A 230686-nucleotide genomic window follows, 5' to 3' on the forward strand; every position below is an offset into this window, starting at 1 on the left:
CGTGACGACCACTCCAGCGACGTATTCCCAGGCCCTGCGCTCGGTCAAGCGGCCGGACCCGGTGGCCGTGGGCACCATCGTGTGGCTCGGCAGCGAGGTCATGTTCTTCGCAGGCCTCTTCGCGATCTACTTCACGCTCCGCAACACCTCCCCCGAGCTGTGGGCGGACCGCACGGAACTGCTGAACATCCCGTTCGCGTTCGTGAACACGCTCATCCTCGTGCTGTCCTCGGTGACCGCGCAGATCGGTGTCCACAACGCCGAGCACTTCCGCCCGTACCGCTCCGGCGCGATCTGGAACGTGCGCAAGTGGGGCATGGTCGAGTGGTTCTTCCTCACGTTCGTCATGGGCGCGATCTTCGTCTCCGGCCAGGTGTGGGAGTACGCCACCCTCATCGCCGAGGGCATGCCCATCCAGGCCGACTCGTATGCTTCGGCCTTCTACATCACCACCGGCTTCCACGCCCTCCACGTCACCGGTGGTCTCGTGGCGTTCCTCCTCGTCATCGGGCGCGCCTTCGCCGTCAAGAACTTCGGCCGGAAAGAGATGACGTCCGCCATCGTCGTGTCGTACTACTGGCACTTCGTCGACGTGGTGTGGCTCGTCCTGTTCGCCGTCATCTACTTCCTGAAGTAACCGGAGCTGATTCACCCATGGCATCCAAGAACCCGCGCCGCAACGGCGGACGTCGCAGCAAGTGGGCTGCCGCCGCGCTGATCGGAATCGGACTGCTCGTCACCGGCGGAGGCTACGCCGGCGCCACCGCCGCGATGGCGGCCGGCGACACGACGCAGACGGCGTCGACCCTGACGGTCGAGGACGGCAAGAAGCTGTTCCAGGCCAACTGCGCCACCTGTCACGGCCTCAACCTCGAGGGCACGAACGACGGCCCCTCGCTCTACGGCGTGGGCGAGCTGTCGGTCGAGTTCCAGGTGGCCACCGGCCGTATGCCGCTGCAGATGCAGGGGCCGCAGGCGCCGCAGAAGCCCGTCCAGTTCACGGAGGAGCAGATCGAGGCCATCGCCGCGTGGGTGCAGTCCGAGGCCCCCGGCCCGACCTACCCCGCGTCCGAGGTCCTCGACGGCGAAGGCGACGTCTCGCATGGCGCCGAGCTCTTCCGGATCAACTGCGCGATGTGCCACAACGTCGCCGGAGCCGGCGGCGCCCTCACCGAGGGCAAGTACGCCCCGCCGCTCACCACCACGTCGCCGCTGCACATGTACGCGGCCATGGTCACCGGCCCGCAGAACATGCCCGTCTTCAACGACATGACCCTCACCACGGAGGAGAAGCGCGACATCATCAGCTACCTGATGATCCGCCCGACCGAGAACTCGCCCGGCGGTCTGTCGCTCGGCTCTCTCGGCCCCGTCTCGGAGGGTCTGTTCATCTGGATCTTCGGCATCGGCTCCCTCGTCGCCATCACGGTGTGGATCACCGCGAAGTCGAACTGAGAACCGTGACGATCGAAGCAACGCACAAGGAGCAAAATGGCTGACGAGAAGGCGCCCGAGCAGGTTGCTGCTTCCCCGGTGCCCTCATCGGGGCTCGCCGTCGCGGTGTCCGACCCGGTGCAGAACCCCGGGCTCGCACCCCACCGCAAGCGCGTCACCGACAAGGACCCCGTCGCCATGGCGCGCGCGGTCCGCACGGTGTACACGCTGTTCTACCTGTCGGCGGCAGCGAGCATCTGGGCCATCGCGGCCTACCTGATCTTCCCGATCGAGAGCGGGCTGGTCAGCGACATCCGTCGGAACAACCTGTTCATCGGACTGGGCATCGCCACAGCTCTCCTCGCCATCGGCATCGGTGCCATCCACTGGTCGAAGGCCGTCATGGCGGACACCGAGTACATCGAGGAGCGCCACTCGACGCGCGGCAGCGAGAACACGCGATCCGCAGCCGTCCAGGTGTTCGCCGACGCGAACGAGGAGTCCGGCTTCGGCCGCCGCACGATGGTGCGCAACTCGCTCTTCGTCGCCCTCGCGGCGTCCGTGCTGCCGGGTATCACCCTGTTCCGCGGCCTGGCACCACACAGCTCGCCGGAGAACCCGAACGCGGGCGACCCGGTCTACCTGCTGAAGCACACGATGTGGGAAGAGGGCATGCGTCTCGCCCACGACCCGACCGGCAAGCCCATCCGTGCCGCCGACCTCACCCTCGGCTCCGCCGTCCACGTCATCCCGGAGTCGCTCGCGACGCTGGCGCATCACGACGGCTACCTCGAGGAGAAGGCCAAGGCCATCGTGCTGCTGATGCGCCTGCTCCCCGAGCAGCTCAACGAGGCCGAGGAGCGCAAGGACTGGTCGTACGACGGCATCGTCGCCTACTCCAAGGTGTGCACGCACGTCGGCTGCCCTGTCGCGCTCTACGAGCAGCAGACCCACCACCTGCTGTGCCCCTGCCACCAGTCGCAGTTCGACGTCACCAACGCGGCCGCGGTCATCTTCGGCCCCGCTGCCCGTCCCCTGCCCCAGCTCCCGATCACCGTCGACGACGAGGGCTACCTGATCGCACGCAGCGACTTCAACGAACCGGTCGGCCCGAGCTTCTGGGAGCGTCATTGAGCACCTCCACCCACCCCACGGAGAACGTCACGACCGCGCCTGCGGTCCACGCTGACGGCCCGACCCGTCCCGCGGACAAGCCCCTCGGCGGCAAGTTCGTCGGCGGCGTCGCGAACTACCTCGACGAGCGCACGAGCATCTCGGGCCTGGTCAAGGAGCTCGGCCGGAAGATCTTCCCCGACCACTGGTCGTTCATGCTCGGCGAGATCGCGCTGTGGTCGTTCGTCGTCGTCCTGCTCTCGGGAACGTTCCTGACGTTCTTCTTCGAGGCGTCGATGGCGGAGACCCACTACTACGGCGCCTACGCGCCGATGCGTGGCCTCGAGATGTCCGCGGCGATGGCCTCGACGCTCGAGATCTCGTTCGACATCCGCGGCGGCCTGCTGGTGCGCCAGCTCCACCACTGGGCCGCGCTGGTCTTCGTGGCCGGCATCGGCGTGCACATGCTCCGCGTGTTCTTCACCGGCGCGTTCCGCAAGCCCCGCGAGCTCAACTGGGTCATCGGCTTCATCCTGTTCATCCTCGCCATGGCCGAGGGCTTCACGGGATACTCGCTGCCCGACGACGTGCTCTCGGGCAACGGTCTGCGCATCATCGACGGCATGATCAAGGGCATCCCGCTGATCGGCACGTGGACCTCGTTCCTACTCTTCGGCGGCGAGTTCCCCGGCACCGAGATCGTCGGGCGTCTGTACGCGCTGCACATCCTGCTGCTGCCCGCGATCCTGGTCGCCCTCATCGCGGCTCACCTCATGCTGATGATCGTCAACAAGCACACGCAGTTCGCCGGGCCCGCCCGCACGAACAACAACGTCGTGGGCTACCCGATGATGCCGGTCTACATGTCCAAGATGGGCGGGTTCTTCTTCATCGTCTTCGGCGTGCTGGTGCTCATCGCGGCGCTGTTCACGATCAACCCGATCTGGAACTACGGACCCTACGACCCCTCCCCGGTGTCGGCCGGTACGCAGCCCGACTGGTACATCGGCTTCGCCGACGGCGCGCTGCGCCTCGTCCCGCCGCACTGGGAGTTCGTGCTGTTCGACCACACCTGGTCGTTCAACATCCTGGTTCCGCTCGTCGGTCTCGGCGTGTTCATCATGCTGGTGATGTTCTACCCCTTCATCGAGGCGTGGGTCACCGGTGACAAGCGCGAGCACCACATCGCCGAGCGTCCCCGCAACGCGGCGACCCGCACCGCGATCGGCGCGGCCGGCGTGACCTTCTACGCGGTCCTGTGGGCGGCGGCTTCGTCGGACATCATCGCCACGCACTTCCACCTCACGATGGAGGGTGTCATCCACACCCTGCAGGCGATGCTCATCCTCGGCCCGATCGTGGCGTACTTCGTCACGAAGCGCATCTGCATCGCCCTGCAGAAGAAGGACCGCGAGATCGCCCTGCACGGCTACGAGTCCGGTCGCATCGTCCGCCTTCCCGGTGGTGAGTACATCGAGGTGCACCAGCCCGTCGACGAGTACGAGCTGGTCAAGCTGGTGGACTACACCACCAACGCTCCGCTGGTGGTCCGCCCGAACGACAAGGGTCAGATCCCCTGGCACGAGAACATCCGTGCCGGTCTGTCGCGGTGGTTCTTCGAGGATCGTCTCGCCCCCCTCACCCAGGGCGAGCTCGAGGCGGCGCGTGCCCACGCGCAGCACGACCTCGAGCACATCGCCGAGGAAGAGGATGCCGAGCTGCAGGGTGCGCACGAGCGCGCCGGCGTGCCCGACGCTCCGCACCGGCCGATCGACGAGGGGGTGGGCGTCGAGACCGCCAACCGTCCCTCGAACATCATCGTCACCGACGATGACGGCGACCGCACGGACGACAAGAAGGACTGATCCCGGACCTGTCCGGATTACGGCGGGGTGTGACCGATTGGTCGCACCCCGCCGTCGTCGTCGGTGGCTACCGTGGCACCCATGACCGATGCACTCGCCTACTTCACCGCCAAGCTCGACCACGAGACCGACGCATCCGACGTCTTCGCTGCCCAGCGCGCCGGCCAGCCGTTCGTTCTCGTCGACGTCCGCAGCGCCGAGGCATGGGCGCAGGGCCATGCGGTCGGCGCCGTGCACCTACCGCACCGGGAGATCGCGCAGCGAGCGGCCGTCGAGATCGACCGGGACCTCGATGTCGTCGTCTACTGCTGGAGCCCGGGTTGCAACGGCGGCACGCGCGCCGCGATCGAGTTCGCACGACTGGGGTACCGCGTCCGCGAGATGATCGGCGGATTCGAGTACTGGGCACGAGAGGGCTACCCCGTCGCTGACGCGACCGGCCCCCTCCCCCGCATCTCCGACCCTCTCGTCGCCGTCGTGCGCTCCTGAGCCGCCGGGGCGGGCTTACACGAGGCCCGGGGTAGGGCAGCGAGGCCCAGGGTGGGGCAGTGTGAGGCCGCGACCGCGATACAAGGGATGCGATGCGACACGCCCACGTCGCGCCCGAAGAGCGCGGCGAGTCGGGCCTATCCCTTGCATCGTGGGGCGCGACGACACGGTGCTGGATGTGCGGCGACGCCCAGCCCCGGCGATGCGTCACCCGTCGAGCGGGACCCCCTCGCTCACCCTCCGCAGCCGCGCCAGGTGAAACCGCCAACCCTCGACGTGTTCGTCCGGCAGCCCGGCGGGGGTGGCTGCGCCGACGAATCCAGACTCGGTGAGGAAGACCGCGGTCATGCCGCCGGAGGCGGCGATTCGGACGTCCACTTCGAGGTCTCCTTGCCACGAGTCCTGATGCCAGACGAAGACGAGCCTCGTGGGCGGATCGCACGTCGTCACGGTCCCGGTGGCGCGCGCCCTGCGCCCGTTCTCCCACCAGGTCTCTTCGAGCGCTGCACCGACCATCGGCTCGAATACGAGTTCGGGCCACCAGGAGCTCCGTTCCCGCGTCAGCGCCTCCCACACCCGATCGACCGAGGCGGCGATCGTGACGGAGGCGGTGACGGCATCCTGAGGCACGTCTGAACGCTATCGCGCGACCCGTCGCCGACGCACCTCCATCCGAGCGCTGTGTCGGAGCGCAAGGCATCGTGTACGACACCCCGGCTCGGCCCACCGACGCGCGGCGCGCTCTCGGCGATCACTTGCACCGCGGACCGAAGACGGATGCGGGCGGGGGTACGCGCCGCTCGTCGGGCGTGACCGGGATGCAAGTGATGCAGCGCGCCACGCCGTGGCAGGGACTCAGGCCGCGGCGTGCCGGCTCCGATCACTTGCATCCGCGAACACCGCGCGTGCTACGGCGCGCGCTCCTGGCAGCAGGCGAAACGGCGACGGCCACCGCACCGGAGTGCGATGGCCGTCGGGAGACGCGCTCGGATCAGCGGGCGAAGTAGCCGCGGTAGTACTCGTAGACCCAACCGACGATCGCGACGACGAAGATCGCGAAGCCGATCGGCAGGAGGAACTGGCCGACCGCGAGGCCGATGATGAAGATCGCCGCCGAGAAGGCGAGCACGAGGGGCCACCAGGACCACGGGCTGAACTCGCCGATCTCCGGGTCTCCGTCATCGATGTCGGCGGTGAGCGAGTCCTCGGGGAGGACGCCGCCCTGAGCCCGGTGGACGCGGCCAACGTAGAACGCGATCATCGCGCCCATGAAGAACGTGAACAGCAGGGCGGTCGAGCCCACCCATTCGATGCGGTGCCACCACATCTCCTGGTCGGTGTGCGCGACCACGTTCCACACGGTGTACGTGACGAAAACCGCGAAGAAGAACCAGGTGAGGACCCACCAGAGGTTGATGTTGGTCTTCACGGCTTACTTCACCTCTCCATCGGCGACGTCGACAACCGGGGCATCGGGCGCATCCTTGGCCGGCCCCACGCCCACCGGGATGGCGGCCTCCGGGTGGTTCAGGTCGAACGCCGGACGCTCGCTGCGGATGCGCGGGATCGAGGTGAAGTTGTGGCGCGGCGGCGGGCAGCTGGTCGCCCACTCGAGCGATGCGCCGTAGCCCCACGGGTCGTTGACCGTCACCTTGGGCGCGGTGCGCGAGGTGATCCAGACGTTCAGGAAGAACGGGATCATCGACGCACCCAGCACGATCGCGCCGATCGTCGAGACCTGGTTCTGCCAGGTCCAGCCATCAGCCGCCGAGTAGTCGGCGTAACGGCGGACCATGCCGTCGACGCCCAGCCAGTGCTGGATGAGGAAGGTCATGTGGAAGCCGATGAACAGCATCCAGAAGTGGACCATGCCGAGGCGCTCGTTGAGCATGCGCCCCGTCCACTTCGGCCACCAGAAGTAGAAGCCGGCGAACATCGCGAACACGACGGTCCCGAAGACGACGTAGTGGAAGTGGGCCACGACGAAGTACGAGTCCGACAGGTGGAAGTCGAGCGGGGGCGACGCGAGGATGACACCGGTCAGACCACCGAAGACGAACGACACGAGGAAGCCGAGAGTGAAGACCATGGGCGTCTCGAATGTGACGGATCCCCGCCACATCGTTCCGATCCAGTTGAAGATCTTCACGCCCGTCGGCACCGCGATCAGCATCGTCATGAGCGCGAAGAACGGCAGCAGGACGGCGCCGGTCACGTACATGTGGTGCGCCCACACCGCGACCGACAGTGCGGCGATCGCGATGGTCGCGTAGATGAGGGTCTTGTATCCGAAGATCGGCTTCCGGCTGAAGACCGGGAGGATCTCGGAGATGATGCCGAAGAACGGCAGCGCGATGATGTAGACCTCGGGGTGACCGAAGAACCAGAAGAGGTGCTGCCACAGCAGGACACCGCCGTTGGCCGGGTCGTAGACGTGCGAACCGAGGACGCGGTCGGATGCGGCCGCGAAGATCGCAGCCGCGAGCACCGGGAACGCCATCAGGATCAGGATGCTGGTGACGAGCGTGTTCCACGAGAAGATCGACATCCGCCACATGGTGAGGCCGGGGGCGCGCATCGTGATGATCGTGGTGATGAAGTTCACCGCACCGAGGATCGTGCCGAAACCGCTGAGGCCGAGGCCCAGCATCCAGAGGTTTCCGCCGGCTCCCGGCGAGAACGTCGCATTCGCGAGCGGCTGATACGCGAACCAGCCGAACGACGCTGCGCCCTGCGGGGTCAGGAAGCCCGAGATCGCGATGATCGAACCGAAGAGGAAGAGCCAGAAGGCGAAGGCGTTCAGACGCGGGAAGGCGACGTCGGGGGCGCCGAGCTGCAGCGGCAGGATCGCGTTGGCGAAGCCCGCGAACAGCGGCGTCGCGAACATCAGCAGCATGATCGTGCCGTGCATCGTGAACAGCTGGTTGTACTGCTCCTTCGTCGGCACGATCTGCATGCCGGGCTCGAAGAGCTCCGCACGGATGATCAGGGCCATGACGCCGCCGAGGAGGAAGAACAGCACCGAGGCGATCAGGTACATGTACCCGATCGTCTTGTGGTCGGTGGAGGTGATCCACTTGACGATGATGTTGCCCTTCTGCTCGACGCGCGATGCGCTGAGCAGAGCCGCTTGACGCGGCGGCAGGGTCGTGGGGCGGCCCGCGGGCTGTTCGCCCTGGAGCGGAAGTGTCGTAGCCATCAGTGGCTTCCCTCGCCGGAGTCGTCGGTGACCGCGCCCGTTCCCGGAGCGTTCTGGAGTCGGTCGTAAGCGTTGTTGATGTCGCCGGTCTGGCCGCTCTGGCGGAGCGACTCGAGGTAGTCCTCGTACTCCTGCTCGGAGACGACCTCGACGTTGAACAGCATCATCGAGTGGTACTCGCCGCAGAGCTCGGCACACTTGCCGGCGTAGGTGCCCTCACGGGTCGGCACGAACGACCACGAGTTCGTGTCGCGGTGCGGGTACATGTCCTTCTTGTAGAGGAAGTCGATGACCCAGAACGAGTGGATGACGTCGCGCGACTGGAGGTTGATCTTGACCTCCTTGTTGACCGGCAGCACGAGCGTGGGCAGCGCCGCCTGGTCCACGTCGCCGTTGGCCTCGGGCTGAGCCTGCACACCCATCGTCCACACGGCGTCGGAGTTGTCGGACTCGTCGCCGTTGTACTGGAAGTCCCAGGCCCACTGCTTGCCGATCGCGGTGATCGAGACGTCGGGGTCGTCGTACTGCGTCTCGAGGATCGTCTGGTCCCGCGCCGTGAAGGCGAAGAACCCGATCACGAGGATGAGCGGCACGATCGTGTAGAAGATCTCGATCGGCATGTTGTAGCGCAGCTGGACGGGCAGACCGGTCTGACCGCGACGGCGCCGGTAGGCGATGGCGGCGAATGCCATCAGGCCCCACGTCAGCACACCCACCGCGAGGAGGACGATCCACGAGTTGACCCAGAGACCCGACACCATCTCGGTGCGGTTGGTCGCCTGGGTTCCGTCGTCGGTGAATCCCGGGAGGTAGCCGTTCAGCTCCGTCGGTGTACAAGCTGCGAGGGAGACTGCCGTGACGATCCCGAGCGGGATCACGGCCCAGCGGAGGCGGCGTTTGAAGCGCACAGTGCACCTTTCCGGGACGAATGGTTCGACCTTCAGTCTAGGGCAAGCTTTCACCCGATTCAGGCCAACCGTTCAGGATGTCGGCGACGAGGGACGTCGCGGGGCTGGGCTCAGTGGAAGCTGTCGCCGCACGCGCACGAGCCCGCGGCGTTGGGGTTGTCGATCGTGAAGCCCTGCTCCGAGATCGTGTCCTTGAAGTCGATGGTCGCGCCGTCGAGGTAGGGCACCGACATGTCGTCGACGATGACCTCGACGCCGTCGAAGTCGACGGCCTTGTCGCCGTCGAGGAACCGCTCGTCGAAGTAGAGCTGGTAGATCAGTCCGCTGCATCCGCCGGGCTGGACGGCGACGCGCAGGCGCAGGTCGTCTCGGTTCTCCTGCGAGAGCAGGCTCTTCACCTTGAGCGCCGCTTCATCGGTCAGCGAGACGCCGTGGTCACGGACGGTTTCGGACGTGGCGATGTCGGTCATGATTCTCCCGAGGTCTCGGGCCGCAGACATGCGGCCGCTGCCACGATTCTACGCGTGGGCACCGGCCGCGGCTCGGTTCTCGTCGTACGGACCTGTGTCAGGCCTGCGAGGCGTCGAGACGCTCGAGCAGCAGGGCCTCCGAGACGAGCGCGTGCCGGAAGGTGTCGAGGTGCAGCGACTCGTTCGGGCTGTGCGCGCGCGCATGCGGGTCCTCGACGCCCGTCACGAGGATCTGAGCTGCGGGGAACTCGCGAACGAGGTCGGCGATGAAGGGGATGGAGCCTCCGACGCCGATGTCGACGGGCTCGACCCCGTACCCCTCGGCCAGCGCGGCGCGGGCGTGCGCGACAGCGTCGCCGCGCGTGTCGACCAGGAACGGGTTGCCCGTCTCGATGTCGCGGAAGCTGAGCTGTGCGCCGAAGGGTGCGTGAGCGCGAAGGTGGGTCTCGATCGCGCGATATGCCTCGTCGGCGGACTGGCCGGGCGCGACCCGCGCCGACATGACCACCGATACCTCCGGGCTGAGGGTGTTCGAGGCGTTGCGCACGCTCGGCGCGTCGATGCCGGTCACGGTGATCGACGGCTTGTTCCAGATTCGCGAGAGGATCGACCCCGCCCCGATCGGCGAGACGCCCTGCGGCAGCCCGGCCTCGGATCGGAGTGTCTCCTCGGAGTACTCCGGGGTCTCGGCATCGCGCTCGGTGAGGCCCTCGACCGCGACGCTGCCGTCCTCGTCCCACAGCGTCGCCAGCAGGCGGACGGTGGCCATCATCGCGTCCGGGACCGCTCCCCCGAACATGCCGGAATGCGAGGCGTGGTCGAGGGTGCGCACCGTCATGGTGAAACGGGCGTTGCCGCGCAGAGAGACGGTGAGCGCGGGGGTGACGGCATCCCAGTTGCCCGAGTCGGCGACGACGATGACATCCGCCCGCAAGGCGTCGGCGTTGTCGTCGAGGAAGGCCGCGAACGAGGCGGACCCCGCCTCCTCCTCGCCCTCGATGAAGAGGTTGACCCCGAGATCGAAGTCGGGGCCGGCCGCCTCGACGAGCGCGCGCAGCGCGCCGATGTGGGCCATGACGCCGGCCTTGTCGTCGGCAGCACCTCGACCGTAGAGACGACCGTCGCGGACCGTCGGCTCGAAGGGCGCGGAGTCCCAGAGCGCCTCGTCGCCGACGGGCTGAACGTCGTGGTGCGCGTACAGGAGGATCGTCGGACGGCCGTTGCGTGCGGCTCGGGTCGCCAGCACCGCCGGCATCCCCTCGGCGCCGGTCTCGGGCACGACGGCGGTCGTCACCTCGACGCGGTCGAAGATCCCGAGGCCGCGTGCGAGCTCGGCCACGGCCGCGGCGCTGCGCTCGACCTCGGCGCGGTCGAAGCCCGGGAATGCGACCGACGGGATCCGCACGAGCGAGCCCAGATCGGCGAGGGCGGCGGGGACGGCGGACAGGGCGGCATCGCGCACGACGGCGGACCGAGGAGATTCGGAGGTCATGCGGGTAATCTTAAGAGGCACGTTCGTCGCAGAACCCGAGGATCCCCGTGGCCAAAACTCCCGCTGCCCCTGCTCCCGACGACGCCGCCCAGGCGTCGACAGGATCCGGCAAGAACCGTCCCACACCGAGCCGCGCCGCCCAGGAGGCGGCCCGCAAGCGCCCGCTGGTGCCCGACACCAAGGAGGCGAAGGCGCGCGCCCGGGCGGAGCTCGCCGAGCGACGCGACAAGGCGCGCATCGGGATGGCGAACGGCGACGAGCGCTACCTGCCGATCCGCGACAAGGGGCCCCAGCGTCGTTTCGTCCGTGACTACGTGGACGCCGGATGGCACCTGGGCGAGCTCGTGATGGGTGCGATGGTGCTGGTCATCATCGTCACCTTCCTCGGCTCGAACGCCGTCACCTTCTACGCGTTCATCGCCCTGTGGGCGTTCATCCTGCTGGTCATCGGCGACATGGTCATCACCAGCGTCCGCGTCAAGAAGGCGGTTCGCGAGAAGTTCGGTTCCGAGCGCATGGAGAAGGGCCTGGGCTGGTACGGCGCGATGCGCTCGATCCAGATGCGCTTCATGCGCCTGCCGAAGCCGCAGGTCAAGCGCGGCCAGCGCCCCGCCTGAGCTCCACGAGTCCGCGGTTGATCTGTCGCGCCCACAGCGGGCCGCGATAGACGAACGCGGTGTAGCCCTGCACCAGATCGGCTCCGGCCTCGAGGCGCTCCTGCACGTCCGCTGCGGTCTCCACTCCCCCGGCGGCGATGACGCAGAAGTCGTCGGGAACGGCCGAGCGCACCAGGCGCAGCACCTCGAGGGACCGACGACGCAGCGGAGCGCCCGACAGGCCGCCCGCGCCGATGCGCTCGATCTCGTCGTCATCGGCGAGCAGACCCGCGCGCGAGATCGTCGTGTTGGTCGCGATGAGGCCGGCGAGACCGGCATCAACGGCCATCGCGGCGATCGCGGTCACCTCGGCGTCGTCGAGGTCCGGGGCGATCTTCACCAGCAGGGGTGTCGCCCCCGCAGCATCGCGCACGGCCTCGAGCAGTGGGCGCAGAGTCTCGACGGCTTGCAGGCCACGGAGACCCGGAGTGTTCGGCGACGACACGTTCACGACCAGGTAGTCGGCTTCAGGCGCGACGAGACGCGTGCTCGTGACGTAGTCGGCGGTCGCCGCATCGACGTCGACGACGCGGCTCTTGCCGATGTTCGCCCCCACGACGGCGTGGCGCGTCCCACGCCGCAGCCGCCGGAGCCGGGATGCAGCCGCGGCGGCACCCTTGTTGTTGAAGCCCATCCTGTTGATGAGCGCTCGATCCGGGATGAGGCGGAACAGCCGGGGCCGCGGGTTGCCGTCTTGCGGCACCGCGGTGACGGTGCCGACCTCGACGTGCCCGAATCCGAGGGCGCCGAGACCGCGGACCATGATCGCGTCCTTGTCGAAGCCCGCCGCGACACCGAACGGCGAGTCGAAGACACGCCCCAGCGCCTCGGTGCGCAGCGACGGATCCGGGCGCGTCACGGCTCGCGCGACGAACGAGAGCGGCGCGACACCGAGGAGTCGGATGACGGGGATCACGAGGTGATGCGCCGTCTCCGGCTCCATGCGTGAGAAGACGGTGCGGAAGATGAGCGGATACATCGCCGTCCAGCCTAGAGCGAGCCCGAGCCCTCTGCCGTCCGCGCGGTGACGTGATCGGCGCGGAGCTGCTCGATCGCGGCCTCGAAATCCTCGAGGGTGTCGAAGGCCTGGTAGACGCTCGCGAACCGGAGATAGGCGATCTCGTCGAGGTTGCGGAGCGGGCCCAGGATCGCGAGGCCGATCTCGTTGGTGTCGATCTGCGACGATCCCGTCTGCCGCACGGCCTCTTCGACGGCCTGCGCGAGTACAGCGAGGTCGGCCTCGGTCACCGGCCTGCCCTGGCACGCCTTGCGGACGCCGGACATCACCTTCTCGCGGCTGAACGGCTCGATCACGCCGGAGCGCTTGATGACGTTCAGGCTCGCCGTCTCGATGGTCGAGAAGCGCCCCCCGCACTTGGGACACTGACGACGGCGGCGGATGCTCAAGCCGTCGTCGCTCGTGCGCGAGTCGATGACGCGGGAATCGGGGTTGCGGCAGAAAGGGCAATGCATGACGTGCCCAGATTACGCGCCGAAGCGGGCGGAGACGGCCTCGCCGTGCGCGGGCAGCTGCTCGGACTCGGACAGAGCCAGGATGCCCTGGTGCACGGCCCGGAGCGCCTCGCGATCGTACGAGATGACCTGCTGCGATCGCAGGAAGGTCGCCGCGCCGAGTCCGGCCGCGTAGCGCGCCTGGCCCCCGGTCGGCAGGACGTGGTTGCTGCCGGCGAGGTAATCGCCGAGGCTCACCGGAGTGTGCGACCCGACGAAGACCGCTCCCGCGTTGACGAAGTCGTCGGTGCGGGGTTCTCGCAGGTGCAGTTCGAGGTGCTCGGGCGCGTAAGCGTTCGAGAAGGCGGTCGCCGCGCTGACATCGTCGACGAGCACGATCGCCGACTGCGGGCCATCGAGCGCCGCACCGACCCGGTCGGCGTGGCGTGTGGCTGCGGCACGCGCTGCGACACGGTCGGCGACGGATGCCGCCAGGTCGGCCGAAGCGGTGACGAGGACTGCGGCGGCCTGCTCATCGTGCTCGGCCTGGCTCACGAGATCGGCCGCGACCAGATCCGGGTCGGCGCTCTCGTCCGCGACGATGAGGATCTCGGTGGCACCGGCCTCCGAGTCGGTGCCGACCACTCCGGCGACGACCCGCTTGGCGAGTGCGACGAAGTTGTTCCCCGGCCCCGAGATCACGTCGACGGGATCCAGCCCGAGCGTGTCGACGCCGTAGGCGAAGGCGCCGATCGCGCCGGCCCCTCCCATCGCATAGACCTCGTCGACGCCCAGGAGTCGTGCGGCCGCGAGGATGACCGGGTGCACCCGGCCGCCGTGCTCGCGTTGCGGCGGCGAGGCCAGCGCGACGGCGGAGACCCCCGCGATCTGAGCGGGCACGACGTTCATCACGACGCTCGACGGGTAGACCGCTTTGCCGCCCGGCACGTAGACGCCGACACGGCGCACCGGCCGCCACCGCTGTTCGACCCGCGCGCCGGGGCCGAGCTCGGTCACGCGGTCGGGCGGCACCTGGGCCGCGGACGCGAGCCGCACGCGACGGATGGACTCCTCGATCGCTGCCCGCACTGCGGGGTCGATCCCCGCGAGGGCCTCGTCAAGGTGCGCCGCGGGAACGCGGACATCGTGCCCCTCGGCACCGTCGAAGCGCGCGGCCTGCTCGCGCAGCGACGTCTCGCCCCGCGCCGCCACGTCGTGCACGATCTCCGCCGCGGTGGCCAAGGCGAGCCCGCGGGCCGCCTCGGCCCGGGGGACGGCGGCGAGCAACTCGGCGGACGTCAGACGACGACCGCGCAGATCGATGGTGCGCATCGTTCCAGGCTAGCGGGCGGAGAAGACGGCCTCAGCCGCGCGTGACATCGGCCGTCTCGTGGAGGTAGCCCACGCGCCCGTCCTCGTGGCGCACGACGAACACCTCGCCGCGGTCCTCGATGACGAGAGCCCACGCGGTCGGCCCGATGCGGAACAGCGGAGCGCCGGAGGCGTCGAGGACGTCGCGCTCCTCTGGCGCGAGCGCCCAGAAGGCCTGCGGCGCGGCCACGGGCTCGATGACCGTCGTCGCTCCGGTGTCGAACGGCTCCGCGGCGTCTGCCGGCGCGGCGTCGGCGGGTGCGGACGCGGCGGGGGCGGCATAGCCGGTGTAAGCCTCCGCGGGAGCACCGTGGCCGGCGGGTGCGGTGTGCGCCGAGTGGACCGGCCGTGCCGGCTGCGGCCGGGCGGCCACCGGACGCGTCGGGCGCGCCAGACGATGGGCGGTCGACTCCGGGCGGTGACGGAAGTCCTCCCCCAGCACCGGGAGGTGCGGGGCGACCACGGTCAGCACGACACCGCCCAGCGCGAGGATGAGCTCGACCCAGGCGACCCAGCTCGCGAGGAAGACACCCGTCTGAGCCAGCCCTGCGAAGGAACTCCAGATGATGCCGAGCCAGACGGTCGCCGACACGGAGAACGCGACCGAGGCGAACTGGTCTATGCCGAGCGACCCGACGCGCCGGATACCCTGCGGCGAGAACCGACGCAGAAGGACGAGGAACACGGCGACCGTGGGCACGCCGATGGTCAGCACCCAGTCGATCCCGGCACCCCAGACCGACACGCCCGCGCCGAACCGGCCATAGATCGGGAAGAACGAGCAGATGAAGGCGAGCGCCCAGACGCCCGCGAGCGCGACCTCGCGAATCGACAGCGGACCGACGCCGTACTGGGGCGGGATGGCGGACGCCGCATCGCCATCGGTGCTCGACGAAGACCCATCGGACGTCGTGGGGGCGTCGACAGCGACGTTCGTCCCGATGGGGACCTCGGATCCCGCGGCCTCGTGCGGCTGCGGCTCGAACGCGTCGGCCGCGGCCGGTCCACGCAGGCCGGACTCGCTCTCGACGGACTCGCTCTCCGTCGAGACGGGCTCGACGGTCGAGCCTTCGACGACCACGACGTCGTCGACCTCGTAGGGGTCGTAGGGTTCATCGCGCGCCGGTTCCGGCGTGCCGGCATCCAGGCCATCGATGACGGGTTCGGCGGATCCGCCGGGCTCCGACGCCGCGGGGTCGGGCGTCTGCTCGTCGAGAGCGGGCGCCACGACCTCGGGGCGGTCGTCGTCGGAGTGAGTGTTCTTCTCGTCGGTCACGATGTTCCCTTCGTCACGGCGGTGGCACCGCGGTGCGATCCTACCCGGCTCAACCCAGGCACTGGGGTCCGAGGAGCCCCTTGAGCTCCCCGTACAGATCGGGTGTCACGCGCACCGGATGGGGCACTTCGAAGACCTTCGCCGTGCCGGCTCTGTGAAGCTTGAGAGACACCTCGGTATCCCCGCTATGGCGACGCAGAACCGCCGCCAGTTCACCGATGGTCGACTCCGTCGCCCGCTGCTCGGGGAGCAGCAGCACGAGCGGGCCGGCGGCGTCGAACGAGCCGAGGTCGGGCGAGAAGGCGGTCTGCCCGTGCAGGTTGAGCCCGTCGTCGCGGCGTGACACCCGTCCTCGCACCACGAGGATCGAGTCGGCCACCAGCATGCTCTGGAACTCGGTGTATGTCTTTCCCATGAACATGACGGTGACCTCGCCATCGAAGTCCTCGATGGTGATCATTCCGTAGGGGTTACCGCTCTGCTTCGCCACGCGATGCTGCACGCTCGTGACGAGACCGGCGACGATGACCTGATCGCCGTCCTGCACGTCGTCGGAGGCGAGGAGGTCGTGAATCGATGTCGACGCATGCTTCGCGAGGGGGATCTCGAGCCCGGCGAGCGGGTGATCCGACACGTACAGCCCGAGCATCTCGCGCTCGAAGGCCAGCTTGTCCTTCTTCGTCCACTCCGGACGCTCCGGCACCTTGGCCGGCATGACCTCCTCGGCCTCGTCGTACAGGCTGTCGAAGTCGAACCCGATGGCGCCGGTCGCCGCTTTGCGCTTGGCGTCGACCGCCGCCTCGACGGCATCCTCGTGGATCTCCATGAGCGCACGGCGGGTCGAGCCGAGCGAATCGAAGGCCCCGGCCTTGATGAGGGACTCGACCGTGCGCTTGTTGGCGACGTGCAGCGGGACCTTCGTCAAGAAATCGTGGAAGCTGACGTAGTTGTCGTCGGCCCGCGCCGCGATGATGCCGTCGACGACGTTCGCGCCGACGTTGCGGACCGCGCCGAGACCGAAGCGGATGTCTTCACCGACGGCGGCGAAGTATCGGATCGACTCGCCCACATCGGGCGGCAGCACCTTGATACCCATGCGGCGGCACTCGTTGAGGTACACCGCCATCTTGTCCTTCGAGTCGCCGACGCTGGTGAGGAGCGCGGCCATGTACTCGGCGGGATAGTGCGCCTTGAGGTACGCCGTCCAGTACGAGACGAGACCGTACGCCGCAGAGTGCGCCTTGTTGAAGGCGTAGTCGGAGAACGGAAGCAGGATGTCCCAGAGCGCCTGGACCGCCCCCTCGCCGAAGCCGCGCTCCTTCATGCCGCCGGAGAAGCCCGCGTACTGCTTGTCGAGCTCGGACTTCTTCTTCTTGCCCATCGCGCGTCGCAGGATGTCGGCCTGGCCGAGCGAGAAGCCGGCGACCTTCTGCGCGATCGCCATGACCTGCTCCTGATAGATGATCAGGCCGTAGGTCGTGTCGAGGATGTCGCGCAGGGGCTCCTCGAGTTCGGGATGGATCGGCGTGATGGGCTGGAGCCCGTTCTTCCGCAGCGCGTAGTTCGTGTGCGAGTTCGCGCCCATCGGCCCCGGGCGGTACAGCGCGATGACGGCCGAGATGTCCTCGAAGTTATCGGGCTTCATGAGCCGCAGCAGGGAGCGCATGGGCCCGCCGTCGAGCTGGAAGACGCCGAGCGTGTCGCCGCGGGTCAGGAGGTCGTACGCGGGACGGTCGTCGAGCTCGAGGTGCTCGAGGTCGAGCTCCTCACCCCGGTTCATCCGGATGTTGTCGAGCGCGTCGGAGATGATCGTGAGGTTGCGAAGCCCCAGGAAGTCCATCTTGATGAGCCCGAGGGTCTCGCAGGACGGGTAGTCGAACTGCGTGACGATCTGGCCGTCCTGCTCACGACGCATGATGGGGATGATGTCGAGCAACGGCTCGGACGACATGATGACGCCGGCCGCGTGCACGCCCCATTGCCGCTTCAGCCCTTCGAGCCCGAGGGCGCGCTCGAACACCGTCTTCGCGTCGGGGTCGGTGTCGATGAGGGCGCGGAACTCGCTCGCCTCCTTGAAACGCGGGTGCTCCTTGTTGAACATGCCGTCGAGCGGCATGTCCTTGCCCATCACCGCGGGGGGCATCGCCTTCGTCAGCTTCTCGCCCATGCTGAACGGGAAGCCGAGCACGCGGCCGGCATCCTTCAGCGCCTGCTTGGACTTGATGGTTCCGTAGGTGACGATCTGCGCGACGCGCTCGGACCCGTACTTCTCGGTGACGTAGTCGATGACCTCGCCGCGGCGACGATCGTCGAAGTCGACGTCGAAGTCGGGCATGCTGACGCGGTCGGGGTTGAGGAAGCGCTCGAAGATCAGGCCGTGCTCGAGCGGGTCGAGGTCGGTGATGCGCATGGCGTAGGCCACCATCGACCCCGCTCCGGAGCCACGACCGGGACCGACGCGGATGCCGTTGTCCTTCGCCCAGTTGATGAAGTCGGCGACCACGAGGAAGTAACCCGGGAACCCCATCTGCAGGATGATGCCGGTCTCGTACTCGGCCTGCTTGCGCACCTTGTCGGGGATGCCGGCCGGGTAGCGGTAGTGCAGGCCGGCCTCGACCTCCTTCACGAGCCAGCTGTCCTCGGTCTCGCCGTCGGGCACCGGGAACCGGGGCATGTAGTTGGCGGACGTGTTGAACTCGACCTCGCACCGCTCGGCGATGAGGAGGGTGTTGTCGCACGCCTCGGGGTGGTCGCGGAAGAGCTGACGCATCTCCTGCGCCGTCTTGATGTAGTAGCCGTCGCCGTCGAACTTGAACCGGTTCGGGTCGTCGAGCGTCGACCCCGACTGCACGCACAGCAGCGCCGCGTGCGCGTCGGCCTCGTGCTGGTGCGTGTAATGCGAGTCGTTCGTGGCCACCAGCGGGATGTCGAGGTCTTTGGCGAGGCGGAGCAGATCGGTCATCACGCGTCGTTCGATCGACAGCCCGTGGTCCATGATCTCGGCGAAGTAGTTCTCTTTGCCGAAGATGTCCTGGAACTCGGCCGCCGCGGCGCGTGCCGCGTCGTACTGGCCGAGGCGCAGACGCGTCTGCACCTCGCCGGACGGGCAGCCGGTGGTCGCGATGAGGCCCTTGCCGTAGGTCTGCAGGAGCTCGCGGTCCATGCGCGGCTTGAAGTAGTAGCCCTCCATGCTCGAGAGCGAGCTGAGGCGGAAGAGGTTGTGCATGCCCTCGGTGCTCTGGCTCCACATCGTCGTGTGCGTGTAGGCGCCCGAACCGGAGACGTCGTCGCTCTTCTGCTCGGGCGAGCCCCACGCCACGCGGGACTTGTCGCTGCGGTGCGTGCCCGGAGTCACGTAGGCCTCGAGGCCGATGATCGGTTTGATCCCGGCGGCCTGCGCGGCTCGGTAGAACTCGAAGGCGGCGAACGTGTTGCCGTGATCGGTCACGGCGATCGCAGGCATGCCGTAGTCGGCCGCTGCCTGGGTCATCGCCGCGATCTTCGCCGCACCGTCGAGCATCGAGTACTCGCTGTGCACGTGCAGATGAACGAAGGAGTCGGATGCCACGGGACGAGTCTACGTTCGGGCTCCGACAGCGGTCCTAGGCTGGGCGCATGGCCACTCCCGAATTCGTCCTCGAACTGCGCGAGAAGATCGGCACGGCTCCCCTACCTCTCGTCGGGGTCACCGCCGTCGTGTTCCGCGACGAGAAGGTCCTCCTCGGCAAGCGCGCCGACAACGGCAGCTGGCAGCCCGTCTCGGGCATCGTCGACCCCGGCGAGGAGCCCGCCGACGCGGCGGTACGCGAGTGCCTCGAGGAGGCGGGGGTCGTCGTGCGCGCCGAGCGTCTGGCTCTCGTCCATCAGATCCCCCGCATCGTCTACGCGAACGGCGACCAGGTCGACTATCTCGATCTGGTGTTCCGCTGCTCCTGGGTCTCCGGCGATCCGCACCCCGCCGACGGCGAGCTCACCGAGGTCGGGTTCTACGACCTCGGGCAGATGATCGACGTCGCCCCCGAGCACGTGCGCAAGATCGCCCTCGCCGTCGCGGAGGACGACCCGGCGACCTTCCGGGGCGGCCGGTGAGCGGCGAGGTCGCGCTCGAAGACCTCCTCGACGCACTCGCCCGGGATCACGGAGATCCCGGCGGTGGTGCGGCCAGCGGCGTCATCACGGCCGTGGCCGCGGCTCTCGCTCAGATGGTCTGCCGCTACAGCTCGTCCGAGCCGGCGGCCGCCGACATCGACGCCCGCCTCGCCCGCCTGCGCGGCACGGCACTCGACGCGGCAGAAGCCGACGGTCATGCGTCTGCGGCCCTCGGGGCTGCTCTGCGGCCCCGAGCGGACGAGGACCCGGCCGAGCGGGATGCTCGCGTCGTCGCCGCGGCGGAGACCGCGATCGCGACGTCTGCGGCCCTGGGTGAGGTCGCTCTCCGTGTGTGGCGGGAGGTGCTGCTGGTCGCTCAGGTCGGCAATCGGCACCTCATGTCGGATGTCGCGGTGTCGGCGGACGCGGTCGCCGCGGGTCTCGGTGGGGCGGTGACGACCCTGCGTGGCGGCCTCGAGCTCGTGCGCGCACACGGCGATGCCGACGCCGCCGATCAGGCGTACGCGCGGCTCGTCGACCAGTTGCTCGCGGGCCGGCGGGACGCGCGGTCGCTGGCCGACCGTCTCGGCGAGCCCTGAGAACCGAGCGGGCCGGGCACCGCGGGGGTCAGTCGCCGCGCAGAGTCCCGAGAGCGCGCGCGAGATCGGGCGCATAGTCGGACGAGAAGGTCGACCATTCACCGGTCACCGGGTGCTCGAACGCGAGCCGGTGGGCGTGCAGCCACTGCCGGATCAGACCGAGCCGCGCCGAGAGCGTGGGGTCTGCGCCGTACAGCGGGTCGCCGACGCAGGGATGCCGATGGGCCGCCATGTGCACCCGGATCTGATGGGTGCGCCCGGTCTCGAGATGGACCTCGAGCAGCGACGCTCCCGGGAACGCCTCGAGCGTCTCGTAGTGGGTGACGGAGTCCTTGCCCTCGGGGGTGACGGCGAACTTCCAGGAGTGGGAGGGATGGCGCCCGATGGGGGCGTCGATCGTGCCCGCGAGGGGATCCGGATGCCCCTGCACCACCGCGTGGTAGATCTTCTCCACGTCGCGTTCCTTGAACGCGCGCTTCAGGGCGACGTACGCGCGCTCGCTCTTCGCGACGACCATGAGGCCGCTCGTGCCGACATCGAGCCGATGCACCACGCCCTGCCTTTCGGCAGCGCCCGTCGTGGCGATCCGGAAGCCGGCGGCGGCCAGCGCCCCGAGGACCGTCGGCCCGTCCCACCCGAGCGAGGGGTGCGCGGCGACACCGGCGGGCTTGTCGACCACCACGATGTCGTCGTCATCGTGGACGATGCCGAGATCGGGGACGGCGACGGGCACGACCTGCGCCTCCGCCCGCTCCTCCCAGAACACGTCGAGCCAGGAACCGGCCACGAGCTTGTCGGACTTCCCGAGGGTCCGCCCGTCGAGGGTCACTCCCCCGGCTGCCGCGACCTCGGCGGCGAAGGTGCGCGAGAACCCGAGCAGCTTCGCGAGTGCGGCGTCGACACGGACGCCGTCGAGCCCGTCCGGAACCGGGAGTGCCCGCTGCGGCATGTCAGTGATCCGCGTCCGCTGCCGCCGGCTCGTCGGCCGTGCGGCGCTCCCGAGTGCCGTCGAAGCGGATGCCGATGACGACGAGCACCGCGACCGAGATCATCATCGTGACGATGAACATATCGGCGACGTTGTAGATGGCGGACGGGAACCAGAGCCACATCCACGGGGTATGGATGAAGTCGACGACGTGTCCGACGAGGAAGCCCGGCTCGCGGAGGAGTCGGTCGGTCAGGTTGCCGAGCACACCACCGAGCAGCAGGCCCAGGACGATCGCCCACGAGCGCGTACGGACGCTCCGCACCGCGAGGACGATGACGACGACCGCGACGGCCGCGAGCGCCAGCGTGAAGATCCACGTGACACCGGTGCCGAGCGAGAACGCCGCCCCCGGGTTCTTCGTCAGATAGAGCTGGAAGAACTCCCCGAGGACCGGGACCTCTCGTTGGTACGGGAGATTCTCGAGGGCGAGGTACTTCGTGAACTGGTCGGCGGCCAGCACCACTGCCGCGAGAATCGCGACGAGGGCACCGGCCGCCGGACCGTTCAGACGCTTGCGCGACGCCAAGGATTACGCGCCGGCCGAGACGCCGGTCGTGTCGAGGTCGCGCAGCTTGTTCTCGATGAAGCCGCGGAGCTGACCGCGGTAGTCCTTCTCGAACTGCTGCAGGTCGGAGATCCGGCCCTCGAGCGAGACGCGCTCGGCCTCGAGGCGTGCGACCTCGTCGCGGCCCCGCGCCTCGGCCTCGGAGATGATCGAGGCCGCCTGGGCCTGAGCGTCGGAGATGAGCTTGTCGCGCTGGGCCTTGCCCTCGGCGACGTGCTCGTCGTGCAGACGCTGTGCCAGCTCGATGATGCCTGCGGAGGCCGCGGCCGGAGCCAGGTCGGTCGACGACGCGGCGGGCTGCTCGACGGCGGGGACCGGAGCGGGCACGTCTTCGACGACGGGCTGCTCGGCGGGCGCGTCGGCCGGGGCCTCGGCGGGGGTCTCACCCGACTCGTACGCGGCGAGCTTCGCCTTGAGCTCTTCGTTCTCGGCGATCGCCTTGCGCCATTCCACGACGATCTCGTCGAGGAAGTCGTCGACCTCGTCGGGGTCGAATCCTTCCTTGAAACGCACGTGCTGGAACTGCTTGGTGACGACGTCTTCAGGGGTCAAAGCCATGGTGTTGTCCTCTTTCAGGGCTCACGACGCGGGCCGGTCAGCCGGCACCCGCCGCAGCGGGCCGTACCCAACCAGCATAGTCCGACGCCTCCGGGGTCGCGACGATGACGCCGCGCCCCCGTCAGCCGAAGGCGATCGCGCGGGTGATCGAGAGCAGGATGAAGCATCCCAGCATGGTGAGCGGGAATGCCAGATCGATTGCGATGACGCCGAGTCGGATCGGAGGGATGACCCGGCGCAGGGTCTTGATCGGGGGGTCGGTGATCGTATAGACCGCCTCGGCGATCACGAGGGTCAGCCCCCGCGGACGCCACTCCCGATTGAACAGCGGGATGTACTCCAGGATCAGTCGGACGAACAGAACGAGGATGTACAGCAGCAGAGCGAAGTAGACGAGCGCGGCGATGAGCCGTACGACATCCACGTCAGATCACTGCGCGAACGGCGCCGCCTCAGGCTCAGCCTGAGCCACAGCGCCGTCGCCGGACACGGCGATGTTCTCGGGCGAGAGCAGGAAGACCTTGCTCGTCACGCGCTCGATGCGGCCGTAGAGACCCAGGGACAGTCCGCTCGCGAAGTCGATGAGGCGGCGCGCGTCGGCGTCGCTCATCTGCGAGAGGTTGATGATCACCGGGACTCCCTCGCGGAAGTTCTCCGCGATCACCTGGGCGTCGCGGTACTGCTTGGGGTGCACGGTCAGGATCTCGCTGACGGTGCCGGTCGTGGGCTGACGCACGACGGCCGGACGGTGCAGCGGCGTGACCGGCGCAGCCGGCTTGTCGGCGACCTGATCGCGACGGCTCGACTGCTGATCGGCCTGCGGCTCTTCGTACATTTCTTCCTCATCTGCGAGGCCCAGGTAAACCATGGTCTTCTTCAGCGGGTTCGACATCGCATCCTCCGTTTGCTCGTCTGTTCCGAGGCTATCCGCGGTCCGGGCGCGGTCCCGTTATTGCCGATCCGATCCGCAGGTGTGTCGCACCCGCGGAGATCGCTTCGACGAAATCGCCGGTCATCCCGGCGGAGATCCAGGTCGCTGCGGGAGCGACGGAGCGGAGCGCGACGGACGCCTCCGCGAGGCGGGCGAAGGCCGCGGCGGGTTCCTCGTCGAGGGGCGCGACCGCCATGACGCCGCGCATCCGCAGGCCGGCACACCGATCTGCGATGTGCACCGCGAGCGGCTCGAGGTCGGCCGGCCGCACCCCGCCCCGACCGGGGTCGTCCGTGAGGTTGACCTGCACGAGGACGTCCAGCGGGTCGCCGTCGGGGTCGGCGGCGCTCAGCGCGTCGGCGATGCGGGGACGATCGACGGAGTGCACGACGTCGGCGGAAGCGCGCACGGCCCGCGCCTTGTTCGTCTGCGCCTGACCGATGAAGTGCCAGCGCAGGCCGTCGAGGTGACCGAGGTCACCGCGCTTGGCCGTCAGCTCCTGCTGCCGGTTCTCGCCGACGTCGCGCACACCCAGGGCGTGCAGATCGGCGACGAGTCGCGCCGGGTGGAACTTCGTCACGACGATCCGCGTCACCTCCCCGGGGGCGCGACCCGACGCCCGCATCGCGGTCGCGATGCGGGCGTCGACGTCGGCGAGCCGTTCGGCCAGATCCGGCATGGGGCGAGCGGCCTACTTCAGGAAGTCGGGGATGTCGAGGTCGTCGTCACCGAACACGGAGTCGTACGACTCGGAGCGCGACGCGACCGGCACGGTCTCCTTCGTCTCGCGACGTTCCGCGGGCTCGGCGGCGGCTTCCTCGGCCGGAACCTCGGGCAGTGCCGGCGGCGCGGCGGGGCGGGCTGCTGCGATCGGCTCGATGCGCGTCTGCGGCTCGCCCCCGTCGAAGCCCGCGGCGATGACGGTGACGCGGACCTCGTCGCCCAGCGTGTCGTCGATGACCGTTCCGAAGATGATGTTGGCCTCGGGGTGCGCGGCCTCCTTCACCAGCTGCGCCGCGTCGTTGATCTCGAAGATGCCGAGGTTCGATCCGCCCTGGATGGACAGCAGGACACCGTGCGCGCCCTCGATCGATGCCTCGAGCAGCGGGGACTCGACCGCGAGCTCGGCGGCCTTGATCGCACGGTCCGCGCCACGAGCCGAGCCGATTCCCATGAGGGCGGAGCCGGCACCCTGCATGACCGACTTGACGTCGGCGAAGTCGAGGTTGATGAGGCCCGGGGTCGTGATGAGATCGGTGATGCCCTGGACACCGGCGAGGAGGACCTGATCGGCGGTCGCGAAGGCCTCGACCATCGAGATGCCGCGGTCGCTGATCTCGAGCAGGCGGTCGTTAGGGACGACAATGAGCGTGTCGACCTCTTCCTTCAGCTTCGACACACCCGCCTCGGCCTGGCTCTGGCGGCGACGGCCCTCGAACGAGAACGGCTTGGTGACGACACCGATGGTGAGCGCGCCGATGGACTTGGCAATGCGCGCGACGACGGGTGCGCCGCCGGTGCCGGTGCCGCCGCCCTCGCCCGCGGTCACGAAGACCATGTCGGCGCCCGCGAGCGCCTCCTCGATCTCCTCGGCGTGATCCTCTGCCGCACGGCGTCCGACCTCGGGGTCGGCGCCGGCGCCGAGCCCACGCGTCAGCTCACGTCCGACGTCCAGCTTGACGTCCGCGTCGCTCATCAGGAGGGCCTGGGCATCGGTGTTCACCGCGATGAACTCGACACCCCGCAGCCCCAGCTCGATCATCCGGTTGACGGCATTGACGCCGCCACCACCCACACCGACGACCTTGATCACCGCGAGGTAGTTCTGGTTCTGGCTCATGCCGGCCTCCATCTCGTCCCGTACCCTGCTCGTAAACCTTCAACCTCACGTAGAGGTTTAAAGTGTTGCCGGGTATGTAATTCCTGAGTTGAAGTTACGCACTGCGGCGCGCACTGCGCGGATGCGTGCGGCGTGTCGCGACATCCCGGTTTCCGAGCGGTCGCCGGTGAGGGTCGGCGGTCGGCCGGAACCGGGGTCCGGCACCGTTCAGCGGACGACGGCGGCCTGCGGAGACGAGACGTCGTAACCCGACGCATCGGCGCGAGCCGCCATGAGCGCTTCGAGCGCCTGGACCTTCTTGCCCGAGTCCGCCGATCCGCCCCAGACCACCGATCGACCGTCCGCGAGCGTGAGAGTGACGTCGTTGGGCGTCGTCGCGGCGATCACCGCCACCTGGGCGCGCAGAGATTCGGGGAGCGAACGGAACACCTGGCCCGCGGCGGCGAACGTCGTCGACGAGAAACCGCCCTCCACCTCGAGGAGCGGCTGCCCCTCGGGTGGATCCGGAGTCGTCGACAGAGCGACCCCGGCGGCGTCGACGAGGGTGTAGCCGGCCTCGCCCTGAACCGCGCCGACGGGGGTCCGCTCGACGATCCGGACCACGAGTTCGTGCGGCGGCCGCGCCTCGAGGCTGTACGACTCGACGAGAGGGAAGGAGACGAGGGCGGCCTTCACGGCGCTCTCGTCGACGAGTGGCATCGGCGTGCCGAGCTGTCCGGCGAGAGCCGTCTGCACGGCACCCGCATCGAGTTGGGCCGCACCGACCACCGTGATGCGCTCCACCGAGAACAGCGGGCTGTACGCGGCCCCGATCGACCCCAGGACGAGCGCGACGAGCACCCCGCCCGAGATCAGCCAGATACGACGGCGACGCCGCTGACGGGCGGTGAAGCGCTTGACCTCGCGGCGGAGGGCGCGCCGTCTCTCGCGTGCGGCGCCCCACAGATCGCGAGCCGTGAGCGGGCGCCCCGCGGACGGGTCCTCGGTCTCGGAAGCGTCGTCGGCTGCGCCTGGGGCCGGTGCGTCGGACCGGATGGCCGGCTCGAACGGGATGATTGGTGCGATCCCGAAGTCACGACCGCGCTGGTGCCACAGCTCCTCGACCGGCTGGGTCTCGGTGGCATCGGGCCCGACGGCGCCGTCCCCCGCCTCACCGGCTCGCGGTTGCCGGTCGCGCCGGGGCGGCTCGACACGGCGAGGGTCGAGCGTCGGACGCTCGTCTGCCCCTCGGGACTTCTCCTGGCCGCCGGTCGGCCGCGACGAGGGCGGGAGCGGACTCGGCCGGCGCACCGACTAGCCCTCCGCCCGAGCGAGCGCGTCGAGGACCTGCGGGATGATGAGGTTCACGTTGCCGCACCCGAGCGTCACGATGAAGTCGCCCTCGCGGGCCACGCCGGCCGTGTAGTCCGCCGCCTGCTGCCAGTCCGCCACGAAGTGGACGTGCTCGGGATCCGCGAACGCACCGCTGACGAGCTCGCCCGTCACACCGGGCACCGGATCCTCGCGGGCGCCGTAGACGTCGAGGACGATCGTGTGATCCGCGTGCGTCTCGAGGACGTCTGCGAACTCGCGGAACATCTCCTGGGTCCGGGAGTAGGTGTGGGGTTGGTGCAGCGCGATGATCCGCCCGGAGCCGACCACCGTCCGCGCGGCCGCGAGCGCTGCCGCGACCTCGGTGGGATGGTGCGCGTAGTCGTCGTAGACGCTGACGCCCCGCGTCACGCCGTGCAGCTCGAAGCGCCGAGCCGTGCCGCCGAAGCCCTCGACGGCTCGGAGCGCGCGCTCGAGCTCGTGGCCCAGAGCGACGAGCACGGCGACGGCGCCCGCGGCGTTGATGGCGTTGTGCGCGCCCGGGACGGCGAGTCGCCCATGGACCGTCCTGCCGCCGTGCGTGAGCGCGAACGAGACCGGTCCGTCGGTCACGATGTCAGAGACGCGCACGTCCGCGTCGGCCGCCTGACCGAACGTCACGACGTGCCGATGCGTGAGCGCCGCAGCGACCCGAGCGGCGCCCGCGTCGTCGGACGAGATGACGACGGCCTCACGGGCGGAATCCGCGAACCGTGCGAACCCGTCGTAGAAGGCGTCGCGGGTCTGCCAGTGGTCGAGGTGGTCGGGATCGACGTTCGTGATGAGCGCGATCGACGTGTCGTACAGCAGGAACGTGCCGTCGGACTCGTCCGCCTCGATGACGAAGACGTCGTCGTCCCCCGTCGCGCTCGAGACGCCCAGGTCGGCGATGACGCCCCCGTTGACGAACGTCGGGCGGGTGCCGAGTCCACGCAGCGCGGTCACGATCATGCCGGTCGAGGTCGTCTTGCCGTGCGCGCCGGCCACCGACACGAGCCGGCGCCCGCCGATGAGCCAGTGCAGCGCCTGCGACCGGTGGATGACGTGCAGTCCGCGCTCCTTCGCGAGCAGGAACTCGGGGTTCTCGGGCCAGATGGCGCCCGTGTGCACGACGGTGTCGGCGTCGGTCGGGAGGTTCGACGCGTCGTGCCCGACGTGCACGATGGCGCCGCGAGCCGCGAGAGCCCGCATCGCGGGGCTGTCTGCCCGGTCGGATCCGGAGACGCGGATGCCGCGATCGAGGAACATGCCGGCGAGGCCGGACATGCCCGATCCACCGATGCCGATGAAGTGCGCGGCGGTGATATCGGCGGGGATCGGGAGGCTCAAATCGGGTCTGATCATGACCCGACAAGTCTAGGTCGCCCGGCTGAGACGCCCGCCCGCCACGCCACTCAGGGGCGCTGCGCGGCGTCGAGCAGTGCGACCACGTTGGCCGCGCCTTCGCGCGTGCCCACCGAGTCGGCGGCCCGTCGCATCCGTTCGAGTTCGGCGGCGTCGCCGAGCAACGGCACGATCTCCGCGCGCACACGATCGGGCGTGAAATCGGCGTCGGCGATGATGCGGGCGGCGCCGGCCTGCACGGTCCCCGACGCGTTGAGCGCCTGCTCCCCGTTCCCGACGGCATACGGCACGTACACCGCGGGGATGCCGAGCGCGCTGACCTCGGCGACCGTCGCCGCTCCCGAGCGCGAGACGACGAGGTCGGCGAGGGCGAAGGCGAGGTCCATCCGGTCGAGATACGGCACGACCCGGTAGTCGGGAACGTCGCTGCCGGAGACGGTGTTGCGCTCACCGGCGGCGTGCAGCAGCTGCCAGCCCGCGCCCACCACGTCGCGCCACGACCCGGCGAGGGCGTCGTTCAGGCGTCGCGCGCCGAGCGACCCTCCGAAGACGAGCAGCACCGGTCGCGTCGGGTCGAGACCGAACGCGGCGGCGGCCTCGGCGCGGCGCGCCGAGCGGTCGAGCCCGACGATCTCGCGGCGGAGCGGCATGCCGACCAGCTGGGCCCCGCGCAGCGGGGTGCCCGCGAAGACGATTCCCGTCGCGGCCGCCCCACGCGCGCCGAGCACGTTCGCAAGGCCGGGGCGCGCATTCGCCTCGTGGACCACGTACGGCACCTTCTCTCTCCGCGCCGCGACGTAGGCCGGAGCCGCCGCGTAGCCGCCGAAGCCCGCGACGACGTCGACACCGCGCTCACGGATGTATCGGCGCACCTGCGCGACGGCACGCAGCCATCGGACCGGGAACCGGGCCGCGGCCGCGTCGGGACGCCGCGGGAACGGGACCTTGTCGACGACCAGGAGCTCGTATCCGCGCTCCGGCACCAGCCGGGATTCGAGGCCCTCGCGGGTGCCGAGAACCAGCACGGTGTCTTCGGGGCGTCGGTCTCGCAGCGCATCGGCGACGGCCAGCAGCGGATTGACGTGTCCGGCCGTTCCGCCGCCCGCCAGAAGGTAGGTGGTCACCGGATCGAGCCTACCGGCGGCCGGATGCCGACCGTGCGGCGGACGGGCGGACCGGGCGGGCACCCGCGGCCACGTCGAGAGCCGGAGTGCGAACCGGCAGGGTGCGCGCGAACGACAGCAGGACACCGGAGGCGAGCAACCCGGACACGAGCGATGTGCCGCCCTGCGACATGAAGGGCAGCGGGACACCGAGCACGGGGAAGACACGCAGGACGACGCCGATGTTGACGAGGGCCTGCCCCACGATCCAGATCGTGATGCCGCCGGCGACGATGCGCACGAACGGGTCGTTCGTCTTGCGGACGATGTGGAAGGCCCCGACGGCGTAGAGGGCGAACAGCGCGAGCACGACGGCGCAGCCGATCAGCCCGAGCTCCTCCCCCACGATGGCGAAGATGTAGTCGTTCGCCGCGGCCGGAAGCCACTGGTACTTCTCGCGCGAGTTGCCGAGGCCGAGCCCGAATACGCCACCGCTCGCGAGCGCCCACACGCCGTGCAGAGGCTGGTAGCACGAGCCCGCGTCGGCGAAGTAGCAGTCGGTCGAGTCGACGTTGAGGAAGCTCATGATGCGCGCCATGCGGTTCGGGCTCGTCACCGCGAACACCGCCGCGGCTCCGACGACCAGGATGAGCGGGATCACGAACAGGCGCAGCTTCACGCCGGAGAAGAACAGGCAGCCCAGCAGGATCGCCATGAGGATCATCGCCGTGCCGAGGTCGTGGCCACCCATCACGGTGCCGATCACCAGCGCACCGACGGGCACGACCGGGATGAAGACGTGCTGCCATTTCGAGAGCAGGGTCTGCTTCCGGTACAGCACGAAGCCCAGCCAGATCGCGAGCGCCAGCTTCAGGAACTCGGACGGCTGCGCCTGGAAGCCGAAGATCGAGATCCAGTTCGTGTTTCCGTCGTTGTGCACGCCGAGGCCGGGCACGAACACGAGCATCTGCAGCATGACGCCGCCGATCAGGGCCGGCCAGGCGATGCGCTTCCAGAACCGCAGCGGCATCCGGCTGGCGATGAACATCAGCGGGATGCCGAGCAGGGCGAACACCGCCTGCTTGATGACCGTCTCGAACGGGCTCGCGTTCGCTGTGGCCATCGTGGCCGACAGCACCATGACGAGTCCGAAGCCGGTGAGGATCAGGGCGGTGGATGCGAGGAGCAGGAACTCGCTCGGGACCGGAGCGAACACGCGGCCGAGCGAGACCCGGGCGGCGAACCCACCGCGGGCGGCCTGGCCTTCATCAGCGATGTTCGTCGGCGGGGGCGTCGGGCGGCTCGGTGTCGTGGTCACCGTCTCCCCTTCCGATCCGTTCGCGCACGGCGTCTGCGAAGCGACGACCGCGGTCGGCGTAGGAGGCGAACTGATCGAACGAGGCAGCGGCGGGAGCGAGGAGCACGACGTCCCCGTCACCGGCGACCTCGGCCGCCAGTTCGACGACCCGTGCCATGACCTCCTCAGTCTGAGTCGCCTCGACCTCGATCACGGGGACCGCGGGGGCGTGTCGCGCGAACGCGGCGACGACGGCGGTCCGGTCGTGGCCGATCACGATGGCGGCCTTCGAGGCGGCACCCCGGGCGGCCACGAGATCGGAGATGTCGACGCCCTTCAGCAGGCCGCCGACGACCCAGATCGCGCCGGGGAACGCGGCGAGCGACGACGCCGCCGCGTGCGGGTTCGTCGCCTTCGAATCGTCGACCCAGGTGACACCGGCCGCCCGCGCGACAATCTCGATGCGGTGCGGGTCGAGACGGAACGAGAGCAGTGCCGAGCGGATCGCGGCCGGGTCGACATCGAGTGAACGGGCCAGCCCCGCGGCGGCGAGGATGTTCGCAACAACGTGCGGCGCGGCGAGGTCGCGGGCGGCGAGCTCGGTGACGGTCGTCAGCTCGAGCGCCGAGGTGCGGCGCTCTTCATGGAATGCGCGGTCGACCAGGATGCCGTCGACGAGGCCGAGATCACTCGGCCCGGGCACGCCCAGGTCGAAGCCGATGGCGCGGCATCCCTCGACGACCTCCGCCTGCTCGACCATCTCGCGCGTCGCGACATCGGCCTTGTTGTACACGCACGCGACACGGGTGTTCTGATACACGACGGCCTTCGCGTCGCGATACGCGTCGAATGAACCGTGCCACTCGAGGTGGTCGTCCGCGAGGTTGAGGCAGACGCTCGCGTGCGGAGACAGCCGGTCGGGCCCGTCCGCCAGGCCGAGGTACCAGAGCTGGTGGCTCGACATCTCGACCACGAGGACGTCGAAGCCTCCCGGATCACGAACGGCGTCGAGCACCGGCACGCCGATGTTCCCGCACGGTGCGGCGCGCAGGCCGCCGGCTGCGAGCATGGCCGCCGTCAGCTGCGTCGTCGTCGTCTTGCCGTTGGTGCCGGTGATGAGGACCCAGTCCGCGGGACGGCCGTCGGGGCGCACGACCTTGTCGCGAACACGCCATGCCAGCTCGATGTCGCCCCATACGGCCGTGCCGCTCTCGATCGCCCACCGGATGACCGGATGGTGCGGCGGGAAGCCGGGCGACGCGATCACGACATCGGGTGCGTGGGCGACGACGGCCTCGGGCACGCTCTGCAGCGAGCCGTCGTAGAGCGTCGCCCCGATGACCGGCAGCAGCCGGGCGTATTCGGCGTCGGCACCCTCGGTCGCCACGAGCACGTCCGCGCCGAGCTCGGCGAGTGTGTCGGCCACGGAGAACCCGGTCACCGACAGACCCAGGACGACGACGCGGAGACCGCGCCAGTCGGCGTTCCAGCTCGTCAGTCCGTCGAGGCGGGCGCTCATACGGCGGCCAGCCATGCGACGTAGAAGAGCCCGACGCCGCCGACGGCGAGCATGCCCGCGATGATCCACATCCGGACGACGATCGTGACCTCGGGCCATCCGCGCATTTCGAGGTGGTGATGGAACGGGCTCATGAGGAACAGGCGTTTGCCGCCCGTGGCCTTGAAGTAGTACCGCTGCAGGATGACCGATCCCGGGGCGATGATGAAGACGCCGGCGATGATGACGGCCAGAAGCTCCGTACGCGAGAGCACGGCCATCGCGACGATCACGCCGCCGATCGCCATCGATCCGACGTCGCCCATGAAGATCTTCGCCTTCGGGGCGTTCCACCACAGGAATCCGACCAGCGCGCCCACGAAGGATGCGGAGATGATCGTCAGGTCCATCGGGTCGTTCGTCGTGTAGCAGGCGGTCTCGTAGGCCGGCACCAGCGCGCCGCTCGCGCAGCGCTGCTGGAACTGCCAGAAGGTCACGAGGCTGTACGCCGAGACCGTGAAGATCCCGGCGCCGGTGGCGAGACCGTCCAAGCCGTCGGTCAGGTTGGTCGCGTTCGACCACGCGACCGCCTGGAACGACACCCACGCGAGGTACAGCAGCCACCCGGCGATGCCGCCGAGCGCCATGAACGAGAGCCAGTCGATGTCACGGAACAGCGAGATGAACGGGCGTCCCGCGGGCTGGCCGGCGGCGTTGGGGACGAGCAGGGCGAGCACTCCGAACGAGACGGCGACGAGCACCTGGCCGGCCACCTTGCGCCATCCCGACAGCCCGAGGCTGCGCTGCGAGCGCACCTTCATGTAGTCGTCGATGAATCCCACGACGCCCAGACCCACCATCATCCAGATCACCAGGAGGCCCGATACGGACGGCGGCGCGCCACCGGTCAACGTGCCGACGAAGTAGCCGACGATCGTGCCCAGGATGAAGATGATCCCGCCCATGGTGGGCGTGCCGCGCTTGGCGTGGTGGCTCGGGTTCGTCGCGTCGTCGGGGGTGCGGATGACCTGCCCCCAGCCCAGCTTCTCGAAGAGGCGGATGAAGAGGGGGGTCAGGAAGAGAGTGAACGCGAGCGAGATCGTCGCGGCCGTCAGCAGGGATCTCACGAGAAGAATTCTCCCAGACGATCACCGAGGTGCCGCAGTCCCGCCGAATTGGAGGACTTGACGAGCACGCGGTCGCCCGGACGCAGCTCGTCGACGAGGTAGTCGTAGGCGGCGTCGGCATCGGCGAAGAACACCGCTTCGCCGTCCCACGAGCCCTCGCCGATCGCCGCGAGGTAGAGCCGGCGGGCGTCGGCGCCGACGACGACGATGCGCTCGACGCGCAGGCGCACGGCTTGCAGACCGACTCGATCGTGCTCTTCTCCCGCGAATTCGCCCAGCTCGCTCATCGCGCCCAGCACCGCGACCTTGCGCTCGCCCGGCTGCGTGATCTGCGCGAGCGTCCGCAGCGCTGCGGACATGGAGTCGGGGCTGGCGTTGTAGGCGTCGTTGATGATGCGCACGGCATCCGACCCCAGCGGCTGCATCCGCCAGCGCTCCGCGATCTCGACAGTCTCGAGCCGCGCGACCGCGTCCTTCAGCGCGACACCGAGCTCGAGTGCGGCGGTGATCGCGGCGAGGGCGTTCATGACGTGGTGCTCTCCGAGCACCCGCAGCCGGAGCGGCAGGCGCTCGTCGCCGACGACGACGACGCACGACGTGCCGGACGCGTCGACCTCGACGTCCTCGGCGCGGACCTCGGCACCGGCACCGCGTCCGAACCAGCGGACGCGGACATCGCGGGCCTCCGCCACAGCGGCCATCGTCGCGACGCGGGCGTCGTCGGCGTTCAGCACGGCGACGCCACCGGGGCGGACCGCCTGGACCAGCTCGGTCTTGGCCTTCAGGGTCGCTTCGACGCCGCCGAATCCGCCCGCATGCGCCATCCCGACCATCAGCACGACACCCACGTCGGGGGTCACGAGCCCCGCGAGGCGCGCGATCTGACCCGAGCCGTCGGCGCCGAACTCGCTGACGAGGAAGCGCGTCTCTGCGGCTACGCGGAGCATCGTGAGAGGCGCGCCCACGGAGTTGTTGAACGAGGCGCGCGGCGCGACCGTCGGGCCCTCGCCCTCGAGGATGCGGGCCAGAAGGTTCTTCGTGGTGGTCTTGCCGTTCGAGCCCGTGATGCCGACCACGCGCAGATCGCCGGCCGCGCGGACGCGGCCCACCACCTCGCGGGCGAGATCCGCGAGAGCAGTGACGGCGTCGGCGACGACGATCTGCGTCACCGGAGCCTCGACGGGACGCTCCACGATCGCGAGCGCCGCACCCGCGTCCGCGGCCATGGGGACGAACAGGTGCCCGTCGGTGGCCTCGCCGGGCTTCGCGACGAAGACATCACCCGGGCCGATGTTGCGCGAGTCTGTGTCGACCGCGCCGTTCACGCGAGTGTCGGCGGTGTCGCCGCCGGCGAGGCGGAGGGTGCCCGAGAGCACGCGGGCGATGTCGGACAGAGGGAGGGAGATCATGTTCAGTCCTCGGACGCGGCCATGCGCGTCACTGGGTCACGGGGAGCAGCGGCGTCTGCGAGTCCGAGGGCATGATCCGGTAGTGCTTCAGCACCTGGGTCATCGCCTTCTGGAAGGCCGGCCGGTTCGCCGCCGACAGACGCAGCGTCTTCGGCTCGTCGAATGCAGTCAGGACAACATACTTCGGATCGTCGGCGGGTGCGTACCCGACGAGCGACGTGTAGTACAGGTTGTCCTTGTAGGCGCCGGTCGCGGGATCCACCTTCTGCGCGGTTCCGGTCTTGCCCGCCATACGGTAGCCCGGGATGGCGATGTCGTCGGCGAGGGTGCCCTGCGCGAAGACGTTCTCGAGCATCTGGCTCACCTGGCTCGCGGTGCTCTGCTTGATGACGCGCTCGGGCGCGGGAAGGTCGGGCTCGGTGACGGTGCCGTCGGCCGCCGTGCACGACTCCACGAGGCTGAGCGGCTCGCGCACTCCGCCGTTGGCGATGGTCTGGTACACGCTCGCGACCTGCGGAGCGGTGACCGTGAAGGCCTGGCCGAAGGTGGTCGTGTAATACGTCTGGTTGTCCCACTGATCGGTCGGGATGTAGGTGCCCTTCGGCTCCCCCGACCAGTTCAGCGCGGTTCCCTCGCCGACCCCGAACTTCTTCAGATACTCGAGCCGCGTCGCGGGGTCGACCTGCGATCCGAACTGCGACAGGGCCACGTTCGATGAGGTGACGAGCCCGCCCGTCAGCGTCAGGTTCTGTGCCTCGTGGTGCTCGGAGTCGTTGACCACGGCGCCGTTGGGGAACTCCATGCGGTCGGGCGTCCACGCTGTCGAGAGCGGGGTCAGCCCCGCTGCTTCGATGGCCGTGGCCGCCGTGACGGGCTTGAACGTCGAGCCCGGCTCGTACGAGTCGCGGAAGAGTCGGCTGCCGCGATCGGCCGGGTCGGACGAGGCGATGTCGTTGAGGTCGACGCTGGGGTACTCGGCAGCCGCGCGGATCTTGCCGGTCGCGACCTCGACCACGAGGATCGACCCGCTCTCGGCTCCGAGGTTCTGGGTCTGTTCGGCGATCAGCTGCTGCATGTACCACTGCAGGTCGCGATCGATCGTGAGCTGCAGCGTCCCGCCGTTGACCGGCGCCGGGTCTTCGACCTCGGTGCCGGGGATGACGACGCCGTCGAGTCCGCGCATGTAGCGGATCTTGCCGTCGCTGCTCTGCAGGCACGAGTTCTGCAGAGATTCCATGCCCTCGAGGGGGGCCTCGTCGGAGCCGACGAATCCGATGACGTTGCCGGCCACGGCGCCGTCGGGGTAGGTGCGGTGCGGGTGCTGATCGAAGCCGACGAACGGCAGCTTGAGGTCGGCGATGGCTCGATACTGCTCGGTCGAGATCCCCCGGTCGAGGTAGGCGAACCGCGATTCGGGATCGGCGGCGACGGCGGTCGTGACGATGCTCTCGACCTCGGCGGCGTCCTGCCCGGTGACGGCGGCGATCTCGGCGGCGAGCTCCGGCCAGGTGACGGCGACCGTCTTGCCGTCGTCGTCCTTGCGCTTGATGCCCTCGATCGCGAGTTTGGGGTCGATCTTGGCGTCGTAGACCGACGTCGTCGTCGCCAGCGTCGCGCCGTTCGCATCGGTGATGTCGCCGCGCGTTCCGAACAGGTCGGTACCCGCCTCCATCGCGAGATTGCGTGCGTCGGTCTCGTGCTCATCGGCATTGACGACCTGGATGTCGACCAACCGCACGATGAAGGCCACGAGGACGATGAGGACGATGAGCAGGGCGACGACCGTACGGCGGCGCGGACTGCGGGTAGCTCGTGTCGTCATGAAGATCAGTGTGTGGTCGGAGCCGGGAGTCCGTCGGCGATGGGCGGGGGTGTCGCGCTATCCGAGCCGACGAGCTCGTCGACGCCCGCCCCCGTCTCGAGGCTCGCGTCGGGGTCGGTCACGAGAGGCACGCCCGCCACGAGCGAGTTCGCCACGGCGGCCCGCCCGAGCGCGTCGACGTTGGACGTCGCGCCCGCCGCACTGGACGAACCGAGCACCGCGCCGTCGCTGAGGCGCAGGTAGTTCGGGGACTCGGCGATGACCATGCCGAGCGCCGCGGCATTGGCGGCCAGGTACTGCGGAGAGCCGAGCCCGGCGATGTCGTCCTCCAGGATCTGCTTCTGCCACGTCAGCTGGCGTTGCTGCTGGCTGAGCGAGGAGATCTCGTAGGACGTCTGCGTGGTCAGGATCGACAGTCCCATCTGGACGACGCCGATGAGCACGGCGCCCGAGACGGCGATCACGCCGTACAGCATGCGCGGACGTCGACGCCGGGCGGGCGCGGCAACCAGGCGCAGATCGCGCTGACGCTCCCTCTCCCCCTCGCGCGGCAGGCGTCCGGGCACGCTCGAGAAGAAGTCGTCTCCGAGGGGCGCGGGGATGCGGGCGGTGTTGTCGGCAGTCACGAGGCCTCCCTCATCCGTTCCGCCGCGCGCAGCCGGACCGGCGTCGCACGGGGATTGCGTTCACGTTCTTCCTCGGATGCCAGCTCCGCACCGCGCACCAGCAGTCGGAAGCGCGGTGCATGCTCGTCGAGCTCGACCGGCAGGCCACGGGGCGCCGTCGAGGACGACGCCTCGGCGAGCACGCGCTTGACGGCGCGGTCCTCGAGCGACTGGTACGACATGACGACGATGCGGCCGCCGACGGCCAACGCGTCGAGCGCGGCGGGCAGCGCCCGCTCGAGCACCGCGAGCTCCGCGTTCACCTCGATGCGTAGCGCCTGGAACACGCGCTTCGCCGGGTGGCCCGAGCGCTCGCGCTGCACGGCGACCGGCGTCGCGGCGATGAGGACGTCGACGAGCTCGCCCGAGCGCGTGAGCGGCGCACGGCCTCGGGCCTCGATGATCGCCCGGGCGTAGCGGCCTGCCAGCTTCTCCTCGCCGTAGCGCTCGAAGATGCGGCGCAGGTTTCCCTCGCTGTAGGTCGCCAGGATCTCCGCCGCCGTCGTGCCGGCGGTCTGGTCCATCCGCATGTCGAGGGGCGCGTCCTGCGCGTAGGCGAAGCCACGGTCGGCCTCGTCGAGCTGCAGCGACGACACGCCCAGATCGAACAGGATGCCGTCGACTCGACGGATGCCCAGCGACGCCAGGGCGTCGCCGATGCCGTCGTAGACGGTGTGGACGAGGTCGACGCGGTCGCCGAAGCGCGCGAGGCGCTCGCCGGCGATGCGCAGTGCGTCGGTGTCGCGGTCGAGGCCGACCAGACGGGCGCCCGGGAAGCGTTCGAGCAGCGCCTCGGAGTGCCCGCCCATGCCTTCGGTCGCATCGACGACGATCGCGCCGTCGCGCTGGAGCGCGGGGGCGAGCAGCTCGACGCAGCGCTCGAGGAGGACGGGGGTGTGGATGTCGTTGTTCGTCATGACCTGTGCGGGTCCCGTCCCGGGGTCCTGATCCCCCTCCGCTGCGACCTGACACCGGGGAAGTGCGTCAGGGCCAGCGGCTGAGGATCAAGGCCACGGGTCAGAAGAGTCCCGGGATCACCTCCTGCTCCATGTCGGAGTAGGCGTCTTCGTTGCCCGCCGCGTAGGCGTTCCACGCATCCGCGTCCCAGATCTCGGCGTGCGCTCCGACGCCGGTCATCACGAGTTCGCGGCCCAGCCCCGCGTAGGTGCGCAGGTGAGGCGGGACGGTGATGCGGTGCTGACCGTCGGGCTTCTCCGCACTGGCACCGGAGAGGAACATGCGCTGGAAGTCGCGCGCCTGCTTGTTGGTGAGCGGAGCCTCGCGGATGCGCTCGTACACGCGCTCGAACTCGACCGTGCTGAAGACGTAGAGGCAGCGCTCCTGGCCACGCGTGACGACGACACCGGGGCCGAGGTCGTCGCGGAATTTGGCGGGGAGGATGACGCGGCCCTTCTCGTCGAGCTTGGGGGTGTGCGTGCCGAGAAGCATGGTGCTCCACCACCCCCTCCCGGCCCGTCGGTACGCACCACTTTACTCCACTTTCCTCCACTTCACTATGGTTTCCGTACCGCGCCCTCCCCCGCGGGCACAAAAAAGAGCACCGACCCGGAGGTCGGTGCTCTCAGAGGAGAAGGCTGTCAGCGTTCGCCGTTGCGACGGTCCCATCGATCATTCATGCGGTCCATGAAAGACGAGGTCCGGGGCGCCGTCGTCTTTCGGGTGCCGGTCGTCGAAGCCGGACGCCCGGCCGTGCCGGTTCGCGAGGGGGTGAGTGCGAGCACCACACCGCCGACCATCACCAGGAAGGCGACGACGCCGATGGCGATGATGCTGCTCGAGACGCCCGCGATCAGGCCGCCGAGGCCGAGGAGGACGAGTACCGCGCCGTAGACGATGTTGCGGTAGCTGAGGGACTGACCGTTGCGCGGAGCACTGACGACGTCTGCTTCATTGCGCATGAGATGGCGTTCCATCTCGTCGAGCAGCCGCTGCTCCTGTTCTGACAGTGGCATGCATCCCCCTCTGTTCGGGTACTTGTGCGCCCGATTCTACGCGCGCTGTTGAGAACTAGGCTAGGCCTGTGACGAGCTCCGCCGACCCGATCTCGACCGTTTCCCAGCGACTGGAAAGCTTCGCGGCCGCTCGACGGGCCGAGGTGATCGGCCTCGGCACCGAAGCCGTCGATTTCGTCGAGCGTGCGCTCGCCGCGGTCGCCGGCGGCAAGCGGCTCCGCGCGCGCTTTCTGACGGCCGGCCACGCGGCGGCGGGCGGGCCCGAGACGACCGCGGACATCGCCGGAGTCGCCGCCTCGCTCGAGCTCTTCCACGCGGCGGCGCTGGTGCACGACGACCTGGTCGACAACTCCGACACCCGGCGCGGACGGCCCGCCTCGCACCGTGCGATCGAGGCCCACCACCGCTCGTCGGGATGGCTGGGCGACGCCGACGCCTTCGGACGCGCCGGCGGCATCCTCCTCGGAGACCTGCTGATCGCCTGGAGCGACGACATGCTCGAGGATGCGATCGAAGCGAGCCCGCATGCGTCGGACGTGCGTCGGCAGTATGCCGGGATGCGTCGAGATGTCACCGTGGGCCAGTATCTCGATGTCGCCGAGGAGGCGGCGTGGTCGACCGCCCCCGACAGCGAGCATGCGCAGCGCGCACTGCGGGTCGCGTCGTACAAGTCTGCGCGCTACAGCGTGCAGCAGCCCCTCCTCATCGGCGCGGCGCTGGGTGGGGCGACGGTCGCTCAGCGTGATGCGCTCGGGCGCTTCGGGCACGCGGTCGGAATGGCCTTCCAGCTGCGCGACGACATCCTCGGCGTCTTCGGTGACGCCTCCGTGACCGGCAAGCCGTCGGGAGACGACCTCCGCGAGGGCAAGCGCACGGTGCTGATCGCCTATGCCCGCGAGTCCTCGGACTCGGCGGCTCGTGCCGAGCTCGACGCGGCGCTCGGCGACCGTGGGCTGGACGACGTCTCGATCACCCGCCTGCAGCACGCCATCACTGCGAGCGGGGCCGTCGAGCGCCTCGAGCGCGAGATCGACCGGCTCGCCGGCGAAGCCGAGGCGGCTCTCGTCGGAGCGCCGATCGACGACGGCGTCAGCGACCAGCTGCGCGCCCTCGGCCGCGCGGCGATCCACCGCGCCGCCTGAGCGGGGCGGCGGGTCAGGCGAGGGTCTGCGCGACCCGCCGGACCTCGGTCTTCCGTCCGGCGCGGAGGGCGGCGATGGGAGCGGCGCCGATCGAGTCCTCGACGGCGAACAGCCAGTCGATGGCCTCATCGTCCGAGAAGCCCACGTCGTGCAGGACGGTGATCGTGCCGTGCAGCGACGACAGCGGAGCGCCGTCGACGAAGAACGCCTCGGGGATGCGGAGAGTTCCGTCCCGACGCGAACCGATGAGGTGATTCTCATCCAGCAGTCGACGGACCCGGCTCAGCGTCTCGCCGGTCAGCTCCACCACCTCGGGCAATGCCAGCCAGGACAGGGGAACGACGGGGTAATCGGGGGTGCTCACCCCTTCACTATGTCACCTCCCGCGCGGGCGTCGGCGGGCGGCCGCGCTCGTTGTCACACCAGTCACACGCGTCACTCCGATTGACACGCCTCACAGCGACGTGTCACCGTTTCCCCGACTTCCGAGAAGGGAACCCCGTGCGCCGCGAGCCGAACTCTCCCCCGCACCGCCACCTCCACCGCCTGCGGGGAGCGGTCGCGCCTGCCGTCGTCGGCTCGATCGCCCTCAGCATCGCCGCGCACCCCGGCAGCGCCGCCGCCGCCGAGCCCGCACGCAGCGACGTCGCATCCGGAGCCTCGTTCGCGGATGCCGTGCGCACCGTCGGCGGCACGGTCCGCCCCGCCGCGGATCGACCGGCGGAACACACGGTGGTCCTCGGAGACACCGTCAGCCGCATCGCGGCGGCGTACGGCGTGCGCACCGTCGACCTTCTGGCGTGGAACGGCCTCGACTGGTCGTCGGTCATCCGCCCCGGCGATCGCATCCGCTTGGCATCCGGTCCGGTCGCCGCGCCGGTGTCGTCCGCTGCCGCGCCGACGGCAGCGCCCACGGAGACGCACACCGTCGCGGGCGGCGACACCCCCTGGTCGATCGCGCGGTCCCACGGGATCGCCGTGGCGACGCTCCTGGAGGCGAACGGGCTCGCGGGCGACGCGGTCATCTTCCCCGGTCAGACCCTGACGATTCCGGGATCGTCGTCCGGCTCCCCCGCGGCCGCTCCCGTCGCGGCGAGCCCTGCCGCGACGCCGTTGGCGGCATCGACCCATACCGTGGCCGCCGGCGACACCCTGTCGGCGATCGCGTCGGCGAACGGGATCGGGCTCGACGCCATGCTGTCGGCCAATGGACTCGACCGGTCCTCGATCATCTACCCCGGGCAGGATCTGGTCATCCCCGGCGGCGCGGCCACCGCGGCCGCCCAGGTCTCTGCGGCGCCGGAACTCGGGCTCGACGCCGAACAGGTGGCGAACGCCCGCCTCATCATCCAGGTCGGACGTGAACGCGGCGTGCCGGACCGTGGGATCGCGGTCGCACTCGCGACGGCCATGGTCGAGTCGTGGATCCGCAACCTCGACTGGGGCGACCGTGACTCGCTCGGGCTGTTCCAGCAGCGACCCAGTACGGGCTGGGGCACGCCCGAGCAGGTGCGCGACCCGGCCCGGTCGATCGCGACGTTCTTCGGCGGCACGGCCGATCCCAACGGCACCGCCACGCGCGGGCTGCTCGACGTTCCCGGCTGGGAGGCCCTGCCCTTCACCGACGCGGCGCAGGCCGTGCAGATCTCGGCCTACCCCGAGCGCTACGGCGCGTGGGAGGGCGAGGCGTACCGCTGGCTGGCCGCGCTCGGGTGACCCCCCGGCCCGATCGGCGTCCGAACAGCGGACGTCCCGGGGTGAGCCGTTGCCCGGGCTCGCAGCATCCGCTCCGTAGAATCACTGCGTGAGCATGAGCCAGCAGACCGACCCGCTGATCGGCCGACTGGTCGACCAGCGGTACCGCGTCCGCGCTCGTATCGCCCGCGGCGGAATGGCGACGGTCTACGTCGCCACCGACCTGCGCCTCGAGCGCCGGGTCGCCCTGAAGGTCATGCACGGACACCTCTCCGACGACTCGGTGTTCCAGAGCCGCTTCATCCAGGAGGCCCGCTCGGCGGCGCGTTTGGCCGACCCCCACGTCGTGAACGTCTTCGACCAGGGCCAGGACGGCGAGATGGCCTATCTGGTCATGGAGTACCTCCCCGGGATCACCCTGCGCGAGCTCCTCCGGGAGCAGAAGCGCCTCACCATCCCGCAGACCATCACGATCATGGACGCGATCCTCTCGGGTCTCGCCGCCGCCCACCGGGCCGGGATCGTGCACCGCGACGTCAAGCCGGAGAATGTGCTGCTGGCCGAGGACGGGCGCATCAAGATCGGCGACTTCGGCCTCGCGCGCGCGACCACGGCGAACACGGCCACGGGGCAGATGCTGCTCGGCACGATCGCCTACCTCGCACCCGAGCTCGTCACGCGAGGCACCGCCGATGCTCGGAGCGACATCTACGCCCTCGGGATCATGCTCTACGAGATGCTCGCGGGCGAGCAGCCGTACAAGGGCGAGCAGCCCATGCAGATCGCCTACCAGCACGCGACCGACTCGGTCCCGCGTCCGAGCGCCAAGAACCCCGGCGTTCCCGAACAGCTCGACGAACTCGTGCTGTGGGCGACCGAGCGCGAGCCAGACGAGCGCCCGCTCGACGCGAAGGTGATGCTCGAGCGGCTGCGCGAGATCCAGCGCGAGCTCGGCGTCTTCCCCCAGGTCGTGCGCACTGCGCCCTCGGGCGCCCCCGCCGTCGTGATCGACGACGACGGCCCGGGGTCGTCCGGCGAACTCACGAAGGTCATGCCCGGGACGTTCACGGCGCCGCCGGTGACGACGGATGTCGACAACGCGACACGGCTGCGACGACACACGCGACGCAATCGCGCGAAGGGAGCATGGCTCCTGACGATCGTCGTGCTCTTGGCCGCCCTCGCGGGAGGCGCCGGATGGTGGTTCGGCTCCGGGCCGGGCTCACTGGTGTCCGTGCCGGACGTGCGTGGGACGAGCTTCGAGCAGGCGCAGACCGCGATCGTCGCTCAGGGGCTGCGCGCCGAGGAGGCGGGCGAGAACAGTCTCGACGTCGAGGAGGGGCTCGCGATACGGACCTCCCCAGACCCCGGCGCTCGCCTCGACCGCGAGGACGTCGTGACCGTCTACATCTCGCGCGGGCCCGCCGAGGTGTCGATCCCCGCTCTGACCGGCCAGAGTGCCGATGCCGCGCGGGAGCTGCTTCGACAGAACATCGTCGCGGTGGCCGACGACGCCGACGCGGAGTTCGATCCCGACGTCGCCGACGGCACCGTCATCCGTGCGTTCGTCACTCCGGCCGGGGGCGGGGATCCGATCGCCTGCTCCGACGGGTGCGTCGTCCGGCAGGGCGACTCGGCGAGCCTCACGGTCTCGCGCGGAGCCATCCCCGATGTCTCGGGGCTCAGCGTCGATCGCGCCACCAGCACGCTGAACGACGTCGAACTCGAGGTCTCGGGCGAGACCCGCAGCGAGTCGAGTGAGAACATCGCCCGCGGAGACGTCATCGGGATCGTCGCGCGCGGCGAAGAGGGAAACTGGCGACCGGGCGAGACCGTGACGCTGATCGTGTCGAGCGGTCCCCCGCTGTTCGAGGTGCCCGACGTCGTCGGTCAGACGCGCGATGCCGCCTCGGAGACCCTCCGTGGCGCGGGCTTCGACGTCAGCTACTCGGCCCTCTGGAACATCTGGCCCGACGGGCTGACCCGCGTGACGGCGCAGGATCCGCGAGGCGGCAGCATGCAGGTGCGCGGCACCACCATCACGCTGCAGATCACCGCCACCGGCTGATCACGCCCCTGTCGGCCCCGGCGGCTCGGTCGCCGAACGGCGAGAGCGCGCATCCGCACGGCGAGGTGGATCCTCACCGGGTCGGATGCGCGCTCTCGGTGCGCAGGACGAACCTGCCGGGTCAGCGCTTCTCGAGCTCCTCGGCCACCAGGAACGCGAGCTCGAGGCTCTGCATGTGGTTCAGCCGCGGGTCACACAGGCTCTCGTAGCGGGTCGCCAACGTCGCCTCGTCGATCATCTCCGAGCCACCGAGGCACTCGGTGACATCGTCGCCGGTGAGCTCGACGTGGATGCCGCCCGGGAATGTGCCGACGGCGCGGTGCGCCTCGAAGAAGCCGCGCACCTCGTCGACCACGTCGTCGAAGCGACGTGTCTTGTAGCCCGTGGGCGTCGTGATGCCGTTGCCGTGCATCGGGTCGGTCACCCAGAGCGGTGTCGCTCCGGAGTCCTTCACCGCCTCGAGAAGCGGGGGCAGGGCGTCGCGGATCTTGCCCGCGCCCATCCGCGTGATGAACGTGAGGCGACCGGGCTCGCGCTCGGGGTCGAGCTTGTCGATGAGCGCCAGAGCGGTGTCGGTCGAGGTCGTGGGGCCGAGCTTGACCCCGATGGGGTTGCGGATCTTCGAGAAGTAGTCGACGTGAGCGCCGTCGAGCTCGCGCGTCCGCTCGCCGATCCACAGGAAGTGCGACGACGTGTTGTACGGCGTGTTCGTGCGCGAGTCGATGCGCGTCATGGGGCGCTCGTAGTCCATCAGCAGGCCCTCGTGGCCCGTGTAGAACTCCACGCCGCGCAGCTCGTCGAAGTTGGCGCCGGCCGCCTCCATGAACTTGATGGCGCGGTCGATCTCGCCAGCGAGGCCCTCGTAACGGGCGTTGGCCGGATTGGTCGCGAAGCCCTTGTTCCACGAGTGCACCTCGCGCAGGTCGGCGAAACCGCCCTGCGTGAACGCGCGGATGAGATTGAGCGTCGAGGCCGCCGTGTGGTAGCCCTTCAGCAGGCGTGCCGGGTCGGGCTGACGCGATGCGGCCGTGAAGTCGTAGCCGTTGACGATGTCGCCGCGGTAGGCGGGCAAGGTGACGTCGCCGCGCGTCTCGGTGTCGCTCGAGCGCGGCTTGGCGAACTGGCCGGCCATGCGCCCCATCTTGACGACCGGCATCGATGCGCCGTACGTGAGCACGACCGCCATCTGCAGCACGGTCTTGATTCGGTTGCGGATCTGCTCCGCGGTGGCGCCGGCGAACGTCTCGGCGCAGTCACCGCCCTGCAGCAGGAAGGCTTGTCCGGATGCGGCGCGCGCGAGGCGCTCGCGGAGGATGTCGACCTCCCCGGCGAAGACGAGGGGCGGGAGCGTCGCGATCTCAGCCGACACCGCAGCGACGGCGTCGGGGTCGTTCCACGCCGGCTGCTGCTTGATGGGAAGATCGCGCCACGTGTCGAGTGAATCCAGCGTAGCCACGGGCCAAGTCTAGTGCGCGGCGGAGGTGGCGCCGGTCGTGTGACGGCTAGGCCTCCTGGGCCGCCGCACGCTCCTTCACCGACGAGGCGTACACGTCCTCGTACTGCTGCTCGCCCAGCCGCTGGAGCGCGACCATGATCTCGTCGGTCACCGAGCGCAGCACGAAGCGGTCGCCCTCCATGCCCTGGAAGCGCGAGAAGTCGAGGGGCTCGCCGATGACCATCCCGACCCGCCCGACGCGCGGGATGCTGCGGCCGATCGGCATGACCGCGTCGGTGTCGACCATCACGACGGGGATGACGGGGACGCGCGCCTCGAGGGCCATGCGGGCCAGGCCCGTGCGCCCGCGATACAGCTTGCCGTCGGGGCTCCGCGTGCCCTCGGGGTAGATGCCGAGGAGGTCACCGCGGCCGAGTACCTGCAGCCCGGTGTTGAGCGAGGCCTCCGAGGCCTTGCCGCCCGTCCGATCGATCGCGATCTGCCCCGTCGCCTTCATGAAGACGCGCGTGGCCCACCCTCGGAGGCCTCTGCCCGTGAAGTAGTCGCTCTTCGCGAGGAACGACATGGGCCGATCGATCATCAGCGGAAGGAAGATCGAGTCGCTCACCGAGAGGTGGTTGCTCGCGAAGATGGCGGCCCCGGTGGCCGGGACGTTGCGGCGTCCCACAATCCACGGGCGGAAGATCGCCTTCACGACGGGTCCGATGAAGATGTACTTCATCAGCCAGTAGAACACCGGTCACCGCCCCCCGGCGAGATCGGCGACGCCGATCAGGCCGGCGTCGTTGCCGAGCGTCGCGATGGCGAACTCCGCGGGCGCCGCGTTCTCGCCGCCGGGCAGCGCCGCGCGATACGAGGCGCGGACCGGGGCGAGGAGGGTCTCGCCGAGCTGCGCGACGCCGCCTCCGATGACGAAGATCTCGGGATCGAGGGTGGCCTGGAAGCCCCCGGCAGACTCTCCGAGCGCAGTCGCGACGCGGGTCAGCGCCTCGACGGCGCCGGGGTCGTCGGCGAGGATCAGACGCGAGATCGCGTCGCCCGGAATCTTGCCCCGCTCGTCGCGGACCTGGGCGAGACCGGCACCGAGGTCGGGGTCGTCGGCCAGGGCGATCGCCTCGCGCTGCAGGGCGCGGCCCGAGGCGTACTGCTCCAGGCAGCCGTGCAGACCGCAGCCGCAGAGACGGCCACCGCGCTCGAAGCGCACGTGTCCGAGCTCGCCCGCCGCACCGCGGCCGCCGATCAGGAGCTGTCCGTCGATGATGACCGCTCCCCCGACACCCGTGCCGAGGGTGAGCATGACCATGTTCGAGCTGCCACGCCCCGCCCCGAACCGGTACTCGGCCCACCCCGCCGCGTTCGCGTCGTTCTCGAGCACGACGGCGACGCCGACGCGGGACTCGAGCTCGGCCCGCAACGGATGATCGACCCAGTCGATGTTGGGCGCGTGACGCATGATCGAGCGGGTGCGGTCGAGGAACCCCGCGGCCGCGACCCCCACGGCCGTCACATCATGCGAGGCGCGGAAGTGACGCACCATGTCGGAGACCGCGTCGGCCAGAGCATCGGTGTCGGCGGGCGTGTCGACGCGGATGCGGTCGAGGATCGTGCCGTCGGCCGAGACCACGCCTCCGGCGATCTTGGTTCCGCCGATGTCGATGCCGATGTTGAGCACGCGCGGGTCCTTTCCGTCGACCGTCCGGCGGCGACCCGGAAAGTCTAGTGCGGCGGCGCGGGGCGGCGCGGGGCCGGGGGTCGGGGCGCCCGATAGAGTGGCCGTACCCTGCCAGACGCTTCCGGTACCGAAGGAGTTGCCGCCCATGAGCGCCGTCCAGTTCGAAGTCCCCGCCGTCGTCCCCGCCGACCCCGACGCGAACATCTCCGATCTCCTCGTCGACCGGGTGGCCGCCACCCCGTCGCGCGCCCTCTTCTCCGTGCCGCACGACGGCGGATGGCGCGACATCTCGGCGGCCGAGTTCCAACGCGAGGTCACCGCCCTCGCGAAGGGCTTCGTCGCGGCGGGCGTCGAGCCCGGCGACAAGGTCGCCTTCATCGCGCGAACGACGTACGACTGGACACTCGTCGACTTCGCCCTGTTCTTCGCGGGGGCCGTCATGGTCCCCGTGTACGAGACGAGCTCGGCGTCACAGATCGCCTGGATCCTCAGCGACTCGGGTGCGACGTTCGCGGTCGCCGAGACGGCCGAGCACGCGGAGCGCATCGCCGAGATCCGTTCCACCGTCCCGCTCGTCCGCGAGGTCTGGACCATGGGCGCGGGCGACCTCGACCGACTCCGCTCCGGAGGCGGCGACGTCGCCGACGACGAGATCGAGCGACGCCGCAACCTCGCGGTGGGGTCGGATATCGCGACCCTGATCTACACCTCGGGCTCCACCGGACGACCCAAGGGATGCGTGCTGACGCACAGCAACTTCGTCGAGCTGGCGCGCAATTCCGGCGAGGCGCTCAAGGAGGTCGTCAACCACCCGGGCGGTGCTTCCACCCTGCTGTTCATCACCACCGCGCACGTCTTCGCCCGTTTCATCTCGATCCTCAACGTGCACGCCGGCGTCAAGACCGGTCACCAGCCCGACACCAAGCAGCTGCTGCCCGCGCTCGGCACGTTCCAGCCGACGTTCCTGCTCGCCGTACCGCGGGTCTTCGAGAAGGTCTACAACTCCGCCGAGCAGAAGGCCGAGGCGGGAGGCAAGGGCAAGATCTTCCGCGCCGCCGCTCAGGTCGCGATCGACCACTCGCGCCTGCAGCAGGAGGGCAAGCGCATCCCCCTGTCGACGAAGCTGAAGTTCCGGGTCTTCGACAAGCTCGTGTACGGCAAGCTGCGGGCCGCGATGGGCGGTCGGGTCGTCTATGCCGTCTCCGGGTCGGCACCGCTCGGACCGCGCCTCGGGCACTTCTTCCACAGCCTCGGAGTCACGATCCTCGAGGGCTACGGCCTCACCGAGACGACCGCCCCCGCGACGGTCAACCTCGCGACCAAGGCGAAGATCGGCACGGTGGGGCCGGTCCTGCCCGGCGTCGGTGTCCGGCTCGGTGAGGACGGCGAGGTCGAGGTCCGCGGCATCAACGTCTTCTCCGAGTACTGGCGCAATCCGGAGGCGACCGATGCCGCCTTCCACGACGGCTGGTTCAAGACGGGCGACATCGGCTCGTTCGACGACGACGGCTTCCTGACCATCACCGGCCGTAAGAAGGAGATCATCGTCACCGCGGGTGGCAAGAACGTGGCGCCCGCAGTGCTCGAGGATCCCATCCGCGCGAATCCGATCGTCGGTCAGGTCGTCGTCGTGGGCGACCAGAAGCCGTTCATCTCGGCGCTCGTGACGCTCGACCCCGAGATGCTGCCGACGTGGCTGTCGAACAACGGGCTCGCCGGTGACATGCCGCTCGCCGACGCAGCGAAGAGCGACGCGGTCCGCGCCGAGGTGCAGCGCGCGATCGACGAGGCCAACCGCAACGTCTCGCGGGCCGAGTCGATCCGCAAGTTCACGATCCTCGACACCGAGTGGACCGAGGCGAGCGGGCACCTGACACCGAAGATGAGCATCAAGCGCAACGTCATCCTGACCGACTTCGCCGACGCGATCTCCGACATCTACGACGAGCCGGTCAAGACGAGCAACGTCTCGCTCGGCTGACGGCAGCGACGGGGAGGGGCCTGTCCGACACCTCCGGACAGGCCCCTCTTCGTCGTTCGACGCTCAGAACCAGGAAGACTCGCGGACCTCGCGCATCGCGACCCGTCGCTCGGCGGGCGACAGCCGATCGAGGTAGAGGATGCCGTCGAGGTGGTCGCACTCGTGCTGCAGCGCCTGCGCCATCAGCCCGTCACCTTCGAGCTCGATCTGCTCACCGGCGAGATTCATGCCGACCGCGCGGGCATAGGGGTGGCGAAGGGTGTCGTGCCACAGGTCGGGCACCGACAGGCATCCTTCGCCGATGAGCGACGGCTCGCCCGAGACCTCGACGAGTCGCGGATTGAGGATGTACCCGATCACACCGTCGACGTTGTAGCTGAAAGCGCGCAGCCCGACGCCGATCTGAGGTGCGGCGACGCCGGCACGACCGGGAAGCTCGACCGTGTCGACGAGATCGCGCACGAGCGACCGCACGCCGTCGTCGATCGTCTCGATCGGCGCAGCGGCGGATTTCAGGACGGGGTCGCCGAAGAACCGGATCGGTCGGACCGCCATGTCAGGCCGCCGCGCCCGTCCGCAGCCCCTCGATGACGCTCGCGGCGAGCTTGCGCGCCGCCTCTCGCGTCGCCGGGTCGAGGTCACGGAACGTCACTGCACTGCCCGCTGCCAGGTGCGGGTCGTACGGGATGCGGAGCACCGAGCGCACGCGGGTGGAGAAGTGGGTCTCGAGCTCCTCGGCGCGCACCATGGGCGTGCCCGGACGCGACGTGTTGAGCACCACGATCGCGTTCTTGACCGCGTCGGAGAACCCGTTCGACTCGAGCCACGTGAGCGTCTCGGACGCGAGCCGGGCCTCGTCCACCGACAGCCCCGCGACCACGACGATCTGATCGGACAGCCCGAGGGTGGCCCCCATGACGGAGTGCACGATCCCGGTTCCGGTGTCGGTGAGGACGATCGAGTAGTAGTGGGCCGCGACGGCGGCCACGTCCTCGTAGTCGTGATCGCTGAACGCCTCGGACACGTGCGGATCGGTGTCGGAGGCGAGCACGTCGAGTCGGGTCTCGTCGCGCGCGACGATCGCAGACAGATCGTTGAATCCGACCACCTGGCCGCGCGTCCGAGCCAGGTCGCGCACCGTCTTGCCGCTCGTGCGCCCGATGCGATCAGCGAGCGTGCCGCGATCCGGGTTCGCATCGATGGCGATCACCCGGTCGTCCCGGGCATCGGCGAGAGCCATACCCAGCAGCGTCGTCACGGTCGTCTTGCCCACGCCGCCCTTTCGCGAGAGCACGGGGACGAACTTGGCCCCGCCCACGAGGGGCGCCGAGATCCGGCGGTCGAGCTCTTTACGCGCTCGCGCACGCTTGCCGTCGCCGAGGTTGATGCGGTGGCCGGAGACGGTGTACACGAGGCGCTGCCAGCGCCCCTCCGGTTCGGCCCGGACGACCTGCGACGGGTCGAGGAGGCGGTCCGCAGTGAGCAGGTCGGCCGACTCGCGGCCGGGCTCGAGATCGCCGATACGCCGTGACTGCAGGACGGGCTCGGCCGAACGGGGCACCTGCACCCGCTCGGCGGCATGTCGCACCTGCTCCGCGACCTGGTGGGCCTGGCGGCGTGTGGTGGGGATCGTGCCGGTGATGGGTGTCGAGGTGGGGACGACGGTCGCGACGACCACCTCACCCCCGACCTCGTTCGCGGGTTCGCCGGCTGCGTCGGCCGGCGCGGGAGCCGACGGGTCCGTGCCCGGCTCGACACCGGCACCATCGTCGACGTGGGCGTCGTCCTCGAGCGTTGCGACGACGATCACCTCGGACGCGTCGTCGTCCGACCCGACCGCCGTTGGCTCGTCCGCCGTGGCCCCGTCGGGATCGTCGCTCTCGACGGCACCCGCCGGTTCCGCGTCATTGGCGGAGGACCCGGCGTCCACGTCCACATCGTCGGCGTCCTGCTCCGGGTCGGCCTCGTCGGCCGCGACATCCGTCCGATCGTCGACGTCGACGTCGACATCGCCCGCATCCTCAGCCGCGTCGCCACGTCCGTCCTCGCCCTCGACGTCGTTCACCGGCTCGGGCGCGATGCCGAGCGGGATGTCACCGGTCGCGAGCTGATCGTCCACGACCTCGCCGTCGATGACGTCGTCGTCATCGAGGTCGTCGTCTGCGACGGGGATGGTGACGTCGACCTGGGCCGTACCGCCGATGATCCCGATGGCCGTCGTGTGAATGCTCTCACTGTCGGCGAGGACCGCGGGATCGGTCTCGTCGGGCTGATTCTCGTTGCGCTCAGGCATGTTGTGCTGCGTCCACTCCAGGGTCTCGAGCTCGCGCCCGACCCCTTAGGCTACTCGCCGGGCCGCACGACGACCAAAAGATCTCCGGCTTCGACGGGCCCGGTGGCGCTGACGACGAGCCGATCCACGGTGCCCGAGACAGGCGCGGTGATGGCGGCCTCCATCTTCATCGCCTCGATCGACGCGACCGGAGCGCCCGCGGCGACGGTGTCGCCGACACTGACCTTGAGGGTCACGACACCGGAGAACGGCGCCGCCACCTGACCTGGCACGGAGGTGTCGGCCTTCTCCGCCTGACGTGCCTCGACATCGATCGAGCGGTCACGCACGAACACCGGACGCAGCTGCCCGTTCAGCGTGGCCATGACCGTCCGCATGCCCTTCTCGTCCGCCTCGCCGATAGCCTCGAGACCGACGTACAGCTGCACGCCCCGCTCGATCTCGACGACATGCTCGGCGCCCGGAACGAGGCCGTAGAGGTAATCGGCCGTATCGAGCACGCTCAGGTCGCCGTACGTCTCGCGGACGCGGTCGTACTCCTGCGTCGGCGCGGGGAACAGCAGCGCGTTGAGGGTGCGTCGCCGTGTCTCCGAGTCGGATTCGAGCGCATCGGCCTGAGCCGCGGAGAGGTCAGCGACCCCGGGCCGCACGGTGCGCCCCGCGAGCACCTTCGACCGGAACGGCTCGGGCCAACCGCCCGGCAGGTCGCCGAGCTCGCCGGCCATGAAACCGACCACCGAGTCCGGGATGTCGAAGGCGCCCGGGTCTGCCGCGAACGCGGCGGGATCCGCTTTGACGGCCGCGAGGTGCAGGGCGAGGTCGCCTACGACCTTCGACGACGGCGTGACCTTCGGCACCCGGCCGAGGATGTCGTTTGCGGCGGCGTACATGTCCTCGATGAGCTCGAAATCGTGTGCGAGTCCCAGTGCGATGGCCTGCTGCCGCAGGTTCGAGAGCTGACCGCCCGGGATCTCGTGCCGGTACACGCGACCGGTGGGACCGGGCAGGCCCGACTCGAACGGCCGGTACAGGTGACGCACCGACTCCCAGTAGGGCTCGAGATCCGACACCGCGTCGAGGTCGAGCCCGGTGTCGCGCTCGGTGTGCGCGAGGGCTGCCACGAGCGCCGAGAGCGAGGGCTGGCTCGTCGTCCCCGCCATCGGTGCCGAGGCCGCGTCGACCGCGTCCGCCCCCGCCGCGCTCGCTGCGAGGAGCGTCGCGAGCTGGCCGCCCGCGGTGTCGTGGGTGTGCACGTGCACGGGGACGTCGAAGCGATCGCGCAGCGCCGACACCAGCCGTGAGGCGGCGGCGGGCCGCAGGAGACCCGCCATGTCCTTGATGGCGAGAACGTGAGCCCCGGCGCCGACGATCTCGTCCGCGAGACGGAGGTAGTAGTCGAGGGTGTACAGGTCTTCGCGCGGGTCCAGCAGATCGCCCGTGTAGCAGACCGCGACCTCGGCGACCGCCGACCCCGTTTCGAGCACCGCGTCGATCGCGGGGCGCATCTGCGCCACGTCGTTGAGGGCATCGAAGATGCGGAATATGTCGACGCCCGAGGCGGCGGCCTCGCGCACGAACGCCGTCGTCACCGCTGTGGGGTAGGGCGTGTAGCCCACGGTGTTTCGCCCTCGCAGCAGCATCTGCAGCGCGATGTTCGGCAGCGCGGTACGCAGCTTGTCGAGCCGTTCCCAGGGGTCCTCCCCGAGGAAGCGCAGCGCGACGTCGTAGGTCGCCCCTCCCCAGGCCTCGACCGACAGCAGCTGCGGGGTCAGCCGGGCGACGGCCGGCGCGACGGCGACGAGATCCTTCGTCCGCACGCGCGTCGCGAGCAGCGACTGATGCGCGTCACGGAAGGTCGTCTCGGTCACCGCCAGCGCTGTCTGCGCCCGGAGCTCTGCGGCGAAACCTGACGGCCCGAGCTCGCGCAGACGCTGGCGCGATCCGGCGACCGGGACCGCCGCCGGGTCGAGGCGGGGCAGCTTGGCACGCGGTTCGACGGAGGTCGGGGCGGAGCCGTGCGGCCGATTGACCGTCGTCTCGGCGAGCCAGCCCAGGATCTTCGATCCGCGGTCCTTCGAGGTGCGCCCCTCGAGCAGCTGCGGCCGCTCGTCGATGAACGCCGTGCTGAGGTCGCCGCGCGCGAACGAGGGATCGTCGAGCACCTGCTGAAGGAACGGGATGTTCGTCGAGACGCCGCGGATCCGGAACTCGGCGAGGGCGCGACGCGAGCGCACGACGGCTGCTCCGAAGTCGCGGCCGCGGCAGGTGAGCTTGGCGAGCATCGAGTCGAAGTGCGGGCTCACCTGCGAGCCGGCCGCCGTCGTGCCGCCGTCGAGACGGATACCGGCGCCACCCGGCGAACGGTAGGTCGTGATCTTGCCGGTGTCGGGACGGAATCCCTGTGCCGGGTCCTCGGTCGTGATGCGGCACTGGAGGGCCGCTCCGCGCAGCTGGATGCGGTCCTGCGTGAGTCCGAGATCGGCGAGCGTCTCCCCCGCGGCGATGCGCATCTGAGACTGCACGAGATCGACGTCCGTCACCTCCTCGGTGACGGTGTGCTCGACCTGGATGCGCGGGTTCATCTCGATGAAGACGACCTCGCCCGTTCGCGGCCCGGCGGTCTCGAGCAGGAACTCCACGGTTCCGGCGTTCACGTATCCGATCGAGGTCGCGAACGCGATCGCGTGGCGGTGCAGCGCCGTGCGGGTCTCCTCGTCCAGGTTCGGGGCGGGGGCGATCTCGATGACCTTCTGATGACGTCGCTGCACGGAGCAGTCGCGCTCGAAGAGGTGCACCGTCTCGCCCGTCGCATCGGCGAGGACCTGCACTTCGACGTGGCGCGGTCGCTGCACGGCCTGCTCGAGGAAGACGCGGGCATCACCGAAGGCGCTGCCCGCTTCGCGCATCGCCTCCGACAGCGCCGGTGCGAGCTCGTCGAGGGTCGCCACGCGTCTCATACCGCGCCCACCGCCGCCGGCGACCGCCTTCACGAAGATCGGGAACCCGATGTCGCCCGCCTGGGCGATGAGCGCATCGATGTCGTCCGAGGCCTCCGTCGACCGCAGGACGGGCACGCCCGCCGCGACCGCGTGGCCCTTCGCCGTCACCTTGTTGCCCGCCATCTCGAGCACATCCGACGAGGGCCCGATGAATGCGATGCCCTCGGCCGCGGCTCGCGCCGCGAGCTCGGGGTTCTCCGAGAGGAAGCCGTAGCCGGGGTAGATCGCGTCGGCGCCGCTCTCGCGCGCAACGCGGATGATCTCCTCGACGTCGAGATAGGCACGCACCGGGTGGCCCGGGACACCGATCTCGTACGCCTCATCGGCCTTCAGCCGGTGCAACGAGTACCGATCCTCGTGCGGGTAGACGGCGACCGTCCTCGCCCCCAGCTCGAACGCGGCTCGAAAGGCGCGGATGGCGATCTCTCCGCGATTCGCGACAAGGATCTTCCGGAACATGCTCACCTCGATGGAGTGAGTCGGGCGGCCAGAGCACCGCTCGAGGGCTCGAATACCCTCACAGCCTAGGGGACGGTAACGTAGAGCCTCGTGCACGTACTTTCCGTCAGCTCGCTCAAGGGCGGGGTCGGCAAGACGACGGTCACCCTGGGGCTCGCATCCGCCGCGTTCGCCCGCGGAGTCCGGACGTTGGTCGTCGATCTCGATCCGCAGTCCGACGTGTCGACGGGGATGGACATCCAAGTCGCCGGCCGTCTCAACGTCGCGGACGTCCTCGCCAATCCGAAGGAGAAGGTGGTCCGACAGGCCATCACCTCGAGCGGCTGGGCCAAGGTGCATCCCGGCACCATCGATGTGCTCATCGGCAGCCCGTCGGCCATCAACTTCGACGGACCGCATCCCAGCGTGCGCGATGTCTGGAAGCTCGAGGAGGCGCTCGCCACGATCGAGGCCGACTACGACCTCGTCCTGATCGACTGTGCACCGTCGCTCAACGCGCTCACCCGTACCGCGTGGGCCGCGAGCGACCGGGTCATCGTGGTCACCGAGCCCGGACTGTTCTCCGTCGCCGCCGCGGACCGCGCGCTGCGCGCCATCGAGGAGATCCGTCGCGGCCTCTCTCCCCGGCTGCAGCCGCTCGGCATCGTCGTCAACCGGGTGCGGCCGCAGTCGATCGAGCACCAGTTCCGCATCAAGGAGCTCCGCGACATGTTCGGCCCCCTCGTGCTCGCCCCCCAGCTGCCGGAGCGCACGTCGCTGCAGCAGGCGCAAGGCGCAGCGAAGCCCCTGCACATCTGGCCCGGAGACTCGGCCCAGGAGCTCGCGTCCGATTTCGACGCGCTCCTTGACCGGGTGCTGCGCACGGGGCGCATTCCCGTCGCCGGCGAGGCGCCCGCGGCCGCCCAGGGCTGATCCCGCAACTCACGACGAAACCCCGGCCGCCTCAGGGCGCGCCGGGGTTCGTGCGTTCGAGGGCGTGTCAGGCGCTGCGGACCGAGCGCCGGGCGGCGAGCTCGTCCACGGGGTCGGGCGACTGGGGGTCGAACTCCACGAGCGTCGACTCCACCTCGCGAAGGACCTTCCCCACGGCGATGCCGAACACGCCCTGCCCACGGCTGACCAGGTCGATGACCTCGTCGTTCGAGGTGCAGAGATAGACCGAGGCGCCGTCGCTCATCAGCGTGGTGCCGGCGAGGTCGCGGATACCCGCGGCCCGGAGCTGGTCGACGGCCACCCGGATCTGCTGCAGTGAGATCCCGGTGTCGAGCAGCCGCTTGACGAGCTTCAGCACCAGGATGTCGCGGAAGCCGTACAGCCGCTGCGAACCCGACCCGCTGGCGCCACGGACGGTCGGGACGACCAGTTCGGTGCGCGCCCAGTAGTCGAGCTGGCGGTAGGTGATGCCGGCGGCACGGGCCGCCTGAGCGCCGCGATAGCCGACCTCGTCGTCCATCTGCGGAAGGCCGTCGGTGAACAGCAGGTCGGTCGTGAACCGCATCTCGCCGAGCGAATCATGCGCGGTCATCTGGTCCTCCTGCCGGACGGTCGGGTTGCTTCAACGCTAGATGAGGGATGCCGTCGCGGCAACGACATCCGCTCCGATCCCGCGGCGTGTCGCGTGACGCTCACCGTGACAGTCGGTCGATGGCGGACTGGACGAACGCGGACCGCACGTCGTCGAGCCTGCGGACGAGCTCGGGAGCGAGTTCGTGGGCCCGGCCGCGCGACGACGAGTCGGTACGCCGGAGAAGCGGAGCGAGCGCGGTCTCGACGAGCGCGACATCGCGTTCGGCGGCCTGACGGACGGTGCGCAGGTGGCGCGGCCCGATGCCATGGCGGTCGAGTGCGACGAGGGTGCGGAGCAGCGCGAGCGCACGGTCGTCGTAGGTGTCCGCCGCCGGCAGGAGACCGGCCGACACTGCATCGCTCAGGAGGGTCGGGGTGGCCTCGGCCTGATCGATCAGCTCGTCGCGCCGATACCGGCGGTGCTGGACGATCGACGCCGGCAGAGCGGGCGGGAGACCCTCGGCGCCGGGGTTGTCGAGGTACTCGCGGATGCGCGCGAGGGGCATGTAGTGGTCGCGCTGGAGTGTGAGCGCGGTGCGGAGCCGCTCCACATCGGCGGGCGAGAACTTGCGGTACCCCGAGCCGGTGCGTGTCGGAGTGACGATGCCCTGATCCTCGAGATAGCGCAGCTTGCTCGAGCTCAGTGCGGGGAACTCGGGGCTCAGCCGCGCCAGGACCTGACCGATGCTCAGATGACCCGCCGTCGCGGACCGACTGCGGGCTGCGGCGGCGGGGCTCACGCGCCGGTCGCCGAGGCGCGGTCGAGGGGCGAGACGAAGAAGTTAAGACGGAACTTCCCGACGCGCAGCTCGGCGCCGTCCGCGAGCACGGCGCGATCGACGCGCTCGCCATTGACGTACGTGCCGTTCAGCGACCGCTGGTCGACGATCTCGAAGGCCGAACCCGTGCGCGTGATCTCCGCGTGCCGACGCGAGACCGTGACGTCGTCGAAGAAGATGTCGGCCTCGGGGTGGCGCCCGACGGTCGTCACATCGGTGTCGAGCAGGTAACGGGCGCCCGCCGTGGGTCCGGAACGCACCAGCAGCAGCGCGGCCCGCTCGGGCAGCGCCTGGATGGCGTCGCGCTCGACAGCGGTGAGGTCTGCCCCGAACGGCACGAACGAGAGGTCCAGGTCGTGACCGAACGTCTGCGTCGTGTCCGAGGAACCGCTGTGCGGCGTGCGGTCGGGTTCGCGTCGGATGTCGTCGACGTCTCGATCCTTTTCGTCCACAGTGTCCTCCTCTTCCGGGCCAGCCTAACGGATCGGAGACCGCTCGCGAACGCGATTCCCCGGCCTCCTCCCACCGCGCTCACACACCCCGCGGATAGGCTCTCGGCGATGTCTGCACGCACCCGCCTCCGTACTCGACTGCTCGTCGGCCTCGGCCTCGCCCTCGGCCTCGCAGCGGCTTCCTCAGCCTCGCCCGCCTTCGCGCACGACGAGCTGCTCGCCTCCGACCCGGCCGCGGACGCCACCGTCAGCGCTCTCCCGGACGAGATCACCCTCACCTACAGCGGTGTGCTCATCGACGAGGAGGGTGTCAACGCGATCTCGGTGACCGACGCCGCCGGTACCGAGCTCGCCGACGGCGCCCCCGTGCTCGACGGCACCACGGTGACCCAGCCGCTCTCGGGCGACAGTCAGGGACCCATCACCGTGACGTGGCGCGTGGTCTCTAGCGATGGCCACCCGGTCTCCGGCGAGTTCGCGTTCACCGCGGGCGACCCGGCTGCGGCGCCCACCGCTCGCGCCGACGCGCCCGCCGAGAGCACCGCGGACGAGGGCCTGCCGGCGGTGTTCTGGATCGTCGTCGGCATCGTGGTCGTGGCCGGCGCCATCGCCCTCGTCGTCGCACTCGTGGCGGCGTCTCGGCGACGCACCGAGGACTAGGCTGGGAGACATGCCTCACTACAACGTCGTCATCCTCGGCGCGGGCCCCGGCGGGTATGTCGCAGCTGTCCGCGCTGCGCAGCTCGGACAGTCCGTCGCGATCATCGAAGAGAAGTACTGGGGAGGCGTCTGCCTCAACGTCGGCTGCATCCCTTCCAAGGCTCTGCTGAAGAACGCCGACCTCGCCCACACCTTCAAGCACAAGGCCGACCTCTTCGGCATCAGCGGAGATGTGAGCTTCGACTTCGGCACCGCGTTCGACCGCAGCCGCAAGGTGGCCGAGACGCACGTCAAGGGCATCCACTTCCTGATGAAGAAGAACAAGGTCACCGAATACGAGGGCCGCGGTTCGTTCGTCGACGCGAAGTCCATCCAGGTGACCAAGGCCGACGGCTCGCAGGAGACCGTGACCTTCGACAACGTCATCATCGCGACGGGATCGACCGTGCGACTGCTGCCCGGTGTCGAGCTGAGCGAGAACGTCGTGACCTACGAGGAGCAGATCCTCACGCGCGCGCTCCCCTCGTCGATCGCCATCGTCGGCGCCGGCGCCATCGGCATGGAGTTCGCCTTCGTGATGTCGAACTACGGAGTCAAGGTCACGATCATCGAGTTCCTCGATCGCGCCCTCCCCAACGAGGACGTCGAGGTCTCGAAGGAGATCCAGAAGCAGTACAAGAAGTACGGCATCGACATCCTCACCTCGACCAAGGTCGAGCAGATCGTCGACTCGGGCGACAAGGTCACCGTCTCGTTCTCGGCGAACGCCGACGGCGCGAAGGGGCAGATCGAGGCCGACAAGGTCCTCATGTCGATCGGCTTCGCTCCCCGCGTCGAGGGCTTCGGTCTCGAGAACACCGGCGTCACGCTCACCGAGCGCGGCGCGATCGACATCGACGACCACATGCGTACCAACGTCCCGGGCATCTACGCCATCGGTGACGTCACCGCCAAGCTGCAGCTCGCGCACGTCGCCGAGGCCCAAGGCGTCGTCGCGGCCGAGACCATCGGCGGCGCGGAGACGCAGACGCTGGGCGACTACCGCAACATGCCGCGCGCGACGTTCTGCTCGCCTCAGGTCGCATCCTTCGGCCTCACGGAGCAGCAGGCGCGCGACGCCGGCTACGACGTCAAGGTCGCGAAGTTCCCGTTCTCGGCCAACGGCAAGGCGAACGGTCTGGGCGAGCCCGTGGGCTTCGTCAAGCTGATCGCCGATGCCGAGCACCTCGAGCTTCTCGGCGGCCACCTCATCGGCCCCGACGTGTCGGAGCTGCTGCCCGAGCTGACGCTGGCGCAGAAGTGGGACCTCACCGCGCTCGAGGCCGCGCGCAACGTCCACACCCACCCGACGCTGTCGGAAGGCCTGCAGGAGGCGTTCCACGGTCTCGCGGGACACATGATCAACCTCTGACCTCGGTCGGGAACACGAAAGCACCGCTCGGCTGGGCCGGCGGTGCTTTCGTGTTCCCGGATGTCTTCGACCGGGCGTCAGAGCCCGAGGGCACGACCGAGCTTGGAACCCGATCCGGACGGCGCCCCGCCCGCAGCTCGGACGAGGTCGTCCGCGGCATCGAAGAGCTCGTCGATCCCTCGCCCGTCGGCCGGGGCCGCGGGTCCGAGCTCGAGCTCCCATTCGCGCCAGGAGCTGGTGCGTCCCGAACGCTCGTCGGTCGCCGTGACCCGGTCGTCGACGAATTCGGCGACCACTCCCCCGGCGGCGTCGCGCAGCGCATAGGCGGTGCGCGAGTTGCGGATGCGGGCGATGACCTCGAACGGCGGGGCGGCGACCTCGGCGAGAGCGGCGACGATCTCTGCGGGCACGTCGAGGCGTGCCCCCTCGTCTCCGGCCTGCTCGTCCAGCGGCCACTGCGTCTCGAGCTTGCCCTCGGGGGTCGAGCGCTTGACGTGCCACCCCTCGTCCGGCCCGCCCGTCCGGCGCCGCAGCGCCGTGAGCGCCGTCGCCAGACGGCCGTCCGGGGTGTCGAGGTAGCGTGCGTCGAGCTCGCGCGGCTCAGGATCGCCGACCGCCGCGACGCCGGGGAGCGCGGCCCAGTCGGGCAGCACCGCCTCGGCATCGACGTCGTACTTGCGCTCGATCTCGATCGCGCTGCGGGGTTCAGTCGTCATTCGTGACGCGGTCGTCCCGCTCGTCCGCGGAGGGGTCGATGTCGCCCTCGGACTCGACGTAGTGGAAGTCCGAGGACGTCGGACCGTCTGCCTCGCCCGTGTCCTCGGCCTCGCCCGCGCGCTCGTAGACGATCTGCGTCTCGCTGTAGGGAAGGATGAGCCGGTCCGACGCGTCGTCGTCCACCGGAAGGGCCTGCCCGTCGAGCGGGCCTCCGTGCAGTCGTGCAATAGCCATGTTCTGACCTCCTGGATCCCGACGATACCCTCGCTGCCCGGACCGGCCGATACGCTTGCGCCATGCGTGCTCGGCGACTACGGAAGCACCCCTCGGCGTGAGACCGTTCGTGCTGCTCGCCACCCGCGCCGAGGATGTGCCCGCCGACGAGGAGTATGAGCTCTTCCTCCGCCACACCGGTCTCGAGCCCGCGTCGCTTCGGCGCGTGCGACTCGAGGCGGAGCCGATGCCCGACATCGACCTCGACGACATCTCGGGCATCTTCGTCGGCGGCGGCCCGTTCAACGCGTCCGATCCGTGGGAGCGCAAACCGGCTGTTCAACGTCGCGTCGAGGCGGAGTTCTCCGTGCTCCTCGACCGGGTCGTCGCGCGCGACTCTCCATTCCTCGGAGCCTGCTACGGCATCGGGACGGTGGGCGCGTACCTCGGCGCCACGATCGACCGTCGGTTCGGCGAGCCGATCAGCGTCGTCGACGTCGAGCTGAGCGACGCCGGTCGCGCGGACCCGTTGCTCGCATCGCTGCCCGACGCGTTCTCGGCGTTCGTCGGCCATAAGGAGGCGATCTCCGCTCTGCCGACGACCGCGACGCTCCTCGCCTCCTCGGCCGGATGCCCCGTGCAGATGTTCCGGGTGGGGCGCAACGTCTACGCGACCCAGTTCCATCCCGAGCTCGATCTCGACGGCATCACGACCCGCATCCACGCGTACGCCGACTACGGCTATTTCGCCGCCGACGAGCTGGAGTCGACGCTGGCCGCCGTGCGCCGGACTCCCGTCACCCACACCGGCGACATCCTCCGAGCGTTCGTCGAACGCTACGCGCGCTGATCCGCGTCAGGCACCCGACCCGGCGCGCTCCGCCGCCTCGAGGCGGCGCGCCGTCTCGAGCTCGCGCGTCGCGACCGAGACCCCGTCCTCTGCGCGCTGAACCCGACGCTGCAGCAGCGTCTTCGCACCGAATCGCGCGCGCACGCGATCCTGCTGCTCACGCACACCGGTGACGATGTAGGCGCTCGCGATGAGGATGACCTGGGACGAGAGGTTGAGCCAGAGCAGGATCGCGATGAGCGACGCGAACGTCGCGAGCAGCGGGTTCGAGGTCGCGCCGCCCACGAACAGACCTGACAGCTGCTGCAGCACCGTGAGCCCGGCCGCGCCGAGCAGCGCGCCGCTCCACAGCACCCGGCCGCGCGCCTTCACTCCCGAAAGGACGCGGAAGAGCACCGCCACGGCGAGCGCATCGAGGGCGAACACCACGATGACGGCGACGAACCAGCCCCCGAACTGGACGAGCGGGCTCGAGTCGGGGAAGCCGAGCAGATCGGCGAGGATGCCGATCCCCGCGGTGCCGAGGAACGTCACGCCCGCCGCAGCGAGCAGAGCGCCGCCGATGCCGATCGCGAGGCCGAGGTTGCGCAGCAGCACCCAGATGAACAGGACGTCGTCGACGCCCTCGTCGGCGATGGTCCGCATCGCCGTCCGAAGCGACCCGATCGCCCCGATCGCCGCGCCGACGAGACCGACCGTCGCCACGATTCCCGCGATCGTCAGCCCGGCGGGAGCGGTGATGTCATCGAGCTTGATCAGGCCGTTCCGCCCCACGAGTCCGGGGATCACCCGGTTGACGGCGTCGATGAGCGCCTGCCAGGCGGCCGGGTCGCCGGCCAGCCACAGGGCCGCGATCGAGAAGCCGAGCAGGACACCGGCGAAGACGCTGAAGAGCGTGCGGTAGGTCACGCTGTCGGCCAGCACCGAGCCGCGGTGCTCGCTGTAGAGCAGGAAGGCCCGAACGGGCTTGCGCTGCAGCGCCCACGCGATCGAGCGGGAGATGAACGTCGAGTCGGCCATGCGGCCCACGATAGCGCGGGCGCCGTCGCCGCCCGGGTGGCCTTGACAGGCTCACCCCGCGAAGACCGACCAGCCCAGCGCGACCCATGCCCCGCCGAGCATGAAGGGCCCGAAGGGGATCCTCGTCGTACGATCCGCGCGCCGCAGGGCGATCAACGCGGTGGCGACGACGCCCGCGGCGACGAACCCCAGCGCGATCGCCAGGAACGGATGCGGCCAGCCGGAGGGTCCCGTCAGCACGCCCACGGCACCCGCGAGCTTGACGTCTCCCCCGCCGATCCCGCCACCCGCGCAATAGAGCAGGTAGGACAGACCGAACAGAGCGGCGCCGGTGACGACGGCTCCGTAGAGAGGCGCCGGCGAACCAGCATCGAGGGAGGCCGTCGCGGCGAGACCCCCCGCAGCCACGGCCAGCGCCAGAACCAGACGGTTCGGGAGTCGCCGTGTCCGGGCGTCGACGATCGACAGCGCCAGGCTCAGTCCTACGCAGATCACGACGAGCACACTCGCCGTGAACACGAGCCAGGTCACGCGTCGAAGACCTGCAGCTGCACGTGCACGACGCCGTCCGCACCGATCGACTCGGCCCGCCGGACCGCCTGCTTCAACGGCAGGACGTACACCCCGCGACCCGCATCGGGGAAGATGGAGGTCTCCCATGTCGAGCCGCCGATGGTCGCGCGCACGCGCACGGCACCGAAGCCCCGCGGCATCCGCGGGATCTCACGGAGGTCGGCACTCGGCTCGTCGGGGAGCGCCGCGAAATACCAGTCCTGCGTGCGGGTCTCCCACCGGAAGACCTCGGCATCGAATTCGAGCTCCACGCGATCAGCGTAGGGGCCGTCGGGAACGACGGGAACGGTTCTCCACACCGGTCCGCCCCGTCATCGGGTCACCAGTGCGGGTGGATATCGGCGCGGAGCAGATCGTCGTACACCTCGTGGACGGCGCGCGAGAAGCCCGACAGATCGGTCTCCTCGTCGAGCAGTCGGCCCGCGTCGGCGTTCGCACGCGCCTGCTCCGGCGTTCGCGCCCCGGGGATCACGCTCGTGACTCCGGGCCGGCTCGCGATCCACGCGAGCGTCGCGACGGGCAGGCTCACCTCGTCGGGAAGGGCGGCCGCGAGGCGGCGGGCTGCTGCGAGGCCGGTCTCGAAATCGACGCCCGAGAAGGTCTCGCCGCGGTCGAACGCCTCACCGTTGCGGTTGTACGACCGATGGTCGTCGGCCGCGAAGGTCGTCCGCTCGGTGTATCGACCACTGAGCAGGCCCGACGCCAGCGGCACACGGGCGAAGATCGCGACGCCGGCGGCCTGAGCCGCGGGCAGCACCTCGTCGAGCGGCTTGAGGCGGAAGGGATTCACGATGATCTGGATGTTGGTGACGTTCGGACGCGCGATCGCGGCGAGGGCCTGCGCTGCCGTCTCGACCGAGACGCCGTACGCGGCGACGGCGCCGTCGGCCACCAGGCCGTCGAGCGCGTCGTACGTGGCGTCCGCTTCGATGACAGCCGTCGGCGGGCAGTGCAGCTGAACGAGGTCGAGCGAGTCGACGCCGAGGTTGGTGCGCGAACGGTCGGTCCAGACGCGGAAGTTCTCGGGCGTGTAGTTCTCGGGTTCCTGCGCGGCGCGCCGGCCCATCTTGGTGGCCACGGTGACGCCATGCCCGGGGCGGGCGGCGAGGAAGCGCCCGATGATGCTCTCGCTGCGCCCATCCCCATACACGTCGGCGGTGTCGAACAGCGTCACCCCCGCCTCGGCGGAGGCGTCGAGGACGGCGAGCGCCTGATCCTCGTCGACGTCGCCCCAGTCGGCACCGAGCTGCCAGGTGCCCAGCCCGATGGCCGAGACGGAGCGGGACGTGGATCCGAGGCTGCGCTGCTTCATGCGTCCAGCGTAGGTGCCGGGCCGGCGTCAGGCGCTGTGACTCGTCTTCGCCTTCGTCGCGCTGCGCTTCGCGGGGGCCGACGGCACGGCGGCGTCGGCGGCCGCGACCGCCGCGGCGCGCGTCGCGCGCACCTCGGCGAAGGACGTGCCGTAATAGGCCGCTTCCATGAGGGTCTTCATGTCGTCGATCATCGGCATGCGGGGATTAGCCGGCGCGCACTGATCCTCGTAGGCCGCCATCGCGAGGCTGTGCAGGTTGTCGAGGAATCGAGCTTCGTCGACCCCCTGCGCCTGGAACGAGCGCTCGATGCCGACGCGGTCGCGCAGCTCCTCCACCGCGCGCGCATAGCTCTCGACACCTTCCTCCGGCGTCGCGGCCGGAAGCCCGAGGTGCTGCGCGATCTGCTGGAAGCGTTCGGGCGCGATGTAGCGCTCGTACTTGGGCCAGCTCGTGAGTTTCGTCGGGACCGTGCCGTTGTAGCGGATGACGTGAGGCAGGTAGACGGCGTTGGTCCGCCCGTGCACCAGCTTGTAGGTCGCTCCCGTCACGTGGGCCATCGCGTGCACGATCCCGAGGAAGGCATTGCCGAACGCCATGCCCGCGATGGACGCCGCGTTGTGCATCTTCTCGCGAGCTTTGCGGTCAGCGCCGTCCGTCGAGCCCGGCTCGGCCCTCGTGCTGCGCTCGATGTTCTCGAAGATGAGCTTGATCGCGTGCAGACAGAGCCCGTCGGTGTAGTCGTTCGCGTACACCGACACGTAGGCCTCGGTCGCATGGGTGAGCGCGTCGAAGCCCGCATCCGCCACGAGGAAGCCGGGGAGTACGCGCGTGAGCTCGGGATCGATGATGGCGACGGACGGGGTCAGGGCATAGTCGGCCAGGGGGTACTTCATCCCTGTCGCATCGTCCGTGATGACCGCGAAGGGCGTCATCTCCGACCCGGTTCCCGAGGTGGTGGGAACGCAGACGAGCTTGGCCTTCTGACCCATCTCGGGGAACGTGAACGCCCGCTTGCGGACGTCGAAGAACTTCTCGCGCATGTCGGAGAACTCGATCTCGGGGTGCTCGTAGAGCAGCCACATCACCTTGGCCGCATCCATCGGCGACCCCCCGCCGAGCGCGATGATCGTGTCCGGCTGGAACTGACGCAGCTGTTCGGCTCCCGCCACCACCTCCGACACCTTCGGCTCGGGGCGGACCCGGTTCAGCAGCTGCACCTGGACGCGGTTCTCGCGACGGTTCAGGACATCGGTGATGCGGTCGACATAGCCGAGCGAGGTCATCGTCTCGTCGGTGATGATCGTCACCCGCTCCACACCGCGCATGTCTGCGAGGTACCGGATCGCGTGCGGCTCGAAGTAGGTCTTCGCCGGGATCTTGAACCACTGCAGGTTGTTGTTGCGTCGACCGACGCGTTTGACGTTCACGAGGTTCACCGCCGAGACGTTGTTGGATACCGAGTTGTGCCCGTACGAGCCGCATCCGAGGGTGAGCGAGGGCAGGAAGGCGTTGTAGATGTCTCCGATGCCGCCGAGGGCGGACGGCGAGTTCTCGATGATGCGCACCGCCTTGACCACCTCCGCGAAGCGTGCGATCACCTCGGCGTCGTTCGAGTGGATGGCTCCGGAGTGACCGAGTCCGTCGAACGCCACCATCTGTCGTGAGAGCTCTATCCCCTCGTCGGGGGTCGCGGCGTGCAGCACGGCGAGGACCGGCGCGAGCTTCTCGCGGGTCAGCGGCTCGTGCGGGCCGACCCCGGAGACGTCGGCGAGGAGGATCGAGGTGTCGGCGGGGACGGTGAACCCCGCCTGCTCCGCGATCCACACGGGCGACTGGCCGACGACGCGAGCGTTGAGCTTGGCGTCCGCGCAGTTGCCGCTGTCGGCGGTCACCCCGAAGATGAACTCCTCGAGCATCGCCTTCTCTGTGCTGTCCACCCGGTAGGCGTGCAAGCGGGCGAACTCCTGGAGCGCCTCGTCGGCGACGGGTCGGTCGAGGATGACGGCCTGCTCGCTCGCGCACACCATGCCCATATCGAAGGACTTCGAGAGGACGATGTCGTTGACGGCGCGACCGACGTCGGCCGTGCGCTCGATGAACGCCGGCACGTTCCCGGCGCCCACGCCGAGAGCGGGTTTTCCGCACGAGTAGGCGGCACGGACCATGGCGTTGCCGCCGGTGGCGAGGATCAACGCGACCCCGGGATGGTTCATCAGCTCGCCCGACGCCTCCATCGACGGCTCCGCGATCCACTGGATGCAGTCGACGGGCGCTCCGGCCGCCACCGCCGCGTCCCGGACGATCCGAGCCGCCTCCGACGAGCACCGCTGAGCGGACGGATGGAACCCGAAGACGATGGGATTACGCGTCTTCAGCGCGATGAGCGACTTGAAGATGGCGGTCGAGGTCGGGTTGGTGACCGGCGTGAGCGCGCAGATCACCCCGACGGGATCCGCGATCTCGGTGATCCCGGTGAGCTCGTCATGGGCGATCACGCCGACGGTCTTCTGGTCGATGATCGAGTGCGTCACGTGCTCGCACGCGAACATGTTCTTCACGGCTTTGTCCTCGAAGAGTCCCCGACCGGTCTCTTCGACCGCCATGACGGCGAGCTCGCCGTGGTGGTGGAGGGCGGCCACCGACGCCTTGCGGACGATGTGGTCGATCTGCTCCTGGGTGAAGAGCGCGTAGTCGTCGAGGGCTCGTTGAGCCCGAGCGACGAGGGCGTCGATGGCGATGGACATCGTCTGCCTTCCCGGCGGGGACGAAGATCCGCGCCTGTGTCCGAGAACCGGGATGGAGGGACCTCGACCCCGTGTCCCCAGTATGCTCTGTGGTCAGACCACACTCGCTCCCCTCGGCCGGAAGAAATCACCCGCAGGATTTCTCCCCGGTCCGCGCGGGCGGACGCGACGGCGAGACGCGTCAGAATGACGCCGTGACGCAGCTGCCTGTCTATTACTATTCGTCGACATCGAACCTCATCCGCCGATTCGCCGGGCGTCTGCATGCGCACGACGGGCGCCCCGTCCTCGATCTGTCCGACCGTGCCGTGCGGACCGGCGAAGCGTCGGAGGCGTGGGTGCTGCTGACCCCCTCGTACAAGGCGGGCAACGACGCGCACGCGACCCTTCCGGCTGCCGTGCGAGCCTTCCTCCGAGCACCTGCGACTCGCCGGCGTCTCGTGGGCATCATCGGGTCGGGTAATCGGAACTTCGGTGATCACTACCAAGCCGCGGCCCGTGAGCTCGCCCGCGTCTCCGGCAGGCCGGTGATCTTCGAGTTCGAGTTGGCGGGAACCCCGGAGGACGTGGTCGAGTGCGCCCGAGTCCTCGCAGCCTTCGACGAACGCTTCATCGGCCGAGCGGGCAGGAAATGAATTCGAGACTCGCGGCGTCATTCAGCGGATTCGCCGGACGCATCGCCCCACCGGCGCCGGAAATCGCGTAGCATTCGAGAGTCGGTGCGTCACGGCGCGCCTCTCCGTCGGTTCAGTCCGACGTGCACTTCGTTTCATTCCGCCGTCGATCTCATGCACCCGGGCCGTGCTCTCGGCCCCGCGACCGTACCTATCTGGACCGGTCGCCACAACCGGCGAGTGTCCGCTCGCCCCCACACACTCCGCAGCGGCCCGGCCGCAGCGGTATCCGGATCATCACAGCGGTGGTCCCAGAACACAGAAGGAAAATGACGACATGGCCACTGGCACCGTCAAATGGTTCAACTCGGAGAAGGGGTTCGGCTTCATCGCTCCGGACGACGGCACCGCGGACGTGTTCGCGCACTTCAGCGCCATCTCCGGCACTGGACACCGCAACCTGTTCGAGAACCAGAAGGTCGAGTTCGACGTGGAGCAGGGCCAGAAGGGCCTGCAGGCGACGAACATCCGCGCTCTCTGAGCGTTCGACGCAGTGAAGGGGTCGGCCCGTTCGGGCCGGCCCCTTCCGCATGCCCGGCGCTATGCGACCGGGTGTCCCCTCAGGCCAGGACGAGTTCGACCTCGGAGTGACCGGCGAACACCTCGAGCACGAGGTCGAAGTAGGTCCTCCCGGCGCCGCGGTCGAGGTCGGCCAGTGCGGCCCGCGCCGGGGCCGACGCGTAGACGTCGGGACGCGCGAGCTTGCCCGCGTACCATGCACGGGTCGCCGTGCGACCGAGCGCCCGGCGCGACTGCTCGGCATCCACCCATACGATGCGCGCGGACGGTGATGTCGCGAGCACTCCGAAGCCCCCGTACAGCAGATCGTCCAGGGCGTCGAGACTCTCCCCCAGTGTCCAGTCCTCGTCGGGCATGAGCACGCGATTCAGCTCGACGTAGAGCGACGGGATGTCGCCGACACGCGATCCCTCGATTCGGAGCTCACGCGGTGGCTCGGTCACCTCACGACGTTATCCCGGCCGACCGTTGACGCGCGACCGTCAGCGCAGTGCGCCGGCGACGAACAGGTCGGGGCGCTCGGACTGGAGGTAGATCATCAGCTCGCTGTGCCCTGTCATGGCCGTCGTGGTCGAGAAGAGCGTCCGCCGCTCGCGCTTCCCGACGATGCCGCCGTACCGGCCGGCGACGTTGGGAAGGAGCCGTGTGATCTCGGAGGTCGCGACGCGCATCGGCGGGAGGAACCCGCGCGAGACATAGATCTCATGCGCGGCGACCTCGAGCCGCATCCGCGTCATCCCGTGAGCGAGCCAGATAAGGGCTGCGCCGATGAGCAGCGCGCCGAGACCCACATAGCGCATCGCGGGCGAGTCCTCGGGTCGCGCCAGCGGCGCCGTCAGAGTGATGATGCCGACGCCGGCCATCAGGACGCCGCAAGCGCGCACCATCACCCGCCGCCATCGCTGTACCGACACCGTGAGCAGGATGGTGGGCCGCTCGGTGCGCCACGCCGCGGCGACGTCGGACGATCGCGCGAGAACCGCGCTCGCGACCGCGATGAGCGCCATGATGACCACGGCGACGACGCCCAGCAACGGGTAGACGGTTTCCATCGGCAGCCGACCTCTCGTCCGGAACAGGCGACCTCGACCGTAGCGCACCCACGTCTCCGGTGCCGTCGCCTACCCGATGCGCTGCACGCGGACGTCGTCGACGTTGATCCAGTTGCCCGCCTGCGCGTCGGTGTAGAACCCGATCTCGAGCGCACCGCTCGTCACCGTCACATCGAGAGCGACCCGCTTCCAGTCGTGCGTACTCACCGGGATCCCCGCCTGCTGCTCCGCTCCCCCGGCATTCTTCGCATAGAGATAGGCGGAGTTCTGCCCACCACCGTTGAGCGTCCACGCCGAGACGCGATACGTCCCGGACGGGAGCCCCGAGAAGGTCTGATACACCGAGGCGGTGTAGGCCGTCGACTTCCAGAACGAGAGCTTGAGGGATCCGACGATGGCGGGGTCTTGCGTGAAGACGGCGTTCGCATGCGCATCGCCGGGCGACCACACACCCCAGCCGCTCGGCGTGTTCGTGTAGCCGTCCTGCTCGAAACCGCCGTTCACGACGAGGTCGATCGGTGGGGTCTCCCCGAAGACGTCGAGGGTCGGGAGAGCCGCGCCCGTCCAGTCGAACAACGTCTGGTTGTCCCAGGGGTTCGACAGCACCCCGCCGTCATCGTTGTCGAGTTTGCCGGCTTCGGTGCCCCAGTTCGCGCCGGGCACCGGTAGCCAGCCCGGCTCCCACCAGATCAGTCCCCGGCCGTGACCGTTCGGGACGGCGCGGACGATGTCGCGCAGGTCGCGGAGGTACGCCGTCTGGCCGGCGACGCTCGCGGGGTAACCGCCCGTCGCCTCTTCCGCCGTGTAGAAGGAGTTGCCGAGACCGTCGCCGTCTCCGAGGGTCCACCCGTAGGCGGTCTCGACAATCAGCACGTCCTTGCCGTAGCGCGCACTGATGTCATTGAGGTTGACCGCGAGCTCACCCATTGTCCCGTGCCAGAACGGATAGTACGAGAGGCCGATGACGTCGAACGGCACCCCGTGGTCGGTGATCTCGTCGAACCACCAGCGGTAGAGGGCGTTGTCGCCGCCGTGATCGAGGTGCAGCACGATCTCGATGTCCTCGCCCGGCGCCAAGGCGGCGTCGACACCGTCGATGCCCGCGCTGAGCAGCTCGGCCAGCTGCGAGAAGTCCGACACGCCGTTGCCGACGCGACCGTGATCCCACAGGATGCCGCTCGGGATCTCGTTCCCCATCTGCACCATGTCGGGCAGGACGCCCGCGGCCCGCATCTGGGTGATGACGCCGTTCGTGTAATCGCCCACTGTCGCGACGAGCTGCGGGTACGACAGCGTCCGCCAGGCTTTCGGCAGTGTCTGCGTGCCGGGGTCGGCCCACCAGTCGCTGAGGTGGAAGTCGAGCAGGATGTCCATGCCCGCCGCTCTCGCGCGCTGCGCCGTCGCGATCGTCGTGGCGAGATCATTGGTGCCTCCGCCGTAGGGCTCGCCCGAGACGGTGTAGGGATCGACCCACAGCCGCAGTCGGGCGAGATTCATCCCCGCGTCGGCCATGATGTCGATCGGGTCTCCGGTCACTCCCGCGCGCGAGAACTGCCCGCCGAGAGTCTCGACCTCGTCGATCATGCCCAGGTCCCCGCCCATCACGAAGTCGTCGGGGTCGAAAGCCGCAATCGCCGTCGTCGCCGGCAGCCCGCCGACGATCAGAGCGGTCACCGCCGTCGCGGCGAGCGCCGTCGCTCGCCACCGTGCTCGGTGAGTCATGATTCTTCTCCTCTCGTGAGCCCGCATCGACCGGATGCCGCTCCGAGTGCGGTGAGCGACGCGAGCGCGCGACCGCGCTCGTCGAAAAGCGTCTGGTTGGCCCACCCGTTGCCGGGCTCGGCGATGTCGTCGCCGTAGGCCATTCCGGCGTCGGAGGCCCAGGAGGTTCCGGCCACCGGCAGCCAGGCAGGCTCCCAATAGACGATCCCGACGCCGCGCCCACCCGGAACGCCCCGCACGACGGCGGCGAGGTCGTCGAGGTAGCGCGCCTGTCCCACCACCGACGGCGGGTACACCGCAGCCGGGGAGGCTGCGTCGAACATCGACATGCCGGCAGGGTTGTCGGGCCGATGGGCGTACGCCGTCTCGACGACGATGACGTCCCTGTCGAAACGCTTGACGATGGCATGGAGGTTGGCGCGCAGGTCGTCGAGCGAGCCGTGCCAGAGGGGGTAGTACGACAGCCCCACCGCGTCGAAGTCGACCCCGCGAGCGGTGATCTCGTCGAACCAGCGGCGGTAGAGGTCGGCGGCACCCCCCGCATCGAGATGAAGCACGATCCGTGAGCCCGGGGCGGCCGCGCGCACCGCTGCCGATCCCGCTTGCAGCAGTGTCGCGAGCCGGTCGTACTGCGCTCGGGCCTCCTCGACGGGGACGGCGGCGAAGGTGCGACTTTCGAGGTCGTACTTCGGCGTGCGGCCGAACGGCCACAGCATCCCGTTCGTCGTCTCATTGCCGACCTGGACCCACTCCGGGCTTCCGGCCGCGCCCCGCACCGCGTCGACCACGTCGCTCGTGTGCGCCGCGACGGCGTCGCACACCCCGCGCATATCGAGATGCCGCCATGATCGAGGGAGCGACTGCTTCTTGGGGTCGGCCCAGAAGTCGCTGTAGTGCAGGTCGACCATGAGGCCGAGACCGGCGGCGCGAGCCCGTTCGGCGAGACGGAGAGTGGTGTCGAGATCGTTGGTCCCGCCCTGATAGGGACGGCCTTCGGCGTCGGTGGGATCGACCCACACCCGCAATCGGGCGAGGTTCACGCCGTGGTCGGCGAGGATCGCGAACAGGTCTCTCGTGCCCACCGCATCGGAGAACCGCGCCCCCAGGGCCTCGATCTCCGCGGTCATCGACACGTCGGCGCCCCGGACGGGCAGTGGCGTAGTCGTCATTCTTTCTCTCCTCCTTGAGCGAGCCCCGCGACCAGGTAGCGCTGGAGCATCATGTAGAGCACCGTGATGGGCACCGCGACGAGAATGGCCCCCGCCGCGAAGGTCGTGAAGTCGTTCCGGGTCTGATCCGAGATCAGTTGGAACAGTCCTATCGCGACGGTGTAGTTCTGCGGGCTGCTTATCAACAGGCGCGGCAGGATGAAGTCCATCCAGGGCACGGCGAACTGGGTCACCGCGACGAACGTGAGCATCGGGGTCATCAGCGGCAGCAGGATGCGCGTGAAGATCTGCAGATGCGAGGCACCGTCGAGCACCGCCGCCTCGTCGAGGCTGGTCGAGATGCCGTCGAGGTAACCCTTGAGGAGCCAGATGTTGTAGGGCACCGCTGCAGCGACGCTCGCGATGATCAGGCCCGCGAGACTGTCGAGCAGACCGAAGTTCAGGTACAGGATGTAGATCGCGATGGCGGTCATGAACGTGGGGAAGATCTGGATGACGAGCATGACCAGCAGGCCGATGCGGCGGCCCGAGAAGCGCAGCCGCGCGAAGACGTAGGCGGCGATCGCCGACAGCAGCACGCTCAGGACCATGTTCGACACGGCCACGATGAGCGAGTTGCCGTACCAGGTCGCGAACGGCGTGTCGGTGAACAGCCGGACGTAGTTGGCGAGCGTCGGGTCGGCGGGGATCGCCGACGCCTGCGCGAGCGATCGCCCTGATCCGAGCGAGGAGCCGACGATCCACGCCAGCGGATACAGCACGATGACGGCCACGACGACGAGCTCGACGTGGATGAGCGCGGTGATGACGCGACTTCGGGTTCTATGCATCGGTGAAGGCCTTCGAACGACGCAGGCTCCAGACGGAGAAGCTCCCGACGATGACGAAGATCAGGATCGACATCACGGATGCGATGTCGTAGAGCCCGTTGTCGAGGGTGAGTTTGTAGAGCCAGGTGATGAGGATGTCGGTGCTTCCCGCGTACCGGTAGTCGGGGTTGGCGGGGCCGCCCTGGGTGAGGAAGTAGATGACGCCGAAGTTGTTGAAGTTCGCGACGAATGACAGCACGATGAGCGGGGCCGTGGCCCGCAGCACGATCGGCAGGGTGATGTAGCGCACCTGCTGAGCCGCGGACGCGCCGTCGATTCGAGCGGCTTCGTAGTAGCTCGGCGAGATGTTGGTCAGCGCGCCGCTCACGAGCGCCATGAAGTACGGGAAGCCGAGCCACAGGTTCACGAGCAGCGCGATGATCCGGGCGAGCCACGGGTTCGCCGGGTCGGTCAGCCACATCACCCGCTCGGACGTCACACCCCCATCGATCAAGGCCTGACTGATGGGTCCGAACTGGCCGTTGAACATCGAGCGGAAGACGAGGGCGGAGATCATCGCCGGCACGGCCCACGGCAGGAAGAAGATGCTCCGCCAGAGACGCGGGAAGCGGACCCGCCGACTCGAGACGAGCACCGCCTGGAGGAAGCCGAACACGTAGGTCGTCGCCGTCGCGAGCACCGCCCAGGCGATGGTCCACCCGAGCACGCCGAAGAACGTCGCGCCCCAGGCGCCGGCGCCGAGGAGCTGGCGGAAGTTCGCCAGACCGACCCACTCGACGAGCTGCAGGGGCGGCAGGTTGTCTCTGCTGTAGTCCGTGAACGCGATGAGGATGCCGAAGACGACGGGCAGGGCGGTGACGAACAGCAGCAGCACCAGGGTCGGCGCAAGCACCAGGTACGGGAACGACCGCTGCAGGGAGTCCCGGGCCCAGGCTCGCAGACGCACGCGCTCGCGGGTCTCGAGGTAGCGACGTCGTGTACGCGCGGCATCGCGGACCGACCACACCGTGAGGGCGAGGAGCAGCGACAGGACGAGGACGGCGATGATCCCGTTGATCATGAGGATGATCGAGTGATCGCCCGTCGTCAGGCCCGCCACCGTCATCGTCCGCGGCTGCGTGCCGAGCGTCAGGAGTCCCCAGAGCCCGCGCACGAAGAATCCGCCGTGAGTGCGGGGCGTGTACCCGTCGAGGTTCGCGTAGTGCCCCGTGAGCAGCTCGACGACGAGAGCGACCACGGAGGTGAGCGCGAGCGCGACACCCTTCGTCCATTCGCGGTTGAGCAGCTGCCCCAGTCCCGGCACGAGCGCGGAGGCGAGCCCGAGCGACCACGGTGCCGCCGGGCCCCCTCCGCGATGGTGCGGGGTCACTCCCCCAGCCCGGTCAGATCGGCGTAGCCCGAGACGGCCTGCCGTTGAGCGGTGGGGGCGTCGAGGACCCGGTCCCACACGCTGGCGACCAGGGTGTTCCCGACCGTCCAGAGCTTGTCGCCGACGTCTGCGATGAGGTCGGATCGCTCGGCTTGCGCGAGGATGCCCGCTGCGTGCTCATCGTCGGCGAGGCCGGGGACCGCCTCGGCGTTCTCACTCGTCAATGCGGGGATGCCCCCGGTCGTGTCGTATAGAGCAGCGGCCGCGGCGTCCGAAGCGAGGAAGGCGGCGAACACGCGAGCCGCTCCGGGGTACGCCGAGTAACCCGACACCACGCCGACGCCGAGGCCTGCGAGCGTCGCGGGCTCGTCCCCGCCATCGACGGCCGGCAGGGTGGTCACGCCGAACTCGAAGCCCGCCGCCTCGCCCGCGGCGGTGAAATCGCCGATCGACCAGGGGCCCGTGATCACGTAGGGCGTCTCCCCCTTGGCGAATTCCATCTCGATTGAATCCCAGGTGGCATCGGCGGAGTTCACCTGCCAGAGGTCCCGAAGCGCACCGTAGTACTCGAGCGCCGTCGTCAGCGCGGCATCGTTGAGGCCCGGGTCCGCGGCGTCGCCCGTGAGGTGCCATCCGAGCGACGTGAGGACGGGATAGGCGTAGTACAGCTCGCCGCTCAGCCACCGGACGGCCCACCGGTTCGCGCGTGGGTCGTTGTACCCCGCCGCGAGCTCGCGGATCTGCTCCCATGTCTGTGCCGGCTCGCTCGAGCCGGTGAGCTGCTGCAGCAGGGTCTTGTTGTAGAACAGTGCGATCGACTCGGTCGATACCGGCACGCCGTAGAGCTCACCCTCCCGGCTGACGACTCCGGCGAACGTCTCTCCGACGCGCTCCGTGATCTCGGTGTCGTACTGCCCCAGCGGCGCGGCGACACCCGAGTCGATCGCTGCCGGGAGGTCGGTGAAGTTCGTGAAGTAGACGTCGGCACCCGTGCCCGCCTCACCGTCGAGCTTCATCTTCGCCACGGCGTCCACCTTCGACACCGTGGTGAGCTCGACACGGATGCCGGGGTGCTGCGCGGTGAAGGCATCGACCAGGGCTTCGCCGTACGCGGGATACTCGACCCAGACCTTCAGCGGCGCCTCTCCGCCGGCGATCTCCGGCTCGATCTCGTAGGCGCCCGCCTCGGCGTCCCAGGCGAGAGAGGACTGCGCGACGTCGGGCGCCGTCGAGCAGCCGGCGACGAGCCCGACGCCCAGGAGCGCGACCGTTCCCGCCGCTGTGCGGGCGATGGATGCTGTGTTCCGGATGGTCATGCGAACTCCCTCGTTGCTGTGACTGTGACCGGTCCCAGTCAACTGACACGGTCCCCGTGAGTCCATGACGGTAGTGGCAGGATGCGGGCATCGCCCGCGCTCTCCCCTGTGCAGGAGGCGATGCGCTCGTTCCCCGACGGGACGTGCGCGGTCAGTCCGCGCTTGGGCCGTCCTCAGCCGGCCTCGCGGCAGCGATGTGGGAGATGGGGCGCCACACGAGAACGAGCGTGAGGGCGGCGCCGACGAACGCGAACCACCAGGGTCCGGTCGGCCCCCACACCTGGGCGATGACACCGCCGAGGGCCTGACCGATGACGAGTCCGCCGAAGACGCCGACCATGTTCACCGATGCGATGCGGCCCTGCAGTTCGTGGGGCACGAGCCGCTGGCGAACCGTGGTGGAGATCGTCGCCCAGACGAAGGCGTACGCGCCGAACGCGATCATGATGACGAACGCCACGACGCCGGAGGTCGTGAGGGCGAACGCGAGATGCATGAGCACCTCTGCCGTCAGGCAGACGCGCATGAGGGCTGCGAACGAGAAGCGCCGCTCGAGTCGCCCGAAGAGGAGCGTGGCGGCCAGTCCCCCGATCGCCGACGCGGTGGTCAGCGCGCCGTACCCGATCGGCCCCATCCCCAGGTAGTCCGTCGCGTAGAGGACGAGCACGCCCCACGGCGCCGCCCAGGTGACGTTGAACGTGAGGATGATGACGACGAGCATCCGTACCGGCGGGTTCTGCCACAGCCACCGGATCCCGCTGACGATGTCGGTGTGCACCGGAGTGGGCTCGCGCGGCGCCTCGGTCGGTTCGACACGGCGGGTGGCGGTTATCCGCGAGATGAGGACGATGGCGAGCGCGACGCACACGCCCTGCACGGCGAACGGCAGGAAATGGCCCACCGCGAAGAGGAACGCGCCCAACGGCGGACCGCCGAGCTGGTTCGCGATGAGGAACCCCGCCTGCAGACGGGCGTTGCCGATGCCGAGGTCGGGCTTGCGCACCATCATCGGCAGCAGGGTGCTGCTCGTCGTGTCGACGAAGACCTCGGCGGTGCCGTAGAGGAACGCGGCCGCGAGCACCATCCAGATGCTCGCGCCTCCGGTGACGAGGAAGGCGCACAGTCCGAGCAGCACGAGCGCGCGGATGCCGTTGGCCGCCATGATCAGCACGCGACGGTCGACGCGGTCGGCGATCGCCCCGGCGTGCAGGCCGAACAGCAACCAAGGAAGGAACTGCATGATCGCGCCGGAGGCGACGAGGATCGGCGACTCGGTCATCGATGCGATGAGGAGCGGGGCGGCGGCGAGCGCGATCCCGTCGCCGATGTTGCTCGTCACCGACGACGCGAACAGCCAGCGGAAGTCGCGCCCCAGTCGTCGCGGCACTATCCACTCTGCGATGCCCACCGCACGAGCCTAGGGCGAGCCGCAGACATCGATTCGCCGCGGTATCCGTCGCACCCGCTCTCGGTTGGACTAATATGGTCCGCATGCGACCGATTCAGTCCAGAAGTGCATCCCTGTGGCTTCTCGCGGCAGCGGTGTACCTCGCGGCCGAAGGGGTCACCGCCCTGGCCTTCCCCGGCTACTCGTATGCCACGAACTACATCAGCGACCTCGGCGTGCCCGACGTCGGCCTGTTCCAGGGGCGGACGATGGACTCGCCGCTGCACGTCGTCATGAACGTCGCGTTCGTCGCGCACGGCATCCTGTTCGCCGCGGCGGCGGTGCTCACCGCGCGGAGCGATGTGTGGCGGGCCGGCGTCCGCCGCTGGTTCGTCGGGCTCGCGCTCGTGCACGCCGTCGGCATCATCCTGGTCGGGCTGTTCCCGGGCAGCCAGACGAATGCAAGCAACGGCCTGATCGTCTTCCATGTCCTCGGCGCCGCGATGGCCATCATCGCGGGCAACGCCGCCGTCATCGTCGCGGGGGTGACCCTGCTGCGGCGGGGGCCGCGCTGGCTGGGCACGACGTCGATCGCGCTCGGCGTGGTCGGCCTCGTCAATCTGGTGATGCTGCTCGTCGACTCGAACTCGACCGCCGTCGATCTGCTGCCCGACGGCGTCTGGGAGCGTTTGGCCGTCTACGCGATCCTGGCCTGGGAACTGCTCGTCGGCACCGTGACGCTCGCGACCCGGCGCGGTCGTTCGGCGGTGCGCGCATGACGGGCAGCGGTCGTGCTCGATCCGTGCGCCCCTCGTCGGCAGAGATCGACGAGGCCGTACTGGATGCGGCGGCCGCCCTCGTCGCCCGGCGCGGCGCCCGCGACACCTCGGTGCAGGCCGTCGCTGACGCCACGGGGTTCTCGAAGACGGGTCTTCTCCGGCGGTTCCCCTCGAAGGACGCGCTCATCGACGCGTCACTGGCGCAGTGCGTGAGCCTGACCGAAGGCGTTCACCGTGTCGTCGCGGCATTCACGGCCGACGACGCAGACCGCGACGCTGCCGCGATCGACGGCTTGGTCGATCTCGCGCTCAGCCACCCGGGCTGGGCTCAGGTCGTGCTCGCGTCCATCCCCCCGATCGCCGACGAGCGTCTGCGTCCCGGGCTCGCGCGGATCGGCGACCTCGTGTCGGACATGTTCCGCATCGGCGAGCACAGCGCCCTGCCGCGCCGCGCCCGCGTGACCGGCGCCCTCGGGGTGCTCGTGACCCTCGCCCTGACCTACGAGGCCGAGACCACCGCCGACACCGCGCGACCCCTCATCGTGGATGTGTGCCGGTCGACGCTCGGCTACCGGAGCGGCACGTAGGCTTGCCCGATGCCCGCAGACCGCCGCACGGCCCCCGACACCTTCGTCCGCGTGCGCGGAGCCCGGGAGAACAATCTGCGGAACGTCGACGTCGACGTGCCCCGCGACGCGATCGTCGCCTTCACCGGGGTGTCGGGCTCGGGCAAGTCGTCGCTCGCCTTCGGCACGATCTTCACCGAGGCGCAGCGGCGGTACCTCGAGTCGGTCGCTCCGTACGCGCGGCGGCTGATCCAGCAGGGCCACAATCCGCACGTCGATTCGATCACGGGCCTGCCGCCGGCCGTCGCTCTGCAGCAGCGCCGAGGGGCCCCCAGCTCACGGTCGAGCGTGGGCACCGTGACAACGCTGTCGAACTCGTTGCGCATGCTGTTCTCGCGAGCCGGGACGTATCCCGAGGGCGTCCCCGGGCGCCTCGACTCCGACGCCTTCTCGCCCAACACCGCCGCCGGTGCCTGCCCGGAGTGTCATGGGATCGGCGTCGCGCACACCGTCACCGAGGAGACGCTCGTGCCCGACCCCTCGCTCAGCATCCGCGACGGTGCTATCGCTGCGTGGCCGGGTGCGTGGCAGGCGAAGAACCTGCGTGACATCACGATCGCCCTCGGATACGACGTCGACCGGCCGTGGCGCGAGCTCGAGCCCGCCGACCGGGAGTGGATCCTCTTCACCGACGAGCAGCCGGTCGTCGAAATCACCCCGCAGCGCGACCGCGTCGCCAAGCCCTACAAGGGCATGTTCTGGAGCGCCAAGAAGTACGTCTTCCACACCCTCGCCGACTCGAACAGCGCGAAGATGCGCGAGCGCGTGCTGCAGTTCGTCCGCACGGGCACCTGTCCGCCGTGCGGCGGCTCGGGGCTGCGCCGCGAGGCCCTGGCCGTCACCTTCGCCGGCCGGACGATCGCCGAGCTGAACGCCCTGCCGATGAGCGACCTCGCCGACATCCTGAGGCCCACCGCCGCGCTGACGGACGCCGGGCCTGCGCTGCCCACGTCATCGTCCGGCGAGCACACCGACGTCGCCGTCGCGATCGCCACGGACCTGCTGGCGCGCATCGAGGTGCTCACGGACCTCGGCCTGGGCTACCTGGGGCTCGGGCGCGTGACCACGACCCTCTCCCCCGGCGAGATGCAGCGCCTGCGCCTGGCGACGCAGCTGCGCTCGGGCCTGTTCGGTGTCGTGTACGTGCTCGATGAGCCGTCGGCGGGGCTGCATCCGGCCGACGCGGAGCCGCTGCTGGCCGTGCTGGAACAGCTGACCGCGTCGGGCAACTCGGTGTTCGTCGTCGAGCACAACATGGACGTCGTACGGGGCGCCGACTGGATCGTCGACGTCGGCCCGGGAGCGGGCGAGGGCGGCGGCGAGGTGCTCTACAGCGGGGCGGTCGAGGGCCTCGCCGGCGTGGAGGAGTCGGTGACACGACCGTTCCTGTTCGCAGGAGAGGAGGGAACCGCCGCGCTACGGCGCGCCCAACGCCCTCAGAAAGAGTGGCTGACGCTCGCCGGCGCCTCGCTGCACAACCTCACCGACGTCGACGCTTCGTTCCCGCTCGGAACGTTCATCGCCGTCACCGGGGTGTCGGGGTCGGGCAAGTCGTCCCTCGTGGGCGGGGTGCTGCGTGACGTGGTCAGCGGCTACCTGCACGGTGAGGACACCGCGGAGAAAGAGGACGACGAGGCGTCGGATGCTGCGGGGGCCACCGAAGGGGCCGTCCCGGCATCGCGTGCGGCCGCCGTCGTGCGGACGGTGACGGGTCTCGAGCAGGTCGACCGTCTCGTTCGCGTCGATCAGAAGCCGATCGGACGCACGCCCCGCTCGAACCTCGCCACCTACACCGGGCTGTTCGACGCCGTGCGCGCGGTCTTCGCGAGCACCGATCTCGCTCGAGAGCGCGGCTACACGGCCGGGCGGTTCTCGTTCAACGTGGCCGGAGGCCGCTGCGAGACGTGCCTCGGCGAGGGTTACGTCTCGGTGGAGCTCCTGTTCCTTCCCGGAAGCTACGGCACGTGCCCGACCTGTCATGGCGCGCGCTACAACCACGAGACGCTCGGGGTCACCTACCGCGGCAAGACCATCGCCGACGTGCTCGCCCTGACCGTGGCGGATGCGTCCACGTTCTTGAAAGACGTGCCGGCGGCATCGCGCAGCCTCGGCACGCTGCGTGACGTCGGCCTCGGCTACCTGCGCCTCGGGCAGCCGGCGACGGAGCTCTCGGGCGGTGAGGCGCAGCGCATCAAGCTCGCGACCGAGCTCCAGCGGGCGCGTCGCGGCCACACCCTGTACCTGCTCGACGAGCCGACGACCGGCCTGCATCCCGCCGATGTGCGCCTGCTGCTCACGCAGCTGCACGCGCTGGTCGACGCCGGGAACACGGTGGTCGTCGTCGAGCACGACATGGATGTCGTCGCATCCGCCGACTGGGTCATCGACCTCGGACCGTCGGGTGGCAACGCGGGTGGGCGTGTGATCGCAGCGGGGACGCCGGACGACGTGGTGCAGGTCGCGGAGAGCCGCACGGCGCCGTACCTGGCGAAGCGCCTGACCGGCTGGGCGACCTGAGGAATGAAGTCGGGCCCGTTCCGTTGACCCCAGGATGACTCCTTCGACGCACGCCCCCGACTCCCCCGTCCGCCGAGCCCTCGTCGTCGGCGCCTCGGGCATCACCGGTTCGGCGCTCGTCGACCACCTGATCAAGGACGGCTGGGAGGTCTTGGCGCTCTCGCGGCGCGCGTCGTCCGAGGGGGTGGTACGAGGCATCGCGGCCGATCTGCGAGACCCGGACAGCCTGCGGGCGGCCCTCGCCGACGAGCATCCCACCCACGTGTTCTTCACCGCGTGGCAGCGACAGGCCACCGAGGCCGAGAACATCGCGGTCAACGGCGCCATGGTGCGTGATCTCCTCGCCGCGCTCACGCACGCACCCCTCGAGCATGTCGCGCTCGTGACCGGGCTGAAGCACTATCTCGGCCCGTTCGAGGCCTACGCTGCCGGCGAGATGCCCGACACGCCGTTCCACGAGGAAGAGGAGCGCCTCGACACCCCGAACTTCTACTACGCGCAGGAGGACGAGCTCTTCGCCGCGGCGGCGGAGCAGGGCTTCACCTGGTCGGTGCACCGTTCGCACACCGTGATCGGCTACGCCGTCGGCAACGCGATGAACATGGGGCTGACGATCGCCGCGCAGGCGACGATCGCCAAGGAGCTCGATCTCGACTTCGTGTTCCCCGGCAGTGAGACTCAGTGGAACGGCCTGACCGACATGACCGACGCCGGTGTCCTCGCCGAACAGATGGTCTGGGCCGCGACGGATCCCGCGGGCGCCGACGAGGCCTTCAACATCGTCAACGGCGACGTCTTCCGGTGGCGCTGGATGTGGCCCCGTCTGGCGGAACACCTCGGCGTCGACCCGGACCGGGTGAAGGGCTACGAGAACGCACCGCGGCCTCTCGAGCAGCAGATGGCCGACCACGAGCATGCGTGGCCCGACATCGCCCGCAAGCACGGGCTCATCGAATCCGACCTGAGCCGCGTCGCCTCGTGGTGGCACACCGATGCCGACCTCGGACGCGACATGGAGGTCGTCACCGACATGGGCAAGAGCCGGGATGCCGGATTCCTCGCCTACCGGCGGACGGAACAGGCCTTCGCAGACCTGTTCGACCGCTACCGCGCCGAACGCCTGATCCCCTGACGGCGCCGACCCTCGGGTTCGCGCGAGGTGACGGGCGGGCGAGCAAGATCGGTTCGGCGCGCTACACCGGGATCGAGACGGGGTCACCGATCAAGGAACGGACGATCGCCCGCACCGACGGGAAGGTGTCGAGTGCCTGCACCTCACCGAGGGAGAACCACCCGGCCGCGTGGACCTCGACCTCGGCGAAGTGCACGGTCTCGTCGCCCACGACGTCGAGCGCGAAGGCCATGTCCATGTGGATGTGCGCCGGTTCGCCCGGCCGCTCCGGGATCAGTTGGTAGCTCATGCTGAGAGGCAGGTCGAGTTGAGCTTCCTTCGTGCCGTCCACCTCGAGATCGACGCCCGGGTGCGGCCTGAGCGCTGCGCGGATCCCCGTCTCCTCGTGCACCTCTCGCACGACCGCCACCTGCGGCGTCTCGTCGGGATCGACATGGCCACCGGGAGGAAGCCACTTCAGGAGCTTCCGATGGTGCACGAGCAGCACCCTGTCGCCGGCGCCGCTCACGACGTAGCCGCTGACGGTGAACTGCTTCTCGAACTGCGTCGTGCTCTCGATGATCGTCATGTCGTCGTCCCTCTTCTGCGGCAGATTCGACGGTAGCCGACGCCGCCTGAGGCGGAACAGAAGAAGCCCCCCGCGTCTCCGCGAAGGGCTTCGGAGCGGTCAGCGATCGTTCGACCGTGGTCGCCGGTGCGGCTCGAGATGGGAGCGAATCAGCCTGAGTCCAGCGATGGCGAGCTCTATCCACGCGCTCGGCAGGACGACGCCGTGGTTGACGGCTCCTAGCCCGTGACGACTCGCAACGGCGTCTCCTAGGCGGCGGGAGCGTGACCACCCTCATTCGCCCATGCTTCCGCTGGTGCATCGTCGCTCGTGGCCCTGGCGACGCTCACAGAGGTCCGCTGGGCGCTGACGCTGAACGTGATGGACGCGGCGAGGTCTGCAACCTTCCCAGCGCGGATTCGCTCGTCTTCTGCCGCGTCGAGGGAACGCAACGCGGCGGCATCCTCGTACGCTCGAGTCTCGTCGCCGATCGCAGCGAGACGGTCGGCAATTCGCGTGGAGAGTCCGTCGCGAAGCTCCTCGAGACTGGTGTTGTGGATCTCGAGGCGCCTGTCCGAAACGGCCAGCCTCACCATGTCGTAGCCGTAGCTGCCGAGCAGCGCTCGGGTTTCATCGCCGATGATGCTCAGGATCTCCCGACGTTGAGGGCGGCGGGTGAAGACGGCCTCGACGGTGTAACGGGAGGGCGCCTCCGGCGTCGCGAGTCCGCGGGGTAGCGAGCCGGCAAGAACGCTACCGAGCCCGAGAGTTCCGTCCGACGTGGCGCGTGCCGCCGTGGACGCTTTCGTCTGCGTGTTCATGACTGGACGTTACGCCCCCAGGATGTGCGGTTCACAGGTTCACCGCGGCGCCCGTGAAGCCTCGCATGAGCACTGACAGCGCCCGACCAACGGCGTAGCGACACGCTGAGTGCGGCGCGGCGACTCCGCCGAGCGTTGGGGTCGCTCGAAGCGAAGCCGCCGCTGAATGCCTGCTACCCCACGAGCGCGAAGGTACGCTCGCCGCGTCGGCGCGGCACCCCCTATCGGTGTCAGGCAAACCCTGCGAGTCTCAGGTGTCGGTTCCGGTGCGGCATCCCGCGGCTTGCGGTCCCGTTCAGGAGACCCGCGTCGGGCTGAAAGGGGCGGCGAACCTGCCGAGCGTTTGGGGCCACTCCGAGCAGGATCGCCGTCAGGCTGGTTGACCAGCGGATCGAAGGTACGCGACGGGGCGCCGGCGCGCTGCCCCCCTTACGGGGACAAGCAGCCCGCGCCACTGTTGTACGTTGCTCCCGGCTCCGCGGGCACGCATTTTGGGGGACGCGCCCCCGGCGCCGGGGGCGACCCTCGGCCTCTGGGCCTCGATGGGCCGTTACGGCAACCCCCGCCGCAGCGACGGAATATGACTTCGACGACTCGATCGACGTGCCCTCCTCCCTCGGCGACATGTCAACCCCGTCCGGGTTCGGCGCAAGCGGGGCGAATGTCATGCATGCCTCAGCCACCGCCGCCCGCACGAGATGACTACGGCTACCCCTTGCGCAACCCGAGAACCGACGCCGCGTCGTCGTTGCAGACTTCGACGGGTCGGCCAATCCGGGTGAGGATCGGGGATGGTCTCGGCGGCGGTGAAGGCTACGCGATCATCCCAATTGTGCAGAGGTCTGCTTGGCATGTCCGGGTCTCCTGGATGTCAGTGTGGCGCGCGTCGGGCGCGAGTCTGCGAGCGTGTTGGTCTCGGCGCCCGGGAGCGCCTGAGCTTTTTCGAGGTGAGGTGAACATCATGCCGAACACGGACGGTCGCGCCTGGAGGGTGACTCCATGTGGGCTTGCCGTCGACGACCGCTGACCCCGGAAACGACGAAGGGCCCGGATCCCTGCAATCCAGCAGGTTTCCGGGCCCTTACCCGTCGGGATGACAGGATTTGAACCTGCGACCCCTTGACCCCCAGTCAAGTGCGCTACCAAGCTGCGCCACATCCCGGTCCGCTGTCCGCACGCGGACAACTCCCCTATGCTAACCGGTCCGGAGCCCGCTCGCGAACCGGTGCGCCCGGGCGCGTTGCCCCGTGTCGGCGGCGGACGCTACGGTCGCCCCATGACCGAGACGACGATCGTGCCGGTGACGCCCGGCAGCTTCAGCGATGCCCAGGATGCAATGAGCGGCGGCGGCGATGGACACGAGTGTCAGTGCCAGTGGTGGACCATGACCAACGCCGACTTCCAGAGGACCGACATCGACGGACGGGCCGCGGCCTTCCGCATTGAGGTGGATGCCGCGCCCTCCCCCGGCCTCATCGCCTACGTCGACGGCGACGCCGCCGGCTGGGTCCGCGTCGGTCCGCGCACCCGCCAGATACGCCTGAGCAAGACCCGCGCCTACGCCGGCGCGACTGAAGAACCCTGGGACGACGCGGACGTCTGGGCCGTCAGCTGCTTCGCGGTTCGCAGGGAGCACCGCGGCTCGGGTCTCAACGCCGCGCTCCTCGACGCAGCGGTCGCTTTCGCTCGCGAGAACGGCGCCCGCGTGGTCGAGGCGTATCCGGTCGACGCGGATGCCGGGCGCAAGGTCAGCTCGAACGAGCTCTACCACGGCGCGCTTTCGACCTTCCTCAGCGCAGGCTTCCGCGAGGTCGCTCGGCCGAAGCCCCACGTCGCCGTCGTCGCGCTCGACCTCACGGACGCGAACACGGACAGCAGCGGAGATGAGCGCTGACGCGTCGACGAGAATGGAACGCATGACCGCATCCGACGCCCCCGTCCGCGTCGACTCGTGGCTATGGGCCGTGCGCATCTACAAGACCCGCTCGGCGGCGACAACGGCCTGTCGCGCCGGGCACGTGCGGATCAACGGCGAGAAGGTCAAGGCGTCGCAGTCGGTCAAGCCCGGCGATGAGCTGCGGGTGCGGATCGCCGGCTTCGACCGCATCCTCGTCGTCCGGCAGACGCTCACCAAGCGTGTCGGTGCGCCCGTCGCCGCAACGGCGCTCGAAGACCGCACTCCGCCGCGTGAGCCGATGGCGATGCTGGCCGTCCGCGATCGCGGTGCCGGCCGGCCGACGAAGCGTGAACGGCGCGAGATCGACCGACTCCGCGGCGTCGAGTGACAGCCACTCGACCTGGTACCGCCTGAGTCGCCGCGGTCTCAGCGGACAGAGCGCCGGCGCGCGACCTGAACGACCACGCACTGCACCAGTGTCGCCAGTCCCCACAGGGTGCAGGCAGGCGGGAGCACGCGATACGCGAGGTGCTGCGCCGTCCACTCCGCCGTCAGCGGACCGTAAGCGGCCAGACCGACGAGCCAGGCGACCACGAGGGTGAACGGCAACGACGCCCACCACACCACGCGTACGACCCCGGGCAGCACCCGTCGTACCGGACCGCCCTCGCGCCGCCGTAGCCAGAACGCGCCCGCCACCGCCAGCCCGAACAGCCCCAGCAAGCTGGACGCGTACTGGAACCACCGGAAACCGTGGAGCGGACCCCAGCGTTCGGCCAGTGCAAGGATCAGCTCGACACCCCAGCGTCCCTCGTGGGTGAAGGCGTCCCACGCGATGTGGCTGAGCACTCCGAGCGCCAGCGACACCACGACGAGCGCGGCCGTCAGCGCGGCCGACCGCCGCCCCGTCGCCGGCCGCACCGTTCGCAATGCGTCGGCGCCCATGGCGTCCCACCCCGACGGCAGCCTCCCCGCGAGCCACGCGGGGGCGAGCTCGCGCACCGCGGGCCGCAGCAGCAGCCACCAGGCGAGCAGCAGCACGCTCGCGATCGCGACCGTCAGCCACGGGTAGGCGTGCGTCTGCGCGTAGCTGATGCCGATCCCGCGAACGAACAGCGGGAGGTCCGGAGCCATCGCCCCGACGGCCACCGCCGCCGGCACGAGCGGTGTGCGGACGACCGCCAGCGCGACGACGGCGTGGCTCGGGGTGAACGGCATCCGGTCGGATCAGTCCTGGACGAAGACGCCGGCGAGCGTCTTCTTGCCGCGTCGGAGCACAGCGACGCCGCCCGGAAGGTCGCCGACCACGACGGCCGACTCGTCGTCGACCTTTGCACCGTTGACCGACACACCGCCCTGCGCGATCGCCCGTCGGGCCTCCGACAGGCTGCCGACGAGGCCGGTGTCGACGAGCAGCTGCACGACCGACGCGCCGGCCGACGCGGTCGCGTGCGGCAGCTCCTGCAGCGCAGAGCGCAGCGTCGCGGCGTCGAGAGCCGTCAGGTCGCCCTGTCCGAACAGCGCGTCGGATGCCGCGATGACCTTCGCCGTCGCATCGACGCCGTGGACCGTCGCGGTGACCTCGAACGCGAGACGCTTCTGAGCGGCGCGACGGAACGGCTCGTCGGCGACAAGACGCTCGTACTCGGCGATCTCGTCGCTCGTGAGGAACGTGAACACCTTGAGCCGCTCGGCCACATCGGCATCCGCGGTCGACAGCCAGAACTGGTAGAACGCGTACGCGCTCGTCAGCTCGGCGTCGATCCAGATGGCGTTGCCCTCGCTCTTGCCGAACTTCGTGCCGTCGCTGTTGGTGATGAGCGGGGTGCCGAACGCGTGCACCGAGGTGCCCTCGACACGGTGGATGAGGTCGGTGCCGCTCGTGAGGTTGCCCCACTGATCGGACCCGCCGGTCTGCAGCGTGCAGCCGTACTGGCGGTAGAGCTCGAGGAAGTCGAGCCCCTGCAGGATCTGGTAGCTGAACTCGGTGTAGCTGATGCCGGCATCGGAGTTCAGGCGCGCAGCGACGGCATCCTTCTTGAGCATGGTTCCGACGCGGTAGTGCTTGCCGATCTCACGCAGGAAGTCGATCGCCGACAGCGGGGCCGTCCAGTCGAGGTTGTTCACCATGCGAGCGGCGTTCTCGCCCTCGAAGCTCAGGTACCGCTCGATCTGACCACGCAGGCGATCCACCCACTCGGCGACGGTCTCGCGGGAGTTGAGCGTGCGCTCCGCGGTCGGACGCGGGTCGCCGATGAGGCCCGTCGAGCCACCGACGAGACCGAGGGGCTTATGGCCCGCGAGCTGCAGGCGACGAAGCGTCAACAGCTGGACCAGATGACCGAGGTGCAGGGATGCCGCCGTCGGGTCGAAGCCGCAGTAGTACGTGATGGGGTCTCCGCCGAGCGCCTCTCGCAGCGCTTCCTGGTCGGTGGACACATGCACGAGACCGCGCCACACCAGCTCGTCCCACACGTTCTCGAACGCGGGATCGAGCGCCACGGGGGCGGTCGTCAGGGCTTCATCAGACACGCGCTCCAGGCTATCAGCGGCCTACCCGGCGGCACGGCGCCAGGCCTGCAGCCCGGACCACGCCCGACCCGTCGTCAGGTCGCGGTACCCCACCACACGAGGAACGCCGCCGCGAGAGCGACGACCCAGCTGACGAGACTGCCGACGAGGAAGTACTCGGCCCGGTCTCCCCCGTCGTGGTCTCGGGAGATCTCGGGGAAGCGCACGATGCCCTTCGCCGCGAGCACGGCCGCGAGCAGGGTGAACGCCCCGGTGAGCGTCAGGGCGAAGACGAGCACACGCTCGAGCGGCCCGATGATGCGGCCACCCTTGAGGGCGTCCGACGCCTCGGCCGCGACCACCCCGCCGCGCAGCGAGGCGCGGACGATGACGTTGCCCGATTCGACGAGGAACACCAGCGCGCCGGCCAGCGCGACCGCCAGGTCGAGGCTCACAGCCCCCAGCGGCGAGTCGATCGGCCAGATGCGCTCGAGCGGCCCTTGCCCATCGCGCACGCCGATGAGCGCCACCGCGACCGCGACGACGACAGCGAGCAGGGCCGCCGGCCACAGACCCCACCGCGTCGGCTCGCGCGTCGACGTCACCGCGGCCCATCCGGCGGCGACGGCGATGGCGACGAACCACCAGGCAGCCGCTCCCGCCCACGCGGCGAGGGGCAGCAGGGCGGCCCCGAGGAGCACGAGGACGATGCCGAGCCGCGCGCCCGAGAGGCGCTTGCGCGCCAGATCGAGCCCGCCCACGGCGAGCAGCATCAGACCCGCGCCGATCATCTCGCACGCTCCCGGAGGGCCGTGTACCCCGCGATGACGGCCGGGGCGCCAGACGATGCCAGCAGCTGCGACACCGCCGACTGGGTGACGCCCTCGTCCTTCGCCAGGGCTCCCTGCGTGCGACCGAGGCAGCGGCCGTAGACGAGGCGCCGAGCACGCTCCGACATCGCCCCGACGAGCTCGTCGCGGACGAGGGCGTAGGCGTTGGCGAAACGGATGCGGTCTGCCATGGCGACATCCTCCTCGTCACCCCCGACAATGCGCGTGCGGGCACGCGGCACGGCGCGGTCCTGCATCCCGTGCACCTGCTCGATCGCCTCTCGGGCTCGCCACCACCCGGGGCCGTCGGAGATACCCGTGCTCGCGGAGTCGACCGGACCGACCGCGCCGATGCCGAGCCCGAAACGCAACGACGCCTCGTCGGGCAGCGCGAGCTGCAGGAGCAGCAGCCAGGCGAGCGCGTCGTCGAGGTCGTCGAAGACGGCTTGGAACTCGTCGGCGAAGGTGGCGCGCATCGGCGAGACGGCGACGGGCAGCTCGCGGTCGACCTCCGACATGGCCGCCTCGATGCGCGCTTGCGTGCGGCTGCGGTCGTCGAGGAGGCGCGAGCCGACGATGTCGGCGATCACTGCGATCGACATGATGATCAGGTTAGCACTTATACCTGCGAGATATAAGTCATGTGCTGATGATATCCGAATATCAGTCCCAGACTGATATCAGAGCTCCCAGATGCGCACTGCCTGCTGAGACCGGGCGATGAGCGCGGCGCGCTGTTCGTCGACGCGCACGGGTGCCGTGCCGCCGATACCGTCACGGCTCGCGACCGACCCCTCGGGCGACAGCACCTCGCGCACCTCAGGAGCGAGGTGCTGCGACACCGACGCCAGCTCGTCATCGGAGGCCTCATGCAGCTCGATGCCGCGCTCTTCGCAGAGCCGGACGAGCGAGCCCGAGATCTCGTGCGCCTCACGGAACGGCACACCGCGCTTGACGAGCCACTCGGCGACGTCGGTCGCGAGCGAGAAGCCCTGCGGAGCGAGCTCAGCCATACGGTCGAGGTCGAAGCGCAGGGTCGCGACCATACCGGCGAAGGCGGGGAGGACGACCTCGAGCGTCTCGATCGAGTCGAAGACCGGCTCCTTGTCCTCCTGCAGGTCGCGGTTGTACGCGAGAGGCAGCGCCTTCAGCGTCGCGAGCAGACCCGAGAGGTTGCCGATCACGCGGCCGGCCTTGCCTCGGGCGAGCTCGGCGATGTCGGGGTTCTTCTTCTGCGGCATGATGCTCGACCCCGTCGAGTAGCCGTCGTCGAGCGTGACGAAGCCGAACTCGCGGGTGTTCCAGATGATGATGTCCTCGGCGAACCGCGAGAGGTCGACACCGATCATGGCGGCGACGAAGGCGAACTCGGCAACGACGTCGCGCGACGAGGTGCCGTCGATCGAGTTCTCCGCCGGACGGTCGAGACCGAGCTCGGTCGCGACCAGCTGCGGGTCGAGCCCGAGAGTGGCGCCGGCGAGCGCTCCCCCGCCGTACGGCGACACCCGGGCGCGGGCCGACCAGTCGCGCAGCCGCTCGAGGTCGCGCAGCAGTGGCCAGGCATGGGCCTGCAGGTGGTGGGCCAGCAGCACGGGCTGGGCGTGCTGCAGGTGCGTGCGACCCGGCATGATGGCGCGCGAGTGCGCCTCGGCCTGACCGACGATGGCGTCGATGACCCGCAGGATGTCGCGCGCGATGACCTCGGCGTGATCGAGCAGGAAGAGCCGCACGAGGGTCGCGATCTGGTCGTTCCGGCTGCGACCGGCGCGCAGCTTGCCACCCAGCTCGGCGCCGACCGTCGCGATGAGAGCGGCCTCGAGGGCGCCGTGCACGTCTTCATCGCTCTCCGCGGGCTGCAGCGAGCCGTCGCGGACGGCCGCGAGCACCATGTCGAGGCCCGCGTGCATGCGGCCCTCTTCGTCGTCGGTGAGGTACCCGGCGGCGGCGAGCGCCTTCGCGTGGGCGTGCGAACCGGCGATGTCGTACCCGGCGAGGGCCCAGTCGAAGTGCGTCGATCGGCTCAGACGGGCCAGCTCGGGCGCGGGCCCCGAGGCGAAGCGGGCCCCCCAGAGAGCCCCGGAGTTCGTGCCGCCTGACGTGTCTGCGCTCATCGCTCCAGCTTATCGGGGCGCATCCCCGCGACCTGTTCGTCGGTACGCCCGCGGACGGCGGCGCGGGCGAGGGCGTCGATGCCGGTCTCGAGCGGTCCGCGACCGACCGCGAGCGCCCAGACGGTGCACGCCGCGATGATGCCCAGGGTCATCGGCCAGAAGGGGTCGAGATCGCGATAGGCGTCGAGCTCGAACACCCCGGGCTCGTCGGGCGGCCGCGTGAACGCCCACACGACGATGTGGGCGGAGTACGCGGTCAAGGGCATCGACCCGACGGCGCGCAGCGGCAGGGCGACCCAGGTGAGGGGGGTGCGGCACAGCAGCACGCACAGCCCGATCATCGACAGCGCGAATCCGCCCGAGCCGACGACCTCGAACAGGCCCGACGAATGCGCCTCGCCGGTCCACGGCGTCTCGCCGGACGACTCCGACGCGCCCCACGCGATGTCGAGCACGGTGCCGGCGATCGCGAGCGTCGCTCCCGCGAGGGCGAGCAGCCACGGCGTCGCCCGTGCGCGCAGGTCGAGTCGGGCGGCGCCCATGCCGGCCAGGACGAACGCGATCCAGGTGAGGAACGGATAGTGCCAGCCGATCGCGTTCGACAGGTCGTCTCCCGCGGGCGTCGACCAGAACGACAGCGCATCGATCGCCGCCTGTGGGAACGGGGCGAGGACCCCGATGACGGCGGCGGCGATCAGCAACGTACGCGCCCGGAACGACAGGGCTGCGGCGGCGAGGACGAACAGGATCGCGTAGGCCGGCAGGATGACGTAGACCGGCACCCCGAGGAAGATCAGCAGGACGCCCACCACCCACACCGCGCCGGCTCGCACGAGCAGCCTCGCGCGCACCGTCTCGAGCCGCGCGCCGCGCAGCGGAGCCGGCCCCCCGCTGATGAGTCCGATCGAGACCCCCGCCAGCGTCGCGAACAGGATCGACGAGCGTCCGTGGACGAGGCCGTCGTAGGTCGACGGGTCCGACCAGTCGAGATCGGGGATGACGACGAGGTGCGCCGCGAGCATCCCCACGACGGCGAGCCCCCGAGCGAGGTCGACTCCGTCGATCCGCGAGGGCGCGAAGAGGGCGCGCATCCGCAGCGTCTCGCGCCAGCCCGACGTCACGGTGGCCCGCCCTCTCCGTCACGCCCGCGTCACTGCTGACGCAGCAGCCAGACGAGCAGTGCCTTCTGCGCGTGCAGACGGTTCTCGGCCTCGTCCCAGACGACGCTCTGCGGACCGTCGATGACCTCGGCATCCACCTCGTAGCCGCGGTCTGCGGGCAGGCAGTGGATGAAGATCGCCTCGTCGGCCGCGGCATCCATCGTCTGCTGCGTCACCTTGTACGCGCCGAGATCGCGGATGCGCGCGATCTTCTCCTCCTCCTTGCCCATCGACACCCAGGTGTCGGTCACGACGACGTCGGCACCGGATGCGGCCTCGAGCGGGTCGACGAGGATCGTCACCGAGCCGCCGGTCTGCGCCGCGATGCGCTGGGCATCGGCGACGACATCCTCGCGCGGGCCGTAGCCCTCGGGCGAGGCGACGCGCACGTGCATGCCCGCGGTGACACCGGCGAGCACGTACGAGTGGCCCATGTTCGAGCGTCCGTCGCCGAAGAACGACAGGGTGAGGCCGGCGAGATCGCCCTTGTGCTCACGGATCGTGAGCAGGTCGGCGAGCAGCTGGCAGGGGTGGAAGTCGTCGCTCAGTGCGTTGACGACGGGCACGCGGGTTCCCCGCGCCATCTCTTCGAGACCGGCCTGCGCGTACGTGCGCCACACGATCGCGGCGACCTGCCGCTCGAGCACCCGTGCGGTGTCGGACGGGGTCTCCTTGCCGCCGAGCTGGCTGTTGGCCGTCGAGATGATCAGCGGAGAGCCGCCCAGATCGGCGATGCCGACCGCGAAGGAGACGCGGGTGCGGGTCGACGACTTGTCGAAGATCACCGCGACGGTTTGGGGACCCTCGAGGGGCTTCAGCTGCCAGCGGTCCTTCTTCAGCTCGAGGGCGAGATCGAGCACCTCGGCCTGTTCGGCCGGGGTCAGGTCGTCGTCGCGGAGCAGGTGGCGGGTCATTCGGATTCCTCCGTGGTCGTGTCTTCGAGAAGCAGGGCCGACGCGACGGTGCGCAGTGCGGCGGTGAACAGCTCGGCGAACTCGTCGATCTCGACGTCGCCGATGGTGAGGGGCGGGGCGATGCGCACCGTGCGGTCGTTGGCCGCGTTGACGATCAGGCCGTGCTCCTGAGCCGCCGCCACGACGGCGCCGGCGACGGGATGCCGCAGCGCCACGCCCAGCAGCAGGCCCTGGCCGCGAACGCCCTCGATCAGCGGCGAATCGATCGCCTCGATCACCTGCCGCAGGCGCGCGCCGTGGGTCGCAGCGGCCTCGACGAGTCCGCCGTTCTCGATCTCACCGAGAACGGCCGACGCGACGGCGGTGCCCAGCGGGTTGCCGCCGAAGGTCGAGCCGTGCGTGCCCGGATAGAACAGGTCGCTCGCGCTCTCGAATGTAATGAGCGCGCCGATCGGGAAGCCGCCGCCGATGCCCTTGGCGACCGTGATCGCATCGGGCTCGATGCCGGCGTGCTGGAAGGCGAACCAGGCGCCGGTGCGCCCGGCGCCGGTCTGGATCTCATCGATGATGAGCAGCGCACCGTGTCGCTTCGTGATCTCGCGGGCAGCGGCGAGGTAGCCGTCGGGCAGCGGGATGACCCCAGCCTCGCCCTTGATCGGCTCGACGAAGAGAGCGGCGACGCGGTCGTCCATCGCCGCCTCGAGCGCCTCGATCGTCGAGTCGATGCTCTCGACGCCGGGCACCATCGGCTCGAACGGCTGCTGCATGTGCGGCTTGCCCGTCAGCGCGAGCGTTCCCATTGTGCGTCCGTGGAACGCGTCCTTCAGCGCCAGGATGCGCGGGCGCTCGGCGCCGCCGTGCAGCCGCGCGAGCTTGAACGCCGCCTCGTTGGCCTCGGCGCCGGAGTTCCCGAAGTACACCCGACCGGCGTCACCGGTTCCGGCGAGACGCTTCAGCTGCGCGGCGAGCGCGAGCTGCGGCGGCGTCGCGAAGTAGTTCGACACGTGCGAGAGCGTCGCGGCCTGCCGCGAGATCGCCTCGACGAACACCGGATGCGCGTGGCCGAGCGAGTTGACGGCGATGCCCGCGAGGAAGTCGAGGTACCGCTTGCCGTCGGCATCCCAGACGTACGCCCCCTCGCCGCGCTCGAGCAGGGCGAGGCGCGCGCCCGCGCTGCGGACCAGGTCGCGATCGACGTCGTCCGCCCACGTGGGCGCTGTCTGCTGGATCGTCGGGTTCGTCATCCCGCCACCACCTCCGTGCCGATTCCCTGTGCTGTGAAGACTTCGACCAGCACCGAGTGAGGCTGGCGTCCGTCGATGATGGCCGCGGTGTCGACTCCCCCGTCGACGGCGTCGAGGCACGCCTGCATCTTCGGGATCATGCCCGATTCGAGCTTCGGCAGCATCGCGCGCAGGTCGGTCGCCGTCAGGTGCGAGACGAGCGAGTCGCGGTTCGGCCAGTCGGCGTAGAGGCCGGGCACGTCGGTGAGCACGACGAGCTTCGTCGCGCCGAGCGCCGTCGCGAGCGCGGCGGCCGCGGCATCCGCGTTCACGTTGAGCGAGTGGCCGGGGTTGTCGAGGTCGGGCGCGATCGACGAGATGACGGGGATGCGACCGGCCGCGAGCTGATCGTGCACCTGCTGCGGGTCGACCTCGACGACATCGCCGACGTGCCCGAGGTCGTGCTCGGTCCCGTCGATCACGACACCGCGTCGACGACCGCCGAACAGGCCGGCGTCCTCGCCGGACAGGCCCGTGGCGAACGGGCCGTAGGCGTTGATGCGCGCGACGAGCTGCGGATTGATCTGCCCGGTCAGCACCATGCGCACGACATCGATCGCCTCGGTGCTGGTGACGCGGTAGCCGCCCTTGAACTCGCTCTCGATCGAGAGCCGGTTGAGCATCTTCGAGATCTGCGGGCCGCCGCCGTGCACGACGACGGGCTTCACCCCGACGAAGCGCAGGTAGGCGATGTCTTGCGCGAACGATTCCTGCAACTCCTCAGAAACCATCGCGTTGCCGCCGTACTTGATGACGATGATCTGGTCGCGGAAGCGTTGCAGCCACGGCAGCGACTCGACGAGAACGCCGGCCTTGACCGCCGCCTCTTCGGGCGTGGTGTGCTGGAGGTCGATGTCGTTCATGAGGAGTAAGCGCTGTTCTCGTGGACGTAGTCGTGGGTGAGATCGTTCGTGAGGATCGTCGCCGCCGCGTCGCCCGACCGCAGGTCGATGAGGATGCGCGTCGCACGGGGCGTCAGGTCGACGTCGTCGCGGGGGCGGTCGGGGCCGCCCGCCGTGCAGACCCGCACGCCGTTGAACGAGACGTCGACGTCGTACGGGTCGAACGCCGCGTCGGTCGTGCCGATCGCGGCGAGCACGCGGCCCCAGTTCGGATCGTTGCCGAAGATCGCCGCCTTGAACAGGTTGTTGCGGGCGACCGAGCGTCCGACGACGACGGCGTCGTCCTCGGATGCGGCACCGACGACCTCGATCGTGATGTCGTGGCTCGCCCCCTCGGCGTCGCCCTGCAGCTGCTCGGCGAGGTCGTGGCAGACCTCGGCGAGCGCGGCGGCGAAGTCGGCGGCATCCGGCGTCACGCCCGACGCGCCGCTGACCATCAGGGTCACCTGGTCGTTGGTCGACATGCAGCCGTCGGAGTCGAGGCGGTCGAAGCTCGTCCGGGTGGCGGCGCGCAGCGCGGCGTCGGCCTGCTGGGCGTCGAGCACGGCGTCGGTCGTGACGACCACGAGCATCGTCGCGAGACCCGGCGCGAGCATGCCCGCGCCCTTCGCCATGGCGCCGATCGTCCAGCCGTCGCGCGAGACCGTCGCCCGCTTCGGGCGGGAGTCGGTCGTCATGATCGCGAGCGACGCGTCATCTCCGCCGTCGGCGCGCAGCGCTCCGATCGCGGCCGCGGTCCCGTCGAGCACCTTGGCCCGGAAAACCTCGTCGCCCGTGCCGATGAGTCCCGTCGAGCAGACGAGGACGTCTCCGGAGCTGATGCCGAGCAGCTCGCCCGCCTTCTCGGCCGTCTGGTGCGTCGTCTGGAAGCCGAAGCTGCCGGTGAAGCAGTTCGCGCCGCCCGAGTTGAGCACGATCGCCTCGACGACGCCGTCGGCGATCGCCTGCTGCGACCAGAGGATGGGGTTCGCCTTGGCGCGGTTCGAGGTGAACACCGCGGCTCCGACCTTGAGCGGGCCGCGGTTGACGACCACGGCGACGTCGGGCTTTCCGGTGGACTTGAGTCCCGCGACGACGCCGGCCGCCTCGAATCCCTGGGGGGCGGTGACGCTCACGGGGCGACTCCGTTCACGGTCAGGCCCGTAGTCTCGGCGAGACCGAGGGCGATGTTCATCGACTGGATGGCGGCACCCGCGGTGCCCTTGGCGAGGTTGTCGACGGCGGTGACGACGACGACGCGTCCGGCGGCACGGTCGATCGCGAGCCCCATCAGGGCCGTGCTCGCGCCGGTGACGTCTGCCGTCCGCGGGAAGGAGCCCTCGGGAAGCAGCTGCACGAAGGTCTCGTCGGCGTACGCGCTCTCCCACGCCTCGCGGATCTGCGCGTCGGTGACCCCGTCTGCGATGGGGGCCGTCGATGTGGCGAGGATGCCGCGCGACATCGGCACGAGCACGGGGGTGAACGAGATGCGGATGTCGCCGGCCGCGCCCGCGCCCCGCAAGGCCTGCCGGATCTCGGGGATGTGCCGGTGGGTACCGCCGATGGCGTAGGGGTTCGCCGACCCCAGGATCTCGGCGGCGAGGAGATTCGTCTTGAGGCTCTTGCCCGCGCCCGAAGGCCCGACAGCGAGGACACTCACGATGTCGCTCGCATCGATGACGCCCGCCGCCACACCGGGCGCCAGGCTCAGGGCGACGGTCGAGGCGTTGCAGCCGGGCGCCGCGATCCGCGAGGCTCCGACGAGCTTCCCGCGCTGCTTGGCGCCGTCGCCGATGAGCAGCTCGGGCACGCCGTAGGTCCACGGCTCGTGGAACTCTCCGCCGTAGAAGGCGTCCCAGTCGGCGGACGAGGTCAGTCGGTGGTCGGCGCCGGCGTCGATCACGAGCGACGTCTCGGCGAGCGCGTCGGTGTACTGCCCCGACTGACCGTGCGGGAGCGCGAGGAAGACGATGTCGTGGCCGGCGAGCACCTCGGGCGTCGAGGGCTGCAGCGTCAGGTGGCGCAGCGATCGCAGGTGCGGCTGATGGTCGACGAGCGGCTGACCGGCGTTCGAGTGCGCGGTGACCGTGCGGATCTCGACGTCGGGATGAGCGGCGAGCAGGCGCAGGATCTCGCCTCCTGCATATCCGGATGCGCCGGAGACGGCGACGGAGAGTGGCATGACTTCCACCTTATTGTCTGGGATGGCGTCGCCTCTGCGGCGACGGGGACCGGCGGCGGCGACACCACTCGCTCGACCGCGGATGCGGGAGCGTGCAGGGTCGCCTAACGTCGGCGGTCGCCCAGACGTCGGCGCGCGCGAAGCACCGTGACGGTGCGCTGCGGGGCCGAAGACATGCGCCGACAGTAGCGGGCGGATGCCGCATCCGCCAAATCCCGCGCGCCGGGCTCGACCGCGAGCGCACCCGCTTCGGGCGCGGCTCTGCGCTCGATCAGGTCGGGAACGCCTTGATCCGAACGAGCAGGTCGGGACCGGTGCGCTGCAGCGTCCGTCCGCCGACGATCACACCGACCGCGGTGACGATGCCGCCGAAGACGATGCCAACGGCGAGGGATGCCCAGCCCCACGTCTGCACACCCGTCACCGCGTTGACGATCGCGAGGATCAGCGACGGCAGCGACAGCACGACCACGGCCGCCCACACGACGAAGACGAACAGGCCCGCGATGGAGTTGCGGCCGGGCGTGCTCTTGAACGGGCTGTCGCCCGGTGCGGGCACCGGGGTGACGATGAGCGCCGACGACACCGCGCACACGCCGTAGCCCGCGAGAAGCACGCCGAGCGCGGCGCCCGTCACGGCCGGCAGGTGGCCGGCATCGCCCGACACGACGGCCGTGGCGATCGCGAGCAGCAGGATGAGGGGCACACCGACGCACGCCGCGCCCAGCACCCGTCCCAGCCGGTCCGCGCGCCCGGAGATGCCCGTGGCGAGCGTCGTGCCGAAGGCCGTGCCGTCGAACGATACGTCGGAGTAGCTGACGGCGGCCATCACGAGGGCGGCGAGCACCGGCGAGACGAGGAACATGAATCCGTCGATGCCGCCGGTGAAGGCGAACAGCACGGGGAACAGCGGGATGACGAGCAGCTGGCGCAGATAGCGCGGGTCGCGCAGCCACCCCGAGAGCGACCTGGCCCAGGTCGCGCCCACGCCCCCGGTCGGCATGACGCCGAACAGCCCGAGCTTGCCGGCGGCGACGGTGCGGGTCGCCCGCTGGCGGGGCGACGAGACCGCGGTCTCGATGACGCGATCCCACACGATCCACAGCACGACGAGGGTCGCGACGGCGATGGCCGCGCTGGCGAGGGCCGGCAGCCACTCCCCTGCGGCGACGCTCGGCGCGACCGACCACGCCGCTCCCAGGGGTGTCCAGGCGAGGACGGCGGCGGCCTGCTGCAACCGCGACCAGAGGTCGCCGCCCGCCTGACCGAGGAGGGCGGCGATACCGCTCAGGATCGGTCCGGTCATGATGAGCACGACGAGCACGATCGTGCCGATGATCTCGCGCGACCGTCGTCCGCCCATCCCTCCCGACAGCTCGCCCATGAGGCGCGATGCGAGGACGCAGGTCAGCACCCCGATGAGCACGGTGGGCACCGCCACGACCGCGGCCAGCGGCCAGCGGATCCAGACGATGAGGGTCGCCAGCGCTGCGAACGTCGTGATGATGCCGGGGATGCCGGTGATCCCGGCGCCGGCGAGGGCGAGCATCACCTGGCGGCGCGTCAGCGGGAACGGTGCGAGGCGCACGGCGTCGACGGTGGTGTCGAGGCCCGCGACGACGATCGGGCCGACGAGCCAGCCGAGGAGCAGCAGCGAGCCGCCGAGGATCGCCACGACGGTCGCGGCCTCGAGGTTCTCGAACACCGAGAGGGCCACGAGCCCCACGATGAGGGAGGTCAGGATGCCGAGCCCCCAGAGCGAGCCGAGGATGAAGCCGACCAGCTGCCATGGGCGCCGCGCGAGGGTGTTGCCGAGGACGCGGTAACGCAGCTTCAGGACTGTCGCAACCACTGCGGCCCCTCCGACTGGTGGCGGCCGCCGACGAGCGACACGAATCGGTCCTGCAGGCTCTCGCCCGCGCGCACCTCGTCGATGGTTCCGGCTGCGAGCACGCGGCCGTTCGCGATCACCGCGACGTGGTCGCACATGCGCTGCACGAGGTCCATCGAGTGGCTCGACACGATGACCGAGCCGCCCGAGGTCGTGTAGCTGCGCAGGACGTCCTCGATGTTCGCGGCCGACACCGGGTCGACCGACTCGAACGGCTCGTCGAGCACGAGCAGCCGAGGCGCGTGGACGAGGGCGCACGCGAGGGCGATCTTCTTCGTCATGCCCGCCGAGTAGTCGGCCACGATGGTGCCGGCTGCGGCGCGCAGGTCCATGAGGTCGAGGAGGTCCGAGACGCGCGGCGCGATCTCCGGGCGCGGCAGCCCGAACATCATCGCGGTGTAGGTGATGAGCTGCTCGCCGGTGAGGCGGTCGAACAGGCGCACGCCGTCGGCCAGGTTGCCGATCGTGCGCTTGGCGGTGACCGGGTCGCGCCACACGTCGATGCCGTGGACGCGGGCGGAGCCGGCATCCGGTCGCAGGAGTCCTGTGGCCATCGACAGGCTCGTCGTCTTGCCCGCCCCGTTCGGGCCGACGAGGCCGTAGAACGACCCCGCGGGAACCGTCAGGTCGATGCCGTCGACGGCGGTCTTCTGGCCGAATCGCTTGACCAGTCCCGCCAGCTCGAGGGCGGGCGCGGAGTCTGCCGTGACGGACGATGGGGTGACGCTGTCTGGGATCTCGCTCACGGCCCCGACCCTATCGGCTCGCACGGGGCGGTGTCGGACCGCCCTGCCAAGGTGGAGGGATGCTGCGCACCCTCGCCGTCTCGGGATACCGCTCGCTGCGCGACGTCGTCCTGCCGCTCGGAGACCTCACCGTCGTGACCGGACCCAACGGGTCGGGCAAGTCGAACCTGTACCGCGCGCTGCGTCTGCTCGCGTCCGCTGCGCGCGGCGACATCGTGGGGGCGCTCGCGCGCGAAGGCGGGCTGCCGTCGGTGCTGTGGGCCGGTCCCGAGGGCGGCGGCAGCCAGGGGACGGTCCGGCGCAAGCCGATCGCCGTGCAGCTCGGTTACGCCTCCGACGAGCTCGGCTACCTCATCGACCTCGGCATCCCCCAGGCGGAGCAGACGAACCCGTTCGCCCGTGACCCCGAGATCAAGCGCGAACAGGTGTTCGCCGGGCCGATCGCCAAGCCGGCGACGCTGCTCATCGACCGCACGCGTCAGCTCACGCGGGTGCGCGACGACGCCTGGACGATGCTCGATCAGCAACTCGCCCCCTACGAGAGCATCGTGACCGACCTGGCCGACGGCGACGCTGCGCCCGAGCTGCTCGCGTTGCGCCGGGCGATGTCGGGCTGGCGCTTCTACGACCACTTCCGGGTCGATCTCGACGCCCCCGCACGGATGCCGCAGGTCGGCACGCGCAGTCACACGCTGGCCCATGACGGTGCGAACCTCGCCGCGACCTGGGCGACGATCGTCGACGCGGGGCAGGGCGCCGCTCTCGACCGGGCCGTCGACGACGCGTTCCCGGGGAGCCGTGTGCGCATCGCCGCGACCGAGGGGCTGTTCCGCCTCACCCTCGAACAGCCGGGGCTGCTCCGGCCACTCGATGCCGCCGAGCTCTCGGACGGCACCCTGCGCTACCTGCTGCTGTGCGCGGCGCTGCTGCCCGCCCGCCCGGCGCCGCTCCTCGTGCTGAACGAGCCCGAGGCGAGCCTGCATCCTTCGCTCCTGCAGCCGCTGGCATCTCTCGTCCGTGCCGCGTCCGAGCGCACCCAGGTCATGACCGTGTCGCACGCCGACGTGCTGGTCGACGCGCTGCCCGCTCCCGCCCGCGTCGAGCTCGAACGCTCCGATGCTCAGACGCTCGTCCGCGGCCAGGGCCTTCTCGACGTGCCCGCGTGGAACTGGGGCTCACGCTGAATGGACCGAGACCCGTCGCTCAGCGCGCGGAACACGTCGGGCGCAGTTCCCGACGTGAGGCGCGGATGTTCTCACCCGCCACATCCGGAACTGCGCCCGAACGACGCAATCCGCTCGTCAGTCGCGGATGACGGCGCCGTGGCGCTCGGCGGCGACCGCGACACCCGCGAGCTTGGCCTCGCTGGCCTCAGCCGCCGTGAGCGTGCGGTCGTCGGCCCGGAAGCGCAGCGCGAACGTCAGGCTCTTGGATCCCTCGGGGACACCGGCACCGCGGTAGTCGTCGACGAGGCGGAGCGACTCGAGCAGCGAGCCCGCGCCGTCAGACAGCGCGGCCGCGAGCGCACCCGCCGTGACCTCGGCGGGCACGACGAGCGAGACGTCCTGCGTGGCCGCGGGGTAGCCCGACAGCGATGCGACGACCACCCGCTCCCCCGCGCTCGCGAGGATCGCGTCGAGGTCGAGCTCGGCGACGAGCACGCGGCCCGCCAGGTCGGCCGCGGCAGACACCTCGGGGTGCAGCTCACCGGCGTAGCCGACCTCGACACCGTCGACGGTCAGCCTGGCGGCACGCCCCGGGTGCAGGGCCGCGCGGCGGGACTGCGCGATCTCGACCTCGACGCCCGCAGCCGACGCGATCGCCGCGACGGCGGTGAAGACATCGCTGAGGTCCGCCGCGACGGCTGCATGGCTGGGCGACTTCGGCGCGACGTTGCCCGCGACGAGAACCGCGACGTGGCGCGGCTGCGGCGGGATCGAGGCGTGGAGCGCGGCGAGCGTCGCGTCGTCCGGGCGCACGGCGAGCGGCGGCACCGTCTCGGTGCCGTACGTCACGCCCGGCTCCGGCAGGAAGACGGCGCCCACCTCGAACAGCGCGAGGTCGGTCAGCCCGCGTGAGACGTTGCGGTGCGCGACCTGGAGCAGTCCCGGGACGAGCGAGCGTCGCAGGTAGGGCGCCTGTCCGTCGAGGGGGTTCGCGATCTTGACCGAGGGCAGCTGCTCGCCCGAGGCCGAGCCGTGCAGGTCGTTCCGGTCGCGCGTCGTGAACGGGAACGACGGGGTCTCGACGAAGCCCGCGGCCGCGAGGGCGTTCGCGACACGACGGCGACCCTTCTGCGCGTCGGTGAGGCCCCGTCCCGACGGCGCCGTGGGCAGCACCGACGGCACACGGTCGAGCCCGTGGATGCGGGCGACCTCCTCGGCGAGCGTCCACTTGTCGGTCAGGTCGGGTCGCCACGAGGGCGGGATGACCTCGTAGCCGGCATCCGTCTCCGAGACCTCGGCGCCGATCGTCTCGAGCGCCGAGACGACCTCATCCGTCGTGTAGTCGATGCCGATCAATCCCGCGACGAAGCCGCGCGGCAGATCGATGGACTCGAGGAAGACCTCGCCGAAGAGCGCACCGCCGACCGGCTCGAGCGCCCCACCGGCGAGCTCGGCCATGAGGTCGGCCACGCGGCGCGCGGCGACGAACGGCAGCAGCGGGTCGACTCCGCGCTCGAAGCGACGCGAGGCCTCGCTGGGCAGCTTGTGCCGGCGAGCGGTGCGCGCGATCGTCACGGTGTCGAAGACCGCCGCCTCGATCAGCACGTTCCGGGTCGCGTCGGTCATCTCGGTGGTTCCGCCGCCCATGACGCCCGCGAGCCCGATCGGACCGGAGGCGTCGGTGATGAGGAGGTCCTCGCCGTCGAGCGTGCGCTCCTTGCCGTCGAGCGTTGTCAGCTTCTCGCCCGGCGTCGCGCGACGCACCGTGATGCTGCCGCTCAGTTTGTCGAGGTCATAGCCGTGGATCGGGTTGCCGAGCTCGAGCATCACGTAATTCGTGATGTCGATGAGGATGCCGAGCGAGCGGATGCCGGCGAGCGTCAGCCGCGCCACCATCCAGGGCGGCGTCGGACGCGACGGGTCGACGCCCGAGACGACGCGGACCGCGAACTCCGTCGCGCCGACGCGGCCGCGGATCGGAGCCTGATCGTCGACGGCGACCTCGAAACCGGTGGCGGGGTGCTCGAGCTCGTCGAACTCGCGCAGGCCGGGGTCGCGGAACGCGGCGCCCGTGGCGTGCGAGTATTCGCGGGCGATGCCGCGCACCGACAGCGCGTAGCCGCGGTCGGGCGTGACGTTCACGTCGATCGCCGCGTCGTCGAGGCCGAGCAGCGCGATCGCGTCGGCGCCGACCGGCGCGTCCTCATCGCTGTCGAGACCGAGCTCGGCCAGGCGCAGGATGCCCGAGTGCTCGTCGCCGAGTCCGAGCTCCTTCGCCGACGCGATCATGCCGTCGGAGACGTGACCGTAGGTCTTGCGTGCGGCGATCGGGAACGGGCCGGGCAGCACGGCGCCCGGAAGCGTCACGACGACCTTGTCGCCCTCGAAGAAGTTCGAAGCACCGCAGACGATGCCGCGGACGCCGCCGTTGGCATCGCCGACGTCGACCTGGCACCAGCGGATCGTCTTGCCGTTGGATTGCGGTTCGGGCTCGAACGAGACGACGCGTCCGACGACGATCGGACCGGTCAGGTCGAAGCCGTGGACGTCCTCCTCCTCGAAGCCGACCGACACGAGCGCCGCGAGGATGTCGTCGGGCGCGGCATCCGCCGGCACATCGACGTACTCACGCAGCCACGAGAGCGGAACGCGCATCAGACCACCATCCCGAACTGCTCGCTGAAACGGACATCACCCTCGGCCATGTCGCGCATGTCCTTCACGTCTGAGCGGAACATCAGCGTCCGCTCGATCCCCATTCCGAAGGCGAACCCGGAGTACACCTCGGGGTCGATGCCCGCGGCGCGGAGCACATTGGGGTTCACCATTCCGCAGCCGCCCCACTCGATCCAGCGCGCCCCGCCTGCGAAGGTGGGATGCCACAGGTCGAGCTCGGCGCTCGGCTCGGTGAAGGGGAAGTAGTTGGTCCGGAAACGCGTCTTCGCCTCGGGGCCGAACAACTCGCGCGCCGCATGGTCGAGGGTGCCCTTGAGATGCGCCATCGTGATGCCCTTGTCGACGACGAGTCCCTCGAACTGCGTGAACACCGGCAGGTGGGTCGCGTCGTACTCGTCGGTGCGGAACACGCGCCCCGGCGAGAGCACGTAGATGGGGATGTCGCGCTCGAGCATCGACCGCATCTGCACGGGGCTCGTCTGCGTTCGCATCACGAGGTGTCGCGCGACGGGATCGACGAAGAACGTGTCCTGCATCTGACGGGCGGGGTGGTCGACGTCGAAGTTCAGCGCGTCGAAGTTGAACCACTCGTGCTCGAGCTCGGGTCCTTCGGCGATCTCCCAGCCCATCCCGACGAACAGGTCGGCGACCTCCTCCTGCAGGAGCGAGATCGGATGCCGCGCACCCACGCGCGCCCGCGGCGCGATCGCGGTGACATCGAGCGCCTCGGCCTCGAGCTTGGCGGCCGTCTCGGCGGCGGCCAGTTCCTCTTCGCGCGCCGCGAGGGCCTGGTTGACGCGACCGCGCGCCTGGCCAACGAGCTTGCCGAACTCGGCCTTCTTCTCGTTGGGCACCGACCGCAGCTGCGCGTTGAGGCGCGCGAGCGGCGACCCCTCCGCGGTGTGGGCGTTGCGGGCGGACTTCAGCTCGGCGGTCGTGGAGGCGTCGGCGATGGCGGCGAGTGCCGCATCCACCGCCGCGGCGACCGCGTCAGGGGTGATCTCGGGTGCGTCGGACACGGGAGTCGAGTCTACCGGCGACGGGCCCCTCCGCTTTCGCGTGAGGGGCCCGTCGGGAGGGATGTCGGAGCGTCGTCGGTCAGCCGCGACGTCCGAAGCCGGCGAAACCGCCGCCTTCGTTCCCCGTAGCGCCGTCCGTCGCCGCCTGCGCGGCGATCAGCTGCGTGTCGGTCGTCGGAGCCACCGGGTGGTGGAGCGGATCCACCGCCGCCGCGCCGCCGCCCGCGGTTCCGGTCGAACGCGGCGACCGCGAAAGCCGCTTCTCGAGGAAGCTCGCGAACCACGACAGCAGAAGGCACATGACGATGTAGATCGCGCCGATCACGATGCCGGCCTGCAGGATCGGACGACCCGGCTGCGACGTGAGCTGCTTGGCGTAGTACAGCAGCTCGGGGTAGGTGATGATGAAGCCGAGAGCCGTGTCCTTGAGCGTCACGACGAGCTGCGCCACGATCACCGGAAGCATGGCGCGAACCGCCTGCGGCAGCAGGATCAGGCGCATGACGCCGCTCTTGCGCAGGCCGATCGCGTACCCGGCTTCCTTCTGCCCGCGCGGGAGCGACTCGATGCCGGCACGCAGCGCCTCGGCGAGCACCGATCCGTTGTAGGCGACGAGCGCGATCACGACAGCCCAGTAGGGCTCGAGCCGGACGCCGATCGTCGGCAGGCCGTAGTACATCAGCATCATGAAGATCAGCACCGGCACCGCGCGGAACGCCTCGATGACGACGCCGAACGGCACGCGTACCCAGGCGTGGTCCGACAGGCGGCCGATGGCGAGAACGAAGCCGAGGACCAGCGAACCGACCGCCGCGAGGCCGAAGGCCGCGAGGGTGTTGCCGAGCGACCGCAGAATGCCCAGCCAGACATTGCTGAAGCTGAAGATGTACCACTTCTCCGCGGAGAACTGACCGCTCACGGCGAAGCGGAAGATGATGAAGCCGAGGGCCACGGCGACCAGCAGCACGGTGACGACACCGAGGACGCGGTTGCGCAAGATCGCCCGCGGGCCCGGCACGTCGTACAGGACGGAAGTCATCGTGCGATCCTCCACTTGTTCTCGAGTCGTCGCTGCACGGCGCTCAGGAGCAGCACGAGCACGACGAAGACGACCGCGACCCAGAGCAGCACGGTGAGCGCGTTCTCGCCCCGCTCGCTGAGGTTGGCGCGGATGACACCGAGCTCGGCGACGGAGAAGCCGGCGGCGACCGTGGTGTTCTTGAGCAGAGCGATGAAGACGCTCATCATCGGGGGGACGACCGAGCGGAAGGCCTGCGGCATGATGACGAGGGTCATGACCTGGCCGAACGTGAGTCCGATCGCGCGGGCGGCTTCGGCCTGCCCGACGGGGACCGTGTTGATCCCGGCGCGGATGACCTCAGCGACGTAGGTCGCGGTGTAGATGCCGAGTGCCCAGATGCCCAGAACCGTGAAGCCGGGGCTCGGCAGCCCGAGCTGGGGGTAGCCGAACGCGAAGAAGAAGAACACCAGCGTCAGCGGGGTGTTGCGGATGATGTTGACGTAGAGCGTGCCGAATGCGCGCGCCACCGGAACCGGCGATACGCGCATCGCGCCGATCAGGGTGCCGAGGACGAGGGCGATCGCTCCTCCGGCGAAGAACAGCAACAGAGTGTTGCCGAGCGCCTCGCCCCACAGGTCGAGGTTGTCGGTGATGACGCCCACATCGTCTCCTTGGCTGGTGCGGGGCGGGGACGCTCGCGTCCCCGCCCCGTGGTCATGGTGTCAGTGCGACTCAGTACGCGTCGACCGCGGGCTGCTCGACCGTGATCCCGGACTGGCCGAGGTTCTTGTCGAAGATGCCCTGCCACACGTCGCCGCCGTCGGTGAGCAGCTCGTTGATGTGGGCACGGAACGCGTCGTCGCCCTTGCGCAGGCCGATGCCGTACTTCTCCTCGCTGAAGGGCTCGCCGACGACCTTGATCTCGTCGGGGTACTGCGCCGCGTAGCCGATCAGGATGGCCTGGTCGGTGGTGACAGCGTCGACGGTGCCGTTGATGAGAGCGTCGACACAGGCGGAGTACAGGTCGAACTCCTCGGTCGGGACCTCGGGATAGTTCTCCTTGATGTTCTGGATCGGGGTCGATCCAGTCGCGGAGCACACGCGGGTGTTCTCGTTCAGGTCGTCCTCGCTGGCGATGTCGCTGTCAGCGGCGACGAGCAGTCCCTGGCCGGTGATGAAGTACGGACCGGCGAAGTCGATCTGCTGCTTGCGCGAGTCGGTGATCGAGTAGGTGCCGACGTAGTAGTCGACGTCGCCGTTGACGATGGCCTGCTCACGGTTGGCCGACGCGATCGCCTTGAACTCGATCTTGTCCTCGTCGTAGCCGAGCGACGCGGCGATCCAGCGAGCGATGTCGACGTCGAAGCCGGTGCGCTCGTTGGTAGTCGCGTCGAGGAAGCCGAGACCGGGCTGGTCCTCCTTGACGCCGACGATGACCTGGTCGCGCGACTGGATGGCGTCGAAGGTCGGGCTGCCCTCGAGGGAGACGTCGGAAGCGACCTCCCACAGCGCAGCGTCGCTGGCGTCGTCGCCGCCGGCGCTGGCGCCGGGCGAGGTGGGCGAGCCGCTGTTGCAGCCGGTCAGGGCGATCGCAGCGATGGCGACACCGGCGAACGCGCCGGTGATTCGTGTCTTGCGCATGTGGTCCTCCTGTGTTGGGGTCATCCGCGCCCGGTGCAGGGCCCGGAGATCGGGGGGTCTTAGTGGGTGATGAGCTTCGAGAGGAAGTCCTTGGCGCGGTCGCTGCGCGGCGCCGTGAAGAACTGCTCCGGAACGGCCTCTTCGACGATCTGACCGTCGGCCATGAACACGACGCGGTCGGCTGCCTTGCGGGCGAAGCCCATCTCGTGGGTGACGACGATCATCGTCATGCCGTCCTGCGCGAGGCCGATCATCACGTCGAGAACTTCGTTGATCATCTCGGGGTCGAGCGCGCTGGTGGGCTCGTCGAAGAGCATGACCTTGGGCTTCATGGCCAGCGCGCGCGCGATGGCGACGCGCTGCTGCTGGCCGCCGGACAGCTGCGCGGGCAGCTTGTCGGCCTGGTGCCCGACGCCGACGCGGTCGAGCAGCTCACGGGCGAGCTTCTCGGCCTCCGCCTTCTTGACGCCCTTGACCTTGATGGGGCCGAGCGTGACGTTCTCGAGGATCGTCAGGTGGGCGAAGAGGTTGAACGACTGGAACACCATGCCGACGTCCGCGCGCAGGGCCGCGAGCGCCTTGCCCTCGGAAGGCAGCTTGTCGCCGTCGATCGAGATCGAGCCTTCGCTGATCGTCTCGAGGCGGTTGATGGTGCGGCAGAGCGTGGACTTGCCCGAGCCCGACGGACCGATCACGACGACGACCTCGCCGCGGTTGACGGTCAGGTCGATGTCCTTGAGGGCCTGGAACGAGCCGTAGTGCTTCTGCACGCCCTCGATCACCACGAGCGGGTCGCCGCGGCGCACCGAGATGTTCGACGTCGGAGGCGCCGGGTTTTCGGGAGTCGTCATAAGAAGTCACACTAAGAGCACTCCCCCGCCCTCGACAGCCACCGACCCACCGAGTCACTGATCTGTAACAGAATCGGAATACACGGCGCGCCCCTCGGCTGGTCGTCGACTCGCCAGGAACGGCGGATGCTGACGGCCGTCGACCCGCCGTTCCTGGCGAGTCGACGAGGGCCTGTGCAGACGCGTCAGCCGGCGCGCTGCGCGAAGGCGGTCTCGTACAGGCAGACGCTCGCGGCGGTGGCCAGGTTGAGCGACTCTGCGGCGCCGTAGATGGGAAGGCGGAGAGCCAGGTCGGCTTGCGCGAGCGCCTCGTCGTCGAGCCCGCGCGCCTCGTTGCCGAAGAGCCACGCGGTGGGCTCGGCCAGCGTCGCCCGGTGAGCCAGGAACTCCTCGCCCTTCACGTCGGCTGCGACGACGCGGAGCCCCGCCTCGTGCGCCCGCTCGACGGCCGCGTCGAGCTCGACCCCGACGGCGATCGGCAGGTGGAAGAGCGATCCGGTGGTCGATCGCACCACCTTGGGGTTGTACGGGTCGACGGTGCGGCCCGTCAGCACGATCGCATCGGCTCCGGCGGCATCCGCGGCCCGGATGATGGTGCCGAGGTTGCCGGGGTCGCGCACCTCCTCGCAGATCGCGACGAGCCGGGGGCCCGCGGCGAAGATGTCGCGGACGGACGTCGGCGACTGCCGCGCGACGGCGACGATGCCCTGCGGCGTCACGGTGTCGGCCATGGCTTCGAGCACGCTCTCGCTCGCCGTCACGATCTCGATGCCGGCCGCATCGGCGCTCGCGCGCAGCTCGGGATGCCGTTCGATCGCAGCGGGGGTCGCGAACACCTCGACGAGGGTCTCGGGCCGATATGCGAGCGCCTCGCGCGCGGCCTGCGGGCCCTCGAGCAGGAACAGCCCGGTCTCCTGGCGTGCGCTGCGCTTGGTCAGCTTGGCGACGGCGCGAACGCGGGGCGATCGGGGGTTCTCCAGCACGATGTCAGCATACGGCGAAGGGGCGCCCTCCCTCAGGAGGACGCCCCTTCGTGGTGCGTGGAACGCAGAGACCCGATCAGGCCTTGGGAGCGTTGACGTCGGCGGGAAGCGCGCCCTTCGCCGTCGCCACGAGCGACGCGAAGACGGCGGGCTCGTTCACGGCGAGCTCGGCGAGCATGCGACGGTCGACCTGCACACCCGCGAGGCCGAGGCCCTGGATGAAGCGGTTGTACGTGATGCCGTTCTGACGGGCAGCGGCGTTGATGCGCTGGATCCACAGACGACGGAAGTCGCCCTTGCGCTTGCGACGGTCGCGGTACGCGTAGACGAGCGAGTGGGTGACCTGCTCCTTCGCCTTGCGGTACAGGCGCGAACGCTGTCCGCGGTAACCGGAGGCGCGCTCGAGGATGACGCGACGCTTCTTGTGGGCGTTTACTGCCCGCTTGACTCTAGCCATTTCGTTTGTTTCCTATTCGTGCGCAGCAGCGCTCAGATGCCGAGGAGCTTCTTGGCGACCTTTGCGTCGCCGGGAGCCAGGATCTTGTCGGCCGACAGGCGGCGCGTGCGCTTGGTGGGCTTGCCTTCGAAGTTGTGGCGGAGGTTCGCCTGCTGCTTCTTGATCTTCCCGCTGCCGGTGACCTTGAAGCGCTTCTTGGCACCCGAGTGGGTCTTCTGCTTCGGCATGTCTCTTCCTTCGTTGTGTATCCCGCGAGGCGGGAGTCTGGGGGCTACTCCGCCGTGGCGGGAGCGGCGTCTTCGGTTGCGACGTCCGTGTCGGCGTCGCCCTCGGCACCGGAGCGGGCCTGACGCGCTGCCTCCTTGTTGGCGGCGCGCTGAGCGTTCTGCTCGGTCTTCACCTCGGACTTGTTCTTGTGCGGCGCGATGACCATAACCATGTTGCGACCGTCGATCGTCGGGTTCGACTCGACGGTGCCGAGCTCGGCGACGTCCTCGGCGAACTTGCGGAGCAGGCGCACACCCTGCTCGGGACGCGACTGCTCACGACCGCGGAACAGGATCATCGCCTTGACCTTGTCGCCCGCCTGCAGGAAGCCCTCGGCGCGCTTGAGCTTGGTGATGTAATCGTGCGCCTCGATCTTCAGACGGAAACGGACCTCCTTGAGGACCGTATTGGCCTGATTGCGACGCGCTTCCTTGGCCTTCTGAGCCGCTTCGTACTTGAACTTGCCGTAGTCCATGATCTTGACCACGGGCGGCTTCGAGTTCGGGGCGACCTCGACGAGGTCGAGCTCGGCCTCCTGCGCCAGACGCAGGGCGACCTCGATACGGACGACGCCGACCTGCTCTCCAGCGGGGCCGACGAGGCGAACCTCGGGGACGCGGATGCGGTCGTTGGTGCGGGGATCGCTGATGTGCGGAACTCCTGTTCGTGCGGTGGTGGCCACCGGGACGCGAGGACGCGACCCGGGCGGAAGATCGTCGCATCCACCCCGCACGACGCAGCTGCGTCGGCATTCGTGTTCCGCACCCTGGCTACCCCGGCCGCGGTGAGACGGACGGAGCGGAGTGCATGACCCGGTAGCCTGGAACGGCAAGCGCGGGTGGGATGTGATCCTCTTTCGATCCGGAGTAGAACACTCCGGTGCCCGCACAGTCTAGCAGAGAGCGACACGTGGACACGAACCCGGCCGAGAACAGCACTTTCACCGACGATGAGGCTCGTCGCCAGCGGTGGGAGGAGCAGGAACGAGCCGCATCCGCCGCGACGCGCGATATCGCAGACGTGCCCGCCGTCGAGGTCATCACCACCGCCGCCGTGCACCTCATGAGCGCCGCGGCTGTCAAGGTGGGACTCGCTGACGACCCCGCCACCCAGACCGACCTCGACGAGGCCCGCAAGCTCATCAATGCTCTCGCCGGTCTCATCACCGCGGGTGCACCCGAGATCAGCGACATGCACGCGCGCTCGCTGCGCGACGGCCTGCGTTCGCTGCAGCTCGCGTTCCGCGAAGCGTCGACGATCCCCGACCCGATCGGCAAGGGCCCGGGCGAGAAGTTCACCGGCCCCGTCAACTGATCTGCGTGCCGGGGCGCGCACGACGCGTCCCGGCCGAGCCGACCGCTGGGTCCGCCCGCGGGTCGGCTCTCACGAGCCGCGGACGAGCTTGACCGTCAGCGAGTCGACGAGCACCGCTATGCGGTCGTCCGCGGCCCATCGCGACGCGAGCCGCGACAGCACGGCGTCGAGCTCGACGGCGTCCAGCCCGTCGATGAGATGCAGCCGCACGATGAGCTCGGGGCCGCGCATGCGCGCGTCGGGGTCTCCTGGCGCGACCGACAGGTCGAGCACCGCGAGTTCCCCCCCGATGCTCGCCTGCAGCGCACCGAACACCTCGGGCGAGACGGGCGCCGGGTCCCACGGCAGTCCCTGACCGATCGCCCACACGGCGGGACGCCTCAGAACAAACTCGGTCACGGAGCCGGGGTCGATCACGATGAGGTCGGTGTCGTCGGATGCCGCGGCCATGGCCGTCCGCACGCCGTCGGCGGGGACGGGACGGGCGACGGCGTCCCAGCGCGACAGCGCCGCGACCGACGTGAAGACCGGCAGCACGCGCCGGCCGTCGGGCGCAGCGACGGTCACGATCGAGAGCTCCTGCGTCTTGTCGACGCGGAGGCCCGTCGGACCGACTCCCTCGTCGCCCTTCTCCGGGACGAGCGGGATCAGCAGACGGGCGGAACGGTAGGCCTCGACCACCGCGACGGCATCACCCGTGCCGGCGCGGAAGGCCTCCAGCGCGGCGAGCAGCGCCGCGTCAGCCGAACCGTCGTCACCGGCATGCGGATTCGACTCGAAGCTCCGCCCCTCCCAGGGGACGCCTGCGGAGTCGGCGGCGTGGCCGCAGCCGTCGTCAGTCTCCGGCGACATCCAGCGCCTCGGCCAGCGTGAACGCGCCGGCGTAGAGGGCCTTGCCGACGATCGCGCCCTCGACGCCGAGGGGCACGAGCTCGCGGAGCGCCGCGATGTCGTCGAGGCTCGAGATACCGCCCGAGGCCACGACCGGCTTCGGTGTGCGCGCGGTGATCTCGCGGAGCAGGTCGATGTTCGGCCCCTGGAGGGTGCCGTCCTTCGTGACATCGGTCACGACGTAGCGGCTGCAGCCGGCATCCTCGAGACGCTCGAGGACGTCCCACAGGTCGCCGCCCTCGCGGGTCCAGCCGCGAGCGGCGAGCGTCGTGCCGCGCACGTCCAGCCCGACGGCGATCGCGTCACCGTATCGTCCGATGACGTCCGCCGCCCACTCGGGGTTCTCAAGCGCAGCGGTGCCGAGGTTGATGCGCGTCGCCCCGCTCTCGAGAGCCGCCTCGAGCGTCGCGTCGTCGCGGATGCCGCCGGAGAGCTCGATCTGCACGCCCTTGAGCTGCTTGATGACCTTTCGGATGACGGCACCGTTGTTGCCGCGACCGAACGCCGCGTCGAGGTCGACGAGATGGATCCACTGCGCGCCCTGCTTGGCCCAGGCGAGGGCCGCCTCGACGGGGTCGCCGTAGCTCGTCTCGCTGCCGGCCTCGCCCTGGGTGAGGCGCACGGCCTTCCCATCGGCGACGTCGACGGCGGGCAGGAGGATCAGTTCAGGGGTGGACGCGAAGTCGTTCATCACATTCCAGGGTGGGTCGGGATGCGCGCTCGTCCGCGCGAGCGCACCAGAGGGAGACTAGTGGCGCGGCAGGGCGCCGATCCAATTGGCGAGCAGGCGGATGCCGGCCGCCCCCGACTTCTCGGGGTGGAACTGCGTCGCCGACAGCGGACCGTTCTCGACCGCCGCGAGGAACGGCGTGCCGTAGTCGCACCAGGTCAGCACGGGCTCGGCGAACGGCTTCGTGACCTCGAGACTCCACTCCTGGGCGCCGTACGAGTGCACGAAGTAGAACCGCTCGCCCTCGAGGCCGTCGAAGAGTGTCGACCCGGCGCCGGTGCGGACCGTGTTCCACCCCATGTGCGGCAGCACGGGGGCGTCGAGCTGCGTGACGGTCCCGGGCCACTGGGCGAGCCCGGCGGTGTCGTGGCCGCGCTCGACGCCGTTCTCGAACAGCACCTGCATCCCGACGCAGATGCCCAGTACGGGGCGTCCACCGGCGAGGCGACGCTCGATGATCTCGTCGCCGCGACTCTCGCGCAGCGCCGACATCACGGCCTGGAAGGCTCCGACCCCGGGGACCACGAGGCCGTCCGCGTCGCGGATGAGGCCGCGGTCGGATGTGAGGCGGGCGTCGGCACCGGCGGCGGAGAGGGCTTTGACGGCGGAGTGGACGTTGCCCGAACCGTAGTCGAGGACCGCGACGAGGGGCGCCGTGTGCTCGGTTCTGTCAGCGTCGCTCACAGCGCACCCTTGGTGCTGGGGATGCCCTGCACGAGCGGGTCGAGAGCCTTGGCCTGCCGGAACGCGCGGGCGAAGGCCTTGTACTCGGCCTCGGCGATGTGGTGCGGGTCTCGACCACCGAGCACGGTGACGTGCATCGTGAGCCCCGCGTTGAACGCGATGGCCTCGAACGTGTGACGCACGAGCGAGCCGGTGAAGTGTCCGCCGATGAGGTGGTGCTCGTAGCCCGCGGGCTCGCCGGTGTGGACGAGGTATGGGCGGCCGGAGATGTCGACCACCGCCTGCGCGAGCGCCTCGTCGAGGGGGACGAGCGCGTCGCCGTATCGTGAGATCCCCGACTTGTCGCCGAGCGCGGAGCGCAGCGCCTGGCCGAGCACGATCGCGACATCCTCGACGGTGTGGTGCGCGTCGATGTGGGTGTCGCCGCTCGCACGGACCGTGAGGTCGGTCAGCGAGTGCTTCGCGAACGCGGTCAGGAGGTGGTCGAAGAACGGCACGGTCGTCTCGATCGTGCTGATCCCCGTCCCGTCGAGGTCGAGGTCCAGTTCGACCGACGACTCGCTCGTCGCGCGACGGATGCTGGCCGTTCGGGGGCTGGTCATGCCTCCGAGTCTATCGAGGCCAGTGCCTCGAGGAACGCGGTCGTCTCGTCTTCCGTACCGGCGCTCACACGCAGCGAGTGCGCGATGCCGACGTCGCGGACGAGGATGCCGCGGTCGTAGAGCGCCTGCCAGGTGGCCTGCGGGTCGTCGACGCCGTCGAAGAGGACGAAGTTCGTCCAGCTCTCGTACGCGCGGTAGCCGAGGGCGTCCAGCGTCGCGGACATCCGATCTCGCTGGCCGACGATCTCGTCGACCATGCGCAGCATCGTCGTCGAGTGCGACAGCGCCGCCGTGGCGGCGGCCTGCGTCAGGGCGCTCAGGTGGTAGGGCAGCCGGACCAGGCGCAGTGCGTCGATGAGCGTCGCGTCGGCCGCGAGGTAGCCGACCCGCGCCCCCGCGAACGCGAAGGCCTTGCTCATCGTGCGCGATACGACGAGGCGCTCGCGTTCGCCGAGGAGGGTCAGCGCCGAGGGACTCTCGCGCGGGGCGAACTCCTGGTAGGCCTCGTCGACGATGACGATGCCGTCGGTCGCGTCGTACACGGCCTCGATCACGTCGAGGCCGAGCGGCGTACCGGTCGGGTTGTTGGGCGCGCATAGGAAGACGACATCCGGCCGTTGCTCGGCCACCTGCGCGGCGGCGGATGACGCGTCCAGCGTGAAGTCGGACCCGCGGGTACCGGAGATGTACTGCGCTCCGGTGGCGCGGCTCAGGAGTGGGTACATCGAGTAGGTGGGGCCGAAGCCCATCGCCGTGCGGCCGGGACCGCCGAAGGCCTGCAGGAGGTGCTGGAGGACCTCGTTCGAGCCGTTCGCGGCCCAGATGCGGTCGGGCGTCAACCCGTGACCGAGGTACTCGGCGAACGACTCCCGGAGCTGCGTGAACTCGCGGTCGGGGTAACGGTTCACGTCTCGCAGGGCCCGCGCGACGGCATCCAGGATGTCGTCGGCTACCTCTTCCGGGACAGGATGCGTGTTCTCGTTCACGTTCAGCGCGACCGGGAGCGGCGCCTGCGGGGCGCCGTACGGGGTGAGGCCTCTCAGATCGTCTCTGAGGGGCAGATCATCCAGACTCGGGCTCATCCCACCCATGCTAGGCCGCGGCGCATGACCTCGTGACCGAACACGGCGGACGCGCGGGCTGGAGAAGGGGTGTCAGCTCGCGGTCGTGTACTCGGCGGGGATGGCCAGCGTCTGGCCGGCTTCGAGCTGGCCGGAGCCCAGGGCGTTCAGGCGCACGATCGCGTCGACGACGTCGCGCGGGTCGGCCGCGGGAGCGACCTCCTCGGCGATGGACCACAGGGACTCCCCCGACATGACCGTGACCGTGGTGAAGGAGCCCTCGGGTGCACCGGCCTCGTTCGAGGCGAGCGCGCCGCCGCCGGAGAGCACGGCGAAGCTGACGGCGACCACCGCGGGGAGAGCGGCGATCGTGGCGACGACGCGACGTCCGCGGCGCGTCAGGCGCAGACGGGTGCGGGGGGCCGGCATGAGTCGGGCATCGATCGTGGTCATGGCATCTCCTCGAGAGCGGTAGGAAGATTCGCCCCCGCCTCTCGGCCGGGAGAGGCGGGTGCGAACTTCGGTTCCGAACGTATCTTCGATATTGTGTGGTGTCAACCACTCGTCGAAATCGGAGACCGATCGAAGAGACACGCGGAGGGTTCCGCGATGTCGCCGGCGTATCGGGCTACCTTTTCGACAGCGAGAGCCCACCACGAACCTCCGACATCGGGTCGGGGACGGGGCGTGACGACAGGAGACCGGCGGATGAGCGAGAAGCCGCAGACGCGACGACGCAAGAATCTGAGCGACAAGCAGCTCGCGATCCTCGAGGTGATCCAGAACGCGATCGCTCGGAACGGTTACCCGCCGAGCATGCGCGAGATCGGCGACGCGGTCGGCCTCAAGTCGCTCTCGAGCGTCACCCACCAGCTGAACCAGCTCGAACTGAGCGGCTACTTGCGGCGCGACCCGGGCAAGACGCGCGCCATGGAGGTGCTGATCGACCTCCCGGGCACCGCCGCCGAGAACCCCGCCGACGCCGCGCCCGCCCTCGGCGACGCCGCGCTCGTCCCCCTCGTCGGGCGCATCGCAGCGGGCGTGCCCATCACGGCCGACCAGCAGGTCGAGGAGATCTTCCCACTCCCCCGCCAGCTCGTCGGCAAGGGCGAACTGTTCATGCTGAAGGTCGTCGGCGATTCGATGATCGACGCCGCCATCTGCGACGGCGACTGGGTCGTCGTCCGGTCGCAGGCGACGGCCGACAACGGAGAGATCGTCGCCGCGATGCTCGACGGCGACGCCACCGTCAAGACGCTCCGCCAGCGCGACGGACACACGTGGCTGCTCCCCCGCAACTCGGCGTTCGAGCCGATCCTGGGCGACGAGGCGACCGTGCTCGGCAAGGTCGTCGCCGTCCTGCGGGCCGTCTGACGCACCTCGACGGTCCGACGCCGCGCTCGCGTAGCGTGGCGGTATGTCGCAACAGCTCCCCTACGGATCCTGGCCTTCTCCGCTGACCGCCTCGTGGGCGAGTGCCTCTTCGCTGCGCCTCGACGGCGCCGCGTTCGTCGGCGACGAGATCTGGTGGGGCGAGTCGCTGCCGGATGAGGCGGGCCGGGTCGCGGTGATGCGTCGGAAGAGCGACGGATCGCTCGGCGTCGTCCTGCCCGCACCGTGGAACGCACGCTCCCGCGTGCACGAGTACGGGGGCGGGGCCTGGGCGGCATCCGACGACGGCGTGCTCTTCTTCGTCGACAAATCGGACCAGCGCATCCGCCGCGTCGTGCCGGGGGACGAGCACGAACCCGAAGCGCTGACGCCCGAGGAAGACGGCACCCACTACGGCGGGCTCCGCTGGCAGCACGGAGCCCTGCTCGCCGTCCGCGAGCGCGAGCGCGACGGCGCGACGCCCGAACGGCACATCGTCCGCATCGACGGCGCCGCCGCGGCATCCGCCGATGGCGAGGTCGGCGTGACCGTGCTGGCCGGCGGCAGCGACTTCGTCGCGCAGCCCGCGCTGTCGCCCGACGGCTCCCGCCTCGCCTGGGTCGCGTGGGACCACCCCGACATGCCGTGGGACCGCACCCGCATCCGGATCGTCGACCTCGATACCCCGCATCTCGTGCGCGACGTCGCCGGAGGCGCGACGTCGGCGCTGCAGCCGGAGTGGACGGCGGACGGCGACCTCGTTCTCATCGACGAGCAGACGGGGCGTTGGAACCTCTACCGTGTCGACCCGGGGTCGGGCGCGGACCCCGACGCGGTGTCGCCGGCCGACGCCGACACCGGCGGCGGGCTCTGGGTGCTCGGCAGCCGGTGGTACGCGCCGCTCGACGACGGACGGATCGTGGCCGTCCGCACTCATGGCTCCGACCAGCTCGTCGTCATCGATCGCGACGGCGGCGCCGTCCCCCTGCCCTTCGCCGCGACGGCTCGCCTTCAGATCGACGATCTCCACGGCGACCGCGCGCTCGTGAGCGGAACAATGCCCGGCGCGACCGGCCTGTGGGTCGTCGATCTGTCGACGGGCGAGTCGAGCCCCGTGCGCGGCGGCGCCCCGGACGTCGACGCCGCGTGGATCCCCCACGCCCGTCAGCTCACGACCGAGGGCCCGCACGGACCCGTGCACGCGTTCGCCTACCCTCCGACCAACCCCGACGTCGTCGCGCCCGGCGGCGAGCTGCCCCCGTACCTCGTATGGGTGCACGGCGGGCCGACCTCGCACGTCGGCGGCACCGCCGACAGCAAGGTCGCGTACTTCACCAGCCGCGGTATCGGCGTTCTCGACGTGAACTACGGCGGCTCGACCGGCTACGGACGTTCCTACCGCGAGCGGCTCACGGGACGATGGGGCATCGTCGACGTCGACGACGTGGCCGCCGCCGCGCGGGGGCTCGCCGCCGACGGCCTGGCTGACCCGATGCGGTTCGCCATCGAGGGCGGCTCGGCCGGCGGGTGGACCGTCCTCGCGGCGCTCGTCGGCACCGACGTCTTCGGCGCCGGCATCTCGCGCTACGGCGTCGGCGACGCGCGCGCCCTCGCCGCCGAGACGCACGACTTCGAGGCGCGATACCTCGACGGGCTCATCGGCCCGCTGCCGGAGGCCGAGCAGGTCTACATCGAGCGATCGCCGCTCAGCCGTCCCGAGCGGTTCCGCGTCCCGCTGCTGCTGCTGCAGGGCGACGAGGACGCGGTCGTGCCTCCGGCGCAAGCCGAGGCCATCCGAGACGCACTCGTCGCGCAGGGCGTGCCGCACGCGTATGTGCTGTACGCGGGCGAAGGACACGGGTTCCGGCGCACCGAGACGATCGTCCACGCCCTCGAGAGCGAGCTGGCGTTCCTCGGCCAGGTCTTCGGCTTCGAGACCCCGGGCGTCACTCCCGTCGACCTCGCCTGACCCGATCCGACTCCGCCTCCCGATGCGTCCGTCGGCCGGCGCCGGGAGACAGCCGGCGCCGGGGTCGGTCGACGGGCGGGGTCAGACGGCGTAGGGACCGAGTTCCGCCGCGAGGCGCTCGGAGACGTGCGCGTGCACGGCCGTGCCGTCCTCCTCGTGCGAGGTGGCGACGATGTGGCCGCTCTCGTGCACGGCCGAGATCAGGTCGCCGCGGTCGTACGGGACGAGCGCGCGGACCTCGACCGCGGGCAACGGCAGCGCGTCCTCGATCGCGGCGCGGAGCTCGTCGATGCCCTCGCCCGTGCGCGACGACACGAAATGCGCCGTCGGCTCGAGGCCGCGCAGCAGGAGCCGGGCATCGTCGTCGACGAGGTCGGCCTTGTTGAAGACCACGAGCTCGCGCGTCGCGCGGGCACCCACGTCGCCCATGACGTCGCGCACCGTCGCCAACTGCGCCGCGGGATCGGGGTGCGACCCGTCGACGACGTGCACGATGACATCGGCGCCCGACACCTCCTCGAGCGTCGACCGGAAAGCCTCGACGAGCTGATGCGGCAGGTTTCTCACGAAGCCGACGGTGTCGGTGAGCGTGAAGACGCGCCCGTCGGCGGCCTCCGCCCGGCGCACGGTGGCGTCGAGCGTCGCGAAGAGGGCGTTCTCGACGAGCACGCCCGCGCTCGTCAGTCGGTTCAGGAGGCTGGACTTGCCCGCGTTGGTGTAGCCCGCGATGGCGACGGAGGGGATCGTGTTGCGGCGACGCTCGGCCCGCTTGGCCTCGCGTGACGGCGCGAACTCTCGGATCTGCTTGCGCAGCTGCGCCATGCGCGTGCGGATGCGACGCCGATCGAGCTCGATCTTCGTCTCACCCGGTCCGCGCGAGCCCATGCCCGCGCCGCCGGCGCCGACCTGGCCACCGGCCTGACGGCTCATCGACTCGCCCCAGCCGCGCAGACGGGGCAGCAGGTACTCGAGCTGCGCGAGCTCGACCTGCGCCTTGCCCTCGCGACTCTTCGCATGCTGGCTGAAGATGTCGAGGATGACGGTCGTCCGGTCGATGACCTTGACCTTCGCGACATCCTCGAGAGCGCGCCGCTGGCTCGGAGCGAGCTCGGTGTCCGCGATGACGGTGTCGGCGCCGACGGCGGCGACGAGGTCGCGCAGCTCGGCGGCCTTGCCGCGTCCGATGTACGTGGCGGGGTCCGGATGCGGTCGACGCTGGAGCACGCCGTCGAGCACCACCGCGCCGGCGGTCTCGGCGAGCGCCGCGAGCTCGCGCAGCGAGTTCTCGGCGTCCTCGTGCGACCCCTGCGGGTACACGCCGATGAGCACGACGTTCTCGAGTCGCAGCTGTCGGTACTCGACCTCGGTGACGTCCTCGAGCTCGGTAGACAGTCCGGGCACGCGGCGCAGCGCGGCGCGCTCCTCGCGGTCCCACTGGTCGCCGTCGGTGTCTCCGTACGAGACGGTCGCCGCGTCCTGCAGTGCCTGGGCGGCGCCGAAGACGCGGCTCGACGAGCGGGTCTCGGCGCTCGCGAGCACCCGATCGACCGGGTCCACCGCGATGTCGTCGTCGCCGTCGGGGGTGGTGGTGTGCGTCATAACTCTCTTCCCGGGATGCCCGTGCCCGGGCATCCGTGAATTCTAGTCTCCCGCCGGTACGTCCGGCTCCGATACGCTCGGATGCATGGGGAGCGATCACTACTTCAGCGCGTCCCCGTCCAGCGAAGCGAACCTCCGCCGCATCCGCGTGACCCTTGCCGGTCGTGCCGTCGAGGTCACGACCGCGGGCGGGGTGTTCAGCCCTGACCACGTGGACTCGGGCACGGCAGTTCTTCTGGCCAATACTCCGCCGGCACCGCCCGGCGGGGACTTCCTCGACCTCGGCTGCGGCTGGGGGCCGATCTCGCTGTCGCTGGCCCTGGCGTCGCCTCGCGCCACGGTCTGGGCCGTCGACGTGAACGAGCGGGCTCTCGACCTGGTGCGACGCAACGCCGCTGATCTGGGACTCGATAACGTCAACGCCGTGCTGCCCGACGATGTTCCCGACGACGTCACCTTCCGCACGATACGGTCGAACCCGCCGATCCGCGTCGGCAAGAACGAGCTGCACGGGATGCTGCAGCGCTGGATCCCCCGCCTGGCCGAGCGCAGCGACGCGTGGCTCGTCGTGCAGCGCAACCTCGGCTCGGACTCGTTGCAGCGCTGGCTCTCGGCGACGTTCGACGACGGATACAGCGTGACGCGGGCCGCCACCGGCCGGGGCTTCCGAGTGCTGAAGGTCCGCCGCCACGGAGTGCCGCCGACCGGCGCGATCGACCTGCCCTGACGGCGCAGCATCGCTGCCGGCGTCAGTCGGCGAGCGTGACCTCGCCCGAGAAGACGAGCGTCGCCGGTCCGGACAGCAGGACGTGCTCGCCGTCGGCCTCGACGACCACACGCACCCCGAGGGTCCCGCCGGGCACGTCGACGCTCCAGCGATCGGGCGCGGCAGGCCCGGCCCAGTGGCGCACCGCCAGAGCGGATGCCGCGACGCCCGTGCCGCACGACAGGGTCTCGCCCACGCCGCGTTCGAAGACCCGCATCCGGATGATCCCCACACCGTTCTGCACGAGCGGCTCGGCGGGCACCACGAACTCGATGTTCGCCCCGGCGGTCGGACGCGGCTCGAGGACCGGCTGCGCCGTGAGGTCGAGCCCATCGAGCTCGTCCTCTCCCGCGAGGGCCACGACGACGTGCGGGTTGCCGACGTCGATGCCTTGGCCCGGACGGGCGACGCCGAGACCGCGGGCGCGCACCAGCACGTCTCCGTCGTCGGCGTGCCAGACCCCGAGGTCGACCTCGTAGCCGTTCTCAGCCCGCGTGATCGTCTTGACTCCGGCACGTGTCCCGATGCGGAGCCCGTCGTCGAGCGAGGCGAATCCGGCGTCCGAGAGGTAGCGGGCGAAGACGCGCGTGCCGTTGCCGCACATCTCGGCCTTCGAGCCGTCGGCGTTGCGGTAGTCCATGAACCACTCGGCACCGGATGCCGCGGCAGCTGCGCCCTCGGGGATCGCGGCCGATCGCACGACCCGCAGCAGGCCGTCGGCGCCGATGCCCACGTGCCGGTCGCAGAGCGCGGCGATCTGTGCGTCACTCAGCTCGAGCGCACCCTCGGGGTCCGCCAGGATGACGAAGTCGTTGCCCGTGCCGTGGCCCTTGGTGAATGCGAGAGTCGCCATGCGCCCAGCTTAGGCGGGGCCGCCGGGGCCATCCACGACGAGCCGCTTGCCCGTGGACCACACCGTGAAGGGCTCGTACCCGAGCTCGCCGTAGAAGCCGCGCACCGCCTCGTTCTCGGGCCGCACCATCAACTGCACCTTCGGGCAGCCCATCGCCTCGAGCAGCCCTTCCGCCTCGGTGACGAGCGTGCGTCCGATGCCGCGGCCACGGTGCGACCGGGCCGTGGCCAGGTAGTACAGCCAACCGCGGTGCCCGTCGTAGCCGGCCATGACCGTGCCGACGACCTCGCCGGCGGCGCCGTCGACAGGCCCGTCCGTTCCGTCGACAGGCTGATCGACCGCGACGAGGAACAGTTCGGGCTGAACCGCCAGCTTGCGCCTGATGTCGGCACGCGGGTCGTTCCACGGGCGCGTCAGTCCCGCGTCGTGCCACAGCTGCACGACGGCGTCCTCGTCGGCGGGGGCGAAGGCCCGGATGGTGATCGTCATGGTCGCTCTCCTCTCGGCACCGGCCGCGCTGATCCGCCGGCTGCCCGCTCATCCGGCGCGGATGCCGCCGCCACGAGCGACGTCGCATCGGCCTCGCGCGCGTCGACCCACGTGACGTCGGCGTAGCGCTTGAACCACGACACCTGCCGCCGCGCGTACCGCCGGGTCAGCGCCTGGGTCTCGGCGATCGCCTCGCCCTCCGTCACATCGCCCCGCAGCTGGGCCAGGGCTTGCGCGTAGCCGATGGCGCGCCCGGCGGTGACGGCGCGCTCGATCCCCTCGTGTCGCAGCGCCGCGACCTCGTCCACGAGACCGCGCGCCCACATGTCGTCGACGCGGGCGTCGAGAATCGGCACGAGCTCATCGCGCGGGATGGCCGTTCCGATGATGCGCGTCGACGGCAGCCAGGCCTCGGGCGCCTCAGGCAGCGCTCCCCCGTGCGTCGCGCCGCCCTGTGCCAGCATTTCGAGCGCTCGCACTATGCGTCGGCCGTTCCGCGGGTCGATGCGCCCGGCCGCGACGGGATCCGCCTCGCGGAGCCGGGCGAACAGCGCGCCGACTCCCTCGCTGTCGAGTTCCGCCTCGAGACGGGCGCGCAGCGCCTCATCACGCGGCGGGAAGCGGAAGTCGAAGAGCACGCTCGACGCGTAGAGTCCGGAACCGCCGACGAGGATCGCGTCCGCGCCGCGATCGTGGATCTGGTGGATGCAGCGACGTGCGACGTCTTGATACCACGCGACGGCCGCCTCGTCGGTGACCGCGAGCACGTCGAACAGGTGGTGCGGGATGCCGCGACGCTCGGCCGGGGCCAGCTTGGCGGTGCCGATGTCCATGCCGCGGTACAGCTGCATCGCGTCGACGTTGACGATCTCCGCGCGCCGACCATGAGCCTCGAGAGCGGACGCGAGGTCGAGCGACAGGCCCGTCTTGCCCGTGCCGGTGGCTCCGACGACGGCCCACAGCCTCGGGGCCGCGCTGCTCGGCGATCCGGTGTCGGCGCTCACACCCCGACGCGCAGCAGAGGCAGGCCGAGCGACACCGGTCGCGGTCCGTCCCCCGCTGGGGCCGGTGCGGGCACCCCGCAGGACTCCGCCTGCGACCGATCCCACGCGTCGCCCGCGCGGGTGCGCCGGATGTGCAGCGGCGCCCCGTCGGCGCTGTCGGCGAGGAGGTGGAACGGCGCGGCGTGGCTGACGGTCACCGACACGACATCGCCCGGCCGCGGCGTCTCGGAGCCGGCAGGCAGCTCGAAGTGCACGAGACGGTTGTCCTCGGCGCGGCCGGTCAGGCGGTGGGTCTCAGCGCCCTTCTTGCCCTCTGCCGACGACACCAGGACCCGCACCTCGCGGCCGACCTGCTTCTGGTTCTCCTCGAGGGCGATGCGGTCCTGCAGCGCCATGAGGCGTTCGTACCGCTCCTGGACCACGGCCTTCGGCACCTGGTCCGGCATCGTCGCCGCGGGCGTCCCCTCGCGGATGGAGTACTGGAAGGTGAACGCACTCGCGAATCGCGCCTGCTCGACGACGCGCAGGGTGTCCTCGAAGTCGGCATCGGTCTCGCCCGGGAAGCCGACGATGATGTCGGTCGAGATCGCCGCGTTCGGCATCCGCTCCCGAACACGGTCGAGGATGCCGAGGAACTTCGAGCTGCGATACGACCGGCGCATCGCTTTGAGGATGCTGTCGGACCCCGACTGCAGCGGCATGTGCAGCTGCGGCATGACCGCGGGGGTCTCGGCCATGGCGTCGATGACGTCGTCGGTGAACGCTGCGGGGTGCGGACTCGTGAAGCGGATGCGCTCGAGCCCCGGGATCTCGCCCGCGGCGCGCAGGAGCTTCCCGAACGCCTGGCGGTCGCCGAACTCGACGCCGTAGCTGTTCACGTTCTGCCCGAGCAGGGTGACCTCGATCGCGCCGTCGTCGACGAGCAGGCGGATCTCGTTCAGGATGTCGCCGGGACGGCGGTCCTTCTCCTTGCCGCGCAGGTGCGGGACGATGCAGAACGTGCAGGTGTTATTGCACCCCACCGAGATGGAGACCCAGCCGCTGTAGACCGAATCGCGCTTGGTGGGAAGAGTAGACGGGAAGGTCTCGAGCGACTCGAGGATCTCGAGCTCGGCCTCGCCGTTGTGTCGTGCGCGCTCCAGCAGGCCAGGGAGCGCGCCCATGTTGTGGGTGCCGAACACGACGTCGACCCACGGCGCCTTCTGCTGCACCGCGGCCTGATCCATCTGGGCCAGACATCCGCCGACGGCGATCTGCATCCCGTCGTGCTTGTCCTTGCGCGACTTCAGGTGCCCGAGCGTGCCGTACAGCTTGCCCGCCGCGTTGTCGCGCACGGCGCACGTGTTGATCACGATGACGTCGGCCTCGGCGCCCGGATCAGCGGGCAGATAGCCGGCGCTCTCGAGCGATCCGGACAGGCGCTCGGAGTCGTGGACGTTCATCTGGCAGCCGAATGTCCGCACCTCGTAGGTGCGGGGGCGGCCGTCTGCGGTGCGTGCAGCGAGCGACGGCGCGATGAGAATGGGTGCGCTCGAAGGGGACGACATGATGGTCCCATTCTACGTTCGGCCGCCCCGGTCGCGCCCCGGCCGCGCGCGGGTCCATGCGGCGACCACGAGGCACACGACCCCGACGGCGAGCAGCGTCATGGTGATGCGCGGGTCGCCGCCGGTCGACCCGAGACCGGGCCTCGGGTGCGCACCGCCAACGCCGACGGTCGACTCCTCGTCGGTCTCGGTGGCGGTGACCGTCAGCTCGACGTCAGCGCGCAGGCCCATCGCGGACGGATCGGAGCGCGCGCTCTCCGAGAGCATCGCGGTGACCAGAAGGTGCACGTCCGTGCTCCCGGTGGCGGTTCTCAGGTCGTGCGGAGCGGCGACCGCTTCCGTCCCGCCGACCGCCATGACGGTGCGCTCACCCGACGGACAGATGGGCTGGCTCGTCGTATCCTGCCAGGCGACGTCGCACGACCGCAGCCCGAGACGCAGCCCCGCGGGGTGTGCGGCCAGCGCACCGTCCGCCCGTACCTCCGCCGCCAGCACCACGGGCCGGTCCCCGACGAGGTCGGCGGTGATCGGCCAGTGCACGGGCTCCCCCGGGGCCAGACGCGACGCGGCGACGGGGAGAGACACCGCCCAGAGCGTCAGCCCATCCGATGTCCCCGAGCCGGACGGGGCGGCGGCCGCGAATGCGGGCGACGCGATCCCGGCGCCCCAGCCGGTCGCCAGCGCCGCGCACAGCGCCGCCGTCGCCGTGAGGCGGCGGCGCTCGCTGACCCTTCTCACGACGCATTCCTCCTGATCACGGCGACGCCTCCCGCCCACTGCGCCCGGCCACGCCATCGGCGGGCGTGCAACCGCGTGCGTGCTGTCGACCGTACGGGGAGGCGCCGCGCCCGTGTCGGCGGCGCCGGCGGTGCCCGCGGTCGAGCGCCGGATCCCCGGGGTCGCGCCGTGACCATCAGCGCCCGGCTCGGCGCCGTATCGGTAGTCGCCTCAGTGCGGACTCGGTAGTCACTATGCGGCATCTATCTGGCACCGCTCCCAGTGCCGTGAGTAGGTTGGGCAGATACGGCCGAGTCTCTGGGGGGCGGTTGTCTGGCCATGATGGATGATCGATTCGGGTGGGCCGCCGCGGGGCGGCCGGGCAGAGGCTCAACTCCGGGAGCCCGTCGGGAGACGGTGGTGGGTGCCGGACGCGACACGCGCGCTCTGACGGATGCTCTGACGCGTGGCACGTCGACGGTGATCGGCGGGCCCATCGGCTCGGGCAAGACCTTCCTCGTGCAGCGCGTCGCCGAGCTGCTCGCCGATCGATCGATCGCGCCACTGCTCATCCGTGGCGCTTCGGCTCTCGCCGACGTCGAGTGGGGCGCGGTGACCGCCGTGACAGACCCTCGCGCGGCCGAGCTACGCGAGGGCAACCTCGCTGCCCGTGTCCTGCTCGTCGTCGATGACGCCCAGCACCTCGACGTGGCGTCCGCGGCGGGCATCGCGCGGGCTGTCCATCGTGGCCAGGCCACGGCGCTCATCGGGATATCCGAACCGCGCCTGCGCGGCGACACGCCGACCGCAGCCGTGCACCACCTCCAGGAACTGTGGCTGAGCGGAGTCGCGGAGCGCCTCGACCTCGCCCGGCTCTCCGCCGACGAGGGGGCGCAGCTCCTCGGCGAGTTCGCCGGCGGACACGCGTTCGACGGCGTTTCGCGCACCGCCATCCTGTGGCAGGCCGACGGTTCGCGGATGCTGCTGCGGGCGCTTGTCGACCACGCCCTCGACGCCGTCGTCCACGGCGACGACCCGGTGCAGGCGATCGATGATGTGCCGGTTCACAGCCGCCTCGCTGCCGCGCTCGGGGCGCACATCCGCGGATTCGACGACGACACTCTGCGGGCGCTCGTCCTCCTCGGGATCGCTCCGGGCCTCACCTTCGGTGATGCCGCGCGCTTCGTCCCCTCTTCGGTGCTGAACGAGCTGCGCGGCGCGGGGCTCGTGACCGACGACCGCACGATCGCGCACCGGCTGTCCGCCAATCGCGCCCTCGCGCGAGCGGCTGCGCGCACGTGGGGCGCGGCGCGCGCCGATCATCTCGCCCGCGACGTGCAGGACCGCCTACTCCACGACGGCGGGCTCTGGTGGAGCGCGCCGATCGCACGCGCGCTGGCGGAGCGCTGGCTGCGGGAGCTCCCCGACGCATCCGCGCTCGTCGACGTGCCGAGCGAGATCATCGTGCGCGTCCTCGCGGATGCAGCTCACGAGGCGAACGACCACGGCGACGCCTCGTCGGCAGCTGCGTACGCAACGTGGGCGGGCGATCTCGCGAGCACCCCGGTGCTGTCGGTGGAGGAGCATCTGGCGCACGCGGTCCTCCGCTCGAGCGGCACGCCCGAGTTGCACCTGGACGCGCTTCCGGCGCAGGCTCATCGCCGCGCGATGCCCCTCGCCATCGCGCTGGCGCTGCGCGTGCCGGCTCCCCTGTCGACCGTCGTCGACGGCACCGAGGCGGACCCGGCTCATCAGCTCGCCGCCGCTCGCGCCGCCATGGACGCGCTCGAGATCGGGCGAGCCCGTGCGATCGTCGATGGCCTCCGGGTCCACCTGGGACTGACGACGCAGGACCGCATCGACATGGAGCTGCTGGCCGGAATGGCCTCGGCTTATCTCGGGCGCCAGGACGACATGCGGCGTGAGCTGCGGTCGGCCGAGCGGCTGCTGCGGTCCGGCGGCCGTCGAGGGTCGGCCGCCGAGATGCTGAGCGCGCGCTGTCGCGACCTCGCCGCGCGCACGGTCGCGGGCGTCGACGACGCCGATGTCCTATCGGATCTCGACAGCGAGCGGCAGTACGCGGTCCAGACGGGCGGGGTGGGTCTCGCTCTGGCGGGCGTCGCGTCGATCTTGACGCTGCTGCGACGCGGTCACGTCCTCGAGGCTCGGGTGGAACTCGCAGCGGCGTTACGCAGGAGTCCGCTCTACGGCGGCGAGGGGCAGGGCATGATCCTCCTCGAGACGGCGCTCGGTCTCGCGCTGTTCGGCTACACCGACGAGGCTCGCGATCTTCTCGACGCCCTCGACCCGCCGGCCGAGCCGAGCCCGCTGTTCCAGCACATGCGGCACGCGACCTGCGCGACCCTCGCTGTCGCTGAGGGCCGCTGGGACGACGCACACCACTGGGCTGCCGAGGCCTGGCGGGTCGCGGCACCGACGGACGCCGTCATGCTGCAGATCCGCTGCCTGCACCGTCTCGTCGTGGTCGGCCACCCCGACGCCGACGACGCCCTCGACCGGATGCGCACGATCGCCGAGTCCGTGCGGTCCGATGTTGCGAACATGATGGTCGCGAGCGCCGAGCGAGCTGTCGCCGGCGCCGCCGACGAGCCGTCGATCAGCGCCGCGCTGACACACCTCTGCCTCGATCTCTGCCCCCCGGAGTTGCTCCGCGCCAATCGCACCCCGTCCGGCGCGGCGGCCGACGACGCGATGGAGGTCCTCACGCCGAGAGAGCTAGAGATCGCCCGGCTGGTGGGGCAGGGCTTGTCGAATCGGCAGATCGCCCACGCCCTGTTCCTGTCGGTGCGCACCGTCGAGTCGCACATCTACCAGGCACGCGCCAAGCTGAGCGCACGCAACCGGGCGGATCTCGGCAGCCTCGTGACCGACGACGGGCGGAAGCGCGACGAGCCTCAGCGCGCGTGGGGGTGAACCCGCCACCGCGCCGTCAATTCAGCGGAGCTCGTCGAGGGCTTGGCGCGCCGCGGTCATCGCCGTCGCGCCCCCGAACCCCCGCCGCGCCAGCTGGCCGTGCAGCCGCCGGAGCGCCACCGCGGGGTCGAGGTCGTCCATGCTGCGTGCCCGCAGGCGCGCGAACTCGAGCGCGCGGTCCGGCTCGTCGTCGGGCAGAGATGCCAGCGCGATGTCGATGACCTCGCGATCGAGCCCCCGACGCGCGAGACTCTGTGCGATGGCCGTCGCCCCTTGAGCCTTGCGGCCGAGCGCGCCGTCGAGGAGCTGCTCGGCCAAGCGGCTGTCATCGAGGTACCCGTTGTCGAGGAATTCAGCGATGATCTCCTCACGCTCGGGCTCGTCGAGCTCTGCGTCGCGGAGCACGTCGCGAGCTTCTTTCACCGAGAGCGAGCGGCCGCGGAGGCGCTTGAGTAGAGTGCGTTCGGCTCTCGCCCGGATGTCGGCCGCCGTGTGCGTGCGGTCCTCAGCCTGCGGGTCGTCGAATGCCACTGTTCCGCGGCCTGGTCCACCGCTGCGGCCTCCCGGTCCCCGCGGAGTCCGCGGATGGGGGCCCGAAGCATCGGCGCCGGCATCCCGAGAGCCGCCGGTCCAGGTGGTGTGCCAGCGCGAATCCGGCGTGCGGCCGGATTCCGGCTCCGTGGCTGACGCGACACCGGCCGCCGCGTTCCGCTCGACCGCTCCCCCGAAGAGGGGAATGACGGGGGCGAGGCGATCGACCTCGCCCCCGTTCGGATCCATCTCGGTCACGCCGGACGACGTGCCGCGAGCTCGTCGGATTCTGCCGCAGCAGGAGCTGCCGGCTGGCCGATGCCGAGCTTCTGCTTGATCTTGTTCTCGATGTCGGCTGCGATGTCGACGTTCTTGAGCAGGAAGTTGCGGGCGTTCTCCTTGCCCTGCCCGAGCTGCTCGCCGTCGTATGTGTACCAGGCGCCCGATTTCTTGACGATGCCGTGCTCGACACCGAAATCGATGAGGCTGCCCTCGCGAGAGATGCCGACACCGTAGAGGATGTCGAACTCGGCCTGCTTGAAGGGCGGCGCCATCTTGTTCTTGACGACCTTCACCCGAGTGCGGTTTCCGACTGCATCGGTTCCGTCCTTCAGCGTCTCGATGCGACGGATGTCGAGACGGACCGACGCGTAGAACTTCAGCGCCTTTCCACCGGCGGTCGTCTCGGGCGACCCGAAGAACACGCCGATCTTCTCGCGCAGCTGGTTGATGAAGATGGCCGTCGTCTTCGTCTGGTTGAGGCCACCCGTGAGCTTGCGGAGCGCCTGCGACATGAGACGCGCCTGCAGGCCGACGTGCGAGTCGCCCATCTCGCCCTTGATCTCGGCCTCGGGCACGAGCGCGGCGACCGAGTCGATCACGACGAGGTCGATCGCCCCGGAGCGGATCAGCATGTCGGCGATCTCGAGCGCCTGCTCGCCCGTGTCGGGCTGCGATACCAGGAGCGCGTCGATGTCGACGCCGAGCTTCTCGGCGTAGGAGGGATCGAGCGCGTGCTCGGCGTCGATGAACGCGGCGATGCCGCCCGCCCGCTGCGCATTCGCGATGGCGTGGAGCGTGAGCGTGGTCTTACCCGACGACTCCGGGCCGTAGATCTCGATGATGCGGCCACGCGGGAGGCCGCCGATGCCGAGCGCGACGTCGAGGGCGATGGAGCCCGTCGGGATGACTTCGACGGGCGCGCGCTCGTCGGACCCCAGGCGCATGACCGAGCCCTTTCCGAACTGCCGGTCGATCTGGGCGAGGGCCGATTCGAGGGCTTTCTCGCGGTCAGCGGGTGATGGCATGGCGTGCTCCTTATGCTCGCGTTTCCGACGCCTGTAGGCTGTCGCGCTTCCGGTTCGGTACCGGAACGCTGCGACAAGGCATGGTGTCTTACCGACGAACTCCACGGTAGGGAGGGCCTCCGACATTCGCCGGCAGGCCGTTCCACTCCGGGGATCTCCGACGATCGAGATCACCTGTGCAGGACACTACGCCGTCTTCGAACGGATATTCGACGACACGCCGCGATCTCCGCGACCGTGTCGAACACGGTACGAGCGGGAAAGTCGGCTCAGCGGCCTCGCGGATCGAGGTGACCGACTCCGTAGCGGCGCCCTTCAGGCACGTCCGCCTCGACGCACAGCGCCATCCAGACAGCACGCGGGGATTCACCGTCGGCGAGTGCTTGACGGGCGGTGCGGTCACCCAACGGCGCGAGCGTCAGATCATCGACCAGAGCGGCTCCACGGCCGCCGAACTCCGCCGCGACGGCGCGATCGAACTCACTGCGACGCATGCGATGCAGGAAACCTCAGCGGAGCGAGAGCTCGGGTGCGACCAGGTCGGGGTCGAGCCCGGCGATGTCGTCGGGAACGACGTCCGAGATCACCGGCAGTCCCTCGAGCACCGAGATGCGATCGCCCACTTCGCGCATGATGTTGGAGATGGGGACATCGAGGGCCTCGGCCACCGCAGCGAGGATCTCGCTGGAGGCCTCCTTCTGGCCGCGCTCCACCTCGCTGAGGTATCCGAGGGCCACGCTCGCGCGGCTGGCGACCTGCCGGAGCGTACGCCCCTTCTGCAGGCGGAGGTCACGCAGAACGTCGCCGATCTCCTGTCGAACCAAGATCATCTCGGACCCCCTCCTTCGTCGCGGTGCTGGCTTGTCCCGGGTGGACAACGGTATCTCATCAGCACGTCACCCTAGCCCGCTCCCGCTGTGGGTCGGATGAGAGTTGACATGCGTCGCGCACGATGACAAGAACCGTGAGCACGGCCGGCCTATTCCTCAGAGAGCGTCGAGTGCCAGACGGATCGCACGAGCCGTCGCCTCGGCCCGGATCTGCCACCGGTCGCCGTCGAGGTGCAGGCTCTCGGTGCGGACGCCCAGAGCCGTCGCGACGGCTATGTGAACCGTGCCGACGGGCTGCCCATCGGGCGAGCCCGGCCCGGCGATACCGGTCGTCGCGATGCCGACATCCGCCGCCTCGCCGCCGGGGCCGAGCGCGAGACGCGCCCCCTCCGCCATCTGACGTGCCACCCGAGGATGCACCGCACCGTGAGCCTCCAGGAGCGCTCCGTCGACGTGCAGCAGACGCTGCTTCAGCTCGGTCGCGTAGGCCACGACCCCGCCGCGCAGCACGGCGGACGCCCCGGAGACGCCGACGAGCTCGGACACCACGAGCCCGCCCGTGAGCGATTCCGCGACCGCGAGGGTCCAGCCGAGCTCGCCGAGTCGTTCGATCAGGCGCTCGGCATCGGTGCGCCGGCCCGCGGAGACGAGGGTCGACTCGACCTCGTCCGGCAGGTCGTGGACGTGTTCGCGAGCGGTCATGACGCCTCGCGTGCGCGACGCGCGCCGCGCACGGCCGTGATGATGTAGTCGATGCCGCTGGCGACGGTCAGCAGGACCGCGATCCACATGGCGATGCCGTTCACCACGTGGATCCACTCCCCGACGAGCGTCCAGAGCGGCAGCAGCGCGAGCGCGAGCGCAACCGCCTGCGCGACGGTCTTCAGCTTGCCCATCCACGCGGCGGCGACCACGTGGTCGCCCGCGACGATGAGCCGATGCACCGTGATGCCGAGCTCGCGCACCAGCACGACCACCGTCACCGCCCACGGCAGCTCACCCAGCAGCGACAGCCCGATGAAAGCGAGGCCCGTCAGTACCTTGTCGGCGATCGGGTCGAGCAGCTTCCCCAGGTCGGTGACGATCCGGTAGCGCCGGGCGAGGTACCCGTCGATGCCGTCCGTCGCGATCGCGACGATGAACAGCACCGCCGCCCACCAGCGCAGTGCCCCGTCGGCGCCTCCGTCGACGAGCAGCAGCCAGAGGAAGACCGGTGCGCAGAGGATGCGAACGATCGTGATGGTGTTCGGCAGTTGCCTGGGGATCGACACGGAGCGAGCCTAGCCGTCAGTCGCGACCGGTGAGGCCCCAGGCATCCTCGGAGCCGTCGTCGCCGTCGACGACCTCGAGACCGTCGAACTGCGCCTCGACGGGATCGTCCGAGCCCGGACGAGCGGGTGCCGCCGAAGCGGGCGGCTCCTCGCCGCGCAGTCGTGCGAGCACCGCGGGCAGCTGCTCGGGCGTCACGAGCACGTCTCGAGCCTTCGAGCCCTCGGAGGGGCCGACGATCTCGCGCGATTCGAGCAGGTCCATGAGACGGCCGGCTTTGGCGAAGCCGACGCGCAGCTTGCGCTGCAGCATGGACGTCGAGCCGAACTGCGTCGAGACGATCTGTTCGGCAGCGGCGAGCAGAAGCTCGAGGTCGTCGCCGATGTCGGCGTCGATCTCCTTCTTCTCCGCGACCGCGGCCACGTCGGAGCGATACTCCGGCTGCGCCTGACCCTTGACGTGCGAGACGACCTTCTCGATCTCGGATTCGGCGACCCACGCTCCCTGCACGCGGATGGCCTTCGACGTCCCCATCGGCAGGAACAGCGCGTCGCCCTGGCCGATCAGTCGGTCGGCGCCCGGCTGGTCGAGGATGACGCGGGAGTCCGTGACGCTCGTGACGGCGAAGGCGAGGCGCGACGGGACGTTTGCCTTGATGAGGCCCGTCACGACATCGACCGACGGGCGCTGGGTCGCGAGCACGAGGTGGATGCCGCTCGCGCGGGCGAGCTGGGTGATGCGGACGATCGAGTCCTCGACGTCGCGCGGCGCGACCATCATCAGGTCGGCGAGCTCGTCGACGACGACCAACAGGTACGGGTACGGCTTGAGCACGCGCTCACTGCCGGCCGGAAGCTGGATCTCGCCCGCGACGACGGCCTTGTTGAAGTCGTCGATGTGACGGAAGCCGAACGACGCGAGGTCGTCGTAGCGCATGTCCATCTCTTTCACGACCCACTGCAGCGCCTCCGCTGCCTTCTTCGGGTTCGTGATGATGGGGGTGATGAGGTGCGGAACGCCGGCATAGCTCGTCAGCTCGACGCGCTTCGGGTCGATCAGCACCATGCGGACATCGGTCGGCTTCGCCCGCATCAGCAGGCTCGTGATCATCGAGTTCACGAAGCTCGACTTGCCCGAGCCGGTAGAGCCGGCCACCAGGAGGTGAGGCATCTTCGCGAGGTTCGCCACGACGAAGCCGCCGCCGACGTCCTTGCCGACGCCGATGGTCATCGGATGCGTCGACGTGGTCGCGGCGTTCGAGCGCAGGACGTCACCGAGGGTGACGATCTCGCGGTCGGTGTTCGGGATCTCGACGCCGATGGCGCTCTTGCCCGGGATCGGCGCGAGGATACGGACCTCGTTCGACGCCACCGCGTAGGCGATGTTGTTCGTCAGGGCGGTGATCTTCTCGACCTTGGTACCGGGGCCGACCTCGATCTCGTACTGCGTGACCGTCGGGCCGCGCGAGAAGCCCGTCACCTTCGCGTCGATCGAGAACTGCTCGAAGACGCCGGTGATCGCGCGCACGATCGCGTCGTTGGCCTCGGAACGCGTCTTCGCGGGTGTGCCCGCGCCGAGTGCCGCCACAGCGGGCAGCCGGTAGGGCGTCGCGGGCGGCTGGCCGTGGAAGTCGCCGCCGAGCCCCGTCAGACCGGGAAGCTCCTCGATCTCGCCGGTGTCGTGGTCGTCGCGGACGGCCGTGTCGGCCGGGCGACTGGACCGCGCCGCCGTCGCCGCGCGCTCGATGACGGACGGATCGATGACCTCGGTCTTCGCTTCGGGGAGCGGGGGCGGCGGAGCCACGGCCTGCTCGAAACCGCCGTCGACCGACGGGCCGAGGAGTTCGGTGAGGTCCTGCGAGGCACTCCCCTCGTCGGGGTCCTCCTCGCGGCCGCTCTTGTTGCGCCGCCACCAGGGCAGTGCATCGTCGTCGTCATCCGCGTCGTCGTCATCGGCCGGGGCCGACTTCCTGCCCTTCTTGGGCGAGAACGCCACCGTGGGGGCCTCGCCGTCGGGATCGGCGACGGGACGCTCCGCGCCGAACATCCAGGCGTAGAGATCGCCGAGCCTGCTGCCGATGCGGTTCGGCGGGGTCTTGGTGAGGATCAGCACGCTGAGGACCGAGACGAGACCCAGCACGGCCGCCGCCCCGTACACGGTGAGCACGGTCAGCGGCTCGCCGACGGCCCAGCCGAACAGTCCGCCCGAGGCGCTCAGCTCGAGGGCGCCGGCCTTGGGCTCGGGCCGGGCCCCGAAGACGTGGCAGAACCCGGCCACGGAGAGGATGAACAGGCCGAACCCGATGCCGATCCGACCGTTGTCGTTGACCGAGGCGGGATGCCGGAAGAGCCACCCCGCGAGGAAGAGCAGCAGCACGGGCATGATGAACGCCTCGCGCCCGATGAGGAAGCCCACCGTGTAGGCGCTGACCAGCGTGCCGGCCTCGGTGCCGATGAGGAACCACTCGACGGCCGCGCCGGCGATCGCGAGCAGCACGAGCAGGAACGGCAGGCCGTCGCGGCGCTGGTCCTTCTCGAGCGTCTCGGGTCCGAACGCCCGGAACATCCCGCCCGTGGCGTGGGCGAGGCCCATCCATGCGCGCGCGACGACCGGGGGCCGCTCGCTCTCGTCGACGTACCGCTTGGGTGTCGGTTCGCTCTTGCGGGCGCGCGACGTCGCGGTCTTCGCCGGTGCGCGGCGTCCGGAGGGCGCGTTCGTGCTCCTGGCCATTCCTCCACGGTACGCGGGGCTTCCCCCATTACCGCGGAACGACGCGGGTCAGGCCTCGATGACGACCGGAACGATCATCGGACGTCGACGCAGCGACTGATTGACCCAGCGGCCGATCGTGCGTCGGACGACCTGCGAGAGCGCGTGGTTGTCGCGCGTGCCGGACTGGACGGCCTCGGCGAGGGCCGCAGCGATCTTCGGCTTGACGCCCTCGAAGACCGCGTCGTCCTCCGCGACACCGCGCGCGTGGATGTCGGGACCGCTGACGACCTGTCCGGTCTTGCCGTCGACGACGACGATGACCGAGATGAAGCCCTCCTCGCCGAGGATCCGGCGGTCCTTCAGGTCGGCGTCCGTGATCTCGCCCACCGTCGACCCGTCCACGTAGACGAAGCCGATGTCGAGCTGCCCGACGACCTCGGCGACGCCGTCCTTGAGGTCGACGACGGTACCGTTCTCGGCGAGGATCGTGCGGTCGGCGGGCACGCCGGTGTCCTGCGCGAGCTTCGCGTTGGCCATGAGGTGTCGGTACTCACCGTGCACCGGCAGGACGTTGCGGGGCTTGAGGATGTTGTAGCAGTACAGCAACTCGCCGGCCGCGGCGTGGCCCGACACGTGGACCTTCGCGTTGCCCTTGTGCACGACGTTCGCGCCGAGCTTGGTCAGACCGTCGATGACGCGGTAGATCGCGTTCTCGTTGCCCGGGATCTGGCTCGAGGCGAGGATGACCGTGTCGCCCGGCCCCGGCTCGATCGCGTGCTCGAGGTTCGCCATCCGCGAGAGAACCGCCATCGGCTCGCCCTGCGAACCGGTGGACATGTAGACGATGCGGTCGTCGGGCAGGTCCTTCGCCTTCTTGTAGTCGATGAGGACGCCGTCGGGCACGTTCAGGTAGCCGAGGTTCTCGGCGATCGTCATGTTGCGCACCATGCTGCGACCGAGGAAGGCGACGCGGCGACCGTTCGCGGCAGCGGCATCCACCACCTGCTGCACACGGTGCACGTGGCTCGAGAAGCTCGCGACGATGACGCGGCGCGGCGACTTGCTGATCACCTGGTCGAGCACGGGGCCGATGCCGCGCTCGGTCGGCGTGAAGCCGGGGACGTCGGCATTGGTGGAGTCGACCAGGAACAGGTCGACTCCCTCTTCGCCCAGGCGTGCGAACGCGCGGAGGTCGGTGATGCGGCCGTCGAGCGGCAGCTGGTCCATCTTGAAATCGCCGGTGGCGAGGACGAGCCCCGCGGGGGTGCGGACCGCGACCGCGAGCGCGTCGGGGATCGAGTGGTTGACCGCGATGAACTCGAGGTCGAACGGCCCGACCTGCTCCTCCTGACCCTCGGTGACCGTGAGGGTGTAGGGGCGGATGCGGTGCTCCTTGAGCTTCGCCTCGATCAGGGCGAGCGTGAGTCCCGAGCCGATGAGGGGGATGTCGCCCTTGAGCTTGAGCAGATAAGGCACCGCGCCGATGTGGTCCTCGTGACCATGGGTCAGGACGACGCCGACGATGTCGTTGAGACGGTGCTTGATCGGCTCGAAGTCGGGGAGGATGAGGTCGACGCCCGGCTGGTGCTCCTCGGGGAAGAGCACACCGCAGTCGACGACGAGGAGCTTGCCCTCGTACTCGAAGACGGTCATGTTGCGGCCGACCTCGCCGAGCCCGCCGAGCGGGTAGACCCGCAGCGTTCCGGACTCGAGAGCGGGCGGGCTGAAGACGTTCGTGGGCATTGGCACGCTTTCCTCGGGACGCCGGCGTGCGCGGCGTCCCTGTTCGTTTTCGTCTAGCGGGTCGTCCCGTGCACCTTGGGCAGCGCACCGCCGGCGGCGGCGTTCCGATCGGGACGGAAGTTGGAGAAATCTGCGCCGGGGACGCCCGAGACGAGGGCGAGCTCGTCCTCGATGATGGCGGCCTCCCACTCTTCGGGGCCGACGAGGGGCAGGCGGACCCGCGGGCTCGAGATGCGCCCGAGGCCGTGCAGGATGTACTTCGCGCTCACGGTGCCCGGCACGTGCGTCATGACGGCGCGTACGAGGGGCTCGAGGCTCTTGTGCGCCTCGGTGGCGGCCGCGAGATCACCCCGGTTCACCGCGTCGACCATCGTGCGGTAGGGCGTCGCGGTGATGTTGGCGGTGACGCCGATCAATCCGCTGGCTCCGATCGAGAGGTGGGGCAGCACGTTGGCGTCATCGCCCGAGAAGTACATGAGGTCGGTCTGATTGAGCACGCGGCTGACCTCGCTGAAGTCGCCCTTGGCATCCTTGACGGCCAGGATGTTCGGGTGCTTGGCGAGGCGCAGGATCGTCTCGTACTTGATCGGCACGCCCGTGCGCCCCGGGATGTCGTAAAGGATGACCGGCAGGTCGGTCGCGTCGGCGACGAGGCGGAAGTGCGTCAGGATGCCGGCCTGCGTGGGCTTGTTGTAGTACGGCGTGACGATCATGATGCCGTCGGCGCCGGCCTTCTCGCTGGCCTTGTAGAGCTCGATGGCGTGAGCGGTCTCGTTCGAGCCGCCGCCGGTGATGATCTTCGCGCGACCGGCCGAGACCGACTTGCCGACCTCGACGAGGCGGAGCTTCTCGGGGTCCGTCAGCGTGCTCGTCTCGCCCGTCGTGCCGGTGACGACGATGCCGTCGGCGCCCGCGGTGATGACGTCGTCGATGTGCTTCTCGACAGCGGGCCAGTCGACTTCGCCGTCGGCGGTCATCGGGGTGACCAGCGCGACGAGGACCTGTCCGAAGGGATTGCCCGAGTGCGTCATGTTCTCAGGGTATCGGTTCCCGCCCGGCGGACGTATCGGCCCCGTCCGGTGGCGAGCGCGTTCTAGGGTGGCGGGATGGCCTGGACGACGCGAAGCACTCGCACGGCGTACGAGAACCGGTGGATCTCGGTCCGTGAGGACGAGGTCACCGGTCCGGCCGGAGACGGCATCTACGGTGTGGTGGAGATGCGGCATCCCGCGGTCTTCGTCGTGGCGATGGACGACGCCGACCGGGTGTGCTTCGTCGAGGTCGACCGCTATACGACGGGACTCTCGATCGAGGTGCCCGCGGGCGGCAGTGACGGCGAGGACCCCCTGATCGCCGCGAAGCGCGAGCTGCTCGAGGAGACCGGGATGATCGCCGCGTCCTGGGAGCCCATCGGCCGCATGAACGCCCTGAACGGCATCGCCGTGGCGCCCGAGCACGTCTTCCTCGCGCGGCAGCTGACGCCGGCCCACGACGCCGCATCGTCACAGCAGGAGGAGGGCATCGAACGGGTGGTCTGGATGCCGCTCGCCGAGGCGCTGCGTCACGTCGCCGATGGTCTGATCGACGATGGCGAGACGGTCGCCGCGCTCGCCTACGCCGGGATCAGGCTGGGACGCTTCGCCTGACGCGGCGCGCGGCGGTGCCTCGTCGCGGGGTCAGGGTGCGACGCGGCCGTTGGCGTTGAACGCCGCGTGGGTGAGCGGCATGAGCTCGCGCCAGAAGGTCTCCATCTTCTCGGCGCACATCTCGATCTCGCGCTGCGGGAAGGACGGGAAGTGCGTCCCCTCAACCTTCGTGCGCAGCGAGAGGAAGTTCATGAGCGAACGGGCGTTCACCGTGACGTACATCGACGAGTAGATGTTCAGCGGCAGCACGATGCGCGCGACCTCGCGGGCGACGCCCGCCGCGAGCATCGTGCGGTAGGCCTCGTACGCCTGGGTCGACGCCGCGCGCGTGCTCTGGTCGACGACGGCGAACTGCTCATCGGTGCCGGGGAGGAACTCGTAGGCGCCCGGCTTGCCGACCTGATTCAGGTTGCGCTCGCGGCCGGGGACGTAGAAGACGGGGCGCAGCTCGCGGTATCGCCCGGACTCCTCGTTGTACGACGCCATTCGGTGGCGCATGAATTCGCGGAAGACGAAGATCGGCGCCTGCACGTAGAAGGTCATCGAGTTGTGCTCGAACGGAGAGCCGTGGCGGTCGCGCATCAGGTAGTTAATGAGCCCGCGATCGCGGCCCGATGCCTCGGTGCCGGCGGCCGCGGCATCGAGGGTCTGCTCGCCCTGCGTCGACACGCGCGCCGCGAAGAGCACGTCGGAGTCCGCGGCGCTCGATCGCACGAGCTCGACCGTCACGTCGCTGCGGAACTCGATCTCGGGATTCGGGGTCTGCTGGGCGTCGCTCACCGCTTCAGATTACCCCGGTGCCCGCGTGCTGCCCGCCGTCGAGAGGGGTCTATCGTGGGGTCTTGTGGAACTCGTGGCGGTCGCCGTCGTCCTGGCCGGACTGTTAGCGGTCACAGGCGCCGTCGGCATCGTCCTCCGCCGGCGCGCCTCGCGCCCCTACCCGGTCCCCCGCTTCGACGTGGTCGATCCTCGGCGGCTCGGCGCCGCCCCCGACGCGCTGGGTCGCACGGCGACGCTCCTGCAATTCAGCACGGAGACCTGCCAGCGGTGCCCCGCCGTGCACCGCACGCTCGCCGAGATGGCTCGTGACAGCGACGACGTGGCGCACCTCGACATCGATGTGACCGACCGTCCGGACATCGCGCGACGGTTCCAGATCGCGCAGACCCCGACGACGCTCGTGCTCGACGGGCGCGGCGTCGTACGCACCCGCTTCGGGGGCGCGCCGCGGCGGGATGTCGTGCAACTGGAGATCCTGCGGCTGCGGTCGCAGTCGGCGTCCGTCTGAGACCAGCGCCCGAGGTCCTCTCGGAGCCCGTGTGCGGGGCCTGTCAAGACGTTCCCGCATGCATCGGGCCGACCTAGGCTCGTCCCGAGCGCATACCGCGCCGTCTCGACACGGCACACCACGTGCCGGACCCGAAGAGGAGAGTCATGAGCGTCACGAGCGAAGCAACCACCAGCTGGAAAGGGAGCCTGACGGAGGGATCGGGCCAGATCGCCCTCGAGAGCTCGAATCAGGGCCCGTTCGAGGTCAACTGGAAGGCTCGCAGCGAGGGCTCGAGCGCCGTCACGACTCCCGAGGAGCTCATCGCCGCCGCGCACTCCTCGTGCTTCTCGATGGCCCTCTCCCACGCGCTGGCCGAGAACGGTACGCCGCCGGAGTCGGTCGAGACCACGGCATCCGTCACCTTCATCCCCGGCACCGGCATCACCGGTTCGCATCTCAACGTCAACGCTGTCGTCCCGGGCCTGTCGGCGGAGGACTTCGATCGGCTGGCACAGGAGGCCAAGAGCGGATGCCCCGTCTCGGCAGCCCTCGCCGGAATCGAGATCACGCTCGAGGCGACGCTTGGCTGATCAGGGCTCGACGAGTCGCGTCGTCGTCGCGGGCGCGTCCGGCCTCATCGGACGCGCCCTCGTCGACGACCTCCGCGCCGACGGCGTCGAGGTCGTGCGGCTCGTGCGTCGCGCACCGTCGGCGGCGGACGAGGTGCAGTGGTGGCCCGGCGAGCGTCCGCTCGATCCGACCGTCCTGGCCGGAGCGCGCGCCGTCGTCGGGCTCAACGGGGCGAGCATCGGCCGCTTCCCGTGGACACGGTCCTACAAGCACGAGCTGGTCTGGTCGCGTCTTCTCCCGACCGAGACGCTCGCCACGGCGGTGCGTGCGCTCGGTCGCGACGCTCCCGTCTTCCTGTCGTCGTCCGCCGTGGGTTACTATCCGACTCGGCCGGGCGTCCGCATGAACGAGACGGCGCCGCGCGGCGACACCTTCCTCGCCGACCTCTGCGGCGAATGGGAGGCCGCCGCGCTGAGCGCTCGGGAGCACGCCCGCGTGGTGCTGCTGCGCACGGCGCCGATCGTGCACCCCGAGGGGGTTCTCAAGCCCCTCATGCTGCTGACACGAGCGGGCCTGTCGGGTCCGATCGGTCGCGGCACCCAGGTGTGGCCCTGGATCTCGCTGGTCGACGAGGTCGCTGCCATCCGGCACCTCATCGAGGCCGACGTCACCGGTCCCGTCAACCTGACCGGTCCGACCCGGGCGACGGCGAACGACCTCGGCTTCGCCCTGGCGATGCGCATGAACCGCCCCTACCTCGTCCGCGCGCCGGAGTTCGCCCTCCGACTGGTCCTCGGACGGGACGCCACGGAGGCGCTTCTGACGAACGACACCGATGTGGCGCCAGCCGTGCTCGAGAAGTCCGGCTTCACGTTCACGCACGAGCGCGTCGAGGACGCCATCCGGGCGGTCGTACCGCCGCGGTGACACGGGCGTCGAGCGGCGCTGCGGCCTGACGGGTCAGCCGCGCCGCTCAGCGCGTTCGAGCGCGATGGCGGTGCGCACCGCCTGGCGCGCCCGCCGGCGGTCTCCGGCACCGTCGTAAGCCAGCCCGAGGCGGAACCAGGCACGCCAGTCGTCGGGTGCCGTCTCGACCGCCTCGCGGTAACGCGGGAACAGCGCGTCCGCCTCCGCGCGGTCCGGACGGCCGCTCGGCGACACGTCGATCGCCTCGGCGGGAAGCCCGGCGTCGCGCTCGAGCCGCGCTCCGAGGCGCGACGCGCCGGCGCCGAAGGCGAGCTCGCGCCACAGCGCCCAGGCCGCGACGACGGGAAGGACGACGAGGGCGACGCCCATGATCACCCCGACGGGCTCCCCCGACATCATCAGCAGAACCGCACGCTGGGCGACGAACACGATGTACAACGCGAGCAGCGCCGCCATCGCGAACGCCAGGATGCGGGTGCTCATGCTCCGGTGACGCGCGCGACCTGGCCGGGAACGTCGCCCTCGTCACCGGGGGCGGCGGTGCTCCGCGCCGAGCGCGGCCGGATACCGATGTCGACGAAGCTGTCGAGGCCGACCGTGATCCCACGGGCGGTGCGCGCGGCATCCAGCGCGATGCGGATACCCGGTTCGTACGCGCGTGCGGGCTCGACGGTGTCGTGCACGATCGACAGCGCCTCGCCCGGGCCCGAGAGGATCGTCTCCTGGCGGGCGATCACCCCGGGGCGGCGCAGCGAGTGGATGGGGACGCTCGCGACCTTCTGCCCGCGCGCCCGCTGGTCGGCGTGCGGCGACTCGACGGGGCCGACGTCCGCGCGCGCGGCGGCGATGAGCTCCGCGGTGCGGACCGCCGTGCCGCTCGGCGAGTCGACCTTCGTCTCTCGATGGGTCTCGACGATCTCGATCGAGGGGAACAGCGACGCGGCGGCCGCGGCGAGGGCGGTGCCGACGACGGAGCCGAGCGAGAAGTTGGGGATGATGACGACGCCGACGCCGGCGGCATCCACCGACTGTCGGATCTGCGCGATGCGCTCCTGCGACCAGCCCGAGGTGCCGACGAGCACGTTGATGCCGCGCTCGACGGCCGCGCGCACGACGTCGGTCGAGACCGCGGGTGTCGACGCGTCGACGACCAGGTCGGCACCGTCGAGCTCGTCGAGGCTGCTGCGGCTGGTGAGGAGCGTCGACACCTCGAAACCGTCGGAGGCGTCGATCACGTCCTTGATGATGCCGCCGAGCTTGCCGGTGCCGCCCACGAGGGCCACGCGCGTGGTCATGAAGCCAGCCTACGCGGCGGCGAACTGGACGTAGGTGTCCCAGGCGAGCTTCACGACGAGGATCGAGAGCACCACCAGGAAGACGATCCGGACGAAGCCGCTGCCGTTCTTCGTCGCCATCCGTGCGCCGATGAATCCGCCGGTCATGTTGGCCACCGCCATCACGACGCCGAGCAGCAGCAGGATCTCGCCGTGGACGCCGTACACGAGCAGAGCGGCGAGATTCGTCGTCAGGTTGGCGATCTTCGCGTTGACGCTCGCCTGCAGGAAGCCGTAGCCGAGCACGGCGACCAGCAGGATCACGAAAAACGACCCGGTGCCGGGCCCGAGGATGCCGTCGTAGAAGCCGACGCCGACGCCGATCACCGCCGAACGCCAGATGACGGCGGCGCGCGACTCGTGCCGCGGCTCATGGTGGAGGCCCATCTTCGGCTTCAGCAGCGTGTACACGGCCACCGCCACGACGGCGACGAGCACGATGGGCGTCAGCAGCTCGCGCGGGACGTAGCGCGAGAGCGCCGCGCCCACCGCGGAACCTGCGAAGGCTCCTCCGACGAGCGGGACGAGCAGCACGAGCTGCACGCGGATGCGACGGAGGTACACCCAGCTCGCCGAGAGGGTGCCGGCGAAGGACGACAGTTTGTTCGTGCCGAGGATGAAGGGCGTCGCGACATCCTTCGGCACGCCGATGACGAGCGCCGGCAGCTGGATGAGCCCTCCCCCGCCGACGACGGCATCGACCCATCCCGCGACGCCGGCGGCGACGATGAGGAAGATCAGTGCGGAGATCGAGACCGGCAGCCATTCGGCGAGCAGAGGACCATCGAGCACCGGTCGATTCTCCGGCTCCGCGCGCGCCGCGTCCAATCGGCGCGGGCGCCGCGGGTCAGACGGGGAGGATGTCGGGAAGGCCGGTCCGCAGCTCGACCGGCAGGTGCGAGAGGTCGTTGTGCGACACCATCGTCCACGGACGGCCGGGACGCTGTGCGAGCACGGTCAGCCCGCAATGGGCCTGGTTGATCGTCAACCAGCGCCAGTCGGGGGCCTGGAGCACCTCGCGGACGAACCAGGCGATCACGAAGTTGTGCGTTATGAGCAGCTCGTGGGTGTCGGGCTTGCGGGCGAGGAACTCGCCGACGGCGTCCGCCATCTGCGCGGCACCCGCCTCGGTCTCGGCCTCGGTGTAGGACCCGAAGAACGGCTCGTAGACCGCCGGGGTCTCGGGAGTCATGCCCGTGGGGACGCAGTCGAAGAGCAGCGACGAGGCGCGCGGCGCGAGCGAGGGCAGACGCTTCGCGACGGCGCGCGCGGTCTCCTGTGCGCGCTCGAGGGGCGAATGCCACACGGCGTCGAGAGGGACGCCGGAGATGCGATCGGCCAAGAGTTCGGCCTGGCGGCGACCGCGCGGGGAGAGCGGGCCGTCTTCGAGTCCGTGCTCGGCGTCCTGATGCTCTCCGTGGCGCACGAGGTAGAGATACTGCGTCACAGAAGCTCGATTCGAAACGATGAACAGGGCGTGATCCACACTACGTCACCCCTCCGACACACGCTCGGAGCGTTCCGGAAGCCGCCCTATTCGACGGCGCGGGCGATCTCCGCGAGATGCGAACGGCCGAGCCGAACGCCGACCCCCTGCACGAGCTGGTCGACGTGCGCGGGCCGTCCGGCGTTGATGATCGGAGCCGTGACGACACGCTGTGCGAGCAGCCACGCGACCGCGACGGCGGCGGTCGGCACCGACAGCTCCTGCGAGATCCGATCGAGGGCCTTCAGCGTGCGGGATCCCCGGCGGTTCATCCACGCCGCCAGCTGCGAGCCGCGCACCGATGACGACAGTCCGGCCCGGTCGCGATGCGTGCCCGTGAGATAGCCGTGCTCGAGGGCGCGGGAGGGCGTCACCGCGAGACCCTGAGCGCCGGCGATGAGACGCAGGTCGCCGTCGAACTCGGAGCGGTGCAACAGGTTGTAGGGCACGTCGAGCGCGGCGAAACGGGGGTAGCCGGCCGACGACAGGATGCGCGCCTCGACGAGCTGCATCGCGGTGTAACCGGCGGCGCCGAGAGCCCGCACCTTGCCGCTGTCCACAAGCCACTCGGCCGTGGCGAGCGTGTCTTCGAGAGCGGTGGTCGCGTCCGTCGCGGCATCCAGGTAGAGGACGTCGATGCGCTCGATGCCGAGACGGCCGAGCGAGGCCTCGACCGCACGCACCAGGTTCACCGAGCCCAGCCCGGGATTGTCGGGGTTGCCGCCGATCCTCACCGTGACCACGATGTCGTCGCGGATGCCTCGGCTGGCGAGCCAGCGGCCCACGATGTGCTCGCTGCGGCCCGAGGCGTAGCCATCCGAGGTGTGGACCGCGTTGCCACCGCGCTGCACGTACGCGTCGAGCACCGCATGGCTCGCCGTGAGATCGACCGTCCACCCGAACTCGGCCGCGCCGAGGACGAGCGGGAAGACGCGGATACCGGTCTCGCCGAGAGCGACCCGGATGTCGGCCCCGAGAGGCACCCCGTGCACCGGGATGGGGCTCGAGGGGTGCAGGACCGGAGCCGCGGCGTCGGGCATGTCGGTGGCAGAGGTGCCGGCGGGCGCACCGTCGGGCGCGACCTGGGCCACCCGTTCCCGCGCCATCACACACCTCCGCATCGGCACCGAGGACTCCGTGGAACGCGGCTCCTCGGCGCGCACTTCGAGAGTAGGACACGCCGCACCCGTGGGCGCGCATTGTCGGTAACGGGCCGTGAATTCCGCATAACTCTTTCATCACGGTCCGCCGGACGACGGATGCCCGCCCCCGGAGCGGGGACGGGCATCCGATCGGTCACGCGACTCAGCCTTCGGCGGGAGCCTCCGGGCCCTCGCTGGCTGCAGCGGAACCCTGCTGGTCGGCCGCCTCTTCGACGACGGGCTCGAGCGAGAGCTTGCCGCGGTCGTCGATCTTCGTGATGCGCACGAGGATCTTCTGGCCGACGCCCAGGACGTCCTCGACGTTCTCGACGCGCTTCCCGCCGGCGAGCTTGCGGACCTCGCTGACGTGCAGCAGACCGTCCTTGCCGGGCAGCAGCGAGATGAAGGCGCCGAAGGTCGCGATCTTGACGACCGTACCCAGGAACTGCTCGCCCACCTCGGGGTTGGTCGGGTTGGCGATCGCGTTGACCTGCGCGCGAGCAGCCTCGGCCGAGGGGCCGTCGACCGCGCCGATGTACACGGTGCCGTCGTCCTCGATCGAGATCTGCGCGCCGGTCTCGTCCTGGATGGAGTTGATCGTCTTGCCCTTGGGGCCGATCAGCTCGCCGATCTTGTCGACCGGGATCTGCACGCTGATGACGCGCGGAGCCGTCGGCGCCATCTCGTCGGGGCTGTCGATCGCGGCGTTCAGGACACCGAGGATCGTCAGACGCGCCTCCTTGGCCTGCGTCAGCGCGGCGGTCAGCACCGACGACGGGATGCCGTCGAGCTTGGTGTCGAGCTGGATCGCCGTGACGAACTCGCTCGTGCCGGCGACCTTGAAGTCCATGTCGCCGAGCGCGTCCTCCGCGCCCAGGATGTCGGTCAGCGCCGCATAGCGGGTCTCACCGTCGACCTGGTCGGTGACCAGACCCATCGCGATGCCGGCGACGGGGGCGCGCAGGGGCACACCCGCGTTCAGCAGCGAGAGCGTCGAGGCGCAGACGGAGCCCATCGACGTGGAGCCGTTCGATCCGAGGGCCTCGGAGACCTGACGGATGGCGTACGGGAACTCCTCGCGGCTCGGCAGCACGGGCACGAGGGCGCGCTCGGCCAGGAAGCCGTGCCCGATCTCGCGACGCTTCGGGCTGCCCACACGGCCGGTCTCACCGGTCGAGTAGGGCGGGAAGTTGTAGTGGTGCAGGTACCGCTTGCTCGTCGTGGGCGAGAGCGAGTCGATCTGCTGCTCCATCTTCAGCATGTTCAGCGTGGTGACACCCAGGATCTGGGTCTCGCCGCGCTGGAAGATCGCCGAACCGTGGACGCGCGGGATGACCTGCACCTCGGCGTCGAGCGGACGGATGTCGGCCAGGCCGCGACCGTCGATGCGGACGCCCTCGCTGAGGATCCGACCGCGGACGATCTTCTTCGTGACCGACTTGTACGCGGCGGAGAACTCGCCGAGTGCCGAGGCGGGCAGCTGGCCGGCCTCGACGGCCGCGGCGACCTCGCCCTTCACGCGATCCTTGATGGCGTCGTCGGCGCTCTGGCGCTCCTGCTTGTCGGCGATCTGGTACACGCCCGACAGCTCGCCGTACGCGCGCTCGGCGACGAAGTCGTACACCTCGGGTGCGTAGGGCGGGAAGACGGGGTAGACGCCCGGCTCGCGCGACGCGGACGCGGCCATCGAGGCCTGCGCCTCGACGAGCTGCTTGATGAACGGCTTGGACGCCTCGAGGCCCTGAGCGACGATCTCCTCGCTCGGCTTGACGGCGCCGCCCTTGATGAGGTTCCAGCTGCCCTCGGTCGCTTCGGCCTCGACCATCATGATGGCCACTTCACCGTCGGGCAGAACACGGCCGGCGACGGTCAGGTCGAAGACCGACTCCTCGACGGTCTTCTGGTTCGGGAAGACGACCCACTGATCGGCGTGCTCGCCGTGACCGGGGACCAGGGCGAGTCGCACACCGGCGATCGGGCCCGAGAACGGCAGACCCGAGATCTGCGTGGACGCCGATGCGGCGTTGATGGCGAGGGCGTCGTAGTACTCGCCCGGCGCGATCGAGAGGACCGTGATGACGATCTGGACCTCGTTGCGCAGACCGTCGACGAACGACGGACGCAGCGGCCGGTCGATGAGACGGCAGACGAGGATGGCCTCGGTCGAGGGGCGTCCCTCGCGCCGGAAGAACGAGCCGGGGATCTTGCCCGCGGCGTACGAGCGCTCTTCGACGTCGACGGTCAGCGGGAAGAAGTCGAAGCCTTCGCGCGGGTGCTTGCCGGCGCTGGTGGCCGAGAGGAGCATCGTCTCCTCGTCGAGGTAGGCGGCAACGGCGCCCTGCGCCTGCTGTGCCAGTCGTCCGGTCTCGAACCGGACGGTGCGGGTGCCGAAGCGGCCGTTGTCGAGGACGGCTTCGGCTGCGGTGATTTCTGGACCTTCCAAGAGGTCTCTCCTTCTTTGTTTAGACTCGCACGCGCGTTTCGCGCACGAGATCGTGCAAAGGAGCGGGGGCAGATATGGGCGCGCGGTCAGAGCCGCGAGAACCGCCTGCGCTGGTCACCAGTCGAAGATCACCATCTCCTCGATCGCGATTCGATCGGGATGGGAACCCACCACAGGGGACCAGCTTCCTGCCGGATCCGCTCCATGAGCTCAGTGTTGAATTGAGCGGGTGCCGGAGGGCAACCTGGCCCAGCCTACCAGCGACCCCCTCACCTGCGTATCGTGACGGTATGAGCGAAGCAGAAAAGCCCACCGGCGCGGCATCCGACGATGTGAAGCGCAAATTCCGCGAGGCTCTCGAGAAGAAGAATGCGCAGAGCCGAACAGGCGAAGCACATCTCGACGGCGACTCGTCGGTGCACGCCTCGCACGGCGCGATGACGAAGCGGGAGTTCCGCCGCAAGAGCGGCTGATCCGAAGCCCCCCCCCCGACCGCGCGACCCGACGCGAATGGCGCTGAGAACGGCGCTGAGAAGACGATTCGCGTCGGGTCGGCATTCGTCGGGGGGGCGACTCTCATCTGGCGCGGGCGACGACGACCATCAGCGGGGAAGGGGCCGCAGCCCCGGCGTCGAACGGTGTGCTGATCCAGTCCGCGAACACGGACTCCACGGCCAAGCCCGCCGCGGCGAGGTCGCGTCCGATCTCGGACCGGGATCGGAACACGAGGTGCTGCACCTCGCTGACGACCTCGCCGGTGGCGAGGAAGCGGTTGTGCGAGACGAGCTCGACGACGCGGTCGTCACGGGTCGTCGCCGACATCCACTCTTCGAGCGGGCCGTGCGGGGTGTCGCGCGTCGTCGTACCGGCGTCGTCCCAGGCCTCCCACGCGCGCGCGGCGGGGTTGCGGGTCTCGAACGAGAGCAGTGCGCCCGCCGGCATCCGTTCGCGGATGTCGGCGAGGGTCCGCGACCACGCGACGTCGGGGATGTGCTGGGCGACGTTGCCCGTCATGAGCACGAGATCGAAAGGTCCCGCCGGGGCTGCGGAGCTGTCGCCGTCGACCCACACGACATCCCCGGCCCCGCGACGGCGCCGGGCGAAGGAGAGCATCGCCGGCGACGGGTCGACCCCGACGACGTGCCGACCCGGCTGAACGAGCGACACGGTCAGCATCCCGGTGCCGCAGCCCACGTCGAGGATCGACGTGACGCCGAGGCGCGCGGCAAGGGCGCGATAGAAGTCGTGGTCGGGACCGTCGGGGTTGTCCCCGTCGTAGAGGTCGACGATGCGGGGGTCGTAGTCGGGCACTCCCCCAGGCTAATCACGACGATGGCCGCGGCATCCGTCACTGCGGAGCCGCGGCCATCGGGCCGTCAACGGTCCAGCCGGTCAGCGCGTCGCGGCCTCCCGGCGCAGACGGGCGCGCTCCTCCTTGGCCGCCGCCTCGTCGAGGGCCGCCTCGCCGAGGCCCTGCGTGCTGACGGCACCGGTATCGTGCGACATCCCGTCGCTGCCGTGACCGGCGATCATCGACTCGTCGAACGGACGCTCGCCGCTGAGCACGGCACGAGCCTGCTCGCGGTCGAACTCGCGCGTCCAGGTGCCGATGAGGATCGTGGCCACAGCGTTGCCCGTGAAGTTGGTGAGCGCGCGGCCCTCCGACATGAACCGGTCGATGCCCACGATCACGCCGACGCCGTTGACGAGGTCGGGGCGGTACGCCTGCAGACCGCCGGCGAGCGTCGCGAGACCCGCGCCCGTGACCCCGGCCGCACCCTTCGACGCGATGATCATGAACACCAGCAGGCCGATCTGCTCGGGGATCGACATCGGTGCGCCCATGCCCGCCGCGATGAACAGCGATGCCATCGTGAGGTAGATCGCCGTGCCGTCGAGGTTGAACGAGTATCCCGTCGGGACGGTGATGCCGACGACCGGCTTCGAGACGCCGACGTGCTCCATCTTCGCGATCAGACGCGGCAGGGCCGACTCGCTCGACGACGTGCCGACGATGAGGAGGTACTCGCGGGCGAGGTACTTGATCAGGCTGAAGATGTTGATGCGCGCGACCGCGTAGAGCAGCGTGCCCAGCACCGCGACGATGAAGACGATGCACGTGATGTAGAACGCGATCATGAGCACGCCGAGGCTGACGATGGCGGCGACGCCGGTCTTGCCGACGACGGCCGCGATGGCGCCGAATGCGCCGATCGGGGCGAGCCAGAGGATCATGCCGAGGATGCGGAAGACGAGCGTCTGCAGGTTCTTCACGGCGCTCATGATCGACGCGCCCTTCTCACCGAGCCCCTGCAGCGCGAACCCGACCAGCAGCGCGATGAACAGCACCTGCAGGACGCTCTCGCCGGTGAACGCCGAGAAGAAGGTGGTCGGGATGATGCCGAGCACGAACTCCGTGGTCGTCTTCGCTTCGGCGGCGGCCCCGGCGTCGTAGGTCGCGCTCTGCATGTTCAGGCCTTCACCCGGGTGGATGATGTTGCCGACGATCAGGCCGATCGCGAGCGCGAAGGTCGACATGACCATGAAGTAGAGAAGCGCGAGGCCTCCGATGCGGCCGACGGTGGCGGCCTTCGCGATCGACCCGACGCCGACGACGATCGTGCAGAAGATGATCGGCGCGATCATCATCTTGATGAGGTTGACGAAGCCCTTGCCGAGCGGTTCGAGGCCGACCGCGAAGGTCGGCCAGACGAGGCCGACGACCGCACCGAGCACGACCGCCAGGATGACCGACACGTAGAGCCAGGTGTGCTTGTCCCAGGCCTGCTTGCCTTTGCGGGCGTTGTACCCCGGAAGGCGGAAAGATGATGTGAGAGCCATGGTCTCCTCCAGCTGAACAGTCGTTGTCCGAAGCCGACGTCTCTGTCGGTGCGATCTCAGATTCCGACGGTTCCGCTCCGCCGCCGACTTGTGGTCGTATTGGTCGCGGTGCGCGACGACGAGGCTGCGTGCTCGACGATGACGACGGTGACGACGAGGACGGGGAGCCGGGATGAGAACGCGCACACGCAGCGCCGCATCGCTCGTGTTCGTGGCGGTCGCCGTGGCCGTCGCGGTGCTCACCCTCGCGATCGCGGGCATCCTGATCGTCGACGGCCAGCGCTCGGCCCGCGCCGAGGCGGAACGGGTGACCCAGGCCGTCGCGCAGACCGTCGCCGACTCGGCCGAGGTCGCCGACCTGCTCGCCGCCGGTGACCTCGACCGCGCCGCTGCGGAGCTGCAGCCGCAGATCGAGCAGGTCATCGTCGACGCACGCGTCGACTTCGTCACCATCATGAGTCCCGAAGGCATCCGCGTGACCCACCGCGACGCCGACCGCATCGGCGAGACCTACCTCGGGACGATCCCGACCACGACCCGCGCCCTCACCGAGGAGTTCACCGGCACCCTCGGGCCGTCCGTGCGCACCATCGTCCCCGTCGAGGGGAACGGCGGCGTCGTGGGCTGGGTCTCGGTCGGCGTCACGATCGGCAGCATCGCCGCGACCCTCGGCCCGCGCATCCTCGTCATCGTCGGCATCGCCGTCGCACTCCTCGCCGCCGGGCTCGTCGGGGCCGCCGTCGCGCGGCGCGCGACGCGCCAGGTCACAGGCGATCTCCCCGCCGGTGCCGTCCGCGACGCCGTCTCGTCGTTCGAGTCGCTGCGCACCCTCGGCGAGGCCCTGCGCGCACAGACCCACGAGCACGGCAACCGCATGCACACGGCCATCGCCCTGCTGGAGCTCGGGCGCATACCGGAGGCGATCGAGATCCTCGCCGAGACCTCGCGGCAGAGCCAGGTGCTCGTCGACCAGGTCGCCGCCCGCCGCGACGGCGATCCGACCGTCGGCGCGCTCCTGCTGGGCAAGGCCTCGCAGGCGAAGGAGCGCGGCATCCGGTGGCGTTCGCGTATCGAACCGGACGCGCCGCGGTCCGTCCTCTCGCCCGTCGACGCCGTCTCGGTCGTGGGTAACCTCATCGACAACGCCCTCGACGCCGCCGCCGGCGGCCCCGAGCCGAGGTGGGTGGGGATCAAGATGACGCGCACCGGTGAGGACGAGCTCGAGATCGCCGTCTCGGACTCCGGGCTCGGCGTGCCCCTCGACCTGCGCCGACGAATCTTCGAGCACGGTTTCTCGACGAAGCCCGCGGGCACCGAGGGACGCGGCGTGGGGCTCGCACTCGTGGCGGCCATCGTCGACGACGCCGGTGGTGTGGTCACCGTCGACGACGACCCGACCACCTTCCGCGTCATCCTGCCGAGGAGGAGCCTGTGATCGGCGTGCTGCTCGTCGATGATGAGGCGCTCACCCTCGATCTGCACCGTCAGTACGTCGAGCGTCTCGACGGGTTCCGGGTCGTGGCCGAGTGCAGCAGCGCCCGTTCGGCCCTCCGCGCCCTGCTCGACAGCCCGGCAGCCAGCGAGATCGACCTCGTCCTGCTCGACATGACGATGCCCGACGGCACCGGGCTCGACGTGCTCCGGCACGTGCGGGCGCGGGCGCGCGAGGTCGACGTCATCGCGATCACCTCGGTACGCGACGCCGATGTCGTGCGGCAGGTCATCGGTCTCGGCGCCGTGCAGTATCTCGTGAAGCCGTTCACCTTCGCCGACTTCCAGGACCGGATGTCGCAGTACGCCCGCTATCGCGAACGCGCGAGCGTGACGACGGGAGCGGCGACACAGGCGGAGATCGATGCGATGCTCGGCGCGTTGCGTCCCGTCGCCGCGCCGGTCCCGAAGGGACTCGCCCCCGAGACGCTCGAGCGCGTCTCGGTGCGGCTGCGAGCCGCCGGCGCGCTCTCTGCCCGTGAGACGGCGGAGGCCCTCGGGATGTCGCGCGTCGCTGCGCGCCGCTATCTCGAGCATCTCGCCGACGCCGGCCGCGCCGAACGCGCGCAGCGCTACGGCACCCCGGGGCGCCCCGAGGCCGAGTACCGCTGGCGGTCCTGACCGCGCGCCCATGCGCCGAGAGCGCACCATCGCCGCGAGAGCGCACCGACGAGGGTGTGATCTCGCGGCGACGGTGCGTTCTCGGCGGATGCAGGCGCCGGGCTACTGCTGCGACAGCGACGAGCGGTGCGGGGCGGCGGGGCCGATGCGGACGTACGCGGGTAGCTTGGGTGCGACGCCGTCGCCCGCGGTGCGGCCGCGCAGCCGTCGCCATACCCAGGGCAGCGCGTCGCGGCGCAGCCACGTGCCCGGCGCCGCGGGGTCGTCGTCGGTGTGGAAGGCCTCGTCGAGGCCGGCGAGCTGCTCGGCGTGCGGCACCCCGAGCGCCTCCGCGGCACGGTAGGCGACCAGACGGTGACCGCGCGAGCGCAGATGCACCCTGTCGTCGGCCCACAGCTCGACGCCGGCGAGCTCAGGAACGGCCTCGAGGTCGACCAGGATCGCGCCCGTGCGCACCGCGATCGTGCGCAACCGGGCGTTGTAGGCGGCGAACCGTCGCGCGAGGACGCCGGCGGCGGTCCGCGCGGGCAGGAAGACCGTCGCGAGCAGCACGTCGGCTCCCGAGTCGCGCAGGCGCCGCACGGCGATCTCGACCTCGTCCGCCACCGCGGCGACGTCGACGCGCGCCCGCACCAGGTCGTTCGCGCCGATCAGCACCGAGACCAGGTCGGGGCGCAGCGCCAGACACGCGGGCACCTGCTCGTCGACGAGGTGGCGCACCCGGCGGCTGCGCACGGCGAGGTTGGCGTAGCGGAAATCCGCGGCGCCCTCGCCGCGCGGTCCCGCCGAGGCCAGGAGCTGCGCGAGCCGGTCCGCCCAGCCGCGGTGCAGGCCGACCGGCATGCGCGACGTGTCGCAGAGCCCCTCGGTGATCGAGTCGCCGAGGGCGACGTAGCGTCGCCAGAGCGGAGCCGAGACACCCGCCGCGATCACCTGCGGTCGCGGCCACACCCGGACGCGGAGGCTCCGATCGATGGAGTGCAGCTCCCCCGCGCGACCGTAGTGGGCGAGAAGGGCATCGCCCAGGCTCTCCCACGTGCGACCGGCGACGGCGGTTCGGGCGGCCTCGCCGAACGCCCGCCGCTTCGCCGCGTCGCCCGCCAGATCGGCGACACGGGCCCGCAGATCGGCGGCATCCCCCGGCCGGTAGAGCCAGCCGTCGACGCTGCTGCGCACCAGGTCGAGCGGGCCGCCGCGGCCCGTCGCCACGACGGGGACGCCGCTCGCCTGGGCCTCCTGGATGGTCTGCCCGAACGTCTCGCTCTCACCCGGGTGGACGAACACGTCGAAGCTGGCCATCGCGGTCGCGAGCTCGTCGCCGTGCAGGGCTCCGAGGAACTCGGCATCCGGTAGCGTCCGCTCGAGCGAGGCGCGCGACGGCCCGTCGCCCACGATCACGAGGCGCACCCCCGGCAGCGAGCGCAGAGCCGCGAGGTCCTCGAGCTGCTTCTCGGGCGCGAGGCGCCCGACGTACCCGACGACCACATCGCCCGTCGCCGTCGCCGGGACGACGCGCGCCCGCCATGCGTCGTCGCGGCGGTGGGGAGAGAAGCGGATGCCGTCGACCCCGCGCCCCCAGATCGCGACGCGATCGACGCCGAGCCCCTCGAGCTGGCGTCGTGCGGCCTCGGCGGGGGCGAGGGTGAGCGTCGCCCGTCGGTGGAGGCGCCGGACGTGCGCCGCGGCGATCGCCGAGGCCCGGGGCAGACCGTACCGCTCGGTGTAGGCGACGACGTCCGTCTGGTACACCGCGACGCTCGGCAGGCCCATGCTCTCCGCGGCGAGGAGCGCCTGCCAGCCGAGCACGAACGGCGAGGCCAGGTGCACGATGTCGGGCCGGAACGCCCGGAGCGTCCGCGCGACCGAGGCGACCGGCGGTGCGGCGACGCGCACGGCCGGGTATCGCGGCATCGGGAGCGAGGGGACCGACCGGCCGGGGACCGCGAGCGCGCGACCGCGGCCGACCCCCGGGGCCACGACGAAGGCGTCGTGCCCGCGTCTCTCGAGATGCTCGAGCACCCGCAGCACAGAACCGGTCACCCCGTTCATGTGGGGCAGGAAGGACTCGGTGACCACCGCGACTCGCACGAGACCAGGGTGCCGCCGCTCCGGTCGTTCCGGCACCGGAACGGGCCCGGATCGCCCATTGTTCACGCGATCCTCCACGACCGGCCACCGGGCGGACGCCGGACGGTCGTCGTTCCCCTGCCGTTCATCGCCGAGTGGTAGGGATGCGGCGTGTTCACCGACGTGCTGGTCGCGCTCTCGAGCGGGCCGTGGCTCCTCGCCGCGGTCTTCGCCCTCGTCCTGCTCGACTCGGTGCTCGTCGTGGTGCCCGGCGAGATCGCGGTGACCGCAGCCGGCACCCTGGCCACCGCGACGGGCAGCCCGCCGCTCGTCGCCGTCGTCGCCGTGGCAGCTTCCGCCGCCTTCTGCGGCGACGCTCTCTGCTACGCGGTCGGGCGCCGGATCGGGCTGCGGCGTTGGCGATGGACACGGCACCGACGCGTGCAGAACGCCGTGGCCTGGGCCGGTCGACGGCTCGTGCAGGGCACCGCCACGGTGGTGTTCACGGCACGCTTCATCCCGTTCGCCCGTCTCGCGGTGAACCTGACGGCGGGGGCGACCCGCGTGCCCGCGCCGCGGTTCCTCGCCGCGGCTGCACTGGCCGCCATCGTGTGGGCCGGGTATCAGAGCGTCGTCGGCGCCGCCTTCGGCCTCCTGCTGCCGGACGACCCTCTCGTCGCGGTCGTGCTCTCGGTCGCCGCGGCGCTCGCGCTCGGGGCCGCGATCGATGCGATCGCGGCCGCCGTCGCACGGCGCCGCGGGACGATCACTCCCCCGCGAGACCGCCGAGCAGGTGACCGAAGGACTTGCCCTCGCCGAGGTAGGAGGCCGGGTCGAACGGATCGGCATCCCTGACCGGCGTCCGCGCCGCCACGGCGGCCGCGAGCTCGCGAGCGCCGCGTTCGACGCGAGCGCTCAGCGGAGCGACCTCGTCGGCCTTGCTGCCCCAGTCGCTCGACGCCGCGAACACACCCGTCGAGACGGGGGCCGCGTGGAGGTAGGCGAACAGCGGCCGGATGGCGTAGTCGATCGCGAGCGAGTGACGTGCCGTGCCCGCGTTGGCACCGATCAGCACCGGCATCCCCGTCAGCGCATCGGGGTCGAGCACGTCGATGAACGACTTGAACAGACCGGAATAGCTCGTGGAGAAGATCGGCGTCACGGCGATGACGGCGTCTGCGGAGACGACCGAGTTGATCGCCGATTCGAGGGCCGGCGGGGCGAATCCCGTCAGGAGGTTGTTGGTGATGTCGTGCGCGAGGTCGCGCAGCTCGATCACGTCGGCCGTGGCGGTGATGTCGGACGCGGCGAGCTCGGCGATCGTCGCGCTCGCCAGTCGATCGGCGAGCATCCGCGTCGACGATGGGTTGGACAGACCCGCCGAGACGACGGCGATACGTCGGGCGCTCATCGTGCCGCCGCCACGCCGAAGGCCGAGCCCGCGGGCGCCGGGGCGTCCTGGTAGGGCGACGGTCCGCTGAGGTTGTCGCCGCGGTTGGCGCGCGGGCGGGCCTCGCGGGCGGGGCCGTCGCCGTACACCTCACGCACGCGAGCGGCGTGCGTCGGGGCGTCGGGAACCGCGGCGCCGCGGCCCCGAGCGAGCTCCTTGCGCAGCACCGGGACCACCTCGCCGCCGAGGATGTCGAGCTGCTCGAGCACGGTCTTCAGCGGCAGTCCGGCGTGGTCCATCAGGAACAGCTGGCGCTGGTAGTCGCCGAAGGTCTCGCGCATCGCGGCGTAGCGGTCGATGACCTGCTGGGGAGAACCGACCGTCAACGGGGTCATCTCGCTGAAGTCCTCGAGCGACGGGCCGTGGCCGTAGACCGGCGCGTTGTCGAAGTAGGGCCGGAACTCACGCACCGCGTCCTGCGAGTTCGCGCTCATGAACACCTGACCGCCGAGGCCGACGATCGCCTGCTCGGGCGTGCCGTGACCGTAGTGCGCGAAGCGCTGGCGGTAGAGATCGATCAGGCGCTGGTAGTGCTCCTTGGGCCAGAAGATGTTGTTCGCGAAGAAGCCGTCACCGTAGTACGCGGCCTGCTCGGCGATCTCGGGCGTGCGGATCGACCCGTGCCAGACGAAGGGCGCCACACCGTCGAGCGGGCGGGGCGTCGAGGTGAAGCCCTGCAGCGGCGAGCGGAACTTGCCCTCCCAGTCGACGACGTCCTCGCGCCACAGCTTGTGCAGCAGCGCGTAGTTCTCGATCGCCAGCGGCAGGCCCTGACGGATGTCCTTGCCGAACCAGGGGTAGACGGGGCCCGTGTTGCCGCGTCCCATGATCAGATCGACGCGGCCGCCCGACAGGTGCTGGAGCATCGCGTAGTCCTCGGCGATCTTCACCGGGTCGTTCGTCGTGATGAGCGTCGTGGCCGTCGACAGGATGAGGCGCTCGGTCTGGGCCGCGATGTAGGCGAGGGTCGTGGTGGGCGACGACGACCAGAACGGCGGGTTGTGGTGCTCGCCGATGGCGTAGACGTCGAGGCCCACCTCCTCCGCGTGCTTCGCGATCGTCACCGCAGCGCGGATCTTCTCGGCCTCGCTGGGGGTGTGGCCGGTCGTGGGGTCGGTCGTGATGTCGCTCACGGAGAAGATGCCGAACTGCATCCCCGACCAGCCGGTGTTTTCGCTCGTGTGCGTGTTCACGTCGGTCCGCCTTCCCGGATGCCGCGGCATCCGTTTCATGCAAATGAATATAAACCATGCAACGCGGTCGCGCTCGATCTATTCCCGCGGGATAGTGTTTCATCCACGATGACGCATCCCGCCACCGGCACGACCGGAACGCGCCCCAAGCGCCGCGTGCCCTTCTGGGACAACGCCCGCTTCGCCTGCATCGTGCTGGTCGTGCTGGGCCACGCGATCCAGCGACTCACCTACGACTCCGACATCGCCATGGCGATGTATCTGGTGATCTACGCCTTCCATATGCCGGCGTTCGCGATCATCTCGGGGTACTTCTCGAAGTCCGATCCGCAGTCGCGACGCCAGATGGCGCGCGTCCTCACCGACATCGTCGTGCCGTACGTCATCTTCGAGGGACTGTGGACCCTCACGAAGCTCCTCGTCGAGGGCCAGGCCAACCCCAACCCGACCCAGCCGTCCTGGACGCTGTGGTTCCTGCTCGCGCTCGGCATCTTCCGTCTCGTGCTGCCGTACCTGGCACTGTTGCGCTGGCCGCTCGCCTGGGCGTTCGCCATCTCGATCATCTCGGGCTACCTGCCGAACATCGACTCCACCCTCTCGCTGTCGCGCACCCTCGGTTTCCTGCCCTTCTTCGTGCTCGGCTGGTGGCTGCGCGACCGCGACGTCGTCGACCGGTTCGATCTCCTGCGACGGAACGCCGTGACGATCGCCGCGGCCGTCGCGACGCTCGCGGTGGCCGGCTGGGCCGCGTGGGCCTTCATCGGAACCTGGCGCGAGATCAACATCGGCAAGTGGATGTTCTACGACGCGAGCTACGCGGACGCGGGCAGCTCCGAATGGTGGGCGGGGGCGGTGCGGGTCGCCCTGGTGATGGTGGCCCTGGCCCTCACGGCGTCGTTCTTCGCCCTCATCCCCCGTGGCTCGCATCGGTGGACCCGCCTCGGTCAGTACACGATGTACGTCTATCTGCTGCACTCGTTCGTCCTCTACCCGTTCCGCGAGTCCGGCGTCCTCCGCGATGCCGAGCCCACGTGGCTCTGGCTGCCGCTCGTCGTCGTCGCGTCGGTGCTCATCGCCCTCGCCCTCGCCACGACACCCGTGCGCCGCGTGTTCCGCCCCATCGTCGAGCCTCGGCCCGCGTGGCTGTTCCGCGATCCGCAGCTCGCGGGGCGCGAGGGGCGTCGAAACGACCCGACGGGTTCGCGCCGGCCCCGCGAGGCGGCGGTCATCCCGCGCAACAATCGAGCGGACGACCCTGGCGGCTCGTAACCTCGCTGCATGAGCGAGCCCTCCCTCCCCGTTCTCGACTTCTCGCAGCTCGACGGCGACCCCGCCGACGCGGCGCGGTTCCGCGACGAGCTGCGCGCGGCGACGCACGACGTCGGCTTCTTCTACCTCACCGGCACCGGCATCCCCGTCGGTCTCGAGGAACGGCTGCATCGTGTCGCGCGTGCGTTCTTCGAACTGCCCGAGGCCGAGAAGCTCGCGATCGAGAACGTCAACAGCCCGCACTTCCGCGGTTACACGCGCGTCGGCGGCGAGTTGACGCAGGGCCGCGTCGATTGGCGCGAGCAGATCGACATCGGTCCGGAGCGTGCGGCGATCGACGATCCCCACGCGCCCGACTACGCCCGCCTCGTCGGCCCCAACCTCTGGCCTGCCGCGCAGCCCGAGCTCCGCGAGGTGACCGACGCGTGGGTCGCGCACCTCTCCGCGGTCGCGCGTCGACTCCTCCGAGCCTGGGCCGAGGCCCTCGGCGCACCCGAGACGTACTTCGAGGACCACTTCGGCGAACCGCAGACCCTGCTGAAGATCGTCCGCTACCCCGGCAAGGACGACCCGACGCCGCAGCAGGGTGTCGGTGCGCACAAGGACTCCGGCGCGCTGACCCTGCTCTGGGTCGAGCCCGGCAAGGGCGGACTGCAGGTCGAGCGTGACGGCGCCTGGGTCGACGCGCCGCCGGTCGGCGGAGCGTTCGTGGTCAACATCGGGGAACTGCTCGAGTACGCGACCGACGGGTACCTCATCGCCACGAACCACCGCGTCGTGTCGCCTCGCTACCCGGACGATCGCATCTCGGTGCCGTTCTTCTTCAACCCCGCGCTCGAGGCCCGCTTCCCGCTCATCGACCTGCCCGCCGAGCTCGCCGCGCAGGCGAAGGGCGTCACGAAGGACCCGACCAATCCGATCCACGGTGTGCACGGTGAGAACGCGCTGAAGTCGCGTCTGCGCGCGCATCCCGACGTCGCCGAACGCTGGCACGCCGACCTGCTCGCCGCCCACGCCTGACCATGCATCATCCCGTCGAGGACGCACCGTAGGGCGTGCGTCCTCGGGATGAAGATGCGTTCTCGCGGCGCCGACCCTGGGGAAAGCCGAAAGCCGCCCCACACCGTGGGGCGGCCTTCGCAAGAATGTTTTGCGCGATTGTGCGCGGGTCGTTCTCCTTAGCGGCGGAGTCCGAGGCGCTCGATCAGCGAACGGTAACGCTGGATGTCGAGTTCCTGGAGGTAGCCGAGCAGTCGACGGCGCTGACCGACGAGCAGGAAGAGTCCACGGCGCGAGTGGTGGTCGTGCTTGTGGATCTTGAGGTGCTCGGTGAGGTCCTTGATGCGCTGCGACATGAGCGCGACCTGCACCTCGGGGGATCCGGTGTCACCGGGGTGCGTCGCGTACTCTTCGATGATCGCCTTCTTGACGTCTGCTTCGAGTGCCATAGATGGGATCCCCTTCCTTCTCATTGCGCGGCGCCCGACACAGGATGTGCGAGCTCTCTTTATCCGCGGCCGATCGAACGGCAACCGCTCTACTCTACCAGTCCCCTAGGCTCGTCTGATGCGCCTGCGACGAGAGCACCTGATCGATCTGCGGCCGCTCACCACCTCGCCCGCCTTCGCGCGCATGTGGGTGGGGTCCACGCTCGCCGGCCTCGGCGGCCAGCTGACCATCGTCGCGATCATGCTGCACATGTACGACCTGACGGCCTCGACGTTCGCGGTCGCCATGATCGCGGTCGCGGGCCTGGTGCCGATGATCATCGCGGGCCTGTACGGCGGCATGCTCGCCGACGCCTTCGACCGACGGCGGGTCGCCCTCATTGCCGCGACCGTGACCTTCGCCTCGACGGCCGTGCTGATGGTGCTGACCTGGAGCGGAGGCGAGACCGTCGGCTGGCTCTATGCGATCGCCGTCGTCAACTCGGCCGCGAACTCCGTCGTGATGGCCGCACGGCAGGCGATCGTGCCCCGCCTCATCCCCCGCGAACTGCTGCCCGCCGCGTCGGCTCTCGGCGGGATCACGATGGGGATCATGGTCTCGGTGGGCCCCGCCGCCGCCGGACTGCTCGTCGCCTTCACCGGCTACGGCTGGACCTACACGATCGACCTCGTGCTCATGAGCGCGCTCTTCCTCGGCCTCTGGTCCTTGCCGAGCATCCGTCCGGAGGGCGTCGTCGTGCGTCCCGGATTGAGGTCGCTCGCGGACGGCTGGCGATTCATGAAGCGCGCGAAGAACATCCGCCTGCAGTTCGTCCTCGACATCGTCGCGATGACCTTCGGGCAGCCCATCGCCCTCTTCCCCGCCATCGGGGCCGTACTGCTCGGCGGCGGCGCCATCACGACCGGACTGCTGACGGCCGCCATCGCGATCGGCGCGTTCTTCTCGAGCCTGTTCTCCGGTCCGATCGCCCGCTACCCGCTGCACGGTCGCGGCATCGAGCGGGCGATCATCGCCTACGGCGTCTCGATCGCTCTTTTCGGAGGCGTTCTCCTGGCCGGGACGTTCGGACTGCTCGCCCCGGGCCGCGTCGGCGAGGACTCTGCGAACGTCGCACTGATCGCACTCGCCGCGCTCGCGCTGGCCGCCTCCGGCGCGGCCGACAACGTCAGCTCGATCTACCGCAACACGATGGTGCAGGCGGCCGTGCCCGATGCGATCCGCGGCCGCCTGCAGGGACTGTTCATCGTGGTCGTCGCCGGCGGCCCGCGCCTCGGCGCGCTGTACGCCGGCACCCTCGCGACCGTCACGGCACTGTGGCTCCCCCCGTTGCTGGGCGGCTTCGTGATCATCGGGCTGGTGGCGTTGCTCGTCCGCCTGGCTCCGGCGTTCCGCGCCTACGACGCCGCCCACCCGACACCGTAGCCGCGCGTGGGCATGCGAAGAGGGGCGGATGCCGCAGCATCCGCCCCTCTCGTGGATCCGGCGATCAGGCCTGGATGGAACCCTGCAGGTCGAGCTCGATGGTGACGTCCTTGCCGACGAGCACACCGCCGGTCTCGAGTGCGGCGTTCCAGGTCAGACCGAACTCCTCGCGGTTGACGACCGTCTTGGCCGTCGCGCCGGCCTTGTAGTTGCCCCACGGGTCGGTCCCGAAGCCGCCGAACTCGACCTCGAAGGTCACCGGCTTGGTGACGTCCTTGATCGTGAGGTCGCCGTCGACGAGGAAGTCGCCGCCCTGCTGGCGCACACCGGTCGAGACGAAGGTGATGTTCGGGTACTGCTCGACGTCGAAGAAGTCGGCGCTGCGCAGGTGGTTGTCGCGACCCTCGTCCTTGGTGTTGATGGACGCGACGTCGACCTTGGCGTTGAGGGTCAGCTCGAGGGGGTTCTCGGGAGCGATGATGGTGGCCTCGGCCACGGCGAACGTGCCGCGCACCTTCGAGATCATCATGTGGCGGACGCTGAAGCCCACCTCGCTGTGGGAGGCGTCGAGCACCCAGGTGCCAGCCTTGTAACCGGGGATTTCGGTGGTCGTGGTCATGATCGTCCTTCGTGTCAGGGGTCCGGGAGGGGTCCGGCGTATCGGTCGGCAACGTGCCGCGAGCACAGCCTATTCCCGCGAATGGAAATTTCCGGTGTCGGAACGGCGACGGGCGGATGCCGCGTCGCGCAGCATCCGCCCGTCGGGCTCGTCGTTGGTCAGCCGACGGCGAGCAGATCGATGATGAAGATCAGGGTCTTCCCGCCGAGGAAGTGACCGCCGGCCGGGCCGTACGCGAGGTGCGGCGGGATGACGAGCTCGCGGCGCCCGCCCACCTTCATGCCGGGGATGCCGTCCTGCCAGCCCTGGATCAGGCCGCGCAGGGGGAACTGGATGCTCTCGCCACGGTTCCACGACGAGTCGAACTCCTCGCCGGAGGTGTACTCGACGCCGACGTAGTGGACGGTGACGGTGTCGCCGGGCTTGGCCTCGGCGCCGTCGCCCGCGATCAGGTCGCGAACGACGAGGTCATCGGGCGCGGGCCCCTCGGGGGCGTCGATCTCGGGCTTGGTGCGGTCGTCAGTCATGCTCCCCATCCAACCCGAGCGGGGGGCCGGGTGCAACGCGGCGCGTGCGGGTCGCGCGCCTCTTGACGCGGCATCGACCCCGGTGGATCATGGTCGTAGGCCAACTCAGCGCCCGGGAGACTCGCAGGCATCGCCGCAGCACCGGGCGCTGAGTCTTGTCCCGGGCACGACCTGCGTCACTGCAGGAGGGTCCGCCGGAGCCGCGTGGCGCGGGCGAGATGCTCGCGCTCGTCGGCGAGTGCCGTGTCGTCCCGGCCGGTCAGCGCGCGCTGCCGCGCGGCGGCGAGCCGCGTCGCCTCGGCGATGAACGCACGCATCGTCTCGGTGCGATCGCCCGGCAGGGTCCGCGCCCAGGCCAGCGCGCGCCGCCGGCCCCCGCCCGTCGCCAGGAGATCGACCTCGACGGGGGTGAACCACCCCGCCGCGGCATAGTCCCCGAGGCGCTCCCGCGTGAGCCGGGCCTCTTCGCGCCGCAGCAGCACGACGCCGAGGACGAAGCCGACGAACAGCGGCACCTGCAGCGAGACGTACAGGGCGAAGAAGTCGGCGAAGACGGCCGAGCCGTTCCACAGCGCGTGCAGCAGGATCGCGGCGGCCAGGCCCACCGCCCACGGCGCGAAGACGGCGCCGCCGCGGGCTCCCCGCCGCACCGCGAGACCGACTGCGAAGCCGGTGGCCGCCGTGAACATCACGTGCGCGAACGGCGAGAGGACACCGCGGAGGACGAACGTGACGGTGACCTGCGCGACTCCGCCCGAGATGAGGCTGTCGGCGAAGTAGAGGATGTTCTCGGTGAAGGCGAAGCCGGCCCCGATCATGGCGCCGTAGACGACGCCGTCGACCGGGCCGTCGAAGGAGCGGCGCCCGATGCGCAGCAGAAGGAGGATGCCCAGCCCCTTCGCGATCTCCTCGACGATGGGCGCCTGCACGACGCTGCCGAGCGCCGCGGTGAACGGATCGCGGGCGGGACCCAGGACGACCGTCAGCAGCAGGTCGACCCCGAGGGCGATGACGACCGAGGCGACGGCGCCCCAGCCGAGTGCGAGCCACAGCAGGCGAGGCGGCTCCGGCTCCCAGCGGTCGACGGCGCGCACCACCCACAGCACGCCCAGGAGGGGCAGGAGCGCCAGGACGGCGCCGATGATCGAGGCGACCCAGCCGAGGAACGTCACGAGATAGGCGATCAGACCGAGGAGCAGGAGCACCAGCACCGCCCCCACCCATACGACGGCCCACCCGCCGGGCCGGGCTCGGAGCGGGACGACGGGCGGTGACGTCGGCGCAGCGGGCACGGGGCCGGGCTGACCGGGCTGCGGCTGCGAGAAGGGCGACGGGAACGACACGACCCCACCCTAGGGGCGCCCGGCTGGGGCGGACGCGCTGTGCTCGTGCGTCAGGCTCAGCCGTAGCGCGCGCGGTAGGCGGCGAGGGCGCCCGGATGCAGCTCGATCGGTGCGGTGTCGATGAGCGACGACTCGGTGAGGTACTGCACGCCCAGCGTGCCCGGGGGGACGAGCCGTGGCGCCTCGTCGAGCAGAACGTCGACGAGCAGCGTCACCGAATCGGACGGGACGTCTGGTCGAACGAGCAGGAGGTTGGGGATGCCGACGGTCGTGGCATCCCCCTGACCGGGGTACACGTCGGCGGTGATCTCGACCGGGCGATAGAACTCCGGCCAGGAGCGCCGCAGCTCTTCCGCCGGCCCCGAGAGATCGAGCAGGCGGACGCCGGTGCGAGGCGGATGATCGACCAGCTCGGGGATCGGGACACCCCCCGAGAAGAACACCGCGTCGAGCTCCCGGGTCTCGAGCGCGTCGAGGGCCGCGCGCAGCGGCAGCTGTCGCGCGCGCACCGCTCCCCCGCGGGCCGCGACGGCGTCGAGCATGCGACGCGCGGCGAGCGCTGCTCCGGAGCCCGGCGCACCGACCGAGACGACGCGCCCCGCCAGATCGGCGGCGACCGCCAGATCGGAGTCGGAACGGACGAGGCACTGGAGGTAGTTCTGGTAGACGCGGCCGACCGCGCGCAGGTCACCCGCCCGCTCGGCCGCGAGATCGGCCAGACACAGCCCGAGATCGGCCCGGCCCGCACGGAGCAGCTCGACGTTCGCGTCGCTTCCCTCGGTCTCGAGGACGATGAGCCCGTCGGGCAGGTGCGCGACGACACGGTCGCGGAAGTTCTCGGCGAACTGCAGGTACGTGCCGCCGCGCTCGCCGCTCGCGAGACGAAGCGGCGGCAGGCCCTCGCGGGGGCCGCAGCCCGCCAGCGAGGCGAGCGCAAGAGCCCCTCCCCCGAGACCCAGGCCGAGGAGCGCTCGCCGCGTCAGCTCCACGACGAACCCGCCAGGGCGACGGTGACGACGAGGCCGCTCGGCCGCCCGCTCGAGACGGTGACGGTGCCGCCGTTGGCGTGCACGATCGCGCCGAGCACGGCGTGCCCGAGTCCGGTGCCGGGCAGCGAGCGATGGGGCTCCGCGCGCCAGAACCGGGTGCCCACCCGGCCGAGGTCCTCGTCCGGCAGCCCGGGGCCGTCGTCGGCGACGCGCAGGAGCGCGCGGCCGTCCTCGGCCCACAGGGCGATCGTCGCCGTCGGCGACGGACCACCGTACTTGCCGACGTTCTCGACGAGGATGAAGGCGATGTCCTCGAGGTCGCTGCGACGGCAGCCGACGACCACCTCGCCGCGTGTGGCCGCCAGGATGCGGATGCGGTCCAGGTCTCGCCGCTGCCGGAACAGGGCGGCGAGCGCGGGAGCCGAGGTGACGTGCTCGCCGACGACGGCGACGCCCTCAGGACTCGCCCGCTGCTCGACCTCCGCGATCGCGAGCAGGCGGTCGAGCGTCGCGCTCAGTCGCTCGAGATCGCCGTCGAGGGCCGTGACCGCCTCGGAGCCCGGGTCGTCGGCCAGCAGGTCGTCGACCCGATAGCGCATGGCCGTGAGCGGATTGCGCAGCTGATGCGATACGTCGGCGACGAGCCCCCGCTGGCGCTGCAGCGCCTCCTCGCGCGCCTGCGTCATGCGGGCGACCGATCGGGAGAGCCGTTGGATCTCGGGCGGGCCGAGCGGCACCGCGGGCAGGACGCCGGTGCCCTCCGCCCCTTCGGCCGCCGCCGTGTCGAGGATGCGTACCGGACGCAGCACCCAATCGGCGAAGCGCAACGAGAACACGACGAGGGCGCCGAGCAGGACCAGCGCCGCGCCCACCGCGATCGACCAGGACCGCGTCACGTCGGCGCGCGCATCGGCCGCATCCACGACGAGCAGCGCCCCGCCCTGCGCGACCTCCGACCCGCGACGCACGGGAGCCGCGATGGGCTGGGCCGACGGCGACCACGGCAGCACCACGGGGAGGTCGTACTGCGGCAGATTGCGCTGCGCCGACAGCAGCATCCGATCAGCGCGCTCCGGGTCGGGGACCTCCCCGACGGCGGCGACGGGTCCGCCCTCCCCGTCGACGACGAGGACGGACTCGCCGTGCACCTCGAAGAACCGGTCGAGGTAGCGCTGCAGGGTCACCGGATCGCCGTCTCCCGCCGTCGTCGCCACCGCCACGATCTCGTCGAGCGCCGCGCCCCGCTGCAGCACCAGTGCCTGCGTGCGGGCGGATGCGAGGGCGCCCAGCAGCGGGACGAGCACCGCCACGAGGCTCACTCCTCCGAGCAGGAGCAGCCCGATGAGCATCCTCGCCTTCACGACTCCGTCTCGAGCCGGTAGCCGTACCCGCGGATCGTCGTGATGGTCGCACCCGGCAGCTTCTGCCGGAGCGCCGTCAGGTGCACGTCGAACGAGCGTGACGACGCCGCGTAGGCGTCGCCCCAGACCGCGTCGAGGAGACGATGGCGGCTCACGGCGCGCCCGGCCGAGCCGGCGAGCTCGGCGAGCATCGCGAACTCCGTCGCCGTGAGGTGCACCTCGCCGGTGCGGCCCGTCACGCGGCGGGCGTCGAGGTCGACCTCGACGCCGTCACCGATGCGCACCCGATCCACCCGCGGGGCCTCGAGACGACGGCGCGCGACGGCCTCGACCCGTGCGAGCAGCTCGGGGATGCGGACGGGCTTGACGACGTAGTCGTCGGCCCCCGCGCGCAGGGCTCGGACGGTGGAGTCCTCGTCACCGCGGGCGGTCACGACGATGAGCGGCACCTCGGTCGTGCGTCGCAGCCGCCGCAGGGCCTCGATCCCGTCGAGATCGGGCAGCCCGAGGTCGAGCAGCACGACGTCGTGATCGTGGTGCCGCAGCAGCAGATCGCTGGCGCGCGCGACGCGGGTCGCCGTGTGCGGCGACCGCCGCAGCGCGGCGAGGAGGGCCGCAGCGACCGAGTCGTCGTCCTCCACGATGAGCAAACGCATACTGCAGGTTACGACGGATGCGCCCGCGCTCCGCGGCCGCCGGGCGCCCGTCACCCGTCGGACTGTAAAGGCGATGTAAAGATCCCGGCCACCCGCATGAGGGCGCCGACATCCTGGTTCTCGGATCATTCGGCGACCGCACCGGCGCGCTCGCCGCAGAGAGAGGAACGGCTCATGTCGACGGCGACAGCATCCCCGCCCCGGAGCGTCAAGCGCTCGGTGCTCAACACGCTCAAAGGCTCCGCGGGGAATCTCGTCGAGTGGTACGACGTCTACGTCTACTCGGTGTTCCTGACGTACTTCGAGTCCCAGTTCTTCAGCGCCGACGACCAGAACTCCACGCTCTACGCGTGGGCGATCTTCGCGGTGACGTTCCTCATGCGTCCGCTCGGCTCGTGGTACTTCGGCCGCCTCGCCGACCGTCGCGGTCGACGGTTCGCCCTCACCGTCTCGGTGACCGTCATGGCCGCCTGTTCGGCGCTCATCGCGCTCGCCCCGACCGCCGCGACCATCGGGGCCGGCGCGGCCGTGATCCTGCTCATCGCACGCCTCGCGCAGGGGTTCGCCACCGGCGGCGAGTACGGCGCGAGCGCCACATACATGTCGGAGGCGGCCGTCCCCGGTCACCGCGGCTTCCTGTCGTCGTTCCACTACGTGACGCTCGTCGGCGGACACGTGCTCGCGCAGACGACCCTGCTCGTCATGGTGCTCACGCTCACTCCCGAGCAGATCGGCGAATGGGGCTGGCGGGTCGCGTTCGGCATCGGCGGACTGGCGGCGATTGTGGTGTTCTGGCTGCGCCGCACGATGGACGAGTCGCTCAGCCACGAGACCCTCGAGGCGGTCCGTACGGGCCAGTTCACCCGCGCCGGCTCGATGCGCGACCTGCTCGTCGTGCAGTGGCGACCGCTGTTGCTGTGCTTCTTCGTGACGATGGGCGGCACCGTCGCGTTCTACACCTACTCCGTCACCGGACCGAACATCGTGAAGAACACCTTCGCCGGCGGCGATGTCATCGCCGGAACCGTCATCAACCTGATCGCCCTGACGGTGCTCATGCTGCTCCAGCCGCTCGGCGGCTGGATCTCGGACCGTGTCGGCCGACGCGCGCTGCTCATCTTCTTCGGGATCGGCGCCGTGCTGTACACGTGGTTCTTCCTCACCTACCTGCCGCAGCAGACCGACCCGGTGATCGCCTTCGCCCTCCTCATCGGAGCATTCGTCATCCTGACCGGATACACGTCGATCAACGCGATCGTGAAGGCCGAGCTGTTCCCGACCTACATCCGCGCTCTCGGCGTCGGGTTCGGCTACGCGATGGCGAACTCGATCTTCGGCGGTACCGCTCCCCTGCTCTTCACCGCGGCCAACGCGAGCTCGCAGGTCCCCCTGTTCATCGCCTACGTCACGGTCGTGATCGCCGTCTCGCTCGTCGTCTACGTGAAGTTCCTCAAGACCGACACGACGAATTGGTTGGACCCCGACAAGCAGCCCGCGCCGTCGCGCGGGCGCGCCGCGACGGACGCGTGAGCCGGGTAGCCTGAGAGCATGCGCTTTGCCCACGTGATGACCGCGGGGGCCGACGAACCCCGACTCGTGCTCGTCGACGACGACCGGGCCACCCTCGTCGGCGACCTGTTCGACGGCGCACCCGAGCAGCTCCAGCAGCTGATCGAGCTCGGCGACGACGGGCTCGCCCGCGTCGCCGAGGCGGCGTCCGCCCCGGCCGTGTCGTGGCACGCGGTCGCCGGATCGTCGTTCGCCTCGGCCGTCCTGGCCCCGCCGATCGTGCTGGCCGTCGGCCTCAACTACGCCGCCCACTCGAGCGAGCTGGGCCTGAAGGCCGACACCGCGCCCACGGTGTTCACGCTGTGGCCCAATTCCCTCACCGCGCACGACACCGTCACCTCGTGGCCGCGCACCCTCAGCGAATCCGTCGATTACGAGGCCGAGCTCGGTGTCATCATCGGCACCCCGGCCAAGGACGTCGGCGCCGACGACGCCCTCGACCACGTCTGGGGCTACACGGTGGTCAACGACATCACGGCACGCGACATCCAGTTCTCCGAGGCGCAGTGGTCGCGGTGCAAGTCGTTCGACGGCTTCACCCCGACCGGCCCCTTCGTCGTGACGGCCGACGAGGTGCCCGACCCGCAGGACCTGCACATCTGGGCCGTCGTCGACGGGCAGACCGTGCAGGACGCCTCGACGGGCCAGATGATCCGCTCGGTCGCGACCCTCGTGGCCCACCTGTCGACGGCTGCGACGCTTCTGCCGGGCACGCTCATCTCGACGGGGAGCCCCGGAGGAGCGGGTTACTCGCGCGACCCGCAGATCTTCCTGCGCGACCGCTCGGTCGTGACGGTCGGCATCGACGGCATCGGCGAGCTGCGCACGCACTGCCGCATCACCGACTGACGGGCTCGCGACCGCAGCGTCGCCCGAAACGGGAGAGACCCCCGCCGATTCGCGTCGGCGGGGGTCTTTCTCGCGGTGCGGTGCAGAGGGCTCAGTTCCGGACGGAGGAGCAGGACTGCGTCTGGCCCCAGACCGTGACGGTGTCGGCACCCTCGACGATGCACGCCTGGTAGATGTCGTTCGAGACGCCGCCGATGACGGTGAAGAGGACGATGACGCCGACGATGGTGAGCACGAGGAGGATCGAGCTGATGATGATCGCCGCGAGGGCGAGCCCGTTCTTCCGCCCGGCCTTCTTGCTCTGGACGAGTGCGACGATGCCGAGGATCAGCCCGATGAGCTGGAGCCCCACGGGCACGAGCGCGAGGATGAACGCGATGATGCCGAGGGTCTTGCCCGGCACGGGCGCGTCGGGGTTCGCGTACGAGGCGTCCGACGACGTCGGGTATGCGGGCGGCTGGTAGGCCGGAGGCTGCGGCGCGGACGGGTTGTTCGGGTCGGTCATGGGGTCCCCCGGTCAGTCGGAAAGTGATGAACAGCCTCGACGTTAGCGAGAGAAGAGCCCACGGCACAAAGGCTTGCCGCGCCGGCGCGTCAGCGCGCGACGCTGTCGTCCGCGTCGGCGAGGATGATCGGGATCGCCGCCGTGACCGCCTGCAGTCCCGACAGCCGCGCGGGCGAGAGCTGCTTGTCGACCTCGGCACGCGACATCAGCCCGGCCTCGACGACGAGGTCGCCCACGTTGCGGTGCGTCAGCAGTGCGGTCTTGGCGAGAGCCGCCGCCGCCGCGTATCCGATGAAAGGCGTGAGCGCCGTCACGACGCCGACCGACGAGCCCACCATCGCACCGAGGCGCTCGCGGTTGGCCGTGATGCCGTCGACGCAGTTCACGCGCAGCGTGCGCATCGCACGACGCATCCACGTGATCGACTGGAAGATCGAGTGGGCGATGATCGGCTCGAACGCATTGAGCTGCAGCTGCCCACCCTCGACGGCCATCGTGACGGTGAGGTCGGCGCCCGCGACCGCGAACGCGACCTGGTTGACGACCTCCGGGATGACGGGATTGACCTTGCCGGGCATGATGCTCGATCCCGCCTGACGCGCGGGCAGGTTGATCTCGCCGAGTCCGGCCTGCGGTCCGCTGGAGAGCAGGCGCAGGTCGTTGCTGATCTTCGACAGCTTGATCGCGTTGCGCTTGAGCGACGACGAGAACGACATGAACGAGCCGGTGTCGCTCGTGGACTCGACGAGGTCCACCGCGCTCGAGAGGTCGAGCCCGGTGATCTCGCGCAGGTGCTTCACGACGGCGGGGCGGTAGTCGGGGTGGGTGGTGATGCCCGTGCCGATCGCGGTCGCCCCCATGTTGATCTCGTACAGGAGCGAGGCGTTCTCGCCCAGCCGCGAATGATCCTCGCCGAGGGTCGTCGCGAACCCGTGGAACTCCTGCCCCAGGGTCATGGGAACGGCGTCCTGCAGCTGGGTACGGCCGACCTTCAGGACGTCGTGGAACTCGACCGCCTTCGCGAGGAACGACTCGCGCAGCAGCGCGAGCTCGTCGAGGAGGGTCCGCAGATCGAGCGCGAGTCCCACCTTGATCGCGGTCGGGTAGACATCATTGGTCGACTGGCTGCGGTTGGTGTGATCGATCGGCGAGAGGAAGCCGTAGTCGCCCTTCGGACGTCCCGCGAGCTCGAGCGCGACGTTGGTGATGACCTCGTTCGCATTCATGTTCGTCGACGTGCCGGCCCCGCCCTGGACGACGCCCACGACGAACTGGTCGTGGAACTCGCCCTCGATCACCAGCTGCGACGCGCGGTCGATGAGGTCGGCGCGCTCGGCGTCGAGCACGCCGATGTCGCGGTTCGCGCGTGCCGACGCCTGCTTCACCATCGCCAGGGCGCGGACCAGGTCTCGATACACCGAGATCGGTCTCTGCGAGATGGGGAAGTTCTCGAGCGCTCGCGCCGTGTGCACCCCCCAGTACGCGTCGGCAGGGATCTCGAGCGAGCCGAGCGAGTCGGTCTCGGTGCGGGTGGCGGAAGTGGGCGACGTCATGCACGGGTCCTTGTGGGTCTCACGGCGATGGGAGGAACGCTCCCAGCCTAGTCAGCGCTTGCGGGAGAACGCCTCGAGACGCTCTCGGGGCGACAGTCGCGCCATCCGGTCGATCCATTCGTCCGAGAAGTAGTCGCCCGTCGGCGCTTCGACGACGGGCACGACGGTGTGGGTGATGACGTCGTCGTACACGTGCACGAGCTGGAACGCCTGCCCGGCGTCCATCCCGTTCACCTCCTGCGGCGGGCGCTGCAGGTTCATCGTGTAGCAGGTGGCGGAGGCGACGCTGACCGGAACACCGGCGAACGTGCCGGAGGTCGAGTAGTGCAGATGACCCGCGAGGATGGCGCGCACGTCGGATCCGGCGATCGCCTCGGCCAGCGCGTCCTGGTCTCGCAGCTCGAGAATGTCGAACAGCGGCACATGACTCGGGATCGGCGGGTGGTGGAGTGCCAGGATCGTGCCGTGCGGGGCCGGCTCGGACAGGATCCCACGCAGCCATTCGCGCTGCTGCGCATCGATCTCGCCGTGGTGCCAGCCCGGCACCGATGAGTCGAGGGCGACGAGCCGCAGCCCGGCGAGATCCCACACGCCCGTCAGCGGTCCGTCGTCGGCGGGACCGTCGAACAGGCCGGAGCGCATCGCCCCGCGCTCGTCGTGATTGCCGGCGACCCACACCACGGGCGCTCCGAGCCGGTCGGCGAGGGGCTCGACGGCATCGCGGAGCCGCCGGTAGGCGTCCGGCTCGCCGAGGTCGGTCAGGTCGCCCGTGAAGACGAGCGCATCGGGTCGGACCCCCGTCCGCTCGACCGCCGCCAGGGTGGCCGCGAGATTCGCCTCGACGTCGTACCGCCCGCCGAGGGCGGCACCCGCCGCGAGCAGGTGGGTGTCGCTGAGGTGCACGATGACGTGGCTCGCCGGAGCGTGCCGGCCGAACTGCACCGGTCCCGCGCGGCCGTCGGACGGCACGGGACCGGGGAGCGGCGCTGAGGTCATGTCGACAGCCTAGGCCGGGGGTCCGCCACGGCCGCGACCGCGACGGGCGTGCCTAGCGGCCCGCGACGATGAGGACGATGCCGCCGAGCACCGCGAGACCGCAGAGGCCGAAGGCGCCGTAGGCCGTGACGAGGGCGAGCTGCTTCTGACCCGCCGTGAGCGGGTTCTTCTTCGCCGCCTTGGCCGCCGCCTTCGCGTGGCGCCGGGCCTGCTTCTCGCTGATGACCGAGATCGCGTCGGTGAACTCGGCCGGGGTCACGACGGGCACGCGCCCCGCGCGCACCAGCATCCGCACGCCGAGCGCGTAGAAGCCGACCACGAGCACCGCCCCCGAGATGGCGGCCGCGAACACCTGGACGAACGCGAACCAGTCGATCGAGACGCTCATCGCTCCTCCTCCGCCCGCTGGGAGCCCGCGCTCTGCGCGGCTGCGGCGGCCGTCGCCCGGCGCTGCCGCCGGGTCGGCGGCGGGTCGGCGGGCACATCGACGGCGTGGCCCGAGTCGGCGACCTCGCTCATCGCGTTGCCCGCGTGCACCTCGTTGCGACGCGATCGCAGGAAGAGGGCCAGCACGATGCCGACGGCGAAGATCGCGTCGACGATGATGCCGACGGCCCCGAACCACACCACGAGCAGCGCGGCGAGCGCGCCGACCGCTCCCGACGCCGGCAGGGTGAGGAGCCAGCCGACCGCGATGCGTCCGACCGTCCGCCAACGCACGGTCGAGCCGCGGCGTCCGAGGCCCGAGCCGATCACGGAGCCGGAAGCGACCTGGGTCGTCGACAGAGCGAACCCGAGCGCGCTCGAGGCGAGGATCGTCGAGGCGGTGGACGCCTCGGCCGAGAACCCCTGGGCGGGCTTCACGTCGGTGAGTCCCTTGCCGAGGGTGCGGATGATGCGCCATCCGCCCATGTACGTGCCGAGGGCGATCGTCACGGCGCAGGCCACGATGACCCACAGCTGCGGCTCGGCGTGCTCGGCGTTCTGCCAGCCCGCCGCGATGAGGGCGAGCGTGATGACGCCCATCGTCTTCTGCGCGTCGTTGGTGCCGTGCGCGAGCGCGACGAGCGACGACGTGAAGATCTGGCCCCACCGGAACCCGTCTCGCCCGTCCGGCTTGTTGTCGTGCCGGCGCGTGACGGCGTAGGCCACCTTGGTGACCGTGAAGGCGATGATGCCGGCGGTGACGGGGGCGATGAGCGCGGGGAGGATGATCTTGCTCAGCACGACGCCGAAGTCGATGGCCATGGCGCCGACACCGACGAGCGTCGCCCCGATCAGGCCGCCGAACAGGGCGTGCGACGAACTGGAGGGAAGCCCGAGCAGCCACGTGAGCATGTTCCACGTGATGGCGCCGATCAGTCCCGCGAAGATCAGCGGCAGCAGCGCGGTCGCCGCGAGCTGTTCCTCGTGGATGATGCCGTGCGAGACGGTCTTCGCCACCTCGGTCGAGAGGAAGGCGCCGACGAGATTGAGGCTCGCAGCGAGGAGGACGGCGACCTTGGGCTTCAGCGCGCCCGTCGCGATGGGCGTGGCCATCGCGTTCGCGGTGTCGTGGAAGCCGTTGGTGAAGTCGAAGAAGAGGGCCAGTCCGATGACCAGCAGAAGAATGAGTACAGCGGTTTCCACTGTGCGCTCTCTGTGACGTGGCGGACCCGCGAACGCGGGTCCTCGAGTACGGGTCGGGTTGCCGCGAGGCGGCGGGCGCGAACGAAGAGTTCACCGTCTGTTCAGGGTCCGGCAACCGGACCATCGAATCCTGCCACACCATCGCCGCCACCGGGAATCCGATCCGCCGAGCCTGCCGATCTCGGCGCTAGCGTGGAACGGTGACCGAGACCCGCGACACCGCCGCCCCCGCACCCGCCCCCGCACCTGCCGCCCCCGTCGCGGCCGTCCGCGAGCACCGTCGCCGGCACCACGGCGACGAGGTCGTCGACCGCTACGAGTGGCTGCGCGAGAAGGAGGACGGCGACGTGGTCGCGCACCTCGAGGCCGAGAACGCCTACACCGACGCCCGCACGGCGCACCTCGCCGGGCTCCGCGACCGCATCTTCGACGAGATCAAGGGCCGCACTCTCGAGACCGACCTGTCGGTGCCCACGCGCCGCGGCCGGTGGTGGTACTACAGCCGCACCGTCGAGGGCAGCCAGTACGGCATCCACTGCCGCGCCCCGTTGACCGCGGACGACGACTGGACTCCCCCGCAGCTCGAGCCGGGCACCGCGGTGCCCGGCGAGCAGGTGCTGCTCGACGGCAACGTCGAGGCGGAGGGGGCGGAGTTCTTCTCCCTCGGCAGCTTCGAGGTGTCGACCGACGGCTCGAAGCTGCTCTACGGCGTCGACACCGAGGGCGACGAGCGGTACACGCTGCGCCTGCGCGACATCGCGACCGGCGCGGATCTGCCCGACGTGATCACCGGCACCTTCGCAGGCGCCACGCTCTCGCCCGACGGCCGGTTCGTCGTCTACTCGACGGTCGACGACGCGTGGCGCCCGGACTCCGTGTGGCTGCACGAGATCGGCGCCGACCCGGCGTCCGACGAACGCCTCTTCCACGAGCCCGACGAGCGCTACTGGGTCGGAGCCGGCTTCACCCGCAGCGACCGCTACCTCGTGATCGAGGTCGGGTCGTCGATCACCAGCGAGGAGCTCCTGGTGCCGGCCGACGATCTGCGCGCCGAGCCCCGCTCGGTGTGGCCGCGTCGCGAGGGCGTGGAGTACTCCGTCTCTCACGCGGTCGTCGACGGCGAGGACGTGCTCTACATCCTGCACAACGACGGCGCCCTCGACTTCGAGCTCGTCCGGGTGAGCGCCGCTGACCCGACCGGCGCACGTGACGTCGTGCTCGCACACGAGCCTGGCACGCGGCTCGAGGGCCTCTCGACGTTCCGCGACTGGGCGCTGCTCGGCTATCGGCGCGACGGGCTGCAGCGCCTGGGGATCTTCGACTACGCGGCGGGTTCGGTGCGTGAGCTCGCCTTCGACGAGCCCCTGTACACCGTCGGCTCCGGCGGCAACCCCGAGTGGGCACCGCCGGTCCTCCGGCTCGGATACGGCTCGTTCGTGACGCCCGGCACGGTCTACGACTACGTCGTCGCGACCGGCGAGCTGCTGCTGCGCAAGCGACAGCCGGTGCTCGGCGGCTACGACCCGGCCGACTACGAGCAGCGCCGGGTGTGGGCCGGCGCTGAGGACGGCACGCGCATCCCGGTGTCGGTGGTGTGGAAGCGATCCTTCGGCGATCCGGCCGCCGATGCCGCGCCCCGCGCGCTGCACCTCTACGGATACGGCTCGTACGAGCACTCGATCGATCCCGCGATGTCGGTCGCGCGCCTCTCGCTGCTCGACCGCGGCGTCGTCTTCGCCGTGGCTCACGTGCGGGGCGGCGGCGAGATGGGACGCCAGTGGTACGAGGAGGGCAAGCTGCTGCACAAGCGCAACACCTTCACCGACTTCGTCGCCGCGGCCCGTCATCTGATCGACACCGGATACACGTCGCCGGAACGGCTGACGGCCGAGGGCGGGTCGGCCGGCGGCCTGCTCATGGGCGCGGTGGCCAACATCGCACCGGAGCTGTTCGCCGGCGTGCTCGCGGCTGTTCCCTTCGTCGACGCGTTGACGACGATCCTCGATCCCTCGCTGCCGTTGACGGTCATCGAATGGGACGAGTGGGGCGACCCGTTGCATGACCCCGAGGTCTACGCGTACATGAAGTCGTACTCACCGTACGAGAACGTCCGCGACGACGTCGCGTACCCGCGCATCCTCGCGGTCACCTCGCTCAACGACACCCGGGTCATGTACGTCGAGCCGGCGAAGTGGGTCGCCCGCCTGCGCGAGGTCGGCGCCGACGCGTTGCTGAAGTGCGAGATGGTGGCCGGGCACGGCGGCGTCAGCGGCCGCTACAACTCGTGGCGCGAGCGGGCGTTCGAGCTGGCCTGGCTCCTCGATGTCGTGGGGCTCGCCGACCCGTCCGCGTGAACGCCGGGCGGGCCCGGCCCCGGTCGGGCCCACCCCCGGGTGGGGCGTCAGAGCTGGCGACGGCCCTCGAAGGCGCGGCCGAGGGTGACCTCGTCGGCGTACTCGAGGTCGCCGCCCACGGGCAGCCCGGATGCGAGACGCGTGACGCGGATCTCGAGCGTCGTGAGCAGACGGCTGAGATAGGTCGCGGTCGCCTCGCCCTCGAGGTTCGGGTTGGTCGCGAGGATGACCTCCTGGACGGTGCCGTCGGCGAGGCGCTGCATGAGCTGCGCGATGCGCAGGTCATCGGGCCCGACTCCGCCGATCGGACTGATCGCTCCACCGAGCACGTGATAGAGCCCGCGGAACTCGCGGGTGCGCTCGATGGCCGCGACGTCCTTCGCGTCTTCGACGACGCAGATGAACGCGGCGTCTCGTCGCGGGTCGCGGCAGATGGCGCAGCGCTCCTGCTCGGAGACGTTGCCGCACACCTCGCAGAACCGCACGCGTTCCCGCAGCTCGCCCAGCAGGTGCGAGAGCTTCGAGACGTCGAACGTGGGGGTCTGGAGGATATGGAAGGCGATGCGCTGCGCCGATTTCGGGCCGATGCCGGGAAGGCGGCCGAACTCGTCGATGAGGTCTTGGACGATGCCGTCGTACATGCTCAGCCGAATCTCGTGGGTGAGGTGAAGGGCTCTTCACGGACGAATGTCGCGCCGAGCATCTGCCGGACGACCGCCTCGCCGTAGCGTTCGATCCCGCCCCGGGCGGGTCGTGCGCCGGCCGGCGGCTCGGACGGCGGGGAGACCGGGTCGACCCGAGATGCGGGGGCACGGTCGGCGAGGGCACGTTCGGCGACACCGCGAGCGAGCGTCGGGGACGCCACGGCCGAGGCCGGGCGTTCGACCGTCACCGGACCGCGAGGCGGGACGGGAGCGTATTCGTCGACGGGCGGCGGCGGCTCATCCCGGTCTTCGTCATCGATCGGCGGCAGCGGCTCGGGGTACGGGTCGACGTCGCCGTCGTGTGGAGCCGTCAGGGTGCGTACCGGTGCGGCGACCGCGTCTTCGGGCTCGTCGTCGACCGCGAGCTGGGCCACCGGGTCGCTCTGCGGGATGGGCGCCACCGCCCATTCGGTGACCGGACCGGCGTACGACGACGATGCGGCGGTCCCCCCGGTTGTCGGGACCGAGCGGGTCGGCGCACCCGACGCACGCGGGGCGCTCTGCGGCGCCGTGCTCTGCTGCGAGGCGCTCCGTCGCGGGGAACCGTCGGCGCCGGCGCCCGGACCTCCCGCGGGCGGCGCGACCGCCGGAGTCGGCGCCCCACCGGCCGGCTCTCCGTCGGACCCGGACGGCGCGGGGGCGCTCGGGCCGGCGCCACCACCGGGATCGGAGTCGTGGCGGGCGACGTACTTCACCCGGACACCGAGCACCCCGAGGATCGCGCCGCGCAGGTCTTCGCTCGGCCCCTTGCCCGCGGTGAGCTTCTTGAACTGCAGGACATCGGAATGGCTCTGGAACGAGAGGGTGAGGACACCCGTCTCGGAGAACGCCACGGGCGAGGCGACGGACGCGATCATCCATGACGTCCGGCTGGTCGATTCGAGGCGCTGCAGCACCTCGGGCCAGGCGTCGCGCATCTGTCCGAGCGTGACGGTCGACGGGTCGCGGGGCTCGGCGGGGGCGGATGCGACGCTCGCTCCACCGCTCGCCGGCCCGGCGGCAACCGCGGGGGCGGGCGCCCGATCGACGCCGGACGGGGCGGGAGTGCTCGGCGCGGCGTCGGGCGAGGCGGAAGCGGGGACGACGATGCGCGGAGGCGCCGCCGGCGCGGCCGGAGTCGCCGAGGCATGCGAAGCGGGCGCAGCGGCGACCGGCGCCTGATCCGCGACGGGAACACTGTGCTGCGCCGCCGCGAGCACGCGCGCCACGAGCAGTTCGAGCTGCAGGCGCGGGGAGGTCGCCCCCGACATCTCGTCGAGAGCGGTGACGACGAGGTCGGCGGTGCGCGAGAGCCGATCGGTGCCGAAGAGCGAGGCCTGACGTCCCATGCGCTCGAGCTCCTCGGCCGAGACGCCGCGCAGCACGGCGGACGCGCCCTGCCCCGTCGCGGAGACGATGATGAGGTCGCGCAGTCGCTCGAGGAGATCGTCGACGAATCGGCGCGGGTCCTGACCGGTCTGGATGACGCGGTCGACCGCCGCGAACGCCGCGGCCGCGTCGACGGCGCCGAACGCGCCGACCACCTCGTCGAGCAGCTCGGCGTGCGTGTAGCCCAGGAGGGCCACGGCGCGCTCGTAGGCGACCGCTCCGTCGTCGGAGCCGGCGATGAGCTGGTCGAGCAGCGAGAGGGTGTCTCGGGGCGACCCGCCCCCGGCCCTCACGACGAGCGGCAGGACGCCGGCCTCGACCTGGACGCCCTCCTGCGCGCTGAGCTGCTCGACGTATTCGAGCATCGCGGCGGGGGCCACGAGGCGGAACGGGTAGTGGTGCGTGCGCGAGCGGATCGTGCCGATGACCTTCTCGGGCTCGGTGGTCGCGAAGATGAACTTCACGTGCGCGGGCGGTTCTTCCACGAGCTTGAGCAGGGCGTTGAATCCCTGCGCCGTGACCATGTGCGCCTCGTCGAGGATGAAGATCTTGAACCTGTCGCGCGCGGGAGCGAAGACGGCGCGCTCGCGGAGATCGCGTGCATCGTCGACACCGTTGTGGGAGGCCGCATCGATCTCGACCACGTCGAGCGAGCCACCGCCGCCGCGGCTGAGCTCGACACAGCTGTCGCACGTGCCGCACGGGGTGTCGGTGGGCCCCTGAGCGCAGTTGAGGCAGCGGGCGAGGATGCGCGCCGACGTCGTCTTCCCGCAGCCGCGCGGGCCCGAGAACAGATAGGCGTGACCGACGCGGTCGGAACGGAGCGCCGTCATCAGGGGTTCGGTCACCTGCGACTGGCCGATCATCTCGCCGAACGCTTCGGGACGGTAGCGGCGGTAGAGGGCGGTGGTCACCCGAACAGACTACGGCGTACCGCCGACACCCGCCCTGCCGGCATCCCCGCTGCGGGAACAGTGCGAGGGTGGCCGCGGTTGCACGGGGCATGCCCGCAACACCCGTCGACGTCGTCGTGATCGGCGCGGGGCAGGCGGGGCTGTCCGCGGCCCACCACCTGCGCCGTCGCGGCTTCGACCCCATCGGCCCGGGTGCCGACGGGGTCGGCCGCTCCGCGCGATCCTTCGTCGTGCTCGACGCCGAGGACGCCCCCGGCGGCGCCTGGCAGCACCGCTGGGAGTCGCTGCGGATGGAAACCGTCAACGGCATCCACGAGCTGCCCGGTCACGCGGTGCCGCCCGCCGATCCCCGCGCCGCGGCACGCACGGTGCTGCCGGCCTACTTCGACGAGTACGAGCGGCGCTTCGACCTGCGGGTCCTGCGGCCGGTCGAGGTGTCACGCGTCGAGCGCGAGGACGACGACCCGCGCGGCCGCCTGCGTGTGGCCGCCGACACCGGCTCGTGGTCGACGCGATGGGTCGTCAACGCCACCGGCACGTGGCGGCGTCCGTTCTGGCCGCGTTACCCGGGAGCAGCGAGCTTCCGGGGCCGGCAGCTGCATGTGCACGACTACGCGTCGGCCGACGAGTTCGCCGGTCAGCGCGTCGTGATCGTGGGTGCCGGCATCTCGGCCATCCAGCTGCTCGACGAGATCTCCGTCGTCGCCGACACGTTCTGGGTGACGCGCGACGAGCCGCGCTGGGATGCGGGCGACTTCGACACCGCCGCCCGTATCGCCGCGATCGCCGGCGTCGAGGAGCGTGTGCGACAGGGACTCCCGCCCGGCAGCGTGATCTCGGTCACCGGTCTGCACAGGAATCGCTGGGCCGACTCCGCGGAGCGACGCGGGGTGCTCGTGCGGCATCCGATGTTCGAGCGGATAGAGCCGGAGGGCGTCCGCATGTCGGACGGGACCATCGAGCACGCCGACGCGATCCTGTGGGCCACCGGCTTCCGGGCCGACATCCCCCACCTCGCCCCGCTCGGTCTGCGCACGGCGGCCGGTGGCATCCGCGTCGCGAACGGTCGCGCGCTCGACGAACCGCGCCTGTTCCTCATCGGCTACGGCCCCTCGCAGTCGACGGTCGGTGCCAACCGTGCGGGTCGAGACGCGGTCCGGGCCATCGTCGCGGAGGATGCGGGCGATGCGGCGGACGCGCTCCGCGTCGCACCCACCCGTGTGTGAGCGCGACGCGGGCGGTCAGGAATCGATGCCGGTGTGCACCTGCTGCGCGCCGAACGTGTGCTCGTAGTCCGCGACCACCGGGATCTCTCCCGTGATCGCGGGGATCTCACTCGTCACGGTGGGGATCGACGTCGTGACGGTCGCGACCGGCACCGAGGCGGACAGCAGCGAGCCGTCCTCCCGACGCGACTCGGCGAGCTGGCGCAGCGACGGCCGCCCCGCGAGCAGCGGACCCTGTCCGGCGAGGGGGACGGTGACGGTCTCGCCGCCCGCGACCCGCACATCACGTCCCCGGACGGCGAAGTCCACGGCGTCGCCGGGACCCGCCGCGACGGTCATCGCATCGGCGGTCAGCGTGATGTCGAGCCGGGTGCCCTGCCAGTGCAGCGTGTACTTCAGCGACGGCCAGTCGCGGGGCAGGCGCGGGTCGAAGCTCAGCTCGCCGTAGTGGTCGCGCATGCCGCCGAAGCCGGAGACGAGCGACGTCCACACCCCGCCGGCCGAGGCCACGTGCACGCCGTCGGCGGCGTTGCTGTGCAGGTCGCCGAGATCGACGTAGATCGACTCGAGGAAGTACTCGAGCGCGAGGTCCTGATACCCCACCTCCGCCGCGAGGATCGACTGGACGACCCCCGACAGCGTCGAGTCGCCCGTCGTCAGCGGGTCGTAGTACTCGAAGTCGGCGAGCTTCTGCTCGTCGGTGAAGTGGTTGCCCTGCAGGAACAGGGCGAGCACCACGTCGGCCTGCTTGAGCACCTGGTACCGGTAGATGACGAGCGGGTGGAAATGCAGCAGCAGCGGACGCTGGCTGTCGGGGGTGTTCTCGAGGTCCCACACCTCGCGCTCGAGGAAGACCGCGTCCTGCGGGTGGATGCGGAGCGAGTCGCTGAAGGGGATGTGCATGGCCTCGGCCGCGCGCTCCCAGGCATCCGCCTCGGCCGGGTCGAGGTCGAGGCGCTCGGTGAGCGCCCGATAGGCCTCGGGCGCCTCCGCCGCCATCTCGCGCACCGTCCGAGCGGCGAAGCGCAGGTTGAACCGGGCCATCACGTTGGTGAAGAGATTGTCGTTGACGACGGTCGTGTACTCGTCGGGCCCGGTGACGCCGTGGATGTTGAACGACTCCGCGTCGCCGTCCTCCCCGAAGCGCCAGAAGCCGAGGGTCGACCACAGGCGCGCGGTCTCGACCGCGATGTCGACGGCCTCCCGGTAGAGGAAGTCGACGTCGCCCGTCGCCCGGACGTACTTCGCGAGCGCGAAGCTGACGTCGGCGTTGATGTGGTACTGCGCGGTCCCGGCGGCGTAGTAGGCCGAGGCCTCCTCGCCGTTGATGGTGCGCCACGGGAAGAGCGCCCCGGCCTCGTTCAGCTGACGGGCCCGGCGCCGCGCCGCGGGCAACATCAGGTAGCGCATGCGCAGCGCGTTGCGCGCCCATAGCGGCGTCGTGTACGCCAGGAACGGCAGCACGTAGACCTCGGTGTCCCAGAAGTAGTGCCCGCTGTACCCCGACCCGGAGACGCCCTTGGCGGGCACGCCCTGACCGTCGGCGCGCGCGGCCGCCTGCGCGAGCTGAAACAGGCACCAGCGGGTCGCCTGCTGCAAGTCCTCGTGTCCGCCGATGCGCACGTCCGAGCGGCGCCAGAAATCGGCGCACCACGCCGCCTGCCGCGCGAACTGCGCATCGACGCCCTCGTCGCGGACGCGGTCGAGCACGCGACGCCCGCGGTCGACCAGCTCCCGGGCGGGGACGCCGCGCGACGTGTGGTAGCTGACGAGCTTGGTGACGGTCACCGGCACGCCTCGTTTCGCGTGCACGCGGAAGACGTTCTTGGCGATGTCGGGCTCGACGAGGCGGCGGGCCGAATACTCGTTCTCGGTCTCGATGAGGTGGTCGGCGACGACCGAGACGGTCATGCCGGAGTTCGACGCCTTGTACGACAGCACGGCGCGACCCTCGTCGTCCTGCCAGTACTCCTGCGGCTGGAGCACCCGCTCCTCGATCTTCTCCGTCTTGCGCGGATCGAACCCGGCCGCCGTGCGATTCGGCGCCGATCCCCCGTAGACGTCCTCGCCGTCCTGGCGGTTGACGATCTGGCAGCTCACCGTGACGGGCGCGTCGGAGTTCAGCACCGTGATGGTCAGGCGCATGATCGCGAGGTGCTTCTGCTCGAACGACACGAGCCGCTCGAAGTCGACCTGCACCTCTTTGCCGCTCGGGGTCACCCACCGCAGGTTGCGCGTCAGCACGCCCGTGCGCATGTCGAGGACCCGCTCGTAGTCGCGGACGTCGGCCACGTCGAGGGCGAGCGGCTCATCGTCGACGTACACCCGCATGACCTTCGCGTCGGGCGCGTTGATGATGGTCTGACCCACCTCCGCGAAGCCGTAGGCCTGCTCGGCGTGACGGATCGGGAAGATCTCATGGAAGCCGTTGATGAAGGTCCCGTGCTCGTGGGCGTGGCGACCCTCGGGATGATTGCCGCGCAGACCGAGGTAGCCGTTTCCGACCGCGAACAGGGTCTCGGTGACACCGATGTCGTCGATCGAGAACTTCTTCTCGACGAGTCGCCAGGGGTCGACGGGGAATCGATCGCGATCGATCATGGCGGCCTTCCGATGGAGGGGGCGCCGCGGCGCGGGAGGCGGGCGGGGCGGGGGCGGGCGGGATGTCGGGAGGGTCAGACGAAGGCGTCGAGATCGTCGACGACGACGTGGGCACCGCGGGCGCGGAGCGCGTCGGCACCGGCACCGCGATCGACGCCGATCACGAGAGCGTAGCCTGCCGCGACGGCCGACTCGACACCGGAGTGGGCGTCCTCCACCGCGACCGAGCGCGCCGGATCGACGCCGAGCATGCGGGCGCCCTCGGCGAAGACGTCGGGGGCGGGCTTCGACGGCAGGTGACGCTCTTCGGCGACGACGCCGTCCACGATGACGGGGAACCGCTCGAGCAGACCGGCGACCCCGAGGACCTCGCGCGCATTCTTGGAGCTCGACACCACCGCGATCGGGATGCCGGCGGCCTGCAGCTTGTCGACGAGCGCGAGCGATCCGGGGTACGGGGCGATGCCCTCTGACCGCAGTACTCGCTCGAACACGGCGTTCTTGCGGTTGCCGATGCCGCACACGGTGTCGGCCGCGGGGTCATCGCCGGGCTCGCCCCAGGGGACCTCGACGTCGCGCGAGCGCAGGAGGCTCGCAACGCCGTCGTAGCGCTTCTTCCCGTCGAGGTGACGGAAGTAGTCGTCGGCCGTGTAGGGCGGAGTGATGCCCCACGCGGTGAAGAGCTCGGTGAACATCGTCTGCCAGGCGCGCATGTGCACGTCGGCGGTCGGGGTCAGCACGCCGTCGAGGTCGAAGAGCACGCCGTCGTAGGTGGTCAGGTCGGGAAGCTGAGCCGCGGTCACAGGACCAGCGTAATCATGAGCGCCGTCGTGCGGAGACGTCGCGACCCCGAAGGGTCACGCGATGACCGCGACCGTCTGCCGTGCGATCTCGAGCTCCTCGTTCGTCGGCACGACGAGGACCTCGACGCGCGACGTGTCGGTGGAGATCCGGCGGATGCCTCGACCTCGCAGCGCGTTGCGCTCCGGATCGATCTCGATGCCGGCGAACTGCAGAGTCTGCAGCGCCGCCGCGCGCACGAGGGGCGAGTTCTCGCCCACGCCGGCGGTGAACGAGATGACGTCGACGCCGCCGAGCTGCGCGAGGTAGGCGCCGGCGTAGGCGCGCAGTCGGTGGGCGTAGACCTCGAAGGCGAGCGTGGCCGCGGCATCGCCCCGTTCGACCCCGTCCTCGATGTCGCGCATGTCGGACGCGCCCGCGAGCCCGAGCATCCCGCTGCGCTTGTTCAGCAGGTCGTCGAGCTCGGGGATGGTCATCTCGGCCCGACGCGCGAGGTGGAAGATCACCGCGGGGTCGAGGTCGCCCGAGCGCGTGCCCATGACGAGCCCCTCGAGCGGTGTCATCCCCATCGAGGTGTCGATCGAGCGTCCGCCCTCGATAGCGGTGACCGACGCGCCGTTGCCGAGGTGGAACACGATCTGTCGCAGGTCGGCGAGCGGGCGTCCGAGGTGGGCGGCAGCGGCCTCCGAGACGAACTTGTGCGAGGTGCCGTGGAAGCCGTAGCGACGGACGCGGTGCGCCTCGGCCAGCTCGGCGTCGATGGCGTAGGTATAGGCGCCCGGCGGCATCGTCTGGTGGAACGCCGTGTCGAAGACGGCGACGTGCGGCAGGTCGCCGAAGGCGGCCTTCGCCGCCCGGATGCCCTGCAGGGCGCCGGGGTTGTGGAGCGGCGCGAGCACCGACAGATCGTCGATGTTGATCTCGACCAGCGGCGTGATGAGCGTGGGTTCGAAGAATCGCGCGCCGCCGTGCACGACCCGGTGTCCCACCGCGACGGGAGCGTGCTGCTCGAGCGAGGGGCCGTTCTCGGCGAACGCGTCGAGCATCAGCTGGAAGCCAGCGGTGTGGTCGGCGATCGGCAGCTCCCGCTCGTAGGTCGCATCCGTCGCCGTCACGGCGGCCTCGCCGCCCGCGGCCGACACGTCGGGGAAGAAGACCGTGTGCTTGAGCCGTCCCCGGTCCTGCCCGATCCGCTCGACCAGGCCGGAGGCGCGCGGCGAACCCGACTCGGCGTCGATCAGCTGGTACTTGAACGACGACGAGCCGCTGTTGATGACGAGCACGATGCTCATGCGGACGCCCCTCCCTGGGCCTGGATCGCCGTGATGGCGATGGTGTTGACGATGTCTTCGACGAGGGCTCCGCGCGAGAGGTCGTTGATCGGCTTGTTAAGACCCTGCAAGACCGGGCCGATCGCCACGGCGCCGGCCGAGCGCTGGACCGCCTTGTAGGTGTTGTTGCCCGTGTTGAGGTCGGGGAAGACGAACACGGTCGCCTTGCCCGCGACGGACGAGCCCGGCATCTTCTTCGCCGCGACCGCCGCATCCGTCGCGGCGTCGTACTGGATCGGCCCCTCGACCAGCAGTTCGGGCGCGCGCTCGCGGACGAGCGCCGTCGCCGCGCGCACCTTGTCGACGTCGGCGCCCGACCCCGACTCTCCGGTCGAGTACGAGAGCATGGCCACCCGCGGGTCGATACCGAACTGGCTCGCCGTCTCGGCCGACGAGACCGCGATGTCGGCGAGCTGCTCGCTCGTGGGGTCGGGGATGACGGCGCAGTCGCCGTAGACCAGCACGCGGTCGGCGAGCGCCATGAGGAACACGCTCGAGACGACCGAGACGCCCGGCTTGGTCTTGATGATCTCGAACGCCGGTCGGATGGTGTGCGCCGTCGTGTGCGCGGCACCCGAGACCATGCCGTCGGCGAGGCCGAGGTGCACCATGAGGGTGCCGAAGTACGACACGTCCGTAACAGCGTCGGCGGCCTGTCCGTACGTCATCCCCTTGTGCGCACGGAGGCTCTCGTATTCGCGTGCGAACTTGTCGACGTGCACCGCGTCGAAGGGCGAGAGGATCTCGGCGCCCCGCAGGTCGAGGCCGAGCTCGAGCGCTCTCGAGCGCACCTCGATCTCCTCGCCGAGCAGGGTGATGTCGGCGATGCCGCGGGCCAGCACGATCGAGGCGGCGTGCAGGACACGGTCGTCGTCGGCCTCGGGCAGGACGATGCGGCGCCGGTCGGTGCGCGCCCGCTCGACGAGCCCGTACGCGAACATCAGCGGCGTCACGACCGTGGAGCGCGCCAGGCCGAGCGCCTCGGTCAGCTCGTTCGTGTCGATGTGCCGCTCGAAGAGAGCGACCGCGGCGTCGTAGTGCCGCCGGGAATCCGCGGCCAGGCGACCGCGCGTACCCATGATGCGTGCCGCGGTCTCGTAGGTGTCGAGGTCGGTCGCGATGATCGGGAGGGTCTCGCCGACGCCGTCGATCAGCCGGTCGACCGCCTCGGGCAGCGGGAAACCGCCGTTGATCACGATCGCGGAGAGCGACGGGAAGGTGCCCGATCCGTGGGCGAGCAGGGTGGCGAGGAGCACTTCGGCGCGGTCGGACGGGATGACGACGACCGCGCGCTCGCTGAGACGCGGGAGCACGTTGACCATCGACATCGCGCCGATCACGACGCCGAACACCTCGCGGCCGAGCAGCTCGGCGTCACCCTTGACGAGCGATCCCTCGACCGCGGTGAGCACGCTGCTCACCGACGGGGAGACGAGGAAGCGGTCCTCGGGCACGGCCCAGACGGGAACGTTCTGCGGCACCGCTCCGCGGACCGCCTCGACGATCTCGTCGAGACGCTCGCCGTCGGCCCGGTTGGCCACGACGGCGAAGAGCTCGGCGCGGTCGCCGCGCAGCTCTGCGACCGCGAGCGAGGCGATCTGTCCCATCTCGTCCGGCGTGCGGGGCGCGGACGAGCCGAGCTTCTCTCCCCCGCCCTGGCCCGCGCGCCCGCCGAGGACGAGCAGCACCGGCGCGCCGAGGTTGACCGCGATGCGGCCGTTGTAGCTGAGCTCGGCGGGAGAGCCGACGTCGGTGTAGTCGCTGCCCATGATGACGACGGCATCGCATCGGGCCTCGACCGACTTGTAGCGCTCGACGATGCGCGAGAGCGCCCCGTCGGGATCGCTGCGCATGTCGTCGTACGTCACGCCGATGCACTCGTCGTAGTCGAGGTCGACCCCGTCGTGATCGAGCAGCATCTCGAGGACGTAGTCGCGTTCGTCCGTCGAGCGGGCGATCGGGCGGAAGACGCCGACGCGCGGAGCCACGCGGCTGAACGCCTCGAGCACCCCCAGCGCGATGATCGACTTCGCGGAATGGCCTTCTGCGGACGTGATGTAGATGCTCTGAGCCACGGATTCAGCCTAAGAGGGAGAGGCCTGACCACGAGCCGTGAATATCCCATCGGTCGCGGCGGCGGATGCCGCAGGCCACGACGGTGGGGAAAAGTAAGACTCTCCGCGAACCCGGCAGAGCCCGGTTACCCTTGCTACGTTTCCGTCCTGGGGGAATTGGCCTGGATGCCGCCTCGCGGAGAGCTGCCCCCAGTCTAACCCGGAACCTGAGTCCTCCCGTCACCACGGCCGGTTAGGCTCTCGCCAGACAGGCGCGACGCGGCGACGCGCGCGATGCCGACGACGAGGGGATCGCATGACCAACGACGGCACACAGGCTGCTCTCGGCCCGGAGCGGTTCGCCGCCACGACCGACGCGATCTCGGCGAGCATCGCCCGCGTGATCGACGGCAAGCCCGAGGCGGTCCGCTCCGCCCTCGTCTGCCTGCTCGCGGAGGGACACCTCCTCATCGAAGACGTGCCGGGAGTGGGCAAGACGGTGCTCGCCCGGGCGCTCGCGGCGACCGTCGACGCGACGGTCCGCCGCATCCAGTTCACCCCCGATCTGCTGCCGGGAGACGTGACCGGGGTGAGCGTCTTCAATCAGGCCGACCGGGAGTTCGAGTTCAAGCAGGGCGCGATCTTCGCCCACATCGTCATCGCCGACGAGATCAACCGCTCCTCACCCAAGACCCAGTCGGCGCTGCTCGAGGCCATGGAGGAGCGTCAGGTGACGGTCGACGGCCGCACCCACCTGCTGCCCGCGCCGTTCCTGGTCGTCGCGACGCAGAACCCTCTCGAGATGGAGGGCACCTATGCCCTTCCCGAGGCGCAGCGCGACCGGTTCATGATGCGCATCTCGATGGGCTATCCCGACGCCGCCTCGGAGGCGCAGATGCTGCGCCAGCGCGACAGCGTCAACCCGCTCTCGGCACTCGCGCCCGTCATCACCGCGCGCGATGTGCAGGAGCTGATCACCTGGGCCCGGCGCCTGCACGTGTCGCCGGCCGTCGAGGAGTACGCCGTGGCGATCGCCCGCGCCACCCGTGAGCACCGCGACCTGCGCCTCGGTGCGAGCCCCCGGGCGACGCTCCAGCTCGTCCGCGCCGCCAAGGTGTGGGCCGCGCTCGACGGGCGCGCCTTCGTGATCCCCGACGACATCGTCGACCTGCTCCAGCCGGTGTTCGCACACCGACTCATCCCGGCGCGGACGAGCGGAGCGGCGCGGGGGCGCAGCGGCGCCGAGGTCGTCGAGGCCGCACTGACCGATATCGCGGCGACGGTCCCCGTCCCGCTGCCGGTGCGCTGAGACCGTCGTGGCCGGCTCCCCCGCCCCGCCGCCGCCCGCGCGCGCCCTCGGAGCGCTCGCACGGGCATGGCCGCTGACGCTCCGGGGCACCGGAGCCGTCGTGATCGGGGTCGCATCGATCGTGTGCGCGCACGCGTTCGGTGTGGCCGAGCTGCTCTACGTCGGCGTCCTGCTGCTGGCCAGCGTCGTTCTGGCATGGGTGTCATTGTGGTTCGTCCACCGCTACGGCGACGTCTCGCGCTCCTTCGCACCCGACGTCGCGGCCGTCGGGCGGGGCAGCGTCGTCACGGTCCACGCCACCGCGCGCGGTGGGCTCTCGGGCGCGATCGCGCGCTGGGCCGACCGCCTGCCCGAGGGCATCGAGGGAGACGCGACCGGCATCCTCGCCGGCGCGAACGCCCTCGACCACGTCCGGCTGACCTACCACCTCCGGGCGACGCGGCGCGGCATCCGCGACATCGGCCCCTTCTCGATGCTCGTGACCGACCCCTTCGGCTTCACGCGGCGCCGGCTGAGTCTGGGCGGGGTGGAATCGGTGACGGTCACCCCCGCCGTCGTCGCGCTGCCCCCGCTCATGGAGTACCCGGGCGAGGCCGGCGGCAGTCTGCACACCGCCACCCATCAGCTCGGCGAGGGCGCCGACAACCTCATCCCCCGCGCGTACGCGCCGGGTGACTCGATGCGGCGCATCAACTGGCGGGCGAGCGCGCATCACGACGAGCTCATGGTGCGTCAGGAGGAGCAGGAGTCCACGCCCGAGGCCACGGTCGTCCTCGATCGCGCGACGCGGCGCTGGCCGGCGGCGGCGGCTCGGACCGGTGCCGACCCGGCATTCGAGACGGCCGTGACCGCAGCGGTATCGGCCGTCGCACGGCTCTCGCGCGAGGGCTACGACGTCACCGTCATCGACACGGACGGGCGGCCCATCGGCTCGCCCGTCGCGGCCGGCGATGCCGTCGCGGTCGAGCAGCTCGCGCTCGACCTCGCCACCGTCGTCAGCGGAGGCGACGACCGGCTCGCCGGACTGGCCCGCCTGTTCGCCGGAACCGTGGCGGGACCGGTGGTCGTCGTCACCGCGCAGCTCACCGGCGCCGACGCGGACGCGCTCGCGCCCATCGTGGCGCACAGCGCTCTGCCCGTCCTGCTCGCGTCCGACTCGTCGGACGCCGTCCTCGCCCGCGCGACGGATGCCGGATGGCGGGCCGCCGGGCTCGCGCCCGACGGCGACCTCGCCGAGGCCTGGCGCGTCGCGACCGAGAGGGGAAGCGCCCGTGCCGCGTTCTGACACCCGGGTCGGGCGGCGCGAGCGCACGAACGCGATGCCGCCACGGACCGAGCTGAGCCGCGGGGGCGACATCCGCCTCGCGGCCGTCCTGCTCGTCGCCATCCTCGCGTCGATCGTGCCGCTGCTGCGGGTCGTCGCGCCCGGCGCCTGGCTCGCCGTGGCCATCGCGGTCGCAGCCGCCGTGCTCGCCATCGGGGTGGGACTGCGGCGTCTGCGCACGCCCGCCGCGCTGGTCACGCTCGCCGAGCTCGTCGTCGGCGCCGCGCTCGTGATGGCGATCTACTTCGGCGGCAGCGCCGTGCTCCTCGTGATCCCGACCCCCGCCACCATCGCGGAGCTGCCGTCGATCGTCGCCGGGGCGAGCGACCAGATCGTCAACGGCGTCGCCCCGCTCGCGGCCGGTCGGCCGCTGTCGATCCTCGCTGTGACCGCGGTCGCCGCCCTCACGGTGCTCCTCGACCACACGGTCATCACCGCACGGATGCCGCTCCTCGCCTCCGTCGCACTGGTCGCGGTGTGGCTGATCCCCGCCCTCTCGGTGCCGGCATCCGTCGACCTCGTCGCGTTCGTCGTGTTCGCCGCGGCGCTCCTGCTCCTCATCCGCTCCGAGACGCGCTCACGAGAGCGTGCGCTCGCGCGGGCGGCCGCCGCTGCCGAGGACGGATCGCCCGCCCGCGCCCCGTCGGCACCCTCGCGGCGATCGGGAGCAGTCCTCGCCGCCTGCCTCGCCGTCACCGCGATCATCGCGACGGTCGTCGTCGCGCCCGAACTCCCCCGCCCCGCCCCGCGGACCGGGATCGGCACCGGCCCCGCCACCACCATCAACGCCAGCCTCGAGCTCGGCGACGATCTGCGCCGCCCGACCGAGGTCGAGGTGCTGACGACGCGCACCAACGCCCCGAGCGCGCCCTATCTGCGGGCCGCCACGCTGTCGAGCTTCGACGGACGGGTATGGGAGCCCGACCGGGACGAGACCACCCCGCTCACCCCCGACGCGCTGGGCCCCGTCGTGGCCGACGCCGACATCCGGGTGACCGAGTACCAGACGACCGTGAGCGTCACCCAGCTCTCGTCGGCGTGGCTTCCGATCCCCGGCCCCGCGGTGCGTGTCGACGAGCTCGCCGGCGGCTGGGACGCGATGCCGAGCAACCGCACCGTGGTCGCGGCGGACGCCGATACGCAGGGCCAGCAGTACGTCACGACGACCCACGTCGTGCGTCCCACGCTCGAGCAAATCCAGGCCGCCGGAACGACCCGCGAAGGCCTGCCCGACAGCGTGACCCAGCTGCCCGACGACATGCCCGCGTCCATCGAGCAGACCGCCCGCGAGGTCACCGCCGGCGCCCTCAACGATTACGACCGCCTGGCCGACCTGCAACGCTGGTTCCGCAGCGGCGAATTCACCTACTCGCTCGATGCGCCGGTCTCGGACGGCTTCGACGGGTCGGGTGTCGAGGCGATCGCGGACTTCCTCGAGGTGCGCAGCGGATACTGCGTGCACTTCGCCTCGGCGTTCGCGGTCATGGCCCGCACCCTCGACATGCCTTCGCGCATCGTCGTGGGCTACCTGCCGGGCACCCTGAACGGCGACACCGTCGACGGCGAGGGGGTGTCGACGGTGCTCAGCTCGCAGCTGCACGCCTGGCCCGAGGTGTTCTTCGCCGGCATCGGCTGGATCCCGTTCGAGCCGACGAACAGCCTCGGCGCTCCCCCGACGTACACGCGGTCGGCCCAGCCGGTGCCGGAGGACGGCGGACAGGACGTCCCGCCCGCACCCGCGCCGCAGCCCTCCGCGTCGCTCGCCCCCGACGGGGCGCCGACGACCGCGCCGACGTCGTCCGCGAGCCCCGGCACGGCCGCCGGCGCTTCACCGGTCACCGTCGCGCTCCCTTATGCCGGCGTCATACTCGGGTTCGCCGCGCTGCTCCTGCTGCCGGCCCTGGTCGGCGCGCTCCGGCGACGGTGGCAGGCCGCCGCCGCCACGCGCGGCGACATCCTCGCCGCGTGGCGGATCGTTCGCGAGAGTGCACGCGACGTGGGGCTCCGCACCGACGAAGCCGAGAGCCCCCGCGCCCTCGGATCGCGCCTCGTCGCGCTGGCCTCGGTGCCGGCCGGATCCGTCGACGCGCTCGTCGCCGCCGTCGAGCGGACGAGCTTCGATCTGCCCGACGGCGCACGTGACTCCGAGGCCGGCCGCGCCGCGGCATCCGATGCCCTCGCGATCCGCCGCGGCCTGCTCGCGTCGGTCTCGACGCCCCGTCGTCTGGGGGCCGTGCTGCTGCCCCGCGCGCTCGTGAGGGCCTGACCGGGCGCGCCGCCTCGCACACGACGACGGGGCGCACGCCCCGTCTTCGAGCGCGAGAGAACTGCGCCGGACGCCGGAAGGTGCGCCCCGTCCGAGGGGAGGGCGACCGCGAGGTCAGGCCCGCGCAGATGCCTCCAGCTCGTCGGCGCTGTCGTCGGCGAAGGGGTCGCCCGAGCGCTCCGCGTCGTAGAGCTCGCGGTCGAGGATCCCCTCGCGCTTGGCGACGATCGTGGGGACGAGCGCCTGACCGGCGACGTTCACGGCGGTGCGGCCCATGTCGAGGATCGGGTCGATCGCCAGGAGCAGGCCGACGCCTTCGAGGGGCAGGCCCAGCGTCGTCAGCGTGAGCGTGAGCATCACCGTCGCGCCCGTCGTGCCCGCTGTGGCGGCCGAGCCGACCACCGAGACCACGACGATGAGGAGATACTGCACGGCGGTGAGCTCGAGACCGAAGAACTGCGCGACGAAGATGGCGGCGATGGCCGGGTAGATCGCGGCGCAGCCGTCCATCTTGGTCGTCGAACCGAAGGGCACGGCGAACGACGCGTACTCGCGCGGCACACCGAGGTTGCGTTCGGTGACGCGCTGCGTGAGCGGCAGCGTGCCGATGGACGACCGCGAGACGAACGCGAGCTGCACGGCGGGCCAGACGCCCGAGAAGTACTGACGGATCGACAGACCGTGGGTCTTCAGGAGCACCGGATACACCACGAACAGCACGAGGGCGAGACCGGCGTAGACGGCGACGGCGAACCACAGCAGCGTCGTCAGCTTCTCCCAGCCGTACGTGACGACGGCCGATCCGATGAGCCCGAGCGTGCCGACCGGAGCGATGCGGATGATCCACCACAGCACGCGCTGGACGACCTTCAGCGCCGACTCGGTGAAGGACACGAACGCCTCGGCGCGCTTGCCGAGCTTGAGAGCGGCGATGCCGATGGCGACCGAGATGACGATGATCTGAAGCACGTTGTAGCCGATGCTCGAGCTCGCCGCCCCCGTCTCGGGGTTGATCGAGGTCGACACGGAGAGGCCGAGGAAGTTCTGCGGGATCAGTCCGGTGAGGAAGCTCCACCAGGAGCCGACGCTCGAGGGGTCGTCCGGCGTGAGCTCGCCGGCGTCGACGCGCGCGCCCGGCTGGATGGTCACCCCCAGCACGATGCCGATCGTCACGGCGATGAGCGCCGTGATGCCGAACCACAGCAGCGTCTGACCGGCCAGGCGGGCGGCGTTCGTGACGTTGCGCAGCTGGGTGATCGAGGCGACGATCGCGAGGAAGATGAGCGGCACGACGGCCGTGCGCAGCAACGTGACGTACCCGCTGCCGATCGTCGACAGGGTCGCGGCGAGACCGTTGGGGTTGCCGGCGGCGTCGGGGCCGAGCTGACGCGCCAGCAGGCCGAGGAGGACACCGGCGACGAGGGCGATCGTGATCTGGAAACCGAACGAGCGGTAGAAGGGCTTCTTCCGCTTCGCCGGGGCGGCGTTGTTCGCGGTGGCAGAACTCATGGTGGTGCTCCTGTGGGGGATGGCCGCGCGATGGCGACCCACCGACGCTAAACCCCTTCGAGGGTGCCGAGGGCCATCATGACCCCGAGTGACGGTCCATCGGGGCGCGGCCGTCGCATTCGGGACACCGTCGATCTGATCCCTGACGGAGTGCGCGCCGGCGGCGGATGCCGCGCCGTGAGGGACCGAGAATGAGCGCGTGGCCACCGACATCGACGAGCTCCTCACCCCGCCCACCCCGACCGCGGCCCGCGCCCTCGACGCCGTGGGCCGCTGGTCGTCGCCGGCGCTCGTGAACCACGGCATTCGCTCGTGGGCGTGGGCTCGGCTGCGTGGCCGGGCGCTCGGCCTCGATCACGACCCCGAGCTGCTGTTCGTCGCCGCGATGCTCCACGATCTTGGGGTCACCCCCGCCTTCGACGCGCACGAGATCGCCTTCGAGTCGGCCGGCGGGGCGGCGGCCTGGATGTTCGCGGCCGGGGCCGGGTGGCCCCCCGCGCGCCGCGAACGCGTCCGCGAGGTCATCGAGCGGCACATGTGGCTCAGCGTCGACCCCGTCCTCGACGCGGAGGGACATCTGCTCGAGGTGGCGACGAGTCTCGACGTCTCGGGCCTCGCACCGGAGCTGTGGGACGCCGATGTCCTGCGGGCCGTCACGGCGCGGCATCCGCGTCTGGACTTCACCGCGGAGTTCGCGGGCTGCATCCACGCGCAGGCGCGCCGTAAGCCCGCGACCCCGGCCGCTCGGCTCGACGCCTCGCAGCGCATCGCCGAAGGCGGACGCGTCTGGGCCGGCATCCTGGAATGACGATGGGCGTCGCTCCGGAAGGAGGGACGCCCATCGATGTGGCGGAAGTGACAGGATTTGAACCTGCGAGGCGAGTTACCCCGCCTACATGGATTCCAGCCATGCTCCTTAGGCCGCTCGGACACACTTCCGTCCGCGAGTTTATCAGTCCCGGTGGTGCACTTCTGCCGTCGAGGCCTCCGAGCACGCGGCTAGGCTCGCAGGGTGTCTGATTCCTCTCTCGTCCTGGTCGCCAATGCGGGCGACAGCAGCATCAGCGTCTTCCGTCTCGCGGATGACGCGCTCGACCGTCTCTTCGTCGCCGAGGGCCTCACCGGCACCGGCACGTTCGCGGTCGACGCGGAACGGGGTCTCGTGTACGCCGGCGTCAAGGGCGCCGCGAAGGACGAGCCCGCCGCGATCGTCACGCTGGCGCTCGACACCGCGTCCGGTGAGCTGACCCCGCGCTCGCGCGTCGCACTGCCGGACGGCTCGGTCAGCTACATCGCCCTCACCCGCGACGGCACGGCGTTGCTCGCCGCCTCGTACGGTGGCGACTACGGCTTCGTCGCGCCCATCACCGACGGCGACGTCGGCGCACCCACGGGTCGCGTGGAGTTCTCCAAGCTGCATGCCGTGCTGCCGTCGTCGGACGGCCGCTTCGTCTACTTCGTTTCGCTGGGCGACGACCTCGTCGCCCAGTACGCGCTCGACGACGATCTCTCGCTCTCGCCGGTCGGGTCGGGAACCGCCACCGCACCCGCCGGAAGCGGACCCCGTCACCTCGTGCTCAACCGCGCCGAGGACGCGCTCTACGTGATGACCGAGTACTCGGGCGAGGTGCTCCACTTCACCCGGGACCGCGAGACCGGCGCCCTCGAGCTGCGATCGCAGACCCCGGCGGTCGATCCCGCCGCCGGCCTCGTCCTCGGCGAGATCGGCGGCGATCCCGTCGCCAATCACGCCGTCTGGGGCGCCGACATCCACTTCGGAGCCGACGAGCGCCACCTGTGGACCTCCGAGCGCTCGACCAGCACCCTCGGCGCCGCACCCGTCGCTGCCGACGGCACCGTCGAGGCTGTCGCGAGCTTCATCCCGACCGAGCCCCAGCCCCGCGGTTTCGCGATCTCGCCCGACGGAGACCGTTTGATCGCGGCGGGCGAGAAGTCGCGCACCGTCTCGCTCTACGCCGTCGATGGCGCCGAGCTGACGCTCCTGCAGCAGGCCGAGACCGGCGCCGGGGCGAACTGGGTGCGCTTCGTCTGACGGCCCCCGCGCGCGGGGTACCGTGGTTAGGTGGCCCTATCTTCGCGCACCGCTCCCCGTTCTCCCCGTCCGAGCATCGAGCTCGAGGTCGTCGCGACCGAGCGCCTGTCGGCACAGCTCGTGCGGGTGACTCTGGGCGGTGACGGCTTCGCCGGCTTCGAGAACCGGCCCGAGACCGACAAGTACGTCAAGCTCAAGTTCACGACGCCCGCACCGGAGTCGGCTCCGGTGACGCGCACGTACACGGTTCGCAGCGTGGACGCCGTGGCCGGCACGCTCTCGATCGACTTCGTCGTGCACGGCGACGAGGGCCTCGCGGGCCCGTGGGCGGGGCGCGCGCAGGTCGGCGAGCGCATCGAGCTCATGGGGCCGGGCGGCGGCTACGCCCCGGATGCCGCGGCCGACTGGCACCTGCTCGCGGGCGACCTGTCGGCCGTTCCGGCGATCGCCGCGGCCCTCGAAGCGCTCCCGGCCGATGCGACCGGGCGTGCCTTCATCGAGGTCGAGTCCGATGAGGCGATCCTGCCCCTCGCGGCCCCCGCCGGCATCGAGGTCGAGTGGATCGTCGATGCGGGCCACGACCCCGACGCCCTCGCCGCCGTCGTGCGCCAGTGCGACTGGCACGCCGGCGACGTGCAGGTGTTCGCGCACGGCGAGCGTGAGTCGATGAAGGCCCTGCGCCGCGTGCTCTTCGACGAGCGTGGACTCGACCGCGCTCGCGTCTCGCTCTCGGGCTACTGGGCCCGCGGCCGCACGGAGGACCGTTTCCAGGCCGAGAAGCGCGAGCCCATCGGCCAGATCCTCTGACCCTTCCCCTGCGAGCCCACCCCTCGCGCACCGCGGACACGTGGCCGGCTCGATGCGAGCGTGTGGGTTCGCGGCGCGCGGCCGGCGATGGAGCCCGGGAATGCGGTGAGGGGTGGCACCGGTTGGGGTCGACATGACCACTGTGGGAATCATCGGAGCAGGACACATCGGCAGCGCTCTCGCGGAGGGGCTGGTCGCGCGCGGTTACGACGTCGTCATCGCCAATTCACGCGGGCCCGAGACGCTGGGCGACCTCATCGCACGGCTCGGCGATCGCGCGCGGGCCGCGACGGCGCACGAGGCGGCGGAGGCCGCGGATTGGGCGGTCGTGACCGTGCCGCTGAAGGCACTGGGCGACATCCCCGCCGGGCCTCTCAGCGGCAAGATCGTGCTCGACACCAACAACTACTACTGGGAACGCGACGGCCGCATCCCCGAACTCGACGAGAAGCGGACGACGACGACCGAGATGGCGCAGCAGCACCTCGTCGGCGCGAAGGTCGCGAAGGCCTTCAACCACATCCCCGCCGCCGACATCACCACCGACGGCGCCCCCGCCGGATCAGCCGACCGCCGCGCGCTCGCGACCGCGAGCGACCACTCCGACGCGGTCGCCCACGTGACGGCACTGTACGACGAGTTCGGCTTCGACACGGTCGACATCGGCTCGCTCGCGGAGAGCTGGCGAGTCGAGCGCGACCAGCCCGCCTACGTCGTGCGTCAGAACGCCGACGAGCTGCGCGCGAACCTGGCCCGCGCCGAGCGCTGAGACCTCGCCCGACGCTCGCCGCGACTGCTCGCCGCAACGGCCGCCCTGCCGGCGGTCGGAGCGCGCCGGGCCCGTCCCTCCGCGGGCCCGCTCCGGGGCCTCACCACCCCATCGAGCCGGGGATGCCCTTGAACGGGCCCGCGAGGGCGGCGGTGACCCAACCGCCGTAGAACCCCCCGGGCTGGGGCACGACGACCTCGCCGTCGACCGTGCACCGGTCCATGCCGCCCGCGTAGACGGCGACCCGACCCACGAGCTCCTCGTACCCGGGCGACGGGTCGGGGTAGCCCCATGCTGCGCGTTCGCGGACGGCCGCACCACGGACGACATCGAAGTACTCGGCGGCTCCCTTGAACTCGCAGAACGACGAGCCCGAGGCGGGTACCAGCGAACCGGGCACGAACGCCGCGGCGGGCAGGTAGTACACCGGCGGATGGCTCGTCTCGAGCACCCGGACGACGTCGTCGGTGTCGACGATCGTCACGGCAGCGAAGTCGATCGTCACGCGCGCGTTGACGCGCTCCAGGCGAGGCGGCCGCGGGTAATCCCAGACGGATTCCTGTCCGGGGCCGACGGGATCGGGAGTGGGGCGACGCATGTCGGCCAGATTACGCGCGGGGCACGACATCCCCGCTGCGAGTACGCCCACCGCTCCGCGCCCGCAGCGCCCGGATCCCGCGCGCGACGAGACGCCAGCCGACGAGCAGCACCAGCAGGGTGAGCGTCGCCACGATCACGAACGGCAGCGCGGTCCCCTGGCCCGACACCGCGCGCAGCAGCATCCCGCCCGCGACCGTCATGACCCAGACGACGAGGCCGGTGGGCACGACGGCGGTGGGTGACCGCCACGCGCGCACCGTGAGCCACCCGCCCGCGAGGCTCACGAGGAACGGCCACGCGGTCTGACCGAGTCCGGCCAGGACCTCGGAGTCGTGGCTCGCGCGCCCCGTCGCCGCGAAGGCCACCACGAGGACGGCGTCGAGGAGCAGGGCGAGGACGGTCGCGCGGGTCATGTCCCCATCCTCCCCCGCCGGGGGTGTCGGACGCGCTCGGTAGCGTGTCGGCGTGCGAATGCTCCTCCTCTCCCTGCGTGCCGGCGCCGCGCGCGCGTTCCTCGGCGAGACGGATCCCGCCGGTGACGGCCCGATCGTCTACGTCGCCGACGCCCAGGCGGCCCTCGCCGACGCACCGTTCGTCGCCGCTGAGCGCGCCTCGGTGGCCTCGTTCGGTCGTGCGGTGATCGAGGTGACCCTGCGCGACACGGCGCCGGCTGACGTCGCCGAGCTGCTGACCGGCGCGAGCGCCGTCTACGTCGCCGGAGGCAGCACCTTCGCGCTGCTCGAGGCGCTCCGCATCTCGGGCAGCGACGCCGTCCTCGTCGATCACGTGCGACGCGGTCTGCCCTACATCGGTCTCAGCGCGGGCTCGATCGTCGCAGGACCCGATGTGACCCCCGCGTCGCTCATGGACGACCCGGCAGACGGACCGGCCCTCGAGAGCTCGGCGGGTCTCGGGCTGGTCGATGTCACCGTGATCCCTCACGCGGACGGCGCGCTTCCGCCTTATCCGCCCGATCTGATCCAGCGCACCATCGACACCTTCGGCTCCACCTTCGCCCTGCTCCCGCTGCGCGACGATCAGGCGGTGCTCGTCGACGGCGAGACGATGCGGGTGATCGACTCGCGCTGACGATCGGGGCCCGCGCGGGCCGGGCCCACGCCCGCCCACGCAGCCCATGCTGCGCACCGCATCCGCACCTTCCTAGACTCGGAATGGCGGCCGCCGTTCCCGAGCGGGCGCGAGAACAGATCCGAGGCCCATGTCTTCTCCCGACGCGACCGCGCCGACCGCCGCCACCGCGGCGTTCCGCTCCGCCCGCGACTTCCTGCTCGACAACGCCCACTCCCCCGGAGTGGCGCACGCGGACTTCGCCTGGCCCGACGTCGGTCCGCACTTCAACTGGGCGGTCGACTGGTTCGACGCCGTCGCCGCGGGCAACGAGCGCATCGCGCTCCACGTCGTCGAGGACGACGGCACCGAGACCCGCGTCACCTACGACGAGATGCGGCGTCGGTCGAATCGGGTCGCGAACTGGCTGACCGGGCTCGGTATCGGGCACGGCGACGCCGTGATGCTCATGCTGGGCAACCGTGTCGAGCTGTGGGAGGCGATGCTCGCGATCCTGAAGATCGGTGCGGTCATCCTGCCCACCTCGGTCGTGCTCGGCACCGACGACCTCGTCGAGCGCGTCGAGCGGGCCGACATCCGCGCGGTGCTCGCCGACCCGACGGACGCTGCGAAGTTCGACTCCATCGAGGGCGCTTTCGAGCGCATCGTCGTGGGTGGCGAGCGCGGCGGCTGGCACGCATTCGCCGACGCGGCGACGGCCGCCGACTCCGCGCCCGGGGTCGTCGTCGGCTCGGACGACCCGGCGATCGTCTACTTCACCTCCGGCACCACGTCGCGTCCGAAGATGGTCGTGCACACCCACGTGAGCTACCCCGTGGGCCACCTCTCGACGACCTATTGGATCGGCGTACGCCCCGGTGACGTGCACATGACGATCAGTGCGCCCGGCTGGGGCAAGCACGCGTGGAGTCTGTTCTTCGCGCCGTGGATCGCCGAGGCCACCATCTTCGTCTACAACTACTCGCGCTTCGACGCCGCCCGCCTGGTCGACCAGCTCGACCGCAACGCCGTCGACACCTTCTGCGCCCCGCCGACCGTCTGGCGGATGCTCATCCAGGCCGACCTCGAGAAGCGGCCGCGGGCGCTGCGCGAGCTGCTGTCGGCGGGAGAGCCGCTCAACCCCGAGGTCATCGACACCATCCAGCGGTGGTGGGGGCTCCAGATCCGCGACGGCTACGGGCAGACCGAGCTGACGGCGGTGATCGGCAACACCCCGGGCGTGCCCGTCACCCCGGGGGCGATGGGGCGTCCCCTCCCGGGTAACGACATCGTGCTGATCGATCCGCTCACCGGAGAAGTCGGCGACGAAGGCGAGATCTGTCTGCCGACCGCTCCGGCACGGCCCCTGAACCTCATGCCCGGCTACCTCGGCGAGCCCGAACGCACGGCGACGGTCGACCACAACGGCTACTACCACACGAGCGATGTCGCGGTGCGCGACGCCGACGGCCAGTTGACCTTCGTCGGCCGCACCGACGACGTCTTCAAGGCCAGCGACTTCAAGGTGTCGCCGTTCGAGGTCGAGTCGATTCTGCTGACCCACCCGGCCGTCGCGGAGGCCGGCGTCGTGGGGGCACCGGATGCCGTCCGGCTGAACGTCGTGAAGGCGTACGTCGCCCTCGCGGCGTCGTGGGAGGCGACGCCGGAGACGGCGCGCGCGATCCTCGCGCACGCGCGTGAGCACATGCCGCCGTACATGCGGGTTCGTCGCGTCGAATTCCTCGAGCTGCCCAAGACCATCTCGGGCAAGATCCGCCGCGTCGAGCTGCGCGAACGCGAGGTGGCCGCCGCCGACGCGCGGGAACGCATCCTGGCGGAATGGCGCGAGTCGGATTTTCCCGATCTGAAGGCGTGACGGCCTGACGGCCTCCAGGCGCGACGACGCAGGGACTCAGCCGGGGCATCCGCAACCCCTGGCAGAGGCATAAGAGACCGGACGAGACTGAGGTCAGTCCCCCCGCCCTCTGTCGAAGGAGCCCCCGTGCCGCAGAACGTCGCCGAGCAGATCGTCGCCCAGCTCATCGATGCGGGGGTGACGCGCATCTACGGCATCGTCGGCGACTCGCTGAATCCGATCGTCGACGCCGTGCGACGCACGGGTGGCGCCGCGAAGGGCGGGATCGACTGGATCCATGTCCGTCACGAAGAGGCCGCGGCCTTCGCCGCCGCCGCCGACGCGGAGCTCACCGGCGCGCTCGCGGTGTGCGCGGGAAGCTGCGGTCCGGGCAACCTGCACCTCATCAACGGGCTGTACGACGCGCAGCGATCGGGTGTGCCCGTGCTCGCGATCGCGAGCCACATCCCGAGCCTGCAGATCGGCTCCGACTATTTCCAGGAGACCCACCCCGAGCGCCTCTTCACGGAGTGCAGCGACTACTGCGAGATGATCGTGACGCCCGAGCAGTCGCCGCGCGTCGTGAACTCCGCGATCCGGCAAGCCACCGCGGGCTCGGCGGTGTCGGTCATCGTCCTGCCGGGAGACCTGGCCGAGAAGCACTCGACTGGAGAGTTCCCGCCGTTCGTGGCCGCACGGCCCGGTCGCGTCGCCCCCGACGAGCGCACCGTGACCGAGCTCGCCGCAGCGATCGACCGCGCCGAGAAGATCGCGATCTTCGCCGGTGAGGGTGTCCGCGACGCGCGCGAGGAGGTCATCGCCCTCGCCGAGCACCTGCAGGCTCCGATGGGACATTCGCTGCGCGGCAAGCAGTGGATCCAGTACGACAACCGCTTCGACGTCGGCATGTCGGGCCTGCTCGGCTACGGCGCGATCGACCACGCGATGCACGACGTCGATCTCCTGCTGATGCTCGGCACCGACTTTCCCTACGAGCAGTTCCTGCCGGACGGCGCCGACACCGTCATCGCCCAGGTCGACGTCGACGCTCAGCGGCTCGGACGCCGGGCCGGTGTCACCCATCCCGTGCACGGGGACGTCGGGCTCACCGTCGAAGCGCTGCGCGCGCACACGTCGGCGAAGACCGACAGCACGTTCCTCGACCACACCCTCAAGCGGTACCGGAAGGCGATGACGGACTCCGTCGCGACCTACACCGACTCCGACGCGCAGCCGATCCATCCCGAACGGGCGATGACCGTCATCGACCGCATCGCGGCATCCGACGCCGTGTTCACCGCCGACACCGGCATGGGCAACGTGTGGCAGGCCCGCTACGTCACCCCCGGGCCTGAGCGTCGCCTGCTCGCGTCGTGGCGACACGGATCGATGGCGAACGCGCTCCCCCACGCGTTCGGCGCGCAGATGGCCTATCCCGACCGGCAGGTCATCGCGATCGCGGGCGACGGCGGGCTGTCCATGCTGCTGGGCGAGCTGATCACCGTCGCCGCCTACGACCTGCCGCTCACCGTGTTCGTCTTCAACAACTCGACCCTCGGCATGGTCAAGGCCGAGATGCTCGTCGCCGGGTTCCCCGATTTCGGTGTCGACGTGCCGATGGTCGACTTCGCCGCGGTGGGCACGGCGCTCGGCTTCCACGCCCAGCGCGTCACCGACCCCGCAGACCTCGACGCCGCCGTGTCGGCCGCTCTCGCGCACCGCGGTCCGGCGCTCGTCGACATCGTCACCGACCCCGACGCACTGTCGATGCCGGCCGCGATCACGGTCGACCAGGTCGCGGGTTTCGGCATGTCGATGGCCAAGATGGTGCTCGGCGCGAAGGATGCCGGGGGCATCGGCGCCGTGCTGGAGACCGCGAAGTCGAACATCAAGCACATCCGCAGCCTCTGAGCTGCGCGAGAGCGCCGGCTCGGCGAGACGTTCGTCGGGCCGGCGGGCCGGTCAGGCCAGGAACTCCCAGGGGTCGAAGGACTCGATGGGGATGACACGGACGCGCGGGAGCGGCGCATCGAAGGCGTGGACGTCGTACTCGAGGTCGAAGAACTCGACTCCCGGGATCGCGGTGAGCTCGCTGCTGCGGAACTCGGAGAACGCCAGCACGCCGACGCGACGCTCGGGGCCGGTCAGTGCCGCGATCTCGCCGACGAAGTCGCGGTCGTGGCTGACGAGCACGACGTCGTCGGTGCGCTCCTTCAGCGCGGCGAGCGTGCGCTGGATGGCGATGTCGACGACCTTCTCGTCGGTGTCGCCCGAGAGCGGCACCGGCTTGTAGCCGAGCGCGAGCAGCGCCTGGACGAACGACATCGGCAGATGGTTGCTGGCGTTGAGGAAGAACAGCCCCTTAGCGGGCTGCTTCCACTGCTCGTCGACGAACTGCAGCAGTCGGTCCCACCGCGGCCGCTCGTCGGGCAGGGGGCGGCGCCCGAGGATCGACTGGCCGAGCGTTGCGTCGATGTTCTCGCCGTCGACGAGCAGCCACGTCACGCGTTCGGTCATCGGATCCTCCGTCTGGGAATGTCTCCCCCGAACGCTATCAAGCCCGCTCAGCTCTGCGGCGCCAGCGGGACGCGCGCCAGGCGGTCGTCGTCGGCTGCCGCGTTGCCGCGGCCGTCGGTGTTGTTGGTCAGCAGCCACAGCTCGTCGCCGCTCACGACGGCGTCGCGCACGCGGCCGAGCTCGGTCTGCCAGAGCACGACCGGCTCACCGGCGACGGCCCCATCCGTGACGTCGACCTGCCAGACGCGCTCGCCCCGCAACGCGGCGACGAACAGCGTGCTCCCCCGTGCGCCGAGACCGCTCGGGCTCGCCTCGTCGGGGGTCCAGGTGACCGCCGGCGCGACGAACCGCGCGTCGTCGGATCCACCCTCGACGACGGGCCAGCCGTAGTTTCCGCCCGCCTCGATGCGGTTGAGCTCGTCGAAGCGGTCCTGCCCGAACTCGGTCGCCCAGAGGCTGCCGTCCTGCGTCCACGCCAGGCCCTGCACGTTGCGGTGGCCGAGCGAGTAGACCTCGTTGTCGAACGGATTGCCGGGGGCCGGCTCGCCGTCGGCCGTGAGCCGCAGGATCTTGCCCGCGAGCGACGACGGGTCCTGCGCCGTCGTCGGGTCGCCGGCGTCGCCGGTCGCGACGTACAGCCGGTCGTCCGGGCCGAAGGCGATCCGGCCGCCGTTGTGCACCCGGTCGCGCGGGATCCCGTCGATGACGATCTCGGCGTCGCCGAGCCGGCGGTCGCCCGGGTCTCCCTCGAGCCGCATCCGCACGACGCGGTTGTCGTCGGCCGTCGTGAGGTAGGCGTAGAGCAGCGTCTGATCGTCGTCGTCGCGCACCGCGAGTCCGAGCAGTCCGCCCTCGCCGACGGCCGCGGTGAGGTCGATCTCGCCGACGACGCGGGTCACGCCCTCGGCATCCACCTCGAGGACCGCGCCCGTGTCGCGCTGGCTCACCAGCTGCGTACCGTCGGCGAGCACGATCACCGACCACGGGACCTCCAGCTGCGTCGCGACGTCGACCGGATCGTCGATCGGCCGCCAGGAAGCCGAGGCCCCCGCGGACGGCGCGGTCTCGGCGGCCGTGGGCGCGGGCGGCGACGCGGTGACGGTCGGACGCGGCTCGGCGTCGGCGGTGCAGGCCGCCAGCAGCAGGCTCGGGGTCAGCAGCAGCGCCGCCGATACCGCGCACCGGGAACGGGTGCCGTGGCCTGTCACGCGCTTCATGCCTCCAGGCTACGGCGCCGCGACGAGAGCCGCGGCGTCCTGCGCCCAGCCGAACGCGACCGACGGCTGCGCGACGGATGCCGCATCGTCGGCTCGGGCCAGGACCGTGATCACGATCGGCGGACCGTCCTCGCGCTCGAGGTACCACGAGCCGGCGAGCACGCCCACCGAGCTTCCGCCCTTGAACGCGACGTAGTCCCATCCGTCGCCGAACTGCACGCCCGGGTTGGCCGACAGGATGTCGCGCACCGGCGCTCCCGCCTCGGTCCGAGCTCGCTCCTGCAGCGCATCGTGAGCGGCGACGAGGTCGTCGGGCGACGCGAACCAGTCGATGCCCTCGCGCCAGCCCGGCTGCGCACTCGCGAAACGCGACACGTCGGGCACGCCCGCGGGGATGCGCTCGAGCAAGGCACGGCGCGCCGCGGCGTCGCCTGACGCACCGGCCCAGAGCGTGCGCAGATCGTCGTCGCCGAAGAGCAGCCAGAACATCTCGCGCGTCGCGAGGAGTGGGGTGTTGAGGCCGGGGTCGGAATGACCCGTCGCGACCATCGCGGCCTCGACCGCATCGCGCCCGACTGATCGGATCAGGGCGTCGGTGGCGGTGTTGTCGCTGATCGCGATCATCTTCTCGGCGGCCTCGCGCACGGTGACCGTCGCGCCATCGGGCCGGTCCTGGAGCTCGCCGCTGGGCAGGCTGCGCACCTGCGCGTCGATCGTGAGCCGGTCATCCCACGAGATGCTCCCCGCGGCGACCGCGTCGACCACGGCGCCGAGAACCCACAGCTTGACGATCGAGCCGATCGGCCCCGCCGACACGTCGCCGCTCTCGTGCAGAACCGGCCCGCCCACCTCGCGCACCTGCAGACCCGCGACGAAGGGGGCCGAGGTGATCTGCTCGTCGAGCTCGTCCCACGATGCCGCCGGGGTGCGCTCGGGCTGCGGCTGGCCGAAGAAGAGCATGTCGATGTGCTCATCGGCGGTGACCGACAGGGACATGTCGTAGGTGACCTGCGCGGATTCGATCGTCACGCGCGCCTCGCTGTCGGTGCCGTCGTACGCGACCGGCGTCCACGGGGCGGCGGCCTGCATCTGGGCGAACACCTCTTGGAGGTCCGCGGGCGGGAGCTGGGCGAGCGCGGCCCCGTCGAAACGGGCCTCGATCTCGGCGACGGGAGTCTGCTCGTCACCGTTGATCTCGTCGAGCACCCACCGGGCCTGCTCCCCGACGGGGGTCGCCGGGATCTCCGCCGGAGTGGCGGCCGAGGCCGCGCTGGTGCCCTCGGGGGCCGGCTGAGCCGCGCACGCGGTCAGCACGATCGCCGTCACGGCGGCGACGGCTGCGACGACGGCGCCGCGACGGTGCGTGGCGGGGGACGGTCGGGAGGCGTGCATATCGAGGGGGGAGGTCACGCATCCAGCCTGTCGTTCCACGGCTCACGGCACCTCCCCCCACGGGTGGAGATCGCGGCGACCCGGGGGCCACGGAGCCGGCGGGTAGCGTGGACCGGGTGGACCCGATCGTCGCGACCTTCCTGATCCTCGCCGCTGCGATCCTCGCCTTCCTGTCCGCCCGCGTGCCGCTCGAGGTCGTCGCGGTGGGAGTCGCGCTGGCCCTCTGGGCGACGGGAGTGCTGAGCCTCCCGCAGGCCTTCGCGGGATTCGGCGACCCGACGGTGCTGTTCATCGCGAGCCTGTTCGTCGTGGCCACGGCGCTGGAGACCAGCGGCGTGACCCGCGTGGTCGGCGCGGTGATCCTCGCACGCGCGGGCACCCGCCGCGCCCGCATCGTCGTCTGGGTCGGCGGGATCGTCGCCATGCTGACGGCGCTGATCAGCATCAACGGCGCGGTCGCGGCCCTCATCCCCGTCGCCGCGGTGATCGCCCGCCGCTCCGGTCTGCCGCCGTCGCAGCTCATGATTCCACTGGCGTTCGTGGCATCGTCGGCCTCCCTGCTCACCCTCTCGGGCACACCCGTCAACGTCGTGGTGTCGGAACTGGCCGACGCCGAGGCCGGGCGGCCCTTCGGCTTCTTCGAGTTCGCATTGGTCGGAGTGCCGCTCGTCGTCGCCACGATCGCGGTCATCGCGCTGCTCGGCCCCCGGCTGCTGCCCCATCGCGGGCCGGACGCGGCACCCGGTGACCGCTCGGAGCGCGAGGCCGAGACGCTGTCGCTCGTGCCCGAAGCGGTCCGCACCGGCGCGATCCGGACGAGACCGCATTCGCGATTGCATCGCGGATCCCGGCGCACCCTGGTCGTGACGGGCGCGATGGTCGTGCTGCTGGCGACCGGGGCGACCCCGCCCGCGGCGGCCGGGCTGCTCGCTGCGGGGGCGCTCGTGCTGCTGCGAGTGGTGCGCCTGCCCGATCTCTACCAGGGCGTCTCGTGGACGACCCTCGTCCTCATCGCCGGCATGATCCCACTGTCGGTCGCGTTCCTCGACACGGGTGCGGCGGACGTTGTCGCCGATGCGCTGCTGGCCCTCGTGGGGCAGTCCGACCCGCACGTCGCGCTCGCGGTCGTCTGCGTCGTGGTCGTCGTGCTCGGCCAGTTCATCTCCAACGTCGCGACGGTGCTCATCGTGGCGCCCGTGGCCACCTCGATCGCCGTCACGCTGGAGGTCAGCCCGCTGCCGTTCCTCATGGCCCTGACGGTCGCGGGCGCTGCGGCGTTCCTCACTCCGGTCGCGACGCCCGTGAACCTCATGGTGATGGCACCGGGCGGCTACCGATTCGGCGACTACTGGAGGCTCGGACTGCCGCTCGTCGTCATCTTCCTTGCGGCCGGGGTCTTCTACGTCCCCATCGTCTGGCGCTTCTGAGACCTTCCCGGGACGACGCAGATACGACCTCAGACGGGGTCGAGCGGCAGTTCGCGGCCGGCATCCCAGCGCTCGGTCCAGCCGAGCTCGGTGAACAGTCCGTCGAGCAGCATGGCGGTGAAGCCCCACACGAGGTGCTCGCCGTCGCCGTGCCGGACGACGAATCCCGGCCCGCGCCACTCCGCGCCGTCGCGGCGCACGACCGTCACGCCCCGGTTCGCGGGCGCGAGCAGGTCGGCGACGGGCGCGCGGAACACGGCCGCCGACTCCGCGACATCGACGACGCGCACGGGCGAAGGCCGCCGCCACCACGCGAGCACCGGGGTCACGAGATGCCGGGAGTACTCGAGGGGCAGGGGTGGCAGCGTTCCGATGACCTCGACCCCGTCGACGTCGAGGCCGGTCTCCTCTCGCGCCTCGCGGAGGGCTGCGGCGACCACGTCGGCGTCGCCCGGATCGACGCGGCCGCCGGGCAGAGCGACCTGTCCCGGATGCGAGCGCAGGGTCGCGGCGCGCGCGAGGAGCAGGACGTCGAGGTCACGCGGCACGTCGGCGGCAGGGGCGTGGCCGCTCGGCCGGTCGTCGAGCCGTCCGAAGAGCACGAGGACGGCGGCCGCGCGCGCCCCGGCCGGGACGGGCGCGGCCGCCAGCGGTCCCGGGAGGAATCCCGCGTCGCGCGACCGCGCGACCACCGCGGCGAGCTGCGCGCGCGCGGACGGTCGCGGCGGGTCGAGAGGCATCGTCCCAGGCTACTCAGGGCTCAGTCGCGGCGGCCCAGCACACCGGCGAACAGGACGTGCAGCAGCGGCAGCGCCGACAGCCCCATCAGCACCGTGCCGAACGTCTCGTCGTCGGGACGCAGCAGCACACCGGCGACCAGCAGGCCGGCGAAGAGGATGCCCGACACCGCTCGGCGGCCGAGGCGCTCGAGGCGCGACATCCGCCGCTCGAGCCGCCCGCTGTCGAAGTCGAGATTGCCGTCCTCGAGGTGCGTGATGAGTCCGTCGAGGCGTCGCGGCAACCGCATCGTCACGTCGGCCATGCCCATGGCCCGCCGTGCGACGTCGCGCATCAGGTCTCCGCGCTCTTCCCGCAGCAGCCGCGCCGCATACGGCTCGACCGCATCCCACAGGTTGAACGAGGGATCGATCGACGTGCACACGCCCGAGGTGAGCGAGGCGGCGCGCACGACCAGCAGGAAGTTCTCCGGCAGCTGGAACGGCAGCGCGCGGGCGAGCTCGCCGAACTCTCCCGCGAAGTCGCGGAACTCCCGCGGATCGACCTGCTTCAGCTCGGCGAAACCCATCCCGCCGAATCGCGCGAAGAGCTGAGTCATGGCCCGCTCGAGCTCACGCACGTTCGCCGACGGCAGCAACGCGCCCACCTGCGATATCCCGGCGACGAGCCCGCGGCCGTCCCGCGCCGCCGCAGCGACCAGCACGGTGCGCAGCGCCTCGCGCGTCGTGGGCGATATCTCGCCCATCATCCCGAAGTCGATGAAGGTCAGCACCCACGCCGGGCCGTCCGGCCCGCGGTCGGCCGGCCCGATCGGCGTCACGAACACGTTGCCGGGATGCGGATCGGCGTGGAAGAAGCCGAATCCGAAGAACTGGTCGAACATCACCGACGCGAAGACCGCGGCGACCTCGCGCGGGTCGATGCCGGCGGCGCGCAGACCGTCGACGTCGGTCACCTTGATCGCGCTCACGTCGGCCAGCGTCAACACGCGCGCGGTGGAACGCTCCCAGGCGATCTCGGGCACCGCGACGCGGGGGTCGTCGGCGAACTTGTCGCGGAAGCGCTCGGCGTTCGCCGCCTCGTGGCGGTAGTCGATCTCCTCGAGGCTCGTCACCGCGAACTCCTCGACGAGGGCCGGCATGTCGGCCCGCTCGGCGACGATGCGGATGCGGCGCACCCAGCGCGCGATACGTCGGAGCGCGGCGAGGTCGACGTCGACGATCGTCTGGATGCCGGGACGCTGGACCTTCACGACCACGTCGGCGAATCCGGCGTCGGCGGCCTGCGCGGGCGTCAGCCGGGCGCGATGCGCCTGGCCGAGAGACGCCGCGGCCACCGGCTGCGTATCGAACGACGCGTACGCGTGGGTCAGGGGCATCCCGAGCTCGGCCTCGGCCGCCGCGCGGATCTGCTCGAACGGCACCGGCGGCACCTCGTCCTGCAGGCCCGCGAGCTCCGTCGTGATCTCGGGGGGCAGCACGTCGAGGCGCGACGACATGAACTGCCCCACCTTGATCATGAGCCCGCCGAGGTCGACGGCGAGCGTGTGGAATCGGCGCGCCAGCCGCTGCAGGCGTGCGGTCCTCCCCCGCTCGGCGAGCCGGTGGAGACCGAACCGCGGCAGGACCATCTCGAACCACCAGGTCTGAACGAGCGCCCGCGCCGCGAAGCGCAGGATGCGACGGTAGCGCGCACGCGTGCTCGCATCACCCGGGGCGGAGGTGCCACCGGGTGATGCGAGACGAGGCGGGTCGGCCGAGGCCACCCGCGTCAGGCCTGAGCGAGCAGGGCGTACAGCTTGCGGCGCGCGTCGTCGAGGATCTCGACGGCCTGCTGCACCTGCTCGGGCGAGCCACTGCGACCGACCTGCGCGGCGGCCTGTGCGAGCTCGACGCCCGCCTTGGGGAGCGCCGTCACGCGGCTGTGGTCACGACTCGTGCCCTCCCAGGGCGCAGGCTTCTCGCCGGATTCCGCGGCCGCGGCGCGTCCGGCCTCGGTCAGCGAATAGGTCTTGCGTCCGTTCGATTCCTCAGCGCTGATCAGGCCCTCGTCGGCAAGAAGCTGCAGCGTGGGATACACCGATCCGGCGCTCGGCTTCCAGGACCCGCCGCTGCGGTCGTCGATCTCGTGGATGATCTGGTATCCGTGCATCGGCTGCTCGGCCAGCAGTGCCAGGACCGCCGCGCGGACGTCGCCGCGTCCGACTCGCGTGTTGACCTTCTGCTCGAACGAGGACTTCAGCTGGTCGAACGCCTCGAAGACGTTGCTGCCGAGGTCGGAGACGTTGAAGCCGCCGCGGCCGCCGAAGATGTTGTCACGGCCGCCGAAACCGCCGGTGGGGAATGTTCCGCTCATGCTGACCTCCCGGGTCGTCGATACGTTAGCGATATCTGACGATATATCGGTATCGGAGGCCGCACCAGGGGTTCAGGACGAACACTCAGCCTTCAGCGACGGGCCGACACGATCGACTCGGCATTGCCCGCCACCCACACCATCAGGGGCATCATCCGCTCCATGAGATCGTGTCCGAGCGGCGTGAGTGCGTACTCGACCCGAGGCGGAACCTCCGGATATGCGGTTCGACGCACGAATCCGTCGGCCTCAAGGGTGCGCAGCGTCGACGCGAGCATCTTCTCGCTGATGCCGTCGACCGAGCGGCGCAGCTCACCCCATCGGGCCGTGCCGTCGGTCAGCGCCAGGAGCACCAGCACGCCCCATTTGCTCATCACGTGGTCGAGCACGACGCGAGTCGGGCAGTTCTCGGTGAAGATCTGCTCGGACAAAGCCTGCAACTGCGCGAAACTCACGGACACGTAGGTAGCTTACCAAAAAGTGGGTACCCGTCGAAAGGAATGCGGACGCCATCGGGACGGGTTGGTCACATCATCACCCGATCGAAAGGATCCCCGATGACCATCCTCATCACCGGCGCCAGCGGACAGCTCGGCCACCTCGTCGTCGAGTCGCTGCTGGCACGCGGCGTCGCTCCCGAAACCGTCCTCGCGGGGGCACGCGACCTCGCCAAGGTCGCTGACCTCGCCGAGCGCGGCGTCCGGACAGCCCGCGTCGACTACGACGACCCCGCAACGCTGGAGACCGCGCTCACGGGTGTCGACAGCGTGCTCCTCATCTCGGCGTCGGAGCCGGGCAAGCGTCTGGCGGGTCATCGGAACGTCATCGAGGCCGCAGCCGCCGCAGGCATCGGCAAGCTCGTGTACACGAGCGCCCCGCGGGCGACGACCTTCGATTGGGCGCTGGGTGCCGAGCACCGGGCGACGGAGCAGGCGATCGCGGCGAGCGGGATCCCGGCCGTCGTGGTCCGCAACAACTGGTACATCGAGAACTACCTCGCCGACGTGCAGCGCTCCGCCGACAGCGGCGTGATCGCTGCGTCGGTCGGCGACGGCCGGATCGCACCGGCGTCGCGCGCCGACTTCGCCGAGGGCGCCGCGGTCGTGCTGATCGAGGACGGGCACCTCGGCGAGGTCTACGAGTTCGCGGGTGACGACCGCATCGGCTACGACGACATCGCCGCGGCGGCCGCCGAGGTCGCGGGCCGCGACGTGACGTACCTGCGTCTCTCGACCGCCGATCACATCGCCGCCCTCGAGTCTGCGGGCCTCGACAACGGCACCGCCCAGTTCGTCGCGGGCATCGACACCGGCATTCGCGACGGAGTGCTCGACATCGACGACCGGACGCTCTCGCGTCTGATCGGACGTCCGACGACGAGCTTCGTCGACGGGATCCGGGCCGCCCTCGCCTGAGCCCGCCCGGGCCGGGCTCGAGCGCCCCTCGCTCATGTCGGCGAACGCTCGGGCCCGGTCACACGGCGGCGTCCCCGACCCACGACACCCGACCCTCGTGGCGGTTGCGGACGTCGAAGAGGTGACCGACCCGCTTGTAGTAGTGCAGCAGGATCGCGCGGTCGAGCACGCGCAACTCGAGGCTGCGCGCCAGTTCGGCCTCGACCGCGGTCGCCTCGGCCAGATCGCGCAGCCAGACGATGACGTACAGATTAGAGGCGCCCCCCGCGAGGGCGGCGCACATGCGCGTCATCGGCATGACGGCGATCTCGGATGCCGTCGCCTCGAGGCGTCCCGCGGGGACCACGAGCCACAGCGCGAGCGCGTGGGGCCACATCGTCTGCTCGAGCGAGACGTCGATGCGCTGCGTGATCCACCCGCGCTCGAGCACCCGTCGGACGACGCGGCGCGCGTGCGCCTCCGACACCCCGAGCTCGCGCGCGACGTCCGCGGGCGCGACCCGGCCATCCGCCTCGAGCATTCGGAGCACCGGCCGCCACTGGGCCTCGAGCGCATGCTCACCACGCGGATCCGGGTCCGCATCGCCGGAGCCCGCGGCAGCCGCCGTCTCGGGCGAGCCGACCGCGCGCCACCGGGAGCCCTCCGAGAACATGCGCGTGACGATCGTCGACCGGACCCCGGTCACCGCCTCGTGGGTCGCCACCCGCGACTGGATCAGCCGGCGGAACTGCTCCATGTCATCCGCGACGATCGTGACGACGAGGTCGCGTTCCCCCGTCATGCCGGTGACGGAAAGGAACTTCGGCTCGCTGCGCAGCTGCACCGCGACCTCGTCGACCGTCCCCGGGCGGCACCGGACCTCGACGAGCCCCGTCACGAGGCCCGGGGCGGTCACCGCGTAGGCCGACGACCACGCGGCTCCGGCCTCGACGAGCGCCTCCCACCGGCGCCGCGCCGTCGGCGGGCTTACCCCCACCGTTCGCGCGACACGCGCCCACGAGGCCCGCGGTGCGTGTTGCAGCGCGGTGATGAGAGCGAGGTCCGAATCCGACAGATCATGCGGGTGGACGGGCGTCGACGAACGCATATCACTCATTCTCGCAGCTTCCGAGGTCCGGATCGATCGTCGTAACCTGCTCGAGACACGCAATCGGCACGATCGCTGCATCGCGCATCCCCAGCGCGACGACGATCGGAAAGAGTGCCCATGGCCGCCCAAAGCACCACCGCTCTGACGCTCGCCCACGCCCCCGGGGTGGGTGGACGCATCCTCCGCAGCATCGAACGCGTCGGCAACCGGCTGCCGCATCCGTTCTATCTGTTCCTGATCATCGCAGGGCTGGTGGCGATCGCCTCCGGCATCGCGAGCGCCCTGGGCGCTCGGACGCTCGACCCGGCGACGGGCGAGACGGTGCCCGTGCGAAGCATCCTCTCGCCCGAGGGCGCGGTGTACGCGCTGACCTCGGCGATCGAGAACTTCGTGTCGTTCCCGCCGCTCGGTCTGATCATCACCGTCATGCTCGGCATCGGCCTGGCCGAGCGTCTCGGACTGCTCAAGAGCGCGATGCGGGGCGCCGTCCTGGCCGCTCCGCGGTGGGCGGTGACCTTCGTCGTCGTGCTCGTCAGCCTCATGGGCAACCTCGCCTCCGACTCGGCGATGGTCATCCTCCCGCCGCTCGCGGCGGCCGCCTTCCTCGCGGCGGGACGGCATCCGCTCGCGGGCTTCGCCGCGTCGTACGCCGCCGTCGTCGCAGGCTTCAGCGCCAACGTCGTGCCGGCGGGCACCGACGTGCTGCTCTCTGGCATCACCACCTCGGCCGCGCAGATCGTCGACCCGGACGCGTCGGTCTCCCCCCTCGCCAACTACTTCTTCATGGCCACCTCGACGCTCATCCTCGCGGTCGTCATCACGGTCATGTGCCAGCATTACGTCGAGCCGCGTCTGACGCCCTATCAGGGCGGACTCGCGGACGACGACGCTGCGCGGCCGCTCGACGCGCGCGAGCGGCGCGGCCTGCGCGTCGCCGCTCTCGCAGTCGTGCTCTACCTCGCGATCGTCGCGACCGCCGTGCTGCTGCCCGGCTCCCCGCTGCAGGGAGAGGGCGGGCAGATCCTGCGGTCGCCCTTCATGACCGCGCTGCCCATCTTCATCCTGTTCCTGTTCCTCGTCGCGGGCATCGCCTACGGGCTCGCCGCGAGGACGCTCACCCGTGCCGGCGAGGTGCCGGAGCACATGACCGCGGCGGTGCGCGACCTCGTCCCCTTCATCGTCGTGATCTTCACCGCGGCGCAGGCCATCGCGTGGTTCAACTGGTCGCAGCTCGGACTGCTGCTGGCGACCTCGGGCGCCGAGGCCATGGAATCCTCGGGGCTCGGGGGCATCGGCGGTCTGCTCCTGTTCAGCCTCTTCTGCACCATCCCGGCCCTGCTGCTCGCGAGCGGCTCGGCCCTGTGGACCCTGCTCGCGCCGATCTTCGTGCCGATGTTCATGCTCACGGGCATCGACCCGGCGTACGTGCAGGCGGCGTTCCGCATCACCGATTCGGCGACCAACCCTCTCGTGCCCATGAACCCGATGCTGCCGGTCGTGCTCGGCCTGCTGCAGCGCTGGGAGCCGAAGGCGGGGCTCGGCACCCTCTTCGGCCTCGTGATCCCGTTCACCTTCGTCATCTGGGGCGTCTGGCTGCTGCAGTTCCTCGTCTGGGGTCTGCTCGGACTTCCCGTCGGCCCCGGGCACGGGCTCGAGCTGTCCTGATCCCCCGCGCACCCCACCCGTCCCCCAGAAGGAGACCCATGCCCACCCCCACCACGCGACCCGCGACCGCCTCCGCCACGGCCGCGATGCCGGCCACCCTCGACGGCCTGCGGCCGTCGCTCGCCGGGCACCTCGACACCCTCGTCGACATCGCCGCCGACCTTCACGCGCACCCCGAGATCCGCTTCACCGAGCATCACGCCGCCGCGCGCCTCACCTCCGAGCTCGAGCGGGCGGGTTTCTCCGTGGATCGGGGCTTCGCCGGTCTCGACACGGCGTTCGTGGGTCGGTGGTCGCCGCCGGGCGCCGCCGACGACGCACCCACGGTCGCGATCTTCTGCGAGTTCGACGCTCTCGAGGAGATCGGCCATGCCTGCGGGCACAACCTCATCGCCGCCTGCGGCGTCGGAGCGGCGCTGCTGGTCAAGGACGCTCTGACGGCGGAACCCGTGGACGCGAAACTCGTCGTGATCGGCAGCCCGGGCGAGGAGGGCGCCGCGGGCAAGGTGCCGATGATCGAGGCGGGCGTGCTCGACGGTGTCGACATCGCGATCATGGTCCATCCCGCGGGCACCGACGCCGTGCGCGGCTCGTCGCTCTCACGCGTCGCCCTCGACGTCGACTTTCATGGGCGCGCCGCCCACGCGGCGGCGGCGCCCGAGCGGGGCCGCAACGCGCTCGACGGTGCGACGTTGTCGCTGACGGCGATCGGGATGCTGCGCCAGCAGCTGACCGACGACGTGCGCGTCCACGCGATCATCACGAACGGCGGCGAGGCGCCCAACATCATCCCCGAGCACGCTGCGCTGCGGATCTTCGTGCGGGCCGGCGATCGCGAGCATCTGCTGAGCGACGTCGTGCCCCGCGTGCGCGCATGCTTCGAAGGTGCTGCGCTCGCGACCGGCACCACGGTCGAGATCGCCGAGAACACCCCGCCCTACTTCTCGCTCCGCGCCAACCCGACGCTCGCCGACCTCGCCGAGGCGGCGTACGGCGTGCTCGGTCGCGAGCTCGAGCCCGACCCGACGCTCGGCGGATCGACCGACATGGGCAACGTCTCGCACGTCGTGCCGGCGATCCATCCGATGATCCGCCTCGTCGCCGACGCGGTCCCGCATACGCGCGACTTCGCGGCCTCCGCCGGCGACCCCGACCTGGCTCGCAGCACGATCGCCGACGGCGCGCTCATGCTCGCCGCCACGGCGCTCGCGGCCGTACGCGATCCCGCGGTCATCGCGGACGCCAAGGAGTCCTTCGCGTCGTGACCGCAGGGCGTGCCCGCCGCGTCAGTTGAGGGGGCGCGTCGAGGGCGGGATGACGCCGTTCGCGTACAGCTGCTGGGCGACGTCCTGCAACGCCGTCAGAGCCACCCGCTGGGTCGTGGGGCCGTAGGAGATGCGTGCGACCCCGAGATCCTGATACTCCGCGGCCGTGAGTGCGCCCGGCAGCCCGATCACACTGAGCTTGCGCTCACCGAGGCCGTCAACCAGCTGACGGGTGATGTCGGCGTCGAGGATGCCCGGCACGAAGACGAGGTCGGCGCCGGCGTCGAGGAAGGCACGGCCGCGCTCGATGGCGTCGGCGATCGACTCCTCGGTCGAACGGTCGCCCGCGCGGACGAACGCGTCGGTCCGCGCGTTGAGGGCGAAGGGCACGCCCTCGGCCTCGCCGGCGCGCACGATCGCCTCGACCGCGCGGACGGCGTCGCCGATCGGCTGGAGCCGGTCTTCGACGTTCGCGCCGACGATCCCGACGCCGATCGCGCGGCGGGTGGTCTCGCCCGGGTCGCCGAAGCCGGCGTCGAGGTCGGCGGTCACCGGAATGTCGCCGGCGACCGAGACGATGCGTCCGACCATGTCGAGGACCAGCTCGAGCGGGATGTCGGTGCCGTCCTCGTAGCCGAAGGTCGCGGCGATCGAATGGCCGGCGGTCGCGATGGCGCGGGTCTCGGGCAGGGCGAGGATCGCCTCGGCCGAGACGACGTCCCAGACGTTCACCACCCGGAGGATCTCGGGGGCGGCGTGGAGGTCGGAGAGGGTCTGGGCGCGCTCGGCGGGAGTGGTCATGCCGCTCACGTTAACCGCGCTCTGCCCGCTGCGGGCCGATGTTGCGGTGATCGTCCCCGCATGGCAGGTGACGATCCGCCCTCATCCCTGGCGGCCCTTGTACCGCGGATTCAGCCTGTTGATGACGAAGACGCGGCCCCGACGACGCACGACCTGGGCTCCCGGCTGCTTCTTCAGCGACTTCAGTGATGCACGGACCTTCATGTCGACCTCCTATTGATAACTCTTATCAACAAGAAGGTACGGTGGATGCTCGACCACCACAACCCGAGCGGAAGAGGACACCGTGACCACGCACCTCGCGATCACCGGCGTCTGCAGCGCAGAACGTCGTCGCTACGCACGCCTCACCGTCGCCTCCGGGCGCCGCCGCTCGCTGCACGTCGTCGACCTCGCGAGCGACACCGACCCGCCGCTGCTCCATACGACCCTGCACGGCATGCCCTCCCTCTGCGTGGTCGACGCCCGCCACGGCCTCGACGACCTGCGCGACGAATCCCCGCTGCGCCGCTTCGTCCCGCTCGGCGACGGTCGTGCGGATGTCGGCGCGCGTGCCCGCCTCGCCGCACAACTGATCGAGTCGGCGAGCGCCATCGTGATCGTGAGCTGGGAGGCGGTGCCGACGGCCGAGCTGTCGATCCTCATGGCGGTGTGCTCGCACCTCGCGCCGACGGCGCGCATCCGGCTGAGTCGAGGCGTCGGCGACGACCTCGCCGCGTTCGGCTTCGGGACGACGCTGCCGGTGCACGACGCCGGGGACCGCGCCGGCTGGACCCGCGCGCTCAACGGCGAGCACGACCCGTTCCTCACCGACCCGCGCGTCACGACGACGCGGTACGAACAGCTGCGCCCGTTCCACCCCGGGCGCCTCGTGCTCGCGCTCGAGATGCTCGACTCCGGTTCGTGCGGCCTGCTGCTGCGTTCGGTCGGAGTCTGCCGGGTTGCGACGCGGCCGACGATCCCCGCGCGGTGGGAGCAGGCGGGATCGGCGATGTGGATCGATCCCATCGACGGGGCCCACGGGCTCGACGACGTCGGCCAGGACCTCGCGTTGACGGGCGTCGACCTGAACCCGGCTGCCGTGCGGCTGGTGCTCGATGCCGCGGTCCTCGACGACGCGGAGCTGGCCGCGGGTTCCGGACTGTGGCGGACGCTGCCCGACCCGCTTCCCGCATGGCGGGTCGCCGTCGGGACCGATGACGCGACGGCGGACTGATCCGGTCCGCCGTTCACCGGGCGTTCACCGGCGGGTGATGCGCTGAGCGGGTGTCGCAGATCGCCGCCGTCCTCGCGGTGTTCCTGCGGCTGGGAACGACCTCGTTCGGCGGGCCCGTCGCGCACCTGGGCTACTTCCGCGAGGAGTTCGTGGTCCGCCGTCGATGGATCGGCGAACGGGCCTATGCCGAGCTCGTGGCCCTCTGCCAGTTCCTGCCCGGGCCTGCCTCCAGTCAGGTCGGCTTCGCGATCGGGCTGCAGCGGGCGGGGCTCGCTGGCGCCCTCGTCGCGTTCTCGGCGTTCACGCTCCCCTCCGCTGCACTCATGGTCGGGGCCGCCGCGGGCATCCGCATCGCCGACGGCCCGGTCGTGCGCGGCGTGATCGACGGCCTCACGGTGGTCGCGGTGGCCGTCGTCGCCCATGCCGTCTGGGGGATGGCACGCTCGCTCGCACCGGATCGGTCCCGGGGCGCCATCGCCGTCGTCGCCGCCGCCGCGGTCCTCCTCGTGGGAGGCCCGGTCGCCCAGATCGCGGCGATCGCTGCGGGAGCAGCCGCGGGCGGGCTCTGGCTGCGACACTCGGCCACCGACGTTCCGGCCGGCGGATCCCTGATCCCGGCCCTGCCGGACGACGGCTTCCCCGCCGTCGGGCGCCGCGTGGGGATCGCTTGTCTGGCACTGCTGGGGACGCTGCTGGTCGCTCTGCCGATCGCCGGCCGCGCCACGGGGAGCGGAGGCCTCGCCCTCTTCGACGCCTTCTTCCGCTCGGGCGTCCTCGTCTTCGGCGGTGGCCATGTCGTGCTGCCCCTCCTCGAGGGCGCCGTGGTCGCGCCCGGGTGGGTCGAGACCGACGCCTTCGTGGCCGGCTACGGCGCCGCGCAAGCCCTTCCCGGACCGCTCTTCGCCTTCGCCGCCTACCTCGGCGCGCTTTCGAGCGTCGGCCCCGGCGGTGTCGCCGGTGCCGCCATCGCGCTCGCGGGGATCTTCCTCCCCGGGTTCCTGCTGCTCCTCGGTGCGCTACCCGTCTGGGCCTCGCTGCGCCGCCACCCGGTGGCCGCCGCCGCGGTCCGCGGCGCCAACGCAGCGGTCGTCGGCGTCCTGGCCGCCGCGCTATACGACCCTGTGTTCACGAGCGCCATCACCGACGTCCCGCGGTTCGCGCTCGCGCTGGTCTGCTTCGGGCTGCTGGCGATCTGGCGGACGCCCGCGTGGGCGGTCGTGCTCGCGGGCGCCGCCGCGGGAGCGGTGTCCGCGGTCGCGTTCAGCGGGTGACCAACGAGCGCTGGGGCTGGCCGCCCACCGGGACGGTCGCCGGGCTGGAGAGGCGTTCGCGTCTCTCGATCCCGACGTTGACGGCACCGAGGACGAGGACGAGGAGGGCCGCGAAGGTCGGCAGCAGCATCGCCAGTCGCACCTCCCCCGCCTCGGCGATCGCGCCGGTCGCGGCCGATGCGAGCGCCTGGGCGAGCGTCAGCGCGGACCCCAGCAGCGTCATCGTCGTGGCCGATCGACCCGCCGGGCTCCGCTGACCCGCGATGCTGAACAGCGTCACGAGGGTCGGCCCCACGCCCAGGCCCATGAGCAGCAGCATCACGACGACGGCCCCGAGGGCGTCGGAGGCCGCGTACCCGGCGGCAGCGAGCGACAGCACGGTCGCGAAGACCAGCCACCGGTGCCGCAGGGCGAACCGGGTGGGAAGGAGTGCGACGGCGAGAGCGAGCACCGCCGAACCGATCCCCATGAGGCCGTAGAGAAGACCGGCTTCGACTCCCTCGCCCGCGGTCTGCGCGAAGGCCGTCAGCGAGGTGAGCGAGGCGCCGAAGAACAGGCCGACCCCGAACGTGCCGCCGACGAGCACGAGGACGCGGCCGCGCAGCACGTCCGAGATCGGGGCGCGCTCGGGCGTCTCGCCCGGCGGCAGCGACGTACCCGCGATCCGGCCGCTGGGGTGCAGGGCGAAGGCGGTGACGAAGACCAGACTGAGCGCCGCCGCGATCGCGATGGGCGCCCACGGCGCGATGGCGGCAGCGAGGATGCCGACGAGAAACGGTCCGATGACGAAGGCCGTCTCGTCGGCGGCCGACTCGTACGACATGACGCGGGAGAGCGTGCGCGGTCGGCGGTCGACGCTCAGACGCGCTCGCACGATGCTCATGAGACGGCTGCGCGACATCGCCGCGGCCTGCGGTGCGCTCAGTCCGATCGCAGCAGCGAGCACCAGGACGAGCGGGGCGGCGGAACCGCCGGCGACGACGAACGGGAACAGTCCCAGCAGGATGCCGTTCACGACGCCGAGTGGAACGAGCACCCGCCGCTGGCCGAACCGGTCGACCGCATCGCCGATCACGGGTCCGGCGATGACGACGCCGACGCCGACGCCGGCAGAGGTCAGGCCGCCGAGACCCACGGATCCCGTCTGCGACACGACGAGTGTCAGGACCCCGACGACCATCATCGCGAACGGGAGCCGCGCGATGAAGGCAATCGGGAAGAAGGTCCAGCCGGTGTGCTGGATCAGGGAACGCTCATGTGACGTCATACATGCCTCCGAGCGGTCAGCTCGTGATCACGTGCCGCCTTGCTCCGTCAGCAGGTAGTTGCATCGCTTCGTCCGGACCGTCGCCGCGGACCCGTCGATTCTACCGGCGGAACAGCTCTTCGGCCACGAGCGAGAGATCGTGGAGGTCCGAGACGCCGGCGAGCTCGCGGGCGGAGTGCATCGAGAGGATGGGGATACCGACGTCGACGGTGCGGATGCCGAGGCGCGTCGCCGTGATCGGCCCGATGGTGGACCCGCAGGGCACGCCGTTGTTCGAGACGAACTCCTGGCTGCGGACGCCCGCCGCTTCGCACCACCCGTTCCAGGCGGCCGCGCCGACGCCGTCCGTCGCGTAGCGCTGATTCGCGTTGATCTTCAGGATCGGCCCCGAGCCGAGCACCGGCTGCACGACCGGGTCGTGCTTGTGCGCGTAGTTGGGGTGGACCGAGTGCCCGACGTCGCTCGAGACGCACCACGACGCCGCGAGCGCCCGCATCCGCTCGTCGCGATCGGCTCCGAGCCCTCGCTGGACGCGTTCGATCACATCGGCGAGGAAGGGGCCCGCGGCACCCGAACGCGTCGCCGATCCGACCTCCTCGTGGTCGAAGACGGCGAGCATCGCGATATGGCCGGCGTCGAACCCGGCGGCGGCCCGCTCGAGAGCCGCGACGCCGGCATGCACCGAGGCGAGGTCGTCGAGGCGGCCCGAGGCGAAGAACACGTCGCCCGCACCGAAGACCGCGCCCCGTGCCGCGTCGGCCGTGACGATGTCGTATCCGCGGATGCGGGCCGCATCCACACCCGCATCGTGCGCGAGCTCGGCCAGCAGGTCAGCCGATTCCGGAGACCCGAGGCCCCACACCGGCTGCGTCTGCGTCTGCTTGTCGAGCGCGAGGTGGTCGTTCGCCTCGCGGTCGAGGTGGATCGCCAGCTGGGGCAGACGCAGCAGCGCGTCCGTCGCAGCCAGCACGGCGGTGCCGTCGTCGAGCACGAGGCGCCCCGCGAGGCGCAGCTCGCGGTCGAGCCAGGAGTTCAGCAGAGGGCCGCCGTAGATCTCCACGCCCGCCTGCAACCAGCCGAGCCGGCCCGTCGTCGGGCGGGGCTTGAGCTTGAACGCCGGCGAATCGCTGTGCGCCCCGAACACCCGGACGGGCGTCGTGGCGGTCGCGGTGGTCGGCACGACCCAGGCGAGCACGGCGCCGTCGCGGACGACGAGATGGCGTCCACCGGGCTGCGCCGGCCAGCTCTCATCCTCGGCGAGGGCGACGAAGCCGGCGTCGACGAGGCGGCGGGCGACCTCGGCCGCCGCGTGGAAGCTCGAGGGCGAGGCGGCGACGAAGTCGGCGAGGTCGTCGGCGTGGAAGCGGGCGGCGGCGGTGACGGCAGACACGGGGACTCCAGGATCGTCGGGGGCGTCCTTCGATCGTAGGCGCACCCGTCGCCGAGGCCCCGACTCAGCCGTTGGCATCGGTGCGCATCGGCGGGCAGTCCGAGCCGGGCTCGGTGGCGAGCTCGAAGTGCCAGGGCTCGTTGCCGTAGGTCTGGCAGACGCCGTACGCCGAGCCGTACGAGATCAGCCAGTACTGCGCGTCGACGGGCCCGATGTCGATGGCATCACCGCTGACATGCCGTGACCGGTCGGGCGTCGCGACGAAGGCCCGGGCCACGTCCTCGCCGTCCGTCGCGATGCGGGTGTCGAGGAGCCACTGCTGATACTCGACACTGCGCCATCCGCTCGTGACGCCGAAGCGGATGCCGTCGGCGGCGGCGTCCGCCTCCGCTGCGCGCATCGCGTCGAGCAGGGCCGGGTTCAGGCGCGCGATCGCGGGCAGCTCGTCGTCCCAGAGGCTCACCGGGCTGCCGTCCTCGATGAGGCCGTCGTCACCGCTGGGCGCGAACGCCGGGGCGGCGAGACCGAACGGGAGCGGGGCGATCGGCGGCTGCGGGAACCCGGCGAGCGCGACAGCGGCGCCGACCGCGGCGGCCGCGACACCGACGCCGATGCCGACGACCGCGAGCCGACGACACCGCTGCGGCGAGCGGCGCGAGCGAGGCGGCACGAACGTGGTGCACCGTCCGTGCGCGGTCACGTCGGCCGTGGGTGAGGGGATCGGCATCGATACGCGGAGGCTGCTCATGCCCCCAGTCGACGCCGCGGGATGTTGCGGGGGCGTCCGCAGATCCGCATACGCCCGCGATATCCGCCCCCGCCTATCCTGGGTGCCATGCGTGTGCTGATCGTCGAGGACGAGCTCTTCCTCGCCGAGGCCATCCGCGACGGCCTGCGGCTCGAGGCGATCTCTGCCGACCTCGCCGGCGACGGCGACACCGCCCTGGAGCAGCTCTCGCTCACCCCCTACGACGTCGTCGTGCTGGATCGCGACATCCCCGGGCCGAGCGGCGATGAGATCGCGCGTGAGCTGTCGGTGCGGCCCGCGGCGCCCCGCATCCTGATGCTCACCGCCGCCGACCGCCTCGACGACAAGGCCTCCGGGTTCGAGTCGGGGGCGGACGACTACCTGGTGAAGCCGTTCGCGATGCGCGAGCTCGTGCTGCGCCTGCGGGCGCTGGCGAGACGCCCCTCGGCCGCGGCTCCCCCGGTGCGGGAGTTCGGCGACCTCCGGCTCGACCCCTTCCGCCGGGAGGTCTACCGCGCCGGACGCTACGTCGCGCTGACCCGCAAGCAGTTCGCGGTGCTCGATGTGCTCGTGAGCGCCGGGGGCGGGGTCATCAGCGCCGAGACGCTGCTGGAACGCGCGTGGGACGAGAACGCCGACCCGTTCACGAACGCCGTCCGGATCACGATCTCGACCCTGCGCAAGCGACTCGGCGAACCGTGGATCATCGAGACCCTGCCCGGGGTCGGGTACCGGATGTCGGAACCCGACCGGTGATCGTCCGTCGACGGGGGCCGTCGCTGCGGGTCGTCCTGACCCTCAGCTACGCGGGGTTCCTGGTCGTCGCCGGGATCGTGCTGTTCGCCGTGGGGCTGCTGGCGCTGCGCTTCGTGCCGACCGGGGATCTCCTCAGCCAGGAGACGGGCAGCTGGGCGCCCGGGCGCGACGCCCTCGTCGAGGTGTTCGCCAAGTACGCCTGGTGGGCTCTCGCCGGGCTCGCCGCCATCGGCCTGACCGGCGGCTGGGTGCTCGCGGGCCGGATGCTCGCGCCGCTCGGACGCATCACCGACGTCGTCGGGAGCGCCGACGCCGCATCGCTGCACCGTCGCATCGCGCTGCCCGGTCGCCGCAACGAGCTGACCGACCTCGCGGACGGCTTCGACGACATGCTCGATCGCGTCGAGCGCGCCGTCGCGGAGGAGTCGCGGTTCGCCGCGAACGCCTCGCACGAGCTGCGCACCCCGCACGCCGTCATCCGCACCATCGTCGAGGTGGCGCGCGCGGACCCGGACGGGCGCGACGTCGACCGGGTACTCAGCCGGGTCGCCGAGACCAACGAGCGGGCGATCGCGACGACCGAGGCGCTGCTCGACCTGGCGCGAGCGGGCCGCACCGGCCTCGCCTTCGAGCGCATCGACCTCGCCGCCCTCGTCGAGCAGGTCACCACCGACGTGCGCGAGGCCGCCGCGGTCGGTGCGGTCGGCACGGTCGCCGATCTGCGGGGATCCGACATCCGTCGCGACCGGGAGGCGTGGGCTTCGGAGGCTCCGGCGATCCGTCTCGACCTCGGCCAGGCCGCGGCACGCGGGAACGCACCGCTGGTGCGCCAGCTCGTCGCGAACCTGATCGACAACGCCCTCGTGCACAACCTCCCCCGCGGCGGCCAGGTCGAGGTGCGCACGCGCAGGAGCGCCGCGGGTGCCGCCGTCGTGGAGGTCGCGAACACCGGCCCGAGCATCGACGCCGATCGGGTCGCGACCCTGACGGAGCCGTTCGTACGGGCGGGCGGGCGGACGCGCGCGGCGGCCGACCGAGGCGTCGGGCTGGGGCTCACCATCGTCTCGACGATCGTCCGCAGCCACCGCGGCGACCTCGACCTCGCCGCGCGCGACGGCGGCGGACTCGTCGTGCGCGTCACCCTGCCTGCGGCCTGACGCATTCCGGATGCCGGCGACGTGCTCCGCACCGGGACGGGCGCTCGCCCGGCAGTCCATGGACGATCTCGAATCGATTCGATAGACTCATCCCGGCGGTGCCCGGGCACCGCCGTTGTCGTGCCCGCCCCCTCCGAAAGACCTCGCGATGTCCCGCACCCTCACCACCGGCAGCCCGTGGCGCGTCATCCTGGCGTTCTCGGTGCCCCTGCTCATCGGCAACGTGGTGCAGCAGATGTACCACATCGTCGACGCGGTCGTCGTCGGCCGCTGGCTCGGCGTCGATTCGCTCGCCGCGGTGGGCGCGACGGGCTCGATGCTGTTCCTGTTGATCGGGTTCTCGTGGGGGCTGACCTCGGGCTTCGCCATCCCGACGGCGCAGGCGTTCGGCGCGGGCGATCATGCCGCGGTCCGCCGCTCGGTCGCCGCGGGTGCCACGCTGACGGCCCTGACCAGCGTCGTGCTCACCGTCGTCGCACCGTTCCTCTCGCGTCCGCTCCTCGAGCTGCTGCAGACGCCCGCCGAGCTGCTCGACGACGCGACGGCGTTCGCCGTGGTCAGCTTCCTCGGCGCCTCCGCGACGATGTTCTTCAACTACCTCGCCGCGATCATCCGCGCCATCGGCGACTCGCGCACTCCGCTGATCTTCCTCACCGTGGCGTGTGTCATCAACGTCGCCCTCGTGGTCCTCATGGTGGGCCCCCTCGGTTGGGGAGTCGGCGGCGCAGCGCTGGCCACCGTCGTCTCACAGGCGCTCTCGGTGGCGCTCTGCCTCGACTACATCCGGCGCCGCATCCCGGTCCTGCGCATGCAGCGTGCCGATTGGCGGGTGACGCGGGCCGACCTCGCCGTGCACCTGCGACTCGGGCTGCCCATGGGATTCCAGGCGTCGATCATCGCCATCGGCACGCTCGCCGTCCAGGTGCGGCTGAACGAGCTCGGCGCCGATGCGGTGGCCGCCTACACGACGGCGTCGCGCGTCGACGGCCTCGCCGTCGCCCTCCTGCAGTCGCTCGGCCTCGCGGTGTCGATGTTCGTCGCGCAGAACTACGGCGGCGGCCGGCCCGACCGCATCCGACAGGGCGTCGCCCAGGCGACGTGGATGGCGATCGTCGGTGCGGTCGCACTCGGCGTGGTGCTCATCGCCTTCGGTACGCCGCTCGTGCGGCTGTTCGTCGGCGACGGTGCGGACGAGGTCGTCTCGCTCGCCGCGCTCATGCTCGTCATCAACGGCGCGACGTACACGGCGCTCGGCGTGCTGTTCGTGCTGCGCGGCGCGCTGCAGGGACTCGGTCACACCCTCGTGCCGACCGTGACCGGCATCGTCGAGCTGTTCATGCGCACCGGTGCGGCCGTCGTGCTGGGCGCGCTGATCGGCTTCGCCGGCGTCGCCTGGAGCAATCCTCTGGCGTGGCTCGGCGCCGTCGTCATCCTGGTGCCGGCGTATGTCCGCGCCCGCCGCGAACTGGCGACGATGCCCATCGCCCGCGTCGACCACATCTCGACCGCGACGACGCCGGTGCCCGTCGTGGGCCCGGCGAGCGGCTCGATGGTGGTCGATGCCGTGGTGACGCAGCCGGTGCCCGTCATCCTCGGCGGATCACGACGCCGGGGGCCTGTCCGGAGACGCCGCCGCTCCTCAGCCCGCTGACCACGAGACGGTCGAGCCCCCGCGCGCCGCGCCGGGTCTCGGCGCCATGAGCGCGGCGCGCGAGACTCAGCCCGCGACGGAACCGGGGCGTGACGCCCGGCGGGGTGCCCGCTTGGGCCGCTCGCCGGGTTCGGCATCGGCGGGCGGCGTCGCAGCGACCGGAGCCGGCTCAGCGGTGGCCTCGGCCGTGACGGCCTTGGCCGCACGGCTGCGCGGGGCGCGCTTCGGCCGCTCGGTCGGCGCCGCGGCATCGCCCCCGGCCGAGACGTCGGCGACGGCCGCCCCGGCGGCGGGTGCGGTGGTGGACGCCTCCGCGCTTTCGAGGGCGACGGCGGTCTTCCTCGCCGATCGGGCACGGCCGGCGCCGCGACCCGTCGCGGCTCGGACCGGACCGTCGCCGGACGCGAGCTCCGAGACGTCGGGGGCCGGACCCCCGCCGTCGGCGTCCGCCGGAGCCGCGTCCGCCGTGCTGCCCGCGCTGGCGCGGCGCGGAGCACGTGCCTTCTTCGGCGCCGCGGCCTTCTTCGCGCCGCGCCCCGCGCTGGGTGCCTCGTCTGCGGCGGCCTCGGCCTCGGCCTCCGGCGCGGCGCCGCCCGTGTCGCCGGACGCATCCGCGGCTCCACGGCGGTCGCCGGATGCAGCGGCCTCCGGCGTCTCGGCCGGTCGCGCGACCTCGGATGCAGCCGCTGCGGCGACGTCCGACGGCTCCCGCTCGCTCGATACGTCGCCGGGATCCGCGGCGCGGTCGTTCGCCCGCGCGGCGGTCGATACGGCGTCGAGCGCGGCGTCGAGGGCAGCCCCGAGCGTCAGCTGCTCGATCATCGGTCGACGGCTGCGGCCCGATCCGCCGGCCGTCACGGTCCCCGACTCGGACCGGGCGGAGGCACCGCCCTCGTCATCGGCCCGTCGGCCGTCGCCGGGCCCGGCGGCATCGGCGGCGGGCGTCTCGCCGCTCGCCGGGGCGCTCGACGCTCCCTGTCCTCGCGCGGGCTTGCGGCGCGACCTGCCGGTACCGGCTGCCGGGGCGGCTTCGTCCGCGGCCTCCGGGCCGTCGACTGCAGCGGTCGGAGCGGCAGCCTCGGCGGCATCCGTCGTGCGCACCTCACCGGCGCCCTTGCCGCCTTTCGCGGCCTTCGGACGGATCGACATCCCTCCGGGCTTCGACTCGATCGCGAACAGTCCGACGGCCTTGAGCAGGTCGGACAGCTTGGCATAACCCCAGTTGCGCGGATCGAAATCGGGCTGCTGCTTGCGCATGAGCTGGCCGACCGTGCCGAGGTCCGACCAGCCGTCGTCGGCCGACGCCGTCTCGACCGCGCTGCGCAGCAGAGCGACCAGACGTGCGTCGCCGCGCAGCGCCGCAGTGGTCCACCGCGCCGACGTCGTCGATCGTGCGGCATCGGGCTCGTCGATCACTCCCAGGACCTCGAGATAGGTGAACTGGTCACAGGCGTTTCGGAAGGCCTCGGGCGTCTTGCGCTCCCCGAATCCGTAGACGGTCACTCCCTCCTCGCGGATGCGCGAGGCCAGGCGGGTGAAGTCGCTGTCGCTCGAGACGATGCAGAACCCCTGGAAGCGTCGGGTGTAGAGCAGATCCATCGCGTCGATGATCAGCGCGCTGTCGGTGGCGTTCTTGCCGGTCGTGTTGTCGAACTGCTGCATCGGCTGGATGACGTGCTCGCTCGCGGCATCCTTCCATCCCCGCAGCTGCGACTTGGTCCAGTCGCCGTAGATGCGCTTGACCGAGGCCGTGCCGTACGTGGCGATCTCGGCGAGGACACCCCCGATGCGCGAGGGCGAGACGTTGTCGGCATCGACGAGGACGGCGAGGAGGTCGCTCTGCTGTGGCATGCGTCCAGCATGTCACTGACCCGCCGCCGGATCACTGTCAAGCCGTTCCCTCCGGCGACGGGACCGACGTACGGTGAGGGCTGATGACACTCGAGCTCCGGCCCCCGCTTCGCCGTCAGACCGTCTCGGTCGTGATCCCGGTGAAGGATGACGCGGTGATGCTGCGACGCTGTCTTGACGCTCTCGCCGCGCAGAGCGAGCCCGCCGACGAGGTCGTCGTCGTCGACAACGCCTCATGCGACGACTCGGCCGAGATCGCCCGCGCGTCCGGCGCGCGAGTCGTCGCCTGCGCGACGGCCGGCATCCCCGCAGCAGCCGCGACGGGATACGACCACGCGACGGGCGAGCTCGTCCTGCGTCTGGACGCCGACTCGCTGCCGGGCCCCACCTGGATCGCCGACCTCCGCCGCGACTTCGCCCGTCGTCCCGACGTCGCCGTTCTGACGGGCGGCGCCCGGTTCGTCGACGGGCCGCGGGTCCTGCGGGCCCCGCTCGCGGCGACCTACCTGGGGCTCTATGCATTGCTGGGGTTCGCGGCGCTCGGTCATCTGCCGCTGTTCGGCTCGAATCTCGCCTTCCGGCGCACGGCCTGGCGCAGCGTGAGCGCCGAGGTGCACCGGGCCGACGCGCACGTGCACGACGACTTCGACCTGGCTTTCCACCTCGGCGCGCAGCATCGGATCGGATACGCGCGACGCGCGGGGATGGGCATCTCGATGAGACCATTCGACGACCGCCGGTCGTTCCGCACCCGCGTGGCCCGCGGGTTCCACACCGTCGTCTCGCACTGGCCCGACGAGTTGCCGCATCGGCGATTGGCGCGCCGTCTGCGTCGCGGGCTGCGCCCGCTGCCCGACGGCCCGGAGCCGGCCGCCGCGGAGAGGCTGCCGTGACCGTGCGGGGCGGCTCGACGATCGTCAGCCCGCTGTTCGAGCCCGCCGGCGTCGACCCTCGCGATCTCCACGTCGCGACCTGGAACATCCGCCGCCGCATCGACGGGCGGACCTGGCCTCCCAACGACCGCTGGAAGGTACGCGCGCCGCGCCTGGCGGCGGTGCTGCGAGCCGATCCCCCCGCCATCCTGGGAACCCAGGAAGCGATGCCCGACCAGGCCGCGCTCGTGCGCGACGCCCTCGGCGCCTCCTACCGATCGGTCGGACGCGGCCGCGATGCGGACGGGAGCGGCGAGGGGTGCCCCGTCTTCTTCGACGGCGACCGCGTCGAGCTCGTCGGTCACGCCCAGCTCGCCCTCTCCGAGACACCGGCCGTGGCCGGCTCGTCGTCATGGGGCAACCCGGTACCGCGCATCGCCGTCCGGGCGGTGTTCCGCGACCGGACCACCGGTGCGACCGTGACCGTCATCAACACGCACCTCGACGTCTTCTCCGCCCGGTCGCGACTGCGCTCCGCCTGGCTGCTGCGCGACCTCGCCGCCGACGCACCCGGTACCGTCCTGGTGATGGGCGACATGAACGCCGGGCCCGGGTCGGCCCCGTTGGCCGCGCTCTTCAGCGGCGACCTGATCGATGCGTGGCATGCCGCAGAAGAACGGACGACGGCCCTGTGGGACACCTACGGTGGCTACCACCCCCGCCGCATCCGCAAAGGGCCGATCGATTGGATCGCGGTCGACCGCGCGGCGCGGGTGACACGAGCCGCCGTCGACACACGCACGGTCGGCGGCGCAGCACCGTCCGATCACTTCGGCGTGCACGTGCTGCTACGGCTCGACGAGGAGACCTCGTGAGCCACCCCGTGATGATCGAGAACTTCCTGCGCCCCGCGCGCACGCCGAGCGCCTGGGTCGCCGACGCCGTGCGGCTGTGCGGCGTCGTGAGCATCCTCGTCGCCGTCGTCTGGTTCCAGCCGACGGATGCCGGCATCCTCGCCTTCGCCCTGCCCGCGCTCGTCGCGCCGCGATTCATCGGTGTGCGGCCCGCACTCGACATCGCCAGCGGAGTCACGGTGCTCGTCGCCGCGTGGAGCAACGTCGTCGATCTCTACCGCGTGGTCCCCGCGTGGGACATCCCCATGCACTTCGCCTGCACCGCGGTGCTGGCGATGCTCGCCTACCTCGTCGCGGCGGGCGTCGACATCGTGCCGCTGCCGGGCGGAGCCGGGTTCCGGGCCCGGGTGGGCGTCGTCGTGACGACGGCGTTCGGGCTGGCTCTCAGCGCCGTCTGGGAGATGGTCGAGTGGGTCGGCAAGGCTTTCGTCGACTCGATCCACGTCACGTACGACGACACGATCGGCGACATGGTCGTCGGCGGGGTGGGCTCGCTCGTCGCGGGCATCCTGATCGCGCGCGTGCGTCTGACCGCGGAGCATCGGCCGGATGCACGCGGGGCCGCGCCGGTGGTCACACCCTCCCGGTGAGGATGAGGTTCCAGTAGACCCACGGCAGCACGCGCCGGTCGAAGAACCACGACAGCCCGCTCTCGCGGTACATCCGGCGGAAGAACGGGATCGTCGGCATGAGCTCTCCCGACGGTCCGAACTCCGCCCACACGACGCTCGACCGCGAGACCGTCATCGGGCAGACCCCGTA

Annotated in this window: 216 protein-coding genes, 2 tRNA genes and 1 other RNA gene (2 of these 219 running past the window's edge); 67 read left to right on the forward strand and 152 right to left on the reverse strand. The window is 70.5% G+C overall.

The window, feature by feature from the left end:
• The 5 genes from BLT21_RS03790 to BLT21_RS03810 form a co-directional block, all read left to right on the forward strand.
• Window positions 1-637, forward strand: the 3' portion of a protein-coding gene (locus BLT21_RS03790) for an aa3-type cytochrome oxidase subunit III (protein WP_091499508.1). The gene continues 8 nt to the left of window position 1, outside the view; 637 of the gene's 645 nt are visible here — the last part of the coding sequence; its start codon lies off the left edge, out of view; its stop codon occupies window positions 635-637.
• A 17-nt stretch (window positions 638-654) separates the two neighbouring features.
• Window positions 655-1455, forward strand: coding sequence for a cytochrome bc1 complex diheme cytochrome c subunit (locus BLT21_RS03795; protein WP_091499510.1), 801 nt, complete (start codon window positions 655-657; stop codon window positions 1453-1455).
• Between the two features lie 36 nt (window positions 1456-1491).
• A complete protein-coding gene (locus BLT21_RS03800) occupies window positions 1492-2568 on the forward strand; it encodes a cytochrome bc1 complex Rieske iron-sulfur subunit (RefSeq protein WP_091499512.1) in 1077 nt (358 codons plus the stop codon).
• Window positions 2565-4412: a cytochrome bc1 complex cytochrome b subunit gene (locus BLT21_RS03805; RefSeq protein ID WP_091499514.1), complete on the forward strand. Its 1848-nt coding sequence runs from the start codon at window positions 2565-2567 to the stop codon at window positions 4410-4412. Before BLT21_RS03800 ends, BLT21_RS03805 begins: the two co-directional genes overlap by 4 nt.
• Before the next feature lie 81 nt (window positions 4413-4493).
• On the forward strand, window positions 4494-4901 hold the full coding sequence (locus BLT21_RS03810) for a rhodanese-like domain-containing protein (protein ID WP_091499516.1): 408 nt from the start codon (window positions 4494-4496) through the stop codon (window positions 4899-4901).
• A 207-nt stretch (window positions 4902-5108) separates the two neighbouring features.
• On the opposite strand, the gene BLT21_RS03815 is transcribed toward BLT21_RS03810, so the two are convergent.
• The 6 genes from BLT21_RS03815 to BLT21_RS03840 form a co-directional block, all read right to left on the reverse strand.
• Window positions 5109-5531 (reverse strand): SRPBCC family protein, encoded by a 423-nt coding sequence (locus BLT21_RS03815; protein WP_256335899.1) that lies wholly within the window; start codon window positions 5529-5531, stop codon window positions 5109-5111.
• Window positions 5532-5892: 361 nt separating this feature from the next.
• On the reverse strand, window positions 5893-6330 hold the full coding sequence (locus tag BLT21_RS03820) for a cytochrome c oxidase subunit 4 (protein WP_091499517.1): 438 nt from the start codon (window positions 6328-6330) through the stop codon (window positions 5893-5895).
• A gap of 3 nt (window positions 6331-6333) precedes the next feature.
• On the reverse strand, window positions 6334-8100 hold the full coding sequence (gene ctaD, locus BLT21_RS03825; protein WP_091499519.1) for an aa3-type cytochrome oxidase subunit I: 1767 nt from the start codon (window positions 8098-8100) through the stop codon (window positions 6334-6336).
• Entirely contained in the window at window positions 8100-9008 is a 909-nt protein-coding gene (gene coxB / locus BLT21_RS03830) for an aa3-type cytochrome oxidase subunit II (RefSeq protein ID WP_091499520.1), read from the reverse strand. Before coxB ends, ctaD begins: the two co-directional genes overlap by 1 nt.
• 110 nt (window positions 9009-9118) lie before the next feature.
• The gene (gene erpA, locus BLT21_RS03835; protein WP_091499522.1) at window positions 9119-9478 is read right to left on the reverse strand and encodes an iron-sulfur cluster insertion protein ErpA; all 360 of its coding nucleotides are present in this window, start codon (window positions 9476-9478) and stop codon (window positions 9119-9121) included.
• Window positions 9479-9575: 97 nt separating this feature from the next.
• Window positions 9576-10970, reverse strand: a complete 1395-nt coding sequence (locus tag BLT21_RS03840; protein ID WP_091499523.1) for a dipeptidase — start codon at window positions 10968-10970, stop codon at window positions 9576-9578.
• A gap of 47 nt (window positions 10971-11017) precedes the next feature.
• Here BLT21_RS03840 and BLT21_RS03845 point away from each other — a divergent pair, with 47 nt between their 5' ends.
• Window positions 11018-11587, forward strand: coding sequence for a DUF3043 domain-containing protein (locus tag BLT21_RS03845; protein ID WP_091499525.1), 570 nt, complete (start codon window positions 11018-11020; stop codon window positions 11585-11587).
• Here BLT21_RS03845 and BLT21_RS03850 read toward each other — a convergent pair.
• From BLT21_RS03850 to dnaE, 5 genes are read right to left on the reverse strand one after another with little or no spacing between them, the layout of a single operon-like run.
• Complete coding sequence (locus tag BLT21_RS03850; protein WP_091499526.1) at window positions 11562-12605, reverse strand: quinone-dependent dihydroorotate dehydrogenase; 1044 nt, start codon at window positions 12603-12605, stop codon at window positions 11562-11564. The two genes, BLT21_RS03845 and BLT21_RS03850, sit on opposite strands and share 26 nt — an antisense overlap.
• Window positions 12606-12616: 11 nt before the next feature.
• The gene (gene nrdR, locus BLT21_RS03855) at window positions 12617-13099 is read right to left on the reverse strand and encodes a transcriptional regulator NrdR (RefSeq protein ID WP_091499527.1); all 483 of its coding nucleotides are present in this window, start codon (window positions 13097-13099) and stop codon (window positions 12617-12619) included.
• Window positions 13100-13111: 12 nt separating this feature from the next.
• Window positions 13112-14410 (reverse strand): histidinol dehydrogenase, encoded by a 1299-nt coding sequence (hisD, locus tag BLT21_RS03860; RefSeq protein WP_091499529.1) that lies wholly within the window; start codon window positions 14408-14410, stop codon window positions 13112-13114.
• Between the two features lie 31 nt (window positions 14411-14441).
• A complete protein-coding gene (locus BLT21_RS03865) occupies window positions 14442-15725 on the reverse strand; it encodes a hypothetical protein (RefSeq protein WP_091499530.1) in 1284 nt (427 codons plus the stop codon).
• 49 nt (window positions 15726-15774) lie between these two features.
• Window positions 15775-19293 carry a DNA polymerase III subunit alpha gene (dnaE, locus tag BLT21_RS03870; protein ID WP_091499532.1) on the reverse strand — a complete coding sequence of 1173 codons (3519 nt, stop codon included), beginning with the start codon at window positions 19291-19293 and terminating at the stop codon, window positions 15775-15777.
• Window positions 19294-19340: 47 nt separating this feature from the next.
• On the opposite strand from dnaE, the gene BLT21_RS03875 reads away from it, so the two are divergent.
• Together BLT21_RS03875 and BLT21_RS03880 are read left to right on the forward strand one after the other, a co-directional pair.
• Window positions 19341-19814, forward strand: a complete 474-nt coding sequence (locus BLT21_RS03875) for an NUDIX hydrolase (RefSeq protein ID WP_091499534.1) — start codon at window positions 19341-19343, stop codon at window positions 19812-19814.
• Window positions 19811-20413: a cyclodeaminase/cyclohydrolase family protein gene (locus tag BLT21_RS03880; RefSeq protein ID WP_091499536.1), complete on the forward strand. Its 603-nt coding sequence runs from the start codon at window positions 19811-19813 to the stop codon at window positions 20411-20413. The genes BLT21_RS03875 and BLT21_RS03880 overlap by 4 nt, the downstream gene beginning before the upstream one ends.
• Window positions 20414-20441: 28 nt before the next feature.
• On the opposite strand, the gene BLT21_RS03885 is transcribed toward BLT21_RS03880, so the two are convergent.
• The 19 genes from BLT21_RS03885 to BLT21_RS03975 form a co-directional block, all read right to left on the reverse strand.
• On the reverse strand, window positions 20442-21362 hold the full coding sequence (locus tag BLT21_RS03885; protein WP_091499538.1) for an RluA family pseudouridine synthase: 921 nt from the start codon (window positions 21360-21362) through the stop codon (window positions 20442-20444).
• Between the two features lies 1 nt (window position 21363).
• The gene (gene lspA / locus BLT21_RS03890; protein WP_091499540.1) at window positions 21364-21930 is read right to left on the reverse strand and encodes a signal peptidase II; all 567 of its coding nucleotides are present in this window, start codon (window positions 21928-21930) and stop codon (window positions 21364-21366) included.
• 3 nt (window positions 21931-21933) lie between these two features.
• Window positions 21934-22527, reverse strand: a complete 594-nt coding sequence (locus BLT21_RS03895; RefSeq protein ID WP_091499542.1) for a DivIVA domain-containing protein — start codon at window positions 22525-22527, stop codon at window positions 21934-21936.
• 121 nt (window positions 22528-22648) lie between these two features.
• Window positions 22649-22951 carry a YggT family protein gene (locus tag BLT21_RS03900; RefSeq protein ID WP_091499545.1) on the reverse strand — a complete coding sequence of 101 codons (303 nt, stop codon included), beginning with the start codon at window positions 22949-22951 and terminating at the stop codon, window positions 22649-22651.
• Between the two features lie 6 nt (window positions 22952-22957).
• Entirely contained in the window at window positions 22958-23419 is a 462-nt protein-coding gene (locus tag BLT21_RS03905) for a cell division protein SepF (protein ID WP_091499547.1), read from the reverse strand.
• A 31-nt stretch (window positions 23420-23450) separates the two neighbouring features.
• Window positions 23451-24137, reverse strand: a complete 687-nt coding sequence (locus BLT21_RS03910) for a YggS family pyridoxal phosphate-dependent enzyme (protein WP_091499550.1) — start codon at window positions 24135-24137, stop codon at window positions 23451-23453.
• Window positions 24138-24149: 12 nt separating this feature from the next.
• On the reverse strand, window positions 24150-25298 hold the full coding sequence (gene ftsZ / locus BLT21_RS03915) for a cell division protein FtsZ (RefSeq protein ID WP_091500672.1): 1149 nt from the start codon (window positions 25296-25298) through the stop codon (window positions 24150-24152).
• Window positions 25299-25505: 207 nt separating this feature from the next.
• Entirely contained in the window at window positions 25506-26588 is a 1083-nt protein-coding gene (locus BLT21_RS03920) for a cell division protein FtsQ/DivIB (RefSeq protein WP_256335900.1), read from the reverse strand.
• A 3-nt stretch (window positions 26589-26591) separates the two neighbouring features.
• Complete coding sequence (gene murC, locus BLT21_RS03925; RefSeq protein ID WP_091499552.1) at window positions 26592-27992, reverse strand: UDP-N-acetylmuramate--L-alanine ligase; 1401 nt, start codon at window positions 27990-27992, stop codon at window positions 26592-26594.
• 50 nt (window positions 27993-28042) lie between these two features.
• Entirely contained in the window at window positions 28043-29116 is a 1074-nt protein-coding gene (locus tag BLT21_RS03930) for a UDP-N-acetylglucosamine--N-acetylmuramyl-(pentapeptide) pyrophosphoryl-undecaprenol N-acetylglucosamine transferase (protein WP_091500674.1), read from the reverse strand.
• Between the two features lie 10 nt (window positions 29117-29126).
• Entirely contained in the window at window positions 29127-30413 is a 1287-nt protein-coding gene (gene ftsW / locus BLT21_RS03935) for a putative lipid II flippase FtsW (RefSeq protein ID WP_091499555.1), read from the reverse strand.
• Window positions 30364-31911, reverse strand: coding sequence for a UDP-N-acetylmuramoyl-L-alanine--D-glutamate ligase (murD, locus tag BLT21_RS03940; RefSeq protein WP_091499558.1), 1548 nt, complete (start codon window positions 31909-31911; stop codon window positions 30364-30366). Before murD ends, ftsW begins: the two co-directional genes overlap by 50 nt.
• On the reverse strand, window positions 31908-33017 hold the full coding sequence (mraY, locus tag BLT21_RS03945) for a phospho-N-acetylmuramoyl-pentapeptide-transferase (RefSeq protein WP_091499561.1): 1110 nt from the start codon (window positions 33015-33017) through the stop codon (window positions 31908-31910). Before mraY ends, murD begins: the two co-directional genes overlap by 4 nt.
• Window positions 33014-34426, reverse strand: a complete 1413-nt coding sequence (murF, locus tag BLT21_RS03950) for a UDP-N-acetylmuramoyl-tripeptide--D-alanyl-D-alanine ligase (protein WP_091499564.1) — start codon at window positions 34424-34426, stop codon at window positions 33014-33016. Before murF ends, mraY begins: the two co-directional genes overlap by 4 nt.
• 28 nt (window positions 34427-34454) lie before the next feature.
• A complete protein-coding gene (locus tag BLT21_RS03955) occupies window positions 34455-36248 on the reverse strand; it encodes a peptidoglycan D,D-transpeptidase FtsI family protein (protein ID WP_091499567.1) in 1794 nt (597 codons plus the stop codon).
• A 5-nt stretch (window positions 36249-36253) separates the two neighbouring features.
• The gene (locus BLT21_RS03960) at window positions 36254-36874 is read right to left on the reverse strand and encodes a cell division protein FtsL (RefSeq protein WP_091499569.1); all 621 of its coding nucleotides are present in this window, start codon (window positions 36872-36874) and stop codon (window positions 36254-36256) included.
• The gene (rsmH, locus tag BLT21_RS03965; RefSeq protein ID WP_091499571.1) at window positions 36871-37830 is read right to left on the reverse strand and encodes a 16S rRNA (cytosine(1402)-N(4))-methyltransferase RsmH; all 960 of its coding nucleotides are present in this window, start codon (window positions 37828-37830) and stop codon (window positions 36871-36873) included. The genes BLT21_RS03960 and rsmH overlap by 4 nt, the downstream gene beginning before the upstream one ends.
• Window positions 37831-37930: 100 nt before the next feature.
• Window positions 37931-38362, reverse strand: coding sequence for a division/cell wall cluster transcriptional repressor MraZ (mraZ, locus tag BLT21_RS03970; protein ID WP_091499574.1), 432 nt, complete (start codon window positions 38360-38362; stop codon window positions 37931-37933).
• 149 nt (window positions 38363-38511) lie between these two features.
• Window positions 38512-38886, reverse strand: coding sequence for a DUF3040 domain-containing protein (locus BLT21_RS03975; RefSeq protein ID WP_091499576.1), 375 nt, complete (start codon window positions 38884-38886; stop codon window positions 38512-38514).
• 68 nt (window positions 38887-38954) lie between these two features.
• Between BLT21_RS03975 and BLT21_RS03980 the strand changes: the two genes are divergently transcribed.
• On the forward strand, window positions 38955-40028 hold the full coding sequence (locus tag BLT21_RS03980; RefSeq protein WP_091499579.1) for a polyprenyl synthetase family protein: 1074 nt from the start codon (window positions 38955-38957) through the stop codon (window positions 40026-40028).
• Window positions 40029-40041: 13 nt separating this feature from the next.
• Here BLT21_RS03980 and BLT21_RS03985 read toward each other — a convergent pair whose 3' ends face one another.
• Window positions 40042-40392, reverse strand: a complete 351-nt coding sequence (locus BLT21_RS03985) for an Rv2175c family DNA-binding protein (RefSeq protein WP_091500675.1) — start codon at window positions 40390-40392, stop codon at window positions 40042-40044.
• A gap of 137 nt (window positions 40393-40529) precedes the next feature.
• Between BLT21_RS03985 and BLT21_RS03990 the strand changes: the two genes are divergently transcribed.
• Both BLT21_RS03990 and pknB read left to right on the forward strand, forming a co-directional pair.
• On the forward strand, window positions 40530-41744 hold the full coding sequence (locus BLT21_RS03990; RefSeq protein WP_256335901.1) for a LysM peptidoglycan-binding domain-containing protein: 1215 nt from the start codon (window positions 40530-40532) through the stop codon (window positions 41742-41744).
• Between the two features lie 88 nt (window positions 41745-41832).
• A complete protein-coding gene (gene pknB, locus BLT21_RS03995) occupies window positions 41833-43791 on the forward strand; it encodes a Stk1 family PASTA domain-containing Ser/Thr kinase (protein WP_091499584.1) in 1959 nt (652 codons plus the stop codon).
• 121 nt (window positions 43792-43912) lie between these two features.
• Here pknB and BLT21_RS04000 read toward each other — a convergent pair whose 3' ends face one another.
• The 3 genes from BLT21_RS04000 to BLT21_RS04010 are packed head-to-tail and all read right to left on the reverse strand — an operon-like array spanning window position 43913 to window position 46919.
• Entirely contained in the window at window positions 43913-45247 is a 1335-nt protein-coding gene (locus tag BLT21_RS04000; protein ID WP_091499586.1) for a class II 3-deoxy-7-phosphoheptulonate synthase, read from the reverse strand.
• Between the two features lie 46 nt (window positions 45248-45293).
• Entirely contained in the window at window positions 45294-45983 is a 690-nt protein-coding gene (locus tag BLT21_RS04005; RefSeq protein WP_091499587.1) for a lysophospholipid acyltransferase family protein, read from the reverse strand.
• A 3-nt stretch (window positions 45984-45986) separates the two neighbouring features.
• The gene (locus BLT21_RS04010) at window positions 45987-46919 is read right to left on the reverse strand and encodes an ROK family protein (RefSeq protein ID WP_091499588.1); all 933 of its coding nucleotides are present in this window, start codon (window positions 46917-46919) and stop codon (window positions 45987-45989) included.
• A gap of 145 nt (window positions 46920-47064) precedes the next feature.
• Between BLT21_RS04010 and BLT21_RS04015 the strand changes: the two genes are divergently transcribed.
• Entirely contained in the window at window positions 47065-48900 is a 1836-nt protein-coding gene (locus BLT21_RS04015; protein ID WP_091499589.1) for an AMP-dependent synthetase/ligase, read from the forward strand.
• Window positions 48901-48963: 63 nt separating this feature from the next.
• On the opposite strand, the gene def is transcribed toward BLT21_RS04015, so the two are convergent.
• The 3 genes from def to BLT21_RS04030 are packed head-to-tail and all read right to left on the reverse strand — an operon-like array spanning window position 48964 to window position 54651.
• Window positions 48964-49455: a peptide deformylase gene (gene def / locus BLT21_RS04020; protein ID WP_091499590.1), complete on the reverse strand. Its 492-nt coding sequence runs from the start codon at window positions 49453-49455 to the stop codon at window positions 48964-48966.
• A gap of 1 nt (window position 49456) precedes the next feature.
• The gene (locus tag BLT21_RS04025; protein WP_091499591.1) at window positions 49457-51193 is read right to left on the reverse strand and encodes a MinD/ParA family ATP-binding protein; all 1737 of its coding nucleotides are present in this window, start codon (window positions 51191-51193) and stop codon (window positions 49457-49459) included.
• 50 nt (window positions 51194-51243) lie between these two features.
• On the reverse strand, window positions 51244-54651 hold the full coding sequence (locus BLT21_RS04030) for a pyruvate carboxylase (protein WP_091499592.1): 3408 nt from the start codon (window positions 54649-54651) through the stop codon (window positions 51244-51246).
• Between the two features lie 90 nt (window positions 54652-54741).
• Between BLT21_RS04030 and BLT21_RS04035 the strand changes: the two genes are divergently transcribed.
• The gene (locus BLT21_RS04035; RefSeq protein ID WP_091499593.1) at window positions 54742-55563 is read left to right on the forward strand and encodes a ParA family protein; all 822 of its coding nucleotides are present in this window, start codon (window positions 54742-54744) and stop codon (window positions 55561-55563) included.
• A 67-nt stretch (window positions 55564-55630) separates the two neighbouring features.
• Here BLT21_RS04035 and BLT21_RS04040 read toward each other — a convergent pair whose 3' ends face one another.
• The 3 genes from BLT21_RS04040 to BLT21_RS04050 all read right to left on the reverse strand — a co-directional run bounded on the left by BLT21_RS04040 (window position 55631) and on the right by BLT21_RS04050 (window position 57448).
• Entirely contained in the window at window positions 55631-56176 is a 546-nt protein-coding gene (locus BLT21_RS04040; protein ID WP_091499594.1) for a MerR family transcriptional regulator, read from the reverse strand.
• Window positions 56177-56276: 100 nt separating this feature from the next.
• A complete protein-coding gene (locus tag BLT21_RS04045) occupies window positions 56277-56957 on the reverse strand; it encodes a transcriptional regulator FtsR (RefSeq protein ID WP_256335902.1) in 681 nt (226 codons plus the stop codon).
• Window positions 56954-57448 carry an FHA domain-containing protein gene (locus BLT21_RS04050; protein WP_091499595.1) on the reverse strand — a complete coding sequence of 165 codons (495 nt, stop codon included), beginning with the start codon at window positions 57446-57448 and terminating at the stop codon, window positions 56954-56956. Before BLT21_RS04050 ends, BLT21_RS04045 begins: the two co-directional genes overlap by 4 nt.
• 108 nt (window positions 57449-57556) lie before the next feature.
• Here BLT21_RS04050 and BLT21_RS04055 point away from each other — a divergent pair, with 108 nt between their 5' ends.
• Both BLT21_RS04055 and lpdA read left to right on the forward strand, forming a co-directional pair.
• Window positions 57557-58108, forward strand: coding sequence for a copper resistance CopC family protein (locus BLT21_RS04055; protein ID WP_091499596.1), 552 nt, complete (start codon window positions 57557-57559; stop codon window positions 58106-58108).
• A gap of 10 nt (window positions 58109-58118) precedes the next feature.
• Window positions 58119-59519, forward strand: a complete 1401-nt coding sequence (lpdA, locus tag BLT21_RS04060; protein WP_091499597.1) for a dihydrolipoyl dehydrogenase — start codon at window positions 58119-58121, stop codon at window positions 59517-59519.
• 77 nt (window positions 59520-59596) lie between these two features.
• On the opposite strand, the gene BLT21_RS04065 is transcribed toward lpdA, so the two are convergent.
• Both BLT21_RS04065 and BLT21_RS04070 read right to left on the reverse strand, forming a co-directional pair.
• Window positions 59597-60235: a CYTH domain-containing protein gene (locus tag BLT21_RS04065; protein WP_091499598.1), complete on the reverse strand. Its 639-nt coding sequence runs from the start codon at window positions 60233-60235 to the stop codon at window positions 59597-59599.
• Window positions 60225-60470: a response regulator gene (locus tag BLT21_RS04070; RefSeq protein ID WP_091499599.1), complete on the reverse strand. Its 246-nt coding sequence runs from the start codon at window positions 60468-60470 to the stop codon at window positions 60225-60227. Before BLT21_RS04070 ends, BLT21_RS04065 begins: the two co-directional genes overlap by 11 nt.
• A gap of 97 nt (window positions 60471-60567) precedes the next feature.
• Here BLT21_RS04070 and BLT21_RS04075 point away from each other — a divergent pair, with 97 nt between their 5' ends.
• Window positions 60568-61299, forward strand: a complete 732-nt coding sequence (locus BLT21_RS04075; protein WP_091499600.1) for a glutamine amidotransferase — start codon at window positions 60568-60570, stop codon at window positions 61297-61299.
• A 6-nt stretch (window positions 61300-61305) separates the two neighbouring features.
• Here BLT21_RS04075 and BLT21_RS04080 read toward each other — a convergent pair whose 3' ends face one another.
• From BLT21_RS04080 to adhE, 5 genes are all read right to left on the reverse strand, one after another.
• Complete coding sequence (locus tag BLT21_RS04080) at window positions 61306-62319, reverse strand: YihY/virulence factor BrkB family protein (RefSeq protein WP_091499601.1); 1014 nt, start codon at window positions 62317-62319, stop codon at window positions 61306-61308.
• 51 nt (window positions 62320-62370) lie between these two features.
• Complete coding sequence (locus tag BLT21_RS04085) at window positions 62371-62850, reverse strand: prepilin peptidase (protein WP_091499602.1); 480 nt, start codon at window positions 62848-62850, stop codon at window positions 62371-62373.
• Window positions 62847-63143: a DUF1905 domain-containing protein gene (locus BLT21_RS04090; RefSeq protein ID WP_091499603.1), complete on the reverse strand. Its 297-nt coding sequence runs from the start codon at window positions 63141-63143 to the stop codon at window positions 62847-62849. The genes BLT21_RS04085 and BLT21_RS04090 overlap by 4 nt, the downstream gene beginning before the upstream one ends.
• Window positions 63144-63211: 68 nt before the next feature.
• On the reverse strand, window positions 63212-64204 hold the full coding sequence (locus BLT21_RS04095; RefSeq protein WP_091499604.1) for an aldo/keto reductase: 993 nt from the start codon (window positions 64202-64204) through the stop codon (window positions 63212-63214).
• A gap of 27 nt (window positions 64205-64231) precedes the next feature.
• The gene (gene adhE, locus BLT21_RS04100; protein WP_091499605.1) at window positions 64232-66949 is read right to left on the reverse strand and encodes a bifunctional acetaldehyde-CoA/alcohol dehydrogenase; all 2718 of its coding nucleotides are present in this window, start codon (window positions 66947-66949) and stop codon (window positions 64232-64234) included.
• 194 nt (window positions 66950-67143) lie between these two features.
• On the opposite strand from adhE, the gene nrdI reads away from it, so the two are divergent.
• Window positions 67144-67584 (forward strand): class Ib ribonucleoside-diphosphate reductase assembly flavoprotein NrdI, encoded by a 441-nt coding sequence (nrdI, locus tag BLT21_RS04105; RefSeq protein WP_091499606.1) that lies wholly within the window; start codon window positions 67144-67146, stop codon window positions 67582-67584.
• 316 nt (window positions 67585-67900) lie between these two features.
• On the forward strand, window positions 67901-68104 hold the full coding sequence (locus BLT21_RS04110; RefSeq protein ID WP_091499607.1) for a cold-shock protein: 204 nt from the start codon (window positions 67901-67903) through the stop codon (window positions 68102-68104).
• 79 nt (window positions 68105-68183) lie between these two features.
• On the opposite strand, the gene BLT21_RS04115 is transcribed toward BLT21_RS04110, so the two are convergent.
• The 8 genes from BLT21_RS04115 to BLT21_RS04150 form a co-directional block, all read right to left on the reverse strand.
• On the reverse strand, window positions 68184-68585 hold the full coding sequence (locus BLT21_RS04115; RefSeq protein WP_176786802.1) for a barstar family protein: 402 nt from the start codon (window positions 68583-68585) through the stop codon (window positions 68184-68186).
• A 39-nt stretch (window positions 68586-68624) separates the two neighbouring features.
• Complete coding sequence (locus BLT21_RS04120) at window positions 68625-69194, reverse strand: hypothetical protein (RefSeq protein ID WP_091499608.1); 570 nt, start codon at window positions 69192-69194, stop codon at window positions 68625-68627.
• Between the two features lie 69 nt (window positions 69195-69263).
• Entirely contained in the window at window positions 69264-70916 is a 1653-nt protein-coding gene (locus BLT21_RS04125; protein WP_091499609.1) for a glycosyl hydrolase 53 family protein, read from the reverse strand.
• On the reverse strand, window positions 70913-72085 hold the full coding sequence (locus tag BLT21_RS04130; RefSeq protein WP_091499610.1) for a glycoside hydrolase family 53 protein: 1173 nt from the start codon (window positions 72083-72085) through the stop codon (window positions 70913-70915). Before BLT21_RS04130 ends, BLT21_RS04125 begins: the two co-directional genes overlap by 4 nt.
• The gene (locus tag BLT21_RS04135; protein ID WP_091499611.1) at window positions 72082-72915 is read right to left on the reverse strand and encodes a sugar ABC transporter permease; all 834 of its coding nucleotides are present in this window, start codon (window positions 72913-72915) and stop codon (window positions 72082-72084) included. Before BLT21_RS04135 ends, BLT21_RS04130 begins: the two co-directional genes overlap by 4 nt.
• Entirely contained in the window at window positions 72908-74284 is a 1377-nt protein-coding gene (locus BLT21_RS04140; RefSeq protein ID WP_091499612.1) for a carbohydrate ABC transporter permease, read from the reverse strand. The genes BLT21_RS04135 and BLT21_RS04140 overlap by 8 nt, the downstream gene beginning before the upstream one ends.
• On the reverse strand, window positions 74281-75600 hold the full coding sequence (locus tag BLT21_RS04145; protein WP_176786803.1) for an extracellular solute-binding protein: 1320 nt from the start codon (window positions 75598-75600) through the stop codon (window positions 74281-74283). Before BLT21_RS04145 ends, BLT21_RS04140 begins: the two co-directional genes overlap by 4 nt.
• 151 nt (window positions 75601-75751) lie before the next feature.
• Window positions 75752-77008, reverse strand: a complete 1257-nt coding sequence (locus BLT21_RS04150) for an MFS transporter (RefSeq protein WP_256335903.1) — start codon at window positions 77006-77008, stop codon at window positions 75752-75754.
• An 83-nt stretch (window positions 77009-77091) separates the two neighbouring features.
• Between BLT21_RS04150 and BLT21_RS04155 the strand changes: the two genes are divergently transcribed.
• From BLT21_RS04155 to BLT21_RS04170, 4 genes are read left to right on the forward strand one after another with little or no spacing between them, the layout of a single operon-like run.
• Window positions 77092-77766 (forward strand): DUF998 domain-containing protein, encoded by a 675-nt coding sequence (locus BLT21_RS04155; protein ID WP_256335904.1) that lies wholly within the window; start codon window positions 77092-77094, stop codon window positions 77764-77766.
• On the forward strand, window positions 77763-78353 hold the full coding sequence (locus tag BLT21_RS04160; protein ID WP_091499615.1) for a TetR/AcrR family transcriptional regulator: 591 nt from the start codon (window positions 77763-77765) through the stop codon (window positions 78351-78353). The genes BLT21_RS04155 and BLT21_RS04160 overlap by 4 nt, the downstream gene beginning before the upstream one ends.
• 9 nt (window positions 78354-78362) lie before the next feature.
• Window positions 78363-80909 carry an excinuclease ABC subunit UvrA gene (locus BLT21_RS04165; protein WP_091499616.1) on the forward strand — a complete coding sequence of 849 codons (2547 nt, stop codon included), beginning with the start codon at window positions 78363-78365 and terminating at the stop codon, window positions 80907-80909.
• 34 nt (window positions 80910-80943) lie between these two features.
• Complete coding sequence (locus BLT21_RS04170) at window positions 80944-82041, forward strand: SDR family oxidoreductase (protein ID WP_091499617.1); 1098 nt, start codon at window positions 80944-80946, stop codon at window positions 82039-82041.
• 61 nt (window positions 82042-82102) lie between these two features.
• Here BLT21_RS04170 and BLT21_RS04175 read toward each other — a convergent pair whose 3' ends face one another.
• From BLT21_RS04175 to BLT21_RS04185, 3 genes are all read right to left on the reverse strand, one after another.
• Complete coding sequence (locus BLT21_RS04175; RefSeq protein ID WP_091499618.1) at window positions 82103-82609, reverse strand: NUDIX hydrolase; 507 nt, start codon at window positions 82607-82609, stop codon at window positions 82103-82105.
• Between the two features lie 248 nt (window positions 82610-82857).
• Window positions 82858-83409 (reverse strand): hypothetical protein, encoded by a 552-nt coding sequence (locus tag BLT21_RS04180; protein WP_176786804.1) that lies wholly within the window; start codon window positions 83407-83409, stop codon window positions 82858-82860.
• 1088 nt (window positions 83410-84497) lie between these two features.
• Window positions 84498-84571 (reverse strand) — tRNA-Pro (locus BLT21_RS04185).
• 114 nt (window positions 84572-84685) lie between these two features.
• On the opposite strand from BLT21_RS04185, the gene BLT21_RS04190 reads away from it, so the two are divergent.
• On the forward strand, window positions 84686-85303 hold the full coding sequence (locus BLT21_RS04190) for a GNAT family N-acetyltransferase (protein WP_091499619.1): 618 nt from the start codon (window positions 84686-84688) through the stop codon (window positions 85301-85303).
• Between the two features lie 22 nt (window positions 85304-85325).
• Window positions 85326-85694, forward strand: a complete 369-nt coding sequence (locus BLT21_RS04195; RefSeq protein WP_091499620.1) for an RNA-binding S4 domain-containing protein — start codon at window positions 85326-85328, stop codon at window positions 85692-85694.
• Window positions 85695-85732: 38 nt separating this feature from the next.
• Here the strand turns inward: BLT21_RS04195 and BLT21_RS04200 are convergent, their stop codons facing one another.
• The 13 genes from BLT21_RS04200 to BLT21_RS04260 all read right to left on the reverse strand — a co-directional run bounded on the left by BLT21_RS04200 (window position 85733) and on the right by BLT21_RS04260 (window position 99815).
• Window positions 85733-86524: a DUF4184 family protein gene (locus BLT21_RS04200; RefSeq protein WP_091499621.1), complete on the reverse strand. Its 792-nt coding sequence runs from the start codon at window positions 86522-86524 to the stop codon at window positions 85733-85735.
• 9 nt (window positions 86525-86533) lie between these two features.
• On the reverse strand, window positions 86534-87838 hold the full coding sequence (gene tyrS, locus BLT21_RS04205) for a tyrosine--tRNA ligase (RefSeq protein ID WP_091499622.1): 1305 nt from the start codon (window positions 87836-87838) through the stop codon (window positions 86534-86536).
• Window positions 87839-87912: 74 nt separating this feature from the next.
• A complete protein-coding gene (locus tag BLT21_RS04210; RefSeq protein ID WP_091499623.1) occupies window positions 87913-88608 on the reverse strand; it encodes a hypothetical protein in 696 nt (231 codons plus the stop codon).
• Window positions 88605-89249 (reverse strand): SatD family protein, encoded by a 645-nt coding sequence (locus tag BLT21_RS04215; protein WP_091499624.1) that lies wholly within the window; start codon window positions 89247-89249, stop codon window positions 88605-88607. The genes BLT21_RS04210 and BLT21_RS04215 overlap by 4 nt, the downstream gene beginning before the upstream one ends.
• A gap of 78 nt (window positions 89250-89327) precedes the next feature.
• Window positions 89328-90758 carry an argininosuccinate lyase gene (argH, locus tag BLT21_RS04220; protein ID WP_091499625.1) on the reverse strand — a complete coding sequence of 477 codons (1431 nt, stop codon included), beginning with the start codon at window positions 90756-90758 and terminating at the stop codon, window positions 89328-89330.
• Window positions 90755-91879 carry a heparan-alpha-glucosaminide N-acetyltransferase domain-containing protein gene (locus tag BLT21_RS04225; protein WP_256335905.1) on the reverse strand — a complete coding sequence of 375 codons (1125 nt, stop codon included), beginning with the start codon at window positions 91877-91879 and terminating at the stop codon, window positions 90755-90757. Before BLT21_RS04225 ends, argH begins: the two co-directional genes overlap by 4 nt.
• 29 nt (window positions 91880-91908) lie before the next feature.
• A complete protein-coding gene (gene argF / locus BLT21_RS04230; protein WP_091499626.1) occupies window positions 91909-92832 on the reverse strand; it encodes an ornithine carbamoyltransferase in 924 nt (307 codons plus the stop codon).
• Window positions 92829-94076 carry an acetylornithine transaminase gene (locus tag BLT21_RS04235; protein WP_091499627.1) on the reverse strand — a complete coding sequence of 416 codons (1248 nt, stop codon included), beginning with the start codon at window positions 94074-94076 and terminating at the stop codon, window positions 92829-92831. The genes argF and BLT21_RS04235 overlap by 4 nt, the downstream gene beginning before the upstream one ends.
• Window positions 94073-94978, reverse strand: coding sequence for an acetylglutamate kinase (gene argB, locus BLT21_RS04240; RefSeq protein WP_091499628.1), 906 nt, complete (start codon window positions 94976-94978; stop codon window positions 94073-94075). The genes BLT21_RS04235 and argB overlap by 4 nt, the downstream gene beginning before the upstream one ends.
• Window positions 94975-96132, reverse strand: coding sequence for a bifunctional glutamate N-acetyltransferase/amino-acid acetyltransferase ArgJ (argJ, locus tag BLT21_RS04245; RefSeq protein WP_091499629.1), 1158 nt, complete (start codon window positions 96130-96132; stop codon window positions 94975-94977). Before argJ ends, argB begins: the two co-directional genes overlap by 4 nt.
• Window positions 96129-97178 carry an N-acetyl-gamma-glutamyl-phosphate reductase gene (gene argC / locus BLT21_RS04250; protein ID WP_091499630.1) on the reverse strand — a complete coding sequence of 350 codons (1050 nt, stop codon included), beginning with the start codon at window positions 97176-97178 and terminating at the stop codon, window positions 96129-96131. Before argC ends, argJ begins: the two co-directional genes overlap by 4 nt.
• A 271-nt stretch (window positions 97179-97449) precedes the next feature.
• On the reverse strand, window positions 97450-99030 hold the full coding sequence (locus tag BLT21_RS04255) for a hypothetical protein (RefSeq protein ID WP_091499631.1): 1581 nt from the start codon (window positions 99028-99030) through the stop codon (window positions 97450-97452).
• A complete protein-coding gene (locus BLT21_RS04260) occupies window positions 99012-99815 on the reverse strand; it encodes an ABC transporter ATP-binding protein (protein ID WP_176786805.1) in 804 nt (267 codons plus the stop codon). Before BLT21_RS04260 ends, BLT21_RS04255 begins: the two co-directional genes overlap by 19 nt.
• A gap of 59 nt (window positions 99816-99874) precedes the next feature.
• Here BLT21_RS04260 and BLT21_RS04265 point away from each other — a divergent pair, with 59 nt between their 5' ends.
• Window positions 99875-100999 carry an AAA family ATPase gene (locus BLT21_RS04265; RefSeq protein WP_091499632.1) on the forward strand — a complete coding sequence of 375 codons (1125 nt, stop codon included), beginning with the start codon at window positions 99875-99877 and terminating at the stop codon, window positions 100997-100999.
• Between the two features lie 117 nt (window positions 101000-101116).
• Here the strand turns inward: BLT21_RS04265 and pheT are convergent, their stop codons facing one another.
• The 10 genes from pheT to infC all read right to left on the reverse strand — a co-directional run bounded on the left by pheT (window position 101117) and on the right by infC (window position 110578).
• Window positions 101117-103636 carry a phenylalanine--tRNA ligase subunit beta gene (pheT, locus tag BLT21_RS04270; RefSeq protein ID WP_091499633.1) on the reverse strand — a complete coding sequence of 840 codons (2520 nt, stop codon included), beginning with the start codon at window positions 103634-103636 and terminating at the stop codon, window positions 101117-101119.
• On the reverse strand, window positions 103636-104676 hold the full coding sequence (gene pheS, locus BLT21_RS04275; RefSeq protein WP_091499635.1) for a phenylalanine--tRNA ligase subunit alpha: 1041 nt from the start codon (window positions 104674-104676) through the stop codon (window positions 103636-103638). Before pheS ends, pheT begins: the two co-directional genes overlap by 1 nt.
• A gap of 79 nt (window positions 104677-104755) precedes the next feature.
• Window positions 104756-105715: an amino acid ABC transporter permease gene (locus tag BLT21_RS04280; protein WP_091500681.1), complete on the reverse strand. Its 960-nt coding sequence runs from the start codon at window positions 105713-105715 to the stop codon at window positions 104756-104758.
• Entirely contained in the window at window positions 105712-106359 is a 648-nt protein-coding gene (locus BLT21_RS04285) for an amino acid ABC transporter permease (protein ID WP_091499637.1), read from the reverse strand. The genes BLT21_RS04280 and BLT21_RS04285 overlap by 4 nt, the downstream gene beginning before the upstream one ends.
• 70 nt (window positions 106360-106429) lie before the next feature.
• The gene (locus tag BLT21_RS04290; protein ID WP_091499640.1) at window positions 106430-107338 is read right to left on the reverse strand and encodes a glutamate ABC transporter substrate-binding protein; all 909 of its coding nucleotides are present in this window, start codon (window positions 107336-107338) and stop codon (window positions 106430-106432) included.
• A 59-nt stretch (window positions 107339-107397) separates the two neighbouring features.
• Window positions 107398-108189: an amino acid ABC transporter ATP-binding protein gene (locus tag BLT21_RS04295; protein WP_091499643.1), complete on the reverse strand. Its 792-nt coding sequence runs from the start codon at window positions 108187-108189 to the stop codon at window positions 107398-107400.
• Window positions 108190-108374: 185 nt separating this feature from the next.
• Window positions 108375-109172 (reverse strand): TrmH family RNA methyltransferase, encoded by a 798-nt coding sequence (locus BLT21_RS04300; protein WP_091499645.1) that lies wholly within the window; start codon window positions 109170-109172, stop codon window positions 108375-108377.
• 76 nt (window positions 109173-109248) lie between these two features.
• Entirely contained in the window at window positions 109249-109629 is a 381-nt protein-coding gene (gene rplT / locus BLT21_RS04305; RefSeq protein ID WP_023951735.1) for a 50S ribosomal protein L20, read from the reverse strand.
• Between the two features lie 32 nt (window positions 109630-109661).
• The gene (rpmI, locus tag BLT21_RS04310) at window positions 109662-109856 is read right to left on the reverse strand and encodes a 50S ribosomal protein L35 (protein WP_005048908.1); all 195 of its coding nucleotides are present in this window, start codon (window positions 109854-109856) and stop codon (window positions 109662-109664) included.
• A gap of 44 nt (window positions 109857-109900) precedes the next feature.
• The gene (gene infC / locus BLT21_RS04315; protein ID WP_256335906.1) at window positions 109901-110578 is read right to left on the reverse strand and encodes a translation initiation factor IF-3; all 678 of its coding nucleotides are present in this window, start codon (window positions 110576-110578) and stop codon (window positions 109901-109903) included.
• Window positions 110579-110805: 227 nt separating this feature from the next.
• Here infC and BLT21_RS04320 point away from each other — a divergent pair, with 227 nt between their 5' ends.
• The gene (locus tag BLT21_RS04320) at window positions 110806-111210 is read left to right on the forward strand and encodes a DUF1844 domain-containing protein (RefSeq protein ID WP_091499648.1); all 405 of its coding nucleotides are present in this window, start codon (window positions 110806-110808) and stop codon (window positions 111208-111210) included.
• Between the two features lie 69 nt (window positions 111211-111279).
• Here BLT21_RS04320 and BLT21_RS04325 read toward each other — a convergent pair whose 3' ends face one another.
• From BLT21_RS04325 to BLT21_RS04350, 6 genes are all read right to left on the reverse strand, one after another.
• Complete coding sequence (locus BLT21_RS04325; protein WP_091499650.1) at window positions 111280-112062, reverse strand: SseB family protein; 783 nt, start codon at window positions 112060-112062, stop codon at window positions 111280-111282.
• The gene (priA, locus tag BLT21_RS04330) at window positions 112046-112792 is read right to left on the reverse strand and encodes a bifunctional 1-(5-phosphoribosyl)-5-((5-phosphoribosylamino)methylideneamino)imidazole-4-carboxamide isomerase/phosphoribosylanthranilate isomerase PriA (RefSeq protein ID WP_091499652.1); all 747 of its coding nucleotides are present in this window, start codon (window positions 112790-112792) and stop codon (window positions 112046-112048) included. The genes BLT21_RS04325 and priA overlap by 17 nt, the downstream gene beginning before the upstream one ends.
• A 57-nt stretch (window positions 112793-112849) precedes the next feature.
• Entirely contained in the window at window positions 112850-113515 is a 666-nt protein-coding gene (hisH, locus tag BLT21_RS04335; RefSeq protein WP_091499655.1) for an imidazole glycerol phosphate synthase subunit HisH, read from the reverse strand.
• Window positions 113512-114117, reverse strand: a complete 606-nt coding sequence (hisB, locus tag BLT21_RS04340; RefSeq protein WP_091499658.1) for an imidazoleglycerol-phosphate dehydratase HisB — start codon at window positions 114115-114117, stop codon at window positions 113512-113514. Before hisB ends, hisH begins: the two co-directional genes overlap by 4 nt.
• Entirely contained in the window at window positions 114114-115199 is a 1086-nt protein-coding gene (locus tag BLT21_RS04345) for a histidinol-phosphate transaminase (protein WP_091499661.1), read from the reverse strand. Before BLT21_RS04345 ends, hisB begins: the two co-directional genes overlap by 4 nt.
• 72 nt (window positions 115200-115271) lie before the next feature.
• Entirely contained in the window at window positions 115272-115631 is a 360-nt protein-coding gene (locus BLT21_RS04350; protein ID WP_091499664.1) for a LysM peptidoglycan-binding domain-containing protein, read from the reverse strand.
• 255 nt (window positions 115632-115886) lie between these two features.
• Here BLT21_RS04350 and lexA point away from each other — a divergent pair, with 255 nt between their 5' ends.
• Together lexA and BLT21_RS04360 are read left to right on the forward strand one after the other, a co-directional pair.
• Window positions 115887-116552: a transcriptional repressor LexA gene (lexA, locus tag BLT21_RS04355; protein ID WP_091499667.1), complete on the forward strand. Its 666-nt coding sequence runs from the start codon at window positions 115887-115889 to the stop codon at window positions 116550-116552.
• 43 nt (window positions 116553-116595) lie between these two features.
• On the forward strand, window positions 116596-118518 hold the full coding sequence (locus tag BLT21_RS04360) for a S9 family peptidase (RefSeq protein ID WP_091499670.1): 1923 nt from the start codon (window positions 116596-116598) through the stop codon (window positions 118516-118518).
• An 81-nt stretch (window positions 118519-118599) separates the two neighbouring features.
• Here BLT21_RS04360 and hflX read toward each other — a convergent pair whose 3' ends face one another.
• Window positions 118600-120117, reverse strand: coding sequence for a GTPase HflX (hflX, locus tag BLT21_RS04365; protein WP_091499672.1), 1518 nt, complete (start codon window positions 120115-120117; stop codon window positions 118600-118602).
• A gap of 85 nt (window positions 120118-120202) precedes the next feature.
• On the opposite strand from hflX, the gene BLT21_RS04370 reads away from it, so the two are divergent.
• Window positions 120203-120844 (forward strand): class I SAM-dependent methyltransferase, encoded by a 642-nt coding sequence (locus BLT21_RS04370; protein ID WP_091499675.1) that lies wholly within the window; start codon window positions 120203-120205, stop codon window positions 120842-120844.
• Between the two features lie 22 nt (window positions 120845-120866).
• Here the strand turns inward: BLT21_RS04370 and dapF are convergent, their stop codons facing one another.
• The 5 genes from dapF to BLT21_RS04395 are packed head-to-tail and all read right to left on the reverse strand — an operon-like array spanning window position 120867 to window position 125514.
• A complete protein-coding gene (gene dapF, locus BLT21_RS04375) occupies window positions 120867-121736 on the reverse strand; it encodes a diaminopimelate epimerase (RefSeq protein WP_091499677.1) in 870 nt (289 codons plus the stop codon).
• A 9-nt stretch (window positions 121737-121745) separates the two neighbouring features.
• Window positions 121746-122225, reverse strand: coding sequence for a GNAT family acetyltransferase (locus BLT21_RS04380; RefSeq protein WP_091499680.1), 480 nt, complete (start codon window positions 122223-122225; stop codon window positions 121746-121748).
• Window positions 122222-123229: a tRNA (adenosine(37)-N6)-dimethylallyltransferase MiaA gene (miaA, locus tag BLT21_RS04385; RefSeq protein ID WP_091499682.1), complete on the reverse strand. Its 1008-nt coding sequence runs from the start codon at window positions 123227-123229 to the stop codon at window positions 122222-122224. Before miaA ends, BLT21_RS04380 begins: the two co-directional genes overlap by 4 nt.
• Entirely contained in the window at window positions 123226-124776 is a 1551-nt protein-coding gene (gene miaB / locus BLT21_RS04390; protein ID WP_091499684.1) for a tRNA (N6-isopentenyl adenosine(37)-C2)-methylthiotransferase MiaB, read from the reverse strand. Before miaB ends, miaA begins: the two co-directional genes overlap by 4 nt.
• A 12-nt stretch (window positions 124777-124788) precedes the next feature.
• The gene (locus tag BLT21_RS04395; RefSeq protein WP_091499688.1) at window positions 124789-125514 is read right to left on the reverse strand and encodes a hypothetical protein; all 726 of its coding nucleotides are present in this window, start codon (window positions 125512-125514) and stop codon (window positions 124789-124791) included.
• A gap of 399 nt (window positions 125515-125913) precedes the next feature.
• On the opposite strand from BLT21_RS04395, the gene BLT21_RS04400 reads away from it, so the two are divergent.
• Window positions 125914-128427 carry a LuxR C-terminal-related transcriptional regulator gene (locus tag BLT21_RS04400; protein WP_091499691.1) on the forward strand — a complete coding sequence of 838 codons (2514 nt, stop codon included), beginning with the start codon at window positions 125914-125916 and terminating at the stop codon, window positions 128425-128427.
• Window positions 128428-128448: 21 nt separating this feature from the next.
• Here BLT21_RS04400 and BLT21_RS15790 read toward each other — a convergent pair whose 3' ends face one another.
• From BLT21_RS15790 to dapA, 9 genes are all read right to left on the reverse strand, one after another.
• A complete protein-coding gene (locus BLT21_RS15790; RefSeq protein ID WP_256335907.1) occupies window positions 128449-128832 on the reverse strand; it encodes a regulatory protein RecX in 384 nt (127 codons plus the stop codon).
• A gap of 380 nt (window positions 128833-129212) precedes the next feature.
• Window positions 129213-130265, reverse strand: coding sequence for a recombinase RecA (gene recA / locus BLT21_RS04410; RefSeq protein ID WP_091499694.1), 1053 nt, complete (start codon window positions 130263-130265; stop codon window positions 129213-129215).
• A gap of 269 nt (window positions 130266-130534) precedes the next feature.
• Window positions 130535-130759: a DUF3046 domain-containing protein gene (locus tag BLT21_RS04415; RefSeq protein ID WP_091499696.1), complete on the reverse strand. Its 225-nt coding sequence runs from the start codon at window positions 130757-130759 to the stop codon at window positions 130535-130537.
• A gap of 15 nt (window positions 130760-130774) precedes the next feature.
• Complete coding sequence (locus BLT21_RS04420) at window positions 130775-131095, reverse strand: helix-turn-helix domain-containing protein (protein ID WP_091499698.1); 321 nt, start codon at window positions 131093-131095, stop codon at window positions 130775-130777.
• A 156-nt stretch (window positions 131096-131251) separates the two neighbouring features.
• Window positions 131252-131797, reverse strand: coding sequence for a CinA family protein (locus BLT21_RS04425; protein WP_091499701.1), 546 nt, complete (start codon window positions 131795-131797; stop codon window positions 131252-131254).
• Window positions 131794-132366: a CDP-diacylglycerol--glycerol-3-phosphate 3-phosphatidyltransferase gene (pgsA, locus tag BLT21_RS04430; RefSeq protein ID WP_091499704.1), complete on the reverse strand. Its 573-nt coding sequence runs from the start codon at window positions 132364-132366 to the stop codon at window positions 131794-131796. The genes BLT21_RS04425 and pgsA overlap by 4 nt, the downstream gene beginning before the upstream one ends.
• A gap of 16 nt (window positions 132367-132382) precedes the next feature.
• Complete coding sequence (locus tag BLT21_RS04435; RefSeq protein ID WP_091499706.1) at window positions 132383-135094, reverse strand: FtsK/SpoIIIE family DNA translocase; 2712 nt, start codon at window positions 135092-135094, stop codon at window positions 132383-132385.
• Window positions 135095-135142: 48 nt separating this feature from the next.
• A complete protein-coding gene (locus BLT21_RS04440) occupies window positions 135143-136819 on the reverse strand; it encodes a ribonuclease J (protein WP_091499709.1) in 1677 nt (558 codons plus the stop codon).
• Window positions 136820-136872: 53 nt separating this feature from the next.
• On the reverse strand, window positions 136873-137850 hold the full coding sequence (gene dapA, locus BLT21_RS04445; RefSeq protein ID WP_091499711.1) for a 4-hydroxy-tetrahydrodipicolinate synthase: 978 nt from the start codon (window positions 137848-137850) through the stop codon (window positions 136873-136875).
• 75 nt (window positions 137851-137925) lie between these two features.
• Here dapA and BLT21_RS04450 point away from each other — a divergent pair, with 75 nt between their 5' ends.
• Window positions 137926-138465: an NUDIX domain-containing protein gene (locus BLT21_RS04450; RefSeq protein WP_091499714.1), complete on the forward strand. Its 540-nt coding sequence runs from the start codon at window positions 137926-137928 to the stop codon at window positions 138463-138465.
• 30 nt (window positions 138466-138495) lie between these two features.
• Here the strand turns inward: BLT21_RS04450 and thyX are convergent, their stop codons facing one another.
• The gene (thyX, locus tag BLT21_RS04455; RefSeq protein WP_091499716.1) at window positions 138496-139245 is read right to left on the reverse strand and encodes an FAD-dependent thymidylate synthase; all 750 of its coding nucleotides are present in this window, start codon (window positions 139243-139245) and stop codon (window positions 138496-138498) included.
• A gap of 64 nt (window positions 139246-139309) precedes the next feature.
• Here thyX and BLT21_RS04460 point away from each other — a divergent pair, with 64 nt between their 5' ends.
• The 3 genes from BLT21_RS04460 (at window position 139310) to BLT21_RS04470 (ending at window position 141232) form a co-directional block, all read left to right on the forward strand.
• Complete coding sequence (locus tag BLT21_RS04460; protein WP_091499718.1) at window positions 139310-139753, forward strand: TlpA family protein disulfide reductase; 444 nt, start codon at window positions 139310-139312, stop codon at window positions 139751-139753.
• A gap of 146 nt (window positions 139754-139899) precedes the next feature.
• Window positions 139900-140325: an OsmC family peroxiredoxin gene (locus BLT21_RS04465; protein WP_023951786.1), complete on the forward strand. Its 426-nt coding sequence runs from the start codon at window positions 139900-139902 to the stop codon at window positions 140323-140325.
• The gene (locus tag BLT21_RS04470; protein WP_091499721.1) at window positions 140318-141232 is read left to right on the forward strand and encodes a TIGR01777 family oxidoreductase; all 915 of its coding nucleotides are present in this window, start codon (window positions 140318-140320) and stop codon (window positions 141230-141232) included. The genes BLT21_RS04465 and BLT21_RS04470 overlap by 8 nt, the downstream gene beginning before the upstream one ends.
• 33 nt (window positions 141233-141265) lie before the next feature.
• Here BLT21_RS04470 and BLT21_RS04475 read toward each other — a convergent pair whose 3' ends face one another.
• The 6 genes from BLT21_RS04475 to BLT21_RS04500 form a co-directional block, all read right to left on the reverse strand.
• Entirely contained in the window at window positions 141266-141715 is a 450-nt protein-coding gene (locus BLT21_RS04475) for a tetratricopeptide repeat protein (protein WP_091499724.1), read from the reverse strand.
• Window positions 141712-142527 (reverse strand): 4-hydroxy-tetrahydrodipicolinate reductase, encoded by an 816-nt coding sequence (gene dapB / locus BLT21_RS04480; RefSeq protein ID WP_091499727.1) that lies wholly within the window; start codon window positions 142525-142527, stop codon window positions 141712-141714. The genes BLT21_RS04475 and dapB overlap by 4 nt, the downstream gene beginning before the upstream one ends.
• A gap of 9 nt (window positions 142528-142536) precedes the next feature.
• Window positions 142537-143358 carry a TSUP family transporter gene (locus BLT21_RS04485; RefSeq protein WP_091499729.1) on the reverse strand — a complete coding sequence of 274 codons (822 nt, stop codon included), beginning with the start codon at window positions 143356-143358 and terminating at the stop codon, window positions 142537-142539.
• A 55-nt stretch (window positions 143359-143413) separates the two neighbouring features.
• Window positions 143414-144013: a histidine phosphatase family protein gene (locus BLT21_RS04490; RefSeq protein WP_091499732.1), complete on the reverse strand. Its 600-nt coding sequence runs from the start codon at window positions 144011-144013 to the stop codon at window positions 143414-143416.
• A gap of 86 nt (window positions 144014-144099) precedes the next feature.
• Window positions 144100-145092, reverse strand: coding sequence for an aldo/keto reductase (locus tag BLT21_RS04495; RefSeq protein WP_091500684.1), 993 nt, complete (start codon window positions 145090-145092; stop codon window positions 144100-144102).
• Window positions 145093-145357: 265 nt separating this feature from the next.
• Entirely contained in the window at window positions 145358-147637 is a 2280-nt protein-coding gene (locus tag BLT21_RS04500; protein WP_091499734.1) for a polyribonucleotide nucleotidyltransferase, read from the reverse strand.
• Window positions 147638-147927: 290 nt separating this feature from the next.
• On the opposite strand from BLT21_RS04500, the gene BLT21_RS04505 reads away from it, so the two are divergent.
• Entirely contained in the window at window positions 147928-148110 is a 183-nt protein-coding gene (locus tag BLT21_RS04505; protein WP_091499737.1) for a DUF5302 domain-containing protein, read from the forward strand.
• Between the two features lie 103 nt (window positions 148111-148213).
• On the opposite strand, the gene BLT21_RS04510 is transcribed toward BLT21_RS04505, so the two are convergent.
• Together BLT21_RS04510 and BLT21_RS04515 are read right to left on the reverse strand one after the other, a co-directional pair.
• The gene (locus tag BLT21_RS04510; RefSeq protein WP_091499739.1) at window positions 148214-148948 is read right to left on the reverse strand and encodes a class I SAM-dependent methyltransferase; all 735 of its coding nucleotides are present in this window, start codon (window positions 148946-148948) and stop codon (window positions 148214-148216) included.
• Window positions 148949-149029: 81 nt separating this feature from the next.
• Window positions 149030-150478, reverse strand: coding sequence for a cation:dicarboxylate symporter family transporter (locus BLT21_RS04515; protein WP_091499742.1), 1449 nt, complete (start codon window positions 150476-150478; stop codon window positions 149030-149032).
• Between the two features lie 172 nt (window positions 150479-150650).
• On the opposite strand from BLT21_RS04515, the gene BLT21_RS04520 reads away from it, so the two are divergent.
• Both BLT21_RS04520 and BLT21_RS04525 read left to right on the forward strand, forming a co-directional pair.
• A complete protein-coding gene (locus tag BLT21_RS04520; protein WP_091499744.1) occupies window positions 150651-151913 on the forward strand; it encodes a sensor histidine kinase in 1263 nt (420 codons plus the stop codon).
• Complete coding sequence (locus BLT21_RS04525; protein ID WP_091499747.1) at window positions 151910-152590, forward strand: response regulator; 681 nt, start codon at window positions 151910-151912, stop codon at window positions 152588-152590. The genes BLT21_RS04520 and BLT21_RS04525 overlap by 4 nt, the downstream gene beginning before the upstream one ends.
• Window positions 152591-152692: 102 nt before the next feature.
• On the opposite strand, the gene BLT21_RS04530 is transcribed toward BLT21_RS04525, so the two are convergent.
• Window positions 152693-154678 carry a GDSL-type esterase/lipase family protein gene (locus BLT21_RS04530; RefSeq protein WP_091499749.1) on the reverse strand — a complete coding sequence of 662 codons (1986 nt, stop codon included), beginning with the start codon at window positions 154676-154678 and terminating at the stop codon, window positions 152693-152695.
• A 150-nt stretch (window positions 154679-154828) separates the two neighbouring features.
• On the opposite strand from BLT21_RS04530, the gene BLT21_RS04535 reads away from it, so the two are divergent.
• Window positions 154829-155512 carry a DedA family protein gene (locus tag BLT21_RS04535; RefSeq protein WP_091499750.1) on the forward strand — a complete coding sequence of 228 codons (684 nt, stop codon included), beginning with the start codon at window positions 154829-154831 and terminating at the stop codon, window positions 155510-155512.
• On the opposite strand, the gene BLT21_RS04540 is transcribed toward BLT21_RS04535, so the two are convergent.
• Together BLT21_RS04540 and BLT21_RS04545 are read right to left on the reverse strand one after the other, a co-directional pair.
• Entirely contained in the window at window positions 155424-156068 is a 645-nt protein-coding gene (locus BLT21_RS04540; protein WP_091499752.1) for a CE1759 family FMN reductase, read from the reverse strand. The two genes, BLT21_RS04535 and BLT21_RS04540, sit on opposite strands and share 89 nt — an antisense overlap.
• A complete protein-coding gene (locus tag BLT21_RS04545; protein WP_091500685.1) occupies window positions 156065-157261 on the reverse strand; it encodes an LLM class flavin-dependent oxidoreductase in 1197 nt (398 codons plus the stop codon). The genes BLT21_RS04540 and BLT21_RS04545 overlap by 4 nt, the downstream gene beginning before the upstream one ends.
• Before the next feature lie 147 nt (window positions 157262-157408).
• Between BLT21_RS04545 and BLT21_RS04550 the strand changes: the two genes are divergently transcribed.
• Together BLT21_RS04550 and BLT21_RS04555 are read left to right on the forward strand one after the other, a co-directional pair.
• The gene (locus BLT21_RS04550; RefSeq protein WP_091499755.1) at window positions 157409-158569 is read left to right on the forward strand and encodes an acyltransferase family protein; all 1161 of its coding nucleotides are present in this window, start codon (window positions 157409-157411) and stop codon (window positions 158567-158569) included.
• A 9-nt stretch (window positions 158570-158578) separates the two neighbouring features.
• Entirely contained in the window at window positions 158579-159589 is a 1011-nt protein-coding gene (locus tag BLT21_RS04555) for an isopenicillin N synthase family dioxygenase (RefSeq protein ID WP_091499757.1), read from the forward strand.
• Window positions 159590-159747: 158 nt separating this feature from the next.
• On the opposite strand, the gene rpsO is transcribed toward BLT21_RS04555, so the two are convergent.
• Window positions 159748-160017 carry a 30S ribosomal protein S15 gene (rpsO, locus tag BLT21_RS04560; protein WP_091499760.1) on the reverse strand — a complete coding sequence of 90 codons (270 nt, stop codon included), beginning with the start codon at window positions 160015-160017 and terminating at the stop codon, window positions 159748-159750.
• A 118-nt stretch (window positions 160018-160135) separates the two neighbouring features.
• Between rpsO and BLT21_RS04565 the strand changes: the two genes are divergently transcribed.
• Complete coding sequence (locus BLT21_RS04565; protein WP_091499763.1) at window positions 160136-161440, forward strand: MFS transporter; 1305 nt, start codon at window positions 160136-160138, stop codon at window positions 161438-161440.
• 64 nt (window positions 161441-161504) lie between these two features.
• Here the strand turns inward: BLT21_RS04565 and BLT21_RS04570 are convergent, their stop codons facing one another.
• The 6 genes from BLT21_RS04570 to BLT21_RS04595 all read right to left on the reverse strand — a co-directional run bounded on the left by BLT21_RS04570 (window position 161505) and on the right by BLT21_RS04595 (window position 166935).
• Entirely contained in the window at window positions 161505-162059 is a 555-nt protein-coding gene (locus BLT21_RS04570) for a YceI family protein (RefSeq protein ID WP_091499766.1), read from the reverse strand.
• A 158-nt stretch (window positions 162060-162217) separates the two neighbouring features.
• The gene (locus BLT21_RS04575; protein ID WP_091499769.1) at window positions 162218-162586 is read right to left on the reverse strand and encodes an FKBP-type peptidyl-prolyl cis-trans isomerase; all 369 of its coding nucleotides are present in this window, start codon (window positions 162584-162586) and stop codon (window positions 162218-162220) included.
• A 176-nt stretch (window positions 162587-162762) separates the two neighbouring features.
• A complete protein-coding gene (locus BLT21_RS04580; protein ID WP_091499771.1) occupies window positions 162763-163929 on the reverse strand; it encodes a PrsW family intramembrane metalloprotease in 1167 nt (388 codons plus the stop codon).
• Window positions 163930-163985: 56 nt separating this feature from the next.
• Entirely contained in the window at window positions 163986-164918 is a 933-nt protein-coding gene (locus BLT21_RS04585; RefSeq protein WP_091499774.1) for a TAXI family TRAP transporter solute-binding subunit, read from the reverse strand.
• Entirely contained in the window at window positions 164909-166279 is a 1371-nt protein-coding gene (locus tag BLT21_RS04590) for a sensor histidine kinase (RefSeq protein ID WP_143024937.1), read from the reverse strand. The genes BLT21_RS04585 and BLT21_RS04590 overlap by 10 nt, the downstream gene beginning before the upstream one ends.
• Window positions 166276-166935 carry a response regulator gene (locus BLT21_RS04595; protein WP_091499779.1) on the reverse strand — a complete coding sequence of 220 codons (660 nt, stop codon included), beginning with the start codon at window positions 166933-166935 and terminating at the stop codon, window positions 166276-166278. The genes BLT21_RS04590 and BLT21_RS04595 overlap by 4 nt, the downstream gene beginning before the upstream one ends.
• Before the next feature lie 174 nt (window positions 166936-167109).
• On the opposite strand from BLT21_RS04595, the gene BLT21_RS04600 reads away from it, so the two are divergent.
• Together BLT21_RS04600 and BLT21_RS04605 are read left to right on the forward strand one after the other, a co-directional pair.
• Window positions 167110-168465: an MFS transporter gene (locus tag BLT21_RS04600; protein ID WP_091499782.1), complete on the forward strand. Its 1356-nt coding sequence runs from the start codon at window positions 167110-167112 to the stop codon at window positions 168463-168465.
• Window positions 168466-168483: 18 nt separating this feature from the next.
• Window positions 168484-169353: a fumarylacetoacetate hydrolase family protein gene (locus BLT21_RS04605; protein WP_091499784.1), complete on the forward strand. Its 870-nt coding sequence runs from the start codon at window positions 168484-168486 to the stop codon at window positions 169351-169353.
• A gap of 91 nt (window positions 169354-169444) precedes the next feature.
• Here the strand turns inward: BLT21_RS04605 and BLT21_RS04610 are convergent, their stop codons facing one another.
• The 5 genes from BLT21_RS04610 to BLT21_RS04630 all read right to left on the reverse strand — a co-directional run bounded on the left by BLT21_RS04610 (window position 169445) and on the right by BLT21_RS04630 (window position 174036).
• Window positions 169445-169858 (reverse strand): DUF4190 domain-containing protein, encoded by a 414-nt coding sequence (locus BLT21_RS04610; RefSeq protein ID WP_091499786.1) that lies wholly within the window; start codon window positions 169856-169858, stop codon window positions 169445-169447.
• Between the two features lie 89 nt (window positions 169859-169947).
• Window positions 169948-171411 carry an aspartate ammonia-lyase gene (locus BLT21_RS04615; protein ID WP_091499788.1) on the reverse strand — a complete coding sequence of 488 codons (1464 nt, stop codon included), beginning with the start codon at window positions 171409-171411 and terminating at the stop codon, window positions 169948-169950.
• Between the two features lie 51 nt (window positions 171412-171462).
• Window positions 171463-172407, reverse strand: a complete 945-nt coding sequence (locus tag BLT21_RS04620) for a phosphodiesterase (protein WP_091499790.1) — start codon at window positions 172405-172407, stop codon at window positions 171463-171465.
• A gap of 52 nt (window positions 172408-172459) precedes the next feature.
• A complete protein-coding gene (locus tag BLT21_RS04625) occupies window positions 172460-172795 on the reverse strand; it encodes a peptidase (RefSeq protein ID WP_091499793.1) in 336 nt (111 codons plus the stop codon).
• Window positions 172792-174036: an inorganic phosphate transporter gene (locus BLT21_RS04630; RefSeq protein WP_091499796.1), complete on the reverse strand. Its 1245-nt coding sequence runs from the start codon at window positions 174034-174036 to the stop codon at window positions 172792-172794. Before BLT21_RS04630 ends, BLT21_RS04625 begins: the two co-directional genes overlap by 4 nt.
• A 200-nt stretch (window positions 174037-174236) precedes the next feature.
• On the opposite strand from BLT21_RS04630, the gene BLT21_RS04635 reads away from it, so the two are divergent.
• Window positions 174237-176390 (forward strand): S9 family peptidase, encoded by a 2154-nt coding sequence (locus BLT21_RS04635; RefSeq protein ID WP_091499798.1) that lies wholly within the window; start codon window positions 174237-174239, stop codon window positions 176388-176390.
• Between the two features lie 47 nt (window positions 176391-176437).
• Here the strand turns inward: BLT21_RS04635 and recR are convergent, their stop codons facing one another.
• Together recR and BLT21_RS04645 are read right to left on the reverse strand one after the other, a co-directional pair.
• Window positions 176438-177031, reverse strand: coding sequence for a recombination mediator RecR (recR, locus tag BLT21_RS04640; RefSeq protein WP_091499801.1), 594 nt, complete (start codon window positions 177029-177031; stop codon window positions 176438-176440).
• Window positions 177032-177033: 2 nt separating this feature from the next.
• Window positions 177034-179376, reverse strand: a complete 2343-nt coding sequence (locus tag BLT21_RS04645) for a DNA polymerase III subunit gamma and tau (RefSeq protein ID WP_091499803.1) — start codon at window positions 179374-179376, stop codon at window positions 177034-177036.
• Between the two features lie 89 nt (window positions 179377-179465).
• On the opposite strand from BLT21_RS04645, the gene BLT21_RS04650 reads away from it, so the two are divergent.
• The gene (locus BLT21_RS04650) at window positions 179466-180602 is read left to right on the forward strand and encodes an NAD(P)-binding domain-containing protein (protein ID WP_091499806.1); all 1137 of its coding nucleotides are present in this window, start codon (window positions 179466-179468) and stop codon (window positions 180600-180602) included.
• A gap of 15 nt (window positions 180603-180617) precedes the next feature.
• Here BLT21_RS04650 and BLT21_RS04655 read toward each other — a convergent pair whose 3' ends face one another.
• From BLT21_RS04655 to ffs, 5 genes are all read right to left on the reverse strand, one after another.
• Window positions 180618-183203 carry a glycoside hydrolase family 65 protein gene (locus BLT21_RS04655; protein WP_091499809.1) on the reverse strand — a complete coding sequence of 862 codons (2586 nt, stop codon included), beginning with the start codon at window positions 183201-183203 and terminating at the stop codon, window positions 180618-180620.
• Between the two features lie 74 nt (window positions 183204-183277).
• Window positions 183278-184006, reverse strand: coding sequence for an HAD family hydrolase (locus BLT21_RS04660; RefSeq protein ID WP_091499811.1), 729 nt, complete (start codon window positions 184004-184006; stop codon window positions 183278-183280).
• A gap of 54 nt (window positions 184007-184060) precedes the next feature.
• Window positions 184061-185296 carry an acetate/propionate family kinase gene (locus BLT21_RS04665; RefSeq protein WP_091499813.1) on the reverse strand — a complete coding sequence of 412 codons (1236 nt, stop codon included), beginning with the start codon at window positions 185294-185296 and terminating at the stop codon, window positions 184061-184063.
• Window positions 185293-187410: a phosphate acetyltransferase gene (pta, locus tag BLT21_RS04670; protein ID WP_091499816.1), complete on the reverse strand. Its 2118-nt coding sequence runs from the start codon at window positions 187408-187410 to the stop codon at window positions 185293-185295. The genes BLT21_RS04665 and pta overlap by 4 nt, the downstream gene beginning before the upstream one ends.
• A 91-nt stretch (window positions 187411-187501) precedes the next feature.
• An RNA gene (ffs, locus tag BLT21_RS04675) (signal recognition particle sRNA small type) lies at window positions 187502-187598 on the reverse strand.
• A gap of 107 nt (window positions 187599-187705) precedes the next feature.
• On the opposite strand from ffs, the gene BLT21_RS04680 reads away from it, so the two are divergent.
• Genes BLT21_RS04680 through BLT21_RS04690 form a run of 3 tightly spaced genes read left to right on the forward strand, consistent with a single transcriptional unit; the run spans window position 187706 to window position 192288 of the window.
• Window positions 187706-188698: an AAA family ATPase gene (locus BLT21_RS04680; protein ID WP_091499819.1), complete on the forward strand. Its 993-nt coding sequence runs from the start codon at window positions 187706-187708 to the stop codon at window positions 188696-188698.
• A 7-nt stretch (window positions 188699-188705) separates the two neighbouring features.
• Entirely contained in the window at window positions 188706-189983 is a 1278-nt protein-coding gene (locus tag BLT21_RS04685; protein ID WP_091499822.1) for a DUF58 domain-containing protein, read from the forward strand.
• Complete coding sequence (locus BLT21_RS04690) at window positions 189970-192288, forward strand: transglutaminase TgpA family protein (RefSeq protein WP_256335909.1); 2319 nt, start codon at window positions 189970-189972, stop codon at window positions 192286-192288. Before BLT21_RS04685 ends, BLT21_RS04690 begins: the two co-directional genes overlap by 14 nt.
• Before the next feature lie 114 nt (window positions 192289-192402).
• Here BLT21_RS04690 and BLT21_RS04695 read toward each other — a convergent pair whose 3' ends face one another.
• Window positions 192403-193797 (reverse strand): dicarboxylate/amino acid:cation symporter, encoded by a 1395-nt coding sequence (locus BLT21_RS04695; RefSeq protein ID WP_091499825.1) that lies wholly within the window; start codon window positions 193795-193797, stop codon window positions 192403-192405.
• Between the two features lie 199 nt (window positions 193798-193996).
• Here BLT21_RS04695 and BLT21_RS04700 point away from each other — a divergent pair, with 199 nt between their 5' ends.
• Entirely contained in the window at window positions 193997-194605 is a 609-nt protein-coding gene (locus BLT21_RS04700; RefSeq protein ID WP_218125711.1) for an HD domain-containing protein, read from the forward strand.
• A 39-nt stretch (window positions 194606-194644) separates the two neighbouring features.
• On the opposite strand, the gene BLT21_RS04705 is transcribed toward BLT21_RS04700, so the two are convergent.
• Window positions 194645-194736, reverse strand: a tRNA-Ser gene (locus BLT21_RS04705).
• 73 nt (window positions 194737-194809) lie between these two features.
• Between BLT21_RS04705 and BLT21_RS04710 the strand changes: the two genes are divergently transcribed.
• From BLT21_RS04710 to BLT21_RS04720, 3 genes are all read left to right on the forward strand, one after another.
• Complete coding sequence (locus tag BLT21_RS04710) at window positions 194810-195850, forward strand: lactonase family protein (RefSeq protein WP_091499828.1); 1041 nt, start codon at window positions 194810-194812, stop codon at window positions 195848-195850.
• Window positions 195851-195880: 30 nt separating this feature from the next.
• Window positions 195881-196657, forward strand: a complete 777-nt coding sequence (locus tag BLT21_RS04715) for a siderophore-interacting protein (protein WP_091499831.1) — start codon at window positions 195881-195883, stop codon at window positions 196655-196657.
• A gap of 133 nt (window positions 196658-196790) precedes the next feature.
• The gene (locus BLT21_RS04720) at window positions 196791-197426 is read left to right on the forward strand and encodes an NADPH-dependent F420 reductase (RefSeq protein ID WP_091499834.1); all 636 of its coding nucleotides are present in this window, start codon (window positions 196791-196793) and stop codon (window positions 197424-197426) included.
• A gap of 100 nt (window positions 197427-197526) precedes the next feature.
• Here the strand turns inward: BLT21_RS04720 and BLT21_RS04725 are convergent, their stop codons facing one another.
• Entirely contained in the window at window positions 197527-198024 is a 498-nt protein-coding gene (locus BLT21_RS04725; RefSeq protein WP_091499836.1) for a DUF427 domain-containing protein, read from the reverse strand.
• Window positions 198025-198034: 10 nt separating this feature from the next.
• Window positions 198035-198439 (reverse strand): DUF3054 domain-containing protein, encoded by a 405-nt coding sequence (locus BLT21_RS04730; protein ID WP_091499838.1) that lies wholly within the window; start codon window positions 198437-198439, stop codon window positions 198035-198037.
• Between the two features lie 58 nt (window positions 198440-198497).
• On the opposite strand from BLT21_RS04730, the gene BLT21_RS04735 reads away from it, so the two are divergent.
• From BLT21_RS04735 to BLT21_RS04745, 3 genes are all read left to right on the forward strand, one after another.
• Window positions 198498-199115 (forward strand): Type 1 glutamine amidotransferase-like domain-containing protein, encoded by a 618-nt coding sequence (locus BLT21_RS04735; RefSeq protein ID WP_091499841.1) that lies wholly within the window; start codon window positions 198498-198500, stop codon window positions 199113-199115.
• A 130-nt stretch (window positions 199116-199245) separates the two neighbouring features.
• The gene (locus BLT21_RS04740) at window positions 199246-200970 is read left to right on the forward strand and encodes an AMP-binding protein (protein WP_091499843.1); all 1725 of its coding nucleotides are present in this window, start codon (window positions 199246-199248) and stop codon (window positions 200968-200970) included.
• Window positions 200971-201096: 126 nt separating this feature from the next.
• Complete coding sequence (locus BLT21_RS04745) at window positions 201097-202860, forward strand: thiamine pyrophosphate-dependent enzyme (protein ID WP_091499846.1); 1764 nt, start codon at window positions 201097-201099, stop codon at window positions 202858-202860.
• A 51-nt stretch (window positions 202861-202911) separates the two neighbouring features.
• On the opposite strand, the gene BLT21_RS04750 is transcribed toward BLT21_RS04745, so the two are convergent.
• From BLT21_RS04750 to BLT21_RS04760, 3 genes are read right to left on the reverse strand one after another with little or no spacing between them, the layout of a single operon-like run.
• The gene (locus BLT21_RS04750) at window positions 202912-203466 is read right to left on the reverse strand and encodes an NYN domain-containing protein (protein WP_091499849.1); all 555 of its coding nucleotides are present in this window, start codon (window positions 203464-203466) and stop codon (window positions 202912-202914) included.
• Between the two features lie 47 nt (window positions 203467-203513).
• Window positions 203514-204683, reverse strand: a complete 1170-nt coding sequence (locus tag BLT21_RS04755; RefSeq protein ID WP_256335910.1) for a PQQ-dependent sugar dehydrogenase — start codon at window positions 204681-204683, stop codon at window positions 203514-203516.
• Window positions 204684-204692: 9 nt separating this feature from the next.
• On the reverse strand, window positions 204693-206093 hold the full coding sequence (locus BLT21_RS04760) for a serine hydrolase (RefSeq protein WP_256335911.1): 1401 nt from the start codon (window positions 206091-206093) through the stop codon (window positions 204693-204695).
• A 98-nt stretch (window positions 206094-206191) separates the two neighbouring features.
• Here BLT21_RS04760 and BLT21_RS04765 point away from each other — a divergent pair, with 98 nt between their 5' ends.
• Window positions 206192-207502: an SLC13 family permease gene (locus BLT21_RS04765; protein ID WP_091499851.1), complete on the forward strand. Its 1311-nt coding sequence runs from the start codon at window positions 206192-206194 to the stop codon at window positions 207500-207502.
• A 29-nt stretch (window positions 207503-207531) separates the two neighbouring features.
• On the opposite strand, the gene BLT21_RS04770 is transcribed toward BLT21_RS04765, so the two are convergent.
• The 4 genes from BLT21_RS04770 to BLT21_RS04785 form a co-directional block, all read right to left on the reverse strand.
• Complete coding sequence (locus tag BLT21_RS04770; protein ID WP_091499854.1) at window positions 207532-208242, reverse strand: NUDIX hydrolase; 711 nt, start codon at window positions 208240-208242, stop codon at window positions 207532-207534.
• Between the two features lie 20 nt (window positions 208243-208262).
• Window positions 208263-210005, reverse strand: coding sequence for an ABC1 kinase family protein (locus BLT21_RS04775; protein ID WP_371113418.1), 1743 nt, complete (start codon window positions 210003-210005; stop codon window positions 208263-208265).
• Between the two features lie 5 nt (window positions 210006-210010).
• A complete protein-coding gene (locus BLT21_RS04780) occupies window positions 210011-210595 on the reverse strand; it encodes a PadR family transcriptional regulator (protein WP_091499856.1) in 585 nt (194 codons plus the stop codon).
• A 92-nt stretch (window positions 210596-210687) separates the two neighbouring features.
• A complete protein-coding gene (locus BLT21_RS04785; protein WP_091499859.1) occupies window positions 210688-211056 on the reverse strand; it encodes a winged helix-turn-helix transcriptional regulator in 369 nt (122 codons plus the stop codon).
• A gap of 96 nt (window positions 211057-211152) precedes the next feature.
• Between BLT21_RS04785 and BLT21_RS04790 the strand changes: the two genes are divergently transcribed.
• A complete protein-coding gene (locus BLT21_RS04790) occupies window positions 211153-212010 on the forward strand; it encodes an SDR family oxidoreductase (protein ID WP_091499862.1) in 858 nt (285 codons plus the stop codon).
• Window positions 212011-212068: 58 nt separating this feature from the next.
• Here the strand turns inward: BLT21_RS04790 and BLT21_RS15510 are convergent, their stop codons facing one another.
• A complete protein-coding gene (locus tag BLT21_RS15510; protein WP_176786806.1) occupies window positions 212069-213097 on the reverse strand; it encodes an Lrp/AsnC family transcriptional regulator in 1029 nt (342 codons plus the stop codon).
• A 120-nt stretch (window positions 213098-213217) separates the two neighbouring features.
• Between BLT21_RS15510 and BLT21_RS04805 the strand changes: the two genes are divergently transcribed.
• The gene (locus BLT21_RS04805) at window positions 213218-214765 is read left to right on the forward strand and encodes an AbgT family transporter (RefSeq protein ID WP_091499920.1); all 1548 of its coding nucleotides are present in this window, start codon (window positions 213218-213220) and stop codon (window positions 214763-214765) included.
• Between the two features lie 38 nt (window positions 214766-214803).
• Complete coding sequence (locus BLT21_RS04810) at window positions 214804-216030, forward strand: M20 family metallopeptidase (protein WP_091499922.1); 1227 nt, start codon at window positions 214804-214806, stop codon at window positions 216028-216030.
• Between the two features lie 21 nt (window positions 216031-216051).
• Here BLT21_RS04810 and BLT21_RS04815 read toward each other — a convergent pair whose 3' ends face one another.
• Window positions 216052-216831, reverse strand: a complete 780-nt coding sequence (locus tag BLT21_RS04815; protein WP_091499924.1) for an isocitrate lyase/PEP mutase family protein — start codon at window positions 216829-216831, stop codon at window positions 216052-216054.
• Window positions 216832-216912: 81 nt separating this feature from the next.
• Window positions 216913-217035, reverse strand: coding sequence for a type B 50S ribosomal protein L36 (gene ykgO / locus BLT21_RS04820; protein WP_091499927.1), 123 nt, complete (start codon window positions 217033-217035; stop codon window positions 216913-216915).
• Between the two features lie 82 nt (window positions 217036-217117).
• Between ykgO and BLT21_RS04825 the strand changes: the two genes are divergently transcribed.
• Together BLT21_RS04825 and chrA are read left to right on the forward strand one after the other, a co-directional pair.
• Window positions 217118-218047 carry a GTP-binding protein gene (locus BLT21_RS04825; RefSeq protein ID WP_091499930.1) on the forward strand — a complete coding sequence of 310 codons (930 nt, stop codon included), beginning with the start codon at window positions 217118-217120 and terminating at the stop codon, window positions 218045-218047.
• A gap of 50 nt (window positions 218048-218097) precedes the next feature.
• A complete protein-coding gene (gene chrA, locus BLT21_RS04830; protein WP_091499933.1) occupies window positions 218098-219318 on the forward strand; it encodes a chromate efflux transporter in 1221 nt (406 codons plus the stop codon).
• On the opposite strand, the gene BLT21_RS04835 is transcribed toward chrA, so the two are convergent.
• From BLT21_RS04835 to BLT21_RS04845, 3 genes are all read right to left on the reverse strand, one after another.
• The gene (locus BLT21_RS04835; protein ID WP_091499935.1) at window positions 219308-220585 is read right to left on the reverse strand and encodes an MFS transporter; all 1278 of its coding nucleotides are present in this window, start codon (window positions 220583-220585) and stop codon (window positions 219308-219310) included. The genes chrA and BLT21_RS04835 overlap by 11 nt on opposite strands.
• A gap of 100 nt (window positions 220586-220685) precedes the next feature.
• On the reverse strand, window positions 220686-221975 hold the full coding sequence (locus BLT21_RS04840) for a M18 family aminopeptidase (protein ID WP_256335912.1): 1290 nt from the start codon (window positions 221973-221975) through the stop codon (window positions 220686-220688).
• 64 nt (window positions 221976-222039) lie between these two features.
• Entirely contained in the window at window positions 222040-222723 is a 684-nt protein-coding gene (locus BLT21_RS04845) for a D-alanyl-D-alanine carboxypeptidase family protein (protein WP_256335913.1), read from the reverse strand.
• An 87-nt stretch (window positions 222724-222810) separates the two neighbouring features.
• On the opposite strand from BLT21_RS04845, the gene BLT21_RS04850 reads away from it, so the two are divergent.
• From BLT21_RS04850 to BLT21_RS04860, 3 genes are all read left to right on the forward strand, one after another.
• Complete coding sequence (locus BLT21_RS04850) at window positions 222811-223479, forward strand: response regulator transcription factor (RefSeq protein WP_091499942.1); 669 nt, start codon at window positions 222811-222813, stop codon at window positions 223477-223479.
• Entirely contained in the window at window positions 223476-224636 is a 1161-nt protein-coding gene (locus BLT21_RS04855; RefSeq protein ID WP_371113419.1) for a sensor histidine kinase, read from the forward strand. The genes BLT21_RS04850 and BLT21_RS04855 overlap by 4 nt, the downstream gene beginning before the upstream one ends.
• A 148-nt stretch (window positions 224637-224784) precedes the next feature.
• Window positions 224785-226287: an MATE family efflux transporter gene (locus tag BLT21_RS04860; RefSeq protein ID WP_091499945.1), complete on the forward strand. Its 1503-nt coding sequence runs from the start codon at window positions 224785-224787 to the stop codon at window positions 226285-226287.
• Window positions 226288-226353: 66 nt separating this feature from the next.
• On the opposite strand, the gene BLT21_RS04865 is transcribed toward BLT21_RS04860, so the two are convergent.
• Window positions 226354-228138, reverse strand: coding sequence for an NYN domain-containing protein (locus BLT21_RS04865; RefSeq protein ID WP_091499947.1), 1785 nt, complete (start codon window positions 228136-228138; stop codon window positions 226354-226356).
• Window positions 228139-228221: 83 nt separating this feature from the next.
• Here BLT21_RS04865 and BLT21_RS04870 point away from each other — a divergent pair, with 83 nt between their 5' ends.
• The 3 genes from BLT21_RS04870 to BLT21_RS04880 are packed head-to-tail and all read left to right on the forward strand — an operon-like array spanning window position 228222 to window position 230514.
• Window positions 228222-229031, forward strand: a complete 810-nt coding sequence (locus tag BLT21_RS04870) for a glycosyltransferase family 2 protein (RefSeq protein ID WP_091499949.1) — start codon at window positions 228222-228224, stop codon at window positions 229029-229031.
• The gene (locus BLT21_RS04875; protein WP_176786807.1) at window positions 229028-229885 is read left to right on the forward strand and encodes an endonuclease/exonuclease/phosphatase family protein; all 858 of its coding nucleotides are present in this window, start codon (window positions 229028-229030) and stop codon (window positions 229883-229885) included. The genes BLT21_RS04870 and BLT21_RS04875 overlap by 4 nt, the downstream gene beginning before the upstream one ends.
• Complete coding sequence (locus tag BLT21_RS04880; protein WP_256335914.1) at window positions 229882-230514, forward strand: DUF2238 domain-containing protein; 633 nt, start codon at window positions 229882-229884, stop codon at window positions 230512-230514. Before BLT21_RS04875 ends, BLT21_RS04880 begins: the two co-directional genes overlap by 4 nt.
• On the opposite strand, the gene BLT21_RS04885 is transcribed toward BLT21_RS04880, so the two are convergent.
• Window positions 230498-230686 carry the 3' portion of an NAD(P)/FAD-dependent oxidoreductase gene (locus BLT21_RS04885; protein WP_091499954.1) on the reverse strand. 1050 nt of this gene lie beyond the right edge of the window, so the window shows 189 of its 1239 coding nt (coding positions 1051-1239); the start codon falls outside the window, past its right edge — the gene reads right to left on this strand; its stop codon occupies window positions 230498-230500. The genes BLT21_RS04880 and BLT21_RS04885 overlap by 17 nt on opposite strands.

The sequence above is a fragment of the Microbacterium sp. cf332 genome, from assembly GCF_900102175.1.
Taxonomy (GTDB): Bacteria; Actinomycetota; Actinomycetes; order Actinomycetales; family Microbacteriaceae; genus Microbacterium.

Coding starts and splice junctions, on each gene's coding strand:
- BLT21_RS03795 (WP_091499510.1), top strand. CDS start 655: ATGGCATCCAAGAACCCGCGCCGCAACGGCGGACGTCGCAGCAAGTGG.
- BLT21_RS03800 (WP_091499512.1), top strand. CDS start 1,492: ATGGCTGACGAGAAGGCGCCCGAGCAGGTTGCTGCTTCCCCGGTGCCC.
- BLT21_RS03810 (WP_091499516.1), top strand. CDS start 4,494: ATGACCGATGCACTCGCCTACTTCACCGCCAAGCTCGACCACGAGACC.
- ctaD (WP_091499519.1), bottom strand. CDS start 8,100: ATGGCTACGACACTTCCGCTCCAGGGCGAACAGCCCGCGGGCCGCCCC.
- erpA (WP_091499522.1), bottom strand. CDS start 9,478: ATGACCGACATCGCCACGTCCGAAACCGTCCGTGACCACGGCGTCTCG.
- BLT21_RS03840 (WP_091499523.1), bottom strand. CDS start 10,970: ATGACCTCCGAATCTCCTCGGTCCGCCGTCGTGCGCGATGCCGCCCTG.
- BLT21_RS03850 (WP_091499526.1), bottom strand. CDS start 12,605: ATGTATCCGCTCATCTTCCGCACCGTCTTCTCACGCATGGAGCCGGAG.
- nrdR (WP_091499527.1), bottom strand. CDS start 13,099: ATGCATTGCCCTTTCTGCCGCAACCCCGATTCCCGCGTCATCGACTCG.
- hisD (WP_091499529.1), bottom strand. CDS start 14,410: ATGCGCACCATCGATCTGCGCGGTCGTCGTCTGACGTCCGCCGAGTTG.
- BLT21_RS03875 (WP_091499534.1), top strand. CDS start 19,341: ATGGCCACTCCCGAATTCGTCCTCGAACTGCGCGAGAAGATCGGCACG.
- BLT21_RS03885 (WP_091499538.1), bottom strand. CDS start 21,362: ATGCCGCAGCGGGCACTCCCGGTTCCGGACGGGCTCGACGGCGTCCGT.
- BLT21_RS03895 (WP_091499542.1), bottom strand. CDS start 22,527: ATGGCTTTGACCCCTGAAGACGTCGTCACCAAGCAGTTCCAGCACGTG.
- BLT21_RS03905 (WP_091499547.1), bottom strand. CDS start 23,419: ATGTCGAACCCGCTGAAGAAGACCATGGTTTACCTGGGCCTCGCAGAT.
- BLT21_RS03910 (WP_091499550.1), bottom strand. CDS start 24,137: ATGCCGGATCTGGCCGAACGGCTCGCCGACGTCGACGCCCGCATCGCG.
- ftsZ (WP_091500672.1), bottom strand. CDS start 25,298: ATGAGCCAGAACCAGAACTACCTCGCGGTGATCAAGGTCGTCGGTGTG.
- murC (WP_091499552.1), bottom strand. CDS start 27,992: ATGATCAGACCCGATTTGAGCCTCCCGATCCCCGCCGATATCACCGCC.
- murD (WP_091499558.1), bottom strand. CDS start 31,911: ATGAGCGCCCGCCTCGACGGACTGACGAGCTGGAACGCCGACTGGCGC.
- murF (WP_091499564.1), bottom strand. CDS start 34,426: ATGATCTCCCTCCCTCTGTCCGACATCGCCCGCGTGCTCTCGGGCACC.
- BLT21_RS03955 (WP_091499567.1), bottom strand. CDS start 36,248: ATGACGACACGAGCTACCCGCAGTCCGCGCCGCCGTACGGTCGTCGCC.
- rsmH (WP_091499571.1), bottom strand. CDS start 37,830: ATGACGAACAACGACATCCACACCCCCGTCCTCCTCGAGCGCTGCGTC.
- mraZ (WP_091499574.1), bottom strand. CDS start 38,362: ATGCTTCTCGGCACGCACACCCCCAAGCTCGACGAGAAGGGCCGCGTC.
- BLT21_RS03975 (WP_091499576.1), bottom strand. CDS start 38,886: ATGCCACTGTCAGAACAGGAGCAGCGGCTGCTCGACGAGATGGAACGC.
- BLT21_RS04015 (WP_091499589.1), top strand. CDS start 47,065: ATGAGCGCCGTCCAGTTCGAAGTCCCCGCCGTCGTCCCCGCCGACCCC.
- def (WP_091499590.1), bottom strand. CDS start 49,455: ATGGCGGTCCGACCGATCCGGTTCTTCGGCGACCCCGTCCTGAAATCC.
- BLT21_RS04025 (WP_091499591.1), bottom strand. CDS start 51,193: ATGCCTGAGCGCAACGAGAATCAGCCCGACGAGACCGATCCCGCGGTC.
- BLT21_RS04030 (WP_091499592.1), bottom strand. CDS start 54,651: ATGTTCCGGAAGATCCTTGTCGCGAATCGCGGAGAGATCGCCATCCGC.
- BLT21_RS04040 (WP_091499594.1), bottom strand. CDS start 56,176: ATGACCGCGCATGATTCGCTCGGCGAGATGCGGTTCACGACCGACCTG.
- BLT21_RS04055 (WP_091499596.1), top strand. CDS start 57,557: ATGTCTGCACGCACCCGCCTCCGTACTCGACTGCTCGTCGGCCTCGGC.
- lpdA (WP_091499597.1), top strand. CDS start 58,119: ATGCCTCACTACAACGTCGTCATCCTCGGCGCGGGCCCCGGCGGGTAT.
- BLT21_RS04065 (WP_091499598.1), bottom strand. CDS start 60,235: ATGACGACTGAACCCCGCAGCGCGATCGAGATCGAGCGCAAGTACGAC.
- BLT21_RS04070 (WP_091499599.1), bottom strand. CDS start 60,470: ATGGCTATTGCACGACTGCACGGAGGCCCGCTCGACGGGCAGGCCCTT.
- BLT21_RS04080 (WP_091499601.1), bottom strand. CDS start 62,319: ATGGCCGACTCGACGTTCATCTCCCGCTCGATCGCGTGGGCGCTGCAG.
- BLT21_RS04095 (WP_091499604.1), bottom strand. CDS start 64,204: ATGAAGCAGCGCAGCCTCGGATCCACGTCCCGCTCCGTCTCGGCCATC.
- adhE (WP_091499605.1), bottom strand. CDS start 66,949: ATGTCCATCGCCATCGACGCCCTCGTCGCTCGGGCTCAACGAGCCCTC.
- BLT21_RS04110 (WP_091499607.1), top strand. CDS start 67,901: ATGGCCACTGGCACCGTCAAATGGTTCAACTCGGAGAAGGGGTTCGGC.
- BLT21_RS04120 (WP_091499608.1), bottom strand. CDS start 69,194: ATGGAAACCGTCTACCCGTTGCTGGGCGTCGTCGCCGTGGTCATCATG.
- BLT21_RS04125 (WP_091499609.1), bottom strand. CDS start 70,916: ATGACTCACCGAGCACGGTGGCGAGCGACGGCGCTCGCCGCGACGGCG.
- BLT21_RS04130 (WP_091499610.1), bottom strand. CDS start 72,085: ATGACGACTACGCCACTGCCCGTCCGGGGCGCCGACGTGTCGATGACC.
- BLT21_RS04135 (WP_091499611.1), bottom strand. CDS start 72,915: ATGCATAGAACCCGAAGTCGCGTCATCACCGCGCTCATCCACGTCGAG.
- BLT21_RS04145 (WP_176786803.1), bottom strand. CDS start 75,600: ATGACCATCCGGAACACAGCATCCATCGCCCGCACAGCGGCGGGAACG.
- BLT21_RS04155 (WP_256335904.1), top strand. CDS start 77,092: ATGCGACCGATTCAGTCCAGAAGTGCATCCCTGTGGCTTCTCGCGGCA.
- BLT21_RS04160 (WP_091499615.1), top strand. CDS start 77,763: ATGACGGGCAGCGGTCGTGCTCGATCCGTGCGCCCCTCGTCGGCAGAG.
- BLT21_RS04165 (WP_091499616.1), top strand. CDS start 78,363: ATGCCCGCAGACCGCCGCACGGCCCCCGACACCTTCGTCCGCGTGCGC.
- BLT21_RS04170 (WP_091499617.1), top strand. CDS start 80,944: ATGACTCCTTCGACGCACGCCCCCGACTCCCCCGTCCGCCGAGCCCTC.
- BLT21_RS04175 (WP_091499618.1), bottom strand. CDS start 82,609: ATGACGATCATCGAGAGCACGACGCAGTTCGAGAAGCAGTTCACCGTC.
- BLT21_RS04180 (WP_176786804.1), bottom strand. CDS start 83,409: ATGAACACGCAGACGAAAGCGTCCACGGCGGCACGCGCCACGTCGGAC.
- BLT21_RS04190 (WP_091499619.1), top strand. CDS start 84,686: ATGACCGAGACGACGATCGTGCCGGTGACGCCCGGCAGCTTCAGCGAT.
- BLT21_RS04195 (WP_091499620.1), top strand. CDS start 85,326: ATGACCGCATCCGACGCCCCCGTCCGCGTCGACTCGTGGCTATGGGCC.
- BLT21_RS04200 (WP_091499621.1), bottom strand. CDS start 86,524: ATGCCGTTCACCCCGAGCCACGCCGTCGTCGCGCTGGCGGTCGTCCGC.
- BLT21_RS04210 (WP_091499623.1), bottom strand. CDS start 88,608: ATGATCGGCGCGGGTCTGATGCTGCTCGCCGTGGGCGGGCTCGATCTG.
- BLT21_RS04215 (WP_091499624.1), bottom strand. CDS start 89,249: ATGTCGATCGCAGTGATCGCCGACATCGTCGGCTCGCGCCTCCTCGAC.
- argH (WP_091499625.1), bottom strand. CDS start 90,758: ATGAGCGCAGACACGTCAGGCGGCACGAACTCCGGGGCTCTCTGGGGG.
- argF (WP_091499626.1), bottom strand. CDS start 92,832: ATGACCCGCCACCTGCTCCGCGACGACGACCTGACCCCGGCCGAACAG.
- BLT21_RS04235 (WP_091499627.1), bottom strand. CDS start 94,076: ATGACGAACCCGACGATCCAGCAGACAGCGCCCACGTGGGCGGACGAC.
- argB (WP_091499628.1), bottom strand. CDS start 94,978: ATGAACGACATCGACCTCCAGCACACCACGCCCGAAGAGGCGGCGGTC.
- argC (WP_091499630.1), bottom strand. CDS start 97,178: ATGCCACTCTCCGTCGCCGTCTCCGGCGCATCCGGATATGCAGGAGGC.
- BLT21_RS04265 (WP_091499632.1), top strand. CDS start 99,875: ATGCTGCGCACCCTCGCCGTCTCGGGATACCGCTCGCTGCGCGACGTC.
- pheT (WP_091499633.1), bottom strand. CDS start 103,636: ATGCGCGTTCCGCTCTCGTGGCTGCGTGAGTACGTCGATGTGCCGGCG.
- BLT21_RS04280 (WP_091500681.1), bottom strand. CDS start 105,715: ATGACTTCCGTCCTGTACGACGTGCCGGGCCCGCGGGCGATCTTGCGC.
- BLT21_RS04290 (WP_091499640.1), bottom strand. CDS start 107,338: ATGCGCAAGACACGAATCACCGGCGCGTTCGCCGGTGTCGCCATCGCT.
- BLT21_RS04295 (WP_091499643.1), bottom strand. CDS start 108,189: ATGACGACTCCCGAAAACCCGGCGCCTCCGACGTCGAACATCTCGGTG.
- rplT (WP_023951735.1), bottom strand. CDS start 109,629: ATGGCTAGAGTCAAGCGGGCAGTAAACGCCCACAAGAAGCGTCGCGTC.
- rpmI (WP_005048908.1), bottom strand. CDS start 109,856: ATGCCGAAGCAGAAGACCCACTCGGGTGCCAAGAAGCGCTTCAAGGTC.
- BLT21_RS04325 (WP_091499650.1), bottom strand. CDS start 112,062: ATGTCGCCGGAGACTGACGACGGCTGCGGCCACGCCGCCGACTCCGCA.
- priA (WP_091499652.1), bottom strand. CDS start 112,792: ATGAACGACTTCGCGTCCACCCCTGAACTGATCCTCCTGCCCGCCGTC.
- hisB (WP_091499658.1), bottom strand. CDS start 114,117: ATGACCAGCCCCCGAACGGCCAGCATCCGTCGCGCGACGAGCGAGTCG.
- BLT21_RS04345 (WP_091499661.1), bottom strand. CDS start 115,199: ATGAGCCCGAGTCTGGATGATCTGCCCCTCAGAGACGATCTGAGAGGC.
- BLT21_RS04350 (WP_091499664.1), bottom strand. CDS start 115,631: ATGACCACGATCGATGCCCGACTCATGCCGGCCCCCCGCACCCGTCTG.
- lexA (WP_091499667.1), top strand. CDS start 115,887: ATGAGCGAGAAGCCGCAGACGCGACGACGCAAGAATCTGAGCGACAAG.
- BLT21_RS04360 (WP_091499670.1), top strand. CDS start 116,596: ATGTCGCAACAGCTCCCCTACGGATCCTGGCCTTCTCCGCTGACCGCC.
- hflX (WP_091499672.1), bottom strand. CDS start 120,117: ATGACGCACACCACCACCCCCGACGGCGACGACGACATCGCGGTGGAC.
- BLT21_RS04370 (WP_091499675.1), top strand. CDS start 120,203: ATGGGGAGCGATCACTACTTCAGCGCGTCCCCGTCCAGCGAAGCGAAC.
- dapF (WP_091499677.1), bottom strand. CDS start 121,736: ATGGCGACTCTCGCATTCACCAAGGGCCACGGCACGGGCAACGACTTC.
- BLT21_RS04380 (WP_091499680.1), bottom strand. CDS start 122,225: ATGACGATCACCATCCGGGCCTTCGCCCCCGCCGACGAGGACGCCGTC.
- miaB (WP_091499684.1), bottom strand. CDS start 124,776: ATGTCGTCCCCTTCGAGCGCACCCATTCTCATCGCGCCGTCGCTCGCT.
- recA (WP_091499694.1), bottom strand. CDS start 130,265: ATGCCATCACCCGCTGACCGCGAGAAAGCCCTCGAATCGGCCCTCGCC.
- BLT21_RS04415 (WP_091499696.1), bottom strand. CDS start 130,759: ATGCGTCGCAGTGAGTTCGATCGCGCCGTCGCGGCGGAGTTCGGCGGC.
- BLT21_RS04420 (WP_091499698.1), bottom strand. CDS start 131,095: ATGATCTTGGTTCGACAGGAGATCGGCGACGTTCTGCGTGACCTCCGC.
- BLT21_RS04425 (WP_091499701.1), bottom strand. CDS start 131,797: ATGACCGCTCGCGAACACGTCCACGACCTGCCGGACGAGGTCGAGTCG.
- BLT21_RS04435 (WP_091499706.1), bottom strand. CDS start 135,094: ATGGCCAGGAGCACGAACGCGCCCTCCGGACGCCGCGCACCGGCGAAG.
- BLT21_RS04440 (WP_091499709.1), bottom strand. CDS start 136,819: ATGCCCACGAACGTCTTCAGCCCGCCCGCTCTCGAGTCCGGAACGCTG.
- dapA (WP_091499711.1), bottom strand. CDS start 137,850: ATGACGCACTCGGGCAATCCCTTCGGACAGGTCCTCGTCGCGCTGGTC.
- BLT21_RS04450 (WP_091499714.1), top strand. CDS start 137,926: ATGGCCTGGACGACGCGAAGCACTCGCACGGCGTACGAGAACCGGTGG.
- BLT21_RS04465 (WP_023951786.1), top strand. CDS start 139,900: ATGAGCGTCACGAGCGAAGCAACCACCAGCTGGAAAGGGAGCCTGACG.
- BLT21_RS04475 (WP_091499724.1), bottom strand. CDS start 141,715: ATGAGCACCCGCATCCTGGCGTTCGCGATGGCGGCGCTGCTCGCGTTG.
- dapB (WP_091499727.1), bottom strand. CDS start 142,527: ATGACCACGCGCGTGGCCCTCGTGGGCGGCACCGGCAAGCTCGGCGGC.
- BLT21_RS04495 (WP_091500684.1), bottom strand. CDS start 145,092: ATGCCCGACGCCGCGGCTCCGGTCCTGCACCCCTCGAGCCCCATCCCG.
- BLT21_RS04505 (WP_091499737.1), top strand. CDS start 147,928: ATGAGCGAAGCAGAAAAGCCCACCGGCGCGGCATCCGACGATGTGAAG.
- BLT21_RS04515 (WP_091499742.1), bottom strand. CDS start 150,478: ATGGCTCTCACATCATCTTTCCGCCTTCCGGGGTACAACGCCCGCAAA.
- BLT21_RS04520 (WP_091499744.1), top strand. CDS start 150,651: ATGAGAACGCGCACACGCAGCGCCGCATCGCTCGTGTTCGTGGCGGTC.
- BLT21_RS04540 (WP_091499752.1), bottom strand. CDS start 156,068: ATGAGCGCCCGACGTATCGCCGTCGTCTCGGCGGGTCTGTCCAACCCA.
- BLT21_RS04545 (WP_091500685.1), bottom strand. CDS start 157,261: ATGCAGTTCGGCATCTTCTCCGTGAGCGACATCACGACCGACCCCACG.
- BLT21_RS04550 (WP_091499755.1), top strand. CDS start 157,409: ATGACGCATCCCGCCACCGGCACGACCGGAACGCGCCCCAAGCGCCGC.
- BLT21_RS04555 (WP_091499757.1), top strand. CDS start 158,579: ATGAGCGAGCCCTCCCTCCCCGTTCTCGACTTCTCGCAGCTCGACGGC.
- rpsO (WP_091499760.1), bottom strand. CDS start 160,017: ATGGCACTCGAAGCAGACGTCAAGAAGGCGATCATCGAAGAGTACGCG.
- BLT21_RS04565 (WP_091499763.1), top strand. CDS start 160,136: ATGCGCCTGCGACGAGAGCACCTGATCGATCTGCGGCCGCTCACCACC.
- BLT21_RS04570 (WP_091499766.1), bottom strand. CDS start 162,059: ATGACCACGACCACCGAAATCCCCGGTTACAAGGCTGGCACCTGGGTG.
- BLT21_RS04575 (WP_091499769.1), bottom strand. CDS start 162,586: ATGACTGACGACCGCACCAAGCCCGAGATCGACGCCCCCGAGGGGCCC.
- BLT21_RS04595 (WP_091499779.1), bottom strand. CDS start 166,935: ATGCGTTTGCTCATCGTGGAGGACGACGACTCGGTCGCTGCGGCCCTC.
- BLT21_RS04600 (WP_091499782.1), top strand. CDS start 167,110: ATGTCGACGGCGACAGCATCCCCGCCCCGGAGCGTCAAGCGCTCGGTG.
- BLT21_RS04605 (WP_091499784.1), top strand. CDS start 168,484: ATGCGCTTTGCCCACGTGATGACCGCGGGGGCCGACGAACCCCGACTC.
- BLT21_RS04610 (WP_091499786.1), bottom strand. CDS start 169,858: ATGACCGACCCGAACAACCCGTCCGCGCCGCAGCCTCCGGCCTACCAG.
- BLT21_RS04615 (WP_091499788.1), bottom strand. CDS start 171,411: ATGACGTCGCCCACTTCCGCCACCCGCACCGAGACCGACTCGCTCGGC.
- BLT21_RS04620 (WP_091499790.1), bottom strand. CDS start 172,407: ATGACCTCAGCGCCGCTCCCCGGTCCCGTGCCGTCCGACGGCCGCGCG.
- BLT21_RS04625 (WP_091499793.1), bottom strand. CDS start 172,795: ATGAGCGTCTCGATCGACTGGTTCGCGTTCGTCCAGGTGTTCGCGGCC.
- recR (WP_091499801.1), bottom strand. CDS start 177,031: ATGTACGACGGCATCGTCCAAGACCTCATCGACGAGTTCGGCCGCCTT.
- BLT21_RS04650 (WP_091499806.1), top strand. CDS start 179,466: ATGCCCGCAACACCCGTCGACGTCGTCGTGATCGGCGCGGGGCAGGCG.
- BLT21_RS04655 (WP_091499809.1), bottom strand. CDS start 183,203: ATGATCGATCGCGATCGATTCCCCGTCGACCCCTGGCGACTCGTCGAG.
- BLT21_RS04665 (WP_091499813.1), bottom strand. CDS start 185,296: ATGAGCATCGTGCTCGTCATCAACAGCGGCTCGTCGTCGTTCAAGTAC.
- BLT21_RS04680 (WP_091499819.1), top strand. CDS start 187,706: ATGACCAACGACGGCACACAGGCTGCTCTCGGCCCGGAGCGGTTCGCC.
- BLT21_RS04695 (WP_091499825.1), bottom strand. CDS start 193,797: ATGAGTTCTGCCACCGCGAACAACGCCGCCCCGGCGAAGCGGAAGAAG.
- BLT21_RS04720 (WP_091499834.1), top strand. CDS start 196,791: ATGACCACTGTGGGAATCATCGGAGCAGGACACATCGGCAGCGCTCTC.
- BLT21_RS04725 (WP_091499836.1), bottom strand. CDS start 198,024: ATGCGTCGCCCCACTCCCGATCCCGTCGGCCCCGGACAGGAATCCGTC.
- BLT21_RS04730 (WP_091499838.1), bottom strand. CDS start 198,439: ATGACCCGCGCGACCGTCCTCGCCCTGCTCCTCGACGCCGTCCTCGTG.
- BLT21_RS04735 (WP_091499841.1), top strand. CDS start 198,498: ATGCTCCTCCTCTCCCTGCGTGCCGGCGCCGCGCGCGCGTTCCTCGGC.
- BLT21_RS04740 (WP_091499843.1), top strand. CDS start 199,246: ATGTCTTCTCCCGACGCGACCGCGCCGACCGCCGCCACCGCGGCGTTC.
- BLT21_RS04750 (WP_091499849.1), bottom strand. CDS start 203,466: ATGACCGAACGCGTGACGTGGCTGCTCGTCGACGGCGAGAACATCGAC.
- BLT21_RS04755 (WP_256335910.1), bottom strand. CDS start 204,683: ATGAAGCGCGTGACAGGCCACGGCACCCGTTCCCGGTGCGCGGTATCG.
- BLT21_RS04770 (WP_091499854.1), bottom strand. CDS start 208,242: ATGCCTCTCGACCCGCCGCGACCGTCCGCGCGCGCGCAGCTCGCCGCG.
- BLT21_RS04780 (WP_091499856.1), bottom strand. CDS start 210,595: ATGAGCGGAACATTCCCCACCGGCGGTTTCGGCGGCCGTGACAACATC.
- BLT21_RS04790 (WP_091499862.1), top strand. CDS start 211,153: ATGACCATCCTCATCACCGGCGCCAGCGGACAGCTCGGCCACCTCGTC.
- BLT21_RS15510 (WP_176786806.1), bottom strand. CDS start 213,097: ATGCGTTCGTCGACGCCCGTCCACCCGCATGATCTGTCGGATTCGGAC.
- BLT21_RS04805 (WP_091499920.1), top strand. CDS start 213,218: ATGGCCGCCCAAAGCACCACCGCTCTGACGCTCGCCCACGCCCCCGGG.
- BLT21_RS04810 (WP_091499922.1), top strand. CDS start 214,804: ATGCCCACCCCCACCACGCGACCCGCGACCGCCTCCGCCACGGCCGCG.
- BLT21_RS04815 (WP_091499924.1), bottom strand. CDS start 216,831: ATGACCACTCCCGCCGAGCGCGCCCAGACCCTCTCCGACCTCCACGCC.
- ykgO (WP_091499927.1), bottom strand. CDS start 217,035: ATGAAGGTCCGTGCATCACTGAAGTCGCTGAAGAAGCAGCCGGGAGCC.
- BLT21_RS04835 (WP_091499935.1), bottom strand. CDS start 220,585: ATGACGTCACATGAGCGTTCCCTGATCCAGCACACCGGCTGGACCTTC.
- BLT21_RS04845 (WP_256335913.1), bottom strand. CDS start 222,723: ATGAGCAGCCTCCGCGTATCGATGCCGATCCCCTCACCCACGGCCGAC.
- BLT21_RS04850 (WP_091499942.1), top strand. CDS start 222,811: ATGCGTGTGCTGATCGTCGAGGACGAGCTCTTCCTCGCCGAGGCCATC.
- BLT21_RS04860 (WP_091499945.1), top strand. CDS start 224,785: ATGTCCCGCACCCTCACCACCGGCAGCCCGTGGCGCGTCATCCTGGCG.
- BLT21_RS04865 (WP_091499947.1), bottom strand. CDS start 228,138: ATGCCACAGCAGAGCGACCTCCTCGCCGTCCTCGTCGATGCCGACAAC.
- BLT21_RS04870 (WP_091499949.1), top strand. CDS start 228,222: ATGACACTCGAGCTCCGGCCCCCGCTTCGCCGTCAGACCGTCTCGGTC.